203 protein-coding genes and 1 tRNA gene (1 of these 204 only partly in view) are annotated in these 210,504 nt (G+C 57.7%); 88 read left to right on the plus strand and 116 right to left on the minus strand.

Annotation, left to right across the window (positions count from 1 at the left end; genetic code table 11):
- Both putA and RUESEDTHA_RS03005 read left to right on the plus strand, forming a co-directional pair.
- Nucleotides 1-482, plus strand: partial view of a bifunctional proline dehydrogenase/L-glutamate gamma-semialdehyde dehydrogenase PutA gene (putA, locus tag RUESEDTHA_RS03000; RefSeq protein WP_180884234.1) — the 3' end only. 2,920 nt of this gene lie to the left of the window's left edge; only the last 482 of its 3,402 coding nucleotides appear in the window; its start codon lies beyond the left edge, outside the window; it ends in the stop codon at nucleotides 480-482.
- A gap of 42 nt (nucleotides 483-524) precedes the next feature.
- Nucleotides 525-1,268: a rhomboid family intramembrane serine protease gene (locus RUESEDTHA_RS03005; protein ID WP_180884236.1), complete on the plus strand. Its 744-nt coding sequence runs from the start codon at nucleotides 525-527 to the stop codon at nucleotides 1,266-1,268.
- Here RUESEDTHA_RS03005 and RUESEDTHA_RS03010 read toward each other — a convergent pair.
- Nucleotides 1,239-2,036, minus strand: coding sequence for an IclR family transcriptional regulator (locus tag RUESEDTHA_RS03010; RefSeq protein ID WP_255431601.1), 798 nt, complete (start codon nucleotides 2,034-2,036; stop codon nucleotides 1,239-1,241). The two genes, RUESEDTHA_RS03005 and RUESEDTHA_RS03010, sit on opposite strands and share 30 nt — an antisense overlap.
- A gap of 229 nt (nucleotides 2,037-2,265) precedes the next feature.
- On the opposite strand from RUESEDTHA_RS03010, the gene bhcA reads away from it, so the two are divergent.
- The 4 genes from bhcA to bhcD are packed head-to-tail and all read left to right on the plus strand — an operon-like array spanning nucleotide 2,266 to nucleotide 6,613.
- Nucleotides 2,266-3,456 carry an L-aspartate--glyoxylate aminotransferase BhcA gene (gene bhcA, locus RUESEDTHA_RS03015; RefSeq protein WP_180884240.1) on the plus strand — a complete coding sequence of 397 codons (1,191 nt, stop codon included), beginning with the start codon at nucleotides 2,266-2,268 and terminating at the stop codon, nucleotides 3,454-3,456.
- 11 nt (nucleotides 3,457-3,467) lie between these two features.
- Nucleotides 3,468-4,439 (plus strand): beta-hydroxyaspartate dehydratase BhcB, encoded by a 972-nt coding sequence (bhcB, locus tag RUESEDTHA_RS03020; protein ID WP_180884242.1) that lies wholly within the window; start codon nucleotides 3,468-3,470, stop codon nucleotides 4,437-4,439.
- 11 nt (nucleotides 4,440-4,450) lie between these two features.
- Entirely contained in the window at nucleotides 4,451-5,614 is a 1,164-nt protein-coding gene (bhcC, locus tag RUESEDTHA_RS03025) for a 3-hydroxy-D-aspartate aldolase BhcC (RefSeq protein WP_180884244.1), read from the plus strand.
- Between the two features lie 15 nt (nucleotides 5,615-5,629).
- Nucleotides 5,630-6,613 (plus strand): iminosuccinate reductase BhcD, encoded by a 984-nt coding sequence (gene bhcD / locus RUESEDTHA_RS03030; RefSeq protein ID WP_219635808.1) that lies wholly within the window; start codon nucleotides 5,630-5,632, stop codon nucleotides 6,611-6,613.
- Nucleotides 6,614-6,668: 55 nt separating this feature from the next.
- Here the strand turns inward: bhcD and RUESEDTHA_RS03035 are convergent, their stop codons facing one another.
- Together RUESEDTHA_RS03035 and RUESEDTHA_RS03040 are read right to left on the minus strand one after the other, a co-directional pair.
- Nucleotides 6,669-7,454 (minus strand): inositol monophosphatase family protein, encoded by a 786-nt coding sequence (locus RUESEDTHA_RS03035; RefSeq protein WP_180884248.1) that lies wholly within the window; start codon nucleotides 7,452-7,454, stop codon nucleotides 6,669-6,671.
- 96 nt (nucleotides 7,455-7,550) lie between these two features.
- Complete coding sequence (locus RUESEDTHA_RS03040; RefSeq protein WP_180884600.1) at nucleotides 7,551-8,456, minus strand: LysR family transcriptional regulator; 906 nt, start codon at nucleotides 8,454-8,456, stop codon at nucleotides 7,551-7,553.
- A 94-nt stretch (nucleotides 8,457-8,550) separates the two neighbouring features.
- Here RUESEDTHA_RS03040 and metF point away from each other — a divergent pair, with 94 nt between their 5' ends.
- Nucleotides 8,551-9,417, plus strand: a complete 867-nt coding sequence (gene metF, locus RUESEDTHA_RS03045; RefSeq protein ID WP_171120358.1) for a methylenetetrahydrofolate reductase [NAD(P)H] — start codon at nucleotides 8,551-8,553, stop codon at nucleotides 9,415-9,417.
- A 162-nt stretch (nucleotides 9,418-9,579) separates the two neighbouring features.
- Nucleotides 9,580-10,242: a J domain-containing protein gene (locus RUESEDTHA_RS03050; protein WP_180884250.1), complete on the plus strand. Its 663-nt coding sequence runs from the start codon at nucleotides 9,580-9,582 to the stop codon at nucleotides 10,240-10,242.
- A 57-nt stretch (nucleotides 10,243-10,299) separates the two neighbouring features.
- Here the strand turns inward: RUESEDTHA_RS03050 and RUESEDTHA_RS03055 are convergent, their stop codons facing one another.
- A complete protein-coding gene (locus tag RUESEDTHA_RS03055; RefSeq protein WP_180884252.1) occupies nucleotides 10,300-10,818 on the minus strand; it encodes a YHS domain-containing (seleno)protein in 519 nt (172 codons plus the stop codon).
- A 247-nt stretch (nucleotides 10,819-11,065) separates the two neighbouring features.
- Here RUESEDTHA_RS03055 and yghU point away from each other — a divergent pair, with 247 nt between their 5' ends.
- On the plus strand, nucleotides 11,066-11,944 hold the full coding sequence (gene yghU, locus RUESEDTHA_RS03060; protein ID WP_180884254.1) for a glutathione-dependent disulfide-bond oxidoreductase: 879 nt from the start codon (nucleotides 11,066-11,068) through the stop codon (nucleotides 11,942-11,944).
- Between the two features lie 41 nt (nucleotides 11,945-11,985).
- Here yghU and RUESEDTHA_RS03065 read toward each other — a convergent pair whose 3' ends face one another.
- The gene (locus RUESEDTHA_RS03065) at nucleotides 11,986-12,774 is read right to left on the minus strand and encodes an SseB family protein (protein WP_180884255.1); all 789 of its coding nucleotides are present in this window, start codon (nucleotides 12,772-12,774) and stop codon (nucleotides 11,986-11,988) included.
- Nucleotides 12,767-13,354: a uracil-DNA glycosylase family protein gene (locus tag RUESEDTHA_RS03070; RefSeq protein WP_180884257.1), complete on the minus strand. Its 588-nt coding sequence runs from the start codon at nucleotides 13,352-13,354 to the stop codon at nucleotides 12,767-12,769. Before RUESEDTHA_RS03070 ends, RUESEDTHA_RS03065 begins: the two co-directional genes overlap by 8 nt.
- A gap of 230 nt (nucleotides 13,355-13,584) precedes the next feature.
- Between RUESEDTHA_RS03070 and RUESEDTHA_RS03075 the strand changes: the two genes are divergently transcribed.
- From RUESEDTHA_RS03075 to RUESEDTHA_RS03090, 4 genes are read left to right on the plus strand one after another with little or no spacing between them, the layout of a single operon-like run.
- Nucleotides 13,585-14,244, plus strand: a complete 660-nt coding sequence (locus RUESEDTHA_RS03075; RefSeq protein ID WP_180884259.1) for an ABC transporter ATP-binding protein — start codon at nucleotides 13,585-13,587, stop codon at nucleotides 14,242-14,244.
- Nucleotides 14,222-15,796, plus strand: a complete 1,575-nt coding sequence (locus RUESEDTHA_RS03080) for a capsule biosynthesis protein (RefSeq protein ID WP_180884261.1) — start codon at nucleotides 14,222-14,224, stop codon at nucleotides 15,794-15,796. Before RUESEDTHA_RS03075 ends, RUESEDTHA_RS03080 begins: the two co-directional genes overlap by 23 nt.
- A 5-nt stretch (nucleotides 15,797-15,801) precedes the next feature.
- Nucleotides 15,802-16,635: a 3-deoxy-8-phosphooctulonate synthase gene (kdsA, locus tag RUESEDTHA_RS03085; RefSeq protein WP_180884263.1), complete on the plus strand. Its 834-nt coding sequence runs from the start codon at nucleotides 15,802-15,804 to the stop codon at nucleotides 16,633-16,635.
- Between the two features lie 14 nt (nucleotides 16,636-16,649).
- Nucleotides 16,650-18,146 (plus strand): phosphomannomutase/phosphoglucomutase, encoded by a 1,497-nt coding sequence (locus RUESEDTHA_RS03090; protein WP_180884265.1) that lies wholly within the window; start codon nucleotides 16,650-16,652, stop codon nucleotides 18,144-18,146.
- A 40-nt stretch (nucleotides 18,147-18,186) separates the two neighbouring features.
- On the opposite strand, the gene RUESEDTHA_RS03095 is transcribed toward RUESEDTHA_RS03090, so the two are convergent.
- Nucleotides 18,187-20,142: an AsmA family protein gene (locus RUESEDTHA_RS03095; RefSeq protein ID WP_180884267.1), complete on the minus strand. Its 1,956-nt coding sequence runs from the start codon at nucleotides 20,140-20,142 to the stop codon at nucleotides 18,187-18,189.
- Between the two features lie 96 nt (nucleotides 20,143-20,238).
- Between RUESEDTHA_RS03095 and rimO the strand changes: the two genes are divergently transcribed.
- Together rimO and RUESEDTHA_RS03105 are read left to right on the plus strand one after the other, a co-directional pair.
- Entirely contained in the window at nucleotides 20,239-21,627 is a 1,389-nt protein-coding gene (gene rimO / locus RUESEDTHA_RS03100) for a 30S ribosomal protein S12 methylthiotransferase RimO (protein WP_180884269.1), read from the plus strand.
- A 104-nt stretch (nucleotides 21,628-21,731) separates the two neighbouring features.
- Nucleotides 21,732-22,148 (plus strand): hypothetical protein, encoded by a 417-nt coding sequence (locus RUESEDTHA_RS03105; RefSeq protein WP_180884271.1) that lies wholly within the window; start codon nucleotides 21,732-21,734, stop codon nucleotides 22,146-22,148.
- Between the two features lie 19 nt (nucleotides 22,149-22,167).
- Here RUESEDTHA_RS03105 and RUESEDTHA_RS03110 read toward each other — a convergent pair whose 3' ends face one another.
- Nucleotides 22,168-22,524 (minus strand): diacylglycerol kinase, encoded by a 357-nt coding sequence (locus RUESEDTHA_RS03110; RefSeq protein ID WP_180884273.1) that lies wholly within the window; start codon nucleotides 22,522-22,524, stop codon nucleotides 22,168-22,170.
- Nucleotides 22,525-22,654: 130 nt separating this feature from the next.
- Nucleotides 22,655-22,843 (minus strand): hypothetical protein, encoded by a 189-nt coding sequence (locus RUESEDTHA_RS03115; protein WP_180884275.1) that lies wholly within the window; start codon nucleotides 22,841-22,843, stop codon nucleotides 22,655-22,657.
- A gap of 215 nt (nucleotides 22,844-23,058) precedes the next feature.
- Between RUESEDTHA_RS03115 and RUESEDTHA_RS03120 the strand changes: the two genes are divergently transcribed.
- Complete coding sequence (locus RUESEDTHA_RS03120) at nucleotides 23,059-23,301, plus strand: CDGSH iron-sulfur domain-containing protein (protein WP_180884277.1); 243 nt, start codon at nucleotides 23,059-23,061, stop codon at nucleotides 23,299-23,301.
- Here the strand turns inward: RUESEDTHA_RS03120 and RUESEDTHA_RS03125 are convergent, their stop codons facing one another.
- From RUESEDTHA_RS03125 to RUESEDTHA_RS03140, 5 genes are all read right to left on the minus strand, one after another.
- Nucleotides 23,302-23,559, minus strand: coding sequence for a DUF6455 family protein (locus tag RUESEDTHA_RS03125; protein ID WP_180884279.1), 258 nt, complete (start codon nucleotides 23,557-23,559; stop codon nucleotides 23,302-23,304).
- A gap of 2 nt (nucleotides 23,560-23,561) precedes the next feature.
- Entirely contained in the window at nucleotides 23,562-23,831 is a 270-nt protein-coding gene (locus tag RUESEDTHA_RS20765) for a DUF6455 family protein (RefSeq protein WP_219635812.1), read from the minus strand.
- Nucleotides 23,831-24,094, minus strand: a complete 264-nt coding sequence (locus RUESEDTHA_RS03130; protein ID WP_180884281.1) for a DUF6455 family protein — start codon at nucleotides 24,092-24,094, stop codon at nucleotides 23,831-23,833. Before RUESEDTHA_RS03130 ends, RUESEDTHA_RS20765 begins: the two co-directional genes overlap by 1 nt.
- Before the next feature lie 68 nt (nucleotides 24,095-24,162).
- Nucleotides 24,163-24,531, minus strand: coding sequence for a YigZ family protein (locus tag RUESEDTHA_RS03135; RefSeq protein ID WP_180884283.1), 369 nt, complete (start codon nucleotides 24,529-24,531; stop codon nucleotides 24,163-24,165).
- The gene (locus tag RUESEDTHA_RS03140) at nucleotides 24,528-25,235 is read right to left on the minus strand and encodes a M48 family metallopeptidase (protein ID WP_180884285.1); all 708 of its coding nucleotides are present in this window, start codon (nucleotides 25,233-25,235) and stop codon (nucleotides 24,528-24,530) included. The genes RUESEDTHA_RS03135 and RUESEDTHA_RS03140 overlap by 4 nt, the downstream gene beginning before the upstream one ends.
- Nucleotides 25,236-25,357: 122 nt before the next feature.
- Between RUESEDTHA_RS03140 and RUESEDTHA_RS03145 the strand changes: the two genes are divergently transcribed.
- Nucleotides 25,358-25,606, plus strand: coding sequence for a hypothetical protein (locus RUESEDTHA_RS03145; protein WP_171121670.1), 249 nt, complete (start codon nucleotides 25,358-25,360; stop codon nucleotides 25,604-25,606).
- Here the strand turns inward: RUESEDTHA_RS03145 and RUESEDTHA_RS03150 are convergent.
- Nucleotides 25,594-25,869, minus strand: coding sequence for a DUF167 domain-containing protein (locus RUESEDTHA_RS03150; protein ID WP_180884287.1), 276 nt, complete (start codon nucleotides 25,867-25,869; stop codon nucleotides 25,594-25,596). The genes RUESEDTHA_RS03145 and RUESEDTHA_RS03150 overlap by 13 nt on opposite strands.
- 136 nt (nucleotides 25,870-26,005) lie before the next feature.
- Between RUESEDTHA_RS03150 and RUESEDTHA_RS03155 the strand changes: the two genes are divergently transcribed.
- Both RUESEDTHA_RS03155 and RUESEDTHA_RS03160 read left to right on the plus strand, forming a co-directional pair.
- Nucleotides 26,006-26,584, plus strand: a complete 579-nt coding sequence (locus tag RUESEDTHA_RS03155) for a nitroreductase (protein ID WP_180884289.1) — start codon at nucleotides 26,006-26,008, stop codon at nucleotides 26,582-26,584.
- Nucleotides 26,569-27,270 carry an EI24 domain-containing protein gene (locus RUESEDTHA_RS03160; RefSeq protein ID WP_255431602.1) on the plus strand — a complete coding sequence of 234 codons (702 nt, stop codon included), beginning with the start codon at nucleotides 26,569-26,571 and terminating at the stop codon, nucleotides 27,268-27,270. The genes RUESEDTHA_RS03155 and RUESEDTHA_RS03160 overlap by 16 nt, the downstream gene beginning before the upstream one ends.
- Before the next feature lie 3 nt (nucleotides 27,271-27,273).
- On the opposite strand, the gene RUESEDTHA_RS03165 is transcribed toward RUESEDTHA_RS03160, so the two are convergent.
- Together RUESEDTHA_RS03165 and mce are read right to left on the minus strand one after the other, a co-directional pair.
- A complete protein-coding gene (locus RUESEDTHA_RS03165; RefSeq protein WP_180884291.1) occupies nucleotides 27,274-27,549 on the minus strand; it encodes a DUF1467 family protein in 276 nt (91 codons plus the stop codon).
- A gap of 16 nt (nucleotides 27,550-27,565) precedes the next feature.
- Nucleotides 27,566-27,970 carry a methylmalonyl-CoA epimerase gene (gene mce / locus RUESEDTHA_RS03170; RefSeq protein WP_180884293.1) on the minus strand — a complete coding sequence of 135 codons (405 nt, stop codon included), beginning with the start codon at nucleotides 27,968-27,970 and terminating at the stop codon, nucleotides 27,566-27,568.
- A 135-nt stretch (nucleotides 27,971-28,105) separates the two neighbouring features.
- Here mce and RUESEDTHA_RS03175 point away from each other — a divergent pair, with 135 nt between their 5' ends.
- Nucleotides 28,106-28,822: a response regulator gene (locus RUESEDTHA_RS03175; protein WP_180884295.1), complete on the plus strand. Its 717-nt coding sequence runs from the start codon at nucleotides 28,106-28,108 to the stop codon at nucleotides 28,820-28,822.
- Entirely contained in the window at nucleotides 28,823-28,957 is a 135-nt protein-coding gene (locus tag RUESEDTHA_RS20810; RefSeq protein WP_255431603.1) for a hypothetical protein, read from the plus strand.
- 60 nt (nucleotides 28,958-29,017) lie between these two features.
- Here RUESEDTHA_RS20810 and aspS read toward each other — a convergent pair whose 3' ends face one another.
- From aspS to RUESEDTHA_RS03195, 4 genes are all read right to left on the minus strand, one after another.
- Nucleotides 29,018-30,793, minus strand: coding sequence for an aspartate--tRNA ligase (gene aspS, locus RUESEDTHA_RS03180; RefSeq protein ID WP_180884297.1), 1,776 nt, complete (start codon nucleotides 30,791-30,793; stop codon nucleotides 29,018-29,020).
- A 79-nt stretch (nucleotides 30,794-30,872) separates the two neighbouring features.
- Nucleotides 30,873-31,544: a CPBP family intramembrane glutamic endopeptidase gene (locus RUESEDTHA_RS03185; protein ID WP_180884299.1), complete on the minus strand. Its 672-nt coding sequence runs from the start codon at nucleotides 31,542-31,544 to the stop codon at nucleotides 30,873-30,875.
- Nucleotides 31,545-31,546: 2 nt separating this feature from the next.
- Nucleotides 31,547-32,188 carry an aminotransferase class IV family protein gene (locus tag RUESEDTHA_RS03190; RefSeq protein ID WP_180884301.1) on the minus strand — a complete coding sequence of 214 codons (642 nt, stop codon included), beginning with the start codon at nucleotides 32,186-32,188 and terminating at the stop codon, nucleotides 31,547-31,549.
- Complete coding sequence (locus RUESEDTHA_RS03195) at nucleotides 32,143-33,270, minus strand: aminodeoxychorismate synthase component I (RefSeq protein WP_180884604.1); 1,128 nt, start codon at nucleotides 33,268-33,270, stop codon at nucleotides 32,143-32,145. The genes RUESEDTHA_RS03190 and RUESEDTHA_RS03195 overlap by 46 nt, the downstream gene beginning before the upstream one ends.
- Before the next feature lie 176 nt (nucleotides 33,271-33,446).
- Here RUESEDTHA_RS03195 and carB point away from each other — a divergent pair, with 176 nt between their 5' ends.
- Entirely contained in the window at nucleotides 33,447-36,791 is a 3,345-nt protein-coding gene (gene carB / locus RUESEDTHA_RS03200; RefSeq protein WP_180884303.1) for a carbamoyl-phosphate synthase large subunit, read from the plus strand.
- 60 nt (nucleotides 36,792-36,851) lie between these two features.
- Here the strand turns inward: carB and RUESEDTHA_RS03205 are convergent, their stop codons facing one another.
- From RUESEDTHA_RS03205 to RUESEDTHA_RS03215, 3 genes are read right to left on the minus strand one after another with little or no spacing between them, the layout of a single operon-like run.
- Nucleotides 36,852-39,902 (minus strand): efflux RND transporter permease subunit, encoded by a 3,051-nt coding sequence (locus RUESEDTHA_RS03205; protein WP_180884305.1) that lies wholly within the window; start codon nucleotides 39,900-39,902, stop codon nucleotides 36,852-36,854.
- Between the two features lie 10 nt (nucleotides 39,903-39,912).
- The gene (locus RUESEDTHA_RS03210) at nucleotides 39,913-40,950 is read right to left on the minus strand and encodes an efflux RND transporter periplasmic adaptor subunit (protein ID WP_180884307.1); all 1,038 of its coding nucleotides are present in this window, start codon (nucleotides 40,948-40,950) and stop codon (nucleotides 39,913-39,915) included.
- Complete coding sequence (locus tag RUESEDTHA_RS03215; RefSeq protein ID WP_171122254.1) at nucleotides 40,947-41,414, minus strand: MarR family winged helix-turn-helix transcriptional regulator; 468 nt, start codon at nucleotides 41,412-41,414, stop codon at nucleotides 40,947-40,949. The genes RUESEDTHA_RS03210 and RUESEDTHA_RS03215 overlap by 4 nt, the downstream gene beginning before the upstream one ends.
- Before the next feature lie 170 nt (nucleotides 41,415-41,584).
- Between RUESEDTHA_RS03215 and RUESEDTHA_RS03220 the strand changes: the two genes are divergently transcribed.
- Nucleotides 41,585-42,709 carry a beta-ketoacyl-ACP synthase III gene (locus RUESEDTHA_RS03220; RefSeq protein WP_180884309.1) on the plus strand — a complete coding sequence of 375 codons (1,125 nt, stop codon included), beginning with the start codon at nucleotides 41,585-41,587 and terminating at the stop codon, nucleotides 42,707-42,709.
- A gap of 78 nt (nucleotides 42,710-42,787) precedes the next feature.
- Here RUESEDTHA_RS03220 and RUESEDTHA_RS03225 read toward each other — a convergent pair whose 3' ends face one another.
- Entirely contained in the window at nucleotides 42,788-43,249 is a 462-nt protein-coding gene (locus RUESEDTHA_RS03225; RefSeq protein WP_171120274.1) for a hypothetical protein, read from the minus strand.
- A 358-nt stretch (nucleotides 43,250-43,607) separates the two neighbouring features.
- Between RUESEDTHA_RS03225 and RUESEDTHA_RS03230 the strand changes: the two genes are divergently transcribed.
- Complete coding sequence (locus tag RUESEDTHA_RS03230) at nucleotides 43,608-44,186, plus strand: thymidine kinase (protein WP_171121669.1); 579 nt, start codon at nucleotides 43,608-43,610, stop codon at nucleotides 44,184-44,186.
- Here the strand turns inward: RUESEDTHA_RS03230 and RUESEDTHA_RS03235 are convergent.
- The 5 genes from RUESEDTHA_RS03235 to RUESEDTHA_RS03255 form a co-directional block, all read right to left on the minus strand.
- Nucleotides 44,183-45,133, minus strand: a complete 951-nt coding sequence (locus RUESEDTHA_RS03235; RefSeq protein WP_180884311.1) for a D-glycerate dehydrogenase — start codon at nucleotides 45,131-45,133, stop codon at nucleotides 44,183-44,185. The genes RUESEDTHA_RS03230 and RUESEDTHA_RS03235 overlap by 4 nt on opposite strands.
- Entirely contained in the window at nucleotides 45,133-45,471 is a 339-nt protein-coding gene (locus RUESEDTHA_RS03240; protein ID WP_180884313.1) for a tRNA-binding protein, read from the minus strand. The genes RUESEDTHA_RS03235 and RUESEDTHA_RS03240 overlap by 1 nt, the downstream gene beginning before the upstream one ends.
- A complete protein-coding gene (gene proC / locus RUESEDTHA_RS03245; protein WP_180884317.1) occupies nucleotides 45,464-46,279 on the minus strand; it encodes a pyrroline-5-carboxylate reductase in 816 nt (271 codons plus the stop codon). Before proC ends, RUESEDTHA_RS03240 begins: the two co-directional genes overlap by 8 nt.
- Nucleotides 46,280-46,318: 39 nt before the next feature.
- The gene (locus RUESEDTHA_RS03250) at nucleotides 46,319-46,819 is read right to left on the minus strand and encodes a YbjN domain-containing protein (protein WP_170753355.1); all 501 of its coding nucleotides are present in this window, start codon (nucleotides 46,817-46,819) and stop codon (nucleotides 46,319-46,321) included.
- A 310-nt stretch (nucleotides 46,820-47,129) separates the two neighbouring features.
- A complete protein-coding gene (locus RUESEDTHA_RS03255; RefSeq protein ID WP_170384762.1) occupies nucleotides 47,130-47,378 on the minus strand; it encodes an accessory factor UbiK family protein in 249 nt (82 codons plus the stop codon).
- Between the two features lie 97 nt (nucleotides 47,379-47,475).
- Between RUESEDTHA_RS03255 and lgt the strand changes: the two genes are divergently transcribed.
- From lgt to RUESEDTHA_RS03275, 5 genes are all read left to right on the plus strand, one after another.
- Nucleotides 47,476-48,363 (plus strand): prolipoprotein diacylglyceryl transferase, encoded by an 888-nt coding sequence (gene lgt / locus RUESEDTHA_RS03260; RefSeq protein ID WP_180884321.1) that lies wholly within the window; start codon nucleotides 47,476-47,478, stop codon nucleotides 48,361-48,363.
- On the plus strand, nucleotides 48,360-49,427 hold the full coding sequence (locus tag RUESEDTHA_RS03265) for a class I SAM-dependent methyltransferase (protein ID WP_180884323.1): 1,068 nt from the start codon (nucleotides 48,360-48,362) through the stop codon (nucleotides 49,425-49,427). Before lgt ends, RUESEDTHA_RS03265 begins: the two co-directional genes overlap by 4 nt.
- Complete coding sequence (gene pgeF, locus RUESEDTHA_RS03270) at nucleotides 49,424-50,182, plus strand: peptidoglycan editing factor PgeF (RefSeq protein ID WP_180884326.1); 759 nt, start codon at nucleotides 49,424-49,426, stop codon at nucleotides 50,180-50,182. The genes RUESEDTHA_RS03265 and pgeF overlap by 4 nt, the downstream gene beginning before the upstream one ends.
- Before the next feature lie 269 nt (nucleotides 50,183-50,451).
- Nucleotides 50,452-50,580: a hypothetical protein gene (locus RUESEDTHA_RS20815; RefSeq protein ID WP_255431604.1), complete on the plus strand. Its 129-nt coding sequence runs from the start codon at nucleotides 50,452-50,454 to the stop codon at nucleotides 50,578-50,580.
- 333 nt (nucleotides 50,581-50,913) lie between these two features.
- Nucleotides 50,914-51,696, plus strand: a complete 783-nt coding sequence (locus tag RUESEDTHA_RS03275; protein WP_180884329.1) for a Hint domain-containing protein — start codon at nucleotides 50,914-50,916, stop codon at nucleotides 51,694-51,696.
- Nucleotides 51,697-51,813: 117 nt separating this feature from the next.
- Here RUESEDTHA_RS03275 and RUESEDTHA_RS03280 read toward each other — a convergent pair whose 3' ends face one another.
- Nucleotides 51,814-52,314 (minus strand): Lrp/AsnC family transcriptional regulator, encoded by a 501-nt coding sequence (locus tag RUESEDTHA_RS03280; protein WP_171120257.1) that lies wholly within the window; start codon nucleotides 52,312-52,314, stop codon nucleotides 51,814-51,816.
- Nucleotides 52,315-52,541: 227 nt separating this feature from the next.
- Here RUESEDTHA_RS03280 and trxB point away from each other — a divergent pair, with 227 nt between their 5' ends.
- The 4 genes from trxB to RUESEDTHA_RS03300 all read left to right on the plus strand — a co-directional run bounded on the left by trxB (nucleotide 52,542) and on the right by RUESEDTHA_RS03300 (nucleotide 57,622).
- Nucleotides 52,542-53,483 (plus strand): thioredoxin-disulfide reductase, encoded by a 942-nt coding sequence (gene trxB, locus RUESEDTHA_RS03285; RefSeq protein ID WP_180884333.1) that lies wholly within the window; start codon nucleotides 52,542-52,544, stop codon nucleotides 53,481-53,483.
- 4 nt (nucleotides 53,484-53,487) lie between these two features.
- Nucleotides 53,488-53,952, plus strand: coding sequence for an RES family NAD+ phosphorylase (locus RUESEDTHA_RS03290; RefSeq protein ID WP_180884335.1), 465 nt, complete (start codon nucleotides 53,488-53,490; stop codon nucleotides 53,950-53,952).
- Between the two features lie 63 nt (nucleotides 53,953-54,015).
- The gene (locus tag RUESEDTHA_RS03295) at nucleotides 54,016-55,686 is read left to right on the plus strand and encodes an adenylate/guanylate cyclase domain-containing protein (RefSeq protein ID WP_180884338.1); all 1,671 of its coding nucleotides are present in this window, start codon (nucleotides 54,016-54,018) and stop codon (nucleotides 55,684-55,686) included.
- 217 nt (nucleotides 55,687-55,903) lie between these two features.
- A complete protein-coding gene (locus RUESEDTHA_RS03300) occupies nucleotides 55,904-57,622 on the plus strand; it encodes a bifunctional sulfate adenylyltransferase/adenylylsulfate kinase (protein ID WP_180884340.1) in 1,719 nt (572 codons plus the stop codon).
- 58 nt (nucleotides 57,623-57,680) lie between these two features.
- Here the strand turns inward: RUESEDTHA_RS03300 and RUESEDTHA_RS03305 are convergent, their stop codons facing one another.
- The 4 genes from RUESEDTHA_RS03305 to RUESEDTHA_RS03320 form a co-directional block, all read right to left on the minus strand.
- Nucleotides 57,681-58,541, minus strand: coding sequence for a glycosyltransferase family 10 domain-containing protein (locus tag RUESEDTHA_RS03305; RefSeq protein ID WP_180884343.1), 861 nt, complete (start codon nucleotides 58,539-58,541; stop codon nucleotides 57,681-57,683).
- A complete protein-coding gene (locus RUESEDTHA_RS03310) occupies nucleotides 58,538-59,425 on the minus strand; it encodes a PhzF family phenazine biosynthesis protein (RefSeq protein ID WP_180884345.1) in 888 nt (295 codons plus the stop codon). Before RUESEDTHA_RS03310 ends, RUESEDTHA_RS03305 begins: the two co-directional genes overlap by 4 nt.
- Nucleotides 59,426-59,520: 95 nt before the next feature.
- The gene (locus RUESEDTHA_RS03315; RefSeq protein ID WP_171120244.1) at nucleotides 59,521-59,745 is read right to left on the minus strand and encodes a DUF1150 family protein; all 225 of its coding nucleotides are present in this window, start codon (nucleotides 59,743-59,745) and stop codon (nucleotides 59,521-59,523) included.
- A gap of 5 nt (nucleotides 59,746-59,750) precedes the next feature.
- Nucleotides 59,751-60,164 (minus strand): Hsp20 family protein, encoded by a 414-nt coding sequence (locus RUESEDTHA_RS03320; RefSeq protein WP_058275530.1) that lies wholly within the window; start codon nucleotides 60,162-60,164, stop codon nucleotides 59,751-59,753.
- Nucleotides 60,165-60,328: 164 nt separating this feature from the next.
- On the opposite strand from RUESEDTHA_RS03320, the gene RUESEDTHA_RS03325 reads away from it, so the two are divergent.
- The 3 genes from RUESEDTHA_RS03325 (at nucleotide 60,329) to RUESEDTHA_RS03335 (ending at nucleotide 62,178) form a co-directional block, all read left to right on the plus strand.
- Nucleotides 60,329-60,553, plus strand: a complete 225-nt coding sequence (locus RUESEDTHA_RS03325; protein WP_010441787.1) for a YdcH family protein — start codon at nucleotides 60,329-60,331, stop codon at nucleotides 60,551-60,553.
- A 76-nt stretch (nucleotides 60,554-60,629) separates the two neighbouring features.
- On the plus strand, nucleotides 60,630-61,118 hold the full coding sequence (gene purE / locus RUESEDTHA_RS03330) for a 5-(carboxyamino)imidazole ribonucleotide mutase (protein ID WP_171120242.1): 489 nt from the start codon (nucleotides 60,630-60,632) through the stop codon (nucleotides 61,116-61,118).
- Entirely contained in the window at nucleotides 61,111-62,178 is a 1,068-nt protein-coding gene (locus RUESEDTHA_RS03335; RefSeq protein WP_180884348.1) for a 5-(carboxyamino)imidazole ribonucleotide synthase, read from the plus strand. The genes purE and RUESEDTHA_RS03335 overlap by 8 nt, the downstream gene beginning before the upstream one ends.
- Before the next feature lie 62 nt (nucleotides 62,179-62,240).
- Here the strand turns inward: RUESEDTHA_RS03335 and RUESEDTHA_RS03340 are convergent, their stop codons facing one another.
- The 6 genes from RUESEDTHA_RS03340 to RUESEDTHA_RS03365 form a co-directional block, all read right to left on the minus strand.
- Nucleotides 62,241-63,392, minus strand: a complete 1,152-nt coding sequence (locus RUESEDTHA_RS03340; RefSeq protein ID WP_180884350.1) for an alpha-D-ribose 1-methylphosphonate 5-triphosphate diphosphatase — start codon at nucleotides 63,390-63,392, stop codon at nucleotides 62,241-62,243.
- Nucleotides 63,389-64,162, minus strand: a complete 774-nt coding sequence (locus tag RUESEDTHA_RS03345; RefSeq protein WP_180884606.1) for a triacylglycerol lipase — start codon at nucleotides 64,160-64,162, stop codon at nucleotides 63,389-63,391. The genes RUESEDTHA_RS03340 and RUESEDTHA_RS03345 overlap by 4 nt, the downstream gene beginning before the upstream one ends.
- Nucleotides 64,163-64,200: 38 nt before the next feature.
- Nucleotides 64,201-65,043 (minus strand): DMT family transporter, encoded by an 843-nt coding sequence (locus RUESEDTHA_RS03350; protein WP_180884352.1) that lies wholly within the window; start codon nucleotides 65,041-65,043, stop codon nucleotides 64,201-64,203.
- 176 nt (nucleotides 65,044-65,219) lie between these two features.
- Nucleotides 65,220-66,863, minus strand: coding sequence for a chaperonin GroEL (gene groL, locus RUESEDTHA_RS03355; RefSeq protein WP_180884354.1), 1,644 nt, complete (start codon nucleotides 66,861-66,863; stop codon nucleotides 65,220-65,222).
- Nucleotides 66,864-66,917: 54 nt separating this feature from the next.
- Nucleotides 66,918-67,205, minus strand: coding sequence for a co-chaperone GroES (locus RUESEDTHA_RS03360; RefSeq protein ID WP_008757222.1), 288 nt, complete (start codon nucleotides 67,203-67,205; stop codon nucleotides 66,918-66,920).
- A 151-nt stretch (nucleotides 67,206-67,356) separates the two neighbouring features.
- Nucleotides 67,357-68,031, minus strand: coding sequence for a DUF2161 domain-containing phosphodiesterase (locus RUESEDTHA_RS03365; RefSeq protein WP_180884356.1), 675 nt, complete (start codon nucleotides 68,029-68,031; stop codon nucleotides 67,357-67,359).
- Nucleotides 68,032-68,167: 136 nt separating this feature from the next.
- Between RUESEDTHA_RS03365 and RUESEDTHA_RS03370 the strand changes: the two genes are divergently transcribed.
- From RUESEDTHA_RS03370 to RUESEDTHA_RS03405, 8 genes are all read left to right on the plus strand, one after another.
- Entirely contained in the window at nucleotides 68,168-69,148 is a 981-nt protein-coding gene (locus RUESEDTHA_RS03370) for a TraB/GumN family protein (protein ID WP_180884358.1), read from the plus strand.
- Nucleotides 69,149-69,248: 100 nt separating this feature from the next.
- The gene (locus RUESEDTHA_RS03375) at nucleotides 69,249-70,169 is read left to right on the plus strand and encodes a manganese-dependent inorganic pyrophosphatase (protein ID WP_180884360.1); all 921 of its coding nucleotides are present in this window, start codon (nucleotides 69,249-69,251) and stop codon (nucleotides 70,167-70,169) included.
- A 137-nt stretch (nucleotides 70,170-70,306) separates the two neighbouring features.
- Complete coding sequence (locus tag RUESEDTHA_RS03380; protein ID WP_180884362.1) at nucleotides 70,307-71,377, plus strand: DUF389 domain-containing protein; 1,071 nt, start codon at nucleotides 70,307-70,309, stop codon at nucleotides 71,375-71,377.
- A gap of 105 nt (nucleotides 71,378-71,482) precedes the next feature.
- Entirely contained in the window at nucleotides 71,483-72,358 is an 876-nt protein-coding gene (locus RUESEDTHA_RS03385; protein WP_180884363.1) for an HAD family hydrolase, read from the plus strand.
- Nucleotides 72,359-72,458: 100 nt separating this feature from the next.
- A complete protein-coding gene (locus RUESEDTHA_RS03390) occupies nucleotides 72,459-72,902 on the plus strand; it encodes a MaoC family dehydratase (protein ID WP_171120225.1) in 444 nt (147 codons plus the stop codon).
- Between the two features lie 47 nt (nucleotides 72,903-72,949).
- Nucleotides 72,950-73,882, plus strand: a complete 933-nt coding sequence (locus tag RUESEDTHA_RS03395; protein WP_180884365.1) for a bifunctional riboflavin kinase/FAD synthetase — start codon at nucleotides 72,950-72,952, stop codon at nucleotides 73,880-73,882.
- Entirely contained in the window at nucleotides 73,879-74,352 is a 474-nt protein-coding gene (locus RUESEDTHA_RS03400; RefSeq protein ID WP_180884367.1) for a YcgN family cysteine cluster protein, read from the plus strand. The genes RUESEDTHA_RS03395 and RUESEDTHA_RS03400 overlap by 4 nt, the downstream gene beginning before the upstream one ends.
- A complete protein-coding gene (locus RUESEDTHA_RS03405) occupies nucleotides 74,352-75,386 on the plus strand; it encodes a low specificity L-threonine aldolase (RefSeq protein WP_180884368.1) in 1,035 nt (344 codons plus the stop codon). Before RUESEDTHA_RS03400 ends, RUESEDTHA_RS03405 begins: the two co-directional genes overlap by 1 nt.
- Before the next feature lie 23 nt (nucleotides 75,387-75,409).
- Here RUESEDTHA_RS03405 and RUESEDTHA_RS03410 read toward each other — a convergent pair whose 3' ends face one another.
- A complete protein-coding gene (locus RUESEDTHA_RS03410) occupies nucleotides 75,410-76,231 on the minus strand; it encodes an alpha/beta fold hydrolase (protein ID WP_180884370.1) in 822 nt (273 codons plus the stop codon).
- Nucleotides 76,228-76,830 (minus strand): 2-hydroxychromene-2-carboxylate isomerase, encoded by a 603-nt coding sequence (locus RUESEDTHA_RS03415; RefSeq protein ID WP_180884372.1) that lies wholly within the window; start codon nucleotides 76,828-76,830, stop codon nucleotides 76,228-76,230. Before RUESEDTHA_RS03415 ends, RUESEDTHA_RS03410 begins: the two co-directional genes overlap by 4 nt.
- A gap of 108 nt (nucleotides 76,831-76,938) precedes the next feature.
- Here RUESEDTHA_RS03415 and RUESEDTHA_RS03420 point away from each other — a divergent pair, with 108 nt between their 5' ends.
- Nucleotides 76,939-77,958: a ribose-phosphate pyrophosphokinase gene (locus RUESEDTHA_RS03420; protein ID WP_171120214.1), complete on the plus strand. Its 1,020-nt coding sequence runs from the start codon at nucleotides 76,939-76,941 to the stop codon at nucleotides 77,956-77,958.
- Nucleotides 77,959-78,016: 58 nt separating this feature from the next.
- Nucleotides 78,017-78,466: a ribose 5-phosphate isomerase B gene (gene rpiB, locus RUESEDTHA_RS03425; protein WP_180884374.1), complete on the plus strand. Its 450-nt coding sequence runs from the start codon at nucleotides 78,017-78,019 to the stop codon at nucleotides 78,464-78,466.
- A gap of 27 nt (nucleotides 78,467-78,493) precedes the next feature.
- Here rpiB and RUESEDTHA_RS03430 read toward each other — a convergent pair whose 3' ends face one another.
- The 7 genes from RUESEDTHA_RS03430 to RUESEDTHA_RS03460 form a co-directional block, all read right to left on the minus strand.
- A complete protein-coding gene (locus RUESEDTHA_RS03430; protein WP_180884376.1) occupies nucleotides 78,494-78,844 on the minus strand; it encodes an H-type lectin domain-containing protein in 351 nt (116 codons plus the stop codon).
- 127 nt (nucleotides 78,845-78,971) lie between these two features.
- Nucleotides 78,972-79,382 (minus strand): F0F1 ATP synthase subunit epsilon, encoded by a 411-nt coding sequence (locus tag RUESEDTHA_RS03435; protein ID WP_171120208.1) that lies wholly within the window; start codon nucleotides 79,380-79,382, stop codon nucleotides 78,972-78,974.
- A 12-nt stretch (nucleotides 79,383-79,394) separates the two neighbouring features.
- On the minus strand, nucleotides 79,395-80,819 hold the full coding sequence (gene atpD / locus RUESEDTHA_RS03440; protein WP_171120206.1) for a F0F1 ATP synthase subunit beta: 1,425 nt from the start codon (nucleotides 80,817-80,819) through the stop codon (nucleotides 79,395-79,397).
- A gap of 20 nt (nucleotides 80,820-80,839) precedes the next feature.
- A complete protein-coding gene (locus RUESEDTHA_RS03445; RefSeq protein ID WP_180884378.1) occupies nucleotides 80,840-81,718 on the minus strand; it encodes a F0F1 ATP synthase subunit gamma in 879 nt (292 codons plus the stop codon).
- A 12-nt stretch (nucleotides 81,719-81,730) separates the two neighbouring features.
- On the minus strand, nucleotides 81,731-83,269 hold the full coding sequence (gene atpA / locus RUESEDTHA_RS03450; protein WP_171120202.1) for a F0F1 ATP synthase subunit alpha: 1,539 nt from the start codon (nucleotides 83,267-83,269) through the stop codon (nucleotides 81,731-81,733).
- Complete coding sequence (locus tag RUESEDTHA_RS03455) at nucleotides 83,270-83,830, minus strand: F0F1 ATP synthase subunit delta (protein WP_180884380.1); 561 nt, start codon at nucleotides 83,828-83,830, stop codon at nucleotides 83,270-83,272.
- A gap of 312 nt (nucleotides 83,831-84,142) precedes the next feature.
- Nucleotides 84,143-84,877 (minus strand): class I SAM-dependent methyltransferase, encoded by a 735-nt coding sequence (locus RUESEDTHA_RS03460; RefSeq protein ID WP_180884382.1) that lies wholly within the window; start codon nucleotides 84,875-84,877, stop codon nucleotides 84,143-84,145.
- A 62-nt stretch (nucleotides 84,878-84,939) separates the two neighbouring features.
- Between RUESEDTHA_RS03460 and gloB the strand changes: the two genes are divergently transcribed.
- Both gloB and clpA read left to right on the plus strand, forming a co-directional pair.
- A complete protein-coding gene (gene gloB, locus RUESEDTHA_RS03465; protein ID WP_180884384.1) occupies nucleotides 84,940-85,707 on the plus strand; it encodes a hydroxyacylglutathione hydrolase in 768 nt (255 codons plus the stop codon).
- Between the two features lie 175 nt (nucleotides 85,708-85,882).
- Entirely contained in the window at nucleotides 85,883-88,207 is a 2,325-nt protein-coding gene (gene clpA, locus RUESEDTHA_RS03470; RefSeq protein WP_171120196.1) for an ATP-dependent Clp protease ATP-binding subunit ClpA, read from the plus strand.
- 221 nt (nucleotides 88,208-88,428) lie between these two features.
- Here clpA and RUESEDTHA_RS03475 read toward each other — a convergent pair whose 3' ends face one another.
- The 3 genes from RUESEDTHA_RS03475 to RUESEDTHA_RS03485 all read right to left on the minus strand — a co-directional run bounded on the left by RUESEDTHA_RS03475 (nucleotide 88,429) and on the right by RUESEDTHA_RS03485 (nucleotide 91,894).
- Entirely contained in the window at nucleotides 88,429-90,108 is a 1,680-nt protein-coding gene (locus tag RUESEDTHA_RS03475) for a peptidoglycan -binding protein (RefSeq protein ID WP_180884386.1), read from the minus strand.
- Nucleotides 90,109-90,111: 3 nt separating this feature from the next.
- Complete coding sequence (locus RUESEDTHA_RS03480; RefSeq protein WP_171127019.1) at nucleotides 90,112-91,293, minus strand: biopolymer transporter ExbB; 1,182 nt, start codon at nucleotides 91,291-91,293, stop codon at nucleotides 90,112-90,114.
- A 70-nt stretch (nucleotides 91,294-91,363) separates the two neighbouring features.
- The gene (locus RUESEDTHA_RS03485; protein ID WP_180884388.1) at nucleotides 91,364-91,894 is read right to left on the minus strand and encodes a gamma-glutamylcyclotransferase; all 531 of its coding nucleotides are present in this window, start codon (nucleotides 91,892-91,894) and stop codon (nucleotides 91,364-91,366) included.
- A 67-nt stretch (nucleotides 91,895-91,961) separates the two neighbouring features.
- Between RUESEDTHA_RS03485 and RUESEDTHA_RS03490 the strand changes: the two genes are divergently transcribed.
- Nucleotides 91,962-92,963 carry a DUF2125 domain-containing protein gene (locus RUESEDTHA_RS03490; RefSeq protein WP_180884390.1) on the plus strand — a complete coding sequence of 334 codons (1,002 nt, stop codon included), beginning with the start codon at nucleotides 91,962-91,964 and terminating at the stop codon, nucleotides 92,961-92,963.
- On the opposite strand, the gene RUESEDTHA_RS03495 is transcribed toward RUESEDTHA_RS03490, so the two are convergent.
- The 4 genes from RUESEDTHA_RS03495 to RUESEDTHA_RS03510 all read right to left on the minus strand — a co-directional run bounded on the left by RUESEDTHA_RS03495 (nucleotide 92,960) and on the right by RUESEDTHA_RS03510 (nucleotide 97,267).
- A complete protein-coding gene (locus RUESEDTHA_RS03495) occupies nucleotides 92,960-93,787 on the minus strand; it encodes an extensin family protein (RefSeq protein WP_180884392.1) in 828 nt (275 codons plus the stop codon). The genes RUESEDTHA_RS03490 and RUESEDTHA_RS03495 overlap by 4 nt on opposite strands.
- A complete protein-coding gene (locus RUESEDTHA_RS03500; protein ID WP_180884394.1) occupies nucleotides 93,784-94,704 on the minus strand; it encodes a prephenate/arogenate dehydrogenase family protein in 921 nt (306 codons plus the stop codon). The genes RUESEDTHA_RS03495 and RUESEDTHA_RS03500 overlap by 4 nt, the downstream gene beginning before the upstream one ends.
- Nucleotides 94,701-95,786: a histidinol-phosphate transaminase gene (gene hisC / locus RUESEDTHA_RS03505; protein WP_180884396.1), complete on the minus strand. Its 1,086-nt coding sequence runs from the start codon at nucleotides 95,784-95,786 to the stop codon at nucleotides 94,701-94,703. The genes RUESEDTHA_RS03500 and hisC overlap by 4 nt, the downstream gene beginning before the upstream one ends.
- A 65-nt stretch (nucleotides 95,787-95,851) precedes the next feature.
- Nucleotides 95,852-97,267, minus strand: coding sequence for an aminotransferase class V-fold PLP-dependent enzyme (locus tag RUESEDTHA_RS03510; RefSeq protein ID WP_180884398.1), 1,416 nt, complete (start codon nucleotides 97,265-97,267; stop codon nucleotides 95,852-95,854).
- A gap of 102 nt (nucleotides 97,268-97,369) precedes the next feature.
- On the opposite strand from RUESEDTHA_RS03510, the gene RUESEDTHA_RS03515 reads away from it, so the two are divergent.
- Nucleotides 97,370-97,831 carry an Lrp/AsnC family transcriptional regulator gene (locus RUESEDTHA_RS03515; protein WP_171120176.1) on the plus strand — a complete coding sequence of 154 codons (462 nt, stop codon included), beginning with the start codon at nucleotides 97,370-97,372 and terminating at the stop codon, nucleotides 97,829-97,831.
- A 126-nt stretch (nucleotides 97,832-97,957) separates the two neighbouring features.
- On the opposite strand, the gene rpsD is transcribed toward RUESEDTHA_RS03515, so the two are convergent.
- The 3 genes from rpsD to RUESEDTHA_RS03530 all read right to left on the minus strand — a co-directional run bounded on the left by rpsD (nucleotide 97,958) and on the right by RUESEDTHA_RS03530 (nucleotide 101,732).
- Nucleotides 97,958-98,578 carry a 30S ribosomal protein S4 gene (gene rpsD / locus RUESEDTHA_RS03520; RefSeq protein ID WP_170325974.1) on the minus strand — a complete coding sequence of 207 codons (621 nt, stop codon included), beginning with the start codon at nucleotides 98,576-98,578 and terminating at the stop codon, nucleotides 97,958-97,960.
- A 199-nt stretch (nucleotides 98,579-98,777) separates the two neighbouring features.
- The gene (locus tag RUESEDTHA_RS03525; protein ID WP_180884400.1) at nucleotides 98,778-99,137 is read right to left on the minus strand and encodes a hypothetical protein; all 360 of its coding nucleotides are present in this window, start codon (nucleotides 99,135-99,137) and stop codon (nucleotides 98,778-98,780) included.
- 312 nt (nucleotides 99,138-99,449) lie between these two features.
- Entirely contained in the window at nucleotides 99,450-101,732 is a 2,283-nt protein-coding gene (locus RUESEDTHA_RS03530) for an adenosylcobalamin-dependent ribonucleoside-diphosphate reductase (RefSeq protein ID WP_180884401.1), read from the minus strand.
- Between the two features lie 129 nt (nucleotides 101,733-101,861).
- On the opposite strand from RUESEDTHA_RS03530, the gene RUESEDTHA_RS03535 reads away from it, so the two are divergent.
- A complete protein-coding gene (locus RUESEDTHA_RS03535; RefSeq protein ID WP_180884403.1) occupies nucleotides 101,862-102,293 on the plus strand; it encodes a DUF1489 family protein in 432 nt (143 codons plus the stop codon).
- Here RUESEDTHA_RS03535 and hisG read toward each other — a convergent pair.
- From hisG to hisS, 3 genes are read right to left on the minus strand one after another with little or no spacing between them, the layout of a single operon-like run.
- Nucleotides 102,290-102,979 (minus strand): ATP phosphoribosyltransferase, encoded by a 690-nt coding sequence (gene hisG / locus RUESEDTHA_RS03540; protein ID WP_180884405.1) that lies wholly within the window; start codon nucleotides 102,977-102,979, stop codon nucleotides 102,290-102,292. The genes RUESEDTHA_RS03535 and hisG overlap by 4 nt on opposite strands.
- Complete coding sequence (locus RUESEDTHA_RS03545; RefSeq protein ID WP_180884408.1) at nucleotides 102,976-104,064, minus strand: ATP phosphoribosyltransferase regulatory subunit; 1,089 nt, start codon at nucleotides 104,062-104,064, stop codon at nucleotides 102,976-102,978. The genes hisG and RUESEDTHA_RS03545 overlap by 4 nt, the downstream gene beginning before the upstream one ends.
- A gap of 3 nt (nucleotides 104,065-104,067) precedes the next feature.
- Nucleotides 104,068-105,555 carry a histidine--tRNA ligase gene (hisS, locus tag RUESEDTHA_RS03550; protein WP_180884410.1) on the minus strand — a complete coding sequence of 496 codons (1,488 nt, stop codon included), beginning with the start codon at nucleotides 105,553-105,555 and terminating at the stop codon, nucleotides 104,068-104,070.
- Nucleotides 105,556-105,681: 126 nt separating this feature from the next.
- Here hisS and RUESEDTHA_RS03555 point away from each other — a divergent pair, with 126 nt between their 5' ends.
- Entirely contained in the window at nucleotides 105,682-105,876 is a 195-nt protein-coding gene (locus RUESEDTHA_RS03555) for a SlyX family protein (protein WP_171120162.1), read from the plus strand.
- 4 nt (nucleotides 105,877-105,880) lie between these two features.
- Here the strand turns inward: RUESEDTHA_RS03555 and RUESEDTHA_RS03560 are convergent, their stop codons facing one another.
- The 3 genes from RUESEDTHA_RS03560 to dnaE all read right to left on the minus strand — a co-directional run bounded on the left by RUESEDTHA_RS03560 (nucleotide 105,881) and on the right by dnaE (nucleotide 110,069).
- Entirely contained in the window at nucleotides 105,881-106,243 is a 363-nt protein-coding gene (locus tag RUESEDTHA_RS03560; protein WP_255431606.1) for a hypothetical protein, read from the minus strand.
- Nucleotides 106,244-106,251: 8 nt separating this feature from the next.
- On the minus strand, nucleotides 106,252-106,464 hold the full coding sequence (locus RUESEDTHA_RS03565; protein ID WP_180884414.1) for a YMGG-like glycine zipper-containing protein: 213 nt from the start codon (nucleotides 106,462-106,464) through the stop codon (nucleotides 106,252-106,254).
- Nucleotides 106,465-106,541: 77 nt separating this feature from the next.
- Nucleotides 106,542-110,069, minus strand: coding sequence for a DNA polymerase III subunit alpha (dnaE, locus tag RUESEDTHA_RS03570; protein WP_180884416.1), 3,528 nt, complete (start codon nucleotides 110,067-110,069; stop codon nucleotides 106,542-106,544).
- A gap of 344 nt (nucleotides 110,070-110,413) precedes the next feature.
- On the opposite strand from dnaE, the gene xdhA reads away from it, so the two are divergent.
- The 8 genes from xdhA to RUESEDTHA_RS03610 all read left to right on the plus strand — a co-directional run bounded on the left by xdhA (nucleotide 110,414) and on the right by RUESEDTHA_RS03610 (nucleotide 121,681).
- Nucleotides 110,414-111,811: a xanthine dehydrogenase small subunit gene (gene xdhA, locus RUESEDTHA_RS03575; protein WP_180884418.1), complete on the plus strand. Its 1,398-nt coding sequence runs from the start codon at nucleotides 110,414-110,416 to the stop codon at nucleotides 111,809-111,811.
- Complete coding sequence (xdhB, locus tag RUESEDTHA_RS03580) at nucleotides 111,808-114,210, plus strand: xanthine dehydrogenase molybdopterin binding subunit (RefSeq protein WP_180884420.1); 2,403 nt, start codon at nucleotides 111,808-111,810, stop codon at nucleotides 114,208-114,210. The genes xdhA and xdhB overlap by 4 nt, the downstream gene beginning before the upstream one ends.
- Complete coding sequence (xdhC, locus tag RUESEDTHA_RS03585) at nucleotides 114,210-115,145, plus strand: xanthine dehydrogenase accessory protein XdhC (protein WP_180884422.1); 936 nt, start codon at nucleotides 114,210-114,212, stop codon at nucleotides 115,143-115,145. The genes xdhB and xdhC overlap by 1 nt, the downstream gene beginning before the upstream one ends.
- Nucleotides 115,142-116,659, plus strand: coding sequence for an ABC transporter ATP-binding protein (locus tag RUESEDTHA_RS03590; RefSeq protein WP_171120149.1), 1,518 nt, complete (start codon nucleotides 115,142-115,144; stop codon nucleotides 116,657-116,659). Before xdhC ends, RUESEDTHA_RS03590 begins: the two co-directional genes overlap by 4 nt.
- Before the next feature lie 38 nt (nucleotides 116,660-116,697).
- Entirely contained in the window at nucleotides 116,698-117,780 is a 1,083-nt protein-coding gene (locus RUESEDTHA_RS03595) for an ABC transporter permease (protein WP_171120147.1), read from the plus strand.
- Nucleotides 117,780-118,700: an ABC transporter permease gene (locus RUESEDTHA_RS03600; protein ID WP_170384942.1), complete on the plus strand. Its 921-nt coding sequence runs from the start codon at nucleotides 117,780-117,782 to the stop codon at nucleotides 118,698-118,700. Before RUESEDTHA_RS03595 ends, RUESEDTHA_RS03600 begins: the two co-directional genes overlap by 1 nt.
- A gap of 32 nt (nucleotides 118,701-118,732) precedes the next feature.
- Entirely contained in the window at nucleotides 118,733-119,806 is a 1,074-nt protein-coding gene (locus RUESEDTHA_RS03605; RefSeq protein WP_171120145.1) for a BMP family ABC transporter substrate-binding protein, read from the plus strand.
- A gap of 120 nt (nucleotides 119,807-119,926) precedes the next feature.
- A complete protein-coding gene (locus RUESEDTHA_RS03610) occupies nucleotides 119,927-121,681 on the plus strand; it encodes an adenylate/guanylate cyclase domain-containing protein (protein WP_180884424.1) in 1,755 nt (584 codons plus the stop codon).
- 27 nt (nucleotides 121,682-121,708) lie between these two features.
- Here the strand turns inward: RUESEDTHA_RS03610 and RUESEDTHA_RS03615 are convergent, their stop codons facing one another.
- A complete protein-coding gene (locus RUESEDTHA_RS03615) occupies nucleotides 121,709-122,941 on the minus strand; it encodes an HlyD family secretion protein (RefSeq protein WP_180884426.1) in 1,233 nt (410 codons plus the stop codon).
- Nucleotides 122,942-122,944: 3 nt separating this feature from the next.
- A complete protein-coding gene (locus tag RUESEDTHA_RS03620) occupies nucleotides 122,945-123,307 on the minus strand; it encodes a hypothetical protein (RefSeq protein WP_171127034.1) in 363 nt (120 codons plus the stop codon).
- Between the two features lie 143 nt (nucleotides 123,308-123,450).
- Here RUESEDTHA_RS03620 and RUESEDTHA_RS03625 point away from each other — a divergent pair, with 143 nt between their 5' ends.
- From RUESEDTHA_RS03625 to RUESEDTHA_RS03635, 3 genes are all read left to right on the plus strand, one after another.
- Nucleotides 123,451-124,524, plus strand: a complete 1,074-nt coding sequence (locus tag RUESEDTHA_RS03625; protein ID WP_180884428.1) for an FAD-binding oxidoreductase — start codon at nucleotides 123,451-123,453, stop codon at nucleotides 124,522-124,524.
- Nucleotides 124,521-125,174 (plus strand): DUF938 domain-containing protein, encoded by a 654-nt coding sequence (locus tag RUESEDTHA_RS03630; RefSeq protein ID WP_180884430.1) that lies wholly within the window; start codon nucleotides 124,521-124,523, stop codon nucleotides 125,172-125,174. Before RUESEDTHA_RS03625 ends, RUESEDTHA_RS03630 begins: the two co-directional genes overlap by 4 nt.
- A 67-nt stretch (nucleotides 125,175-125,241) precedes the next feature.
- On the plus strand, nucleotides 125,242-125,577 hold the full coding sequence (locus tag RUESEDTHA_RS03635) for a carboxymuconolactone decarboxylase family protein (RefSeq protein WP_180884433.1): 336 nt from the start codon (nucleotides 125,242-125,244) through the stop codon (nucleotides 125,575-125,577).
- Between the two features lie 282 nt (nucleotides 125,578-125,859).
- On the opposite strand, the gene RUESEDTHA_RS03640 is transcribed toward RUESEDTHA_RS03635, so the two are convergent.
- The 5 genes from RUESEDTHA_RS03640 to RUESEDTHA_RS03660 form a co-directional block, all read right to left on the minus strand.
- Entirely contained in the window at nucleotides 125,860-128,367 is a 2,508-nt protein-coding gene (locus tag RUESEDTHA_RS03640) for an FAD-dependent oxidoreductase (RefSeq protein WP_180884435.1), read from the minus strand.
- A 141-nt stretch (nucleotides 128,368-128,508) separates the two neighbouring features.
- A complete protein-coding gene (locus RUESEDTHA_RS03645; RefSeq protein WP_180884437.1) occupies nucleotides 128,509-129,831 on the minus strand; it encodes a hypothetical protein in 1,323 nt (440 codons plus the stop codon).
- A 95-nt stretch (nucleotides 129,832-129,926) separates the two neighbouring features.
- Nucleotides 129,927-131,339, minus strand: a complete 1,413-nt coding sequence (locus tag RUESEDTHA_RS03650; RefSeq protein ID WP_180884439.1) for an FAD-binding oxidoreductase — start codon at nucleotides 131,337-131,339, stop codon at nucleotides 129,927-129,929.
- Between the two features lie 24 nt (nucleotides 131,340-131,363).
- A complete protein-coding gene (ggt, locus tag RUESEDTHA_RS03655; protein WP_180884440.1) occupies nucleotides 131,364-133,157 on the minus strand; it encodes a gamma-glutamyltransferase in 1,794 nt (597 codons plus the stop codon).
- A 45-nt stretch (nucleotides 133,158-133,202) separates the two neighbouring features.
- Nucleotides 133,203-134,189: a D-glycerate dehydrogenase gene (locus RUESEDTHA_RS03660; RefSeq protein ID WP_180884608.1), complete on the minus strand. Its 987-nt coding sequence runs from the start codon at nucleotides 134,187-134,189 to the stop codon at nucleotides 133,203-133,205.
- Between the two features lie 138 nt (nucleotides 134,190-134,327).
- On the opposite strand from RUESEDTHA_RS03660, the gene RUESEDTHA_RS03665 reads away from it, so the two are divergent.
- Nucleotides 134,328-134,849: an SH3 domain-containing protein gene (locus RUESEDTHA_RS03665; protein WP_370456760.1), complete on the plus strand. Its 522-nt coding sequence runs from the start codon at nucleotides 134,328-134,330 to the stop codon at nucleotides 134,847-134,849.
- Between the two features lie 12 nt (nucleotides 134,850-134,861).
- On the opposite strand, the gene RUESEDTHA_RS03670 is transcribed toward RUESEDTHA_RS03665, so the two are convergent.
- On the minus strand, nucleotides 134,862-135,770 hold the full coding sequence (locus RUESEDTHA_RS03670; protein WP_180884442.1) for a haloalkane dehalogenase: 909 nt from the start codon (nucleotides 135,768-135,770) through the stop codon (nucleotides 134,862-134,864).
- 311 nt (nucleotides 135,771-136,081) lie between these two features.
- Between RUESEDTHA_RS03670 and RUESEDTHA_RS03675 the strand changes: the two genes are divergently transcribed.
- A tRNA-Gln gene (locus tag RUESEDTHA_RS03675) sits at nucleotides 136,082-136,156 on the plus strand.
- A 249-nt stretch (nucleotides 136,157-136,405) separates the two neighbouring features.
- Nucleotides 136,406-136,543, plus strand: a complete 138-nt coding sequence (locus RUESEDTHA_RS03680; RefSeq protein ID WP_180884444.1) for a hypothetical protein — start codon at nucleotides 136,406-136,408, stop codon at nucleotides 136,541-136,543.
- 24 nt (nucleotides 136,544-136,567) lie between these two features.
- Here RUESEDTHA_RS03680 and RUESEDTHA_RS03685 read toward each other — a convergent pair whose 3' ends face one another.
- The 8 genes from RUESEDTHA_RS03685 to RUESEDTHA_RS03720 form a co-directional block, all read right to left on the minus strand.
- Nucleotides 136,568-138,940: an autotransporter outer membrane beta-barrel domain-containing protein gene (locus tag RUESEDTHA_RS03685; protein ID WP_255431608.1), complete on the minus strand. Its 2,373-nt coding sequence runs from the start codon at nucleotides 138,938-138,940 to the stop codon at nucleotides 136,568-136,570.
- A gap of 1,095 nt (nucleotides 138,941-140,035) precedes the next feature.
- Nucleotides 140,036-141,166: a Gfo/Idh/MocA family protein gene (locus RUESEDTHA_RS03690; protein WP_255431609.1), complete on the minus strand. Its 1,131-nt coding sequence runs from the start codon at nucleotides 141,164-141,166 to the stop codon at nucleotides 140,036-140,038.
- Nucleotides 141,163-142,224, minus strand: coding sequence for a sugar phosphate isomerase/epimerase (locus RUESEDTHA_RS03695; protein ID WP_180884446.1), 1,062 nt, complete (start codon nucleotides 142,222-142,224; stop codon nucleotides 141,163-141,165). Before RUESEDTHA_RS03695 ends, RUESEDTHA_RS03690 begins: the two co-directional genes overlap by 4 nt.
- Nucleotides 142,225-142,286: 62 nt before the next feature.
- Nucleotides 142,287-143,411, minus strand: a complete 1,125-nt coding sequence (locus RUESEDTHA_RS03700; RefSeq protein ID WP_180884448.1) for a substrate-binding domain-containing protein — start codon at nucleotides 143,409-143,411, stop codon at nucleotides 142,287-142,289.
- A 32-nt stretch (nucleotides 143,412-143,443) separates the two neighbouring features.
- Complete coding sequence (locus tag RUESEDTHA_RS03705) at nucleotides 143,444-144,397, minus strand: ABC transporter permease (protein WP_171123325.1); 954 nt, start codon at nucleotides 144,395-144,397, stop codon at nucleotides 143,444-143,446.
- Nucleotides 144,394-145,359 (minus strand): ABC transporter permease, encoded by a 966-nt coding sequence (locus RUESEDTHA_RS03710; RefSeq protein WP_180884450.1) that lies wholly within the window; start codon nucleotides 145,357-145,359, stop codon nucleotides 144,394-144,396. Before RUESEDTHA_RS03710 ends, RUESEDTHA_RS03705 begins: the two co-directional genes overlap by 4 nt.
- A complete protein-coding gene (locus tag RUESEDTHA_RS03715) occupies nucleotides 145,356-146,876 on the minus strand; it encodes a sugar ABC transporter ATP-binding protein (protein ID WP_180884452.1) in 1,521 nt (506 codons plus the stop codon). Before RUESEDTHA_RS03715 ends, RUESEDTHA_RS03710 begins: the two co-directional genes overlap by 4 nt.
- Nucleotides 146,873-147,721, minus strand: coding sequence for a sugar phosphate isomerase/epimerase (locus RUESEDTHA_RS03720; RefSeq protein WP_180884454.1), 849 nt, complete (start codon nucleotides 147,719-147,721; stop codon nucleotides 146,873-146,875). The genes RUESEDTHA_RS03715 and RUESEDTHA_RS03720 overlap by 4 nt, the downstream gene beginning before the upstream one ends.
- A 109-nt stretch (nucleotides 147,722-147,830) precedes the next feature.
- Between RUESEDTHA_RS03720 and RUESEDTHA_RS03725 the strand changes: the two genes are divergently transcribed.
- The gene (locus RUESEDTHA_RS03725) at nucleotides 147,831-148,844 is read left to right on the plus strand and encodes a LacI family DNA-binding transcriptional regulator (RefSeq protein ID WP_180884456.1); all 1,014 of its coding nucleotides are present in this window, start codon (nucleotides 147,831-147,833) and stop codon (nucleotides 148,842-148,844) included.
- Nucleotides 148,845-148,847: 3 nt separating this feature from the next.
- On the opposite strand, the gene RUESEDTHA_RS20985 is transcribed toward RUESEDTHA_RS03725, so the two are convergent.
- Both RUESEDTHA_RS20985 and RUESEDTHA_RS03735 read right to left on the minus strand, forming a co-directional pair.
- On the minus strand, nucleotides 148,848-149,186 hold the full coding sequence (locus RUESEDTHA_RS20985; RefSeq protein WP_180884458.1) for a hypothetical protein: 339 nt from the start codon (nucleotides 149,184-149,186) through the stop codon (nucleotides 148,848-148,850).
- A gap of 203 nt (nucleotides 149,187-149,389) precedes the next feature.
- A complete protein-coding gene (locus tag RUESEDTHA_RS03735; protein WP_180884460.1) occupies nucleotides 149,390-150,718 on the minus strand; it encodes an adenylate/guanylate cyclase domain-containing protein in 1,329 nt (442 codons plus the stop codon).
- Between the two features lie 280 nt (nucleotides 150,719-150,998).
- On the opposite strand from RUESEDTHA_RS03735, the gene RUESEDTHA_RS03740 reads away from it, so the two are divergent.
- Both RUESEDTHA_RS03740 and RUESEDTHA_RS03745 read left to right on the plus strand, forming a co-directional pair.
- Nucleotides 150,999-151,781, plus strand: a complete 783-nt coding sequence (locus RUESEDTHA_RS03740; protein WP_180884462.1) for a lysophospholipid acyltransferase family protein — start codon at nucleotides 150,999-151,001, stop codon at nucleotides 151,779-151,781.
- 314 nt (nucleotides 151,782-152,095) lie between these two features.
- The gene (locus RUESEDTHA_RS03745) at nucleotides 152,096-152,311 is read left to right on the plus strand and encodes a hypothetical protein (protein WP_171211897.1); all 216 of its coding nucleotides are present in this window, start codon (nucleotides 152,096-152,098) and stop codon (nucleotides 152,309-152,311) included.
- A gap of 315 nt (nucleotides 152,312-152,626) precedes the next feature.
- On the opposite strand, the gene xylA is transcribed toward RUESEDTHA_RS03745, so the two are convergent.
- Genes xylA through xylF form a run of 4 tightly spaced genes read right to left on the minus strand, consistent with a single transcriptional unit; the run spans nucleotide 152,627 to nucleotide 157,125 of the window.
- A complete protein-coding gene (gene xylA / locus RUESEDTHA_RS03750; protein ID WP_180884464.1) occupies nucleotides 152,627-153,934 on the minus strand; it encodes a xylose isomerase in 1,308 nt (435 codons plus the stop codon).
- A 9-nt stretch (nucleotides 153,935-153,943) separates the two neighbouring features.
- Nucleotides 153,944-154,747, minus strand: a complete 804-nt coding sequence (locus RUESEDTHA_RS03755; protein WP_180884466.1) for an ATP-binding cassette domain-containing protein — start codon at nucleotides 154,745-154,747, stop codon at nucleotides 153,944-153,946.
- Nucleotides 154,747-156,045 (minus strand): sugar ABC transporter permease, encoded by a 1,299-nt coding sequence (locus RUESEDTHA_RS03760; RefSeq protein ID WP_180884467.1) that lies wholly within the window; start codon nucleotides 156,043-156,045, stop codon nucleotides 154,747-154,749. The genes RUESEDTHA_RS03755 and RUESEDTHA_RS03760 overlap by 1 nt, the downstream gene beginning before the upstream one ends.
- 60 nt (nucleotides 156,046-156,105) lie before the next feature.
- A complete protein-coding gene (gene xylF, locus RUESEDTHA_RS03765) occupies nucleotides 156,106-157,125 on the minus strand; it encodes a D-xylose ABC transporter substrate-binding protein (protein WP_171123347.1) in 1,020 nt (339 codons plus the stop codon).
- A gap of 151 nt (nucleotides 157,126-157,276) precedes the next feature.
- On the opposite strand from xylF, the gene RUESEDTHA_RS03770 reads away from it, so the two are divergent.
- Both RUESEDTHA_RS03770 and RUESEDTHA_RS03775 read left to right on the plus strand, forming a co-directional pair.
- A complete protein-coding gene (locus RUESEDTHA_RS03770) occupies nucleotides 157,277-158,494 on the plus strand; it encodes an ROK family transcriptional regulator (protein ID WP_180884469.1) in 1,218 nt (405 codons plus the stop codon).
- Nucleotides 158,484-159,995: a CRTAC1 family protein gene (locus RUESEDTHA_RS03775; RefSeq protein WP_180884471.1), complete on the plus strand. Its 1,512-nt coding sequence runs from the start codon at nucleotides 158,484-158,486 to the stop codon at nucleotides 159,993-159,995. The genes RUESEDTHA_RS03770 and RUESEDTHA_RS03775 overlap by 11 nt, the downstream gene beginning before the upstream one ends.
- On the opposite strand, the gene RUESEDTHA_RS03780 is transcribed toward RUESEDTHA_RS03775, so the two are convergent.
- From RUESEDTHA_RS03780 to xylB, 3 genes are read right to left on the minus strand one after another with little or no spacing between them, the layout of a single operon-like run.
- Complete coding sequence (locus tag RUESEDTHA_RS03780) at nucleotides 159,996-161,297, minus strand: cytochrome-c peroxidase (protein WP_180884473.1); 1,302 nt, start codon at nucleotides 161,295-161,297, stop codon at nucleotides 159,996-159,998.
- Complete coding sequence (locus RUESEDTHA_RS03785; protein ID WP_180884475.1) at nucleotides 161,294-162,250, minus strand: aldose epimerase family protein; 957 nt, start codon at nucleotides 162,248-162,250, stop codon at nucleotides 161,294-161,296. The genes RUESEDTHA_RS03780 and RUESEDTHA_RS03785 overlap by 4 nt, the downstream gene beginning before the upstream one ends.
- Nucleotides 162,247-163,704 (minus strand): xylulokinase, encoded by a 1,458-nt coding sequence (gene xylB / locus RUESEDTHA_RS03790; RefSeq protein ID WP_180884477.1) that lies wholly within the window; start codon nucleotides 163,702-163,704, stop codon nucleotides 162,247-162,249. The genes RUESEDTHA_RS03785 and xylB overlap by 4 nt, the downstream gene beginning before the upstream one ends.
- A 927-nt stretch (nucleotides 163,705-164,631) precedes the next feature.
- On the opposite strand from xylB, the gene RUESEDTHA_RS03795 reads away from it, so the two are divergent.
- On the plus strand, nucleotides 164,632-165,603 hold the full coding sequence (locus RUESEDTHA_RS03795) for an adenylate/guanylate cyclase domain-containing protein (protein WP_180884479.1): 972 nt from the start codon (nucleotides 164,632-164,634) through the stop codon (nucleotides 165,601-165,603).
- 52 nt (nucleotides 165,604-165,655) lie between these two features.
- Here the strand turns inward: RUESEDTHA_RS03795 and RUESEDTHA_RS03800 are convergent, their stop codons facing one another.
- A complete protein-coding gene (locus tag RUESEDTHA_RS03800; RefSeq protein WP_180884481.1) occupies nucleotides 165,656-166,015 on the minus strand; it encodes a hypothetical protein in 360 nt (119 codons plus the stop codon).
- 420 nt (nucleotides 166,016-166,435) lie between these two features.
- Entirely contained in the window at nucleotides 166,436-167,869 is a 1,434-nt protein-coding gene (locus RUESEDTHA_RS03805; protein WP_180884483.1) for an aldehyde dehydrogenase family protein, read from the minus strand.
- A gap of 306 nt (nucleotides 167,870-168,175) precedes the next feature.
- Between RUESEDTHA_RS03805 and RUESEDTHA_RS03810 the strand changes: the two genes are divergently transcribed.
- The 3 genes from RUESEDTHA_RS03810 to RUESEDTHA_RS03820 all read left to right on the plus strand — a co-directional run bounded on the left by RUESEDTHA_RS03810 (nucleotide 168,176) and on the right by RUESEDTHA_RS03820 (nucleotide 172,723).
- Nucleotides 168,176-169,063, plus strand: a complete 888-nt coding sequence (locus tag RUESEDTHA_RS03810; protein WP_180884485.1) for a LysR family transcriptional regulator — start codon at nucleotides 168,176-168,178, stop codon at nucleotides 169,061-169,063.
- A gap of 423 nt (nucleotides 169,064-169,486) precedes the next feature.
- Nucleotides 169,487-170,653 carry a TAXI family TRAP transporter solute-binding subunit gene (locus RUESEDTHA_RS03815; RefSeq protein ID WP_255431610.1) on the plus strand — a complete coding sequence of 389 codons (1,167 nt, stop codon included), beginning with the start codon at nucleotides 169,487-169,489 and terminating at the stop codon, nucleotides 170,651-170,653.
- Between the two features lie 87 nt (nucleotides 170,654-170,740).
- Entirely contained in the window at nucleotides 170,741-172,723 is a 1,983-nt protein-coding gene (locus RUESEDTHA_RS03820; protein WP_180884487.1) for a TRAP transporter fused permease subunit, read from the plus strand.
- A 64-nt stretch (nucleotides 172,724-172,787) separates the two neighbouring features.
- Here the strand turns inward: RUESEDTHA_RS03820 and RUESEDTHA_RS03825 are convergent, their stop codons facing one another.
- The 4 genes from RUESEDTHA_RS03825 to RUESEDTHA_RS03840 all read right to left on the minus strand — a co-directional run bounded on the left by RUESEDTHA_RS03825 (nucleotide 172,788) and on the right by RUESEDTHA_RS03840 (nucleotide 176,149).
- Entirely contained in the window at nucleotides 172,788-173,978 is a 1,191-nt protein-coding gene (locus RUESEDTHA_RS03825; RefSeq protein ID WP_180884489.1) for a CaiB/BaiF CoA-transferase family protein, read from the minus strand.
- Entirely contained in the window at nucleotides 173,975-174,661 is a 687-nt protein-coding gene (locus RUESEDTHA_RS03830) for a glutathione S-transferase family protein (RefSeq protein ID WP_180884491.1), read from the minus strand. The genes RUESEDTHA_RS03825 and RUESEDTHA_RS03830 overlap by 4 nt, the downstream gene beginning before the upstream one ends.
- Nucleotides 174,624-175,373 carry an SDR family NAD(P)-dependent oxidoreductase gene (locus tag RUESEDTHA_RS03835; RefSeq protein ID WP_180884493.1) on the minus strand — a complete coding sequence of 250 codons (750 nt, stop codon included), beginning with the start codon at nucleotides 175,371-175,373 and terminating at the stop codon, nucleotides 174,624-174,626. The genes RUESEDTHA_RS03830 and RUESEDTHA_RS03835 overlap by 38 nt, the downstream gene beginning before the upstream one ends.
- Nucleotides 175,374-175,576: 203 nt before the next feature.
- The gene (locus RUESEDTHA_RS03840) at nucleotides 175,577-176,149 is read right to left on the minus strand and encodes a TetR/AcrR family transcriptional regulator (protein WP_180884495.1); all 573 of its coding nucleotides are present in this window, start codon (nucleotides 176,147-176,149) and stop codon (nucleotides 175,577-175,579) included.
- Between the two features lie 248 nt (nucleotides 176,150-176,397).
- On the opposite strand from RUESEDTHA_RS03840, the gene RUESEDTHA_RS03845 reads away from it, so the two are divergent.
- The 7 genes from RUESEDTHA_RS03845 to RUESEDTHA_RS03875 all read left to right on the plus strand — a co-directional run bounded on the left by RUESEDTHA_RS03845 (nucleotide 176,398) and on the right by RUESEDTHA_RS03875 (nucleotide 183,092).
- Entirely contained in the window at nucleotides 176,398-178,281 is a 1,884-nt protein-coding gene (locus RUESEDTHA_RS03845; protein ID WP_180884497.1) for an AMP-binding protein, read from the plus strand.
- Nucleotides 178,278-178,745, plus strand: a complete 468-nt coding sequence (locus RUESEDTHA_RS03850) for a MaoC family dehydratase (RefSeq protein WP_180884499.1) — start codon at nucleotides 178,278-178,280, stop codon at nucleotides 178,743-178,745. The genes RUESEDTHA_RS03845 and RUESEDTHA_RS03850 overlap by 4 nt, the downstream gene beginning before the upstream one ends.
- A 36-nt stretch (nucleotides 178,746-178,781) precedes the next feature.
- A complete protein-coding gene (locus RUESEDTHA_RS03855; protein WP_180884501.1) occupies nucleotides 178,782-179,648 on the plus strand; it encodes an acyl-CoA thioesterase II in 867 nt (288 codons plus the stop codon).
- Nucleotides 179,649-179,889: 241 nt separating this feature from the next.
- Nucleotides 179,890-180,672: a crotonase/enoyl-CoA hydratase family protein gene (locus RUESEDTHA_RS03860; protein WP_180884502.1), complete on the plus strand. Its 783-nt coding sequence runs from the start codon at nucleotides 179,890-179,892 to the stop codon at nucleotides 180,670-180,672.
- Nucleotides 180,673-180,886: 214 nt separating this feature from the next.
- A complete protein-coding gene (locus RUESEDTHA_RS03865) occupies nucleotides 180,887-181,657 on the plus strand; it encodes an SDR family oxidoreductase (RefSeq protein WP_180884505.1) in 771 nt (256 codons plus the stop codon).
- Between the two features lie 44 nt (nucleotides 181,658-181,701).
- Nucleotides 181,702-182,316 (plus strand): 2-hydroxychromene-2-carboxylate isomerase, encoded by a 615-nt coding sequence (locus RUESEDTHA_RS03870; RefSeq protein ID WP_180884507.1) that lies wholly within the window; start codon nucleotides 181,702-181,704, stop codon nucleotides 182,314-182,316.
- 47 nt (nucleotides 182,317-182,363) lie between these two features.
- A complete protein-coding gene (locus tag RUESEDTHA_RS03875; RefSeq protein ID WP_171211915.1) occupies nucleotides 182,364-183,092 on the plus strand; it encodes an SDR family NAD(P)-dependent oxidoreductase in 729 nt (242 codons plus the stop codon).
- A 257-nt stretch (nucleotides 183,093-183,349) separates the two neighbouring features.
- On the opposite strand, the gene RUESEDTHA_RS03880 is transcribed toward RUESEDTHA_RS03875, so the two are convergent.
- From RUESEDTHA_RS03880 to RUESEDTHA_RS03890, 3 genes are all read right to left on the minus strand, one after another.
- On the minus strand, nucleotides 183,350-183,703 hold the full coding sequence (locus RUESEDTHA_RS03880; protein WP_180884509.1) for an acyl-CoA thioesterase: 354 nt from the start codon (nucleotides 183,701-183,703) through the stop codon (nucleotides 183,350-183,352).
- Nucleotides 183,704-183,722: 19 nt separating this feature from the next.
- Nucleotides 183,723-185,330 (minus strand): GMC family oxidoreductase, encoded by a 1,608-nt coding sequence (locus RUESEDTHA_RS03885; protein ID WP_180884512.1) that lies wholly within the window; start codon nucleotides 185,328-185,330, stop codon nucleotides 183,723-183,725.
- Between the two features lie 87 nt (nucleotides 185,331-185,417).
- Nucleotides 185,418-186,458: an alcohol dehydrogenase gene (locus tag RUESEDTHA_RS03890; RefSeq protein ID WP_219635809.1), complete on the minus strand. Its 1,041-nt coding sequence runs from the start codon at nucleotides 186,456-186,458 to the stop codon at nucleotides 185,418-185,420.
- Between the two features lie 349 nt (nucleotides 186,459-186,807).
- Here RUESEDTHA_RS03890 and RUESEDTHA_RS03895 point away from each other — a divergent pair, with 349 nt between their 5' ends.
- Genes RUESEDTHA_RS03895 through RUESEDTHA_RS03920 form a run of 6 tightly spaced genes read left to right on the plus strand, consistent with a single transcriptional unit; the run spans nucleotide 186,808 to nucleotide 193,621 of the window.
- Nucleotides 186,808-188,622 (plus strand): class I adenylate-forming enzyme family protein, encoded by a 1,815-nt coding sequence (locus tag RUESEDTHA_RS03895; protein WP_255431611.1) that lies wholly within the window; start codon nucleotides 186,808-186,810, stop codon nucleotides 188,620-188,622.
- On the plus strand, nucleotides 188,619-189,914 hold the full coding sequence (locus RUESEDTHA_RS03900) for a 3-hydroxyacyl-CoA dehydrogenase (protein WP_180884516.1): 1,296 nt from the start codon (nucleotides 188,619-188,621) through the stop codon (nucleotides 189,912-189,914). Before RUESEDTHA_RS03895 ends, RUESEDTHA_RS03900 begins: the two co-directional genes overlap by 4 nt.
- Before the next feature lie 10 nt (nucleotides 189,915-189,924).
- Nucleotides 189,925-190,701: an enoyl-CoA hydratase-related protein gene (locus RUESEDTHA_RS03905; protein ID WP_180884518.1), complete on the plus strand. Its 777-nt coding sequence runs from the start codon at nucleotides 189,925-189,927 to the stop codon at nucleotides 190,699-190,701.
- Nucleotides 190,702-190,755: 54 nt separating this feature from the next.
- Nucleotides 190,756-192,042 carry an acyl-CoA dehydrogenase family protein gene (locus RUESEDTHA_RS03910; RefSeq protein WP_180884621.1) on the plus strand — a complete coding sequence of 429 codons (1,287 nt, stop codon included), beginning with the start codon at nucleotides 190,756-190,758 and terminating at the stop codon, nucleotides 192,040-192,042.
- A 9-nt stretch (nucleotides 192,043-192,051) separates the two neighbouring features.
- A complete protein-coding gene (locus RUESEDTHA_RS03915; RefSeq protein ID WP_180884520.1) occupies nucleotides 192,052-192,825 on the plus strand; it encodes an SDR family NAD(P)-dependent oxidoreductase in 774 nt (257 codons plus the stop codon).
- A 10-nt stretch (nucleotides 192,826-192,835) separates the two neighbouring features.
- Entirely contained in the window at nucleotides 192,836-193,621 is a 786-nt protein-coding gene (locus tag RUESEDTHA_RS03920) for an SDR family oxidoreductase (RefSeq protein WP_180884521.1), read from the plus strand.
- A 42-nt stretch (nucleotides 193,622-193,663) separates the two neighbouring features.
- Here RUESEDTHA_RS03920 and RUESEDTHA_RS03925 read toward each other — a convergent pair whose 3' ends face one another.
- The 16 genes from RUESEDTHA_RS03925 to RUESEDTHA_RS04000 all read right to left on the minus strand — a co-directional run.
- The gene (locus tag RUESEDTHA_RS03925) at nucleotides 193,664-194,677 is read right to left on the minus strand and encodes an amidohydrolase (protein WP_219635810.1); all 1,014 of its coding nucleotides are present in this window, start codon (nucleotides 194,675-194,677) and stop codon (nucleotides 193,664-193,666) included.
- Between the two features lie 110 nt (nucleotides 194,678-194,787).
- Nucleotides 194,788-196,767, minus strand: coding sequence for an acetoacetate--CoA ligase (locus RUESEDTHA_RS03930; protein WP_180884523.1), 1,980 nt, complete (start codon nucleotides 196,765-196,767; stop codon nucleotides 194,788-194,790).
- Nucleotides 196,764-197,984, minus strand: a complete 1,221-nt coding sequence (locus RUESEDTHA_RS03935) for a serine hydrolase (RefSeq protein WP_180884525.1) — start codon at nucleotides 197,982-197,984, stop codon at nucleotides 196,764-196,766. Before RUESEDTHA_RS03935 ends, RUESEDTHA_RS03930 begins: the two co-directional genes overlap by 4 nt.
- The gene (locus RUESEDTHA_RS03940) at nucleotides 197,981-198,730 is read right to left on the minus strand and encodes an enoyl-CoA hydratase/isomerase family protein (protein ID WP_180884527.1); all 750 of its coding nucleotides are present in this window, start codon (nucleotides 198,728-198,730) and stop codon (nucleotides 197,981-197,983) included. The genes RUESEDTHA_RS03935 and RUESEDTHA_RS03940 overlap by 4 nt, the downstream gene beginning before the upstream one ends.
- Nucleotides 198,731-198,853: 123 nt before the next feature.
- On the minus strand, nucleotides 198,854-199,558 hold the full coding sequence (locus RUESEDTHA_RS03945; protein ID WP_219635814.1) for an ABC transporter ATP-binding protein: 705 nt from the start codon (nucleotides 199,556-199,558) through the stop codon (nucleotides 198,854-198,856).
- On the minus strand, nucleotides 199,555-200,310 hold the full coding sequence (locus RUESEDTHA_RS03950) for an ABC transporter ATP-binding protein (protein WP_180884531.1): 756 nt from the start codon (nucleotides 200,308-200,310) through the stop codon (nucleotides 199,555-199,557). The genes RUESEDTHA_RS03945 and RUESEDTHA_RS03950 overlap by 4 nt, the downstream gene beginning before the upstream one ends.
- Nucleotides 200,307-201,593 carry a branched-chain amino acid ABC transporter permease gene (locus RUESEDTHA_RS03955; RefSeq protein ID WP_180884533.1) on the minus strand — a complete coding sequence of 429 codons (1,287 nt, stop codon included), beginning with the start codon at nucleotides 201,591-201,593 and terminating at the stop codon, nucleotides 200,307-200,309. Before RUESEDTHA_RS03955 ends, RUESEDTHA_RS03950 begins: the two co-directional genes overlap by 4 nt.
- Complete coding sequence (locus RUESEDTHA_RS03960; RefSeq protein ID WP_171123406.1) at nucleotides 201,590-202,546, minus strand: branched-chain amino acid ABC transporter permease; 957 nt, start codon at nucleotides 202,544-202,546, stop codon at nucleotides 201,590-201,592. The genes RUESEDTHA_RS03955 and RUESEDTHA_RS03960 overlap by 4 nt, the downstream gene beginning before the upstream one ends.
- Nucleotides 202,547-202,634: 88 nt before the next feature.
- Nucleotides 202,635-203,876, minus strand: a complete 1,242-nt coding sequence (locus RUESEDTHA_RS03965) for a branched-chain amino acid ABC transporter substrate-binding protein (protein WP_254428784.1) — start codon at nucleotides 203,874-203,876, stop codon at nucleotides 202,635-202,637.
- Between the two features lie 294 nt (nucleotides 203,877-204,170).
- Nucleotides 204,171-204,953 carry an IclR family transcriptional regulator gene (locus tag RUESEDTHA_RS03970; protein WP_171123409.1) on the minus strand — a complete coding sequence of 261 codons (783 nt, stop codon included), beginning with the start codon at nucleotides 204,951-204,953 and terminating at the stop codon, nucleotides 204,171-204,173.
- Nucleotides 204,954-204,963: 10 nt separating this feature from the next.
- Nucleotides 204,964-206,001 (minus strand): phosphotransferase family protein, encoded by a 1,038-nt coding sequence (locus tag RUESEDTHA_RS03975; RefSeq protein ID WP_180884535.1) that lies wholly within the window; start codon nucleotides 205,999-206,001, stop codon nucleotides 204,964-204,966.
- 9 nt (nucleotides 206,002-206,010) lie between these two features.
- Nucleotides 206,011-206,661: a histidine phosphatase family protein gene (locus RUESEDTHA_RS03980; protein WP_180884537.1), complete on the minus strand. Its 651-nt coding sequence runs from the start codon at nucleotides 206,659-206,661 to the stop codon at nucleotides 206,011-206,013.
- Nucleotides 206,662-206,663: 2 nt separating this feature from the next.
- Nucleotides 206,664-207,668 carry a nitronate monooxygenase family protein gene (locus RUESEDTHA_RS03985; RefSeq protein WP_180884539.1) on the minus strand — a complete coding sequence of 335 codons (1,005 nt, stop codon included), beginning with the start codon at nucleotides 207,666-207,668 and terminating at the stop codon, nucleotides 206,664-206,666.
- Nucleotides 207,669-208,865 (minus strand): acetyl-CoA C-acyltransferase, encoded by a 1,197-nt coding sequence (locus tag RUESEDTHA_RS03990; protein WP_180884541.1) that lies wholly within the window; start codon nucleotides 208,863-208,865, stop codon nucleotides 207,669-207,671.
- 82 nt (nucleotides 208,866-208,947) lie between these two features.
- Nucleotides 208,948-210,063 carry an acyl-CoA dehydrogenase family protein gene (locus RUESEDTHA_RS03995; RefSeq protein WP_180884543.1) on the minus strand — a complete coding sequence of 372 codons (1,116 nt, stop codon included), beginning with the start codon at nucleotides 210,061-210,063 and terminating at the stop codon, nucleotides 208,948-208,950.
- Between the two features lie 45 nt (nucleotides 210,064-210,108).
- The coding region (locus tag RUESEDTHA_RS04000) for an acyl-CoA dehydrogenase family protein (RefSeq protein ID WP_255431612.1) at nucleotides 210,109-210,504 on the minus strand (396 nt) is incomplete at its 5' end.

A 210,504-nucleotide genomic window follows, 5' to 3' on the forward strand; every position in this document is an offset into this window, starting at 1 on the left:
CCCGTTTCTGCGCACCCGACCGCCAGAACAGCGCCGGGACGTGGAACGCAACAATGGGCGACATGCCTGCCCCCGATGGCGAACCGGCATCAGTTCAAACCCGCTCCCTGCCCGGCCCGACCGGAGAATCCAACCGCCTCAGCGAGTTCCCCCGCCCGCCTCTATTGTGTCTGGGGCCGGGTGAGGCCGCTGTTCAGACACAAGCGGCTGCAGTACAGGAACTGGGCGGTTCAGCAATCCGCGCCACAGGTACAATCGACCTGCACCGGCTTGAAAATGCGACAGGTATCTCTGGCGTTTTGTGGTGGGGGGACGAAGCAACCGCCCGAGACATTGAACGGCATCTGGCCCGCCGCACTGGTCCGATCCTGCCCCTAATCCCCGGCTTGCCGGACAAGGCCCGAGTACTGGCCGAGCGCCACGTCTGCGTCGACACAACCGCCGCAGGGGGTAACGCGGCGCTGCTGGGTGGTGCGGCCTAAACAGACCTTGACGCTGGGCTAAGGAAAGCCCAGCGTCGCGCCATGTTTCCCATCCGCGATCATAACCCTTCGGGGCGTACTCCGTTCGTCGTTTACCTGCTAATGGCAGCGAATATCCTGATCTTCATCAGCTATGCAGGCGCCATGGACGACGCGCGACTGATCAACCAGATCTACTATGATTACGCCGTGATACCGGCGCGGATCACCGATGGTTTCGCGTTTGATACATTGGTGACATCAATGTTCCTGCACGGGAGCTGGATGCACCTTATCGGTAACATGCTGTTTCTGTGGATCTTTGGCGACAACCTCGAAGATGAGATGGGCCACCTGCCCTTTTTGCTGTTCTATCTGGCTGCCGGAGTCAGCGCTGGCCTGATCCACGTCCTGACAGCCCCCGGTTCATTGGTCCCCACTATCGGCGCATCGGGCGCGATTGCCGGAGTGATGGGCGGCTATTTGCTGCTGTTCCCCAAGGCGCAGGTCGATATCCTGTTGATCTTGATCATTTATATTCGCGTCTTCACCATTCCGGCTTTTGTTATGCTTGGGGTCTGGCTTGGCATGCAGTTTCTGGGCAGCCTCTCCAGCAACCCGGACGAAGGGGGGATTGCATATTGGGCACATACAGGCGGTTTCTTCGTCGGGCTGGTGTTGAGTATTCCGTTATGGTTGCGACGCGGTGGCGTCAAATTCTGGAACCGGACACACGGCCACCCGCCGCACCCAGAGCAAACCTATAAGTTCTCGCAATCACGCATCCCCCGCATTCCGCGCAGGTAGACGCCCGCCACTTAGTTCAGTGATTTCCCGGGCAGCAGCCATAACCAAGCCGCCCAAGTCCGGCGCCCGGTCCGCTTTGAACCGCACAGTCGGGCCAGACACAGATATCCCGGCACAGGGTTCGGCGCGATCATTGAATATCGCCGCGCCAATGCAGGACATGCCTTCATAGCGCTCTTCCCGATCATGCGACCAGCCCCGCTTTCGCGTCAGCACCAAGTCCGACTGCAACTTTGATCCCGGCAGCAAAGTATTTTCGGTAAAGGCAATAGGTTCCCCCAAGCCCAGCGCTTTGGTCAACCCGGCCTCGCCCAGTTCGGCCAGGATCGCCTTGCCAGTTCCCGATGCATACATCGGGGTCCGGGCCCCCGGCGGAAAAAACGCCCGGATGGGGTTCCCGGTTTCGACCTGCCCAACAAACACAACCTCGAACCCATCGGGAACCGCCAGATTGGCCGTCTCACCGCTGTCTTGCATCAAGCGCCGCAGGATGGGTCGTCCGATCTCGATCACGCTGTTTCTACGCAGGAAAGACGCGCCGGTTCTGTATGCCTCGATGCCAATCACCCACTCCTGACGCTCTTCGTCAAAGCTGACGAAGCCGTGTTTTTGCAACGTGACCAGAATACGGTGCGTAGTGGCTGTGGGAACCCCGATCTCTCTAGCCAGATCACTCAGCGCGGCCCGCTCCATGCGCGCAACCGTGGTCATAACGCCCAACGCCCGATCCAAAGACTGCATGGTCCCGGCCGAGCTTTCCTTGAACATGGATTTCGGTCGACCCCGTGGTCTTTTTTGCGGCTCTTGTCCCAATTTCCCTTCCTCCTTTGCCCGATATTTTTTGTCGCAGTTGAAATTCGCCATCAAAATGAAAAACGGAAATCTACACGAATTTCGCGAGTTACAGATTTTTTGACAAAAATGAAAATATTTTTCAAGAAAATTGCATGAGGCCACACAATCCCGGAAAATGTCCTCCAAAGCGGAGGAATAGAAGATGTCCAACCAAAACCCGGTCTTCATACCAGGGCCGACAAATATCCCCGACCGGCTGCGGCTGGCCATGCAGGTTCAAACGCAAGACCACCGCGCGCCGGATTTTGTCGACACGTTCGCCCCTATTCTGGAAGAGACAAAGCGTGTCTTCAGCACTCAAACCGGTCAGATCGTGACATTCCCTGCCTCGGGCACCGGCGGGTGGGAAGCGGCGATCACCAATACCCTCAACCCCGGAGACAAGGTTCTGGTGGCCCGGTATGGCGTTTTCAGCCATCGCTGGATCGACTTGTGTCAGCGGCACGGATTGGACGTTCAGGTCATTGATTGCCCTTGGGGGACAGGTGCACCTGCGGACCTGTTTCAGGCCGCTCTTGCCAAGGACACGTCACACGATATACGCGCCGTTCTGGTGACCCATAACGAAACTGCAACCGGCGTGCTTTCGGATATCGGTGCTGTGCGTCAAGCCATGGACGCCGCAAACCATCCCGCGATGCTGTTTGTGGATTGCGTAAGCTCGCTGGCCTCTGTGCCGTTTCAGTTTGACACATGGGGCGTCGATATCGCCGTGTCGGGGTCGCAAAAAGGGTTCATGCTGGCGACTGGGATGGCGATCCTGTGTGTCAGCGAAAAGGCGCAAGAGGCGATGGCGTCCGCCAAGCTGCCCCGCACCTTCTTTGATTTCCGTGACATGATGGCCGCGAATGCGTCGGGCGGGTTTCCCTATACCCCGCCGCTGCAACTGATCTACGGGATGCGCGAAAGCCTTAAGATGCTGTTTGAGGAAGGCTTGGACAACGTCTATGCCCGCCACCACCGGCTGGCCGAAGGGGTTCGCCGAGCCACCGACGCCTGGGGCTTGAAGCTGGTTGCGCAGTCGCCGGACCTTTATTCCGATACGGTCAGCGCAATCTATGTCCCCGATGGGTTCGACAGCAACGCCCTGACAGATCATGCCTTCAACGCATATGGCGTGTCCTTCGGGATCGGCCTTGGGCAACTGAACGGCAAGGCGTTTCGCATCGGTCATCTGGGCAGCCTGACGGACGTGATGGTCCTGTCTGGCCTCAGTGCGATCGAGATGGCGATGGCGGACCTGAATTACCCGATCTCACTAGGCAGCGGGGTCGCGGCCGCGCAGGAATTTTATCGTTCCGGCTCGTCCGGCAACGCACAGGCGGCAGCCTGAGGAGATTGACCATGCTGGATCACACCCCCGCCGCAAAGCTGACAATCGGCGACATGCGAACGGCGCATGAACGGATCAAACCATATATCCGCCGAACCCCGGTCATGGTGTCCGACTACCTGAATGACCTGACCGGCGCCGAGCTGTTTTTCAAGTGCGAGAACTTTCAAGAGGCCGGCGCCTTCAAGGTTCGCGGAGCAAGCAACGCCGTGTTTGGCCTAAGCGATGAGAAGTCGGCAAAGGGTGTCTGCACGCATTCCAGCGGCAACCACGCACTTTCACTGTCCTATGCGGCCGGGCGGCGGGGCATCCCCTGCCATGTGGTCATGCCGCGCACGGCACCACAGGCCAAGAAGGACGCGGTCCGGCGCTTTGGCGGAACGATCACCGAGTGTGAACCGTCGACCACCTCGCGCGAGGCGACTTTTGCCGAAGTGCAGGCCAAAACGGGCGGCGAATTCGTCCACCCCTATAACGACCCCCGCGTGATCGCTGGGCAGGCGACATGTTCGGCGGAACTGCTGGAACAAACTAACGGCGTGGATGCGGTCATCGCGCCGATTGGCGGCGGCGGTATGGTGTCCGGAACCTGTTTGACGGTGTCAAACCTAGCGCCCAGTACAGCGATTTATGCTGCGGAACCGGAACAGGCGGATGACGCTTACCGTTCGTTCAAGGCGGGTCGCATAGTCGCGGATGACGCCCCCAAAACAGTTGCCGATGGTCTGCTGGTGCCGCTCAAAGAAAACACGTGGCACTTTGTGTCCAACCACGTGACCGACATCTTCACCGCCTCGGAGGATGAGATCATCGAGGCGATGAAATTAACGTGGAAATACTTGCGCGTGGTGATGGAGCCGTCCTCGGCGGTGCCTCTGGCAACCATTCTCAAAAATCCGGACGTGTTTCGCGGAAAACGAGTCGGTGTGATCATCACCGGCGGCAACGTGGATTTGGACAAGCTGCCCTGGCTCAAATGGTAAGGAGGAATAACATGAACAAACCTGTGAAATTTGACGACCTCGAAGTCGGCTTCGACATCCCCGCCTCAATCGGTATGGACGAAAGCGAGATTCAAACACCGTGCCTGATACTCGATCTGGACGCGCTGGAGCGGAATATCAGGAAGATGGGCGACTATGCCAAGGCACATGGCATGCGCCACCGCGTACACGGAAAGATGCACAAGTCCGTTGATGTCGCCAAACTTCAGGAGAAACTGGGCGGCGCGGTGGGTGTCTGCTGTCAGAAAGTCTCGGAAGCCGAAGTTTTTGCGCGCGGCGGCATCAAGGATATCCTTGTATCAAATCAGGTGCGTGACCCAGCCAAGATCGACCGCTTGGCACGACTGCCCAAGACCGGAGCGCGCACCATCGTCTGCGTAGACGATGTCGAAAACGTCGCGGACCTGTCTGCCGCTGCGGTTAGCAACGGCACCGAATTGGAGGTTCTGGTCGAAATCGACTGTGGCGCGGGGCGGTGCGGCGTGACCACAACTCCGGCTGTAATCGAAATCGCCGAGGCAGTCGTGGCTGCCCCAAACCTGAAATTCACAGGCATTCAGGCATATCAGGGCGCGATGCAGCATCTCGACACGTACGAGGCCCGAAAAGTGAAACTGGATGCTGCAATCGCGATGGTCGAAGACGCGGTTGACGGGTTGAAAGCCGCAGGCATCGACTGCGAACTGGTCTCGGGCGGTGGCACTGGATCGTATTATTTCGAAAGTAATTCAGGTGTTTACAACGAACTGCAATGCGGGTCCTACGCCTTCATGGACGCCGACTATGGCCGCATTCTGGACAAGGATGGCAAGCGGATCGACCAGGGTGAGTGGGAAAACGCGCTATTCATACTGACCAGCGTCATGAGCCACGCCAAAGCAGATAAGGCGATCTGTGATGCAGGTCTAAAGGCGCAGTCCGTCGATAGCGGCTTGCCGTTCATCTTTGGGCGCGACGATGTCGAATACCTCAAGTGCTCGGATGAGCACGGCGTGATCGGTGATCCGGGCAATATTCTCAAGGTCAACGACAAGCTGCTTCTGGTGCCCGGTCACTGTGACCCGACCTGCAACGTCCACGACTGGTATGTGGGTGTCCGGGGCGGCAAGGTTGAAACGCTCTGGCCTGTTTCGGCCCGTGGAAAGGCGTTCTGAGCAATGAGGGATATCATGACTTCTCAAGATGGTCTGCTGATCGTAGGCGAAGATCTTTGCAAGCAACTGGTCGGCCGCCAGCAAGCCGTTGACGCGGTTCAGTCGGTCTTTGGCGCGATGGCCAGCGGCGGGGCGTGGAATTTTCCTGTTGTGCGCGAAGCGCTGGGTTACGCAGACGCTTTGTACGGCTTCAAGTCAGGGTTCGACAGGGAAGGACAGGTGCTGGGCGTAAAGTCGGGCGGATATTGGCCCGGCAATGCCGAAAAAAATCTGACCAACCACCAATCCACCGTCTTTCTGTTCGATCCTGACACCGGCCAGCTCTCTGCGCTTGTCGGGGGCAATTATCTGACGGCGGTGCGCACGGCGGCCTCGTCAGCGGTCTCGATTGCACATCTGGCGCGGCAAGATTCGAAGGTTCTGGGGATGGTTGGCGCTGGTCACCAATCCGCTTTCCAACTGCGTGCGGCGGCCGAACAACGCGCGTTTGAGAAGGTCGTCGCCTGGAATCCCCACCCGGACATGCTGCCGCGTCTGGCTACCGTGGCCGAGGAAATCGGGTTGCAGTTCGAAGCCGTCAGCCAACAGGAACTGGGCGCGCAGGCGGATGTGATCATCACGATCACCTCAGCCTTTGAACCGCTATTGATGAATGACTGGATCAAACCCGGCACGCACCTTGCCTGCATGGGCACCGACACGAAAGGCAAGCAAGAGGTCGACCCCGCGCTTGTGGCCGCAGCAACCGTTTTCACAGACGAGGTCGCCCAATCCGTTACGATCGGCGAAGCCCAGCACGCTATAAACTCGGGCGCGGTATCACAGGATCAGATCACACCAATTGGTGCCGTGATCAACGGGGATCACCCCGGTCGGACCAGCGAAGACGAAATCACCCTGTTCGATGGAACCGGCGTTGGCTTGCAGGATTTGGCAGTTGCGTCGGTCGCCGCGCGATTGGCGGATGAGGCAGGCTTGGCGCAGCGCGCGGCCCTATGAAACGAAAAAGCGCGCCTCGTTCGGGGCGCGCAACTTCGATCGTGGCGATCAGGTCTTAGCCCCGGATCACCTTTGCAAACTGGTCAAAGATCGGTTCGTTCGAACAGATCACCTCGCCATCTTCCAAGACACTGCCTTCGGGATTGAGGGCCTGCACAAAACCACCGGCCTCTTTCACGATGATGATCCCGGCCGCCACGTCCCACGCGTGCAGGCGACGTTCCCAGAACCCTTCGTACCGACCTGCGGCCACGTAAGCCAGGTCAAGCGCCGCCGAACCCCAGCGGCGCACACCGGCGCAAGTCGGCATCAAACGCGCCAGATCCTGCAGCGTTGCTGGCAAGTCCGAACGGCCACCAAAGGGCAGGCCCGTCGAAAAGATCGACTCGATCATACGATGACGGCTTGAAACGCGAATGCGGGTATCATTCATCCACGCGCCTTCACCTTTTTCAGCAAAAAACATCTCATCCTTGGCCGGGTCGTAGATCACGCCAGCGACGATCTTGCCCTTATGTTCCAACGCGATCGAAATCGCCCAGTGCGGCAGGCCGTGCAGGAAATTCGTTGTCCCATCCAGCGGGTCCACGATCCAGCGGCGCGTGGGATCTTCACCAGCGATTTCGCCGCCCTCTTCCGCCAGCCATCCATAGGTCGGGCGCGCGCCTAGCAGTTCCTCTTTCAGGATGGCTTCTGCGGCGATATCCGCCTTAGAGACAAAATCGCCTGCGCCTTTCATCGACACCTGAAGGTTCTCGACTTCGCGAAAATCTTTGACCAAAGACCGCCCCGCCTTGCGCGCGGCTTTAATCATGATGTTGAGGTTTGCACTGCCAACCATTGTCCAAAGGCTCCTGTCCGGTCAAACCGCGCGTATACTGATGCAAAGCGCCCTTGCCAAGAGGAATGATACGCATAGCAGACCCGCGTTTTGCGCCTATTGCTGTTGCAACTTGCGGGCCTCGGTGCCGGCCAGTTGAATCAACTCTTGCACATAGGGCTTTTCAAGGTCTTCCGAGCGAACGGCCGCGTACAGCCTGCGGGTAATTCCGTCCTTGGTCAGCGGGCGGGTCACATAGTCCGAATTGTACTTAACCTCGCGCACGACCCAGTCGGGCAACACCGAAATCCCGCGGTTCGAGGCAACCAAAAGCAAAATCACCGCCGTCAGTTCCACCTGTCGGATCGCGGCCGGCTCCACCCGCGCAGGGATCAGCAACTGGCTGAACACATCCAGTCGCGTGCGTTCGACAGGATAAGTGATCAAGGTTTGCCCCCGGAAATCCTCGGCCTCGATATAGTCCTTTTGCGCCAAGGGATGCACCGACGCGGCGACAAATACGGCGTCATAGTCGAAAAGCTCTATGAACTCGACACCCGGCAGGTCTTCGGGGTCGGACGACACGACAAGATCGACCTCTTCTTTTTGCAGCGCCGGCAAAGCGTCGAACGCAAGACCCGGCTTGATATCCACATCAACGTCCCCCCACGACTTGCGGAAGGTTTCCAGCACGGGAAACAACCATTCGAAACAGGCATGACACTCGATAGCGATATGCATCCGGCCGGTACGACCATCACGCAGGGACGAAAATTCGTGCTGCGTCGCCTCGACCTGCGGCAGGATTTGCTCGGCCAACCGCAACAAGCGCAGACCAGCCGCCGATAATTTCATCGGCTTGGACCGGCGTAGGAAAAGTTCAACACCCGCCTGATCTTCCAGCCCCTTGATCTGATGGCTCAGCGCAGATTGCGTGATGTTCAACTGGTCCGCAGCGCGGGCAAGCCCACCACATTCATGGATCGCCTTGATTGTGCGCAGGTGCCGGAATTCGATGTGCATTTCAGATTCGCTCATGTTGTTCTTGAACAATATGAGTTTGTCTCACATAGCAGAAACTGGCACAAGACCCGGGACCGCAGCAAATGAGGCCAAGATGACCAAGCCAGAAATTTCATTCGAGTTCTTCCCGCCGCAATCGCTGGAAGCCTCTTTTCGGTTGTGGGACACTGTTCAGACTCTGGCCCCACTTGATCCTCGGTTTGTGTCCGTCACTTACGGCGCAGGCGGAACCACGCGGGAACTGACCCGCGACGCGGTGGCAACTTTGCACAAATCTTCTGGCCTGCCTGTCGCGGCCCATCTGACCTGTGTGGATGCGACGCGCGAGGAAACATTGGCCATTGCCGACAGTTTTGCCAAGTCAGGCGTTCAGGATATCGTCGCGTTGCGCGGTGACCCACCAAAAGGTCAGGACAGTTTTGTTCCGCATCCTGACGGCTTTCAGAACTCGGTCGAACTCATTGCGGCGCTCGCTGAAACAGGCAAGTTCAACATTCGCGTCGGCGCCTACCCCGATATCCACCCCGAGGCGCAAAATGCGCGCACAGACGTGGACTGGCTCAAGGCCAAATTGGACGCCGGTGCCGACGAAGCCCTGACGCAGTTCTTCTTTGAGGCCGAGACATTCTTCCGCTTTCGCGACGACTGCGCCAAAGCAGGGATCGATAAGCCCATCGTGCCGGGAATTCTGCCGATCGAAAACTGGAAAGGAGCGCGCAACTTTGCCCGCCGCTGTGGAACGCGCATCCCGGCATGGGTTGAACAGGCGTTTGACAAGGCCGTTCGCGACGACCGCGAAGACCTGCTGGCCACGGCCCTATGCACCGAGCTGTGCTCCGACCTGATCGAAGGCGGTGTCGACAAGCTGCATTTTTATACGCTGAACCGCCCGGAACTTACCCGTGATGTCTGTTTTGCATTGGGCATCACACCCAAAACCGAGCTTCAGAACGTTGCCTGATCCAAAGGCATGAACACGCGAAATTGACGAGCCAATCCGGGGGAACAATCCAGACACAAATTCCCCTATTGTTCCTCTTTCATATTCAATTTTTTGCCTTATTTGACAAAAATTCACCCGTCCTGACACTGGTTCTCGTAGTTGTTTAACGAGTGATTTGTTATGGAACCTGTTGATAGAATCAGGGCGCGTGCTGAGGCACTTCATGTCCTTGGATTGAACCAGCAAGCTGGTTCTGCGGACATCAGGAACGCGTGGCGGCAGATCGCGTTTCACGCACATCCCGATTGTTCCTCGTCTGATGCGGCAGACTTCACCCGCGCCAAGGAAGCTTACGATCTTTTGCGCGAAGAAGGGCTGGCTGGAAAAGCTGCTGATGCCGGAAAACCAAAGCGCCCCAAGCTGCGCAAACGCGTAATCACGCTAGAGGATGCGGATATCGACGCCTGTCGTTCATTGCTCGACAAAGCGCTTGCGCACGTTTCGGAAGAACAGGAAGCCAATCAGGCCGAGGCGACGGTCGATCTGCGGGCCGACTCGGATCATATCCCCGAGGCTATTGGCTGCTATGGCCGTAACCTAACGTATTTCGTGCCATCTTCGGTCTGCGAAGGTGCAAACCGTATCGCGCTTCCTACGTCGATTTTGGCCGGGACACGCCGCACCGAGACTGAGGTCCTCAGTTTTCAGTGCAAAGAGGCCGGTGCTGGCGAGGTGGTTGTCCCCGAGACAATCTTGAATCGCAAGTTTCCCGGCGCAAAAAGCGTTCGCATCCGGTTTGAGGCGGATCAGAAAACTCAGGATGAGTTCTGGCTGGCCAGTTGATTTCGTCACAGAAAAACCCGGCTGAATCAGCCGGGTTTCCATTAGAAATTTCAGTTATCAGTTTGTAACCGGAGCGTCCGAGGTGAATTTCGGAATGACGGCGGTTGATGCAGCGTCGGCCTCGATCCCCGGCCAGTTCCCTTCGGCAAGATTGATGTTGCCGGGAATGTCTTCCTCAAAGAAACCTACGACCACATCCGTGATATTGAGATACAGCTTATCATCCACGATCCGCCACAGGTTGGGGTTTGCCGGAACCTTGCCGCCGCGCGAAACGCCATAGGCGCAATGGCCATCGTATTGGGGCGCGTAAAAAGCGGGGTTCTCAAGGAACTTGTCACGGTTTTCTTCGGTCGAAAACGCCCAGGTTGCACCATTGTATTCTGCGGTGATATCAGACCGACCGCGCACTCCTTCGGGCTGCGCCTGACCGACCGGAGCCTGATCGAGGCCGCGATAGGCGACGACGTCATAACCTGAAACCGCAAAACCAGTGCCATCAACATACTGATCTCCGGCAAATGCGGGCAGCGACAGCGCCAGAGTAGCGGCTAGGGTCAGGGCAAAGCGTTTCATGTGTTCAATCCTCATGTCCGAGGAGCGGTTCATCGCTCCGGTTTCCGGGTTCGGTCTGAGGATAGGTGATTTGTGTGCTCTGCGCAGTCCCGCTCGCGCCGCTGTGACATCGCACGTGAAAACGTGAAGGTTTCGCCCCGTTTGTTACAAAAACGACCCAACTTCCGGGGTTGGACTCTGAAGTCTGCAATATTAGCTGTTGTGACGGACGGACAATTTACATGAAACCTTCTGGGAAAGACGGACAATGACCGAACAAACGACCTATACGCCCCCCAAGGTCTGGACATGGGACAGCCAGAATGGCGGCCAGTTCGCCAATATCAACCGGCCGATTGCCGGGGCCACACATGACAAAGACCTGCCGATCGGGCGCCACCCGTTGCAGTTGTACTCCTTGGCGACCCCGAACGGGGTAAAGGTAACCGTCATGCTCGAAGAGCTGTTGGCGCTGGGGCACGAAGGTGCCGAGTATAACGCATGGCTCGTCAATATTGGTGACGGTGACCAGTTCGGATCGGGTTTTGTCGAGGCCAATCCGAATTCGAAGATTCCTGCCCTTTGGGATCGCTCGGGCGAAAAACCCGTACGTGTGTTCGAAAGCGCCTCGATCCTGTTTCATCTGGCGGAAAAGTTCGATGCCTTCCTTCCCAAATCCGGCCCGGAACGCGCAGAGGTCATGAGCTGGGTTTTCTGGCAAATGGGCAGCGCGCCTTATCTGGGCGGCGGGTTCGGACATTTTTACGCCTACGCGCCCGAAAAGTTCGAATACCCGATCAACCGGTTCGCCATGGAAACCAAGCGGCAACTGGACGTGCTGGATCGTGAACTGGCCGACAAGACCTATATCGCGGGCGACGACTATTCGATCGCGGATATTGCGATCTGGCCCTGGTACGGCCAACTGGTTCTGGGGCGCCTTTACAGCGCGGCCGAATTCCTGGACGTCGACTCCTACAAGAACGTCATGCGTTGGGCCAAAGCGATTGACGAGCGCCCAGCCGTCAAACGCGGCCGGATGGTGAATCGCGCATTTGGTGAGAAGCACACGCAGCTTCACGAACGTCACGAAGCCAGCGATTTCGAAACCCGCACGCAGGACAAGCTTGAAGCCGCCGCGGAATAAGACAAGCAGACCTCGCGGGGTACGCTCCGCGGGGTCTGGTTCTACTTCAGGACAGGCGGCTTATCCGGGTCGCTGCCCGGCGCAACCTGCGTCATGACACGCGCTTCGGGCTGCGGCAGATCAAAACGCAATCCCACACGGGCCAGAGATGCCGCCGCTGCATCCTGTGCACTGAAAAACCCGACATCCATCGCCCCGGCCTCAATCCCCGAAAACGTCAACGCCTCGGACGCGGCTTTGGCCAATGCGGCCTCGGCACCGTCTACCGCGTCGACGAATCCCAGCATGTGCCCTGCCCCACCTTCTTTCGATCTAGTGCCCACAAGATACGCGGCCTGAGCCAGCCCAACAGCTGTGGCCAACTTGGTGTCCAGCGCGGTCAGCAGTTCATCCGGCAATCCCGCAGGCGGTACAAACTCAGCAAAGCGCTGCTCAACTTCTTCGGGACCATGTTGAAGGGTTGTCGCCAGCCAGCCCAACGCCTCGGACGGAATCAACATCGAAGACGGGGCTGTCTCCAAATTCAGACCCAACCCGATACCCTGCCCCGCCAGCATCGACGACAGAACGCGCCCTGACACCGCGACATAAGGAACCGGGCGGCCAGCGAACTGCGCCAGACGGTCCTCACGATCAAAGGCCAACACGAAACTGCCATCCGCAACGTCAAAGAGTTCGGGCGAGATATTCTCGTCCCGCGCCTCTTCGGTCAGCATCAGGAACAGCTCGCTGTCCGCCAGCCGTTCAAAGAACCTCAGACGCGCGGCGTCGTCCTGAGGCGCAGCGTCCATCGCAGCATGAGCCGAATCAAGCGCGGTTATCTCAGTCATTCAATACCTCTTGCACCCGCGCGCGCAGAACCGGCAACAGGTCGGACACGAACCACGGATTTTTCTTGATCCATGCCGTATTCCGCCACGACGGATGTGGCAAGGCAAAGACCCGCGGCGCATGGTCCCGCCAGTTGCGCACAGTGTCTGTCACCGACCCGCGCGCCTTGAGGTGATACTTGAATGCATGGCCGCCCACGAGGACAGTCAAGGGAACCTCACCCAGCGCCTGCATTACCTTATCATGCCAGGTTTGGCCGCAAACCCGCGGCGGTGGCAGATCGGCCTTGCGCACATCATACCCCGGAAAGCAAAACGCCATCGGCACAATGGATACGCAGGATCGGTCGTAAAACGTGGTTTCATCCACCCCCAGCCAATCGCGCAGCCGATCACCTGAGGGGTCTGTAAAAGGCCGCCCCGAGGCATGCACCCGAGCACCGGGTGCCTGACCGGCAATCAAAATCGGTGCGCCCTTGCGAAACCAGACCACCGGCCTTGGTTCATGGGCCGTCTCAGTGGCTGCGAACCGATCAGCGCAAAGACGGCAGGCCGCAATTTCTTCTTCGAGTGAATTCATAAGATCGCAAGGTTTCCTGAAGCAAACTGCCCGAGAATTACTCAATAACCTAGTCACGGCGCGGTTCTTCTGAAACAGGTGGAAAAGTCACAATCAAAACAGGCCGCAACAGGATGCATTGAACATTTGTTTCATAATTCGACATAATGTAGCCAACGTGAATGAACAAAAACTCTGCTTTTCCGCTTCCCTGACCGGTAGGAATTGACAGAAAATGCAGCAGGCCCGGAATGCTTGAATTCGAAAATGTCAGTAAATCCTTTTGGACCGGGACACGCCGCAAGGTGATCCTGGACAGGGTTTCGTTCAAGGTCGAACTGGGCAGATCTGTTGGTATTCTCGCACCAAACGGGACCGGAAAAACCACACTGATCAATATGATGGCCGGGTTAGAGAAACCCGACGACGGGGTCATTCGCAAATCTTGCCGGGTGTCGTTTCCCATGGGCTTCACCGGCGGCGTGTCCAACAAGTTGTCCGCTTTGGAAAACGCACGTTACATCGCCAAGATCTATGGCATGGACCCGGACTACGTCGAAGCTTATTGCAGTTGGCTATGTGGTTTGGGCGAGTATTTTGATCAACCGCTCGCCACCTATTCGTCAGGCATGAAAGCGCGTTTTACCTTTGCGCTCATGTTGGCGCTGGACTTTGACATGTACCTCATAGATGAGGGAATGCCAGCCACGACAGATGTGGAATTCAACAAAAAAGCGGGCGACATCCTGCGGGAAAGACTGCGCACCACCACTTTGGTGATCGTGTCACACAGTCCGCAAGTTCTGGAGAAATTCGCGCGTCAGGCGGCTGTTCTGGTGGACGGTCAGCTATACATGTTCGACACCTTGGAAGAGGCAAAACAGCTATATGACTACCAAACCCAAGGCTAGAATCTATAACTGGCGGCGCAAGCGCAACGGATCGGGCACTGCCGAGGCCCGCGCCGACGCAATGTCGCGTATCCGAGAGGCAACCAGCGCACCCGAGGCGGCCAACGAACCGCAGCCGGGCACGGATATTGACGATATCAAACGTGAAGGTCTGACAGGACGCCAACTCAGGATCGCCCGCCGTCTGGCCCAAAAACACGGTTTGGCGGCAACGTCGGATTACGATGCGGTTCGGTTGTTGCGAAAGAAAGGCATAGATCCGTTTGAACGCGCCAGCCTGCTGGACCTTGCAGCGGAAAAGAAGCAGGCCGAGGACGAGACAACGGACAAGGTCAAAATCCAACTGCCTCAGACTTTTTCCGAAGGCCCTCAGACCCTACCTGGCCCTGAACTGAACCCTGCACAGCGCCGGGAATTCGAGATCGGCGAAATACAAAAGGACATCGCCCGCCGCCGCCGTCGCAAACTGTTTGCCCTGTTTGCGCGACTGGCTGTGTTTGTGCTGCTGCCGACAGTGGCAGTCGGCATGTACTTCTACCGCTACGCGACACCGATGTACGCCAGCGACTCGGCATATTCGATATTGCAGGCCGATGGTGGCGGAGCGGCATTTGGCGGTTTTCTGGCCGGAACCCAGTACGCCACCGCACAGGATTCGGTCGCAACACAGGAATTTTTGGAATCCAAGGACGCTCTGATCAGGTTGGAGCGGGACATGGGGTTTTCGGATATTTTCAAGCAGGAGTGGATTGATCCGATCCAGCGCCTTGCCCCGGACGCCAGCCTTGAAGAAACCTACAAGCTCTACAAGCGAATGGTCACGATTGGATATGACCCAAGCGATGGCATCATCCGTATGGAAGTTGCGGCCCCGGAGCCTGATATCGCGGTGGGTTTGAGCGAAAAACTGCTGTCCTACGCCGAAGAAACGATCAACGGCCTGTCCGAATTGAAGCGCGAAGACCAGATGCGGGATGCACTGGAAAGCTTTGAACTCGCACAGGAGGATCGCAGGCAGGCGCAGGAAGCCCTTATTGAGCTGCAATTGCAGGGCGCGATTTTGGACCCCGAAAACGTCATTGTCGGTTTACGCACGCGCATAAACACGCTTGAAACCCAGCTTCAGGAGAAAGAACTGCAATTGGCGGCGCTATTGGACAACTTGCGTCCGAACAAGGCCAAGGTGGACGGCGCGCGCGCTGATATCGCCCGGTTGGAAGCCGTTCTTGAGGAACTGAATGCCGAAATGCTGGACGTTTCTGGCGGCGAAAACTCTCTGGCCCGGCTAAGCGTGCGGATTCAGATGGCGCAGGCAGATCTTGCCGCACGCGACATGATGCTGCAAACGGCCATGCAACAGATGGAAACCACCCGAACCGAAGCAAACCGCAAGGTCCGTTACTTGTCGGTATCGGTGAATCCGGTTCCCAGCCAGGATCCGACTTATCCGCGCAAATTCGAAAATACGATTTTGGCTTTCCTGTTGTTTGCTGGTATCTACCTGATGATCTCGCTAACAGCGTCGGTCCTTCGTGAACAGGTATCCTCGTAAGACATATGAAACATGTAAAAATCTCCGATCTCACGGTCGGCAATGATCTGCCTCTGACGATCATCGCCGGCCCCTGCCAACTTGAAACCGCCGATCACGCCCAGATGATCGCCGGTAAAATGAAAGAAGCCTGCGATGCTGCGGGCGCGCAATATATTTTCAAGGCCTCGTATGACAAAGCAAACCGGACCTCATTGTCCGGCAAACGGGGTATGGGGATCGACGCCGGGCTGAAGGTTCTTGGCGACATCCGCAAGACCATGGGTATTCCGGTTCTGACCGATGTCCACACCGAAGCTCAATGCGCCATTGCGGCCGAAGCTGTGGATGTCCTACAAATCCCGGCGTTTCTGTGCCGCCAGACGGACATGTTGCTGGCTGCGGGTAACACCGGCAAGGTCGTGAACGTCAAAAAGGGTCAGTTCCTTGCCCCGTGGGAAATGACCAATATTGTCGACAAGGTCGAAAGCACAGGAAACCAGAACATCCTTTTGACCGAGCGTGGAACCTCGTTTGGCTACAACACGCTGGTCGCTGATATGCGGGCGCTGCCTCAGATGGCTCAGACCGGATACCCTGTTGTTATGGATGCGACCCACTCGGTTCAACAACCCGGTGGCAAAGGCGGATCATCCGGCGGACAGCGTGAATTTGCGCCAGTCATGGCCCGGGCTGCTGTCTCTTTAGGCGTTGGGGCGGTTTTCATTGAAACCCATCAAGACCCGGACTCGGCACCTTCTGATGGTCCGAATATGATCCCCCTGGATCAAATGCCTCAATTAATTGACACATTGATGCGCTTTGATGCGCTGGCGAAAGCCAACCCAATTCAAATTTGAGCACGAGCTATAGAATGAACAAACCCATCCCCGAGGTGACCCCAAACACCTGGAGCTTTCTGCGCGACCCGATGATCAAACCCACCGGGTTTCGCGAATATGACGCTCGTTGGAAATATCCCGAAGAGATCAACCTGCCCGGCATGACCGCGCTGGGTCTGGGTCTGGGCACCCAAATGCGCAAACGTGGGATCGAACCTGTAATTGCCGTGGGCAACGACTATCGCGACTATTCGCTGGCCATCAAAAACGCGTTGATTCTGGGCCTGATGCAGGCGGGGATTAATGTCAAGGATATCGGCCCCGCACTTAGCCCGATGGCTTATTTCGCACAGTTCCATTTGGACGTACCTGCGGTCGCAATGGTCACTGCCAGCCACAATCCGAACGGCTGGACCGGAGTGAAGATGGGCTTTGACCGCCCCCTGACCCACGGCCCGGACGAGATGTCAGAACTGCGCGATATCGTCCTGAACGGCAAAGGTGTGGCGCATGAAGGTGGCTCATATGAGTTCGTCGATGGTGTGAAAGAAGCCTATATCGACGATCTGGTCGGTGATTTCAAAATGTCACGCCCGCTGAAAGTGGTCTGCGCGACCGGGAACGGCACCGCCTCGGCCTTTGCGCCCGAGATATTTGAGCGGATGGGCGTCGAAGTGGTCCCCAGCCACAACAGGCTGGATTACACCTTCCCTAACTACAACCCCAACCCCGAAGCCATGGAGATGTTGCATGACATGGCCGATGCCGTGAAATCCAGCGGCGCGGATATGGCGCTGGGTTTTGACGGTGATGGCGACCGGTGTGGCGTTGTCGATGATGAGGGTGAAGAGATCTTCGCCGATAAGGTCGGTGTCATCATGGCGCGCGATCTGGCGAAGCTTTACCCCAACTCAACCTTTGTGGCTGATGTGAAATCGACCGGCCTGTTCGCCAGTGATCCTGAATTGCAGGCCCTTGGGGTTAAGGCGGACTACTGGAAAACCGGCCACAGCCACATGAAGCGCCGGGTCAAAGAGATCAACGCGCTGGCCGGGTTCGAGAAGTCGGGCCATTACTTCTTGGCCGAGCCTATCGGGCGCGGATATGACTGCGGAATGCGCGTGGCGGTCGAGATCTGCAAGCTGATGGATCGCAACCCGGATCAAAGCATGTCGGATCTGCGAAAGGCCCTACCAAAGACGTGGTCAACGCCGACTATGTCCCCCTATGCGGCAGATAACGAGAAGTATGACATCCTCGAACGGTTGGTCGACAAGCTGGTCGCTAAGTCCGACGCTGGTGAGACTATTGCTGGCCGCGCAATCAAAGAGGTCGTGACCGTCAACGGTGCGCGGGTCATTCTGGATAATGGCAGCTGGGGCCTGGTGCGTGCATCGTCAAACACACCTAATCTGGTTGTCGTTTGCGAAAGCAGCGAAAGCGACGATGAAATGCGCGCAATCTTCGCAGATATTGACACCGTTATTCGCACTGAACCAGGCGTTGGCGACTACGATCAAACTATCTGATTTTATAGTAGGGCTGGGGCGTAGATAACGCCCCAGCCCATCAATCTGCACCCAGCAGTTTCAAAAGCCCTTTCTTGGCTTCCTCTTCCAGCTTCTTCTTTACCGCCTTTTCAAGGCTTTCGCTGTCCGTGACGGCGGTACCCAATTCATCCCCGACCTTATCAAGGACTTGCTGTTTAGCGTCGCCTTCCAGTTCCTTGATCTTTCCCTCTGCGGCGGCCTCGATCACTTTGCTCAGGTCCGGTTGAATCGAGGGGTTGCTCCACGGTCCCACGATTCTGACTGGTACCGACAACCCCTGCCCCGAGTTGGCCCTCAAGGCAGTGGGCGTGAAAAGATAGTCGATATTGCGGGCGCCTATACCAACCGTGCCCTTGCCGTCTGCCCTGAAGTTATCCAGCGACATCAGCAGGTCCTCATTCCTGAGAACCCCTTGATCAATGGTGAAACTGGCCGTCAGGCTGTTGAACACCGTCGCACCGCCATTGCCGTCTCCGCGCCCCATTATCCGGTCCAGATCAATGCCCGAGATCACCCCTCTCCCGACATCAAGCCGACCCTTGCCACTGAGGGAGCGCATGATCTGATCTTCGCTCTGCCCCACCCCCAGAAACTCGAACGATCCAGAGCCGGTGCCAGATAGCCGCGTGACATCCGCCAAAGTGGACAAAGCGGATTGGAGGTCGATGCCCTCGGCCTGAAGATTACCGCCAACTGACAAACCGTTTCTGTTATTTGCCACGACCTGACCGGTCAGTTTTCCGGAAAACAGCGTGGCGGGATTCATTTGAAGCACCGCTCTTGAACGATCGAGGTTCAGCGTCAGGTCACTTGGCCCCAGAGTTAGCTCAGGCACAGCGATCGAATTGGCCGTCAGCCGAATTTTTCCATTGGCCAAAGCAAGGGCCGAGGCGTCAATTGGTGTGGTCGACCACCCCTCTGCGGCCGTAACCGCTGCCGATCCGCCGCCGACACCTCCTTCGCCTGAAGGCGCGTTGAAACGCGAAAGATCAAGATCCCCGCCGTTCAGCCGGGCCGTAATCTGCGGAGGGTCCGAGATCACGATATCCGCTTCTCCGGTCAGCCGGTTGTCGTCCAGTTGCGCCACCATTTCTCGCAGCGAGATACGTCCCTCGCTGGTATAGGTCATATGGCCCGCGACTTCGGCTTTCCGCCCCAGACCAAGCGGTACGCCAACGCCAGCCTGCCCAAAAGCGGCCAGCATCTTTTCGGTGTCTTGCGCTTTGATATGCAGCTTGCCGTCCATTTCTCCGGCAAGGTTCACCAAGCCATCAAAGTCCACTTCTCCACCCGGTGCGCGCAAGAGCAGTTCCAGTGGTGCCGCGACGCCTGTGGCATAGGCAGGCAAGTCCGGAATTTTCAAATCAACCTCGACCTTGCCGCCGGGGACATCCATCTTGGCCTCGACAAATAGCGGGGCAGTCACATCCGGCCAGTTCGCGGAAAGATCCACATTGGCAAAGTCGAACTTCACCGCATCGTTTTCCACATAAACAAGACGTGCGTTGGTCAGTTCCAGAAAATCCAGTGTTACCGTACCCGTCGCATTTTTTGATTGGGCACTTACAGCGTTGCCAGAGGATACAGGCGTGGACCGGTCAAATTGCCAGTTACCGCGCCCTTCGGACAGTTCAAGCCGCAGCGTCGGATTTTCCGCGATGATCCGACGTATCCTCAGATCCCCCGAGATCAACGCCGCAGCATCCACGCCAACCGCCATGCTGTCGGCGCTCAGCATGGGCTCTGGTCCGGCCCAAGACGCGTTACTGAATGTCACGGGGCCAGTTTCCATGCCCAAGACCGGCCAGAACGACAGGTTTACATCGCCGGACAGTTTCAAGTCCCGCCCCGTCTGGCCGCGCACCTGCTCGGTCAGGATCGCCGCAAGCTTGTCACCGGGCATCATCAACAATGCTCCGATCACCAGCCCGACAACGGCCACAAGAAGGAAGACGATGCGCAACAGCCACTTCATTTTTCTGCTCTCCGCTTATCTGGCATGCGTTGAAAATATAATTCAAAGCCCAGCGGCCATTTGCAAGGGGAAGCGTTCCCCACTATATGGCGCGCCATGACAACGAACCCGCCGAACCTCCGCCCCGACCTGGCGCCTGCCGCCCGGATCACCGATACGCCCCGTTCAAACCAGCCGACGATCGGCATGGTCTCTTTGGGCTGCCCCAAGGCTTTGGTGGATAGTGAGCGTATTCTGACTCGCCTGCGGGCCGAAGGGTACGGGATTTCGCCTGATTATTCAGGTGCAGATGCCGTGATCGTGAACACCTGCGGGTTTCTGGACAGTGCCAAGGCGGAATCGTTGGACGCCATCGGTGAAGCGCTGGTTGAGAATGGCAAGGTCATCGTCACGGGATGCCTGGGGGCCGAGCCGGATTACATCCGCGAACATCACCCACGCATCATGGCCGTCACCGGGCCGCATCAGTATGAACAGGTGCTGGATGCCGTGCATCAGGCGGTGCCCCCCGACCCTGATCCGTTCGTGGACCTGCTGCCCGCCAGCAGCGTGCAACTGACCCCGCGCCATTACAGCTATCTGAAAATATCCGAGGGCTGTAACCACAAGTGCAAATTCTGCATCATCCCCGACATGCGCGGCAAGCTGGCCAGCCGCCCCGCCCATGCCGTACTGCGTGAGGCCGAAAAGCTAGTCGACAATGGCGTGCGCGAGTTGCTGGTAATCAGCCAGGACACCTCGGCCTATGGGCTGGACCGCAAATACGATGTGAACCCGTGGAAAGACCGCGAGGTACGCAGCCACATCACCGATTTGGCGCGTGAGTTGGGGCAGTTCGATGCGTGGGTGCGCCTGCATTACGTCTATCCCTACCCGCATGTGCGCGAGTTAATCCCGCTGATGGCCGATGCGGGCTGCAACGTTCTGCCTTATCTGGACATCCCGTTCCAACACGCCCATCCGGATGTTCTGAAACGCATGGCGCGTCCGGCTGCGGCTGCAAAAACGCTGGACGAGATCGCCGCATGGCGAGCAACCTGCCCGGATATAACGTTGCGGTCGACCTTCATCGTCGGCTATCCCGGCGAAACCGAGGCCGAGTTCCAAACCCTTCTGGATTGGATGGACGAGGCTCAATTGGATCGCGTCGGTTGTTTTCAGTACGAAAACGTGGATGGTGCACGGTCGAACGAATTGCCAGATCACGTTCCAGCCGACGTCAAACAGGACCGCTGGGAACGGTTCATGGAAAAGGCGCAAGCGATTTCCGAGGCGAAGCTTGCCGCCAAAGTGGGTCAGACACTCGACGTGATCGTGGACGAGGTCGATGACGAGGCCGCCACCTGCCGCACAAAAGCCGATGCACCGGAAATCGACGGCAACCTATTCATCGACGAAGCCTACGAAAGCCTGAAACCCGGCGATATCGTTTCCGTCGAAGTGGACGAGGCTGGCGAATACGACCTATGGGGCAAGTTGGCCTGATCTGCTCACCCCAAGTCGTTGGTGTGTGAAACAAGTTTATTGGCGTTTTGCGCGCATTTGGTGGATCATGACAGGGCAACCTGCTTTGTAGCCAGGAGGGTCTCTTGTCCAGTATTATCGGCTTTCCCCTGAATGTGTTCGCGCTGACCGTCATCGCCCAGCTTTGCGCCATGCCCGTTGTCGCAGATAGCAAAGGAACAGGCGGATTCATTTTCATCGGGTCTGACTCGGTCAGTCTGCACCTTCGCAGCAAGCATCAGGTCCATAGGCACTATGCCGCCCCGAAGGTGTATCACCGCAAGACCAAGCCCACAGTGCATGGTCACAAATCAAGTGCGAATGGGATTGAATACACGGGAAAACCCAAGGGGTATTACCACAAAGGTCATCGCTATAAAGCCAAGTCAAAACGGTATTACCACAAACCAGCAAAGCGGTATCACTACTCGGTCCACAGCCCCTTCAACCGTTTGTCTTCACCCTATTACATTCCGCAAAACTATGGCATTCGACGCCGGTAACCGTGGCTGAAATCTAACTTCAGAACAGACTGACAAGCCCGATAATCCACGCCACGCCTGCGGCAACAGCCGTCAGTGCAACAGCGGCACTTGCCGCGTCTTTCGCCTGTCCCGCCAATACATTGTGATCCGTTGAAGTATGGTCCACTGCGCGTTCAACCGCCGTATTGAACAGCTCTGCCACCATCACCAAGACGCCCAACACAATAATAAGCGCACGCAGGCCGTCGGACAGTGGCAAGAAAAGGGCCAGCACAATGGAAACGAGGTTGGACCATGCCCAAGCGCGAAACGAATACTCTTCCTTCCACGTCGCGGCCAAACCCTGCCAGCTCCAACGCGTGCGGTCCTTTAGACGAACAAAGAAATTTTTCATGGGCCCTCTGCTTTCAGACAGAGCCGACAGAAACCTGATGGAAGACGGCTAGGCAAGAAAAAACCGCCCGGAAGGGCGGTTGAACGTCGGGTGCAGGTGGCCCGCGCATGGGCGGCCACCTGCAAAATACTTATTGTGCGACAGGGTTACAAACGGTCTGTCCGGCTTCGGTTGTTGCCAGTTCAGTACCTGCCGGGCAGCTCGGCGTGCCGAACTTGTCATACTCAGGCGTGATGTAGACCGGTGCCGGCTCTTCTTGTTGCGAGCATGCAGCCAGAATCAGGGCAATTGCGCTAACGGCAGCGAATTTAATTTTCATGTCCGTCGTTCCTCTATCAATTTTCTAGTATTGCCCTGAAATTCGGGGCTGTCCTAAAACTACGCCCTTCAAGGGTTTTTTGCAACAAAATCAATCACGAAAATGTGAAAGCGGCAAAACCATGCTGTCTGGTCGGCATTGGTAGTCACCCCTACAGTTTTGCCAAAAGCGCCCTACAGTTGGGAAACGCCATTCGCAAACCACGGAGTAGCCAGATGTCAGAAGCGCCGATTATCGCACAAAGAGCCCCATATCCTGTCGAGGTAGCTGAGGGCAAAACCTATTTCTGGTGTGCGTGCGGCCAATCCAAGCGGCAGCCGTTTTGCGATGGCTCACACAAGGATACGGGCATCGAGCCAGTGAAATTCACCGCGGACGCGACCAAGAAAGTGTTTTTCTGCGGCTGCAAACACAGCGCAAATCCGCCGCTGTGCGACGGTTCACACTCCAAGCTCTGACTACTTTTTCAGGGTGTTGAGAATATCAGCGTTGGCGCAGAACTTCGGCGCCGACTCTGCTGTGGTCTGCCGTTCTGCCAGCCACGCCATGCACCGCTCACTGCACTGAGATGCGCGGCAGCGGGTAATCATTTCGGCGTACAAAGTGGGGGAGATCTGCTTGTCTGCGATCGCCTCGGTCAGTGAGACGTCAAGACTTCTGGCAACGGACCGGGTCAGCCAGAAGTGTGTTTCAATGTCGCCCAGAACATCCTGCATCGTCAGCTACCCTTCGACTGCTGCGCCTTTAGCACCTCAAATCGCTTGTGATTGGGGCATGTTTTAGGGGGCTGTACGACACCGTTAGCATTATCTAGCCAATCGGGGCACTTGTCAGCCCATGCGCACCCCTGACAAGAGCGTACCATCTTGGCCCAGTCCTGCTGTGACAGCTGCCCCTGCCGGTGTGCGGCAACGACATCCGTACCGGTTGCCTGTCCCATGCGCAGAACAAGACGCAGATGAGTCATAATGTGACCCAACCGTTGCATCACTTGTTCGCTTCCGGGATCAACTTGGCGAATAGGAGTGAGTTACGACAATACTCTGGAGTCTTTTCCAACGCCTCGGACCGCTCCATCAGGCTTTCGCAATGATCCGGGTTTGGGCACCCGCTGCATCGAAGAACAGAGTCCGAAATCTGGTCGATCGAGATTTCGCCGCCAAGCGCGGCTGCTTCCAAATCAACACCAATCCTCGTCGCCATGTTGTCTACCAGACGGGCGTGCCGCCTAAGCGTTTCTCGGCTGTGCATTCGACATCCTTTCCCTGACGCGTTTAGGTCAGGATAACTGATGCCGAGCAGCAGACCTTTGACTCAGGTCAAGAGGGCGACGCGATATGGTCGAGATAGGCGCGCGTGGCGTCCTGCACGCGGCGAAAGCGGTCTCCGCCTAGTTTCTTGCCGCCATACCAGCGTGTGACGATGATCACATGACCTTCCAGTTCGGCGCGCTCCATCATCCGCAGAATCACCATACCCGCACCGCTTTCACCATCGTCGGCCTTGAGCGCGCCGGTGGGTAGAACAGCGGCCCAGGTGTTGTGGGTGGCCTTGGCATAGCTCTTGTCAGATTTCAGCTCTTGCAGGACGGCGTCCACATCATCGCGCGTAGCCACGGGCGCGCCGGACACGGCGTATTTCGATCCGCGATCCGTCAGGATCACACCCAGACGTTCAACGGCGATCATTGTGAAAGCCCAAGCTGCCGTGCGGTTTCCACAACGATCTGAACACGCTGCTCGTTGGGGGGATGCGTTCCCAGAAAACTATCGTCCGGGTCAGGCAAGCGGTCAAAGTACTTTGCACCGATCAACGGGTTATATCCGGCCTTATACGTTATGACCGTCCCTAACTGATCTGCTTCCAGTTCGAAATCCTTGATGTAAACCTGCGCGCCCACCTGAGCGCCCAACTTCTGAGCCTTTTCCACACCAGCCCCATCTGCCCCGCCCAATCTGGCCAGTTCGCCAAAAATCTCGGCACTTTCCCGGGCGTTTACGGTTTGCCGGGGGATATGTCTTAGGATGTGATGCGCAGCCTCATGACCCATGACAAAAGCCAATTCATCCGCATTTTGCGCCGATTCAATCATGGATCGGGTGAAGATGATAACCGGTTGATTGTCTTCGTCCAGCGTCTGAAAAGCATTGGCCGGAGCCCGCGGGTTCAGATCAACCACGATCGTGAAATCACAATTGGAGACATTCCCACGCCTGAGACATTCTGATCTGGCCTGTTGCCCAATCTGTCGGCTGATCTCCTGAAAGGTCGCAGCCTCAACCTGAAAATCGTCCCGATCCTGTTGCCATTCTTCCGCTGGCTGAACGCGCAAAGTGTTGGCAACGCAGGCCGTCAGCATCAGGGGAAGCAACAGTAAAGTCAGACGGCGCATGGATCATCCTTTGAAACGGTCATGCCGTTTTTCGGACCATAGCGCGGGACGTGAGGGACCGCCACAGCCTGAATGCGATTGAACGGGTTGCAATGCGGTTCGCCGCCCTTCACTGTTGGCTCATGTTTTCGATTGAGCATGAATTCGACTCGACGGTGATCACTCTGGTGGACGAAGGCGCAAAGCCTCTGCAAGAGGATGTGGTCATCAATAATTTCGCTGAATGCGTGACGCTAGAGCAATTGGACCCGCGCACGGACAAGGTACAGAAGATTACCTTGTCCCCTGAACAGGTCCGGGATCTGGCGGCGGCGTTGGATTTACCCGAAGGGGTCTATCAAATCCACGAAACACCTGGTCAGGGTTCGTAGACAAATACCTTGTCCCGCGCCGCATGCCCGCGCGCCAGCACCAAATGGGATGGCGCAACCCCCAACGAAGACGCAAGAATGCGGCTCACCGTCTGATTTGCTTTGCCATTCTCAGGGGGAGCTGCGACGTGAATGCGGATGGACCCATTGTCAAACGTCATTCGGTCCGACGCGGATTTAGGGATGACTTTAACCTTGAACCTAGCACCCGGCTTGGCCAATCCGTTTAAGTCCGGAAAATCGCGCGGTTTTGCTCTGGCCATTCCATCCTCCAATTCGCGAACATTCTTGCACGACTGGCAATTGAATGAAATTGATCTGGGAAACCAAGCCGGTTCCACTTGAAACCCGCCAGGTGTTCGACCAGATAGACACTGCTCATGTAAAGGAAGTTAACATATGTCCTTGAAAAATCCGGCCGCCTTGGAGTTTCTACAATCGCGCCGGTCCCGGCCTGCCAAAACTCTGATCGCCCCTGCCCCGACCCGCGAACAGTTGCAGCCGCTTTTGACCGCCGCCGCGCGTTGCCCGGATCATGGCAAGCTGGAGCCATGGCGGTTCATCGTGATCGAGAAGGGCGCAATGCTGCGATTGTCCAAGCTGACGCACGACCGGGGCGTGGCCCTGGGCAAGTCACCCGAGGACATCATTAAGGCGCGCAGCCAGTTCGAATTGGGTCATCTGGCGGTTGCCGTGATCGAGGTACAGAAGCCTTCGGAAAAAATACCGGCAATTGAACAGACCTATTCGGCGGGCGCTGTGTGTCTGGGTCTTTTGAACGCCGCACTTGCGTCGGGCTGGGGGGCGAACTGGTTGTCGGGCTGGCAGACCCAGGATCCGGACTTCTGTCGCGCCGCATTCGGACTTGCAGACAATGAACGCGTGGCGGGCCTGATTCATATAGCAACCGAAGGTGTTGCCCCGCCTGAACGCCCCCGCCCTGATGTTGAGGCGTTGACAGAATGGGTTTCGGAATGATGATCCTGAACTCTTTTTTTGCGGCATTGGGTCAGATCGGAGACCCCAAGTTTCGCTCGGTCCTGTTTCGTGGTGTTGGTCTGACGATCGTCCTGCTGATTGCGGCCTGCGCAGCGGCGATCTGGCTGATCAACTGGTTGGCCAGTGGTGAGATTTCGTTGCCATGGATTGGTGCCGTCCCGTGGTTAAACGACGTGCTGAACTATTCGGGTATTTTTTTGGTTTTGGTGCTTCCGGTTTTTCTAATGATGCCAGTCGCCTCGGCCATTATCTCAATGTTTCTGGAAGAGGTCGCGCAGGCGGTCGAAGATAAACACTATCCGGCCCTGCCCTCTGTTCCCGGCATTCCGTTCAGCGAAGGGCTGCGCGATGCGATCAGCTTTATGGGCGTGCTGATTGTTGCCAACCTTCTGGCGCTGATCCTCTATGCCATCTTCACACCGTTGGCCCCGTTTATCTTTTGGGCGATGAATGGGTTCTTGCTGGGGCGTGAGTACTTTACTCTGGCCGCCATGCGCCGGATTGGGCGCGATGGCGCGCGCAAATTGCGCGCAAAACACTCGGCAACAATCTGGATGGCGGGGACGCTGATGGCGATCCCCTTGTCAGTGCCGCTGGTGAACCTGGTGATCCCAATTATCGGAGCGGCCACATTCACCCATATCTATCACAAGCTGTCTCACTGAAGATCAGTTGCGCGGCTCCAACTGGTTCAACCAGTCAAAGTCGCGCACCGAGATTACGCCCGAGATGATGATCCCGGCGATGATCGCCCACAACACCACCGAAATACCGGTGGTGATCCACAGTTTTTTCTTCATGTGATGCACTTCCGGGGCACCCGCGTGCGTGCCCGGAACGATCTCTCCCAGATCGCCCTGCGTCTTGATTCGGACCGGCAGCACGACCAACAGCGTCATGAACCAGATAACGGCGAACAGAACCAGTGCAGCAGTGATCGTCATGACAGCCTCGCTTGGGTTAGACCTGTTCTAGCTCGACCAGGCAGCCGTTAAAGTCCTTGGGGTGCAGAAACAGCACAGGCTTGCCATGCGCACCAATCTTGGGCTCACCCGAGCCCAGTACCCGCGCGCCGGTTTCCTTCAGGTGGTCGCGCGCGGCGATGATATCTTCGACCTCATAGCAGACATGGTGGATGCCGCCTGCGGGGTTTTTCTCTAGAAACCCGTTGATCGGGCTGTCTTCGCCCAATGGGTAAAGAAGTTCGATCTTGGTGTTTGGCAGCTCGATGAACACGACCGTTACACCGTGATCGGGTTCGTCCTGCGGTGTGCCAACTTTGGCCCCCAGTGCGGCACGATACTGTTCGGACGCGGCCTCAAGGTCCGGTACGGCAATGGCAACGTGGTTCAGGCGACCAATCATGGAACTCTCCTATGTTCTGCGTTGCAGCGGTTTATGAGGGCAGTTCGGCCAAAGAACAAGTGCGCCAAATTGCCGTTAACGTGGTGTTAGCCAGAAGTTCCTAGCGTGAGGCATCTGCTGATTAGGAGTTCTGCCATGGACGACTCGAGCCACCTTGCCTCTCCCGCGCAGCCAACGGCAACGCGGCCTCTGCTGGGTCAAACAATCCTGGTTGTCGAGGACAGCCGTTACGCCTGCGACGCTATCCGGCTGATGTGCCTGCATTCCGGCGCGCGTATTCGTCGGGCAGATTGTCTGAAGTCGGCCAGACGGCACCTGCAAATCTATCGACCGTCCGTCATCCTTGTGGACATAGGGCTACCCGATGGGTCAGGGGCCGATTTGATAGCCGAACTGGTCGAAGCGACCCCGCGCATCGGTGCCATTTTGGGAATGTCAGGGGATGATCACACCCAAAGCACAGCTTTGAAGGCGGGTGCTGACGGCTTTTTGGCAAAGCCGCTAAAGTCGCTGGCCTACTTCCAAACCTCGATTTTGCGACGTTTGCCGCAGGACCGTCGCCCAAATAGCCTCCACGCTGTTCGGGATGAGATGATCATTCCGGATCCGATGGCATATCAGGACGACATGGCTCATATCGCCGATGTCCTTGCTGGCCCAAACGATCACCGCACGCTGGATTATGCGGCCCAGTTCCTGCGCGGTGTCGCTCAGGACGCGGATGACGCGGTGCTTGCCGACGCAGCCCGGAAACTTGCCACATCCCGGGCCGAAGGAACCCCAGTCACCGCGTTGGCTGCTCAGGTGGCCGGAATCGTACAGTCCCGGCTTGAACAGCGCGAGGCGATCTGAATGGCCGTTGCCTATTTCGTGACAGCCACCATCTTGTGTCTTTGGATGTACCTGCAAACGCGCGCAGCGGCGCGAAAGATAAGGCTGGCGCGGGACGAGCTGACCGACCCGGTCAAAAGGACCGGGCGGCTGTAGCAACAGTTCTATAGTAAGTTCGGACGTCAACCCGCCACACGGTCGGCGACGGGTTGCATCTTACTCCTGAGGGATGATCCGCAGACCCAGTTCCATCAACTGATCCGACGTCGGGTCAGAGGGCGCGTCCATCATCAGGTCTTCGGCGCGCTGGTTCATCGGGAACATCATAACCTCGCGGATGTTGGCCTCATCCGCCAGCAGCATCACGATCCGGTCGATGCCCGCTGCACAACCACCGTGCGGCGGCGCGCCATAGTGGAACGCATTGAACAGCGCACCAAAGCGGGATTTCACTTCATCCTCACCATAGCCAGCCAGTTCAAAGGCTTTCAGCATGATCTCGGGCTTGTGATTCCGGATCGCGCCCGAGACCAGCTCGTACCCGTTACAGGCCAGATCGTACTGATACCCGCGCACGTCCAGAGGGTTGCCGTTTAGCGCTTCCATCCCGCCCTGCGGCATCGAGAATGGGTTGTGTTCAAAGTCGATCGCACCGGTTTCCTCGTCCTGCTCATAGATCGGGAAATCCACGATCCATGCAAAGGCAAAGCGGTCTTTATCGGTAAGGCCAAGTTCCTCACCGATCACATCGCGTGCTTTACCGGCGACCTTCTCAAAGGCTTTCGGCTTGCCGCCCAGGAAGAACGCAGCGTCACCAACGCCCAAACCCAGTTGCTGACGGATCGCTTCGGTGCGCTCGGGGCCAATGTTCTTGGCCAGCGGGCCAGCGGCCTCCATCCCTTCGCCCTGATCGCGCCAGAAGATATAGCCCATCCCCGGCAAACCCTCTTTCTGGGCAAAGGCGTTCATACGGTCACAGAACTTACGGCTCCCGCCAGTCGGCGCTGGAATGGCGCGGATTTCGGTGCCCTCCTGCTCCAACAGCTTCGCGAAAATCGCAAAGCCAGACCCGCGGAAGTGGTCGGAGACCACTTGCATTTTAATAGGGTTCCGAAGGTCGGGCTTGTCGCTACCGTACCACAGGGCCGCGTCCTTGTAAGAAATCTGCGGCCAGTCCTGATCGACCTTACGTCCACCGCCGAATTCTTCGAACACGCCGGCGAGAACAGGCTGGATCGTATCAAACACGTCCTGCTGCTCGACAAACGACATCTCAAGGTCAAGCTGGTAAAAATCAGTGGGTGACCGGTCGGCGCGCGGGTCTTCGTCACGGAAGCACGGAGCGATCTGGAAATACTTATCGAAGCCCGACACCATAATCAGTTGCTTGAACTGTTGCGGGGCCTGCGGCAGCGCATAGAACTTGCCCGGATGCAGGCGCGAAGGCACCAGGAAGTCACGGGCACCTTCAGGTGAAGACGCGGTGATGATCGGCGTCTGGTACTCACGGAAACCCTGATCCCACATGCGACGGCGCATCGAGGACACGACGTCCGAACGCAGGGTCATGTTCTGCTGCATCGCCTCGCGGCGCAGGTCCAGATAACGATAGCGCAGGCGGGTTTCCTCGGGGTACTCCTGATCGCCAAACACCATCAACGGCAGTTCGTCGGCAGCGCCCAGTACTTCCAACTCGCGCACATAAACCTCGATCTCGCCCGTGGGCAGCTTCGGGTTCACCAATTCCGGGTCGCGCGCTTTGACGGTGCCGTCGATGCGGATACACCATTCCGAGCGTACTTTCTCAAGCTCGGCAAAAGCCGCGCTGTCACCGTCGCACAGCACCTGGGTCACACCGAAATGGTCGCGCAGGTCGATGAACAGAACGCCGCCGTGATCTCGGACACGATGCACCCAACCGGACAGGCGGACAGTTTCACCGACATTGGCGGCGGTCAGAGCGGCGCAGGTGTGGCTGCGATAGGCGTGCATGGATCATATCCCTTCGGGCGCAGAATTCGTCGCGCCGATACACCCTGTCAGGCTTGGAAAGTCAAGGCGGGTCAGCCTGTCAAAACGGCCTTTGCACATTGCCCGAGTAGAAATAGATGCCCAGACCCGCCGCAAAGATGATGTTCCCCGCAATCGCGTGCAGCAGCACCGCGTAGAAAAACGAGCCGCGCTTGCGGTAGGCCCATGTGAACAGCAAACCGCCGCCAAAGGTCATAATGGCGACAATCCAACTCCAATACATCAGATGAGCCAGTGAAAACAGGGACGCATTCAGCAGGTAGAAGGCACGGCCATCCGGCAGGATCGCGTGGTAACGGCGGCAGAACAGAACGCGGAACAGCAATTCCTGCGGCAATGCCGAGACCACCGGGTAGAACGCCCAGATGACAATCAGAAACTCGGGCCGGTTGCGTAGCAGAAAGAATGCGGCGTCGGGCCTTGTGGCCATTACCAGCACGCTGCAAAACAGCGTCATCGCGACGGCAAAAACTGCCACTTCGCTCCAGGACCAGTTGCGCCAGTTATACCGCAGCTCAGCCCAGGCGAAACCCGGCGTGAAATGCAGCAATACGATGCCTAGCCCCGTAAAGCCAAACAGGGACGGGAACATCCAGTTGGGCGGGAAAAACACCGCGATCAACACCGGTACAGCAATGAAGAATAGCCCAAATTCCAATCGCAACCGCATGTGCGGTGCCGCGCTGTTGGCCCAATCAGTTTGTTTGCTCACCGTTATGCCAACTCCGCCCGGATCAGACCACGCAACGAATTGCCCATATAGAATTTTGTTGCGTTTTTCAGGTCGGTCAAGGTCAGGGTGGCTTCGGTAACCTGTTTATTACCCAGCAATTCTTCGCGCAGGATGCCCGGCAGCACGCCACTGGACAGTGCGGGCGTCAGGCGACGGCCGTCGGGCATATCGACAAACAGGTTGGTGATGGTGCCTTCACACAGCTCGTCACGTTCGTTCAGGAAGAGCAGTTCATCGACCCCGTTGGGCAAGGCTGCGCGGGCGGCGTCGTAAACCAAGCGCTGTGTGGTTTTGTGCTGCAACCAGATATCGGACGCGCACAAGCGAGGCTCGGCAACAGCTACCTCCCAAACAGGTGGATTGTCGGCCAGTGCACCGGTGGTCACCTCCAACTTACCGTCTGCAGCCAGAGTTAACCGGCAGCGCAGTGGTGACGCACCTACAACCGTATCAAGCATTTCAACTGCATACCCACCGTCGAATGGAATACCAAAAGCGTCGGCCGATCGCGCCATACGGGCCAAATGGCGATCCCGCCGCACAAACCCTTGCCCCGGCCGGAAGGCCAGCGTTTCGATTAAACGGAAGTCAGGGTCATCTGGCGGGCGAAGCGGGCTTTCCATAGCGCCTCCTCATATTCTGACGGAGCGGTGCTGTCCCAAACGACGCCTCCCCCTACGTTTAAGGTCGCTTTGCCACCCTCAACCATCAACGTGCGGATTGCCACGTTGAATTCCGACCGCCCATCCGGCGCGGCCCAGCCAATCGCGCCGCAATAGATGTCGCGCGGCCAAGGCTCGAGGTCAGACAGAATCTCCATCGCGCGGATTTTGGGCGCGCCGGTGATCGAGCCGCAGGGGAACAGGGCCATCAAGATATCCGACAACTCGGCCCCGAGATGCAGTTGCGCCTGCACGAGTGAGATCATCTGATGCACGGTCGCGTAAGTCTCGACCTTGAACAATTCGGGCACCTTGACCGAGCCGGGCATCGCCACGCGGCTGATATCGTTGCGCAGCAAGTCGACGATCATCAGGTTTTCGGCACGGTTCTTGTCGTCACGCGACAGAAAATCACGGCGTCGGGCGTCTTCTGCCAAATCCTCACTGCGCGGCTGGGTGCCTTTCATCGGCCGGGTCTCGATCATCCGGTCGGCATCCGTGCGAAAGAACATCTCGGGTGAGCGGCTAAGCAAGTCGGGCAAGCCGTCCTGCTGCACAAGCGCGCCGTGACCCACAGACTGCCCCTCGGTAAGCGCGGCATATACACCGGCGCTGTCGCCCTCGACCGTCAAATCAATCGGAAAGGTCAGGTTGGCCTGATAGACGTCGCCTGCGCCAATGGCATCGTGCACCTGTTGGAACGCGCGCGTGTATCGTGCCTCATCCCAGCGTGGTTCAAACCCTGTCATACCGCCCCGATTGGCGGGCAGATCGGTAGAGCGGGGCGTGTCATAAACACCGAAACATAGCAGCGGCAAACGTCGACCTTCGGGTATCCGGTCCGCAAGGCGCGGCTCAAGCGCATAGCCCAGTTCGTAACTGGCATAGCCTGCCAGCCACGCCCCACCCATGCGCGCGCGATCCAGCGCCGCCAATGCCTGGGGCACTTCGTCCGCAGTATCAGCGCGGATCACGTCTGTTGGCTGGTCGAACGTTGTCCCCTGCCCGGCCGGGCCCTGATCAAAACGAATACGCAAGTGCATCCTCATTTGCCGTTCTGCGCGGTATAGAGAATACGGCGCTAAGGGAAAGAGGGGAAAGCGGCAATTTTGCCCCCGTTTCCGATACCCCTTGAACCTTTTCGCGCGGTCCCTATAACGCAGGACAATTTGGGCGCTCGGGGGTGCCCTGACTCGCGAACAATCGAAGGAGCATGGCCATGCCCAAAAGAACCGACATCCAGTCGATCATGATCATCGGGGCCGGCCCCATTGTTATTGGTCAGGCCTGCGAGTTCGACTATTCCGGCGCGCAAGCGTGTAAGGCGCTGCGGGAAGAAGGGTACCGGGTTATTCTGGTGAACTCAAACCCGGCCACGATCATGACCGATCCCGGGCTGGCGGATGCGACTTACATTGAGCCGATCACCCCCGAAGTTGTCGCCAAGATCATCGAGAAAGAACGCCCCGACGCGCTGCTGCCTACCATGGGCGGGCAGACCGGGCTGAACACCTCGCTGGCGCTGGAAGAGATGGGCGTGCTGGACAAATTCGGCGTCGAGATGATCGGCGCCAAACGCGACGCCATCGAGATGGCCGAAGACCGCGCCCTGTTCCGCGAAGCGATGGATCGGCTAGGCATCGAAAACCCCAAGGCCGAGATTGTCACCGCCCCCAAAGATGCGGGTGGCAAGAAAGACCTTGAGGCTGGTGTTGCGCTGGCACTGGATACGCTGGAAACGGTTGGTCTGCCCGCCATCATTCGCCCCGCCTTTACACTGGGCGGCACTGGCGGCGGCGTGGCTTATAACCGCGAGGATTACATTCATATCTGCCGTACAGGCATGGATGCGTCCCCGGTGGGTCAGATCCTGATCGACGAAAGCCTGCTGGGCTGGAAAGAATATGAGATGGAGGTTGTACGCGACACCGCCGACAATGCCATCATCGTCTGCTCTATCGAGAACGTGGACCCGATGGGTGTGCATACCGGTGATTCGATCACCGTAGCCCCGGCGCTGACGCTTACCGACAAAGAATACCAGATCATGCGCAATCACTCGATTGCCGTACTGCGCGAGATCGGGGTCGAGACCGGCGGATCGAACGTGCAATGGGCGATCAACCCAGTCGATGGCCGCATGGTCGTGATCGAGATGAATCCCCGCGTGTCACGGTCGTCCGCGCTGGCGTCCAAGGCGACCGGTTTCCCGATTGCCAAGATCGCGGCCAAGCTGGCCGTGGGCTATACGCTGGATGAGTTGGACAACGACATCACCAAGGTCACGCCCGCCTCGTTCGAGCCAACCATTGACTACGTCGTCACCAAGATCCCGAAATTCGCCTTCGAGAAGTTCCCCGGCTCGGAACCCTACCTGACCACCGCAATGAAATCGGTGGGTGAGGCGATGTCCATCGGCCGAACGATCCACGAATCGATGCAAAAGGCGCTGGCCTCGATGGAATCGGGTCTGACAGGGTTTGATGAGATCGAAATCCCTGGCCTGAATGTGGGTATCTGGGAGGAATCCGACGACAAGGCCGCTGTGATCAAAGCCATTAGCCAGCAGACGCCGGATCGTCTGCGCACCATCGCGCAAGCCATGCGGCACGGTCTGACCGACGACGAAATCATTGGCGTCACCAAGTTTGACCCGTGGTTCCTAGCCCGTATCCGCGAGATCATCGACGCCGAGCGTCAGGTCCGCACGGATGGCCTGCCGGTGACCGAAGACGGCATCCGCAAGCTGAAAATGCTGGGCTTCACGGATGCGCGTCTGGGCAATCTGACGGGCCGGGATGAGGATAACGTCCGCCGCGCCCGCCGTAATCTGGGCGTCACTGCCGTGTTCAAGCGCATCGACACCTGCGCCGCCGAGTTCGAGGCGCAAACGCCTTATATGTATTCGACCTACGAGGCCCCGATGATGGGTGAGGTCGAATGCGAAGCCCGCCCAAGCGACCGCAAAAAGGTTGTCATTCTGGGCGGCGGCCCCAACCGGATCGGTCAAGGGATCGAGTTCGATTATTGCTGCTGCCACGCCTGTTTCGCACTAACCGAGCAGGGGTATGAGACCATCATGGTCAACTGCAACCCCGAGACCGTCAGCACCGACTATGACACCTCGGACCGCCTGTACTTCGAGCCGCTGACCTTTGAACACGTCATGGAAATCCTGACGAAAGAGCAGGAAAACGGCACGCTGCACGGTGTGATCGTTCAGTTCGGCGGACAGACCCCGCTGAAACTTGCCAACGCGCTTGAGGCCGAAGGCATTCCGATCCTCGGCACCACGCCTGACGCCATAGACCTTGCCGAAGACCGTGAGCGTTTTCAGGCGCTGGTCAACGATCTGGGCCTGAAACAACCCAAGAACGGCATCGCCTCGACCGACGAGCAGGCGCTTGAGATCGCGGACGAAATCGGCTTCCCGCTGGTGATCCGACCCTCTTACGTTCTGGGTGGTCGCGCGATGGAAATCGTGCGCGATATGGAGCAGCTTAAGCGCTATATCAACGAGGCCGTCGTGGTCTCGGGCGACAGCCCCGTTCTGCTGGACAGCTATCTGGCCGGCGCGGTGGAACTGGACGTGGACGCGCTGTGCGACGGCACCGACGTGCATGTGGCGGGCATCATGCAGCATATCGAAGAAGCCGGCGTGCATTCGGGCGACTCGGCCTGTTCGCTGCCGCCCTACTCGCTGTCCAAGGACATCCTCGACCAGATCAAGGATCAGGCGTTCAAACTGGCAAAGGCACTGAATGTCGTCGGTCTGATGAATGTGCAGTTCGCAATCAAGGACGATGAGATTTACCTGATCGAAGTGAACCCGCGCGCCTCGCGCACCGTGCCATTCGTCGCCAAGGCTACCGACAGCGCGATTGCGTCGATCGCTGCGCGCGTCATGGCGGGTGAAAAACTGGCAAACTTCCCGATGCGCCCCGCGTATAAGGAAGGTCAGGACACTAAGATTGCCGACCAGATGACGCTGGCCGACCCGGACATGCCGTGGTTCTCGGTGAAAGAGGCAGTGCTGCCCTTCGCCCGCTTCCCCGGCGTTGATACCATTCTGGGCCCCGAAATGCGTTCGACCGGTGAGGTCATGGGCTGGGATCGCGACTTCCCGCGTGCCTTCCTCAAGGCGCAGATGGGGGCCGGTATGGTGCTGCCATCCGAGGGCCGGGCGTTTATCTCGATCAAGGATGCCGACAAGACGCCCGCAATGCTTGAGGCAGCGCAGGTACTGACCGAACAGGGCTTCTCGCTGGTCGCAACCCGCGGCACGCAGTCATGGCTGGCAGAACAGGGCGTGGCCTGCGACGTGGTCAATAAGGTCTATGAAGGTCGCCCCGACGTGGCGGACATGCTGAAGGACGGTCAGGTGCAGTTGCTGATGAACACCACCGAAGGCGCGCAGGCGGTCGAAGACAGCAAGTCCATCCGCTCGATCGCGCTCTATGACAAGATCCCCTATTTCACCACCGCGGCCGCCAGCCATGCAGCCGCTCTGGCAATCAAGGCGCAGGCCGAGGGCGATGTCGAGGTCAAATCGCTGCAAGGCTGACCCCGCCACCCCGCACCAGAATAAAGAAAAACCCCCGGTCAATGACCGGGGGTTTTTCGTTTAAACAACAGGCTGCGGCGCTGATTTCCGCCGGTATTCAGGCAAGAAGAACACCATATAGAACACCGGAGCCGCCACCATGGTCAGGATGGTGGCAAAGGCCAGCCCCCCCATGATCGTCACCGCCATCGACTTGAAGAACGCATCCGTCAACAGCGGCGCCATCCCCAGAATGGTAGTAATCGCCGCCAGCATCACCGGCCGCAGACGCGAGACCGAAGCTTCGATGATAGACTCGCGCAGCCCCTTGCCGGTTTCGCGCACAAGGTCGATCTCCTCGACCAGAACGATCCCGTTCTTGATCAACATACCCGACAGGCTGAGCAGCCCCAGAAGGGCGGTAAAGGTGAAGGGCAGACCGGTCCCCAACAGGCCGATGACAACACCGTTGACCGACATTGGCACAAGCAACCAGATTATGATCGGCTGACGAATGGCGTTGAATATCAGAACCGAGATCAAGATCATTATCAGCAGGCTCAAAGGCAACTGCCGGCCAAGGCTTTCATTCGCATCACCCGCATTTTCAAACTCACCGCCCCATTCCATGCGATAACCGGGCGGAAGTTCCATGGATTCTATGGCGCTGCGCACTTCCGAATGCACCTGAGCCGCCGTCAGGTCAGACGGAATATCCGCCCCTACCGTGATGGTCAGCACCCTGTCGCGCCGATGCACCAATGTGTTCAGGGCTTTGTATTCAAACCCATCAACCATTTGCTCGATGGGAACGAACTTTTCGGACTGATCTGAGAACACGACCTGATCAACGATTGAATAATCCCCGTCAGCTGGTCGCCGCAGAATAATTGGGATCAGGCGATCGCGTTCGCGCAACATGCCGCCAGATATCCCATCCGTCGAGAATTGCAGCGTGGCGGCAATATCCTCTCGCGTGACCCCTGCTGTCTGCGCCCGTTCGGTTGCATAGATAGGCTGCACCGCCAGTTCTTTCTCGCGCCAGTCGTGGTGCACATTCAGGACGTTGTCTGACGCTTCTCGCATCCTCAAAACGGCCTCATCCGCAAGCTGCCGCAATACGGCCGGGTCACTGCCCGAAAAGCGCGCCTGAATGGGATCTCCACCACCGGGACCAAACACCAGACGCCGGGTCCGGAACTCACCCTCGGGGAACTGGGCCGTACCAAAGGTTTCGAGTTCCGCCTGCAGAGGCGGGATGTCATCCAGCGTTTTGGTGCGAATGATCAGGTGACCGTAGCTGGGGTTAGGCTTTTCCGCTGAATAGGTCAGCAGGAATCGGGTCGCGCCCTGCCCGACAAAAGTCGTGACCGAGACCACGTCTTCCCGTTCGGCCAGCCAGTCTTCGAAGACAGCCATATCCTGCGCGGTACGCGAGATCGGTGTGCCCTGCGGCAATTTATAGTGAACGAAGAAAAGTGGCGTGTTCGAGTCGGGAAAGAACTGCTGTTTGACCAGACCGAAGCCCGCATAACAGGCAACGGTCACCCCGATCAATCCAGCGATCACCAGCCAGCGGAACCGCAGCGCCCAGCGCAGGATAGCGCCGTAGAAACGGAACATGATCCCGCCATAAGCATCCACCGCGCCCTCTTTGCCCTGCTTGAAAAAGTAGTGGCCCAGTAGCGGCGTTACGGTCAGCGCCAACACCCAGCTCAGCAGCAACGAGATGCCGATCACGGCAAACAGCGAGAACAGGAATTCGCCCGTCGCATCAGGGCTGAGGCCGATACCGGCAAAGGCCATGATACCAATGATCGTCGCGCCCAACAGCGGGATCTGTGTCTTAGAGGCAGCCTCGTCCGCAGCATCGCGTGAGTTTTTACCCCGCAACATTGCGATCTGCATACCCTCGGCAACCACGATGGCATTGTCCACCAACATCCCCATGGCAATGATCAGCGCGCCAAGCGAAATCCTCTCCATCTCGATCGAAAAAATCGACATGAACAAAAGAGTCCCGACAACCGTCAGCAACAAGGTCGAACCGACGACAATCGCCGCACGCCACCCCATGAACAGGGCCAGCACTGCAACCACGATGGTCACAGACAGCGCAAGGTTCACGAGAAAGTCGTTCGAGGCTTGTTCAACAACGACATGCTGCTGATAGATCGGCTGGATTTCGACGCCGAAGGGAACCTGCGAATCCAGCTCGGCAAACTTGGCGTCGGCTCGCTTGCCGACCTCGACAATATTCTCCGACGACAGACCGGCAATGCCCAGCGTAAAGGCCTCGGCCCCGTCAAAGCGGATGATGACATCAGGGTCGGTTTGGCGCCCGCGATATACGTCGGACATGTCGAACAGATTGATTACCTGCCCCTGTGACCCCACCGACAGCCCGGCGATGGCCGAAACGCTGTCAGACCCTTCTGCTGTCAGAATGGTCGTGCGTTCGTCCTCTGACCGCACGGACCCCGATGCGTTGACCGAATCCGCGTTGGCGATTGCTTCGTTGACCGCCTGGATAGGAACATTCTGGTTCACCGTGATCGCCAGATCGGGTTCGACGAAAATAGCCTCTTCCGGCAGCCCCATCACCTCAACATCGGCCACGCCTTCCACAGTTAGCAGTTCGCGCCGTAAAAAGGTTGAAAGTTCGTGCTTTTCGGCGTCCGAGAATCCATCCGCAGTCACGGCGTAGAACAGACCGAACACATCCCCAAAACCGTCGTTGACCAACGGTTGCCCAACACCCGGGGGAAGATGGCGGGCGGCATCGCGCATTTTGGCGCGCAGTTTGGTCCAGACCTCGGGCAATTCGGTGCCGTCATAGGTGGATTTGATCTCAACCTCGATCAGTGAAAATCCGGGCTGGTTGATTGAGGTGATTGTGTCGACCTCGCCCATCTGCTGAATGGCGGATTCCAAGGGTTCGGATACCTCAAGCGCCACTTGTTCAGCCGTGGCACCGGGATATTGAGTCGAGATGACCGCGTTCTTGATTGTAAATGCAGGATCTTCAAGCCGACCAAGCGACAAGAATCCCCAAATACCGCCAAACAAGGCGATCAAGATGATCAGCCAAGTGTAGATCGGGCGGTCGATGGATGCGCGTGCGATGTTCATCCCTTGCACCTCAGTTCGCAAATCCGACAAAGCGGCGTACCGCCTGCCCGTCGGTTAGGGCGCCGCCTCCGGCAACCACGATCTCATCACCATTGTTCAGGCCCGTCAGAACACGAACATCACCTGATTCAGTGGGTTCGATCGTGACCGCAACCCGACGAACAGTGCCTTCATCTGCCCCGACGGGTGAAAACACCATGATGCCCAGCTCTCCTTCCGCATCGGCGACGATGGCCGTCGACGGGACAATGATGCCGGTGCGCTGATCTTGCACCTGCACGTTAACCGTCACCGAAGAGCCGGGCAGAATCTGCAATCCTTCCGGCGGTGTAAGACCGAACTGGATGCGAAATGTCTGCCCCACACTTGAAGATTCCGCGTCAAACTCGCGAATCTGCAACGGGAAGACTTTGTCGCTGACGGGGAACTTGGCGGTGATTTCGATGTCATCCTGCTGCCCAGAGCGCTGGAACAGAATTTCAGGCACATCGACTTCGATCCGTAATTCGGACATGTCGTGAATGCGCACAATCGGAGTGCCCGCCGATACGGTGGTAAAAGACTCGACCGCCCGGCTTGATACCAAGGCATCAAACGGCGCGGTCAAAGTGGCCTGTTCCAGATCGTATTGCGCATCGCGTACTGCAATTTCGGCAAGCTGCGCGGCGGTTTCTGCATCATCCACGGCCACTTGACTGGCTGCTGTCCCCCGCAAGCGCGACAAACGGGCCAAGGTGCGATCTGCCTGATCCTTTTGCAGTACCGCGCGGTCATAACGACGCTGGAATGGTTCCTGATCCAATTGGGCGATCAACCCGTCCTTCGGGATCACGAAGCCCTGCGTCACGGGAAGCTCGACGATCTGTCCGGCCACCTGAAACGCCAGATCAACCGTCTGGCGCGCTGCAACCCGCCCGAAAAACTGACGCGAAAACCCCGGGCTCGTTTCCTTTGCAACCATGAGCTTAACCGGCTTTACAGTATCCTGCGCCGCCAAGGGGGCTGCCAGAACGCTCAGAGCAAGGCTTAGAACAGAGAAAAGCTTCATTTCGTCATTCCCTCGGGTATTCCCGTTTTTAAGATGTTTTCCCGGATTTTCCGGGCCAACCGCGCAAACTCGGCGGTTTCGGCATCGTTCAATCCAGAGGCCCGGTTAAACAACGCACCGGCCTCGGCCAAAATTTCCTGGCGCATTTCCAGACCCTTGTCCGACAAAACCAACAGCCACGCGCGGCGATCCTCGGGATCGCGCTGACGCGTCAGGTATCCCGCCGCCTCAAGCGCGTCAGCCGTTGAGGTGATGGTTGAAGGAACCGTCAGCATATCCGCCGCCAAGATACCCATGCGTTTGGGTTGATCCAGCTTGATCAGCATGTGGCATTCCTGCTGGCTTACCTCTACGTCGATGAGATCCAGGCTTTCCTGCAACTTCCAGTAGAGAGCATAGACCCCCATCATTGCCTGCATTTCAGGGCTAAGGCGCTTTACCAGCTCACTGTCGTCTAGGGTCATTGGTCGAATCCATTTCAGATTTCGTCTTCGCCGTATACTTCAAAAAATGAAATATTCAACAAGTGAAGCTGATTAAATTCCCAACTTTGATATTCCCTTAGGTCAATCTACCTTGAACTAACCCCAAGTTGACTGCATTTTGGGCAAATTCGAGATATCCAGGGATGATCATGTACACGCCAGCTATCACCGGCACCGGTGTTTTCACGCCAGAGAATGTCATCACGAACGCTGAACTTGTCACTGCGTTCAATGCCTATGCAGACAAGATGAACGCTGTGAACGCAGAAGCGATTGCCGCAGGCGAGATGGAGCCTATGCAACATTCGTCGGAAGAGTTCATCCTGAAAGCCTCTGGTATCGAAAACCGCTACGTGATGGACAAAAGCGGCGTTCTGGACCCTGACGTCATGCACCCCCTTCTGCGTCAGCGCAGCGATGACGAGCCGGGCATCATGACTGAGATGGCCGTAGACGCCTGCAAGAAGGCATTGGCACAGGCCGGGCGCACCGCAGAGGATGTCGATCTGGTCATCTGCGCAGCCTCGAACCACGAGCGCGCCTATCCCGCGATCGCGATCGAGATTCAGCAAGCACTGGGCATAAACGGTTTTGGCTTTGACATGAACGTCGCCTGTTCTTCGGCGACGTTCGGCATTCAGGCCGCCGCCGATATGGTTCGGTCAGGTTCGGTCAAAAGCGCGCTGGTGGTGAACCCCGAGATTTGCACGGGGCATTTGGAATGGCGAGACCGTGATTGTCACTTTATCTTTGGCGACGTCGCCACAGCGACCCTGATCGAACGGATCGAAGACGCGGATGGCCCGCATTTCGAAATCCTCTCGACACGTTGCGCGACCGAGTTTTCCAATAACATCCGAAACAACAACGGATTTCTGCGCCGCACCCGCCCCGCTGGACTTGAGGATCGCCGTGACATGCAGTTCATGCAGAACGGCCGGAAGGTGTTCAAAGAGGTCTTGCCGATGGTCAGCAAGCACATCGCAGACCACATGGAATCCGAGGGCGTCAGCAGCGAAGACCTAAAGCGCCTGTGGTTGCATCAGGCGAACAAGACCATGAACGATTTCATCGGTAAGAAAGTGATGGGCCGGCAACCAGAACCCGAGGAACAGCCCAACATTTTGCAGGACTACGCCAACACGTCATCGGCTGGGTCGATCATCGCGTTTTCAAAATACTCCGGTGACTTTACAGAAGGCGAAGTCGGCCTGATCTGCTCATTCGGGGCGGGGTATTCCGTTGGGTCGGTGATTGTGAAGCGCCACGAATAAGGCACTCATCCCGGCAAACCGGACTCCCTGACTGAAAGCTTTGGATTAGCCCCGGCCCGACAGGGGCCGGTGGTGGCGTCAGCTCACGCTTTCTTCTTCTAGGTGCAGCTTCATTTCGATCAGAACCTGTTGCAGCAGGCTGGTTTCTTTCAGCAGCCGTTTTGCTTCGTTGACCGTAATGATGCCATCTTCAATCGCGGCCTGATACTCGGTCATCAGCATCGCAAAGCGCTGGCTCAACGCAATCACGTCAGAATTCACCCCGCCCGTGCGCGGTGTTTCACTGTTTCGTCCATCATAGGACAGAGTGATATTTTTCAGATCCGCCAAGGCCGAGGTGACGTGCGGAAAATTGGCAACTCCCTCCAGACGGGCAACGGCATCGACGGGCATAAAGCGGTCGGCATGTTCAGCGTTGTCAGAATAATAACGCCCAAGCGTCGCCTTGGATTTTCCGGTAATCTCGCACGCTGCTTCGATTCCGACATCCTTAACCAACGCTTCGGTATGCTTTTTCAGATAAGCCCCAATATCCGCCATGCTCCACCCTCTGCTGCCTGCCTCCCCAGTGTATTCTTCGTTGCGGGGGAAAGGGAAAAGAAATTTCCCATAACAGAGTCATAATTCAAATGGCATATATTGGCTATCCCTCAGATATGCGGGGGTTTTGTGAGTGAGTGGCGGCAGTTCTTGCCGAGTACGAGTGATTGTGGGGTAATTTTTGAATGCCCTGCTTTGTTTAGGCCGCATGTTGGCCGACGACGTCGCTGTTGTTGTCGTTCGGGTATCCATCCCCATTGAGCCTATGCTCGGCCCTGACAGCAACAACGGCGGCGTCGCTTCTACTGCGACATATGATGGCTTGTCCGCACCGTTCAGGCGTTTTAGACCCGGGACCATGGCAAAGCTGTACTTCAATTATTCCACAATGAACGCAGGCAAATCGACCGTCCTGTTGCAAGCCTCGCACAACTATCGCGAGCGGGGCATGGACACCTATTTGATGACCGCCGCGTTGGACGGACGTGCAGGTGTGGGCAAAATTGCATCCCGCATCGGGATTTCGTCGGATGCTGACACGTTCACAGCCCAAGACGATGTTTTTGCAATGATCGAAGGGCGATTGGCGAAGGGTAAAGTCGCCTGCGTGTTTGTCGACGAAGCCCAATTTCTGACCGAAGATCAAGTTTGGCAACTGGCGCGCGCCGTAGACGACCTGAAAGTACCAGTGCTTGCTTACGGGCTGCGCGTGGATTTTCAGGGCCGTCTTTTTCCGGGCTCGGCTGCGTTGCTTGCATTGGCTGACGAAATGCGTGAGGTCCGCACCATATGCGAATGCGGGCGCAAGGCGACGATGGTGATTCGTCAGGACGAAAACGGAAACACCATCACGGAAGGTGCGCAGGTGCAGATTGGCGGGAACGAAACTTACGTCTCGCTATGCCGCAAACACTGGCGTGAGGCTGTGGGCACTTAGACCGGGTTTGGCAGAGGGCGCCCGTCGACAAAGGCGGCCACATTGTCCAGGGCCATATGCCCCATATCGCTGCGCACTTCTTCGGTCGCCGTGCCCAGATGGGGCAACAGTGTCACGTTCTCCATGTCGCGCAGGACTTGCGGGACCGCGGGCTCAAACTCATAGACATCCAATCCCGCCCCGGCGATCTGGCCGGTGTGGAGCGCGGCAATCAATGCAGATTCGTCCACGACTTCTCCGCGCGCGATATTGATCAGAAGAGCCGAAGCGTTCATTGCCTGAAAAATCTGCGCGTCGATCAGGTGGCGGGTTTCCGCACCACCTGGGACCGCCAGGATCAGGAAATCGACCTGAGCGCACAGCTCTTTCAAGTCAGGAACATATTCCGCGGGAAAGCCGGTCTCTTTCTTGCTGCGGGATTGATAAAGGATCTGCATTCCAAACCCAAAGTGGCACCGACGCGCGATGGCCTGACCGATGCGCCCCATGCCAACGATCCCAACACGCTTGCCCGTCACGTGGTGGCCCAGCATCTGCGTCGGATGCCATCCCTGCCAAGTGCCAGCCCGGACCTGCCGTTCCCCTTCCCCCGCACGCCGGGCTGTCGAAAGCAGTAAGGTCATCGCTATGTCGGCGGTTGCATCGGTGACGGCGCCCGGTGTGTTCGTCACGGCAACGCCTGCGGCGCGCGCCGCATCCACGTCGATGTGATTATACCCGACCCCGAAATTTGCCAGCAATTTGCAGCGGGGGTTAGGCACCTGCGCGAATACCTGTTCCGAAAAAAGGTCACCCAAAGTCGGGACCACCACATCGAAATCAGACAAAGCGCGCAGCATCTCATCCTGCGTCATCGGTAATGTGTCTTCGCGAAACTCGACATCAAACTCTGCCCGCGCGCGGGCTGTGACTGCTGCTGTCATAGGGCGGGCAACTAGCAGTTTCATCAGTGCATCCGCCCGCCAACAGGAACGTCACCATCAGGGCCGATCAGAACAATCTCGCCACTTTCATCGGGAAGGCCCAACACAAGCACTTCGGACATAAAGCGGCCGATCTGGCGCGGGGGAAAGTTCACCACAGCCATCACCTGTTTGCCCACCAGCGTGGCCGGGTCGTAATGCGCGGTGATCTGGGCTGACGTCTTACGCTCACCAATTTCATCGCCAAAGTCGATCCACATCTTGATCGCGGGCTTGCGCGCCTCGGGGTACGGTTCGGCACGAACGACTTTGCCGACGCGGATGTCGACCTTGAGGAAATCATCAAAGGAAATCTCACTCACAAGACAGCTCCTTGGATCGGTCGGTGGCGGCTTTCACGGCACGATGCAGCAGATCGGGGAAGCCTTCTTCTTCGTGCATCAACACCTCAAGCGCGGCCTGAGTCGTACCGTTGGGAGAGGTCACGTTGATCCGCAATTGCGCAGGGTCTTCATCGGCGGCCATCGCCAACGCACCTGCCCCGGCCACAGTCGACTTGGCCAGTTTCATCGCCAGATCGTGTGGCAAGCCCTGCGTCTGACCCGCAGCGGCCAAGGTTTCGATCAGGTGAAAGACGTAGGCCGGGCCTGAACCGCTCAGGCCCGTAACCGCATCCATCTGAGATTCGTCGTCCAGTCGGACGGTCTCGCCAATGGCTGACAACAGGTCTTCGGCCAGTGCGACATCGTCATTCGATGCGACAGAATTCCCGATCAGTGCCGTGATCCCCTGCCGGATCGCTGCGGGCGTGTTTGGCATCGCGCGCACGATCGGAGTGCCCTCGCCCAAAACGTCTTCGAAGGTGTTAATCGACGTCCCCACCGCGACCGAAATAAACAGGCTGCTACCGCCGCCCAGCGCTTTGATCGCAGGCAGAGCCTCGCCCATAATCTGCGGTTTGACAGCCACCAGCACCACAGCGGGGGCTTCAGGCAGAGGTGTGTTGATGTTAACGCACTGCGCCTTTAACCAGTCCGATGGATACGGGTCCACAACCCAGACCGATGACGCAGGAAGGCCATGCTCAAACCATCCAGCGAGCATGGCCGATCCCATCTTGCCGCATCCCAGAAGCACCAGTCCCTGTTCGGTGACGCGTGACATATCCATGATTGCCCCTCCCCTTACTTGTCGGTTCGGGGCAAAGCTTTACGCGCGCCCGTAGGCCTCTGCAATGGCGACCTGCATCGCGTCTTCGGGATCGCGGTTGCCCCATGTGACCAACTGGATCGCGGGGTAATACCGCTCAGCGCTCAGGACGGCTGCGGTGATCATCGTGTCGATTTGCTCGGGGCTGGCCATCTGTCCGCCAGCAAGAACCAGACCGTAACGATAGACCATCAGTTTCTGGTTGGCCCAATAGGTAAAGGCACCCGCCCAGCACTGATCATTCATCTTGTTTAGCAGTTCGTACAACTCGGACTCTCGCTCGGACGGTGGGTCCATTTCAAACGAACACACCATGCGCAGGGTTTCGTCATAGTTAGACCAGGCCAGCGTGATTGAGTAGGTACGCCACTGCCCTTCGACAGCCATGGCGATCTGGTCATCCCCGATCCGGTCAAAGTCCCAGTCGTGGTGTTCAGCCAGGTGTTCAACAATATCTATTGGATGAAGATCTTCTTCGAGAAACTGCTCGGAAAGGGCCATAATGCCACCTCACTAATCTCTAGCATTTTGGGGCTGGCAGCGCCCCAGCGCTAGTTGCCTGCTCTACAAGCCGGGCTTCCCCCGTGGGCCTGTACTAAATATGGTGCGCTGCCAGTACCCGTCTGGCAACCCTATTTATTGGGGATAACAGCAATAAGTTGTGGACGAACGGTCACGGCGATCAAAATATTGGCGTCGCGTGCAGCTTTGTCTTGATTAAATTCCGCAAGGCGGCAAGATGCACAACACCGCACAATCCCTACCCGGATCGCGCGGCGTTTCTCTTGCATCGAAAATTTGGATTCGGACGTTACTTGTCCAGTTTCGCCTCAAGCGCCGCGATGCGTTCTTCCAGCGCGGCATTCTCTTCGCGCGCTTTTTGGGCCATCGCACGAACCGCGTCGAATTCCTCGCGCGTCACGAAATCCCGATCCGCCAGCCAGCGGTCGATCATCGACTTCATCGCATTTTCGGCTTCTTCCCGCGCGCCCTGTGCCACGCCCATGGCGTTGGTCATCAATTGGGATACGTCGTCCAGAATCTTGTTGCGGGTCTGCATGGCATTTCTCCGAAATCGCGGTTGATCCCTATATGGGTAAAGTTTGCGTCAGGCTCAAGGTTGACTTGCCCCATAAAGCACGGGCAATGAGACGCACATGCAGGCTGTTCTGAATTTCCCCGATCTGTCGCCCGAGCTGTTCTCAATCTCACTCTTCGGGATGGAGTTCGCGCTGCGCTGGTACGCACTGGCATATATTGCAGGTATTCTGATCGCGTGGCGCTTGGGTGCAATGGCGCTGCGGCGACCTGCACTTTGGCCAGAATCAACCCCACCCATGAAGCCCGAGCAACTGGAAGACCTGCTCACGTGGATCATTCTCGGCGTCATTCTGGGCGGTCGGCTGGGTTTCGTGCTGTTTTACCAACCCGCTTATTACTTGGCGAACCCGCAGGACATTCTGAAAGTCTGGCAGGGCGGAATGGCCTTTCACGGCGGACTGCTCGGAGTGGTCGTTGCCTCTTATCTGTATGCACGCCGCCACAAGGTTCCGGTATTGTCCTTGGCCGACCTTATCGCACACGCAGTTCCGCCGGGGTTGTTGCTGGGGCGGTTGGCAAACTTTGTTAACGCAGAATTATGGGGACGCCCCAGCGAGTTGCCCTGGGCCTTTATTTTCCCCGGAGCGGCCGCACAGGGTTGCCCCGGCGTACTGGCTGGCATGTGCGCGCGGCATCCATCGCAACTCTATGAAGCGGCGCTGGAAGGGGTGCTGCTGGGGGCGGTGCTGTTATGGCTGGCCTATCGGCGCGGTGCGTTCAAGACACCCGGTTTGATTATGGGGGTTTTCATGGCCGGTTACGGTGCCTCGCGATTTATTGTCGAGTTTTTTCGGCAGCCGGACGCACAATTCATCTCGCCCGGTAATCCGCTGGGGCTGGCGTGGCATATCGGCGGCTATGGACTGACAATGGGTCAGTTGCTGTCGATCCCCATGATCGCACTTGGCTTGTGGTTCGCGCTGCGTGCGCGATCTGTTCGATGACTCTGACCGATCACCTACTTGCGCGCATCGCGCAAGACGGCCCGATGAGCGTGGCCGACTACATGACCGAATGCCTACTGCATCCAACTCAGGGATATTACTCCACCCGCGACCCTCTGGGTGCTCTGGGCGATTTCATCACAGCGCCGGAAATCAGTCAGATGTTTGGCGAACTGATCGGTTTGTCGTTGGCGCAAGCCTGGATAGATCAGGGTCACCCCAACCGCTTTGTTCTTGCCGAGCTGGGTCCGGGGCGCGGCACGTTGATGGCCGACATTCTGCGCGCAACCCGAAGCATTGAGGGCTTCCACGACGCCGCAGACGTCACCTTGCTGGAGGCTTCCCCTATCCTTCGACAAATTCAGTCGGATATCCTGAACGGATACACGCCGCGCTGGATCGAAACCGTTGCCGACCTGCCCGATGCACCGCTGTTTGTGGTCGCGAACGAATTCTTCGACGCCCTCCCCATACGTCAATTCCTGCGCGACGGCGATGGATGGCGCGAGCGTCTGGTCGGGCGTGAAGGCGAATCACTGACGTATGGTCTGGGGGCACAGGCATCTCAGGTGGCACTGATGGATCGGCTGGACGATACACAAGATGGTGATCTCGTCGAACTCTGCCCATCCGCAATTCCAATTATCACCGTTTTGGCTGGCCGGATCGCGACGCAAGGCGGAGCCGGGCTGATTGTAGATTATGGCGACTGGCATTCGCTGGGCGATACCTTGCAGGCCGTTCGCAAACATGAGCGGGCAGACCCTTTGCAGGCACCGGGACAGGCTGATCTGACCGCCCATGTCGATTTCGAGCCGCTGGCCACCGCCACACGCGCCGCCGGATGTGCCCACACGCGCCTGACGCCTCAGGGGGTATTTCTGGAGCGGCTGGGAATAACTGCGCGCGCGCAGAAGCTTTCTGCGACTCTCGGCGGGGTCGAGCTTGATAAACTGGTTTCCGCACATCGCAGGTTGACGCATCCGAATGAAATGGGAAACCTGTTCAAAGTACTGGGCCTCTACCCTTCCTATGCCGCCCCCCCTCCGGGACTGGAATCATGACACTGGAAATTCTGACTTCGGACATGCTGTCCTCTGTTCGCCACGGGTTCTTCAGCCGTCGCGGAGGCGCGTCTTCCGGCATATTCGCCGGGCTCAACTGTGGATATGGATCTTCGGATCAGACCGAGGCCGTAGCGATCAACCGCAATCGGGTTGCGGACGCAATGGAAGTTACGCCCGACGCAATGATTGGGGTTCATCAGGTCCACTCTCCAACCGTGCTGTCGGTCGACGGACCGATAAATGGGGAAAAGCCCAAGGCAGATGCGGTGGTGACATCGACGCCCGGTCTGGCGCTCACGATTCTGACGGCGGATTGTCAGCCAGTTCTGTTTGCCGACCCCGACGCACAGGTCATCGGCGCAGCCCATGCAGGCTGGAAAGGCGCGCTGGATGGCGTGTTGGAGGCTACGCTGGACGCCATGGAGGCGTTGGGCGCACGTCGCAAAAACACGATTGCAGTGATCGGACCGACGATTTCGCAGACAGCCTATGAGGTGGGCCCAGAGTTTCTGGACGATTTCGTCGCAGATTCACCCGACAACCTGCGGTTCTTTGCGAATGGCACGGGCGACAGGCTTCAGTTCGACCTGCCCGCATTTGGTCTTCACAGGCTGCGACAGGCGGGAATCGGTCAGGCCGAGTGGACTCGGCACTGCACCTATTCCGATCCGGATAGATTTTATTCCTATCGCAGGGCGACCCACGCCAAAGAAGCCGACTATGGCCGACTGATTTCAGCAATCAAACTGTAAACCAAGACCGAATTGTGGCGATATCGCCGCTTTTTCGCCACATTCTTTGTGTCTACCTGAGTCGGAACAAATTGAGTTTTATTGTCCGCTCTCAGGTGCTTATCTGCCGATGCTCCAGCAGTGCGAGACAGCATGAAGAAAGAGGAGCTGCCAACCTTCATTTTGTCCTGAATTGATCCCGGATCAGCCTTATCGGCGCCTCATTATGGCATCACATTGGCTAACCATAGGGAACGGGGTGTCAAACCCCCGAGGAGCAGGAACACAAAATGAAGATCAAATCTCGCTTTCTCAGCGCCGTTGTTGCGGCGAGCAAAGAGAAGGGGCTGGAGATGCCGTGGAAACACGTTTCCAGCCGCTCGGTCAGAGTTGCGCGCCGTTTGGCAAAGCAAGGCTGATCGACATGCCCAGGGTGCCAAGCTGCCGGTCCCCAGGGCCAAGAAACACGCCGGAGAGGTGCTCCGGTCCGGTGTGTGGCCTGCCGCAGGTATTCAAAGCGGTCAGGTTCAGGAGCATGTGTGCGCCGGCAATTTCAGCCTGCGTTGGTGTGAGTTTGTTTGGGGGGTCAAAATGTTGGCCAAAGGTCTGCGGATTATTTTTTCATCGCGTCGTCGAATCGACCGCCGCCTTAGGGTCGCCCTTTCAATCAAAACAAAAAATAAGACTAATCAGACGGGTCTCTTTCGAGAGGTCACCCCGTCTGAGCGGGTACTAGAAGGGACGGAATAACTATGCCTATTCCACATTCGCTCTCACGGGCTGCCAGGAATGCCGTTGATACTTCGGCAATGCTGCAAGACGCCCCAAGGACACCGGACAAACCCAAGGCGCAGCTGCGGCGCTATGAGGTCAGTTCGTTGCTGCCAAACGGTGACGTTTCGCAGACACGACACATCGCACCGGCTTTGCCGATGTTTGAAGATGCATTCTGCGCATTTACGCGCGGTTCGCTGGTTGAAACAAAGACGGGTCCCATGGCGATCGAAGACCTGCTGCCCGGTGACACCGTTCTGACGCAGGACGGTTCCTCGCAAACTGTTTTGTGGAAAGGTTCGGTCACTCTTGTCCCAGGGCGCGAGGACTCGCGCGGGCGCACCCGCCCCTTGACCCGCATCACGGCGGACACGTTTGGGATGCAAAAACCTTTGTCTGGCGTAATCGCGGGCCCGGCCGCGCGTATCGTCGGGACACCGGCCCATCTGCGCCACCTGCATGGCAACGAAACGATTTTGACACCGGTCCACGAATTTCAGGACGGGATGAGTGTTATCGAAACCCTTCCGCCCACTCCGATCGAGCTGTTTCACATCTGCTTAAAACGCCACTCGGTCATCAAGGTTGATGGGCTTCAGTTCGAAACTTACCACCCGGGGGTCAACGCAGTTCGGATGATCAGTCATTCGCTCCGATCAATCTATCTGAACCTGTTTGCGCATGTCGATTCGCTGAACGATTTCGGCCCGCTGTTGATGCCGCGTGCCGGTGACGGAGAAGTAGACGCAATCACAGCGTAAACACAAAAATATTGCTGCAAAGTGGGGGCTTTATGCAGATTTTACTAGGTTGGGCACTGTTCTTGCTCGTCACGGCGATTCTACCGCCATGTTGTGCTGCGCATAAACGCGCGCGGTTCAAGCCATCCGGCTCATTCGTTCTTCCAGCACGTCAAAAGGTACACCGGGCTCGTCCTTAGCGCCCCGGATCACAAGCGACGTTTTCACGCTTGCCACGTTTGGAGTGGTCAGAAGTTCACCTGTGAGAAATTGCTGAAAACTGCTCAGGTCCGGGGCCACGCACTTCAGGATGAAATCGACTTCGCCATTCAGCATGTGACACTCGCGCACCAGAGGCCAGTCGCGGCAGCGTTCTTCAAAGGCGCTGAGTTCGGATTCGGCCTGGCTTTCCAGCCCGACCATGGCAAAGACCTGAACTTCGAATCCCAACTCGCGCGCGTTCACCTCAGCATGATACCCGCGGATCAGCCCTGAATCTTCCAGCGTACGCACACGCCTTAGGCAGGGTGGGGCTGAAATTCCCACACGCTTTGCCAGTTCGACATTGGTCATGCGACCGTCTGCCTGCAATTCCGCCAGAATCTTGCGGTCAATCTCATCCAGCCGTGTCGCGACCATTCAATGCTCCTGAATTTTCGGTTGTTATATCAGCACCCCAAAGATGCGCAATAATCTTTCGCGTATGCGCAATTTTCTTTATTTTCAGTGTTCTTTTTTTAGGCGCTTTTCGCTGAACGCATAGCGGATGTGTGACAGGTAGGGGCTTTAAGCGCCGCACTGTGGTCGTTATATCCATTCGCCAAGGGGCCAAGCGCCCAAAACAGGCAGATCGAGTTGGGGGTACCATGGCCGAAACACGTCACACGAAGGTTCTGATCATCGGATCGGGACCGGCCGGTTATACAGCGGGCGTCTACGCCAGCCGCGCGATGCTTGAGCCGATTCTGGTTCAGGGCATTGAACCCGGCGGTCAATTGACCACCACAACCGAGGTTGAGAACTGGCCCGGCGATACAGAAGTTCAGGGTCCCGATCTGATGGTTCGCATGCAGGACCACGCCAAGGCGATGGGTTGCGAAATCATCGGCGACATCATCAACGATTTGGACGTCTCAAAGCGCCCGTTCACCGCCAAGGGTGACAGCGGAACGATTTATACGGCCGATGCCGTTATTCTTGCCACGGGCGCACGGGCCAAATGGCTCGGCCTGCCGTCGGAAGACAAGTTCAAGGGTTTCGGTGTATCCGCCTGTGCAACCTGTGACGGGTTCTTCTATCGCGGACAGGAAATCGTGGTGATCGGCGGTGGCAACACTGCGGTCGAAGAGGCACTGTTCCTGACCAACTTCGCCAGCAAAGTGACGCTAATCCACCGCCGCGACGAATTGCGGGCCGAGAAAATCTTGCAGGACCGGCTGCTGAAGCACGAAAAGATCGAACCGCTGTGGTTCCACGAGCTTGAAGAAGTCATCGGCACGGATGCCCCTCTGGGCGTTGAAGGCGTGCGCGTCAAGAATGTCAAGACCGGCGAAGTCACCAAGATCCCATGCAAGGGCGTCTTTGTCGCGATCGGCCACGCGCCTGCGAACGAGCTGGTCAAAGACTCGCTGGAAACCCATATGGGCGGATATGTCGTCACCAAGCCGGGCTCGACCGAAACGTCGATTCCGGGCGTCTTCGCGGCGGGTGACCTGACCGACCACATCTATCGCCAGGCCGTGACCAGCGCCGGTATGGGCTGTATGGCTGCATTGGATGCGGAACGGTTTTTGGCCGAGCAGGAATAACGTGATGATGGAATTCTCCGGCCCGGTCTGGAGAATTCTGTTTCTATCCCAAATTAGCGCCCCTTTGGTTCCCGCTCAGGCACCCGAGGGGCGTTTTCATTATTCCGGGCAAATCGCTCTCTACGCTTCTCTTAGCGCCGAAGGGGCGGGGGTTGCCATTCGTCGATATGTCTCGCCCAACGACCCACCAAGAATATTGCAGAGGGCAGAAGTATCAGGCGCAAGTTTGATCGACCTGCGCGGTCAGCACAAAGCGTCGATGGTTTGGCAAGATATCCATAAAGAACATGGCTTTTCACCAACATGGCGGTTCTCAGATCAAGCTCGTGCCAAACACGCTGACGGTTTGATCTACAGCTCTCGGACCCGCCCAGAGCTGAGCCACATCGTGCTGTTCAATCTTTCCCCGGCCATTATTTGCGCCCACGCTCAGGCAACCCCGTGGGAACCATCCTATTTTCAACCATAACTTGACCCATAGCCCCAGCCGCTCCAGACTCAGGCGCAAGAAATGCGAATACAGGTGGCTTGATTGAAAAGCGTTCTTTGGCAAGGCGGGTGGGCAACCCGGCTGCGGATTGGCAGCGGCTTAATCCTGTTTGCCTTCGCTTTCTTTCATTTCATCAATATTGGCCTGGGCCTATTCCACACCGATTATCTGCACGATATGCAAGACGGCCGCCACGCCGTCACACGCCATGACATCGGCAGCGCGGTTCTGTACGTCGCTCTGTTTACTCATTTCGGGCTTGCCCTGTATTCCATCAGCCAACGCCGCACGTTGCGAATGCCCTTCAATACCGCCCTGCAAGTGGTACTGGGGTTGCTCATTCCGCTGCAATTGATCGCGCATATCGTGCACACGCGCTATGCGCATGAGATATACAACGTCAACGACGAGATGGGGTACATCATCGCCCTAATGTGGCCCAGTTCCGCGATCTACATGCAAAGCCTTCTGTTGCTTGTCGTCTGGGTTCACAGTTGCGTCGGGCTGCATATGTGGCTTCGCCTTACCCGTTGGTGGTCAAACGTAGCCCCCTATCTGATCGGGTTGGCGGTTTTTGTTCCGTCCTTTGCCCTTGCAGGCCTGCTGACCGAGGGTCGCAGGATTTGGACCGATTTTGCTGATCCTTCCCTGCGCGAACAATATATCGAACATTACAACTGGCCCTCCCCCGAAGAGTTTCAGGCCCTTTTCAGCGTAAAAGACAACGCAATGATGGCGTTCTGGATTGCACTGGCTGCGTCCATTGCCGTGTTTCTGGGTCGCAAACTCTGGCGGCGCAGGCATTCTGTTCGGGTCAAATACGTCGAAGGCCCCGAAGTCGTCGCAGAGAAGGGCATGACGCTGCTGGAAATCTCGCAGGCCAACGGTATCCCTCACACCGCCCTTTGTGGCGGCAAGGGGCGCTGCACGACTTGCCGCGTGATCGTTGAAGACGGTGCCGAGAAACTTCCGGCCCCCAGTGATGTCGAGGCCCGCAGTCTGGCAGCCGTCAGCGCGCCCGATGGTGCTCGGCTGGCGTGCCAGATACGCCCGACCGAACCGATCACAGCCTTTCGCATGTTCCGCCCCGACGGAGGGCGGCAGCGCGCACATGCCAGTCAGGGTCAGGAACGCAAACTGGCCGTGCTATTTCTGGATATGCGGGGGTTCACCTCGCGGACCACGGGGCAGTTGCCTTATGACATCGTCTTTCTTCTGAACCGGTTTTTTGACGCCATCGTTCCGGCCATCACTGCTGACGGGGGTGTGGTTGATAAATACATGGGCGACGGGCTGCTGGCTGTGTTTGAAACGCCTGATGCCGAAAGTTCGGCAAAAGCGGGTTTGAAGGCAGCGGCAGATGTCAGTCACGCCCTCATGCGGTTCAATCAGCAGCTGGAAGCCGAAGGAAGCCCTCGCATTCGCATCGGAATGGGCCTGCATCTTGGGGATTTAGTTCTTGGTGAAATCGGTGCTGCGGGCAATGCCGCACGCACCATCATCGGCGATGCAGTCAATGTGGCCAGCCGGTTGGAGGCCGAGACAAAGGGATTGAAAGTGGAACTTCTTGTCTCGGACGACGTGCTGAAGACTGCCGGGTACCAAGGCGATCTGAACGGAATGAAATCCTTTCAACTGCGCGGTGTGACCCGACCGATTCCCGCCCTGCCCATCCAAAGCGCGGCCGACCTATTGGAAACTGCCGCCGCATAGGAACACATTCTCGTTTTGGCACCATTTTGCCGACCATTGCTGGAACCACGGTCGTAATTTCCGCCGGATGTCAGAAAATCCTTCCATTCCGCGAAAAAACCGCGCATTTCGTCCTTTGTTTCATGAATGTATATGGACTTCGCCCAACGGTCGGGGCAAATGCCCCGCAAACGCCCTTGAATCACTGGCAAAACCGCACTTCGACAAGAGTATTCCAATGACGATGTTAAGCAATCTCGCTCCGATCCCTGAACTATATGTTTCCTATGAATCCGCGCAGAAACTGAAAGTAGAAGCCGCTGATCTGACAAGCTGGGACCTGAGCCCCCGCCAGATTTGCGATCTGGAGCTTCTGATGAATGGCGGGTTCAACCCGCTCAAGGGGTTTCTGACCGAGGCTGATTACAACAACGTCGTCGACAACATGCGTCTGGCCGACGGTACCTTGTGGCCCATGCCCATCACATTGGACGTCAGCGAAGAGTTTGCCGATACCATCGAATTGGGTCAGGACATCGCCCTGCGCGACCAAGAAGGCGTGATCCTTGGCACCATGACCGTGACCGACCGCTGGACCCCGGACAAGGCGCGCGAGGCTGAAAAAGTGTTCGGCGCAGATGATGACGCACACCCAGCCGTGAACTATCTGCACAACACCGCAGGCAAGGTTTATCTGGGCGGTCCCGTTGTCGGCATTCAACAACCCGTCCACTATGATTTCCGCGCCCGTCGCGACACCCCGAACGAGCTGCGCGCTTATTTCCGCAAGCTGGGTTGGCGCCGTATCGTTGCGTTCCAAACCCGCAACCCGCTGCACCGCGCGCATCAGGAACTGACTTTCCGCGCCGCGAAAGAAGCACAGGCCAACCTGCTGATCCACCCGGTTGTCGGCATGACCAAACCCGGCGACGTCGATCATTTTACCCGCGTGCGCTGCTATGAAGCGGTTTTGGACAAATACCCGGCCTCGACCACCTCGATGTCGCTGCTTAACCTGGCCATGCGCATGGCTGGCCCGCGCGAGGCGGTCTGGCACGGTCTGATCCGCGCCAACCACGGCTGCACCCACTTCATTGTCGGCCGCGACCACGCTGGCCCGGGCAAGAACAGCCAAGGCGAAGATTTCTACGGCCCCTATGACGCGCAGGATCTGTTCCGAAAGTTCCAGGACGAGATCGGCCTCGAAATGGTTGACTTCAAACACATGGTCTATGTGCAAGAGCGCGCCCAGTACGAGCCGAATGACGAGATCGAAGACAAGGACAACGTCACGATCCTGAACATCTCGGGCACCGAACTGCGCCGCCGTCTGGCCGAAGGTCTGGAAATCCCCGAATGGTTCAGCTTCCCCGAGGTTGTGGCCGAGCTGCGCAAGACCAAACCGCCGCGCAGCCAACAGGGTTTCACCGTGTTTTTCACTGGTTTCTCGGGCTCGGGCAAATCCACCATCGCCAACGCCTTGATGGTCAAGCTGATGGAAATGGGTGGCCGCCCCGTGACGCTACTGGATGGTGACATCGTGCGTAAGAACCTGTCGTCGGAACTGGGTTTCTCGAAAGAACACCGCGACCTGAACATCCGTCGCATCGGTTACGTGGCCAGTGAGATCACCAAAAACGGCGGCATCGCCATCTGTGCACCGATTGCGCCCTACGCAACCACACGCCGCGCGGTTCGTGAAGATATCGAACAGTTTGGTGCCTTCTGTGAAGTTCACGTCGCGACCAGCATCGAGGAATGTGAACGTCGCGACCGCAAGGGTCTGTACAAGCTAGCGCGTGAAGGCAAGATCAAGGAATTCACAGGGATTTCTGACCCCTATGACGTCCCCCAGAACCCGGAACTGAGTGTCGAGACCGAGAATGTCGATGTCGACAACTGTGCCCATCAGGTGCTGCTCAAGCTGGAAAGCATGGGCCTGATTGCAGCGTCCTAAGACAGCGCATATATTCTACGAAAAGCCCTCGCAGCGCGGGGGCTTTTTGCATTTTTTGCTAAATTTCTGCGCGCAGGGCTGCGACCGCGCGGCCTTCGAAATCCCCAAACTCCGCAGCCTTGGCCTGAATCGCTTGTAACCGAGGCAAGCGCGCCGCGTAATCCTCGGGCGTCAGGGATTGGATCGCTTGCTGAATATCAGCCTCGGATTCACATATGATCATGCCCGAACTATCCATGAAATCGTCGATATTCGGGCAACCCCAATAGATCGGCACCGTTGAACACAGGATCGCGTCGGTCAGTTTTTCGGAGAAATAGTTTTTCTCGCGCACGTTTTCGATCACTACGGAATAGCGATAGGGTGCCAGACCGTCAGACTTTTGGTCAAACGGGTTATAGCCCCGCCCCATGATATCCACGTCCGCACCAGTTTCCCGCACCCAGTCGATGACAGAATGGCGCAACTGGTGCCCTTCGAGATCACGTTTGGCTGACGCGATCAGCGAACAGGATTTGGACTTGCTCACATCCAATTCGCGCCAATCTGGAATCATTGTGACGCCATAGGGCAGGAACACCGCGTTCGGGATTCCTTGAAGCAAAACATCATGAAACGTCAGGACGCGAAAAAACCGCCGCCACGTCCAGCGCAGCATCTGGTCGTGTTTGGCATGAATGGCAGAGGGCTCTCCCATCATCAGGGAAATCTGCGCGCGTGTGCCCCGGCGCAGGCGCAGATGCACAGTTGAATTGGGATACATGATCAGGTGATCGGTGGGCTCAAGGTCTCCGACGGTATTGCCGATCAGGCGCTCGGGGCACCCGTCGGGCCAGATCAGGTCAGCCAGGGGAAGCGATGACAGCTTTGGCCCCAAACGGTTTCCATAAGGCAGAATTGCAATGGCGGGTTCGGTCATACGGACACCTCTGACAGGTTGACCTGACCCCGCATCAGAACGTGACCACGCCCGGCAACCTTAATACCAATCATCGCATCAGAAGGCCCGACGCGGGTCACGGTCGCTTGCCCCGGACGCCCCATGTCGTGCCCTTGTTCGGCGGCGAACGTATCCTTCGCCATCAGTCCATGCTTCCACAGATAGGCGGCCATCGCCCCGGTTGCCGAGCCGGTAAAGGGGTCTTCGGGCGGGCTGGGTGGCGCTAGTAGCAGGCGCGAGAACGTGTCACCCGCATCGGTTGCGCCCTTCAACGTGACAAGAAAAGGTTCGGCCATATCAGACCCAGAAAACCCTGCCATTTCCGACACAGCCTGAAGGGCCTCGACATTCAAATCGGCTGCTCGCAAAGCGTCGTGATCACGCAGGACCGTAACGCAAAAAGGCAATCCCGTAGAGACAAACTGTGGAGGAGACATAATGTCGTCCTGGGACAAGCCAATCGCCGCGGCCACCAAATCGGCGGGAACATATGCCCCAAACTGTGGCGCGACCTGAGTCATCTCGATTTCATCACCGATCAGGCGGATCGGAACAACACCAGCACCCGTTTCCAGCGTCAGCGTATTTCCCTGAAACAGCCCTCGGGACTGCATGGCTGCGACAGTTGCAATGGTTGGATGCCCGGCGAACGGAATTTCTCGGCTGGCCAGAAAGTAGCGGACCCGAATATCGGCAATAGCGGACGGTCCTGTAAACGTGCATTCAACGAGTGAGGTCTCGTTCACAAAGGCCATCGAGGTGTCGTCAGACAAGGCCGCCCCACCGTGAACAACCGCGCAACCGTTCCCACCAAATGCCCTGTCGGTAAAGGCATCTACCCAGTCAAAATCAAACCAGCTCATTTCCGCGCGCTCTTTCTTATGCAAACCGTCTCCGGTTCGCATAACTCGCCCGACGGACAGCAGATGTCACGTGGAAAACGTCAGAGGGGCCGTGCTCAGTGCACGGCCACCGGCGAGAAGTCATGCTCGCGCGCGAGGTTGAACGCCAGCTTGCGGTCGGCGACCAGCGCCAGTTGCTGACCGTCCGAGTCGTGAACGGCATAGAGCAGATCCAGGTCCCCGGCCTGTTCGCGCAGTTCCCGAGGCAGATCAGCGACTTCGACCGTTTTGACATAGACGATCCGGTCGCCTTCGGCGTTCAGTTCAATCGGTGTATTCATTGCTCTTACCCCTTTCTTATGTTGATCGTTTGCACCACGGTTTCCGGCACGGCGCGGGTCAGATCCACATGCAGCAGACCGTTTTCCATGATCGCCTCGCCCACCTCGACCCCGTCGGCCAGCACGAACATGCGCTGGAACTGACGCGCCGCGATGCCGCGATGCAGGAAGATGCGCCCCTCGCTGTCGTCGCGTTGACGACCCCGGATCACCAGTTGGCGATCCTCAATGGTGATCGACAGATCCTCTTCCGCGAACCCGGCTACCGCCAGAGTGATACGATACGAAAAATCCGAGGTCTGCTCGATGTTATAGGGCGGGTATCCTTCATTTCCGGCCTTTGCAGACCGTTCCAAAAGGCGTTCCAATTGCTCGAACCCCAGAAGATGCGGGTATGAGCCAAGAGTAAGTTTTGACACGTATTTTCGTCCTTTATTGTCAAAGCGACGTGTTTTGCGGCCCCTTTTTGGCAACCGCATGCTATAGAATATGGGAAGAAACCAGGATGTCCACAAGGTCTGGCGGGATAACGCCTGACACACTATCTTGTGTGACAAGCACCACAATAACAACCGAGTCGCCCATGAACGCGCCCACCGATCTTTCAATGAAAACTGATGAGGTTTTACGGGTGGAGCTGGAGGTTTTCCGCCGCCAGCACCGCGATCTGGACGAGGCGATCGAAGCGTTGCAGGCCAAAGGCACGTCAGATCAACTGACGATCAAACGTTTGAAAAAACAAAAACTGCGCCTGAAAGACATCATCCGCCTGATCGAAGACCGCCTGACCCCAGATATCATCGCCTGAACACTCTGTACCGCATTGCCACATAAGCGGATTTGGCTATAGTGCGCGCTCTTTCGAAAGGCAGGGACACAAGCGGATGAGCGACGTGAAAGTGGGGATCATCATGGGCAGTCAATCGGACTGGCCTACGATGAAAGAAGCCGCAGACATTCTGGATGAATTGGGCGTGGCATATGAAAAGCGCATTGTCTCAGCACACCGGACGCCTGACCGCCTTTGGGACTATGGGAAAACCGCCGTGTCGCGCGGCCTGCAGGTAATTATTGCCGGTGCGGGTGGAGCAGCACATTTGCCGGGCATGATGGCCTCGAAAACGCGGGTGCCGGTGATTGGGGTGCCCGTTCAGACGCGGGCTTTGTCCGGGGTCGATTCGCTTTATTCCATCGTGCAGATGCCCAAAGGGTTTCCCGTGGCAACCATGGCCATCGGGTCGGCAGGTGGCGCCAATGCCGGGCTTATGGCCGCTGGCATACTGGCCCTGCAAGACGATGCACTGGCCGCGCGGTTGGACACGTGGCGCGATGCGCTCTCGGCTTCGATCCCGCAGGAGCCTGTCGATGACTGAGATGCTACAGCCCGGCGCAACGATCGGTATTCTTGGCGGTGGTCAATTGGGACGGATGCTGTCGGTCGCAGCGGCCCGTCTGGGGTTTCTGACCCACATATATGAGCCTGGCGCAAACCCGCCTGCCGGTCATGTGGCCGACCGGGTGACAACGGCACCCTATGAGGACGCCGACGCGTTGAAAGCCTTCGCCGAGTCGGTCGATGTCATCACCTACGAGTTCGAAAACATCCCGACCGAGGCGCTGGACATTTTGGAAACCCACCGCCCCATTCGCCCCGGCCGCGAGGCGCTGCGCGTCAGCCAGGATCGCCTGACCGAAAAGAGATTTCTGCAAGGGCTCGGCCTGCAAACCGCACCGTTTGCCGACATTACTGATCTGGACAGCCTGACAGCCGCGATTGAACAAATCGGAACGCCTGCGATCCTGAAAACCCGTCGTTTTGGTTATGACGGCAAGGGACAGGCCCGACTACGCACCCCCAAAGATGCCGAGACCGCTTTGGCAGACATGGCCGGCGCGCCTGCAATTCTTGAAGGATTCGTCGATTTCACTCACGAAATCTCGATCATTGCGGCCCGCGGGCTGGATGGTCAGGTGGCCTGTTTCGACCCCGGTGAAAACGTGCATCGCGACGGCATCCTGCACACCACAACGGTCCCGGCACGTCTACGCCCCGCGCAGCGTACGGATGCGGTTTTGCTGGCGGCCAATATCATGAACGCTCTGGACTATGTGGGCGTGATGGGGGTCGAGCTGTTTGTAACGCCCGGCGGCCTGATCGTGAACGAGATCGCGCCGCGCGTACATAACTCGGGCCATTGGACGCAAAACGGCTGCGCCGTTGACCAGTTCGAGCAGCATATTCGCGCCGTGGCCGGATGGCCCTTGGGCGACGAGCAGCGCCACTCGGATGTGGTAATGGAAAACCTGATCGGTGACGACATGAACCGCGTGCCGGAACTGGCCCAGGAGCGTAACGTGGCCCTACATCTCTATGGAAAGGCCGTGGTTAAGGCAGGTCGGAAGATGGGGCATTTCAACCGTATCATGCGCTGAGAAATCGCGCTGGCGCGCGATGCCTCCGGCGGGGATATTTGCAGCCAGATGAAGCGCGCGGATCAGGCTAGGAACCGAGCCGCGATATCACCAGCCATGTAGCTGATCCGACCCGCTGCCATTGTGGCGGCAACCCGGTGTGTCTTTGCGTCTAGAATGACCAGATCGGCACGTTGGCCTGGCACCAGCGTGCCACGGTCCTGCAATCCCAGAACCTGCGCCGGGCCGGAGGATACAAGGCTCCAGGCACCGGCAAAATCCAGCAAACCGCTTTTGGCCAGCATCAAAGCAGCACGGCGTGGACTGGGGTAATGGTAATCCGAGGCCAGAGCATCGCACAGCCCCATGGCAATCAGGTCAAGCGCACTGGCATTGCCTTTATGCGATCCGCCACGCACCACATTCGGGGATCCCAGAATAACGTGATCTCCGGCAGCGCGAGCGGCCTCGGCGGCCTCAAGCGTTTCGGGAAACTCAGAAATGCGCGCGCCCCGATTTCGCCAGTCGGCCCGGGTTGTTGATGTCGCGTCATCGTGGCTGCCCATGCGCACCCCCTGCCCCGCCAGTGCCGCGCAGAGATCATCCAGCGCCTGAGGCACCTCGGAGCTGCGGGCGTGCATGGATAGCAACATCTCAAAGTGTTTGTCTGGGTTGCGCCCAGCCTTCAACGCCTGTCCTGTCAGGCGCGGCGGTTTGCGCCCTTCTGCCAGACGGTCATGCGGCAGGTGGTCGTTAAATACAACGTAGGGCACTTGCCACGCTGCGATACGTTCGGGCAAGCCCTCATAGTCGTCCAGCATATGCGTCTCAAACCGCAGTTGAGGCAGCAAGTCCGTTACGACTTGGCCTTTCACCGACGCTATTGCATCAAGCACCTGCCCCGCAAATTCAGGGCCGCGCACGCCGCCCTCCCAACTATGAAATTGCGCCAAGACAGCAGTCGTGATCCCGTTGGCGGCAAGCTCGGCTTCGACCGACAGGATACCCTCATCCATCTGTTTCATCGCCCCCCGGCGCGGCGCGATATGACGTTCAAATCCGTCACCGTGCAGGTCTATGATACCAGGCAACAACAGATACCCCGACAGGTCGATGGAACGTCCTGTACAGTCAGGTTGAATGACACCCTCGGCCAATGACAGGTTGGCAATGGTCAGTCCGGCGTCCGGCAACAAAACCTTTGCGCCAGTCAGCGTCAGGTTCAGAGCGGTCACTGCGAGGGCTCCGAGACAGGTTCAGAGCAATCCTGCCCAATGCAGATTTCATCAATAATATCCTGCACCCCGTCCAGCCAGGTGATTTCCGGATCGAACTGGCCAAACTCGATAAAATGCAGCGCCTGAGCCATGACGCGGGGACTATTCATCATGAAGGTGTGGGTCACGGGCAAGACGATATGATCTTTCATCCCGTCGACCTTGGTGGTTTCGACAGAAACCTTGCCGTCATCCTTGCCGTCGATCATTGAGGAAAACAAAGGGTTCAGAGAATTTTCGCCAGCAATCACCCCCAACTCAAAATCTACCGGCGGTAACCGGGCCGGGATCCCTTCTGGACCCGTTCCCAGCGCCAGACCCGCAGGCCCGTGCAGCATCCCGAACACCTCATACGCACCCAACTCATCCACCAGTTGGCTTCCCTGATTGGGCGGTCCAAGCATGACCACGCGGCCCAGATTCTCAGGCTTGTTACCCTGCAGCCAATACCGCAAAAGGATCCCCCCCATCGAATGGGCCACAACGTTGACTGTGTCGCCGCCGCAGGCGGCAAACGCCTCGGGCAGAGTTTGGTCGGCCAGTTCGGGGATCGGCAAGTCCGTTGAAGGGTAACCGGGCCGCACGACCGTATAGCCATGCGCCTTGAACAACTGCTCCATCACGGTAAAGGACGCCTCGGTACGCGCAAGCCCATGCAACAGCACAACGCATTTTGCCTGCGCCACGGCAGGAAAAAGAAGTAGAGCAAGGGCAAAAAGGTATCTCATAGCGGCCAGATAAGCCCAAACAGGGCGCATTAAAACCCCTAGCGCGGCTTCAACTTAAGGACCGCCAGCGCAATGCCGCCCAATACCAGTGTCGCACCAAGTACTAAGCGCACCGAAGCTGTCTCGCCCAACAGAATGACACCGCCTACAATCGCGATGATCGGAACGCTCAACTGCACCACCGCTGCAGTGGTCGGTGCCAGCTGCGGCAGGACGCGATACCAAAGCGCATAGCCCATTCCAGACGTAACACCCCCAGAGAGGGCGGCCAGCAGGTAACCGTTAGCAGTCATGTGCCAATCGGTGCTGCCGGACCACAAGGCCAATGCGGTGACCGGCAACGCGACAACAAAGTTGGCCGCTGTGCCGGCCAATGCGTCCGGCTCGGATCGGCCAACCAATGAGTAGATGGCCCAGCCCACCCCAGCAGCAGTCATCAGGGCGGCTCCGACTGGGTCCACGCGCAGTTCACCAGACGGCCATAGCACCCAAGCTAGCCCGCCAAGCGCAATCGCGGCCCCGGCAATCTGGCGGGTGCCCGAAGCTGTTCCGGTCACCGATGTCACTGCAAACATGGTGATTTGGACCACCCCAAACAGGATCAACGCGCCCAGTCCCGCGTCCAGTGTCAGGTAGGCAATCGAAAAGCCGATCATATACAAAGACAGGGAACCCGCCCCGGCGATCCGACGCGTGTTTCGCAGCGGCAAATGCCCACCTCTGAGAAAAACCAGCACCGCCAGCACCACAGCCCCTGCCAGAACGCGCATAACGGCAAAACCGGCGGGATCAGCGGCACCGCTTTCAATGGCCAACCGATTCAATATCGAATTCGCCGCAAAAGCGCACATGGTCAGGGCAGAGAGCAAAAACAGTCGCATACCCATCGCATAGCGGGTTCCAGACCGTTTGCACACTCACTTTCCCGCAACCAAAACACCGATCTTCTTCTGTTCAAAAATACTTCCGCCGGAGGCATGACCGCGCAGCGGGAATTTCAAACGAAACGGGGCCGCCCGAAGGCGACCCCATCTATAAGCACTAAGGCTTAGACAGCTTACATCATGCCGCCCATGCCGCCCATGTCGGGCATGCCGCCGGCAGGTGCCGCGCCTTCTTTGGCAGGACGGTCTGCAACCATCGCTTCGGTGGTGACCAGCAGGCCAGCAACCGATGCCGCGTCTTCCAGAGCGGTACGAACCACTTTGGCCGGATCGATTACGCCGAACGAGAACATGTCGCCATATTCCTCGGTCTGCGCGTTGAAACCGAATGCTGCGTCCGAAGATTCACGGACTTTGCCCGCAACAACCGCACCGTCAACACCTGCGTTTTCAGCGATCTGGCGCAGCGGCGCTTCGATTGCCTTGCGAACGATGTTGATGCCCGCGCTCTGGTCAGCGTTTGCGCCTTCCAGGGCTTCCAGTGCTTTACCGGCCTGAACCAGCGCAACACCACCGCCAACAACAACGCCTTCCTGAACAGCAGCACGAGTTGCGTTCAGAGCATCGTCCACACGGTCTTTACGCTCTTTCACTTCAACTTCGGTCATGCCGCCGACGCGGATAACGGCAACACCGCCTGCCAGTTTGGCAACGCGCTCTTGCAGCTTCTCACGGTCGTAGTCCGACGAGGTTTCTTCGATCTGAGTGCGGATCTGAGCAACGCGTGCTTCGATCTCGGCTTTCTCGCCAGCACCGTCGACGATGGTGGTTTCGTCTTTGGTGATTTCGATTTTCTTGGCGGTGCCCAGCATGTCCATGGTGACGGACTCGAGCTTCATGCCCAGATCTTCGGAGATTACCTGACCGCCGGTCAGGATCGCGATGTCCTGCAGCATGGCTTTGCGGCGATCGCCGAAGCCCGGTGCTTTGACAGCAGCAATTTTCAGGCCGCCGCGCAGTTTGTTGACAACCAGAGTTGCCAGCGCTTCGCCTTCAACGTCTTCCGCGATGATCAGCAGCGGCTTTTGCGACTGGATCACCTGCTCGAGCAGCGGAACCATCGGCTGCAGCGAGGACAGTTTCTTTTCGTGCAGCAGGATCATGCAGTCGTCGAGCTCTGCAATCATCTTGTCTGCGTTGGTGACGAAGTAAGGCGAAAGGTAGCCACGGTCGAACTGCATACCTTCGACAACATCGGTCTCGGTTTCCAGACCTTTGTTTTCTTCGACGGTGATAACGCCTTCGTTGCCAACCTTCTGCATCGCGTCTGCGATCTGCTGGCCGATTTCGGCTTCGCCGTTGGCCGAGATGGTGCCAACCTGAGCAACTTCGGCCGAGTCTTTAACTTCGCGCGAGGCGTCTTTGATGCCTTCAACAACCTTGGCAGTTGCCAGGTCGATACCGCGCTTCAGGTCCATCGGGTTCAGACCAGCTGCAACCTGCTTAAGACCTTCGCGAACGATGGCTTGAGCCAGAACGGTTGCGGTGGTGGTGCCGTCGCCGGCTTCGTCATTGGTGCGGCTGGCGACTTCTTTCACCATTTGCGCGCCCATGTTTTCGAACTTGTCTTCCAGTTCGATTTCCTTGGCAACCGAAACACCATCTTTGGTGATGCGCGGCGCGCCGAAGGATTTGTCCAGAACCACGTTGCGGCCTTTGGGGCCCAGGGTCACTTTGACAGCATCAGCCAGGATGTTCACACCTGACAGCATGCGGTTGCGGGCATCGGTGTCGAACTTGACGTCCTTAGCAGCCATGTTGTTTCTCCTTGAGAAAATGTATTGGAATGAAGATCAGAGGAAGCGGGTCGCTTACTCGATGATCCCCATGATGTCGCTTTCTTTCATCATCAGCAGCTCTTCGCCGCCGACGTTGACCTCGGTGCCCGACCACTTGCCGAACAGGATCTTGTCGCCAGCTTTCACAGCCATTGCGATCAGTTCGCCGCTGTCCTTGCGTGCGCCTTCGCCGGTTGCAACGACTTCGCCTTCGCTGGGCTTTTCTTTTGCGCTATCGGGAATGATCAGACCACCAGCGGTTTTTTCGTCGCTTTCGGTACGGCGAACCAGCACGCGGTCATGAAGCGGTTTCAATGCCATCTTTGCAGCTCCTTGGGCTCAAAGTTGTTAATCCTCCCCTCGCCGGGTGGCGGGGCGTTAGCACTCATGATGTACGAGTGATAACGACGCATAGCTAGGGAGTTCAAATCCCCGAGTCAACAAGCTATGAGGGTTTTTTTGACGCGGGGTCCTATTCCGGCTGCTCCCAACTATAGGCCCAGTGCTTCAGCCCCTCCTGCCCGGCTACGGTCAGGCAATAGACGCCCTTCTCGACTTTATCGAACCAACCATAGTGATTGTCACGCATCAGGCGGGTGGCTTCAGAAACGCCGGTGGCCTTGGCGACCTCGGCCCCCTTGGTGGCTCCCTGTTCGGCAAGATGGGCGGCACATCTCAAAGCATCCTGACGGTAGGCAGTAACGATCCCATGGCGCGTGGCGCCTCCGGCGTTGGGGTCACCCTCCAACCGATCAAATTCGCGCAACAACCGGGCAGCCTTGGCCTTGTTTTTGCGCGGCGCATAGGGGCCGGGATCGCATTGCACCTCAACAGCACCGTCTGCGCGGACAGTGATCAGACCCAATCCCAAACGTCGGCACAGCGCAATATTGTCCTTCAAAGCACGTCGTGCTGTGCGCCCTGTCGGTTTGCTTACCCCGATATAGACCTGATCCGTTACTTTCAGCCGGGTGATGGCCTGATGGAACAACGCCAATGAAAAGCGCAGCTTCAACTCGACAATTACCGGCTCCTCGCCATCACGAACGGCTACGATATCAGCCGCGCCAACCTCACCTTTGACGGTGTAGCCCTGACGCTCTAACAGCGTTTTGATGGGGGGATAGAGGTCCTGCTCGCGGTTCATCCTGCCATGCTAGGCGTTTTGCTGTGGAATGCCAGACACAGATCAGCCTTACCCTCATCCAAGTCGCTTGAACCGACACCTTGAGCAAGGCAAGGTCGCGACACATATAAGTACTTGGTTTAACGGGATGGTGCCGATGCGATTTCTTTTTGTCTTCCTCTTTTCGCTTTTGCCGTTGGCGGTTCATGCCGCCTGCGAAGGGCGGGATCTAAGGCCCGACATATCGGCTGAGATGCAAGAGGAACTGCAGCTGGCCTTGAAAGATTTCTCATTTCCCGAAGGCAACCACTGGACGGCCACGAAAGACGACACGATTCTGCACCTGATTGGTACTGTACACACCAACGATCCGCGTATGGATGCTGTGGTCGAAAGACTGGCCCCGACGCTCAGCCAAGCCGACGCGTTCTATTTCGAGGTAACACAATCCGAAATGGACGCTTTCGAAAAGCAACTGGCGCAAGACCTCAGCCCTGTTCTGATCACGTCCGGGCCCACATTGATCGACATGGTGTCAGAAGAAGACTGGGCTGCGCTGTCCAAGGGGCTGGCCGATCGCGGCATTCCCGGCTGGATGGGAGCGAAAATGCGCCCATGGTTCCTAAGCATGACCCTTGGCATCCCACCTTGCATGATTCAGGACCCGGAAGCCAATCACGGGATGGATGCACGCCTGACCGATCTGGCAGCCGAGCATGACATTCCGCAACTCTCGCTTGAACGCATCGAAGACCTGATGGCGATGTTCGATGAATTCCCCATGGAACAGCAGGTGCAATCTCTGGTGCGCATGGCGGACGCATTCGAAAGCAGCGAAGACCAGTTGGCCACCATGCTGAACGCCTATCTGGAAGAAAAACACGGCGAGATCATCCAGTTCGCCCGCCTTCAGGGGCTGGAAGCTTCGGGTCTTTCAGAAGAAATCTTTGACGAGGAATGGGGCGGTTTCGAACAGCAGCTTCTGGTCGAACGCAACAACAACTGGATGCAGCATATTCTGGGGATTCAGGATCAGATGGCCGTAATCGCAGTCGGCGCTGGTCATCTGGGTGGAGAGCACGGGTTGCTCAATCAGCTTGAGCAGGCCGGATACACACTGGAACGGGCCGCATTCTGAGGCAAAGATCACCCTTCGTCGCAGTTTACGCGAGGGCGGGTGACAAGCCCGCAGGACCGCCCTATAAGGCGCGCAAAATGACCATCCTCAGGACCCTGACATGACAACCCTCGTATTTGGACACAAATCCCCCGACACCGATTCCACCGGCTCTCCGATCCTGTGGTCTTGGTACCTGAACGAAGTGAAAGGCGAACAGGCTGAACCCGTTCTGCTGGGCGAGCCAAACACCGAGGCAGCCTTTATGCTGCAACGCTGGGACCTGCCCAAGCCGCGCATCATCGCGGACGTGGACGCGGACGCGCCGGTTGTCATCGTAGACACCAACAACCCCGCCGAACTGCCCGCCAGTGTCAACAGCGCCGACATCCGGGCCATCATCGACCACCACAAGCTGGTCGGTGGTTTGGAAACCAAAGGCCCGATCGACATCACCGTGCGCCCGCTGGCCTGCACCGCGACTATCATGGTTGACCTGATGGGCGACGACGCAGCCAAAATGCCCGACGCCGTCAAAGGCGCCGCGCTCACCTGCATCCTGTCGGATACGCTGGAATTCCGCTCGCCCACCACCACCGCGCATGACCGCGCCGTGGCCGAGAAATTGGCCGCTGAACTGGGGCTGGACGTTTCGGCCTATGCTGCCGATATGTTCGCAGCAAAATCGGACGTGTCTTCGTTCTCGGACGCTGAACTGATCCGCATGGACAGCAAGGAATACGAGGTCGATGGCACCAAATTCCGCGTCTCGGTTCTGGAAACCACCGCTCCGGGCGTTGTGCTTGATCGTAAAGACAGCCTGGCCGCATCAATGGTCGGCGTCGCCAAGGAAGACGGCGTAGATCAGGTTCTGCTGTTCGTGGTCGACATCCTGAACGAGGAAGCCACTCTGCTGGTCCCCAACGAGCTGGTCAAATCCGTCGCCGAGAAAAGCTTTGGCGCAAGCGTCGATGGCGATGCGGTTGTTTTGCCCGGCATCATGAGCCGCAAAAAACAGATCATCCCGAACCTCAAGGTCTGATCTGCCAACCCTGCGATTGGAAAGGCGCCCCCTCAGGGCGCCTTTTTTGTTTGCGCCTAAAGATTTGCGAGATCCGTTTCCGTTGGTAATCTGTGCCAAGATACCTTGGGAACACGGGCCAAACCAATCACATGAGCATGCTCAGCTATAGCACGACGCGGGATATCCTGCGGTTTGAAGGCAAGGACCAAGCTGCTTATTGGCGACGCTTTGCCATGCTACTGACCCTGTCGGTGGTCATTGCCACAATGGGCATGCTGCGCAATTCCGGCGCAGTTGTAATCGCTGCAATGCTGGTTGCCCCCCTGATGACGCCAATCCTTGGAATCGCGGCAGCCATGGTTATGGGGTGGCTCAAGCGGGCGCTGTTTCTGGCCTTGACCGTCTGTACCGCAGCGTTCCTAAGCGTTCTGCTGGCCTGGTTTCTGGTTTACATCGCGGACGTACCTAGGGGCATATTGATCCCCGATCAGGTGCTGGCACGGACTGACCCGGGCACCGAAGACCTGATCGTCGCGCTGGCCGCTGGCGTGGCGGCAGCATATGTGCAGATCAACAGGTCAGAGGCCAGCTTGCTGCCCGGTGCCGCGATTGGTGTGTCGCTTGTGCCACCGTTGTCGGCTTCGGGCGTTTTGTTGTATTTCGGAGAACCCGCTGACGCCTATGAAGCCGGGTTGCTGTTTGCGACGAACCTTGGGGCGATTATCCTATCCGCCTGCACTGTCTATATCGTCTATGCCGCGCGGTCGGTGATGTTTAGCAAGGGCAAACGCAAACTCAGCTTTACGGCCAGCGTTTTCGTTACCCTTGCGTTTCTGGCTGTCGTGGTCCTGCAATTGGGGAAATCCACGTATAACCGGTACCTTGAAACCAGAACCGAGGCCAGCGTCGCTCAGGCGATCCGCGATTGGGCCGACCCGGTTTCGGTCGAGATCATCCGCATCGACGTCAGCGCTAAGCGCAAACACGCAGACCTTTGGCTGATCGTCGACCTGCCCATCGAAGCCGCCTTTAAGGTGTCCTCGATCGCGGGATTACTGCCTGAGAGCCTGCGAGAAACGCCATTGGTGGACGTATTGGAGGATGAGCTGGGGCCTGGCTACCTGATTGTCGTAAGGTTCCAGAACAGAATTGGTGCGCAACTCATACTGGGGACCGAGAATGTCCAGCAGGCTCCGGACGTAGACAAGCTGTCAGAAGAAAACTGATAGGCACCCACACAAACGTCAGGAAATTGCATTGCGGGATGGTCAAAGCGCATCAGCTTTGCCATAGCTGACGCAAATGCGATATCTGTGCCCGGGGGCGATCAAATGACCCAGATCATTCATACACTTTCTGACATTTCTGACCGATACAAAGCCCTGTTCGTGGACCTATGGGGCTGCGTCCATAACGGCATCACCGCCTACCCCGAGGCAGTCGCGGCTTTGCAGGACTACCGCGCCAAGGGCGGAGTTGTTGTATTGGTCACCAACTCCCCTAAACCCCGCGCGGGCGTGGCAGAGCAACTCGTGCAGTTCAAAGTCCCAGAAGACGCCTATGACACAATTGCCAGCAGCGGCGATTCTGCCCGTTCAGCGATGTTCCAGGGCGCAGTCGGTGAGAAAGTTTACTTTATGGGGGAGTGGGAGCGGGATGCAGGTTTTTTCGAGCCGCTGAAGCTTTTGCATCATCCCATCCAGATTGAGCGCGTTCCCCTCAGCGAAGCCCAGGGGATCGTCTGTTGCGGCCCGTTTGACCCAATGGCGGACCCGTCCGTGAACCGCGCAGATTTCCTTTTTGCCAAGCAAAAGGGCATGAAGTTGCTTTGCGCCAACCCAGACATTGTTGTTGATCGCGGTGAGGTGCGGGAATGGTGCGCCGGCGCTTTGGCCAAGCTTTACACGGACATGGGGGGCGAAAGCCTGTATTTCGGCAAACCACATCCGCCAATCTATGATCTGGCACGTCGCAGGTTGCAGGAACTGGGTCACGACTTGCCTGATGGCGACCTTTTGGTGATCGGTGACGGGCCTCATACTGACATTCTGGGCGGAATGGGCGAAGGGATTGATTCTCTGTTCATCTCGGGCGGGCTGGCCGCCGCTGAAACCAAAACGTCGCACCATCCCCACCATGAATCCCTAACCGATTATATTGCAAGGGAAAACATCAATCCAACCTACACAATCGGCCGATTGCGCTGATCAGAAAGGGCTTGATTTTCTGCGCTTGCGAAGTAATAAAGTTGCCAAATACGGGCAGCTTTGGTTTTTTTGTTGCCCAATCGAATCGAGTGAGGGCGACATGTTGGACAATCTTCCACGCGGCACGATCTGTATTGAAGACATCGAAATGGGCATGACCCGTCACCTGCGCAAAGTGGTGACGGACGAAGATATCGAGATGTTCGCGCAGGTTTCGACCGACCGTAACCCGGTGCATCTGGATGACGACTACGCCCGCGATACAATTTTCGAAGGCCGCATCGCCCATGGCATGCTGACAGCGGGGTTGATCTCGGCCGTGATTGGCGAGCAATTGCCCGGCCATGGCACCGTTTACATGGGGCAGTCGCTAAAGTTCCTTGCGCCCGTCCGTCCGGGCGACATGGTCTATGCCGAAGTCAAAGTGATCGACATCGACTTTGCAAAGCGTCGGGTCAAGCTGGATTGCCACTGCGCGGTTGACGGCAAAAAGGTGGTTGTTGGCGAAGCCATGGTGCTGGCGCCGTCGCGCAAGTTCGACTGACCTCTCAACCTCTTGAACACCGGCTGTAGTCCCGTTAGGCAGTCGCTATGCGCATCATCCGGGATTTTCAGTTTGTCGAGCCTCAAGACCGTGGCGCCAGCGTGGCCATCGGCAATTTTGACGGCGTCCATATCGGTCACCAGTCGGTTATTGAACTGGCGCGGAACGCCGCGCCGGATGCACCGCTTGGTGTGATGACGTTTGAACCGCATCCCCGCGAATACTTCGCCCCGGATTCTCCGCCCTTTCGCCTGATGCGAGGCAATGCACGTGCGCACCGGTTGCAGAAACTGGGCGTGAAGAAGTTGTACGAACTCCCCTTCAACGCTGCGCTGGCCGGGCTGACGCCCGAGCAGTTCGCGCACTCGGTGATTTGTGAGGGGCTTGGGCTATCGCATGTGGTTGTCGGGTCGGATTTCTGTTTCGGCAAGGGTCGAAGCGGAACGGCAGAAGATCTGGTGCGTTTTGGAAATGAGATGGGTTTTGGGGTGACAATCGCGCCGTTAATGGAGCGATCCGAAAACATCGTGTCTTCGACCGCGATCCGCACCGCGTTGACCGAAGGCAGACCGCGTGATGCTGCCACGATGCTGGGCCACTGGCACCGGATTGAGGGCAAGGTGATCGGTGGCGAACAGCGCGGGCGTGAACTAGGCTATCCCACCGCGAATATGTCGATCGAGGGGCTGCATCCTCCGAAATTCGGCGTCTATGCGGTGCTGGTCGATGTGCTGGATGGCCCGCATCAGGGCAGCTATCATGGCGCGGCCTCGGTGGGCACGCGCCCGATGTTCAACGGCGAAGTCCCCAATATCGAAACGTTCCTGTTTGATTTCTCGGGCGATCTTTATGGCGCGACCCTCTCGGTTGGTTTGGTTGAATACCTGCGCCCCGAGATGACGTTTGACGGGTTGGACGAGCTGATCACCCAGATGGATACCGATTGCGACACGGCGCGCGCGCTGCTGGCAGCGCTATGACCACCGATCCGATCGACCGCAATGGTCTGACCACCCGGTTCTGGGAACGCAAGCCGCTAACCAAGATGAACCAGCGTGAGTGGGAAGCCCTGTGCGACGGCTGCGGCAAGTGCTGTCTGAACAAGCTGGAAGACGAAGACACCGGCGAGGTCGCCCTGACCTGCGTCGCCTGCCGCCTGCTGGATGATGAGACCTGCCGCTGCACGCAATATGACATCCGCCACCAGTTCGTGCCGGAATGCATCGTTATGAAGCCCGACAATATCGACAGCCATGCCTATTGGCTGCCCCAGACCTGTGCCTATCGGCTGCTGTGGGAGGGTAAGCCCCTTTACGACTGGCACCCTTTGATATCTGGTACGCCCGACAGCGTACATGCCGCCGGAATCTCGGTTCAGGGGCGCACGGTGTCCGAGTTCGAAACCCCCATGGAAGAGTGGGAAGACTATATCATCGAGGAGCCCAGCTGATGTATTTCGCCTCTGACAATTCCGGGCCGGTTCACCCGCAGGTCATGGCCGCCTTGAACGCGGCCAACGAAGGCTATCAGATGGCCTATGGCGCTGACACGCTTATGAACGAAGTGCGCGACCGCATCCGTGGGACATTTGAGGCTCCGGGAGCGGCGGTCTATCTGGTGGCGACCGGGACAGCGGCGAATTCGCTGGCGCTGGCAACCCTGACCAACCCTTGGGATACCGTGTTCTGCTCTCCGGTTGCGCATATCCACGAAGATGAATGCAACGCGCCTGAATTCTTCTCTGGCGCGAAGCTGACGCTTGTCCCGGGCAGCGACAAGATGGACCCCGACGCGCTGCGTGGCGCAATTCTGGCAGAGGAAACCCGCGGCGTACACGGCCCCCAACGTGGACCGGTGTCCATCACACAGGTGACCGAGCGCGGGTCGGTATATTCGTTGGGTGAATTGCAGGCGCTGTGCGGCGTGGCAAAAGAATACAGTCTGCCCGTGCACCTTGACGGCGCGCGTTTTACCAACGCTCTGGTTGCGCTGAACTGTTCTCCGGCCGAGATGACATGGAAATCAGGGGTGGATGTCGTCAGTTTTGGCGGCACTAAAAACGGCCTGATGGGCGTTGAAGCCGTTGTGTTCTTTGACGAAACAAAGGCTTGGGAATTTGAACTGCGTCGCAAACGCGGGGCGCACTTGTTTTCCAAGCACCGTTACCTATCGGCGCAAATGGCGGCTTATCTTCAGGATGATCTGTGGCTGACAATGGCGCGTCAGGCCAATGCCAACTGCGCACGGCTTGCGGACGGGCTGCGCGCAAAAGGGGCCTCATTCCTGCACGAACCACAAGCCAACATGATCTTCGCCGAGTTTTCGCGCGCGCGACACAAGCAGTTGCACGACGCTGGCGCGGTCTATCACCTGTGGGGCGCGGACCTTGATGGCGCAGACGAGGAAGAACCCCTCGCCTGCAGGCTGGTTTGCGACTGGTCAATAAGTTCGGATGATATCGACCGCTTTCTCGCTTTGCTCTGAAAACTCTCAGAGCAAAAGCCAGCTTATTCAGATAACCCGGTGGTTTCCCAGAAATTCTGCACAAGTTTTGCGGTAGCCGCGGGATGGGAAATCGGCAGCATATGCCCGGCACCTTCGACGACGTCGTAAGACGCGTTGGGCAGACGGTTCTGTAAACCCTGACCGATCACAGGCATGACGGGGTTCGATTTTGTACCGCTCAGGATCAAAATGGGCATGGTTGTACGATCCAGAACGCCGGGCTTCAAAAAGCCCTTTTGGTCGTCAAACACCGCCTCTTTCACGGCTGGAACGACCGGCACGCCCCGTATCATCGCAGCGCGGGTCTTTTCCTGCATTTCTGTCCATCGTGGGCTGACATCCGCGCTCCACATCCTGTTGAACAGACGAGCGGCCAGTTGCATGTCCCCAGCGACCAAGGCATCGGCATAAGGCTGCGCCTCTTGATCATGGCGCGCAAGAACGTCGGGCGCATCCAGCGCGGCCACGGCAAAGAAAACCGGTTCTATCAACACGGCACTGCGGACGCGGTCCGGGTATTCCAGGGCAAGCCGCAGCGCTACCATCGCACCGAAGGAATGGCCAATAACATCCATAGGCTCGGTCAACAGATCGGCAGAGAAACCGGTCGTAAGATCAAAGAAATCCCCCTGCCCGTCCCAATCCGGGCTGTACCCATGCGAAAGCATGTCCGGAGCGGTCAAAGTGGCCTGGCCATCCAGCGCTGAGGTCAGGCCGGCCCACACGCCAGAATGTGCGATTGTGCAATGAAGGGCGAGCACTTTGCGCGCGCCCTGTCCAAGTGTTCTGACGAATACAGGAGACGTCACTGTTCCGTCGTTCACCCCTTCATCTCCGACAGGTGCCGATCCAGATCGTCCAGTCGATCCTGACCCCAGAACCGCTGACCGTCTTCAGTTATATAAAACGGGGCACCAAATACACCGCGGTCGACGGCTTCTTCCAGATTCGCGGAATATGTCTCGGCCCCGACCAGCAGGCCGCTATCGGCAAGCCCCGGATCAAACCCGGCTTGCGTCAGGCAGTCGCGGATCACATCATCCTGCGCTATGTCTTTTTCCTCGGCCCAGCACGCGCGAACGAAGGAATGAACCAGCTTTCCAATATCCCCTGATCCATCCTTGATTGCAGCGATTACCGCATAGGACGATGGCGCTGCATTGGTCGGCCAATGCGCGGGTTGCAGGTTGAAAGCCATACCCAAATTTTTCGCCGTTCGTTGCAGATCCTGCGCACGGTACTCGATGCGCGATATATGCCGATCCTTTGGCGGTGTTCCCCCCGTGCGGCCGAAAAGGGCCATAATATCCAGCGGTTTGTAGTTGATTGTCGCGCCGTGCTTCGCCGCCACCTCTTCCAGCCTGGTTCCGGCAAGATAGGTAAAGGGCGAGAGTGTCGCAAAATAGTAGTCAATGGTGGCCATGTTCACTTTCTCCGCTGCGTTATCTTTGCGAGACGGTAAGGCCATGATAAGCGGTGTCAACATCACGAATCTGTCACATTGCTATTGCTGCCCGGGGAAAAACAGCCGATGCCGACACTCAACGAACCCAAGCTGATTGCTGGGAACGCCAACCTTCCTCTTGCCGAAACCATCTCGCGACGCATGAGCCTGTATCGCGGCGTTGATCAGGGATTGGTCGATGCGCGCGTCGAACGGTTCAACGACGGCGAGATTTTCGTCGAAGTTTTCGAAAACGTGCGGGGCGAGGACATGTTCATCGTCCAGCCAACCTCGAACCCGGCAAACGACAACCTGATGGAACTGCTGATCATCGCCGACGCGCTGCGCCGTTCATCCGCGCAGCGGATCACCGCCGTGATCCCTTATTTCGGCTACGCCCGTCAGGACCGCCGCACCAAAGCGCGCACGCCGATTTCCGCCAAGCTGGTCGCTAACATGCTGACCGGTGCCGGGATCGAACGCGTTTTGACCATGGATCTGCACGCCGCTCAGATTCAGGGGTTCTTTGATATTCCGGTGGACAACCTTTATGCCTCGCCGATCTTTGCGCTGGATGTGAAAAACCAGTTCAAAGATAATCTGGACGAGATCATGGTGGTTTCTCCCGACGTGGGTGGGGTTGCACGCGCGCGGGAACTGGCCAAGCGGATCAACGCACCCCTGTCGATCGTGGATAAACGCCGCGAGAAGGCTGGTGAAGTGGCTGAGATGACCGTGATCGGCGACGTGAAAGACAAGATCTGCCTGATCGTAGACGATATGTGCGACACGGCGGGAACGTTGTGTAAGGCGGCGCAGGTGCTGCTGGATAACGGCGCCAAAGAAGTACATTCTTACATCACTCACGGTGTCATGAGCGGCCCCGCAGTCGAGCGCGTGACCAATTCGGTGATGAAATCTCTGGTGCTGACAGACACAATCCAACCCACCAAAGAGGTCGCCAAGGCCAAGAACATCCGCATCGTTCCGACCGCGCCGATCTTTACACAGGCGATCCTGAACATCTGGAATGGCACAAGCGTGTCGTCCCTGTTCGAGGACAAGACCCTGACCCCGATCTACGAGTCTATGTACCATATGGACTGATCTGAACGGGCGGCCCACCAGCCGCCCTTTTTCGTGACCACCAAGTCAGGAGCTTCCCGTGACAGCCCCCAAACGTATTGTTCTTTCCAGTGACCACGCCGCAATCGAACTGCGCCAGGCGGTAGGCAACCACATCTCGGCCCAAGGCTGGGAAGTCATGGATATCGGCCCGACCTCGCCGGAAAGCACCCACTATCCTCTGCATGGCAAGGCCGCAGCTCAGGCCGTTGCCTCGGGCGATTGTGCGCTTGGGATCATTCTGTGCGGCACCGGTCAAGGGATCATGATGGCCGCCAACAAGGTGCCCGGCATCCGCTGTGGTGTTTGTTCCGATGCGTTCTCGGCGCGGATGATCCGTCAGCACAATAACGCCAATATGCTGTCCATCGGCGCGCGTGTCGTTGGCGAAGGTCAGGCGCTGGACATCGTGGACGCTTTTCTGAACGCCGAATTCGAAGGCGGCCGCCACGCTACCCGCGTGGACATGATCGAACCTCAGGACGAGTGAATACGGCCAAAACTCTTGATCAGTGGCTTATGAGATATCCCAATCATCGTCATGGGCCACCTCACCAATCGCAGTCCATTTCACGCGAATTCGGGCGATGCGCGTGTCTGACCACGTACGGAACACAGCATTGAATCCGTTGACCGTGACATCTTCGGCCACGACTTCTGCGCGCAACGGCGCGGATGTGTCTACATCCCAAAGCGAAATGTTGACCTGAACCACAGGTACAGAGCGGAACGGCTGGCTAAACGAAACAGCCGAGCGCCTTTCCCGCGCGCCCTCGCCTGTCCACATATCCCCGCCGTTCGAAAAGTCAGAAAATAAGACCGTTTCGCCTTGGTCGATACCAATCGGGTGTGTTTGAAAAACCTTCATTTATGTCTTCGATTTTTGTTCTTTACCAATTATTCCGACAGCTTAGTCGGAGGCATTGTCAAAAGCACGACAAAAAAACGGCCCCGCTTTTGCAGGGCCGTCTTACTATCCGGGTATGATATGAACCTTACAGGCTCATATGTGTCCCAAGTGCTTCCATGTCAGCCAGCAGCTTGGCTGCATCGTCAACGATCGACTGATCCTCACCGGCCTTGGCAGCCTCGTGCGAAGCACGGGCCTCGGCGATCAGGTCATCCAGGTGCGACCGGGTCACTTCCGCAACCGGAATGGCCTTTTCTGCCAGAACCGACATGCTATCGCCGTTGATCTGGGCAAACCCGCCAGTGACCAGGTATTCGCTGGCTCCGGCAGGTGCCTCAACCTTCAGCAGACCGGGGCGCAGCGTGGTGATGGTGGGGGCATGATCGGGCATCGCCGTCATGTCCCCGTCCGCGCCGGGTAGCTGGACCGCAGTGGCCTCAAGCGAAGCAAGGCTCCGCTCGGGGCTGACGAGGTCGAATTGCATCGTGTTTGCCATCAGGGATACTCCTTAGGCGGCTTCTGCGGCCATCTTTTCCGCTTTGGCGATCACTTCGTCGATGCCGCCAACCATCAGGAAGGCCGCTTCGGGCAGGTGATCGTATTCGCCAGCCACAACGGCTTTGAACGACGAGATAGTCACGTCCAGAGGAACCTGAACACCCGGCGAACCGGTGAAAACTTCGGCCACGTCGAACGGCTGCGACAGGAAGCGTTCAATCTTACGGGCACGGGCCACGGTCAGTTTGTCTTCTTCCGACAGTTCGTCCATGCCGAGGATGGCGATGATGTCCTGCAGCGACTTGTAGCGCTGGAGGATCTGCTGAACGTCGGTCGCAACCGCGTAGTGTTCTTCACCCACAATCGCGGGGTCCAGCAGACGCGAGGACGAGTCGAGCGGGTCAACAGCCGGGTAGATACCCTTTTCCGAAATCGCACGGTTAAGAACGGTGGTCGCATCCAAGTGCGCAAACGAAGTTGCCGGCGCGGGGTCGGTAAGGTCGTCCGCAGGCACGTAGATCGCCTGCACCGAGGTGATCGAGCCCGACTTGGTCGAGGTGATGCGTTCCTGCAGGGCACCCATGTCGGTTGCCAGTGTCGGCTGGTAGCCCACAGCCGAAGGAATACGACCCAGCAGAGCCGAAACCTCGGAACCCGCCTGCGTGAAGCGGAAGATGTTGTCGACGAAGAACAGAACGTCGGTACCGGATTGGTCGCGGAACTGCTCGGCCAGGGTCAGACCAGTCAGAGCAACACGCGCACGCGCTCCCGGAGGTTCGTTCATCTGACCGTAAACCAACGCCACCTGCGATTCCGACAGGTTGTCGGGCTTGATGACGTTCGATTCGATCATCTCGTGGTACAGGTCGTTCCCTTCACGGGTCCGTTCACCAACACCCGCAAACACCGAGAAGCCCGAGTGCACTTTTGCGATGTTGTTGATCAGTTCCATGATCAGAACGGTTTTACCAACGCCGGCGCCGCCGAACAGGCCGATTTTACCGCCTTTGGCGTAGGGGGCCAGCAGGTCAACAACCTTGATGCCGGTCACCAGGATTTCCGACTCGGTCGACTGCTCCGCGAACTCAGGCGCGGGCTGGTGGATTGCGCGGGTTTCCGACGCAACAACGTCGCCTTTTTCGTCGATCGGCTCGCCGACCACGTTCAGGATGCGGCCCAGGGTGGCGTTGCCAACCGGAACCGAGATCGGTGCGCCGGTGTCGGTTACAACTTCGCCACGGACCAGACCTTCGGTCGCGTCCATCGCGATGGTGCGGACGGTGTTTTCACCCAAGTGCTGAGCAACTTCCAACACCAGGCGCTTGCCGTTGTTGGTGGTTTCCAGCGCGTTCAGAATTTCAGGCAGCTGATCTTCGAAGTGCACGTCGACGACGGCCCCGATGATCTGTGTGACTTTGCCTTTTGCATTCGCCATGTTTCGTCTCCGGTATGTCTCTACAGCGCTTCGGCGCCGGAAATAATTTCAATCAGCTCGTTGGTGATCACGGCCTGACGCGAGCGGTTGAACTGGATCGTCAGCTTGTCGATCATCTCACCCGCGTTGCGTGTCGCGTTGTCCATTGCGGACATCCGTGCACCCTGTTCAGACGCTCCGTTTTCGAGCAGAGCGGAGAAGATCGCGGTCGCAACCCCCTTGGGCAGCAGGTCGGCCAGAATGGCCTCTTCGCTGGGCTCGTAATCGAAAATGGCACCGCTGTCGTCACCCGCTGCGTCGTCCTCGAACGAAGCAGGAATGATTTGCTGTGCCGTCGGGATCTGGGTCACGACGTTGACGAACTTCGAGTAGAAGATCGTGGCAACATCGAACTCAGCCCCGTCAAAGCGGGACAGGATGTCCTTTGCGATGTCCTGCGCGTTGGTGTACCCAATGCGCTTGACCTCGCTCAGGTCGACATGTCCAACGAACAGATCGCCCAAATCGCGCTTAAGCGCGTCGCGGCCTTTCTTGCCGACGGTCAAAACCTTGACCGTCTTGCCCTTGCCGCGCAGCTCTTCCGCCTTTTGGCGGGCCAGCTTGGCGATGTTCGAGTTGAAGCCGCCGCAAAGGCCGCGTTCAGCTGTCATCACAACCAGCAGATGCACATCATTACTGCCCGTACCACGGAGCAGCTTGGGGGCGCTGTCGCTGCCCCCGACCGAAGCCGCCAGCCCCGCCATCACGGCATTGAACCGCTCGGCATAGGGGCGCGAGGCTTCGGCAGATTCCTGGGCGCGGCGCAGTTTTGCTGCCGCGACCATCTGCATGGCCTTGGTGATCTTGCGGGTCGATTTGACCGACTCGATCCTGTTTTTAAGGTCCTTCAGACTAGGCATCGGAACCCCCCGTTACGCGAAGGTCGCGGCGTATTCGTCGATCGCTGCCTTGATCTTGTCGGACGCGTCACCTTTGATCTTCGGATCTTCGTCGGTGATCCACTTCAGCAGGTCGGCGTGCTTGCCGCGCAGGTGCGCCAGCAGACCGGCCTCATAGCGGCCAACGTCCGAGACGTCGATCTTGTCGAGGTAACCGTTGGTGCCTGCGAAGATAACGCAGACGATTTCCGCGTTGGTCAGCGGCGAGTACTGCGGCTGTTTCATCAGCTCGGTCAGACGCGCACCACGGTTCAGCAGCTGCTGGGTCGCGGCGTCAAGGTCGGAACCAAACTGCGCAAAGGCAGCCATTTCGCGGTACTGAGCCAGCTCCAGCTTAACCGGACCGGCAACCGACTTCATCGCGTCAGTCTGAGCCGACGAGCCCACACGCGAAACCGACAGACCGGTGTTCACAGCAGGACGGATCCCCTGATAGAACAGTTCGGTTTCCAGGAAGATCTGACCGTCGGTGATCGAGATCACGTTGGTCGGAATAAAGGCAGAAACGTCACCACCTTGGGTTTCGATAACCGGCAGCGCGGTCAGCGAGCCTGCACCGAAATCTTCGTTCAGCTTGGCCGAACGCTCCAGCAGGCGCGAGTGGAGGTAGAAAACGTCACCAGGATAAGCTTCACGTCCGGGGGGACGGCGCAGCAGCAGCGACATCTGACGATAAGACACAGCCTGTTTGGACAGGTCATCATAGATGATCAGCGCATGACGGCCATTGTCACGGAAGAATTCAGCCATCGCAGTCGCGGCGTAGGGTGCCAGGAACTGCATCGGCGCCGGGTCGGACGCGGTCGCAGCCACAACGATCGAGTATTCGATCGCGCCGGATTCTTCCAGCTTCTTCACCAACTGCGCAACGGTCGAACGCTTCTGACCGACGGCCACGTAGATGCAGTACAGTTTCTTCGACTCGTCGTCGCCTGCTGCGTCGTTATAGACTTTCTGGTTCAGGATGGTGTCCAAAGCCACGGCGGTCTTACCGGTCTGACGGTCACCAATGATCAGCTCACGTTGGCCACGGCCAATCGGGATCATCGCGTCAACCGATTTCAGGCCGGTTGCCATCGGCTCGTGCACCGATTTACGCGGGATGATGCCGGGGGCTTTGACGTCCGCAACACCACGCTTCGATGCGTTGATCGGGCCTTTACCGTCCAGCGGGTTGCCCAGACCGTCAACAACGCGGCCCAGCAGCTCGTCACCAATCGGAACGTCCACGATCGAGTTGGTGCGCTTAACAGTGTCACCTTCTTTGATGTCGCGGTCAGAACCGAAGATAACGACACCGACGTTGTCGCTTTCCAGGTTCAGGGCCATGCCCATAATGCCGCCGGGGAATTCGACCATCTCACCGGCTTGCACATTGTCCAGGCCATATACGCGGGCGATACCGTCGCCGACGCTCAGCACGCGGCCGATTTCGGCTACTTCGGCTTCCTGACCAAAATTCTTGATCTGGTCCTTCAGAATTGCAGAAATCTCTGCAGCTTGGATTCCCATTTATCCGACCTCTTTCATTGCATTCTGTAGGGAGTTCAGCTTCGAACGGATCGAACTGTCGATCATCTTCGAGCCGACTTTAACGACAAGACCGCCGATGAGGCTTTCATCAACGGTCGCATTGATTGTCACGGTTTTGCCCACACGCTCGGACAGCGTTTTGGACAGTTTATCCATTTGCGTCTTAGTCAACGCCTTGGCCGAGGCGACATCGGCGGTCACTTCGCCGCGCTCTTCGGCCAGCATGTCGCGCAGAACCTGAATCAGTTGCGGTGCAACAAATAGGCGGCGTTTCTGCGCCATCAGACCCAGCGTATTGCGCAGGATGGCATTCAGACCCATTTTTTCGGCAATTGCAGTAATGGCGCCTTCCTGTTCGGCGCGTGAAACCAGAGGCGAGGCAATCAGGTCGCGCAGTTCGGCGCTGTCGCCCAAAGCTGCTGCCAAATCGTTGATTCCGGTTTCCAGACCTGCAAGGTCCTTGTTCTCTTTCGCGATCTCGAAAATCGCCGTGGCATAGCGTTCAGCTATGCCTGTGGAAATCGAAGCTGGTTCGGACACGTCCACCCTTCCGAATATTAGGCCCCGAAAAACCGCGCGCGCAGCCATCCCGGGGGCGTGAAGAAACCCCGCCCTTACGGCCGGGGATCAAAATCACCGGGGATGTAGCAGAGCCGAACCCAGCTAGCAATACGTTATAATCCCCTCCGCGTTATCCACAAAATACGCCATTTCAAACGCTTACGGTGGGTGCGACCCTTTTTTCCTGCTGGAGGGCGCGAAAAATGTTACCAAACTGTAAGTTTTTGCGATTCCCGCGGCCTTTTTGCCGCAATTTCTACGCCCGACGCGGCGTAAAACGCCTAGCTTGGCCTAGGCCGGTTTTAGCAGACCATCAAGCGCCTTAATTGGACGCCGTTCAGCGTCTTTCGTGACGCTGCCGCTGGGCGGTCGGATATGCTTGGTCACTTCGACCATCAACACCCCACCCGCCATGATCGTCGGCAGACGTTGTCCGGTTTTTTCAATCAAGCTTCCAGATTTCAGCCAGAACCGACGGAACGATGGCGGCAGATACAAAGCTGAGCAATGGTTTTCAGGGATAAAATGATGGGACTTGAGCTGGCTCTCAAGCTGCGACGCCGAATAAGGGCGGCCAAATCCAAAAGGCGTGCGATCTGTCCGCGACCATAGCCCGGCCCGGTTGGGCACAATAAAAAATGCCCGGCCTCCGGGCCCCAAGACACGCCAGCATTCGTCCAGCAATTCGCTGGGGCGCTGTGATGTCTCAAGACCGTGCATGACGACCAGCTTGTCGACATGACCCGTTTCAATCGGCCACAGTGTCTCTTCCGTCAGGACGGACACGTTGGGCAAACCCGCAGGCCAAGGCATCACCCCCTGAGGGCCCGGCATCAAACCGATCACCCGCCGCGCCTCGGTCAGATAGGGCCGCAATAGCGGGACGGCAAAGCCGAAACCGACCACTGTTTGCCCTTTGGCTTCGGGCCATAATTCCGTCAAACGCCCGCGTATCGCAGCCTGCGCCGCACGACCCAGGGTGCTGCGGTAGTAAAAGTTCCTCAGATCCTGCACATCAAGATGCATTGCGGACACCCGGTCAATCGGCTTAGCTTCGGCGCAGTCTAGCAACGAAAGGGCAAAAGGCCATGCCTCTTGAGATCGTCACCATCCCATGCCTAAGCGATAACTACGCTTTTTTGGCCCATGACGCAGAAAGCGGCAACACCGCATTGATCGACGCGCCAGAGGCCGGCCCCATTCTAGCCGAACTGGAAAACCGGGGATGGACGCTTAGTCACGTATTGTTAACCCACCATCATTTCGACCACGTGGACGGCCTGCCCGCCATTCTCGAGAAACACCCGGCCAAGGTGATCGGGGCTGCCGCCGACGCACATCGCCTGCCGCCGCTGGATCAACAGGTTGCCGAGGGCGACCAGTTCGAGATTGGTAGAGAGCCCGTGCAAGTCATGGATGTCTCGGGCCATACAGTCGGGCATATCGCATTCTACATGCCACAGAGCTCTGTCGTTTTCACTGCCGATAGCCTGATGGCCCTTGGCTGCGGTCGCCTGTTTGAAGGCACCGCGCCACAAATGTGGGCCTCGCTGTCGAAACTGGCCGCCCTGCCCCATGACACGTTGGTATGCTCGGGTCACGAATACACGCAGTCTAACGGGAAATTCGCGTTAACTGTCGATCCTGATAACACGGCACTGCAGGTGCGTGTCGCAGATATCGCACGCGCCCGCGCTGCCAATGAGCCTACAGTGCCGTCCTCATTGGCGCTGGAAATGGCCACAAATCCGTTCCTTCGCGCCACAGATCCGGCGATTCAGGCGCATCTTGGGATGGAAAATGCCGATCCTGCTGCAGTTTTCGCAGAAATCCGGGCTAGAAAAGATCGCTTTTAGTGCTTATTTCGCGCTCTTCACGGCCACGGTCACAATAAATGTGACTGTCAAGTGAAAGAAAACCCTTGAAGCCGGGCCGCGATCAACCAAACTCTAATAGTATGAGGACATGGTTGGGATGGGGATCCGGCCTAAAGCCCGCGCCCCTTCCGACCCAAGACAGAGGAGCACCCGCGTGCCTTCATTCTCGAGCACATTAGAACAAGCCATTCACGCGGCCTTGGCTGCTGCGAACGAACGGCGACATGAATTTGCAACGCTGGAGCATCTGTTGCTGGCGCTGCTGGAGGAACCTGATGCCATCCGCGTCATGAAAGCCTGCAGCGTTGATCTGGATGAACTGCGAAGCACTCTGGTCGAATTCATCGACGAAGACCTATCAAACCTTGTCACGGATATTGATGGATCCGAAGCGGTTCCAACGGCGGCCTTCCAGCGCGTGATCCAACGCGCCGCGATCCACGTGCAAAGCTCGGGCCGGACCGAAGTGACCGGTGCCAACGTGTTGGTTGCAATCTTTGCTGAACGCGAAAGCAACGCAGCCTACTTCCTGCAGGAACAGGACATGACCCGCTATGACGCGGTGAATTTCATAGCGCATGGTGTCGCCAAGGACCCCGCCTATGGCGAGAACCGGTCGGTTTCAGGCGCGGACCAGGTCGAGGAAGAAGTTCAATCCACTGCGGGCGAAGGCGAGCAGAAAGAAAGCGCGCTTGGAAAGTACTGCGTCGATCTGAACGTCAAGTCCCGTGCGGGCGACGTGGATCCGCTGATTGGGCGCTCGGACGAGGTTGAACGCTGCATTCAGGTGCTTTGCCGCCGCCGAAAGAACAATCCGCTGCTGGTGGGGGACCCCGGTGTAGGCAAAACCGCCATTGCCGAAGGTCTGGCCCATAAAATCGTCGCGGGTGAAGCCCCCGATGTGCTGTCCGAGACGACGATTTATTCGCTCGACATGGGCGCATTGCTGGCGGGCACCCGCTATCGCGGTGACTTCGAAGAGCGGTTGAAAGCGGTTGTGACCGAACTGGAAGAGCATCCCGATGCCGTGCTGTTCATTGACGAAATTCACACGGTGATCGGTGCTGGCGCCACGTCTGGTGGCGCGATGGATGCGTCAAACTTGCTGAAACCCGCACTGCAGGGTGGCAAGCTGCGTACCATGGGTTCGACCACATACAAAGAATTCCGCCAGCACTTTGAAAAAGACCGCGCCCTCAGCCGCAGGTTCCAGAAGATTGATGTGAACGAGCCTTCGGTCGAGGACAGCGTGAAGATTTTGCGCGGCCTCAAACCCTATTTCGAAGAGCATCACGCCATCAAATACACCGCAGACGCAATCAAAACGGCGGTGGAATTGTCGGCGCGGTACATCAACGACCGCAAACTGCCCGACAAGGCGATAGACGTGATTGATGAGGCCGGTGCCGCACAGCATCTGGTCGCGGAAAGCAAACGCCGTAAGACCATCGGCGTGAAAGAGATCGAGGCTGTCGTAGCCAAGATTGCGCGCATCCCGCCCAAGAACGTCACCAAGGACGATGCCGAAGTTCTGAAAGACCTTGAGACATCGCTGAAACGGGTGGTGTTCGGGCAGGATGACGCCATCGTCGCGCTCTCGAGCGCGATCAAACTGGCGCGGGCTGGCCTGCGTGAGCCCGAGAAACCCATCGGCAACTACCTGTTCGCCGGTCCGACCGGTGTGGGTAAAACCGAGGTGGCTAAACAACTGGCGGATACGCTGGGTGTGGAACTGCTGCGCTTTGACATGTCGGAATACATGGAGAAACACGCGGTCTCGCGCCTGATCGGTGCGCCTCCGGGCTATGTCGGGTTCGATCAAGGCGGCCTGCTGACCGATGGCGTTGATCAGCATCCGCATTGCGTCCTGCTGCTGGACGAAATCGAGAAAGCGCACCCGGACGTGTTCAACATCCTGTTGCAGGTAATGGACCACGGGGAGCTGACCGATCACAACGGCCGCACGGTGAATTTCCGCAACGTTGTACTGATCATGACTTCGAATGCCGGTGCGCAGGAACAGGCCAAGGCCGCCATCGGCTTTGGGCGGGACCGCCGAGAAGGTGAAGACACCGCCGCGATCGAACGGACCTTCACGCCGGAATTCCGCAACCGTCTGGACGCGGTGATCTCGTTCGCGCCGCTGCCGAAAGAGGTCATTCTGCAGGTTGTCGAGAAATTCGTCCTGCAGCTTGAGGCCCAGTTGCTGGATCGCAACGTGACCATCGACCTGACACCCAAAGCCGCCGAATGGCTGGCCGACAAGGGTTATGATGACAAGATGGGCGCGCGTCCGCTGGGCCGCGTCATTCAAGAGCACATCAAGAAACCGCTGGCCGAGGAGTTGCTATTCGGCAAGCTGGCCAAGGGCGGTGTGGTCCGTGTCTCAGTCAAAAAGGGTGATCTGAACCTGGAAATTCTCGGCCCAGATCAGCCGCGTATTCCGGGCGACAAGCCGCCATTGCTGACAGCGGACTGAGAATTCCTCAAACACTGACACAAAGCCCGCCATCTTCTGATTGGCGGGCTTTTTTCGCCTACAGCAACACATCTCAAACCCGCAATGTCGTCGTTGGCTACAGGCCCTGCAGCGGTTTCATTTGATCAAGGCGGAACTGAACATACTTGTTCCCGCCTGGACCTCGATCATAACGGCGATCTGTCGGCAAATGGGACAGCGCGCGCCCCTCGGTCAGGTCATTACCGCTCGGTCAGCTTCAACTCGATCCGGCGGTTTTGAGCGCGGGCATCTGGCGTGTCGGCAGGGTTGACGGGTTGGAATTCTCCGAAACCGTTGGCTGCCAGCCGTTCGGGCGGGATGCCTAGCGCGTCGACCATGTAACGCACCACCGACAGGGCCCGCCCCTGACTCAATTCCCAGTTGTCGCGGTAACGCCCTGTCCCGGCCAGCGGTACGTTGTCCGTGTGGCCATCGACTCTGATAACCCAGTTCAAACCGTCTGGAATCTCGGCGGCCACGGTTCGCAGAATACTCGCGACTTTGGCGACTTCTAACTGCCCCTCTCCGGACAGAACGGCCGAGCCTGTGTCGAAAAGAACCTCGGACGAAAATACGAACCGGTCACCTTCGATCCGAACACCTTCCTGATCACCCAATACATCACGCAACCGGCCAAAGAACTCTGAGCGGTAGCGTTGCAGGTCTTCTGCTTGGGCTACCAGTTCCTCATTCTGACCTGACAAGGCCTCAGCCTCGGCTTCCAGACGGAGGCGTTCGGCTTCCTCCAGCAAGCGGCGCCGGCGTTCCTCTGATGCAGCCCGTGCGAGGGCAGCGTTCAAATCCTGACCCAGCGACTGGATCTGGATATCCGCGGCCGCATTGCGCTCTTCATAGTCGTCAAGCAAAGCCTGCAGCCCACCCAGTTGCTGTCGCAAAGCGGCCATCTGCTGATTTAATAAGGCCGCCTCACGCTGCGCTTTTTCGGAAATCGTCTGCTCAGCCGAAAGGGTGTCGCGCGCGACCGCAAGCAGGGCTGCGCGCTCTTCGGCCAACGTCCGTTGCGCCTGAGCCTCATCCTGTGCTTCGATCTGCGCGGCAAGAGCAGCCTCAAGCCGGGCCTGAAGGTCTTGCGCGCTCAACTCTCCGAACTGCCGCTCCAATTCAGCCTTTGCAGCTTGCGCCGCCGCCAAAAGGGTAAGAGTGTCCTCAGCCTCTTTGCGCTGCGCTTCAAGCGCCAATGTCATAGCCGTTAGTTCCGCGTCAGCGTCTTGCAGCCTGTTGCGCAGGTTCTCGGCCGCTGCGGCTTCGGCCAGTCTTGCGGCCTCTTCGGTGCTCAGTTGGTCCTCAAGTTCCGTGATTAGCGCCGACTGCGCAGTCTCGGTTTGCTCAAGATCAGCGATCAGCGCTTCAAGCGCCTCGCGCCGGGCAGCGGCAAGGCGCGCGGCCTCGGTCTGTTCGTCAATTTCGGCGCGGCTTTGGGCAAGCGCCAGATTCAACGCGTCTTGCTCGGTCAACAGTTCATCGCGCTCGGCCTCAAGCCCCGCAATGGCGCCTTCCGCCCGTTCTTGTTCCGCCAATAACGCAGTAACCTGATCCTCGAAGTCCGTCAGGCGAATTTGGGCTTGCACAAGTTCGGTTTCGACCTGCGACAAGGTTGAATTCAACACCCCGAGTCTTGCCTGCAAACGGCTGTTTTCGCGCTCTTCCAAACCCAAAGCACCGGCGAGTGCAGCGATTTCATCAGACAGCGCCGTCAGTTCATCTTCTTGCCCCGAGATCGTTTCGCGCAAGACAAACTGTACGACCATAAAAATGGTCAGCACGAATGTGAGAACCATCAACAACCCTGTGATCGCGTCCACAAATCCGGGCCAGACCGACCCCTGGAACCGTTGACCAGTGCGACGGGACAGCGCCATAGCTTACTCTCCTTCCGGAGCGGTACGCACGGCGCCTCGAGGGAGTGTGAGCGCCTTGACTAGCAGCTCGATATCTTTGCGCAATTCGCTCATGCTTTCCTGACGGCCTGCCGAAATCTCTTCGAGTATCCGCAGCAGTTGCACGTCCATCGACCGCAGGCGCATCCGGCTTTCTGCATCTATACCGTCGCCTGTCCCCTGCTCGCGCATATGATCCAGCAAGGCATCCTGTCCCAACGCGACGCGTTCCAGCGCTGCCGTGACGCCTTCGCTTTCGGATTGCCTTTGATTCATGTCGCCAATCACGTCGACCAGTTGGCCCAGCTTGGCCGACAACTCCACACGGTCGCGCTCCTGCGCTGAAAATAGGTCCTGCAGCGCGTTCATCTGTTCCGACATCGTATCCAGAACCGGGGTCAGGACCGCCAGCTCGGCGCTGCTGCCTTCATCCCCTGCGGCAAATCCAACGCGTGTGATCGAGGACAGCCATTCTTCCAACTCGCGATAGAACCGGTTTTGACCGTGCCCAGCAAAAAGCTCTAGCAGACCCACGATCAGCGATCCGGCCAGCCCCAAAAGCGAGGATCCGAACGCAACGCCCATGCCCTGCAACTGCGATTCCAGCCCGACCATGAGGCGGTTGAAAACGGCAAGACCTTCTTCGCCTTCCTGCGGATTAAGGCTGCGGATCGTGTCGACAATGGCTGGAACCGTGGTGGCCAATCCAAAGAAAGTCCCCAGAAGGCCCAGATAAATCAGCACGTTGGTGATGTAGCGCGTGATCTCGCGCTCTTCTTCCACCCGTTCGGCCACCGAATCCAGAATGGACCGTGTCGAACTGGAACTGATCTGAGACCGCGCGCCGCGTTCGCGCAGCAGCGACGCCAAGGGGGCCAAAAGCTGCGGGGTGCGGGCATCTTCGCGGACAACACCGCCGACAAACGCCTCAATCCACCGGACCGAGCCAATCAATTGGGTTACCTGATAAAAACAGGCAAAGACGCCGACCACAAAGACCAGCAGGATAAACCCGTTCAGGTAAGGGTTTGCGTAAAAGACCGGCAGGACATATGGCGTCGCCATGAAGACGCCCAGCCCCGCCAAACCAATCGCGACCAGCATCGTTACGATCTGGCGAATGGGTTGCGAGAAATGCGGTCTCGCGCCCTGATGTGCCTGCGCCATGCGCGTGGTTCCCGGTTTTTTTCCTGCTCTGCGCTGAATCTAGCGAAATTCCGCCGGTTACGCCAAGGGTTTATGCGGTAATGGTCCGCACCCGTTGCGCCAACCACTCAAGATCAGAATCGTGCAGACCGATCTCGGTCAGGTGTTCAGCCGTATTATAAAGGTATTCCGTATTCGGACCGCGCCCCCCAACCGCATACGCGATTATCTGCGCCTGCTCCTCCAGCGGCATTCCCCCACAGTACTGCACATGGTCGGGGTCGATGACATAGGTCACCGCCGTCACGACCTGCCCGTCGTGCAAATGCACGTCCAGCATTTTCTCAACATAGGCCGATGAGATCAGTTCGCGGTCGCGCAGTTCCTGCAACGTGCGGTCCTCGTGCCCCGCCTCAACCGCCAGGGCCAGACCGGTGCAATTCGCGTCGGCCTGTTCATCCAAAGCCAAAACCAGCCCCGGGTCTTCTTCGGTGCCGCGATGGTGGATCGAACTCATGCAAAATGAACGTGCATATCCGTGCAAGGTGGCGTGTTCGCTTCGGGCTACGGGAAAGCCGGGATTCCACAAAAGCGACCCATATCCGAATACCCACATTGTCATTGCACTGGTCCTTGCTCGTTTGCGCCTATAAACATCAATTCCAAGGCGGGAAAAAGGGCCAACTGCCATGCGCGGTTTGATCAGAGCAGTCATATTCGTATTCGTGATCTGGAGCGCGTACTGGCTCATCGCCGGGTTTGGGCTGCGTAACGCAATAACGGCCTGGTTCGACAAGCAGGAAGAAATGGGCTGGCAAGCGGACTTCTCTGCCGTTGAAACCGCAGGCTACCCAACGCATCACGTCACACGGCTGAACAATCCAGCCCTCGCCGATCCCGTCAACGGCACCGCCTGGAGCGCGGATTGGATTGAATTCCAAAGCCCCGCGATCTGGCCGGGTCGTCAAATGCTGCGGTTCGCCGACACACCGCAGCGCCTGTCCTACTTCGATCAGACTGCAACAATTCAGGCCCGTGACCTTAAGGCAGAACTGCAATTGCAACCCGGCGTGGCCCTTGTGTTGGAAAAGATGGCACTGACGGCGGCACCATGGACCATCACAGACGATGCCAAGGCGCTGGCAGGCGGCCAGACACTTGGCTTGGTCATGGAACAAACCGATCTGCCGGAAGCCTATAACATTAGTGCGCGAATTGACGGTTTTACCCCCGGCGACGACCTGCGCGATCTCATGCGTTCAGCAACTACTCTGCCTCAGTCATTCGAGACGCTGGAGTTTGACATGACAACCACCTTCGACAAGGTGTGGGATCGCTCGGCGCTTGAACAAAGCAGGCCCCAGCCCGTTAAGATCGACCTTCACCTGGCGGAAATGAAATGGGGCGCGCTACGCCTGTTCGCGACTGGGCAACTGAACGTTGATAATCAGGGCATCCCAACCGGTGAAATAGCGATCAAAGCCGAGAACTGGCGGGACATGGTCGCCATGGCCAATGCCGCGGGCGCACTGCCCGATCAGGCCGTCAGCCCGGTGACACGCGCATTGAATTTCATGGCAGGGCTTGGCGGCAATCCCAATGCGCTGGATATGCAGTTGAATTTCCGCGACGGGTTCGTCGCCTTGGGGCCGTTGCCCCTTGGCCCAGCACCGCGCCTGATCCTGCGCTAACGGCAGTATGCCCCACGGCGATGGCGGGCCGTGTCCAAGTGGAAATGATCGCGGTGATACCGATCTGAGTTTGGCCCCAACACTGTGCCAAACGGTCCGCAAGCGCCACGCCAGACCTTGATCAACTGTTGCTGTGAGGGGTTCTTGCGCCACCCGTTCAGCACGGTCACGACTTCTCCGTCTGCCATCTTGAAGCCCGAGATATCAATTGCGCGCCCCTTACCGTGTTCAGAGATACGCGCGCCCTTTTGATTGTTTCGGGTCCGGCAGGCATAGTGCGCCGCGACTTGCAGTTCGACCACCGGACCACGTCGCTTGAAGGTCGGAATGACTGTCTTGTCCACCCATTCATTCAAAGCAATCGCTGTACCGCAGTCCATCGTCGAAGGTCGGCTTAACGCGACACCCGAGATGGACGTGATCTGAACCGCATCCTTGATCCCGCAGGCCTTGATCTTGCCGGGAACCTTACCAACGGCCTTGCCCTGTATTTGTATATCCCCGCAGACGGACCCTTTGCGAAGCTTGCGCTTTTTGAACAACGCCTCCTGTTCCAGCGCTTTTGGGCGCAGATAGGGCATCAGGGACGTATCCGGCCCCAGTGTCGGCACATCCAACGGGCGCGCGGCGACCGCGAGAACCTGTGCTGAAACAGGACGCAACTCAGGGCGCAGCTTGGACGGGTTTGGGCTTGCAAAAGCCAGGACCGGGGCGGCAGAGGGCCGCGTCATCGGGACCAATGAATGCTCCAAAGGGGCCGAGTTCAAAAGCGTGGCGCTGAACGCCACAATTCCAACCGCCAGAACCCTTTGGAAACGTATCATGGACCAGCTTTCCCCCGTCCGAAGTCGGGGGCATCAGTATCCTGCCCCGCATCAATGATCCCACGGCGGATCGCGCGAGTCCGTGTGAAATAGTCGAACAATTGATCGCCATCACCGGTACGAATAGCCCGCTGCAGGGCGAAAAGCTCTTCGGTGAAGCGGCCCAGAATTTCCAGCGTTGCATCCTTGTTGGTCAGGAACACGTCGCGCCACATGGTCGGGTCCGACGCTGCGATGCGCGTAAAGTCCCGGAACCCGGCAGCGGAATACTTGATGACTTCGCTATCGGTCACCCGGCGCAAGTCATCCGCCACACCGACCATCGTGTAGGCTATCAGGTGCGGCGCGTGCGATGTTACGGCCAGAACCAGATCGTGGTGATCCGCATCCATCTCATCGACGTTGGAGCCCATCCCCTCCCACAGCGCACGCAATTGCGCGACGGCTTCGGGGTCGGTGCCTTCGACCGGCACCAACAGACACCAACGGTTGTCGAACAACTCTGCAAAACCAGCTTCGGGGCCGGAATGTTCTGTTCCCGCAAGCGGATGAGCCGGAATGAAATGGACGCCCTCGGGGATATGCGGCGACACCGCCTCGATCACATGGCGTTTGACCGAGCCCACATCCGATACGGTTGCACCCGGCTTCAATACTGGCGCTATATCGGCGGCTACCGCTCCCATCGCGCCGACTGGCACACAGAGAACGACCAGATCGGCCCCTTCAACGGCCTCCTGAGCCGTATCGCAGACCCGATCGCACAGGCCGATCTTGCGCGCGGTTTCGCGCGTCGCCTGGGACCGGGCGTACCCCGTCACCTCACCCGCCAGACCCGCGCGTTTGATGGCCCAGAACATCGAAGATGCAATTAGGCCCAGCCCGATCAGCGCGACACGGTCGTAAACTTGGGTCATGCGGCGCCCTCTTTGAATTCAGTGATCGCCGCAACGACGCGGCGGCAGGCTTCTTCGTCGCCCACGGTGATCCGCAAAGCGTTCGGCAGGTTGTAACCTGCCACACGGCGCACGATCAAACCCTGCGTTTTCAAGTAATCGTCACATGCCTCGGCTTCGGCCTGATCGCGGAACCGCGCGAGAATAAAATTCGTGCTGGACGGGTCCGACGGCACGCCGATCTTGGCAAGTTCATCCGCCAGCCACACCCGCAGTCGCGCATTTTCTGTGTGACAGAAGGTTAGATACTCTTCATCCTTGATCGCGGCTTCCGCCGCAGCCAGCGCGGTCAGCGACAGGTTGAAGGGCTGACGCACCCGGTTCAGCACCTCGATGATCGACTGCGCGGCATAGCCCCAGCCGACGCGCATCCCACCAAGCCCATAAATCTTGGAGAACGTCCGGGTCATGATCACGTTCTCGAACCGGTCCACCAGTGCGGCCCCACCGTCGAAATCCGCGACAAATTCCGCATAGGCCCCGTCGATGACCATCAGGCACGATTGCGGAAGGGCCTCGGCCAACCGCACCAACTCGACCTCGGGGATCATGGTCGAGGTTGGGTTACCCGGATTGGTCACAAACACGATCCGTGTCTGCCCGGTTACGGCCGCCAGAATATTATCGACATCCACGCGACGGTCCGTCTCGGGCACCATGACCGGAGTTGCCCCCGCCATCTTTGCGATGATGGGGTACATAGAAAAGCCGTGCTCGGTATAGATGACCTCATCCCCCGGACCCGCATAGGCTTGGGCCACAAATTGCAGCACCTCATCACTGCCCACGCCGCAGATAATCCGCGCCGGGTCCAGACCGTGACGCGCACCAATCGCAGCGCGCAGGCTGGCGTGGTCGGTACTGGGATAGCGATTCAAGGTGGCCGCACTGTCGCGCACAGCCTCTATCGCCTTTGGGCTGGGACCAAATGGGTTTTCATTGGAACTCAGCTTGATCACATGCTCCACCCCGGCCACATGCGACTGTCCGCCCTGATAGAGCGCGATGTCCATAATGCCGGGTTGCGGGGTGATCTTCGTCATAAGAGGCTCCGTTTATTGAAGCCTCTCATACCTGTCTCAACGCCTTGAGAAAAGCGGCAATTCCGTCACGCCGCTTTGAAGCGGGCCGTTGCCGGATCAGCGTTGTAATAGGGCGCGAATTCCTCAGTCCGGTGGGACAGGTCATTGACGCTGTCGATTATGAATTGAACCGTCTCATCGCTCATCAGGTACGAAAAATTCAGACGCACCCAGCCCGGTTTCTTCATCTCTTCCCCCGCCGACAAAGCCGCATGTAGCCCCTCGGAAGCAGCCTGGTCGATTCCCAGCAAACGATGCGCATAAGGTCCGGCGCAGGCGCAGCCCCCGCGCGCCTGAATACCGTAGATGTCGCTAAGCATCCGGGTGAAGAGTTGCTGATGAACCGGATGACCCGCATTGTCCCGCACAAGGAAGGAATAAATCGGCAGCCGATGCGGATGATCCGCACCCAACAGGGTCAGGTTCGGGTTGTCGCCCCACCCGTTCAAAGCCATTTGGTTATAGCGCTCTTCCCGTCTGGCGATCTCATCCGTGCCAACCACATCCTTGACGATAAAGGCCAGCGCGGCCCGAATATCTCCGATTACGTTTGGTGTTCCTGCTTCCTCGCGCGTGGCAAGGTCTTCGCTGTAATCGTGCCGCCACGGTGAAACGAAACTGACGGTGCCACCGCCCGGCCAACTGGGGCAGTTGCGTTTGACCGCAGCCTTGTTGACGATCAAAACCCCCGATGCACCCGGCCCGCCAGGAAATTTGTGGGGCGAAACGACGATAGCGTCCTTGCGCGCATCTTCAGGCCCCATGTCCATTGGCAGGTACGGCCCGCCCCCCGCATAGTCCCAAACAGACAAGGCCCCATGATTCTTGAGCAACCGCGTTACCGGGTCCGGGTCGGTAACGATGCCGGTCACGTTTGATGCCGCCGAGAATGACCCGATGATCAAGTCCGACGCGGCATGATCTACCAGCATCTGCTCCAATACGTCGAGGTCGATGCCACCTTCTGGTGCCTCAGGAATCTCGATCACACGCGCTTTGCTTTCACGCCAGGGCAGAATGTTGGAATGGTGTTCATAAGGGCCGATAAATACAACCGGCCGGTCAGCCGCCTCCACACCAAGCAGACTGACCAGCCGATTGAGACCCGCAGTGGCGCCGGCCCCAGTGAAGATCACCGCGTCCTCTTCCTTGGCACCAACAATGCGAGCGATCTCTGCGCGTGCCTCAAGGCGCAGACGGGTCATGTAAGACCCGCAATAGGAAGCCTCGGTATGGCTGTTTGCATAGAAGGGCAGCACCTGCTCGGCGACAAAATCCTCGACCTGCCGCAGCGCCCGACCCGAGGCGACGTAATCCGCGTATACCAGCGGAACATCCCCATGCAGACCCGGAATCAGAGCATTCTCTCCGATCAATCCGTCACGCAGATTTGTGATAGGAGTGGTGGCTTCTAGTGCTGCGCGAAATTTGGATAAGGTCATTTTTGGGCTCCGTATTGCACCATCAAATATGATTGAGATCAACCGAATAAACTTCACCATTCTTTTGATGGTTTTTCGAATTTTTGTGTCATATGATTAGAAATGTCGAAAAAAATAGATCAAATAGACAATCGAATACTGCGTGAACTTCAGAAGGACGCGACCCTGTCACAGCGGGAATTGGCAGATCGTGTCGGGTTGTCGCAAAACGCATGCTGGCGCCGATTGAAGGCGTTGAACGAGGATGGGGTTATCACCGGTTCATCAGCCCGAATCTCGCGCGAGAAATTGGGCCTGAACCTGATTGTCTTTGTCATGCTGCGCACCCGTCACCATTCTGCAGAATGGCTACAATCTTTCCGAAGCCACGTTCTGACCATTCCCGAAGTTGTGGATTTCCACCGGATCGGTGGAGACTATGACTATCAACTGAAAGTGGTGACCGAAGACATGGTGGCCTATGACAAGGTCTATCAGCGTTTGATCGAAAAGGTCGAACTGGACAGTGTGACTTCGTATTTCGCAATGGAAGCTATTGCCGAAGGGCGACCGCTGCCGATCTGATCCGCCTCTTCATCTGGCCAGAAATATCCCGGGCGAGTCGCGCAGCGACGGGGGCAGAGCCCCTCCACAAACAAAAAAAGACCGCGCTGAAAGCGCGGCCCTTTGGATCATGTGTATCGGCGAAGATTAGTTCTTCGCGTAGAATTCGACGACCAGGTTCGGTTCCATCATGACCGGGTAAGGCACATCGCTCAGGCCCGGTGCACGAACGAAAGTCGCGGTCATTTTCGAGTGATCAGCGTCGATGTAGTCAGGCACATCACGCTCGGCCAGTGCGACAGCTTCCAGAACAACAGCCAGTTGCTTGGACTTGTCACGCACTTCGATCACATCGCCTTCTTTGACGCGGTAGCTGGGGATGTTGACCCGCTTGCCGTTCACTTTGACGTGGCCGTGGTTCACGAACTGACGCGCAGCAAACACGGTCGGAACGAACTTGGCGCGGTAGACGACGGCGTCCAGACGACGCTCCAGCAGACCGATCAGGTTTTCACCGGTGTCGCCTTTGACACGCTCGGCTTCGGCGTAGATGCGGCGGAACTGCTTCTCGGTCAGGTCACCATAGTAGCCTTTCAGCTTCTGCTTGGCGCGCAGCTGCAGACCGAAGTCCGACAGTTTACCCTTGCGGCGCTGACCGTGCTGGCCGGGGCCATATTCACGACGGTTGATCGGGGACTTCGGACGACCCCAGATGTTTTCGCCCATCCGGCGGTCGATTTTGTACTTGGCAGACGTGCGTTTGGTCACGGCTGATCTCCTTCGATTAGATCGAGGCCCATGCAGGCCACTATGAAGGGCGTTGTCCTCTTGAGGTTTCCCCCATGACAGGCATCCCCTTGCGGGGGCCACCAACACCAATGAAGCCGCGCTTATATCCGCAGAAGCGGCAGAGTCAACACACCGATTGACACATAACCAGAGTTTTCAGAAACCTTTTGCCGGTCGCTTAGTCCAGCGCGGTACCCACATTCACCGCAGGCAGGGGCGCAAGCTCGCGGTGGTCTGCATTTGCCTGCAATCTAGCGGAAAACGCAACGACCCGATCATCGCCCTGAACCGCCTCGCCGCTGTATTGACGCAACTGAACAAGTTCGCTCACCCAATAGTCCTGATCGCGGTCCGGGCATCCGTTGTCGAAGACAAGAACCGGTGCTGGGTCGTCCGGGACGGCATACAGCAAACCGGTGAATTCCTGCGCGCCGTTGGTCAGAACAACTACACCTGCCTCAGAGCCGTCCAAATCATCTATGGACAAAAACCGCTTTGGCATAAACACCGCCTGCTCAACCGAATCCACCACAGTCATAACTTGGCCCCGCCAAGACCATGCAGCACCGATGTTCAGAAACGAAAGAGGTGCGGCCTCGAGCCCATCGAGTTCCGTCTGCCTCCATTGGATGACTACACGACCGCTTTGCCCGGCTCTCATTTTGTACCGCCTGCACCCTTCAACATGTCACTGCTCACGTGGTCGTTCATATCAGCGAAGAATCTGGCAGAAAAGAGACGTTAATATACTGTTAACAAAAATGTGGCTAAAGAGATTCAACTTTTGGACGCCAGCGGGAAACTATCCCGCCGGCGAAAGGGTAATTACAGCCACCTTATAACAGATCGTTTAGCCGCACTTGGAATGCCCGCAGCTTCGGCAGGTCATGCAGCCCTCGATCATTACCATATCGAACTGCCCGCAAGACGGGCACGCCTTGCCGCGTGGCCCATCCATGTTCACCACTTGCGCCTGCGGGTCGGACTTGAGGCCCATTCCCTCGCCTTCCAGAAATCCGATGTTGATAAGGTGTTGTTCAATAACGCCCCCAATCGCAGCAAGGATCGACGGGATGTACTTGCCCTGAACCCAGGCCCCGCCGCGCGGGTCGAACACGGCCTTCAGCTCTTCCACCACGAATGACACATCTCCACCACGCCGGAACACGGCCGAGATCATCCGGGTCAGCGCCAGCGTCCAGGCGTAATGCTCCATATTTTTCGAGTTGATGAACACCTCGAACGGACGACGGCGACCACCGATGACGATATCGTTGATGGTCAGGTAGATTGCGTGCTCGCTATCGGGCCATTTCAGCTTGTAGGTCGAACCCTCCAGCGATTGCGGCCGGTCCAGTGGTTCGGACATGTAGATCACGTCGCCCCCGTCGACTTCATGCGGGGCGTCGGCGCTTTCACCGGGCACCTTGTCATCGCTTTCAGAAACAGTCAGGACCGATCCGGTCACGTCATTGGGGCGATAGGTCGTGCAGCCCTTGCAGCCCTGATCCCAAGCCTGCATGTAGACGTCCTTGAACGCGTCAAAGCTGATATCCTCGGGGCAGTTGATCGTCTTGGAAATCGAGCTATCGATCCATTTCTGCGCCGCCGCCTGCATTTTGACGTGATCCGACGGGGACAGGGTTTGCGCGTTCACGAAATAATCGGGCAAGGCGGTATCGCCGAACTTGTCGCGCCACATCTGCACGGCATAATCCACGACCTCTTCCTCGGTGCGCGAGCCATCTTTCTGCAGCACCTTGCGCGTATAGGCATAGGCAAAGACCGGCTCGATCCCCGAAGACACATTGCCTGCGTATAGGGAAATCGTCCCTGTCGGCGCGATCGAGGTCAGCAAAGCGTTGCGAATGCCGTGTTCGCGAATGGCTTCTCGCACATCCTCATCCATCTGCTGCATGGTGCCGCTGGCTAGATATTTCTCGGCGTCGAACAAAGGGAACGCGCCTTTTTCCTTCGCCAAATCCACCGACGCCAGATACGCGGCGCGGGCGATCGCGTGCAACCAGCGTTCGGTCTGACGCGCCGCCTCGTCCGAGCCATAGCGCAGACCCAGCATCAACAGCGCATCGGCCAGCCCGGTCACACCCAGTCCGATACGGCGCTTGTCCTGCGCCTCGGCTTCTTGTTCGATCAGCGGGAATTTCGACGCATCCACCACGTTGTCCATCATCCGGACGGCTGTAGCGACCAGATCCTGCAACGCGGCCTCATCCAGATGAGCGGCGTCCTCGAAAGGTTCCGCCACCAGCCGCGCAAGGTTGATCGAGCCCAACAGACACGCGCCATATGGCGGCAGGGGCTGCTCGCCACAGGGGTTCGTCGCCGCAATGGTTTCCACATAGCTCAGGTTGTTGGCCTGATTGATGCGGTCGATGAAGATCACGCCCGGCTCGGCATAATCATAGGTAGCCTGCATGATCTTGTTCCACAGATCACGCGCTTGCACCGTTTGATAGACCTTGCCGTCAAAGACTAATTCCCACGGTCCGTCGGCCTTGACCGCTTCCATAAACGGGTCCGTAACCAGCACCGACATGTTGAACATGCGCAAACGGGCGGGGTCGGACTTGGCGGTAATGAATTGCTCGATATCGGGGTGATCGCAGCGCATCGTCGCCATCATCGCCCCACGGCGCGAACCAGCGGACATGATGGTGCGGCACATCGCGTCCCACACATCCATGAACGACAGCGGGCCAGAGGCATCCGCAGCTACCCCATGCACATCCGCGCCGCGCGGTCGGATGGTCGAGAAATCGTAACCGATCCCCCCGCCCTGCTGCATGGTCAATGCGGCCTCTTTCAGCATATCGAAAATGCCGCCCATGCTGTCGGGAATAGTGCCCATGACAAAGCAGTTGAACAGCGTCACCTGACGCGCGGTCCCCGCGCCCGCAGTGATGCGCCCGGCGGGGAGATATTTGAAATCCTCCAGCGCCTCAAAGAACTTGTCCTCCCAATGGGCCGCGTCTTTTTCCACACGCGCCAGATCGCGGGCGATGCGCCGCCAGCTATCCTCGACTGTTTGGTCAATAGGTGTGCCATCCGCCTGCTTGAAGCGGTATTTCATGTCCCAGATCTGCTCGGCGATGGGGGCGGCAAAGCGGCTCATTGGTGATTCCCTGTCCTGAAAGAGGTATCCAGACTACCTCAAATCACAACAAAACCACAACACCTTGATAGCATCGCCATGCAAGCTACAATATAGGGGTGGGCCTTGGGACGACTCTGTGGGAAAGCTGTGGATAAGTACGTAAACCTCATCAAACTTTCGGTTGGATCGGAAAGTGTCGATACGTTGATGGCGTGGCAGGACAGCCGCAAACCACTGTATGAGGACGGCTGCCCGCGGCATGTCACCCGCATGTGGCCCAAGCGCGAGGCCGAGATTTTGAACGGTGGATCAATCTATTGGGTGATCAAAGGCGTGATTCAATGCCGCCAACGTATCCAGCGTCTGGATGAAGTGCGCGGAGAGGACGGCATCCGCCGATGCGCCATCGTGCTGGACCCCGAAGTGCACCGCACCCAGAACGCCCTGAAGCGCCCCTTTCAAGGCTGGCGCTATTTGAAACCCGAGGATACTCCGGCCGATCTGCCCAAGGGCCGCGAGCAGGACGACGCCCTGCCCGACGATCTGAACCGCGCATTGGCGGATATCGGGGTGCTTTAGCCCAAGCGGTCCAGCAGTTCGGACAGAACGGCTTTGTCCTCAGCCTCATACTTGGCCACACGGCTACGCCACAGCGTCGCCTGCGACTGCAGGATTAGCCCGTCGGTCAGGATTTTCAGGTGGTTCGCCCGCAGCGTTTCTCCGGTCGAGGTGATGTCAGCAATCGCCTCGGCGGTTTCGTTCATCACGGTGCCTTCGGTCGCACCCTGACTGTCGACCAGAGTGTAGTCGGCCACGCCTGCATCGGTCAGGAATTCCCGCACCAGCCGGTGATACTTGGTCGCAATCCGCAGTCGGTGACCGTGGGTCTTGCGGAAGGCTGCCGCCGCCGCGTCCAGATCGTCCAGCGTATCCACGTCCACCCAACAGGCCGGGGTCGCGATGATCAGGTCCGCCTTGCCGAAACCAAGCTGTGATATCTGTTCGACCTGCTGTTCCCAGCGCGGCAGTTTCTCATGCACCAGATCAATGCCAGTCACACCCAGATGAATGCGTCCGGCCGCCAGTTCGCGTGGGATTTCTCCTGCCGACAACAGGATCAGTGAAACACCGTCGATCCCGTCGACTTTACCCGCATATTCCCGGTCCGATCCGCTGCGCGACAGGGTGATGCCGCGCTTTTCGAACCAGCCAAAGGTCTTGTCCATCAACCGGCCCTTCGAGGGCACGCCCAGTTTCAAACTCATTGCGCGGCCTCCTCGATCTCAAGCATCAGGTCAGGGCGAATGACGCCACCTACGGCCGGAATTTCAGCCCCGTTCCCCAACTGCCGGGTCAGCGCGTCATAGCGCCCGCCGGTTGCGATGGGCGGCAGGTCGGGGCGTCCTTCGGCGTAGAAACCGAAAACAAAGCCGTCGTAATATTCCATCGACGTGCGCCCATAGGCGGCTTCGAAATCCAGCCGCTCGACATCCACACCACACGCTTGCAGCGACGCGACCCGCGCCTCGAGCCTGTCCAACGCCGGGGTGATCTGCGGCAAATCCACCGCCACATCTCGCAGTTGCTCCAGCGCGAAGGGCATCGTTTCGCGCACGTTCAACAGGGTTTCCAGCCCGACAAGTTCGTTATCCGAAATCGGAGGCGTATCGCGATCTTCGCGCAGCGCGGCGATCCGCGCCTCAATCTCGGCGGCCCGGCGTTTGCCGATCATAGGCGCATCTGTCGCCAAAGGATCTTTGGCATCCAGAAGCGTGTCGCGCCCTTCGGGGCCAGGCTTACGCCCGGCAAAGCGATCCAAAAGAACGCGGAACCGGCGAGGCCGCCACAAGTGCCGCATCAGCGCGGCTTTGCGGCGGTCGGTGGTTTTCAGCCCCGCAACGGCGGCGGTCAGGATACCGATATCCCCGGTCGCCGCGCGCAGCGGCAAGCCACGTAGTTGCAGCGCAAACAACGAGAACACCTCGGCATCCGCGCCTGCGGGGTCGTTGCGGTCAAATACCTCGTACCCAACCTGAATGTATTCGTTCGAGCGGTCCGGATCATGCTCTTGCCGCCGGAACACCTCGCCCGAATAGGTATAGCGCGCAGGCTCGGCCCCCTCGCGCATGTGCATCTGCACCACGGGCAGGGTGAAGTCCGGGCGCAGCATCTGCTCGCCCCGCAGCGCGTCCGAGGTCACATAGGCGCGCGCGCGGATATCCTCGCCATAAAGGTCCAGCAGCGTGTCGGCCGGTTGCAGCAGCGGAGGATCCACGACCTGCGCGCCTGCGGCCTCGAACCTGACGCGCATCATCGCGGCACGGGCCTGTATCTGGGAACGGTTGGGCATAGGTCAGTCCTGACTGTCCAGAATTTCACGCACCTTGGCGACCAGATCACCGCGCGGTACTTCGAACTGGCTGGGGCGTTCTTTCCATTCCTCAAGCGTGGCGCTTTCGGCGATCTTGGCACCAAGGATCAAGTCCTTGATCTGCACGATGCCATTTGCCTTTTCATCGCCACCTTCGATCACTGCAATCGGAGAATTGCGCTTGTCCGCATATTTCAACTGATTGCCAAAGTTCTTAGGATTGCCCAGATAAACCTCGGCCCGGATGCCCGCGTTTCGCAGCTCGGCCACTATCGCCTGATAGTCGGCCATACGGTCGCGGTCCATCACGGTTACAACCACGGGACCAGTCGCCTGCGCGGCAATCCGGCCCTTTTCGCGCAGGGCGGCCAGCAGCCGGTCGACACCGATGGACACGCCCGTCGCAGGCACTTCCTGCCCAGTAAACCGTTTGACCAGATCGTCATAGCGGCCGCCGCCCGAGACCGACCCGAACTGCCGCTTGCGGCCTTTCTCGTCGAAAATCTCAAAGGTCAATTCAGCTTCATAGACAGGGCCGGTATAGTAGCCGAGGCCCCGCACGACCGAGGGGTCTATCTCGATCCGATCCGAGCCATAGCCGCCCGCATCCAACAAGGCGCCGATCTGTTCCAACTCGGCAATACCGTCTGCACCGATTTTGCTGTCGCCAACGGCGGCGCGCAGGTTCGCCAGTGTTTCGGCGGTATCCTCAGCCTTCGAGGTCAGGAAGGCAATCACCGGCTCGGCTTGATCATCGCTCAGACCCACACCGTCGATGAACGCGCCCGAAGAATCCAGTCGGCCCTTGGTCAGCAGTTCACGCACACCGGCCTCACCCACCTTGTCGAACTTGTCGATGGTGCGCAGAACGTTGTCTCGGGCGGTGGCGTCTTCGCCCAGACCCATCGCCTCAAGCACACCGTTCAGAACCTTGCGGTTGTTGACCCGCACCAGATAGTCGCCGCGCGGGATGCCCACGGTCTCCAGTGTGTCCGACAACATTGCGCAAATCTCGGCATCGGCAGCCATCGAGGCCGTGCCCACCGTATCCGCATCGCATTGATAAAACTGACGATACCGCCCCGGCCCGGGCTTTTCGTTTCGCCAGACTGGGCCCATCGCATAGCGGCGATAGGGCGTCGGCAGGTCGTTGCGGTGCTGCGCATAGACGCGGGCCAAAGGCGCGGTCAGGTCATAGCGCAGGGCCATCCAGTCGCCCTTGTCGTTTTCGTCGACTTCCTGCCACGCAAACACACCCTCATTCGGGCGATCAACATCCGGAAGGAACTTGCCCAACGCCTCGACCGTCTCAACCGCGCTGCTTTCCAGAGCGTCAAACCCATAGCGATGATAGACGTCCGCAATCGCCTGCAGCATCTCGGTGCGCTGCGAGACTTCCTGGCCGAAATAGTCGCGGAACCCTTTCGGCGTTACGGCCTTGGGGCGGGGCTGTTTCTTGGGCTTGGCCATGTGGGGCGTCCTTGGGCGTTTAGTGTTCCGCGCGCGGTCTATCCCATGCCCCGCATCGGGGCAAGGCGCGCTTTCGCTGGTCATGACCTGCCCGTGCCGCTATGACCATGTCAAAAGGAGACCCCCATGCAGCATCTGGAAGAACAGATCGCCCACCTGACGCGCACGGTCGAAGATCTGAACGCGGTCGTCACGGCCCAGCAATCCGAGATCGACCGCCTGACTCGCCGCGTTGAGATGCTGTTGCAACGCGAGGCTGAACGGGCACAAGAAGGGTCCGGCGGCGTCGTGTTCGGAGACGAACGCCCGCCGCATTACTGAAGGCTTACAATCCCAAGGTCTTTTTTACGGCTGCATCGACCACTCCGCCCAAAAGCGCGTCTTTGTCAGCAGCACAGCCTTCGGATAGCGCAGCTATGAACGCTTCGCGCAATTGGGCCTTTTCCTCGTCCGTCGTGGCGTGATCTGCGATATCAATCTGGCGGTTGTATAGCGACAGAGCCGTCATTTTTCCGACGACAGCCACCACAAAATCTTCGTCTCCATCCGCCTCCTCAGCAATTGAGGCGCAGGTGTAATGCATCACGGGCAAGGCATCCTGTACCATTTGTTCGGCCGCCTCATCCGCCGCAGTAAGTGCCGGAGTCACCAGAAGCGCTGTCAGAACGGCCAGTTTCGGGGCATCCATCATCGCTCTCATTTCCAGTTATGCCCGATAATCGCGCCAGCCACACCACCGATGGCTGCGCCTTTGCCGTCTCCGACCAGCGCCCCGACACCGGCCCCGATCAGCGCACCTTCGATTGTCTGCTTTTTCTTCTTGTCATCGGCAGCGCCCGCCGAAACCAACGCCAGTGATGCCACCGCAGCCAGTGTAACAGTTTTGAACCCAAAACTTGAAAACGTCATGAATAACCCTCCTTTGGCACGAAACCAATACATGTCAGACTAGCCGGAGGGCCGAAGCCTGGCAACAAAAGGCGGGGTTAGAATTCTTCGACCGACATCACGCCTTCCAGCGATTTAATCGCGCCCTTTATCTGCGGATTGATGGGAAAGGTCTGACCCAAATCCATCTCGACCTCACCCGGCAAGCCGGGGGCCATCAACAGCAATTGAATCGGCCCGCGCGCAGCATTTTTGGCAGCACCCGCTGCATCCTCCAGCACTTTGGCCACGGTGGGCAGGACTTGTTCTTCGTCCACAAAAATGCGCAGACCGGTCGCACCTGCATCGGCCACGACCGTATCTACTGGGCCTACCGACCGACCCAGCAGCTTCAACTGATCAGCTTCCATTGTGGCCTCGGCGGTCAAAACTACTTGTGCGCCAGTTTCCAGATATTCCCGCGACTTCTCAAGCGTTTCTGAGAATAGCGTCACCTCATACGCGCCCGTTGGGTCAGACAATTGCGCAAAGGCGAACCGGTTGCCTTTGGCGGATTTCCTTTCTTGCCGCCCGGCGACCACGCCTGCCATTTTCGCAATAAACGGGCCAGAGCGCGCCTTTTCCGTTACCTCATCCAGCGTCATCACTTGTTTGCGCTTCAATGCGGGCATGTAGTCGTCCAACGGATGCCCCGATAGATAAAACCCGATAGCTTTGAATTCTTCGCTCAGACGTTCGGCTGGCAACCAGTCTGGCGTCGTGGACAGGCGCGGTTCGGGCAGATCATCCCCGGCCTCGCCGAACAGGGACACTTGGTTTGAATTCTTCTGATCATGAATCGCGGCTGAATACTGCACCAATTGCTCAAGGCTTTCGAATACGCGGCGGCGGTTCTTGTCCAACTGATCGAACGCGCCCGCCCGCGCCATCATTTCCAGCGGGCGTTTGCCAACCTTTTTCAGATCAACCCGGCGGGCAAAATCGAACAGGTTCACAAAGGGCTTGTCGCTTGATTCACTCTGCGCGCCTCCGGCGCGACGCCCCTCAACCACGAGGTTCATCGCCTCGACGCCCACGTTTTTCAGCGCGCCCAGCGCATAAACCAGTTCTCCGTTCACCACATCGAACGTCGCCAGCGACCGGTTCACGCAGGGCGGCACATAGGGCAGTTCCAGCCCTTTGCGGACTTCTTCGAAATAGACAGCCAGCTTGTCGGTCAGGTGGATATCGCAGTTCATGACGCCTGCCATGAACTCGACCGGGTGGTTCGCCTTCAGCCAGCCTGTCTGATAGCTGACCACCGCATAGGCCGCCGCGTGGGACTTGTTGAAGCCGTAGTTGGCGAATTTCTCCAGCAGGTCGAAAACCTCGGAGGCTTTCTTGGCGTCCACGCCGTTTTCGCCCGCGCCCTTTTCAAACTTGGGGCGTTCGGCGTCCATCGCCTCTTTGATCTTTTTACCCATCGCGCGGCGCAACAGGTCCGCGCCGCCAAGGCTGTACCCCGCCATAACCTGCGCGATCTGCATCACCTGTTCCTGATAAACGATGATGCCCTGCGTTTCCTCAAGGATGTAGTCAATCAGCGGGTGCACGGATTCAATCTTGCGCTGCCCGTTCTTGACCTCGCAATAGGTCGGGATGTTCTCCATCGGGCCGGGACGGTACAGCGCCACAAGGGCCACGATGTCCTCGATACAGGTCGGCTTCATGCGCTTGAGCGCATCCATCATGCCCGAGCTTTCCACCTGGAACACCGCCACTGTCTTGGCCGCCGAATAGAGCTTGTACGTCGCCTCATCATCCAGCGGGATGGCGTTGATCTGGTTCTCGGCCCCCTCAGCCGGTTCATAAAGTTCGGTGCCATCGGCGGCGATGTGCAAGGGCCGCCCGGACTTGAAGATGATGTCCATCGCGTTCTGGATCACCGTCAGCGTTTTCAGACCCAGAAAATCGAATTTCACCAGCCCGGCCTGTTCGACCCATTTCATGTTGAACTGGGTTGCGGGCATATCCGAGCGCGGATCCTGATAGAGCGGCACCAGCGCGTCTAAGGGCCGGTCCCCGATGACCACCCCCGCCGCGTGGGTGGACGCATTCCGCAGCAAGCCCTCAACCTGCTGGCCATAGGTGAGCAGACGGTCCACCACTTCTTCATTCCGTGCCTCTTCCCGCAGGCGCGGTTCGTCTTTCAGCGCCTTTTCGATGGAGACGGGTTTGACCCCTTCGACCGGGATCATCTTCGACAAGCGATCCACCTGCCCATAAGGCATCTGCAACACGCGCCCGATATCGCGCACGGCAGCCTTGGACAGCAACGCACCAAAGGTGATGATCTGCCCCACCTTGTCGCGCCCGTATTTCTGCTGAACATAGCGGATCACCTCTTCGCGGCGATCCATGCAGAAATCGATATCAAAGTCGGGCATCGAGACCCGCTCGGGGTTCAGAAACCGCTCAAACAGCAAGCTGTAGCGCAGCGGATCAAGGTCGGTAATCGTCAGCGCATACGCCACCAAAGAGCCCGCGCCAGACCCCCGCCCCGGCCCAACCGGAATGTCGTGATCCTTGGCCCACTGGATAAAGTCCGCAACGATCAGGAAATAGCCGGGGAACCCCATCCCTTCGATGATCCCAAGCTCAAAATCCAGACGCTCCTGATATTCCTCGGGCGTGACCGCATGCGGGATCACGGCCAGACGTTTCTGCAACCCTTCATTGGCGATACGGCGCAGCTCGGCCACCTCGTCATCTGCGAATTTGGGCAAGATCGGATCGCGGCGATAGGCCATGAAGGCGCAACGCCGCGCAATTTCGACCGTGTTTTCAATCGCCTCTGGCAGATCAGCGAACAACGTCGTCATCTCTTGCTGGGACTTGAAATAGTGCTGCGCCGTCAGGCGGCGGCGCCCGTCCTGCTGATCGACATACGCACCCTCCGAGATACAGATCAGCGCATCATGCGCCTCATACATATCTGGTGTCGGGAAATAGACATCATTGGTGGCGACCAAAGGCAGGTTCTTGGCATAGGCCATCTCGACATGACCACGCTCGGTCAGGCGTTCTGCCTCGGGCTGTCCACCCTCACCAGGATGGCGTTGCAGTTCAATGTAAAGGCGATCCGGGAACATACTGGCAAGCCGATCCACCAGAGCCTCAGCCGCCGGGCGCTGCCCCTGTTGCAGCAACATACCGACTGGCCCATCTGGGCCGCCGGACAGGCAGATCAAACCATCTGACCGTTCCGCCAATTCCTCCAACGTGACCTGCGGCAACTGCCCGCCCTTATCCACATAAAGGCACGAGCTGAGCTTCATCAGGTTTTCATAACCAACCTCAGACTGCGCCAGCAGCACCAGCGGTGCGGGCGCTTTGGGCTTTTCACCTGGCTGCGCCTGAACATATGTCAGATCAACCTGACACCCCATGATCGGCTGCACACCCGCGCCGCTTGCTGTCACGGAAAACTCCAAAGCCGAGAACATGCTGTTGGTGTCCGTAACAGCGACGGCGGGCATCTCCATCTTTTCACACAGACCTGGCAGCTTTTTCAGCCGCACAGCGCCTTCCAGCAGGGAATATTCGGTGTGAACGCGGAGGTGAATGAATCGAGGGGTACTGCTCATGACCGCTACGCTATCCCAGCCTGCGGCCCGGCAAAAGCGCGAACCGCACCCTTTCAATGCCTAAAAAATCGGCGTCTATTATTCGGCTTTTCCAGAAGGTGCTTCGGGAATGGTAACAGCGTCACCTCAAAAAATGATTTAATAACAAGTGACTAATTGATATTAGAACCACGAGAATTCGCGTCGGACGCGGGTAATGGTACATATCACAGGCAGTTTTTCTTGCCAGATAAGGCACGCTGTTTCTAACATCTGACGGCAAGCTATCCGCCCGCCACTCTTTCTACGTCGCATCGAAGGAGGGCACCCAAGGGCGCAACCGGGTAAGGCGACGGGTTTCACGAATGGATATCACGTTTCTTCTGAACGGAGAGACAGTGGAGCTGTCGGATGTTGATCCGACGGCCACCCTGCTGGACTGGCTGCGCGACGATCGCAGCCTGACCGGCACCAAAGAAGGCTGCAACGAAGGCGATTGCGGGGCCTGCACAGTCATGGTCACGGATGAGGACGGCGCGAAGGCGCTGAACTCCTGTATCTTGTTCCTCCCGCAACTACATGGCAAAGCGGTACGCACTGTCGAAGGCGCCAGCAGCCCAAATGGTGACGCCCACCCGGTGCAACAGGCCATGGTCGACCTGCACGGATCGCAATGCGGCTTTTGTACCCCCGGTTTTGTGATGTCGATGGTCGCAAGCCACGCGAATGGCACAACCGATCACGATACGCAGCTTGCTGGCAACCTTTGCCGCTGCACCGGCTATGCCCCGATCATCCGCGCAGCCGAGGCCGCCGAGCAACACCCCGTCCCGGAATGGATCACCGGCGACCAAACTTTCTCTTGTTCAAAAATACTTCGGGGGGAGGCCGCAGGCCGGGGGGCAGAGCCCCCCTACCTCCCCAACTCCGCCGACGAACTGGCAGAGCTTTATGCGCAATACCCCGATGCGACGTTGGTCGCCGGGGCCACGGATGTGGGCCTTTGGGTTACCAAACAACTGCGCAATCTTGACCCGGTGATTTTCCTTAGCCGCTGCGAAGACCTGAAACAGATCACAATCACCGACGAAGAAATTCGTTTCGGTGCCATGGTCGATATGAACCGGATGGGCGCGGCTCTGAGCGACCTCCACCCCTCTTACGCCGAGATGATCCGTCGTTATGCCAGCGTACAGGTCCGCCACGCCGCGACCGTGGGCGGTAATATCGCCAACGGATCGCCCATCGGGGACAACCCGCCCGCGCTGATTGCCCTTGGCGCAACTTTGCATCTGCGCAAAGGCGACGAGCGACGCTCGATGCCGCTGGAAGACTTCTTCATCGACTACGGCAAACAAGACCGCGCACCCGGAGAATTCGTTGAGTCCGTCAGCTTCCCGCGACAGGCGGACCGCCTGAAGGCATACAAGCTCAGCAAGCGGTTCGATCAGGATATCTCGGCCGTCTGCGGATGTTTCAATATCACCGTTTCAGAGGGCACCGTAACCCAAGCGCGGATCGCGTTTGGCGGAATGGCGGGCACGCCGAAACGGGCAACCCATGTCGAGGCCGCATTGATCGGTAAACAATGGACCGCTGCGACCATTCAGGCCGCGCTGCCTGCCTTTGCCGACGACTACCAACCACTCACGGACATGCGCGCCTCGGCCACTTATCGTCTGGAAACCGCCAAAGCCATGTTAGAGCGCTATTTCCTCGAAGATCAGGGCGAAGTGACCAACGTGTTGGAGGTGTCGGCATGAGCGTGACCAAACCCCTCCCCCACGACGCGGCCCCACTGCATGTTTCTGGCTCTGCGCGGTACGTGGACGACATCCCCACACCCAAGGGCAGCCTACATCTGGCCTTTGGCCTCAGCCCGATCGCCAAGGGCAAGATATCAGGCATGGACCTGTCGGCTGTAGAAGCGGCTGATGGGGTTGTCATGGTCATGACGGCTGATGACCTGCCTTTTGCCAACGATGTCTCACCTTCAATCCATGATGAACCGCTGCTGTCGGACGGAACCGTTCACTATGTCGGTCAGCCGGTATTTCTGGTCGTCGCCACCAGCCATCTGGCCGCGCGAAAGGCCGCGCGTCTGGGCAAGATCGACTTTGCCGAGGAAACTCCGATCCTGACAATCGAAGATGCACTGGCCGCCGACAGCCGGTTCGAGGACGGTCCGCGCATTTACGCCAAGGGCGACGCGGATGCGGCCATTGCGGGCGCGGCTCATGTGATCGAAGGGTCGTTTGAACTCGGCGGGCAGGAGCATTTCTATCTGGAAGGCCAGGCTGCGCTTGCCGTGCCGAACGAGGGCGCGGACATGCTGGTGCACAGCTCGACCCAGCACCCGACCGAGATTCAGCACAAGGTAGCCGACGCTCTGGGCGTTCCGATGCACGCTGTTCGCGTGGAAACCCGCCGGATGGGCGGCGGTTTTGGCGGCAAGGAAAGTCAGGGCAACGCTCTGGCCGTCGCCTGCGCCGTGGCCGCGCGCGCGACGGGTAAGGCCTGCAAGATGCGCTATGACCGCGATGATGACATGATCATCACCGGCAAGCGCCATGCGTTCCGCATCTCCTACAAAGCCGGGTTCGATGAGAACGGTCATATTCAGGGTGTTTCGTTCCTGCACCACGCAATCTGCGGCTGGGCGCAGGACTTGTCCCTGCCCGTGGCGGACCGCGCGATGCTGCATTCCGACAACGCCTATCTGCTGCCCAACGCGCGGATTGAAAGCCACCGGCTGAAAACCAACACCCAATCCGCCACCGCCTATCGCGGGTTCGGAGGGCCGCAGGGTATGGTCGGGATCGAGCGGGTGATGGATCACGCCGCGCACGCGCTTGGATTGGACCCGGTCGAACTGCGACGCCGGAACTACTACGAACCCGCGCACAAGGTGGCCGAAGATGAACCAGCCGACAAACCACTCGGCCATCCCGACCCGCATGAAGACCTGACCAGCCGCGGCGCTGTTGAGATGGGCGACGCGCCTGTGCGCCCTCTTCCCGCTGGCGGCAATACCACGCCTTACGGCATGGAAGTCAGCGATTTTGAGCTGCACGGCATGACCGAAGCGTTGCTGAAATCCAGTGACTATGCCGCGCGCAAGGCAGCGATAGAAAAATGGAATGCCGAGAACAGCGTGATCAAGAAGGGTATCGCCTTTTCTCCGGTGAAGTTCGGGATTTCCTTCACGCTGACTCACCTCAATCAGGCGGGCGCGCTGGTGCATGTGTACCAGGACGGCTCGGTCCATCTGAACCATGGCGGTACCGAGATGGGACAGGGCCTGTTCCAGAAGGTCGCGCAAGTGGCTGCGTCACGGTTCGGAATTCCGCTGGACATGGTCAAGATCACTGCAACCGACACAGCCAAGGTGCCGAATACATCGGCAACTGCGGCATCCTCGGGCAGTGATCTGAACGGTATGGCCGTCAAAGCCGCCTGCGACACGATCCGTGACCGGATTGCTGACTATCTGGCCGAGAGGCATCAGGCCGATCCGTCGACAATCACCTTCACGGATGGCCACGTTTCGGTTGGCGAAGAACGCTATACCTTTGCCGAGGCTGCGGCGCTGGCCTATCAGGGCCGGATCAGCCTATCCGCCACGGGGTTCTACAAAACTCCCAAGATCGAATGGGACAGGATCGCAGGCCGTGGGCGCCCGTTTTTCTACTTCGCATATGGGGCCTCGATCACCGAGGTCGCGGTGGACACGCTGACCGGTGAGAACCGCATCCTGCGAACCGATATCCTGCATGATGCAGGCGCTTCGCTGAACCCAGCGTTGGACATCGGGCAGGTCGAAGGCGGCTATGTGCAAGGCGCAGGGTGGCTGACAACAGAGGAGCTGGTCTGGGACGGCAAGGGCAATCTACGTACGCACGCCCCCTCGACCTACAAGATCCCGGCCTGTTCGGACCGGCCCGACATTTTCAACGTAGCGCTTTGGGATAGCGAGAACCGCGAGGATACGATTTACCGCTCGAAAGCGGTGGGTGAGCCACCCTTCATGCTGGGTATCTCGGCATGGCTAGCGCTGTCGAACGCAGTGGCCGCGTGCGGAGACAGCTATCCCGCGCTGGATGCCCCCGCCACGGCTGAACAAGTCTGGCATGGCATTCAACGGATGAAGGGAGACATCTGATGGGATTTGACCTTGAGGCTTTGAGGGAGGCGGTCAACACCCACGGGAAAGTCACCCGGGTCGTCATCGCTGCGATCAAGGGGTCATCCCCGCGCGAAGTCGGTGCCGCCATGCTGGTCTGGCAGGGCGGGCAATCCGGCACGATCGGCGGCGGCACGCTGGAATATCAGGCGGCAGAAGCAGCGCGGTCTCAAACTGTGCCATCGCGTCTGACGCAACACGCGCTTGGTCCCGACCTCGGGCAATGCTGCGGTGGCGCTGTGTCTTTGCTGACCGAGGTCTATGACCTTGATGCCTTAGACGCGCTGGACGACACGATCATCGCACGTTCAGTGTCCAGCACCGAAATGCCCTTGTCAGTCAAACGTCTGATGGCTCAGGCGCGCGGACAAGGAACAGTCCCGCAGCCCCAGCTACTGGACGGATGGATGATAGAGCCTGTCCACAAACCGACCCGAAATCTTTGGATCTGGGGCGCGGGCCATGTCGGGCGCGCATTGGTCGATGTTCTGTCACCGCTGCCCGAACTGGCAATCACATGGGTCGATACCGGCCCGGAACGGTTTCCCGGCGATATCCCGGCATCTGTTACGGCTGTACCCGCCGCAAAGCCCGCCGAACTTGTCCGTCATGCCCCGTGTGATGCCGAGCATTTGGTACTGACCTATTCCCACAATCTAGACCTGGAGCTTTGCAACCGTTTGCTGACGCACGGTTTCGGCTTTGCCGGGCTGATCGGCTCGGCTACGAAGTGGGCGCGATTCCGGTCGCGGCTGGCCGCCCTTGGGCACTCGCCCGAACGGATCAACCGGATCACCTGCCCCATCGGTGACCCCGGTCTGGGCAAACACCCACAGATGATCGCCGTTGGTGTTGCAGCACAATTGCTGCGCCCCGCCCGGCAGAACGAGTTGAAGAAGGACCTGAGCGCGTGACCACTCCACTCCTAAGCTTACAAGGGCTGACAAAAGCCTATCCCGGCGTCGTGGCCAATGATCAGGTGTCCTTTGACATCGGCGAAGGCGAAGTTCACGCCCTGCTGGGCGAGAATGGTGCGGGCAAATCCACGCTGGTGAAAATGATCTATGGGCTGGTGAAGCCCGACAGCGGCACCATGTTGTTGCGCGGCCAGCCCTTTGCCCCACCCGAACCGCGTGCGGCGCGGGCCGACGGGATCGCGATGGTGTTCCAGCATTTCTCGTTGTTTGACGCGTTGAACGTGGCCGAAAACATCGCGCTGGGGATGGAGAACCCGCCGCCAATGGGCGATCTGGCCTCGCGTATCCGCGAAGTGTCCGAAACGTACGGCCTCCCTCTGGACCCGTTTCGCACCGTCGGCGATTTGTCGGCAGGCGAACGTCAGCGGGTCGAGATCATCCGCTGTCTGTTACAAGACCCCAAGCTGCTGATCATGGACGAACCCACGTCGGTTCTGACCCCGCAAGAGGTCGAGATCTTGTTTGAGACCCTGAACAAACTGCGGTCCGAGGGCACCTCGATCCTGTATATTTCGCACAAGCTGGAAGAGATCCGCACGCTCTGCGATCACGCCACGATTCTGCGGCTGGGCAAGAACGTCGGCGAATGTGTTCCCGCTGAAACCTCGGCCCGCGACATGGCTGAAATGATGGTGGGCTCGACCCTTCAGACCCCTGAACGCGGTGGCCGAGAATTTGGCGACGTCGCATTGGATGTCAGCGGATTGTCGGTGCCCTCACCTTCCGAGTTTGGCACGGCGCTGCGCAATGTACACATGACCGTCCGCAAGGGTGAGGTTCTGGGCATTGGTGGTGTCGCCGGGAACGGTCAGGACGAACTGCTGGGCGTTTTGTCCGGTGAAATCCAGACAACGGCTGATGCGATCAAGTTCAACGGTCAACCGATTGGCAAGCTTGGCCCCACCGCGCGACGCAAGCTGGGCGTGCTGACCGCGCCCGAAGAACGTCTGGGCCACGCGGCCGCACCGGACATGAGTCTGACGGAAAACGCCCTGCTGACGGGTTCTGTCCGCGAAGGACTGGAAAGCAATGGGTTCCTGAAATGGGCCGATACCAAGAACTTTGCGGAAAAAATCATCGAGGCGTTCGACGTACGCACGCCGGGGCCAGAGAACGCTGCGCGCTCATTATCGGGCGGGAACCTGCAGAAATTCGTGATCGGTCGCGAAGTTCTGCAAAACCCCGACGTTCTGGTCGTGAACCAACCCACTTGGGGTGTGGACGCTGCGGCGGCGGCCTCGATCCGGCAGGCCATTCTGGACCTGGCGGCCAAGGGCACAGCGGTCATCTGTATCAGTCAGGATCTGGATGAACTGATGGAAATCTCAGACAGTTTCGCGGCCTTGAACGAAGGACGACTAAGCGCGCCCCGCCCGACCACCGGGCTGACGGTAGACGAAATCGGCCTGATGATGGGTGGCGCACACGGCATGGAGGTAGCCCATGTCTAAAGCATTACAGAAAAAGATGAAAACGGGGGTGTGAGTAGATGATTGTGTTGGAGAAACGGCCTCAGCCGTCCAAGGCGTGGTCTTATGCCACCCCTCTGGTCGCGGTAGTGGCGACCATGCTTTTCGGCGGCATCTTGTTCGCCATTTTGGGCAAGAACCCGGTCGAAGCCATCGGTACCATTTTCTGGGAACCCCTGTTTGGTGAGTTCGCATTTTATTACCGCCCGCAACTTCTGGTAAAGGGTGCGCCTTTGGTGTTGATCGCCATTGGCCTGTCGCTGGGCTTTCGGGCCGGTATCTGGAATATCGGCGCCGAGGGGCAGTATATCATGGGCGCCATCTTTGGCGCAGGTGCAGGTCTGGCCTTCTATCCGCTAGACGCGTTCTACATCTTTCCGATCATGGTGATTGCGGGTGCTTTCGGCGGCTGGCTCTGGGCGATGATCCCTGCCTTTCTGAAGGTCCGCTTTGGCACCAACGAAATCCTTGTTTCGCTCATGCTGGTCTATGTGGCCGAACAGATGCTGGCCTCGGTTTCGCTGGGTCTGCTGAAAAACCCCGAGGGGTTTGGCTTTCCCGGATCGCGTAACCTGCAAGCCTATGACAGTGCGCATAACGCGGAACTGATTGCCGGGTCCGGGATGCACTGGGGCGTGGTGACAGCGCTGATCGCCGTGATCTTTGCCTATGTCCTGCTCAACCGTCACATGCTGGGCTTTCACATCCGCCTGACGGGTGAGGCACCGCGCGCTGCGAAATTCGCAGGCGTGAACCCGGCCCGCCTGATCCTGTTCTGCTTGGGCGTTTCCGGAGCACTGGCAGGACTGGCCGGAATGTTCGAGGTCTCGGGACCTTCGGGTGTGGTCAGCATCGACTTCAACGTCGGCTATGGCTTCACCGCGATCATCGTGGCCTTTCTTGGCCGTCTACACCCGGTGGGTATCCTGCTGGCCGGTGGCCTGATGGCGCTGACCTATATCGGCGGTGAAATCGCGCAATCCCAGCTTGGCCTGCCAGCCGCCGCCATTCAGGTGTTCCAGGGGATGCTCTTGTTCTTTCTGCTGGCCTTCGATCTTCTTACAAACTACCGCATCCGTGCGGCCCGTAGCGAGGTAGCGTAATGGACCTTGGTGAAATCAACCCCGTCCTCTTGGTCGCCTCTTTGATGGTGGCCGCAACCCCCCTGCTTTTGGCCGCGATCGGAGAGTTGGTCGTCGAAAAGGCAGGTGTTCTGAACCTCGGTGTTGAGGGCATGATGATCGTCGGCGCAATCAGCGGCTTTGCAATCTCGGTCGAGACCGGATCACCCTGGTTGGGCTTCATCGCTGCGGCGATCGGCGGCGCGGTACTGTCCCTGCTGTTTGTGCTGCTGACGCAGGTTGCGTTGGCCAACCAGGTTGCCAGCGGCCTTGCGCTCACCTTGTTTGGATTGGGTTTCAGTGCCCTTCTGGGACAAAGCTATGTGGGGATCAAACCGCCCAGCATGGGGGATATTCACATCCCGCTGATCAGCGATATCCCGGTTATCGGCCCGATCCTGTTCCAGCACGACCCGATCCTTTACGTCGGAATTGCTCTGACTGCGGCGGTTTGGGCCACGCTGAAATACACCCGCGTCGGCCTGATCCTGCGCGCGGTCGGTGAAAACCACGACGCGGCCCACGCGCTTGGCTACAAGGTCATCAAAATCCGCATCATGGCGATCCTGTTCGGCGGCGCCTGCGCGGGTCTGGGCGGCGCATACATCAGCCTTATTCGCGTGCCGCAATGGACCGAGGGCATGACGGCCGGAGTCGGCTGGATCGCCCTTGCGCTGGTGGTGTTCGCCAGTTGGAAACCGTGGCGCGCATTGCTGGGTGCCTATTTGTTCGGCGGCATCACCGTGTTGCAGCTTAATTTGCAGGCAGCAGGCGTTGCCATTCCTGTCGAGTATCTGGCAATGTCGCCCTATATCATCACGATCCTTGTGCTTGTGATCCTTTCGGCCGACAAGAGCAGCGCACCTGCCTCACTGGGCCGGACCTTCCATGCCTCGCACTAGAGGCCAACTGAACCAATTTGGGGAGTAACTACATGAAATTCACTTCACTTCTGACAAGCGCGGCAATGGCGCTGGGTCTGGCGACAGGCGCCATGGCCGAAGACAAAACCAAGGTCGGCTTTGTCTATGTCGGCCCCGTAGGCGACGGCGGCTGGACGTATGAGCACAACAAGGGCCGTCTGGCCGTTGAAGAGGAATTCGGCGACAAGGTTGAAACCGTCTTCGTTGAATCCGTCCCCGAAGGTCCGGATGCAGAACGCGTGATGACACAGATGGCGCTCGAAGGCGCCGACCTGATTTTTACCACTTCGTTCGGCTACATGGACCCGACGATCAACGTCGCCAAGAAATTCCCCGACGTGAAGTTCGAGCACGCGACCGGCTATAAAACCGCGCCGAACGTCTCTGTCTACTCGGCCCGCTTCTACGAAGGCCGCGCCGTTCAAGGTCACATCGCGGGCAAAATGACCAAGTCGAACATCATCGGCTATATCGGCTCGTATCCGATCCCCGAAGTGATCCGCGGCATCAACTCGGCCTATCTGCACGCCAAGGCCGTGAACCCGGATGTCGAGTTCAAGATTGTCTGGGCCTACACCTGGTTCGACCCGGCAAAAGAAGCTGACGCCGCTACCGTTCTGATCGAACAGGGCGCGGACGTGATCCTGCAGCACACCGACTCGACCGCGCCGCAAGCCGCCGCGCAAGAGGCGGGCAATGTTGTGACCTTTGGTCAGGCTTCTGACATGAGCGAATACGCCCCCTTCCCGCGCGTATCGTCGATCATTGATGACTGGGCCCCCTATTATATCGCCCGGACCAAGGCCGTGATGGACGGAACCTGGGAAAGTGCGAACACCTGGGATGGTATCCGCGAAGGCATGGTCGCAATCGGTGAGATCTCCGACGCGGTGCCTGCTGACGTAAAAGAAGAAGCGCTGGCGTTGAAAGCGGCAATGGCCGCAGGTGAATACCACCCCTTCACTGGCCCGATCAAAAAGCAGGACGGCAGCGACTGGCTGGCGGACGGCGAAACCGCCGATGATGGCACGCTGGCTGGCATGAACTTCTACGTCGAAGGGCTGGAAGGCGAGATTCCGCAGTAAGCCACGCGTAAAAATAGCGTGAGACAAAGCCCGCCTCATTTGGCGGGCTTTTTTCTTGTCATGCATTCATGGCGCAAACCACGTAAGATAGCCCAAGGCACGGCTTGCGAGGGACCGCCGATGGAAGATTTTCTAGACGGCAAACGACGTGCCGCCATTCTGGCCATGGATGTGTTGGGCTACGCCCATCTGACAGAAACCGATGAGGTCGGAACCCTCCGCGCTGTACGCGAACTGCGGAACGCTATCATTTCGCCCGCGTTGGATCAAAATCAGGGGCGATTGGTCAAAACGATGGGCGACGGCTTTCTGGCCGAATTCCCGGAGCCCGAAGCGGCGCTAACCGCTGCGATGCGCATTCAGGCCGAGACCGCAGCCCAGGCCCGGCAGCAGCCACCGGACGCGCGCATCCTGCTGCGCATTGGGGCACATCTTGGGGATGTTTTCGTTGACGATCAGGACATTCTAGGCGACGGCGTCAATATTGCCGCCCGGTTGGAAGGACTTTGCCACGCCGGTGGGCTGGCCGCCTCGCAGGCATTTGTTGATGCTCTGCCGCAGGGTAAGACAAAAGACCTGACACATGATGGTCAACATCAACTCAAGAACATCTCGCGCCCTCTGACAGTGTTTCGCTGGCAGGCCGAAGGGATATCGCCCGTGCCGTCCCAACCTGCTATCCGAACCGGGCCTCCGACCCTTGGGGTAATGCCTTTCCAAAATCACTCCCCCGATCCCGAACATGCCTTTTTTGCCGAAGGGCTGGCCGAAGACATCATCTCGGGGCTGCAACAGATGGGTCGGGTGCCGGTTGTCTCGGGCGCGTCTAGCCTGTCCCTGAACCCTGAACTGAGCGTCGAAGACGCCGCGCGGGTCCTGGGGGCGCAGTACCTTGTGACCGGAACATTGCGCCGGTCGGGTCCACGGGTGCGGGTGACGGTGGAATATATCGAGGGATCGACCGGACTTGCCCTCTGGTCCGAGAAATACGATCGGCCATTCGAAGATGTGTTTGAGATTCAGGACGACATCACCCTGCGTGTCGTCACCGCATTGGACACCGAACTGGTCGAGGGCGAGATCGACCGCATTCGCCGCAAACGCCCTGACCATCTAGGGGCATGGGAAAGGTACCTGCGGGGGATGTCGGGACTTAGAAAGCCTGGGCTGGAAGATTTGCAGGCTGCACAGGTTGAGTTTCAGGCCGCCGTGGCGCTGGATGAAGACTATGGTGATGCCTGGGCTGGGTTGGGATGGGCCTATCTCAAGGAATATGGGTTTGGTGCGTCCGAGCGTTCAAAGGATGTATTGGCCAAGGGTGTGGCCGCTGCAAAAAAGGGGTTAGAGCTGGCCAATAAATCTCCGTTTGCGCATTATGTGATGTCGACAGCCTATGTCTGGCGGGGAGAGAAAGCGTTAAGCCTGAAGGAATTGGAATACGCGATCCGACTGAACCCCTTTTTCACACGCGCCAAACTGGCCTATTTCAACCGGTCCGAACTTGCCGATCCCAGTATCGGCCCACAGGCAGTCGAGGAAATACGTAAGGCTCTGGCCTTGTCTCCGCGTGAACCGGACCGCGGGTTCTATTTCTGGGCAATCGCCCGGATGTATCTGGTTACGGGCGAAAATATCGAAGCGTTGGACTGGGCAGATCGCGCCGTCAATGTGCGCCCCAACGATCCCAACATGCTGTATCGCCGCGCCATCTGCCTTGCCGCTTTGGACCGCGTGGATGAAGCGCAAGAGGCTCTGACCGCCTGCGAAGACCTGTCCGAGGGCTATGTCGACCGGATGCGGGACTGGCGGCCCTACGACGACGACCGCAACGACAAGGTTTTTGCCGGTCTGCACCGCAATGGTCTGGCCGGATAACGTATACCCGGCCAGACTAACTTGTAATCAGTGCCCGGTCAGCACCAGCGTATTCACCGGCATCAGGATCAAGCGCAGGCGCAGGCCCGCTGCGTGGACTACTCCGATCGTGTCGATCACATGCAGGGCGGCTGATTGCCAAAAGCCCAACTCTTCGTGCTCTAGCCGTTCGTGATTGTCGGTATAGACATTCGCCAGACAATTGCTGCCAGGCGGGATGTCATCGGCCGTGCCTTCATAGAGCGGCTCCATGTAGACCAAAACAGATCCTGGGACGGTATTGGTCTGAACATCTCGCAATTCGTCGGTAGGTCGAATTTGACCCGAAGGGATCACGTCTTGCACTTGAACCACCACCATGGGGATCACGGTGAAAGGTTCGGTCATGCAACCCAGTTCTCCTATCATGCCGGGCTTGATGACCTGCGCCGACATCTGGTTGAACGCCGCCTGAAACCGGTTATGGCCCGAGTGCGAGGGAACAAGGATACCCGCTGGCCGCAATAGCGGACTGACATAGTCGCCGACCTGCAAGCCAAACTGTTCCACCCGGCCAGTGACGCCCGCGTTGATCACGGTCTTTTCCAGCTCCGTCATTGCGGCGTCCAGTTGCGCGGTGGCACTGGCCATTTGCGCCGGGATCAGCTCTTCGATCTGCTGCCCCACAGCCGCACGCCGCGCTTGGGCAGCAACCAGTTGTGCCTCACGCTCGGCCACAAGGTTTTCCAGCCGGTCAATCTCGGCCAGCCGCACCGCACTGGACCCTTCGTCCCGCAAGGTAGTGTTGCGCTCGAGGTCCTCCAGCGACTGATCCAACGCAGCCTTGGCACCAGCGATTCCCGCCTCAGCTTCGGCCAGATCAGTTTCGGCCACTTTCAAGGACGCCTGCACCTGCGCAATTTCTGCCCGGGCGGCCTCGACCATGGCGGTTTGGGTAAAGTCCTCGATCCGAAAGATCGGCTGTCCAGCGACAACCTGCTGGTTATTTGTCACGTAAACCTCGGATACGCGCCCGCCCAACTGCGGCAGGATCGTCACCGTCCGGAAATACGACGCCGCTGTATTGCTGGCCGGGTGAAAGTAGAACAGCGTGGTGATCACGGTCAGCGCCAGAATGGCACAGGTGGTCAGGCCCCAACGCAGCTCATACCACATGGTGAACAGCGTGATTTCATGACCGATCCGCTTGCCCTGCACATAGCGGCGGAACAAATAGTCGGGCAGCACCGTAATCAGCGCGCACATCAACGTCTCAAGCATGACTTACGGCTCCTGCTGCACGGGCGGCTCGGAAGGTTGGGCCTCGGGCTTGCCCAAAGATCGGATCGCATCGGCAATCGCCCTAAGCGGTGCTGCAACGTCAGGGAACTGGAACCCGGCCACCAGAATGGCGGCAACCCAGAACAGTCCGTTATGAGTGAACAGCGCCAGCAGCGCCAGAATACCCACTAGCTGAAACTGAGGGTGGTTGGATTCATGCGCAATTTTTTCCGGGATCGAGTGGAGTGTGAAATAGCCCACACCAATCAGGATGATGACCCCAACCGTGAAAAAAAACATAAACGTCAAAAGAAAATCACTGCCATCCGCCTGTGTCACATAGGACGGAATATGCCCCGTGGCCATTGGGTGTAGGTCTGCGGTACTCACCCTGCCCTCCTCTAATTGGTTGATCCTTGTTTGGATGGGTTGATGCGCAAATTCAACCCTGCTTAAAGTTCGCTGACGCTTTCGCAAATAAAGCGCCATGCGCATCGCAAAGGGGTTAAATGATTGATTTCCTGATCATCGGCGGCGGAATAGCGGGTCTCAGCGCAGGTGCGCGACTGTCACATCACGGTAAGGTCATCGTGCTCGAGGCGGAAGACGTGCTTGGATATCACGCGTCAGGGCGGTCGGCGGCGTTGTTTGAAGAAAACTACGGTCCGGACTCGGTCGTTGCGCTGAACAAGGCAAGTGCAGACTTTCTGGCCTCAGAAAATGGTGGATACCTCACGCCGAGGGGCCTGATGCTGATTGGAGGAAAAAACCAGCATGACGTATTCGCCCGCGATGTGGTCGATTTGAACATGCAGGAATTGCCCGTTGCAGAAGCCCGTGACCGCGTTCCAATCCTGAACCCTGATTCAGTGGGGTTTACCGCGATCAGCGACGGTGCGTTTGACATCGATACCGACAGGCTCTTGCAGGACTTTGCCCGCGTCATCCGAAGCAATGGCGGAAAGGTCCTGACCAGAAACAAGGTCACAGCCATACGAAAAGACAGGCACTGGATTGTCAGCTCCGGGCAGACTTACGAATCCCGGAATATTGTGAATGCAGCAGGCCCGTGGATCGATGAAATTGCAATCATGGCCGGTATTGCCCCAATCGGCATTTCACCCCGCCGCCGGTCGATGGCGCGATTGCCGGCCCCGGCTGGTCACGACCTGCGCGATTGGCCGATGCTTCTGGGCGCACAGGAGGCCTGGTATGCGAAACCCGACGCCGGGAAACTGATTGTCTCACCGTCCGAGGCTGATCCGGTCCCTCCACACGATGCGTATGCTGACGACATGGTTCTGGCCGAAGGTCTGGCCAGATATGAAGCGATGGTCACCGAACCCGTCACTCGGGTCGAGGCCAACTGGGCCGGTTTGCGCAGCTTTGCCCCTGACGGCACGCTGGTTCTTGGCCCTGATCCCGTAGATCCAACATTTATCTGGTCCGCTGGTCAGGGAGGGTATGGGTTCCAGACTGCCCCAGCCGCATCGAAACTGGTGGCCGATCTTGCAACCGGCCACACGCCCGAACTGGATGACGCCAGCGTTCGGGCTTTGAAACCGGAAAGGTTATGCCAATGAGCAAACGAAACCTGCCTTCAAATGCCAGTGTCGCAACCGAAGGCGAAGATGGGCGGCTAGTTGCCCCCGCCGCGTCTCGTAATTCAGACGTGTTGTGCAATCTCTTGGCGGAGTGGGCACCCACCCAAGGTTGCGCCTTAGAAATCGCCAGCGGTACCGGACAGCATGTCAGTGCATTCGCACAGCGCCTGCCTCAACTTCACTGGCGACCAACAGAAGTCGATCCAGAGCGGCGCGCCAGCATTGACATGTATTGCCGAGATCTGCCCAATACCACGGACGCCGCTGCACTGGACGCGACTTCTGAAGGGTGGCACCAGCACTTTGCCGGGCAGGACCTGATCGTGTTGATCAACCTCACCCATTTGATCAGTTGGCAAGAGACCCAAACACTGATCTCAGAGGCCGCACTTGCCCTGTCACCAGATGGGCGCTTTGTCCTTTATGGGCCGTTCATGCGATCAGGAACCCTCACCAGTGAAGGGGATCAACGGTTCCATGACGCATTGGTGCAGCAAGACAGCGAAATCGGCTACAAGAATGACGAGGACATAGCGGCGGAAATGCGCGCGCAGGGCCTGAATGTAATCGGGTTGGTCGACATGCCGGCAAACAACCTCGCCTTCGTCGCCGAAAAACCCCAGACCTGATCAAGATCAAAGTTCGAACACGTATTACCGTTCACATTCCACTTACCATATGTGAATGAGGACAGACATGACTTGGCAGGAAAAGCTAACAGACACCCGCAAGGGACTACGCACTCTCAACACCGCAATCCCCGAAACAGCACGCGCGTTTGGGTCCTTGGGAAAAACGATAAAAGACAGCGGAACGCTGGACTACAAGACTAAAGAGTTCATCGCGCTAGGTATGTCAATCGCTATCCGCTGCGAACCTTGCATCGCATTGCATACTGAAGCCTTGGTCAAATCAGGCACGTCCCGCGACGAGTTTTCGGACGTACTTGCTATGGCCATCCAAATGGGCGGAGGACCGTCGATGATGTATGCAGCCAAAGCTCTGGAGTGTTTTGACGAATTGTCGGTCTGAACGCCTTTACCCGCAAAAAGCCTGCATACGCAGGCTTGCCTCCGGTGGAAGTATTTTTGAACAGAAGAAGAAACGGTTTCTTAACCTATTGAGGCCACAAAATCTCTTGCGGTACAGGCGGAAGCGCCGATGGCCGTAACAGGAGAAGGCCCCCTTGCCAAAAGCAGGGGGGCTGGATCATTTTCCAGCCCCCGCTTCTTCTGTTTAGAAATACTTCCGCCGGAGGCATGGGCCGCTGCAGGCGGCGCATTTCTTGGGCGCCGCCAACAACATCGTCCGGGATCAACCGTCCTTGCGGATGGTCTCGTTTTTCGGATCGTAGGGGCTGTCGCAAGTCACGACCGCATCCCACAGCTTGTCCTGAATTTTGACTTGCAGCTTGGTGCCTTCGACCGCCAATTCGGGCGTCACATAGCCCATGCCGATGGATTTCTCGAAGGCCACGGAATAGCCGCCCGAGGTCAGACGACCCACACGCTCCCCTTCCGGCGTATATAGCGCCTCGCGGCCCCACGGGTCAGCATCTTCCGGTCCGTCGATCAGCAGGGTGCAGCATTTCACACGTACGCCGGTCTCTTCCAGCTTGGCCTTACCGTAGAAGTCCTTGGATAGGTCGACAAAGCGCGGCAGGTCAGCCTCAAGCGGGGTCGCATCGCGACCAAGTTCAGTGCCGAAGGCGCGATAGGATTTTTCCTGACGCAGCCAGTTCTGGGCGCGGGCGCCGACCAGCTTCATACCGTGCTTCTCACCCGCCTTTTCCAGCAGGTCGAACAGGTAGTTCTGCATCTCGATCGGGTGGTGCAATTCCCAGCCCAGCTCACCGGTATACGCCACACGGATCGCATTGACCGGGCACATGCCCAGTTCGATCTGACGGGCCGACAGCCACGGGAAGCGCTTGTTGGACAGCGCGGTTTCCGGGTCGGCGTCCTTGATGACCTCTTTCAGAACATCGCGCGACTTGGGTCCGGCGATGGCGAAGACGCCCCACTGGGTGGTCACGTCCTGAATCTCGATGTAGCCGAACTCCTCCATCTTGTCCTCGGCCGCCTTACGCAGATAATCCGCGTCGTATTCGGTCCAGGCACCGGCAGAGACGATGTAATAGTTGTTCTCGCCGTTGCGGACGATGGTGTATTCGGTGCGGGTCGTGCCGTGCGACGTCAGCGCATAGGTCAGGTTGATACGACCGACCTTGGGCAGCTTGTTGCAGGTGAACCAATCCAGGAATTGGGTCGCACCGGGGCCTTTGACGACGTGCTTGGTGAAGGCTGACGCGTCGATCAGACCAACGCCTTCGCGGATCGCTTTGGCTTCTTCTACGGCGTGTTTCCACCAACCACCGCGACGGAAGCTGCGGCTTTCCTTATCGAAGTTGCCTGGCGCATCAACGGGGCCGAAATAGTTCGGGCGTTCCCAACCGTTCACCCAGCCAAACTGAGCGCCACGCGCTTTCTGACGGTCATAGGCTGGTACGGTGCGCAAAGGGCGGCAAGCTTCGCGTTCTTCATCGGGGTGGTGCAGAATATAGACGTGCTCATAGCACTCTTCGTTCTTGCGCGCCGCGAACTCGGTAGTCATCCAGTTGGAAGAATAGCGTTTGGGGTCCAGCGAGGCCATGTCGATCTCGGCTTCGCCGTCGACCATCATCTGCGCCAGATAGTAGCCGGTGCCACCTGCGGCGGTGATACCGAAGCTGAACCCTTCGGCCAGCCACATATTGCGCAGACCCGGCGCTGGACCAACCAGCGGGTTGCCATCGGGCGTATAGCAGATCGGGCCGTTGAAGTCGTCTTTTAGGCCGGATTCGGCGCAGGAGGGCACGCGCTCGGCCATCGCCATATACTGCTCTGCGATCCGGTCTAGATCCAGCGGGAAGAGGTCGGCGCGGAAGCTGTCGGGCACACCGTATTCGAACTGCGCGGGCGCGCCATGTTCGTAGATGCCCAGAATCCAGCCGCCACGTTCCTCGCGCGCATAGGACTCGTTGTCGGCGTCGCGGACAACGGGATGCTCGGGGTTGCCGGCTTCGCGCCATTTGACCAGCTCGGGGTCTTTGTCCATGACGATGAAGGTGTGTTCGACTGGGATCGCTGGCATCTTGATGCCCAGCATCTTGGCGGTGCGCTGTGCGTGGTTGCCAGATGCAGTTACGACATGCTCGGCAGTGATGACGATCTGCTCGTCCGACGGCACCAGATTACCGCCCTTTTCGACCATCTTAGTGCAGGTGACTTCCCAGTGCGTACCATTCCAGTGGAAGGCATCGGCCTGCATCTTGCGCACGATATCAACGCCACGCTGACGGGCACCCTTGGCCATCGCCTGCGTCACATCGGCCGGGTTAATATAGCCATCTTCGGTGTGATAGATTGCGCCCTTCAGGTCGCTGGTTTCGATCAGCGGCCAGCGTTCCTTGATCTGTTCGGGCGTCAGCCATTCATAAGCGACACCGCAGGTCTCTGCGGTCGAGGCATAGAGCATGTATTCGTCCATACGCTCTTGCGTTTGTGCCATGCGCAGGTTGCCGACCACGGCGAAGCCCGCGTTCAGGCCGGTTTCTTCTTCAAGCTGCTTGTAGAAATCGACCGAGTACTTGTGGATGTGAGTCGTCGCATAAGACATGTTGAACAGCGGCAGCAGCCCTGCCGCGTGCCAGGTCGAGCCCGATGTCAGCTCGTCCCGTTCAATCAGCATCACGTCATCCCAGCCCGCTTTGGCCAGATGATAAGCGATCGAGGTCCCAACGGCGCCACCGCCTACGACCAGTGCTTTGACTTGGGTTTTCATAACCGGGCGTCTCCCCTTGAATTAAGTTGACACCATATGGCGCATTTGAGGGGCTCAGCGCGACATTCATCCGACCAGTGATATAAAAAAAACGACCCCCGGATTGCTGGGGGTCGTTTTTCCGCGTCTGGTTTCGATCTCTTAGCCGTCAGTCAGCGTGCAGGTCTTGAAGGCGTCCTTGGTGGCGCACTTGCTGACCAGACCCGCGCCACCCTTGTTGACACGGACCTCAGGCGCCTGCGCGGTTTCGCTATTTTGGAACATGGATTTCAACCCATCCAGAAAGCCACCGCCCTTGTTGCTTGCCTCTTGCTGGCTATCGCCACCTTTGAATGACGCAAACAGACGGCCGAACATGTTTCCGCCTTCCGCATCGGCTTTTTGAACCTCACCATCCAGAAGAGAGGTAAGGCCGGTGCGATAACCAACTTGGATCAGATCATCCGCAGATTTGATCTTGTTTGCGGTCAAGTCGAACGTATCGCCGGGCAACCCGTATTGCGCAGCCAGGGTGTTGGCCACAAGCGAAAGCCCATTGATGTTGTCAAGCCGTAGTCGCGCCAGTTCGGCCCGCAGCTTCATGAACTCACCACGAAGGCCTGCCATTTCGATGGCCAGCTCTTCCTCGGTCTCGGGGTTCGTGGTCCTGTCGTTGCTGACACCGGGTACTGGCTTGCGAAGCAACGCATTCATCCCGTCATAATCCAGCTTCGCCAGAAACTTCCTGACCTCATGCGGGGGCGCGTTGGAATAGAGTTGCATCCGGACCTCCTGACCAAGGCCAAGTGTGCCCTTGTAGATGTCGAACTCGACCGGAGCATCCAAATCCGTGATACCCGCCGTGACCATCGACCAGAAGGATCGGTCATTCACGGTGATCACGCTGTATTTGTTCTGCTTGAATTGAAAGTAGGCTACTCCGCCGACAATTGCGAATGGGGCATAATCGGCACCGCTTTGGCCCAGCGTGTCAACGGATCGCACAATATTGCCTGTCAGGGTATTGGACCGCGCGTCCTCTTTCAGTGAGACCTGAAGCCAGATTGTATGCGTGCCGTTTTCATAGACCCAACTGGTGCGATCCAGCTTTTCGGCCAGTTGCTGCACCTTCTGCACCGCGACCTGCTTGGCCAGTGGGCGGGCGGCCTCGCTAATACCGTTTTGAAGAACACCTTCTCGGGCATCACGGGTATAGTCGCGATCCACAATTGCGCGGCGCACCCAGTCTTCGCCCGATTTCGGGGCATAGGGTTCGCTTCCGGCACGCCAACGCTGCTTACGTTCGCGTTCAAGTTGCTCGGCATCAAGCTCTTCGTTAAACAGTGCGAAACGCTCTTTGATCGTGTCGATATAGCCGCTGGCCGACAACGTGTCCGCGCGTTTCTTGTCCTGCTGATAGTAGTCGAGCCCGGCAATGACCAAAACAACGACCAACGCAAATCCGAGAATCCGTAATACGCCCATTTGAAAACCTGAAATAAATTACTGCTCGTTGCGGTAACTGATACAGGCGAATTTGGGCATCCTTGTGGCCTAGGCGCGACGTTTCCGCAACGTTATCAATAATTCGACGATGGCAGAATTTTACCTGGATTCATAATGTTATCGGGGTCCAACGCCCTTTTGATGGCGCCCATATAGGCAACGGCTGGTCCCAGTTCTTTCAAAAGATACGGGCGCTTGCCCTGTCCGATTCCGTGTTCACCGGTACATGTCCCCTCCATCGAGATGGCAAGATCGTTGAGCCAGCCCACAAATCCTTCGGCGTTGGTCACCTCGTCAGGGTTGTCCATGTCAATCAGGAGCAGCGTATGGAAGTTTCCATCACCCACATGCCCAACCATAGGGGCCATCAGGCCCAGTTCACTCGCACGGTTCTGCGTCGCCGTCACACACTCTGCCAGATGTGAGATCGGAACGCATACGTCGGTCGAGATTCCGCGCGCACCGGGGCGCAGTTGCAGACACGCCCAATACATGTCGTGCCGGGCTTGCCACAGCTTGTTCCGCTCTTCCGTCGTTGACGTCGCTGCAAAATCTGTAACCCCGAATTCCTCGGCGATCTGACCAAAGGTTTCGGCCTGCTCAACCGCGCCGCTTTCCGATCCGTGAAATTCGAGCAGCAGCAATGGCGTTTCCGGCAGGGTCAGGTTGGAATAGGCATTCGCAGCCTTCACTGACATTTCGTCCAGTAACTCGATCCGGGCGACCGGCACGCCGTACTGGATCGTCATCATCACAGCTTGGCAGGCCGCATCAACCGTAGGAAAGGAACATCGCGCCGAGGTGATCGCCTCGGGGATTCCCTGAAGACGCAACGTGATCTCGGTAATGATACCCAGCGTTCCTTCGGCACCGATCAGCAACCGCGTCAGGTCATACCCGGCAGAGGACTTCTTTGCCCTGTGACCGGTACGAATAATCTGACCGTCAGGCATCACGGCTTCGAGGCTAAGAATGTTGTCCTTCATGGTCCCATAGCGTACCGCGTTGGTCCCGGATGCCCGGGTTGCAGCCATCCCCCCCAACGAGGCATTCGCACCGGGGTCGATGGGAAAGAACAGCCCCTGATCACGAAGGAATGTGTTCAGGTCTTCGCGCGTCACGCCGGGCTGCACGACACAATCCAAATCACTGGCGTTGACTTTCAGCACCTTGTTCATCTGGGTCAGGTCGACCGAAATCCCACCGGCTGGGGCGTTCACATGCCCCTCAAGCGAGGTCCCCGTGCCAAAGGCGATCACCGGAACTTTATTCTCAGCGCAAATTTTGACGATCTCAGACACTTCTTCGGTCGAGTGCGGGAACACCACCGCGTCCGGGGACTGATTTTCAATCCAAGTCGTCGTATGCCCATGCTGTTCGCGGATCGCCTGCCCCGTCTGTAGACGATCCCCGAAAGTAGACTTCAGAAGGCCAACGACCGCTTGAATGCCAGCCTCGTTCCGCGGCAATGCAACTGCTTGCGCCATGGTGTTCCCCCCTTAAACGCCGGGCTATTCGCCCAGCGCAATCCCTTCGCGGCGTGGATCGGCCCCGCCGGTCAAAACATCACCGATCTCGATGGCGTGCAGGCCCGAGGTCAGGTCACGCGGATTGACCTCGTATCCCAGCGTCGTCAGCGCATCGACGAACCCCTCGGCCGATGTCCCCTGTTCGACATCGTAGGTGCCAAAACGATTGACCAGATGGGGCATTGACAAGGCCTGCTGCACGTCCATGCCCCAATCCGCCCACGCAATGATTGACTTGGCAACATAACCGATAATTCGGCTTCCACCGGGTGAACCGATGGCCAGAACCGGTTTGCCGTCCTGCATTACAATGGTCGGGCTCATCGACGAACGGGGGCGTTTGCCCGGTTCAAGGCGGTTCGCGATCGGAACACCATTGCTGTGGGTTTTGAACGAGAAATCCGTCAGTTCATTGTTCAGTAAGAACCCGTTGGTCATCAATCGGGACCCGAACCCGTTTTCAATCGTCGTAGTCATCGACAAGACGTTTCCGTACTGATCAACGATCGAAATATGAGAAGTCGACGGCAATTCCAGCGACACGTCGTCCGCCCAATTCGACGAATGCTCGAATTCGGGGTTGCCGGGTGTTGCATCAATCAGAGCCGCATCGCCGCTCATCAAGGCGCCACGTTCCGACAGGTAGGCCGGATCAACCAGCCCTTTTGTCGGCATCGGGACAAAGTCGTGATCCGCCATGTACCGCCCGCGATCCGCAAAAGCCAGGCGCGAGGCGTCGCCGATCAGTCGCCAAGAATTGATATCCTCGGGCCCCATCGCCGCGAGGTCATAGCCATCCAGCATGCCCAAAATCTGACCCACAGTCAGCGCACCAGAGGAAGGCGGTCCCATTCCGCACACCTCATAGGCGCGATACGCCGCACAGACGGGTTCGCGTTCAATCACCTGATACAGCGCCAAATCAATTCCCGACAGAACCCCCGGATTCCCCGGTGCGCTCCGCACCGTGTTGACGATACCCGCGGCGACCTCGCCCCCGTAAAAACCCGCTGATCCTTCGCTGGCAAGAACGCGCAGAGTGTCCGCATAGTCGGGGTTCATCAGGCGCTGGCCCTGTGCCAATGGCGCCCCATCAGGCAGGAAATACGCGGCGGTCGCCGGGAAACGCGACAGGCGTTCGGCGTCTTTTTCCACAAGGCCGGCCAAACGCGGAGATACAAGAAACCCTTCATCAGCCAGCGCGATCCCATCGGCGAACAGTCTGGGCCACGGGCTGCGGCCCCAGCGCCGGTGCGCCTCTTCCAGCAAAGCAGGCGTGCCCGGAGTGCCCACCGACAGACCACCCACGACGGCGTCAAAGAATTTCAGCGGTTCGCCATTTTCATCTTGGAACAGCCGGTGATTTGCCTCCAACGGCGCGGTTTCGCGCCCGTCCAGCGTCGTCAGTTCGCCAGTGGCGGCGTCGTACCAAACAAGAAACGCCCCACCGCCCAGACCGGACGACTGCGGCTCGACCAGGCCAAGCACAACTTGTACAGCTACCATCGCATCCGCAGCCGATCCACCGGCCCGCAAGACCTTGGCCCCAGCTTCCACGGCCAACGGGTTCGCGGCTGCCACCATCCAATTCTGCGAAGAAACCGGCGCGCCAGCCAGTTTCGCCTCAAGCGAGGCGATCACTTCTTCGGTCAGGCCCTGAACCTGCCCTTCCGAGGCACCTTCGGGGGCAACAGCGTCGGCTGTCTCTTGTGCGAACAAAGGGCCGGAAATTGCCATTGCGGTCGCGAACAACCCTGAAATCAGACTTCTTTTCATATTATCCTCCTGAAAAAACGTAAATTTACGGGCTGCCGCACATTCCTACAGCATGGCAGGAACCACTTGGTCTGGCGGGCGGTGGCCGTCTTCGAACGTCTTGATATTGATAATGACTTTCTCACCCATCTCGATCCGCCCTTCCAGTGTGGCAGACCCCATATGCGGCAGCAGAACGACATTCGGCAACTGCCGCAGGCGCGGGTTCACATCCGTCCCGTGTTCGTAAACGTCCAGCCCTGCCCCCGCGATATCGCCGGACCGGATCAGGCGGGTCAGCGCGTTTTCGTCAAGCACTTCCCCCCGCGAGGTGTTCACGATTACTGCCGAAGGTTTCATCAGCTTCAATCGCCGCGCATTCATCAGGTGGAACGTGGACGGTGTGGATGGGCAGTTGATCGAGATGACATCCATCCGCGCAACCATCTGGTCCAAGCTTTCCCAATAGGTCGCTTCCAACTCTTGTTCCGTTTCGGGGCGAAGCCTGCGGCGGTTGTGGTAATGAACCTGCATCCCAAAGGCGCTGGCCCGGCGCGCCACGGCCTGACCAATGCGCCCCATGCCCAAAATACCAAGACGCCGGCCACCGATGCGGCCACCCAGCAGGGCGTTCGGGGCCCAGCCCTCCCACTCACCTTTTTGCATCACCGACAGCCCCTCGGGGATACGCCGCGTAACGGCAAGTATCAGCGCCATGGTCATGTCGGCGGTATCATCGGTCAGAACACCCGGAGTGTTCGAGACAAGAATGCCCCGCTGCCGCGCGGTTGCGACGTCGATATTGTCGACCCCTGCCCCATAATTCGCGATCAAGCGCAGGTTTTCACCCGCCTGCCCCAGCAATCCGCCGTCAATTGTGTCTGTGACCGTCGGCACAAGGACATCCGCGCTTTGGACTGCGGCGACCAGTTCATCGCGGGACATTGGGGTGTCCTCGGTCCGCAACTGAACGTCGAACAATTCGCTCAACCGGGTTTCTACCGCCTCGGGCAACCGTCGCGTTACGACAACACTCAGACGTTCTCTTGGCACCTGTGCACTCCCACTGCTTTGCAAACCTTCGCGCGCCATGGCATCGTGGCGCAGGATAAGGCGGGGCACAAGAACCCCCGAGGCATTGAGTCGACCTTTTTTCGAAACAAGATCAACAGGCACAAGAGCAGACAGTCCGTGAGTGGTATTCTACCCCTAAAGCGCCGTTTGACGGCGGTTTTGTCCGCATTTCTGGTTCTGGCTGGCGCAGTCGCCGCCAGCGCGCAGGATAAGCGCGGTCAGGTGACCAATCTGCCACTGCCCCGATATGTTTCGATGAAAGCCGCCGAAGGCAATGTACGTCGCGGCCCGTCCCTGACCCATAGAATCGACTGGGTCTTCAAACGCCGTGGAATGCCCCTGCAGATCACAGCCGAATATGGAAACTGGCGCAAGGTTCAGGACCGCGACGGGGCCGGTGGCTGGGTACACTATGCGTTGTTGTCTGGCGTTCGCACAGTCCTGATCGAATCTGACATGCTGCCCGTTTATGCCAACCCGGATCCGAACTCGCAGGTCAGCGCACAGTTCGAATCCGGCGTGGTCGCCCGACTTGGAAGCTGTACCATTGACTGGTGCCGAATTTCGGCTGGCGGATACAAGGGCTGGACCCTCAAGTCGAACCTTTGGGGGGTCGATCCCTCGGAAATCAGGGAGTGACCTTGCCCCCCCTCAGGACGTGCGCTTGATGAAATCGCAGGTTAGCTTTACCAGTTCAGGTCCTACGTCCTCTTGCAGAAAATGACCCGCATTGGGCAAGATCACATGAGGTTGCCCGGCCGCGCCGGGGCAAAGACGCTGAAACACCCCGTCTATCCCGGCCATTACTTTGTCATCCGCACCAAAAGCCGTCAGGACAGGCGTTTGCAGGCCACGCAGCACACCCCACGCCCGCCGGTTCGGATCCGACTCGGGATCATCGGGCGAAGCCGGCACCAGCATCGGGAATTGCCGCGCCCCCGCCTTGTAACTTTCGTCGGGATATGGCGCGTCATACGCCGCGATGGCCGCGTCTGATAACGGTTTCGCAGTTCCACCCTTCAAGATTCCACCGGCTGGAAAAACAGACACTTCCTGACTGAATTTGCGCCAACTATCAAAAGCCTCTCCCATCGGCTGATCGCCGGTCGGCAGCGCTGTATTGGCGACGACCACGCGCGCAAACCTGTCGGGCATTTCGGCCCAAAGCCTCAATCCAATCAACCCGCCCCAGTCCTGACAGAACAGCGTGATGTTGCGCAGGTCCACCTGACGCAACCAGTCCCTCATCCAGGCGACATGGCGCGCGTAGGTGTAATCGCTGCGTTCCGTCGGCTTGTCCGATCTGCCAAACCCAATCAAATCCGGCGCAACAGCGCGATACCCCTGCTGCACAAACCCGGCAATCATATGGCGATACAAATACGACCAGCTCGGCTCTCCGTGCATCATCAACACCGGATCGGCATCAGTAGGCCCTTCATCCACATGATGGATTCGCAATTCTCCCCCCTCGGTATCGTCGACCAAAGTGTAGTTCGGCTGAAAGTCATAATCAGCCAAACATTCAAATCGAGAGTCCGGCGTGCGTAGAAATTTCATGTGTCACCTATGATTGGGTATCCTGGCTCTTGCCAATGCTGGCCCCTTTGCGAAGTTAAGCGTAACACTCAAATGCCCGTAGGCCATATGAATTTAACGGCGTTTTCCTATGCGGGCGTATCAAGAAAGAGTTTTCATTCGCTCCGCAGACCCACTGCATGTCTGTCGGCACAGCGCCAAAGAAAGACCCTGAGAAAAGCTACCCCTGAGCACCAGCCTTGGGGTCAAAAGTTTTTTCCAGACCTTCCACATTTTTTTGCGGGAAAGGTCTTGAACCCTCCAAACAACAATCGTAGATAGCGCCTCACCGTTGGGGTGTAGCCAAGTGGTAAGGCAGCGGTTTTTGGTACCGTGTATCGTAGGTTCGAATCCTACCACCCCAGCCAGTCCTTCAGAACATGGAACGAGACTAGGCACTTGGGTCACCGACACCCGAAAATGCCCCCGTTTATGCCCCAGTGGTTTTGGGTGATCTGACGCCCTCTGACCTCTCCTCTAGCGGGGGTTCTATGGGGGTGGGGAATAGGTATAAGTAATGAATAGAAACAGGAGGATAGAGAGACCCGAGTAGGCATAGCGAATGTGAGCAGACATGGGCCTCCTCCTTTTCTGTTTTGAGTTTGGGATTGGGTCAGTTGGTTGAGACGAGTCGAACGATCATCTCGAAGGCCGGTGACAGCAAAGCCGGTCACGCAGTCTTCGAACACCTCTTCCACGCGAAACAGAAGCTCAGGGACGTCATCGAAGGCGCGGACAGCCAGTTTCCTGCCTAAAGGAAAAACAACCGTACTGCCTTATCAGAACCGAACGCTTAAGTTTGCACCGAGGCCATGCTCTTGGCCGTTGGAGCGAGCTGAATAGCCATATCCTGCCGTTAGTCTGGCCAGATCAGAAATCTGATACCCTAGCCCCAGACCAAGCACGAAACCATTTGCCCCTCGGTTTTGTCCGACTTGTGTGAACGTGCCAAATATCGGGCTCGTTACAGTGATTTCGTGCTCACTGTCTTTGTTTGCAAAGAAGTCATATTCATACCGGGCAAAGGCGATTGGGGTTAGCAAACCACTCTCTGTCAAGAAGTCGCGTTGATAATCAACTCCAATGGAAGCGACCAGGGACTCCGCGTTCGCTTTTTCAATTGAGTAGTTGAAATCACCACCGCCAGTCTCTGTGCCTGAACCTTGTTGGATACGCCCGTAGTTCAATCCAAAAACCGTCGAAACCCTTGCACCGTTGTCCATGTTAAACAGCTTCCGTGCCTGGACGCCGGCGTGAATTCCCTCTTGGTCCAAATCAGACTTTGCCTCGCCGCCCGTAAAACCATCAACAGAAGGGTTATTCCGGCTGGCGTCCGTTTCGCCGAACATGTAACCGATCAGCCCAGAGAACTCCCACGTTCCGGTTGTTGTACGCCCATAGACACCCACGTGATAGCTGTCGGTCGAAAAGTCCTGATCGACTTGATCGTGCTCATCCATGGAGGACGTCCCGAAACCTGCATACACGCCGACCACACCTCTATTGGTACTTGCAACATCCGCTCCGACCAAAATGGTGCCCAGCGAATAGTCGAATGTGCCAAGGCCGTTACTTCCATCAACGTCCCCGCTTACATAGGCCGTGTCGATCCACCAGCGCCGATCAGAGCAGTCGATTGCGCCACTAGGGTTCTGGGCCGTGTCGATGCCGCCTGATGCAACCGGTTGATCCTCATCGCCGAAACCGACCGCTTGATACTTGCGGCAGTCAGCGTGGCTCAGAACTGTGTTGGTTATCAGGTCCAATTGCTCAAGCCCAATGGTCAAGTTGGAGGAATAAGGCTCCGCGTGCACACGGTTAAACCCTGCCAGACCTGAATTGGTAAGCGTGTTTACGGCATTACCCAAGGTTGACCCATTGGTCAGATTGGTTCCGGGTGACATGTTTGTGGTGTTGGCCACCGCGCCAGCCAGATTGCTGGCATTTGGCGAATTGGTAACTGCTGGGTTCTGAGGTAAGCTTGAGACCGGTTGCGCCGTGAATGCTATATCAATCTGACCATCTGTGGTCGGCGTGTTTGCTATCGTCAAATTAGACAACGCAGGAAGAGATCCTCCTGCAACAAGCGTCGGCGAGTCTCCATCAAACCTGGAAGCCCGAAAAACAGTGTAATTGTTGCCAGCAGCATAATCTTGTGCAGCCAGACCAGGTTGGGCAGCCTCTACTTGAATTGTGGCGCGGTTAATCCCTGTAACTGGCCCGCTGGATGACACCAAGTCAGCTTTCTGCCCGGCCGTCGGATCGACTTCAGTTAAGAGCCGTGACCCAGTTTCAAAGGCGATTCCGCCACTGTTGTTGAGTGTACCAATTGAAAAGCCTGGCGAAAGCACCCCGCCGTTCTTAACTGTGAAGTTGAATGCGTTCACGGTTCCCGCTCCGGCCAGCGTGCCAAAGTTCTCAAAATTTACGGTGTTCAAACTGCTTGCCGCATCAAGCCGAACGGTTGTACCTGCGGCTATCGCCATATCGCTGGTCGAAGAAATCGAACTATTCGTCAGCGTGAAGTCAGAAGCCTCTGCAATCCGGGTTTGGATAAAATACGCCCCGAAAACCACCTCGGTCGCCCCCATAACAGTCAGGTTGTCATAGGTTAACGGTCGGTCAGACTGGAAGTAGACTTCAGTGGGGTCGATATTCGCCCCGTTGAATGGAGCGAATGTCATTGACCTTCCGGAACCGATCGACGTTCCAATAAGGTTCACTCGGAGCTTCCCGTTGATGTTTGTCGCCAAGGCTTCTCGGGAAACAAAGTCTCCGCTGCCCGCCGCGACATCAACATTCAGAAGAGTTAAAACTGAAGCATTGCTTGGAACGGTATTTTGGCCGGGAACGTACAACTCAATTTCACCTGAGGGCGTGATTGAGGAGTTTCCAATTGTTAGTCCTGTAATGGGCCCGTTTGGGATCGGAAGACACGTGCGTTCCGTCGTTGAGATTATTTGATTAACGCGAGTGCTTTCAGATCCAGAAGAGTACTCTATCCGAGGAGAACCCAATTCTACGCAGGCTTGCGAGCTTTGAGCTTGCGCGTCGTCCGTCACCAGCACAAAAGCCAAGGCTCCCAGTGTTGAATTAATGAAAACTGAACGCTGAGAGTACGGTGCTGCAGGTACCGAGCTAATTTCTTCCATCCGATTGCTCCCCTAACTTCACAAACGAGAGTACACCCTAATGTGAAACACAGTGAGTTTTTTTGAGTGCTTTATAATATTGAACAACTGACTGCTTTGGGCTCCCACCAGCCGTTCGCTGCACTTAGCTCGAACGCCCGCTCAGTCCCGCCATCACCAGCGACCAGTCTTCAGCCTCTGGAATGACTCGTCAACCGTCCCGCCAGCGCCGAAGGACGGTGCTCAGCGGTCAAAATGCCCCGTGCTTGCCCTCCAAATGCCCCCGAAACCGCCCCTGTTTCTTGGGCTAGTCGGAAAAGCTCTTAGATTTCATCGGACGGCAAGGTTTTGACTTCAAGCTGAAGAAGCCCTGACTGCCCCAAAGAACACAGCTGACGTTCCTGATTGGGTTGAACAGCCAGCGTCGTCTTCTCGTCTCAGGAGCCGTTATCATAACAGCCAGAACTCGGCGCATCTAATCACAGGTCAATCCCCTCCGGACCGTTCTCTTCGATCGCAAGGTGCGGCCTCAACCTCATGCGGCGCCACCAACAGGCGGGCGCGGTTCAACCGTCATGTTCATGTCCCCAATCCAAGGGCACCCTGCGGATCACGGCGCCGGTCATTCGAGCGGTTGGTCGGAATTGATGTTTCCACCGCAAGCCGAGGCGTAACCTCAGCCATTTCAAGATCGAACAGAAACAGCCCTAATTCACCACCCAGCACCACCTTGCCGGTCTGAGTAGTCTCAACACGGCTCCCGATGACTTCGCCAGGAGGCCAGTGGCGCCATCTTATTACCTCAGGCAGCGGGGTCGGTTTCGAGCCCGACCTGTCCGGGCAACGTGAACTAGCGGTCGAGGTCCGACACGCACCGCTGAGTTTTACGCGAATGCTTGGCGCGAGGTCAGGCGCTTAACTTAAGCTCTGATGACTTCAACACTCAGCATCGAATTTCACATCAGAACCATCGTTGGCTCCTCAGCGTCCAAGGCCGCTCAATACTGAACCAATTCGCAATTCTTCCCTAGATCGAATGCTACTTATTATGCCTTGAGCTAGCTTCAAGACGATTGCGGGTATTCCTAACTCTTGCCGAAAAACTGGCCCAGCTTTTCAGGGATCCAGAACATTCGAGGGAAAACTGTACCAGCAAGAATCTTTCTTTGAAGACTCCAGCACGCCGGAAATAAACGCCATGCCCAGCAACCCGCTTTGCAGGTCGGGCAACAAGTTAGCGCTTTGGTCTCCTCTGATCAAAGCGGCGGCCTCGCTATAAAGCGTTGCAAAACCTTCCAGATAGCCTTCAGGGTGGCCGCCCGGCACGCGAGTGACTGCGTTGGCGGCGTCAGATGCTCCGGCCCCGCCGCGTGTCAGGGTTTGAGTGGGTTGTCCAAAGCGGGTGAACTGCATGTGATTTGGGTGTTCCTGCGACCATTCCAGCCCGCCGCGATCGCCGTAGACCCTCAGGCGCAAGCCGTTTTCGTTGCCGACGGCAACTTGACTGGCCCACAGCATTCCCCGCGCGCCGCTGGCATAGCGCAGCAGGATGTGGGCGTTGTCATCCACCTGACGGCCTGGAACCATGCTGGACAGGTCTGCCGCCAGATGCGAGGGAACCTCACCCGTTACGAAATGGGCCAGATTGAAGGCATGTGTGCCGATATCCCCGATGGCCCCTGCCCCTGATCGGGCGGGATCGGTGCGCCAGTCAGCCTGTTTGTTGTCAGACGCGGCCGGTTCTGTCAGCCAGTCCTGCGCGTACTCTACCTGCACCAACCGCAGCTTGCCCAGATCACCTGTCCGCACCATATCGCGCGCCTGACGGATCATCGGGTAACCGGTGTAATTGTGGGTCAGGATGAAATGCGCAGACGACGCTTCGGCTGCAGTTTTGATCCGCGCGGCATCTTCAGCCGTGGCCGCCAGAGGTTTGTCGCAGATGACGTGAATCCCAGCCTCAAGAAACGCGATCGTCGGGTCAGCGTGCATGTGGTTGGGCGTTACGATGGCCACCGCGTCTATGCCGTCGTCGCGGGCGGCTTCGGCCTGCGCCATCTGGCGGAAATCGGAATAAGACCGTTCGAAGCCCAACTCCTGCGCCGAGGCTTCCGCACGCTGCGGGTCGGATGACAGCGCACCCGCCACTAGGTCCCATTGTCCATCCAGCCGGGCGGCGATGCGGTGGACGCCACCGATAAAGGCACCCTGCCCGCCCCCGACCATACCCAGTTTCAACGTTTTCATTGGCCCAACCCCAACATGGACCGGATCATGGCCTGATCGACCTCGCCCCCTGCGAAATCGTCAAAGGCCTTATCCGTGGTTTCGATGATGTGGCGCGCGATGAAGGGCGCACCCTCGGCGGCCCCCTGTCCGGGGGATTTCAAGCAGCATTCCCATTCCAGCACCGCCCAACTGTCATAACCGTACTGCGTCAGTTTCGAAAAGATCGCCCCGAAGTCCACCTGACCGTCGCCAAGTGAGCGGAAACGCCCGGCCCGGTTGGTCCAGCCCTGATAACCGGAATAGACGCCTTGCCGCCCAGTCGGGTTGAACTCGGCGTCCTTGACGTGAAAGGCGCAGATGCGCTCGTGATAAAGGTCGATGAACTCCAGATAGTCCATCTGCTGCAGCAGAAAATGCGAGGGATCATAGTTGATCTGGCAGGCCTCGTGCCCGTCTACGGCGTCGAGGAACATCTCGAAGGTGGCACCATCAAACACGTCCTCTCCGGGGTGGATTTCAAAGCCAACGGCAACGCCCTGATCGGTATAGGCATCGAAGATCGGACGCCAGCGGCGGGCAAGCTCGGCAAAAGCTTCCTCAATCAAACCCTGCGGGCGTTGCGGCCACGGGTAGAGATAGGGAAAGGCCAGCGATCCGGTAAAGCTGACCGTCGTGTCCAGTCCCATGCGCCGCGCTGCGATGGCGGCTTTCTTGACTTGATCGACGGCCCATTCCTGCCGCGCCGTCGGATTGCCGTGCAAGGTGTCTGGGGCAAACGCGTCAAAGGCCAGATCGTAAGCCGGGTGCACAGCGACCAACTGCCCCTGCAAATGGGTCGAAAGCTCACTGACTTCAACGCCTGCTTCGCGGCAAATGCCCACGATCTCATCGCAGTAGGTCTGGCTCTCTGCGGCCTTGTCCAGGTCAAACAACCGCCCGTCAAATGTAGGGATCTGAACGGCCTTGTACCCAAGACCAGCCGCCCACTCCGCCATCGACCCAAGCGAATTGAATGGAGCAACATCATCCGCAAACTGTGCAAGAAATAGTCCCGGTCCTTTGATCGTACCCGGCATATCAGCCTCCCATGAGAATCCTGTGTGTCAGGCCCCGACCGAGGCCTGACGAGTTAAGGCGATTACTTGCCGCCCCAGCGTTCCGGATAGCCCGGCATGCCTTCGCAGCCACAGGCCGCATAATGCAGCGGAGGCATGGATGCGTTTACGAAATCACCCAGGTTGTCATTGGTGATCGCCGGCTGCGGCAGGTTCCATTCCGGTCCGGGGATCGCCTCACCATCCAGAATTTTCAAAGCTGCCAGAATGGGCGTGCGCCACTGATAGGTCGGGTATGTCGGCGCGATGGTGTTCATGCCGATCTCCTGCCATTTCTGCAGGAAATCCTGCTGGTCTTCGCCAGTGACGATCGGCACGTCCAGACCCATATCCTCGAACGCTTCGATCGCCGCGACCGAGGTTGCGCCCGCATCCATCCAGACCGCGCCCAACTGGTTGCCGCGCTGGATATAATCCTCGACAATCGCTTTGGTCTTGGCGCGGTCGCCATCGGTGAACTCGGCACCGACGATGTTCAGACCGGCTTCTTCCAAAATGCGCTTGGCGGCAGAGTAGCGGGTTTCCAGAACGTCCACGCCGGGCAGAATGCGCAGCATCAATACGTCCGAGCCTTCGGGTGCATTGGCGGCAATGAATTCACCGGACTGGATGCCAAAGCCATAGCCGCCGACCGGCTTGATGAACGTGACCGGGCAATCGGTATTCACGCCACGGTCAAACACGATCACCGGCAGTTGCTCGCAAGCTTTTTCAACAGCGGGGGTCAGGGCAGCCGTTGTGTTGGGGGACACGATCAGGGCGTCGCAAGTGCCACCAGCCAGCAGGTCCTCGATATCGGCGATCTGCTTGTCGTCCGAGCCTTCGGCGTCGGTCACTACGAACTCGGCGATGTTGTCATGCTGTTCGACTTCGGCCTGCATGGTGTTCCAACCAACCACGCGCCACGGGTTGTTCACGCCCGCGTTCGAAAAACAAATAGTGTGCGGGCCGTCTTTCTTGAACGCAGAGGTATCCGCCATCACATCACCATAGTGTTGCAACCATGGCGTTGAAGCATCGCCATTGGCTGCCGCGCCCAGCATGTCTTTTTGTTTTGCGAATTCGACCGGGTCGTCGAAGTTCTGCGCTTGGGCGGGCAAGGCCAACGCCAGCGTTGTCAGGGCTGTTGCCGTGAATTTGTTGATCATTCTTGTTTCCTCCTCTGAATTGTTTGGGGCGCCTATCCCCCGGATCGGCGTCGTCGGTATCCGGCGATCACAACCGCCGAGATCAAAATCAGCCCTTGCACCACGTCACGGATGGGTTTGGGAAAGCCTAATATGTTGAGCAGCGTGAACATCGCCTGCAACACCAGCGCGCCTGCGATGGTTGCCCCCACAGTGCCGCGCCCGCCAAGCAACTGCGCCCCGCCAATGACGGCAGCGGTGATCGCCTGCAATTCCAGCCCGACCCCCACATCGGTGGACACGCCTGCGAACCCGCCCAGCAATATTCCTGCGAGTACAGCCGAGACCGAAGACATGACAAAGGCGACAATCCGGGTTTCCGTGAGTGGGACTCCGGCCAGCAATGCGGCCTTTGGGTTGTCGCCCATGGCGATCAGTCGCTTGCCATAGTTGGTGCGGTGCATCAGCCACCACATCGCGACGCAGACCACGACCATCACGATCACAGCAACGGGCAGGATTTTGATCAGCGGCAAGTCCTTGATCAGATAACGACCGAAGAACCGGAAATTCTCGGGCAGGTATCCGCGCGGCGCTCCGCCTGACCATGTGAGGGCAATCCCGCTGAGGGTGATCATCATCCCCAGCGTAGCAATGATCGACGGCACCTTGAGCCACGACACCACCAGCGCGTTCACCGTGCCGACGATCACACCAACGCCCAGCATGGCCAGGATAACCCACCACGTCGCGCTGGCATCCCCGTCCAGCAGGATCGAGCTTCCGATCACCGTCAGCGTCACCAATGCCCCCGCCGACAGGTCGAACCCGCCCGAGTTGATGACATAAAGCTGCCCCACCGCCAAAATCGCAATTGGCGCGGCCCGTTTCAGGAAATTCATGTACCCGGCCGGTTGTAGGAAGTACGGCGAAAGGATCGCGATCGCCACAAATAGCAGCGCCAGAACCAGAAAGACCGGGTTGATCTGTTTCAGTCGGGCCATCATGCCTCGATCCTCCGGCTGCGCACGGCGTAGACGGCGACCGCAGCCACGATGATGACCCCGCGCAGAATTTGTTTGGCGTAGGCATCAACGCCCGCAATGTTGAAGATCGAGTCGATTAGAGAAAAGATCATCACGCCCATCAGCGTGCCCCAAACCCCTCCACGACCGCCGGACAGAGCCGTTCCGCCGATCACCACCACAGCGATGGATTCCAGATCATAGACCCCATCCCGACCGATCCACGGTGCGCCCGAACGTAAGCGGCTGGCCAGATACAGCCCTGCGATAGTGGCGCAGACCGAACAGATCACATGCGCCATGATAACGACGCGCGTCGTCCGCATCCCCGCAAGCTTGGATGCGTCAGGGTTGCCGCCGACCGAATAGATATTGGAGCCTGCGCGGGTAAAGCGCAGGAACACCCATGCGGCCACCGTCAGCGCGATCAGGAAAATCAGACTGATCGAGATGCCTCCGACCTGCCCATAGGCAAAGACTTGAAACTCTTCCGGAACCTCTCCGGCAAAGTTGTTGAAGGTCGCGCTCAGCAGACCTTGCAAGATCAGCGCCATACCTAGGGTCGCTATCAGGGGATTGACCTCAAACTGGGTGATCACCAAACCGTTGATCAGGCCGACCACAACGCCCACGGCCAACACCGCCGCAATTGCAGGCAGCATCATGGATGGATCACCAGACATGATAGAGGACGCAAGCACCGCCGAAACCGAGATCAGGTTAGCCACGCTAAGGTCGATCGAGGCGATCAGGATGGCAAAGGTCTGCCCAATCGCAGTGATCCCCAACGCGATGGAGCGCCCCAGTAGGCCCAGAAGATTCTCGGCGGTCAGATATTGGGTCTGCCCGGTTGCAATCGCGACAGTGACATAGACCGCAATAGCCACCAGAAGCAGCAGGAATGGGGCCAGCGCGGCGAGATTTTTGGGCCTTGGGATATTCATGAGGCTTCCAATTCCAGATGCGCCTCGGTCGCGGCATGCATGACTTCGGTTTCGCTGGCGCCATATCCGAACTCGGCCACGATCTTTCCGTCGCTCATGACCAGAACCCGGTCCGAGATGCCCAAGACCTCGGGCAGGTCGGATGAGATCGCCATGACCGCCGCCCCCTGTTGCGCGAGTTTGCGCATCTGGGCGTAAATCCCCGCCTTGGTGTTGACGTCGATGCCTCGGGTTGGTTCGACAAAGATCAAAACCTTTGGGGCCAGAGACAGCCAGCGCGCCACGATGGCCTTTTGCTGATTGCCGCCGGACAGCGACTGGATCTCAACCTCGTAATTCGCAGCGCGCAGATCGAACGCATCAAAAAGCGCGTCCATCTGATCGAGCGTCGTGATCGGCGTTTTATCCGGTGCGCCCAAGGTTCCTGAAAAGGCCCGGGCCGAGATCATGCCGTTGTCCCGGACCGATTGCATCAGCATCAACCCCTCGGCCTTGCGGTCGCCGGGCAGCATCGCAATCCCGGCCCCGGCGGCGTTGCGCGGGCTGGTAAGGGCGACAGATTTCCCATCGACCGTCACGGTGCCGGTTTCAAACGGCTCTGCCCCGAACAAAGCCAGCGCCAGCGCTGTGCGGCCTGCCCCCTGAACGCCTGCAAACCCGGTGATCTGGCCTGCGCGCAGCTCAAGATCAATGTCGAATAAGCGATCGTTACCACCACCACGCACTGTCAGAACAGCATCGCCGATTTCTTCCGGTGTCGCAGGTTCGGGATAGAAGTGCCCGATATCGCGCCCGACCATGGCTTCGACGATCTGACCGGTTTCGGGCACATGGTCAAAGGCAGCGGCGACTTTGCCATCCTTGACCACTGTGACACGGTCTGCCAGACGACGGATTTCGCGCATACGGTGGGTGATGTAGACAATCGAGCGGCCCTGACCGCGCAGATCGTCAACCAGTTGGAACAGAAGATCACACTCAGTATCATTGAGGGCCGCAGTCGGCTCGTCCATGACGATCACTTGCGCATTCAGCGACAAGGCCTTGGCAATCTCGACCATTTGCTGTTGCGCGACATCCAGATCGCTGACCAAAGTTTCCGGGCCGAAACGATGACGGTCGCCGAACAGCGCCAGCACGTCCTGCGTTTCGCGCCGCATCTTCTCGGTATCCAGCAGGCCCCAACTGCGTGTGGGTTCACGTCCCAGAAAGATATTCTGGGCAACCGTTCGATCGGGCAGCAGCGAAAATTCCTGATAAATCACGCTGACGCCTTGCGCGAGCGATTCAAGCGGGTGCTGGAACCGGACCATCTGACCGCGCAGGAAAATATCACCCTCTTCAGCCTGATAGACGCCCGACAGCACTTTCATCAATGTGGACTTGCCTGCGCCGTTTTCGCCAACAAGGGCGTGAACCTCGCCCGCACGGGCGGAAAAACTGACCGCATCCAGTGCCTTGATGCCGGGAAAGACCTTGGTGATACCTTTCATCTCAAAGATGATATCGCCGCTCATGCCTGCACCCACCCATTGCGAATGAACGCCGCACTGTCGCGAAACAACTGCGGATGATCTTCGAACATCGGTCGCCAGATCCGGGTGGCTGCAGCAAGTTCAGGGACGCCTGCGCCAAAGGCCTCCATCACCACCCATCCGTCAAATCCGGTCTTCTTGACGGCAGAGAACACCGCACCAAAGTCGATCTGTCCCGTGCCGGGCGTCCCCCGGTCGTTCTCCGAGACATGCAGAACGTTGATATGACCAGACAGGGCCGATATCGCCTGCGCCTGATCCTTTTCCTCAATATGCGCGTGGAAGGTGTCGTACATGATCCCAAAAGCCGGGTGGCCGACCAACTCACAATACTGCGCGGCCTGCTCGGAAGTATTCAGGAAATGGGTTTCGAACCGGTTCAAAGGCTCCAAAGCCAGCGACATGCGGCGCTTGGCCGCTGTATCTGCCATGTCGCGATGGGCCTCTGCGCCGCGCTGCCATTCGTTCGCGGTCGGGCCGCTGCCGGTAAAGTGTCCGATTGGCGCATGAAAAGGCCCGCCGATCGTTTGCGCGCCAAGTGCTGTCGCACAATCCAGAATCCAATTCAGATGCGCGACACCTCTGGCCCGAACCTGAGGATCTGGGCTGGTTGGATCTGCTTTGGGGTCAGGAACAATCGCGGTGCAGGTCCTCTCAAGCCCGAGTGCATCGAGTTGAGCGCCCAGCCAGGCGTAGTGGTCTGGCTGCCCTTCCAAGACGGGAATTTCGACACCGTCATACCCGGCCTCAGCAGCAAGCTGACAGAAATCCAGTTGCGCTTCGCCGATCAGCCCGCCAACGCATAGAAGATTCACCCCCAGCTTCATTTCCCCTCCCAAGGCCAAAAAAGCATCTTTGCCGCGAATCTATGTAATCGTTTTCATGATGAATGTAAACCATTACATTTTTTGTTTCACGCTGCTATAAGCTTTCAACATGACAAGAAGTTCGACCAAAAGACCCACGGTTCGGGATGTTGCCAGAGTTGCCGGTGTCTCAACTGCAACGGTCAGCCGGGCATTGCAATCCCCTGATATCGTGTCCAAAAAAACTCGGGATGCGGTATTTGCTGCAGTCTCTGAAACAGGGTACAGCGTCAATACAGCAGCCCAGATGCTGCGGCGCAACCGGTCGGGTACGGTTTTGGTTATCCTTCCGGATATTTCCAACCCCTTCTTTTCCAAGATCCTGTCGGGCATTGAAGAGGTCGCGACCCGCGCCAGTCTGACGATCCTGATCGGCAACACCAATGGGGACGACGCGCGCTATGCGAATATCCTCGAAAACCTGCGCAACGGGCGCGCGGACGGGGCCTTGATCCTGAACGGAACAGCCCCCCCTGACGGAATGCTACCCGAGGGCACTCCGATCGTGTCAATCTCGGAGCGTCCAGAGGGCGCAGGCTACGCGCATGTCGGGACCGACAACCAGAAGGCCGCGTTTGATGCCACGCAATATCTGCTTGCCCAGGGGCATCAGAGGATCGCGCATGTCACCGGACCTGAAGGCAATGCACTGACCAAAGACCGGCGCGCCGGATATATTGAGGCAATGACGGAAGCCGGCCTGACCGATCAAATCTGCACCATTCCCGGCGGCTTCACCTACGGCGACGGAGAGCGAGCAGCCGATCACCTGTTCGCGCAGCATCCAGATACCACCGCCGCGTTCTGCGCAAATGACGAATCCGCGATGGGCGTTATCCGGGGCCTTCAGAGACAGGGGTACTCGGTCCCCGGCGAAATTTCCGTCATGGGCTTCGACGACGTGCCATTTTCACGGATTTTTCAGCCTGAACTGACGACGGTGCATCAGGCGCGGAATCTCATCGGGCAACGTGCGATGGAGATTCTTCTGGACCTGCTCGAAGACAATACAGCACCTGCAGAATTGATGTATTTGGGCCACACCATCGTGACACGAAACAGCGTTGCCAGACCGCGCTCATAAGGGTCAAGAGAGGCCGAGGACCAAATCCTCTTTGAGCGTTTTCCGCCCCATCCTTCGCCTCCTGAATTCGCCAGCGAAGAAGACACGCGCCCATCCGAACATGGCAATGCTGATGAACTCGGTGCCATTGTCCGAAACGATGGTTTTTGGCACACCCTGCTGACCAATCAGTCGGTCCAATTCCCTCGTGACCCGCAAGCCAGATAGCGATTTGCCGCCAACCAGCACCAAGTTCTCTCTCCCGCGGCCATCCACCAGAGTCACGATAAGGAAGCGACGGCCGTCCATCTGCGCATCAGATCCGATTTCGAGGTTCCAAAGCTCATTAACTCCATCCGGCACGACCACCGGCCTTATGGTAACCAGAGCCCGATTAAGTATAAAAAATGTATAAAAACTAGAGAACTGAGAGTCCCGAGTATCCTCGTTCCTGATCCATTATACTAGACGACGAAGAGGGTTTGGGGGGGGGGACAGAGGACCCAATGCACTCGCTACAAATCAAACGCGACCTTATCAGCAACTGATTTACAGCCACTGAGAGATCACGCAACGGCGTACAACACCCAGTCACCCTGAATTCCCTTGAAACGGTGGGTCCCAACTTGCTCAAACTCCAGACCCGAACCAGCAGTTAATTCTCGAACAACGGATGACACGTGGCACGAACCTCCGGGCGTTACATCTAGGATTCGGGCGGCCATGTTGACCGCGATGCCTGAAACATCCTGACCGCGAAGCTCGCATTCTCCGGTGTGAACACCAGCGCGCAGAATAAGGCCAAGTTTCGACATTTCGGACTGAATCTCGCGCGCGCAACAGACGGCTCGGCTCGGCCCAGTGAATGTGGCCAAAACACCGTCGCCCATTGTCTTCACGAGGTTGCCTCCATGACGGGCGATAATTCGAGCCGCTGTGGTGTCATGGGCATCAATCAACTCTCTCCAGCGGGCATCCCCCATTTCTTCCGCAGCTTTGGTCGATCCTACAATGTCGGTCATCACGATCGTTGCTAGGATACGGTCGCCAAACTCAGCGCTTTCCGGGGCACCAACGAACGTTGCAATCTCGTCTGCAACTTCATCTACGTCGCCGATCCAAGGCAGGTGATCTTCACGCTCAAGTATCTTCAGGCTTCCATAAGGAAGGGTGTCGGCAATGTACTCTGCCTCGTCGAGCGAGACTGTACGGTCGCCACGCGAATGGAGCACCAGCGCAGGGACATGCACGGCGGATAGGATTGGCCGAATATCGAGCTCATAGTTCAATCGGGTGATGTTTACCGCAGTTCCAGGACTGCCAGACTGGACTAATAGCCGACTCATGAACGCTTGTTCGGCGGGATCTTCCCAGACACTTGGGGCACGCTCGGACAGAAACTCGGCAGTATCGCCCCAGTTCTGTTGCATATTCTCGAGAAACTTTTCGAAATCGCCCCGCCGCACCCCGAAGGGCCAGTCAGGTTTCCAAGCGCGGCATGCATAGGAACCGACCAGAACGACATTGCTTACCCTTTCTGGATAGCTGGCAGCGAACATCGTCGTCATGTTGCCGCCTTCGCTAACACCAAATATTGATGCTTTTTCCGAGCCCGTCGCGTCCAGGACAGCACGTATGTCATAGGTGCGCTCTTCCAGCGTTGGGGCACCCACCTCACGATCGGACATCCCAGTTCCGCGCTTGTCGAACAAGATAAGTCTGCTACGCCCAGCCAACTTTGAAAGGAAACGGTTGTACCCAGGGTGTTCCCAAACAACATCTATGTTGTGAAGCCACCCGGATGCATAAACTAAATCCACGGGACCATCACCTACGACCTGGTAGGCTACCGCGACGTTACCGGCCGATGTGAACTTAGTCTGTGGTTTTTCCATCTCCTGCGCCCCAAGACATTCATTCGTTGAAAATGGACCAATGCCGTTTCTGCGACAAGTGCCAGGCGCCTAACGAACGATTGCAATGGCTGGTTTCAGGCTTTAGCCAGCCATTTCAATCGTCAAAGTCAGACTTTCTGTTGATGTACCCTGACCATTGCCGCATAGAGGCGGGGTGCATGGTGCTTGTCGGGCCGTGCGCCCAGAGGGCAGGCAGCAAATGCCAGACGGAGAAACCTCTTGAACCTCTCCCGGCAGTCATCACACCGGACGGGAACCTATGTCGCTCCAACCTCAAAAGGAAAGGTCTGCACTAGCGGCGATTGACCCGGCTCGCGTGCGGGTCATTAAACGCGCCGCGTTGTTTCTGCTGGGTCCATTCTATTTCCTGTACATCGCCTTTGTGCCCCTGCTTTGCGGCAAACGAAAAGGTTTTCGCGGCTGGTACTGGCCTCTGGTCAAACGTGCCTGTTCGCGGCTTCTGTGGCTACTGAGTATCCGAACAGAGATGACACAAGCCGATAGGGCGACACTGGCCACCGACACCAACAGCATCATCGTGATCAACCACCGCAGCCATCTGGATGGGTTCGCATTGATGGACGTGATGCCCGACGCCAAGTGGATCACCTTCGCCGCCAAAAAGGAGCTTTGCGATGCGGTTCTGCTAAGCCGTGGGTTCAAGGGCGCAGGGCTGGTAGAGATTGACCGGAAAAGTGGCGCGGTGGCGCTTGAAACGCTTACCGATGCCGTCCGCGCCATGCCTGAACGCCGTTCTGTCGTGTTGTTCCCGGAGGGCACGCGTACCAGTTCCGAAAGCCTCGGCACGTTCAAAGCCGGAGCTGTAATAGTCGCGCGCGCCACTGGTCGCACGATACGGCCCATTGTAATTCACGCATCCGACGCGCTTATGCCGCGCGACAAACACTTGCCCAAAAGCGGGACGATCCGGGTCGAGGTATTGCCGTCAATCACCTGCGATCAGTCCGTTTCAGTGGACGAAGACGTGGATCGCCTGAGAAACGCAATGATGGCCGCATTCGACGCCGGGTTGGGTAAATAGGTGTATGGTTCTTCGCTGCCCCGGCATTTCCAACAGCCTGACCAAGGTCCGCCTTGGGCGCGCATCGATTTCGCGCTGCATTGGGTTTGACCGACAGCTCCGCCCCAACCCACCGGCACCTGTGGCGACACGTGTTGCCAACTGTGCCCCCGCTAGCAAGTTGGTGGCACAGGTTTAACATTTTCAGTCAGCTAATCGCCAGAACTCCAATAAAATGACGTAAATTCACAACTCAATTCAGGTGTCTACCCCTACCTGAGGGGCAAGTCATACACCCCATCTATGATTTGCCCCCTCCAAAAGGAGTTGACGCCATGACCGAGGCTGATCGGCAGCAGATTTTGAACGAAGTGCGCAATGACCTCATGCAATGCCAGCTCAAGATGCGTCGCATAGCAGAAGCAGATATGCGCCATCATTCAGCCAAACGTGGGTCGATCAAAACCCGTGACCGGGTCGGTGTGGTTCGTCTAGCCTACGCTCAGGAATTGAAGCTTTTGGCTCGGCAGATCGGCAGCATGAAGATCTGATGAACCTGAATGCACAGTGGTGAAATTTGAAGCCCGCATCAGTCGACCTCGTGCTCAATCTCGAAATGCCCCTGAAAAGGCCACAGTTTCTCTGGCTAGCGGGAAAGTCCCTTGGGACTTATCGGGCGGTAAGGGTTGAGCAGCAAGTTACGCAAGCCACTCGCATCATCAAACTGAGCGTACGAGGCCGGAAATTGGTTCTTCCCGGCCGGAATGTTCTGATGGGAACCGCTTATTCATGAGCGGAAGCAACGAACGGCTTAGGCCGTTCTGATCCACGTTCTTTTGACAGTACCCGGTTGCAGTTGTCCTTGGCTACATAAACCTGTTGACATAATTTTCCAGAATTTCCTGACGCCCGGACTGCGGTTCAGGGTTGGTATTCTCCCGCAGAACACGAGCGGAAATTTCTTCCAGACTGCTGTCCAACATGGACGCCGCGTCCGGTGTGCTCCAACCGGAATACCGTTCTGACAACGCGTCCTCCAAACCGCCGTCATCAATCATGGCGGCTGCAGCTTTCAATCCTCGTGCACAGATGTCCATTCCACCAACATGGGCTGCGACAAGATCTTCCGCGTCAATGGATTGGCGGCGTACCTTTGCGTCAAAGTTTGTGCCCCCGGTCGTAAATCCACCGGCCTTGAGGATGTAGTAATACGCCAAGGCAACCTCTGGCGTGTTATTTGGAAACTGGTCCGTGTCCCACCCGGACTGGTAATCGTTTCGATTCATGTCGATCGAACCAAGCATCCCTTCGGCGGCTGCGACAGCAATTTCATGCTCGAAACTGTGCCCGGCCAGAATCGCATGTCCCTGCTCAAGGTTCAATTTGACCTCGCCCTCCAAACCGTACTTCCTGAGAAATCCGATACACGTCGCCGCGTCATAGTCGTACTGGTGTTTGGACGGCTCCTGCGGTTTGGGTTCTACGAGAATAGTGCCCTTGAACCCAATCTTGTGTTTGTACTCAACGACCATATTCAAAAACCGGCCCATATGGTCCAACTCGGCTTTCAGATCCGTGTTCAAAAGGGTTTCATAGCCTTCCCGGCCGCCCCAAAGAACATAGTTTTCGCCTCCCAGCTTGTGGGTCGCATCCATGCACGATTTCACCGTTGCTGCGGCAAATGCAAACACTTCAGGATCAGGGTTTGTGCTGGCACCTGCCATCCAGCGGCGGTGGCTGAACATATTGGCCGTACCCCAAAGCAGCTTGGTGCCAGACGCCTGCATTTTTTCGCCAATGTAATCTGTGATTTCCTCAAGGGTTCTCAGATTATCGGCAAAATTGCCCTGCTCTGGCCGGATATCAGCATCGTGCCAGCAAAAGAATGGCTGGCCCAGAAGATCAAACAGTTCAAAAGCAATGTCTGCCTTTAGGCGCGCGCGTCCCATGTCATCTTGCGGATACCACGGGCGTTCGAATGTAGGCCCGCCAAAGGGGTCGCCGCCCTCCCACGCGAATGAGTGCCACCACGCCACAGCAAACCGCAGGTGGTCTTCCATCCGCTTGCCCATGATAATTTCGTCCGGGTTGTAGTGCCGGAACGCCAACGGGTTCTTGCTGTCTGCGCCTTCAAACTGGATCTGCTCAATCCCATCAAAAAATCCACTTGGCATGTCTGCCCCCTATTCTGCTTTTTGTGCTGGCTGCTTGCCCAGAATGATCATCGACAAAAGGTCATCATCCGTGACGTCCGCAATATCGACCGTCCCAACCAGTTTGCCGTTCTTCATGACCGAGGCGCGGTCACACAGCTCCATAACGGCATGCACGTCGTGGTCGATCAGGAATATGCCGATGCCCTGCGCCTTTAACTGGTGGATCAGATCAGCCACCATCTGCGTTTCATGCGGCCCGAGCGCTGCTGTCGGCTCGTCCATAATCAGAATGCGTGCGTTGAAATAGACGGCTCGCGCGATCGCCACCGATTGTCTTTGACCACCCGACAAAGCAGAGACAGGATCGTTGAACTTCTGAAAGTTTGGATTGAGCTGCGCCATTATCTTGCGGCATTCGGCCTCCATGGCTGCGTCGTTGACCAAACCAAAAGGCGTTGTCATCTCGCGCCCCAGGAACAGGTTCGATGTCGCGTCCAGATTGTCGGCCAAGGCAAGTGTCTGATAGATGGTCTCGATGTTATTTGCGCGCGCATCGCGAGGGTTCGCGATCTCTACAGGCTGGCCATCAATCAAAATCTCGCCATGATCCATTTGATAAGCGCCCGACAGGACCTTGATCAGCGTGGATTTACCGGCGCCGTTATGCCCCAGCAGCCCCACGACTTCACCCGGATAAAGATCGACCGACACGTGATCGACGGCCTTGATCCCACCGAAGGAGATCGAAATATCGCGCATCTCGACCAATGGCGCTTCGCCAGAGCCGCGTCCAGACTTCACAGAGTTTTCATGCGTATCCTGAGCTTGCATCACTTGGCCCCCAATCGCTTGCGGTAGACGATGTCGATATAGACCGCCAGCACCAGAACGCTGCCGACCACAATGTTTTGAAACGGCGCGTCAACGCCAACCATTGCCATACCCGATTGCAGCGCCTGCATGATCAATGCCCCAAGGATCGCGCCGTAAATGGTGCCGATACCACCGGACAACGCGGTCCCGCCGATAACAGCGGCCGCGATGACCCGTAGTTCGTCCAGCGTACCGATATCGTTGGAATGGTTAGCAAGGCGCGCCGAGGCGACCACAGCAGAAACGGCACACAAAAAGCCCATCAGCGCAAAAATCTTAACGGTCAGCAGCCGTGTATTGATGCCGGAAAGCTCTGCGGCGTCCGGGTTTCCACCGGTGGCAAAAATATAGCGTCCAAAACGGGTTTTCCGCGCAACGATTGTCAGGGTTACCGCGACGATGATCAGAATGAGGACAGAAATTGGTATGCCGTACCCGACGACCAACCCCTCGGGCATTGTTTCGCCGCGTGCTTCGAACATTCGTTGCAGCCGGCGCGTCGGAATGGCGTAGCTATTTACGATGTAAACGTACCCAAGGATGGCGAGTGCAATGATCCCGGCCAGAGTGGCCTCGGCCCAAACAGGTTTCACAGGGAAGCCATGTGCCGCTTTTGCACGTCGCCCGCTCCACAAAGCCCAGATCGCAATCGCTGTTGCGAACAAACCAAACAGCCAGCTTGTTGTGGTTCCCAGCGTTCCGTTGGTCCCGCCGAACATCAGGAATGTACTGTCCAGCGGACCAATCGTCTGGCCACTAGTCAGATACCACGCCACGTTTCTCCAAACCAGAAATCCACCAAGCGTGACAATGAATGCTGGTATCGTCAAATAACCAACCATCCAGCCGTGAAACGCACCAATCAGCGTGCCCACTAACAGCCCAACGACAATGGTGATCGCCCAGGTTGCAGGATTGTTCAAACCCATCCCAAGTACCTGTGGCAATAGCTCGGTTTGCGTCATTGCCATCACCGCCGACGTTGTTGCCAGCAAGGCTCCGACCGACAAATCGATGTGCCGCGTGACGATTATGAACACCATCCCGCACGCCATAATGGCGACCGAAACCGTCTGGATGGACAGGTTGAACAGATTCCGAGGCGTCAGGAACCGGCCATCCGTAAAGATGTTGAACCCGATGCACAGGATGACAAAAGCGCCGATCATTCCCAAAAGCCGCATATCCAGTTCCAACTGCTGGAACAGGCTGGGTTTCGCTTTTTCAGGTACCGGCTGAGACGAAGTTTCGGTCATTTCCGATCTTTCATATTCAGCAATGGTCCCCGGCCCCGACAGGGCCAGGGACTTTGAAGCTTAGTTACAAGGGGCTGGTCCGTTTTCAACGCCCTGGCACAGGTCTTCCAACGGGATCCATCCGGCATCCACAACGACAGAAAGATTGTCCTTGGTGATCGGAACAGGCGCAAGGAAGACCGAGCTCATTTCGGTGCCACCCGGTGATGTCCAACTGATTGCGCCTTCGACGTCAGCCGGGCTTGTCCCGCCCGTCAAAGCCACCGCGATCTCGCCAGCGGCCTTGCCAAGCTCACGGGCGTCTTTCCATACGGAAACGGTCTGAGTGCCCAGCGCGACACGGTTCAGCGCCGCGTGATCACCATCCTGACCAGACACCGGAATGCCTTCCATGCCCTGCGCCGTCAAAGCAGCAACAACGCCGCCTGCGGTGCCGTCATTCGACGCAACCACTGCATCCACGTTGTTCTCGTTTGCAGTCAGGATTTGTTCCATGTTCCGCTGCGCATTCGCGGGCAGCCAGCCGTCCGTGTAGGCTTCTCCAACGATTACGATGTCACCGCTGTCGACAGCCGCGCCGATAATCTCTTGCTGCCCACCCCGCAGGAAGTCAGCGTTCGGATCCGTAGGAGAGCCTTTGATCATCACGTAGTTGCCCTTGGGCATGGCCTCAAAAACAGCGCGGGCCTGCATTCTGCCGACTTCCACATTGTCAAAGGTCAGATAAAACGCACGGTCGTCTTCGATCAGGCGATCATAAGCTATGACCGGAATGCCTTCGTCTGCCGCAGCCTGAACAGCCGGTCCGATTGCCTGCGCGTCCTGCGCCAAAATGATAAGCGCGTCTACACCTTGGGCGATCAGGCTTTCGATGTCTGAAAGCTGTTTTGCGGAAGACGACTGCGCGTCTGCCGAAATATACTCGGCACCTCCTGCTTCAAGCGCAGACTTGATGGCTGCTTCATCCGTTTTCCAACGCTCTTCCTGAAAGTTCGACCAGCTTACGCCGACCACTGGCTCTGCGAATGCGGTCGAAGCCAACAAAGTGGCCACAGCCGAAAAGCTGAGAATTCGTTTCATGATTTCCTCCCATTTGCGGAGCCATCGCATTTCGATTCGCGGCTCTCACGAATTTGAATACCATATTTATTTCAGTCGGTAAAATATTTAGTCTATTAGAAGCGGTGAAATCCAAATAGATTGGGGACAAGACCAGATTCGCGAGGCCCAGATGCTGAAAAGCAAAGCTTCTCAAAATGCCGCGGACCAGCGGAACATTACCCGCCTGCGGGTGCTGGAACATATCCGTACAAGGGGCTCGATTTCACGGATAGATATCGCCAGCGCATTGCAGACCAGCCCGGCGACGGTCACCGCCGCCACGGCCGACCTCATTTCTGCGGGGCTGATCAAAGAGATCCAAACCGAACAACAATCCAAATCTGCCAAAAGGGGGCGACCCAGAGTCCTGCTTCAGTTGAATGGCGGCTCATACCTTGTTGCGGGCCTTAAGGTGGCGCGCCACGTGATCTCGGTCATCCTTGTGGATTTCGAAGGCAACGAGGTCACATCATACAAACATCCGCTGGACGACGCCCGAATGACCCCAACCGCTTTTGTGGGGACCATTCGCGAAGCCATGGATCAGGCGTGTGCGCAGATCGACGAAACCATCGACACCCTGTCCGGCGTGTCGATTGGGATTGCCGGTCTGGTGGATGCAGAACGGAACTTTGTACACTGGTCCTCTTCCCTGACCGAAAGAAACGTCGATTTCAGTCAATTTCTGGAATCAGAGCTGCCCTGCCCCGCCTTTATTGAAAACGACGCCAATCTGGTGGCAAAGGCGGAACAACTTTTTGGATTGGGTAAGGGGTTAAAGAACTTTCTTGTCGTCACGATCGAACACGGCGTTGGGCTTGGGATTGTGCTGGACGGCAAGCTGTATCGCGGGGAACGAGGCTGCGGAGCAGAGTTTGGTCATACAAAAGTTCAACTAGACGGCGCGCTGTGCCAATGCGGCCAGCGGGGCTGCCTTGAGGCCTATGTCGGTGACTATGCGCTGATCCGGGAAGCAACCGTTGCCGATCAAAGCACTGGAACTGAAACCGTAACGGAAATCCACAAAAACGCGCGTTCCGGAGACGAACGGGCCAAGTCCGTTCTGGCCCGCGCGGGACAGATGTTTGGTTTGGGGATATCCAACCTGATCAACCTGTTTGACCCGGAACGCATTATTTTGTCAGGCGCTCAGATGGACTTGGAACACTTGTATTCCGAAGAGGTGATGACCCGAATTCGCAGTGGCGTGGTGAATGTCGATACCCCCTTGCCGGAAATCAAAGTCCATCACTGGGGCGACCTGATGTGGGCCAAGGGCGCTGCGGCTTACGGGATTGAGCAGGTCTCGATCCTGAAGGTGAAGGAACTGGCGACACATGCGTCCTGAGCTTTGCATCCTGTTCGTTTTCGCATCTGCGTCCACGGTAGAAGCCCAAGCTCTGCAATTCCAGAAAATTGACATTGGCACCCATACCTATGACGGAGGATGGGAGCACTTTGTGGGCGGCGGGGTCGCCGTTTTCGATTGCGACGGGGACGGGCTGCCCGAGCTTTTTGCCGCGGGCGGGACCAGTCCTGCCCAACTGTTTAGGAACACATCGCACGACAGCGTTTCGTTTCGTGCCGATACGCCCAAGCAATTGTCACTAACCGGTGTAACCGGGGCTTACCCGTTGGATGTCGACAATGACGGCATTCTGGATCTGGCCGTTTTACGCGTTGGCCCTGATCTGCTTTTGAAGGGCGAAACCGATTGCAATTTCCGCCCTTTCGACACCCTTGGTTTCCGGTCAGAGGACCATTGGACAACCGGGTTCTCTGCCACTTGGGAAGTTGATCAGACCCTACCAACACTGGCCTTTGGAACCTATGTTGATCGCCGGAATCCCGATGGCCCGTTTGAGGCTTGCGGACCGACAGTCCTATACCGGCCCAACGGCGGCAGCTATCAGCCACCAGAATATCTCGAGCCGGGTTATTGCGCGCTGTCGGTCCTGTTTTCGGACTGGTCCCGCTCCGGACAAGCGGATTTGCGGGTCAGTAACGATCGCCATTACTATGTGCGCGGCGGGCAAGAGCAGTTATGGGCTATGGAGGCCACCCCACGCACTTATTCGCAAAAAGACGGATGGTTGCCATATTCGATCTGGGGTATGGGTATCGCTTCGCGGGATCTGACAGGCGATGGCTTTCCCGAGGTTTACCTGACTTCGATGGGCGATCAGAAATTGCAGATCTTCGACCCCAAAGCTGGCGGCCCTACATGGCGTGACGCCACTTACGCCAAGGGCACAACCGCCCACAGGCCACACACTGGAGGCGACGGTCGCCCATCGACCGGATGGCATGCACAATTTGGCGACGTCAATAACGACGGTCTGGACGACATCTTCGTCGCCAAGGGAAATGTCGAACAGATGCCGGACGCGGCGCTGAATGACCCCAACAACCTGCTGTTACAACAGCAGAATGGTCAATTCCAGGAAGCTTCGGCCGAGGCCGGCATTGCTTCTATGGCCAAGTCGCGCGGTGCGGCATTGGCTGACTTCAACAATGATGGCTGGCTTGATCTGGTGGTGGTTAACCGGGGCTCGGAACTTGAGGTCTATCAAAACCACCCTCACACCGGGAATTGGGTGCTGACGGACATAGCGCAGGATCGGCCAAACCGCTTCGCCGTCGGTGGCTTCATCGAGATAAAGACTGCGGCGGGTATGCAGACCCGGGAAATCACCATCGGCGGAGGGCACGCCAGCGGCATCGCGGGTCTACATCATTTTGGGCTGGCGGATGCGAAGACGACCGAAGTTCGGGTCATTTGGCCCGATGGCGAAGCGGGGGATTGGCAGGAGTACCACCCCAATCAGATCATTCGAATTGAACGATGATCATTGATCGACATGCAACCCACTTGGAACCTTTTCCGGAACACCAAGACGCTCCGCAGGATCTTCCAGACTACCCAAAAAGCTCAGAAGGGCGCTGATCTCTTGATCCGTCAGGCTTATCTTCGGCAGGTCGCTGCTTTTGGCAATCGCATCCATAATCTCTGGGTCGGATAACGCCTGATGATCCTTTGCACCTGCAAAGTCAGGCAGCACCGCCAGCTCCAAGGAATACGTGCGCAATGAGCCTTCTGGGTCGAGATGATGACGCACCACATCTTCAAGCTGCGCGTAGCCGCCGTTATGCCCGTATGGGGCCGTCAGCGTTACATTGCGCAACGAAGGCGTGCGAAACGCAAATGCATCCTCTGCGTCACCGGTCACACGCAGGCGCCCATCATCCCGGACATGGCTTTCAAACCTTGCTGCTTTTCCGGGCCCTATCTGCGGCATCGCGATAGAGTGAAACTTGTGGTCCGTTTGAAACCAGCCCGAATGACAGGTGCTGCACCCTGCTTTCCCATAGAACAGTTGCATCCCGCGCGCTGCGTCTTCCGGCAGTTCGGCCTCCCCACGCATCGCAAGGTCAAACGGGCTATTGTCGGCGCGCCATTCGAAGGCAATGAAATCGGCAATTACATTCGCAATAGCAGAAAAGGTGATCGCATCCCCTGGTGCGACCAAGGAAAATCGCTGTTCGTATTCCGGGATGGCCGCGACACGAGCGGCAATCAGATCCCACGCCCCGCCTTCCTGCGTAAGCAGCCCAAGGCGCACAGCTTTGCTGACGTCATTCTCGGAATAATGGCCTGCCATCTCATCAGGGGACAGCACTGGAAACATTGCCTGAGCAGCCAGAGCGGAATTGAAACCTGATCGCATATGCGTGCCCAGCGGCGTCCTGATACCGTTCTCGCGTGTCGGATCAGTTTCAAGACGGCCATCGTGAAAGAATGTTGTGAACTCGGTCGCGCCAAGATTCCAAAGACCCGGCGAATTGCGCGGGATTCGTTGTTCTGGCGGGTTTTCCACATCGAATTTCCGCTTTTCCCCCAAACCCGCGCCACCCTCACCGATCCCCAGCGAAAGCCCATCGGACGTGCCGAGTTTGGGATGATGACAGGTTGCGCAGCTAATGTTCTTGTTCCCCGACAAGATCGGATCGTAGAAAAGCAGTCGCCCAAGCTCGACCTTACTCAGATCAGGCTCAACAAACACTGGTTTTGGCCCGAGGACCTGAGCCGCTGCCGACGTGGTGGACACGATCACCAAGCCGAAAGCAACAATCGGTGCAACGAACCTCATGCTTCATCACCCTCGCAAATCTCAAGTATCAATGTCTGCGCGTATGGCGCTTCGGGAGAGCATATGATCGACGGAAATTCAGGGATGTTAAGCGCGTTGGGATAACCCGACGGCTCGATGCACACGCCAGCGTTTTTGCGGAAAGGTTCCGAAAGATGAGCCCCCGAGTAAACCTGCGCCCCCGCCTGATCGGACCAAACAGATAGTTTCAAACCGTTAGGCGCTGTAAGGTCAGCGACCGGAAGCCCATTCTCTCGTGCTGGGTCGAAAACGAAGTAGTTGTCCAAATCCGTCAAAGTAGCGCTGATCGCCTTGGGTTCGGAGAAATCCATCCCGCCTTTCCTCGCGTCGTCCAATTTGCCCGAGGGAATCCCCTGATTGTCTAGTTCGAGAACGCGGTGAGAGGCCAGCCGCAGACTATGCCCGGAAATGCCCGTCGCGCTACCCAGGCAATAGTAGTTGTGCTGCGCTATACTTATGGGGGTCGGTCGATCAGGCTGCGCTGAAATCGAATAGATCAGACGCGGGTTCTCCAGCTTTACGCGCACCTCAAATCTGACTTCTCCCGGGAAACCGCTGGCACCCTCTGGGGATGTGTGGCGCAACACGGCCTCGTTTGCCGCTGTTTTCTCAAGGGCCCAATTCTGATGCGAGAGGCCAGCCCATCCACCGTGCAAGGAATTCCGACCCTCGTTTGCGTCCAGTTCATAACGGACGTTTTCCATGTCAAAGCGCGCGTTTCCGATCCGATTGGCGACACGACCGACGATTGCACCCATATAGCTTTTGTCGGTGACGTAGTCCTGCGGACTTTCGTATCCAAGGATCATTGGCAAACCCTTGTACCACCACCCCTGCGTTGTCGCCCCGTAGCTGAGCAGCGACACCCGCATGTCGCCATCATTCAGAACGGTCGCTTCGATCCGAGGGGGTATGTCCCGCCTTACGCTCATCTTTTCGCAAAAGGTGCCAAGGCTGAATAGTATTGCCGGTACCGCTGGTATTCACTTTCGAACGCATCGACCAAATCTTCACAAGGTTCGATGACCCTGTCGATTTTGGGTGCCATCATCACCGTGTCCGGGTCTGCGTCGTTGACGGCGCACATAGCCAGACGAGCGGCACCGATAGCAGCCCCAAATTCGCTGCCCCGTGGCAAGGTAAGAGGCGTCTTGAGAACGGTGGCCAGATTTTTCAACCAATAGAGGGAGCGCGCACCGCCGCCAACAGCCATAAGGGTCGTTGGTTTGGTTCCGGTTTTCTTGAGGGCCTCCAGACAATCCCGCATTGCAAAGGCGACGCCTTCCATGACGGCCCGCGTCAAGTCCGCAGTGCCGGAGGAAATATCGACACCCAGGAATGCCCCTCGGATCGCACTGTCATTATGCGGCGTCCGCTCACCTGAAAGATAGGGCAGAAACGTGATCTCTGATGGGCCATCCAGATCGTCCGGCAGCGAGGCGACTAGGTCCTCAACGGGCTGGCTAAGGTTACGAGAAAGCCAGTTCAAGCTGTTCGTCGCAGACAGGATGACACCCATCTGAATCCACCTGTCCGGAACGGAATGACAAAAACAATGTACCGCCGTTTCTGGCGCTGGCGCGTACTTGTCCCTGGACACCAGCAGCACACCTGAGGTTCCAAGCGACAAGAAGCCAGCCCCGTCGCTGATACTGCCTATCCCGCAGGCAGCAGCGGCGTTGTCCCCTGCTCCGCCTGCAACTACGACCGGCCCGGACACTCCCCATTCTTGCAGCAGTTCGGGCCGCAATTCCCCGCCCGGTTCACTGCCTTGAACAAGCCGGGGCATTTGTTTGATGCTCATATGGCCTTGTTCCAAGGCGGTTTCTGACCATCGCCTCTCCCCGACGTCCAACCATGACGTTCCCGCGCTGTCAGACATGTCGCTGACGTAATCCCCAGTCAGCCAGAGCCGCAAATAGTCTTTCGGCAGCAAGACCTTGGCAATCGTGGCAAACAGGTCAGGCTCATTTGCGCGGACCCATTCCAACTTGGGGGCTGTAAACCCCGGGAAAACGATGTTGCCAGAACTTGAACGCATTCCCGGCAGTTGATCAAGCCTCTGCGCCTCTTTCGAGGCCCGCGTGTCGTTCCACAGAATGCAAGGCCGCAGTACGTTGTCTTCGGCATCCAAAAGGGTCGCACCATGCATGTGCCCGCTCAGGCCAATGCCGCGCAGCGCGGTGAACGCGGTTCCGTGCGCAGACCGAAGCTGACCGACAACGTCCTTACATGCCTCCACCCAATCCAGAGGCGACTGCTCAGACCATCCCGGCTTTGGCGAAGACGTTGTGATATTGGACTCGGCACTGCCTGCGACGGACCCTGTGTCGTCAACAAGAATCCCTCTAAGACCGGATGTTCCCAAGTCCAATCCGAGATACATTTTTAACCTCACACATTTTATTTTAGCTGATAAAATTAATATCAAAGCAGATTTTGTCAACAGACGTTTAAGCCCAATTGACCTCCCATAGCGACAAACCCACGCCAGATCAGCAAGTGGATAGTTAGCGGCAGGAAACGGTTTTGCCGGGTTGAACGGCCCTCATGTCCACCATCACAGACTGAAGCTTCCGTTGACTTGTCTACACGCAATAGTTGCGTTAGCCTGAATCTCCCAAAGCAGTTACTGGATGAGGCCAGAGCAGGCCCATTGCATAGGGTTAAGTTGTAAACGATCACGCGGAGCAAGAGAGTGGCCGATACTGAATGCAACTATCAACAAATCGCCTCAGTCGAAGACGTCAAATCTGCCCTAGAAGGGGCGCAGTGCCAGCACTGTGGCATCACCACAAATGAGCTCATGTCACGCGGAGAGGTGCTTGAGATTTGCGGTGAGGAATATTGCTCTGACATCTCAACGGGACTGAAGCTGTTCACCACGATTGCTGTGTGCCCAAGCTGTCATGGGCGATTTCATCAGGACGCCGATAACATGCACAACCCCTGCCAAATAAAGGCTCGTTGGAGTCGAGAGGGCCTCGCGTAGTAAGGTGCCGGGTGGCGGCAGCCTCTCTCTATAACATCTACTTCCCAGATCAGACGTTGGCATGGGGCTGATTGAATGATCGCTTCACCAATTGGAACGGGCCTTGAAAATTTACCCTGTTAGCGCGGATGAGACTAAGCTTTTACTCCCTCACGCTGATTAGCTTTCATTTTCAACGACGGATCGTGAGTATCGACTGAATTCTTCCTTGATACCCTGCGCGCACCTCGGCAGCATATTTGAGCCAAATCTCTGATAGGGTGGAATGCAGATAAGGGAACCACTTCTCTGCACGCTTCGCCAAAGTAGGGAGTTTCAATCGTGATCAAGACTTCCCCCGAATTGCTTGCCGTAACAGAGCGCTGGTTTGATGCAATCAGATACCGCAGAACGCACGTTTTGAAAGATTATCTGTCAGACTCGGCAGAGTTGCGATTCATCGGAACCGGCGAGGATGAATTCTGGAGGGGGCAAGTCGTCCGCGATGGTGTCGGCGACTTCATCGGCGAAATGCCCGAGCCAGATGTTTGGGAAGTGCTGGAAGCCGAAGCCTTCGAGAATGGAGAAACGGGCTGGTCAGCCTTCCTACACAAAGTCGGCTTTCCCGGTCTTGGGGATTCATTCATCGTCCGCACTGTACTTGTGTTCGTGTTGGAAGGGGCGTCCTGGAAGATCATAAATCGGCACGCGTCGCTTCCATTTCCAAATGTGGAATTCGTAGGCAGCGAGCAGTTGGCGATCCAAAGCCTTGTAAATGCCGCGCTAAATGACGGCCCGGAATTGCTTCAGACTGAAGGTTTGGCCTCGGTGCTCTTTACCGATGTAGAAGGCAGTACGACCCTTGCCGAAGCCATGGGCAACCAAAGCTGGTCCGCCTTGATAGACCAACATTTTCAGACCGTTGAGGGGATCGTTGCGGCACATCGCGGGCAGTTCGTAAAGTCGCTGGGGGATGGAACGCTATCCAGCTTTCAATCCGCAAACGAGGCGCTTCTCGCAGCTATCGACATGCAGGAGGCCGTTAACCTGACCGATATGGAACCGCGTCTGGGTTTGCGGGTTGGCATTCACACCGGCGAAGTCGTGTTGGCGCGCGGCGACTTTTTTGGCACTGTGGTTAACAAGGCAGCTCGTATTACGTCGTCGGCCAATGCGGGCGAAATCCTTGTTTCAGACGAAACACGAGCCATGGTCAGCGGACACCACGAGTTCAAATTTGTAGACGCCAAATCAGTAACACTCAAAGGATTGCCAAAGGATCATACTGTTTACCGTTTGCAATGGGCACGATAGCTGAGTCCCGGAATGACCCTTTGAAAGCCGGCCAGGCAAACGGGGTGCCTGTTCAGCCACTTGTACTATTGTTCGGTATCGCCTTGCAGAACGGGCATATCATTCTCGTGACCTTTGTCGTCTCTCCCTTCGGCAACTCTATTATCGTATCAATAACATAACTGGGACGCTGCTTGGTCTCTACGTTTATTCGGCCGATATATTCCCCGATCAGACCCAACGCGATCAAATTACAAGCCCCTAACAGCAAAACGACCACCATCAACGATGCATAACCTGGAGCGTCAACGCCCCAGAAGACTGTTTTAGCAACGATGAAAACAGCGTAGAAAACGGCAGTAATTGCCGTCATTGTCCCCAAATAGGTCCACGCTCTGATCGGCAAGGTTGTCGAACCGGTGATACCATCCAAGGCAAAGTTCCAGAGCTTCCAGAAACTCCAATCCGTGTCCCCCGCCGATCGGGTCGGGCGTTCATACTCGATTGTAACAGGGTCGAAACCGGCTCACGCGAATAGCCCTTTCATAAAGCGTACCCGTTCAATCAGTTCGTTCAGCCGCGCCACAACCTCGCGGTCGAGCAATCGGAAATCTCCGACGTTGTCTTCTTTGCGAGAAACGCGGTTTACGTTTACCGTTTTTCCCCGGATTGCCACGCATCAAGCATCTTGGCGAACCGCGGCTAGGCGTCAGCCGTCAATCAATTGCCACCCCAGTCGACTAACCGCCTGTAGAAAACCCTCAGAAACTACTGTCGCGTCGTTGGTGGGTCTCAGTAATTATTCTACAGCCGAGGGGTGGACTGAAATCCACACCTCGACTGCGTAATTGGGTCAGGACCAGCCCGATACGACCTTCACCTCGAGAAAGTCCTCCATGCCGAATGTTCCGCCTTCGCGGCCATTGCCCGATTGCTTCATCCCGCCAAATGGGGCCTCTGCCCCACGGCGTACGCCATTGGCCTCGACCATCCCGGAGCGCAGACGTCGCGAGACGCGCTTCAGCTTTTCAGCATCCGAGGTCTGGATGTAATTTGCCAACCCGAACTCGGTATCATTGGCCATCTGCACCGCCTCTGCTTCGTCCGAGAACTTCATCATCGCAAGCACCGGTCCAAAGATCTCTTCCCGCGCGATCCGCATATCAGGAGTGACATCGGCAAACACGGTCGGGCGCACAAAGAACCCCCGGTTCATGCCTTCGGGACGCCCCGGACCGCCGGCAACAAGCCGCGCGCCCTCATCAATGCCAGACTGGATCAGGTCCTGAATCTTGTCGAATTGCGCCTTGTTGACCACGGGACCGATATGAGACCCGGGCTCATTCGCCGGACCGACCTTTATGGTCTCACAAACCTTCCCGGCTGTTTCGACCGCCGCATCATAAGCGCTTTCTTCGACGATCATCCGACTGGGTGCGATGCAGGACTGCCCCGAGTTGATCATCATGTAACGCACACCGCGTTCCACGGCCGCATCATCAGCATCGGCAAAAACCAAGTTGGCCCCCTTGCCACCCAATTCCAGATGCACGCGCTTCAGGGTCTCAGCCGCATTGACGGACACCGCTTTGCCCGCCCGTCCTGATCCTGTCAGGCTGATCGCATCAACGTCGGGATGCGTCGCCAGCGCAGTCCCCACACCGGGGCCGTCACCATTAACAAGGTTGAACACGCCGGGCGGGAAGCCTGCCTCGTGGATCATCTCGGCCAACAGCATTGCGCTGACTGGGCTTTCTTCGGACGGCTTCAAGATCATCGTGTTGCCGGTCACAATCGCCGCCCCAACCTTGAGCGAAACCTGATTCATCGGCCAGTTCCAAGGCGTAATCAACGCGCAAACCCCAACAGGCTCGCGAATGATCCAACTGTCCGGCGCGTGATCGCCCAACGGTTCTTCGAACACATACTCACGGGCAACCTTGGCAAAGGTGCTCATGTGCAAAGTGCCCATGGCCACATGCAAGTTCGTGGAAAAATCAATCGGAGCCCCCATTTCAAGGGTGATCACCTCGGCCATCTCTGCAGAGCGTCGATTGTAGATTTCGATCAATTTCTCCAGAAGCGCCACCCTGTCTTCAAGCGGTGTTTCCATCCACGTGGGGAAAGCTGCCCGCGCGGCAGCAACAGCGCGATCCACGTCCCCCTCACTGCCAAGCGAGATCAGGCTACAAGGCTCTTCGTTTGTTGGATTGATGACGTGGTGATCTCTGGCGGTCAGTGGGGCCACCCATGTTCCGTCAATATAAAAATCACGCTTTTCGATCATGGGTCGCTCCTCCCGAGCCGGTTTGATTGCATATGATAGCGGGCTCAGATTTCGCATATTCTGTTCAACGCAGGTACGGCAGCGAAAGCATAGTTATCATTCACAAATGAATACGTCCGTACCTAAGTCAGAGCTGATGCAGCGGCTTCGGCAATCATTCTTTTTTGACAGGTTCCTCCCCCACCGATACGCTAATGTCATCAAAAATGAATAACTGGGCAGGTTTATGAGGATTGCTTCCGTTGCATGATCAAACGCGATTGCGGCGGACGAATTTAGCCGGTCCATGCGCAGGGAGAACACCTCATGAATGAGCCGTTGGACTGGAACGGTGTCCGCGATTTTCTGGCAACGGTAAAAGTCGGCAGCCTGACACGCGCGGCGATCCATCTGCGCATCAGCCAGCCGACCCTCAGCAGGCGCATCGCAGCTCTGGAAGAGCAACTGGGCGTGCAATTGCTTGTCCGCGGGCCGCGTCACTTCAAAGTGACAGAAGCGGGCATACGACTTCAGACCATTGCGCAGCAAATGCAGTTGGCCTCGCGAAAGATCGAAAGCGACGCCTGGGAGAGCCGCGATCTATTGGGCGGGACAGTGCGGGTCTCGGCGACCGAAGCGATCACCAATGCCTGGCTCATCGAACAATTGCCGGGCTTCATGGAAACTTACCCAGAAATCTCGATCGAGATGGTCACGGACAACCGCCTGACCGATCTTCTCAACCGGAACTCGGATGTCGCTATCCGTCTTTTGCGGCCGACGCAGAAAGAGTTGATTGCCAAGAAAGTCGGAGTCCTGAAGGTCGGTTATTATGCCTCTGTCTCATATGTTGAACAAAACGGCGTACCCAAAAGCGCGGACGACCTGAAAGGTCACAGAACCATTGCGATTGAAGGGTCGCGCAAGTTTGCCTCGGATGTGGATGAGGTGACGCGCAATGGAACAACCGCACTGCGATTGCGCAATGTGCTTGGGGTGATGCGGGCGATCAAAGCCGGCTTGGGAATTGGGCCTGTCTACTGCTTTCACGCCGAGCGCCAACATGATCTGGTGCGCGTGCTCGAGAAGGAACCCCCAATCGAGATGGAGATTTGGTTAACGGCCCATCCGGAACTGCGGGAGAACCCCAGTATTCGGGCAGTTTACGACTTTTTGGATCAGTGTTTTGCCAAACAGAAAGGGCAATTCACCTGATCAGCCTCTGTCCAGTGATACATCTACGAATAATAAGAATTGGTTTTTGTAGGTTTGTGCATGGCGGTCTTCCAGATAGCCTTTTTGCTAAGGCTCAACAGAATTGTGGCAGCGGATCGTCGGACTCGTTTGCCGAATGAATAAAGCAAGACTGTGAGCGTAAGTTTTGTCGATACCTGCAAAGGGAGGTGCAGCTATCGATCAATGCGACAGGACCAAACCATCTAGCATTGCGCGGCTTGCTCTTTGCCGTGGAAGGCAAAGCATGATGTGAACGGTTTCGTTGTCTTGATCAAGATCCGTATCGGTTACACTGAAAGCGGGGCTTGTCGCTCACGACTTCATCAAAGCACCCGCTTCCGAAAATTTCGGCACCAAAAGCCTTGGAAACAGGCTGTGCAAGCAAATCAACGGAGGAGAGAAATGCTTACACGACACATGTTTGCCGCAACGGTTTGCGCGGTTACGGCATCATTTGCGACGGCCGAGGAGATCACGCTGCCCAATCAGATTGCGTGGACTGCTTACGGCACCGGTTCTGCCGGGTACAACCAGTCCATCGCAATCGGCGCGGCAATGCAAGAAAAGCTAGGTGTGAACCTCCGCGTGCTGCCAGGCAAGAATGACATCGCCCGCACAGAACCCCTGCGTCAGGGGAAGGTTCAGTTCTCTGCCAATGGGGTCGGCGGATCCTTTATGGCCCAAGAGGGTGTGTTCCAGTTCGGCGCAGAAAACTGGGGGCCGCAGCCGGTTCGCATTCTGGCGGCCAATAACGGTGGAACCTTTGGTCTGTCGTTGGCTGTCGCAGAAGAAGCCTGCGAAAAAGCTGGCAAGCCGGGCTGCGAAGGATTCACCTATTCCGACCTTAAAGGCCTGCGTGTAGCCTGGATCAAAGGGGCACCGGCCCTGAACGTCAACAACGAGGCGTATCTGGCATATGGCGGATTGACTTGGGATGACGTCGAAATCGTGGAATTCGGCGGCTATGGCGATTCTTGGACAGGCATGATCGACGGCACCGTTGACGCGGCTTTCGCCGCAACCACGTCGGGCCGGGTTTACGAAGCGGCCTCGGCACCGCGCGGCGTGTTCTGGCCTCCAATTGACCCCGCGAATGCCGAAGGGCTTGCGCGGATGCAGTCGATTGCACCGTTCTTTTCACCCATCACGGCGACCGTAGGCGGCAATATCGACGGTACCGATGGTATTCAGACCGCCGGCTATGCCTATCCAGTTCTGATGACATATTCCGAGCAGAACACCGACCTGACCTATAACATGACCAAGGCGCTGCACGAGCTGTATGACGAATACACCGGCAAAGCCCCCAGTGTGGATGGTTGGTCCCTCGACAAGCAGAACTTCACGTGGGTTGCACCTTACCACGAAGGCGCCATTCGCTATTACCAGGAAACCGGGTTGTGGTCCGACGAAGCACAAGCCCACAACGACAAGCTTATTGAGCGTCAAAATGCACTGCAGAAAGCCTGGGAAGAACTGAAGGCCGAAGCGCCCGAAAACTGGCAGGAGGCCTGGGAGGCCAAGCGCCGCAAAGCTCTGGCCGCTGGCGGCTTTGAGGTCGTCTTCTAAAGCTGACCGCATGAAAAATTGCGCGACGTGCAGGTCAATGGGCCTGCACGTTCTCCAACAAATAGTTCAACTGAATGTCAGAGACCCATGACGCAGCCCTCCGAAAGCTCGCGCGGCAGCGCCGCAATTGATGCAGAACGCGCCGTCGAGCGGCAGACCTTTTCCGGGCTGGCGCGATGGCTCATTATTGTTTTCACACTGACCGCAATCGGATTGGCGGTGAACAAGCTTTTCAATCTTAGGCTGGGCGGCACATCCCTTCTGGAAGGGACGTATCTGTATACTTTGGCCGGGCTGTTTCTGAGCCTGACCTTCATCATCTTCCGTGCTGGGAAAACCCCTTCGGCCCGTGTGCCATGGTATGATTGGATTTTGGCCGCTCTTGCATTTGGCGTGTCAGGATATTTCGCGATGACCGCAAGCATCAGCCTGGACTCCGGCTGGGAATATGCCGCGCCACAACAGGCAGTCTGGGCCTCGATCCTGATGTATGCACTGGTGCTGGAAGGCACGCGTCGCACCGGTGGGTTGGTGATCTTTGGTATTGTGTTGTTCTTCTCGCTCTATCCGACCTTCGCGGATCACGTGCCGGACCCGTTGAACGGGTTCTCTCAGCCCTTTAGGGACGTCATCCCCTATTTCATGATCTCGTCCGAAGCGTCTTTTGGCATTCCGATGCGCGCCTTCGGCAACCTTGTCATTGGCTTCATCCTGTTCGGTGCTGTTTTGCAATTCACCGGTGGCGGGAAATTCTTCAACAATCTCGCCCTGGCACTTGTCGGCGGCTATCGCGGCGGCGCGGCCAAAGTGTCGATCTTTGCCTCGGGTTTCATGGGGTCGATGTCCGGCTCGGTTATCTCGAACGTGCTGACCACCGGGGCAGTATCTATCCCGGCCATGAAGAAAACCGGGTTCGAACCCCGTTTTGCGGCCGCCACGGAAGCCTGCGCCTCGACCGGCGGTGTGGTTATGCCACCGATCATGGGGGCAACCGCATTTGTAATCGCCTCGTGGCTGGGTGTGCCTTACGTCGAGATCATGCTGGCCGCGGCCATCCCGTCGCTTTTGTATTTCTTCAGCCTGTTTGTTCAGATCGACGCCTATTCCGCCCGCCGCGGCCTGCGCGGGATGGATCAAAGCGAACGCCCTCGCATTGGACAAACCATGCGAGAAGGTTGGCTGTATATTTCGGTCTTCGCCCTGCTGATCTTTCTGATGGTGGCGTTTCGCTGGGAAACCACCGCGCCGTTCTTTGCTGTGGTTCTGCTGCTGGTGGTCAATCAACTGCGCAAGAACGACCGTGTGTCGATGAAGGGGTTTCTGGACATCATCATCTCGGTTGGCCGGACCCTGTCCGAACTAGTGGCGGTGCTGCTGGGGATCGGCATGATCGTCGGAGCGTTTCAGGCCACCGGTCTGACCGGTCCTTTGGCCAATGAACTGGTACACATGGCGGGCAGCTCGGTCGCGATGCTGCTGATCATGGGGGCGCTGACCAGCTTTGTGTTCGGCATGGGAATGACCGTGACCGCCTGCTATATCTTTCTGGCCGTTGTGCTGGCCCCGGCGCTGGTGCAGGCCGGGCTTAACGAGCTCGCCGTGCATCTGTTCATTCTGTACTGGGGCATGGTCAGCTATATCACCCCGCCTGTGGCACTGGGTGCTTTTGCGGCAGCGACGATGGCACATGCAAACGCGTTTCGCACCGGGGTCGAGGCGATGAGACTGGGTGGAGTGATCTACTTTGTCCCCTTCTTCTTCGTGCTCAATCCCGCGCTTATCGGGCAGGGATCGGCAGGCGAAGTTGTGACCGTCCTGTTCTGCGCCCTGATCGGGATCTGGTTTATCTCAGCCGCACTCCAGGGGTATCTGGCTTTTGTCGGGTCCCTCGGCAGTGGGGCCGCCGGGATGTTGGCCCGTGTCACACTACTGGTAGCGGGTTTCCTGATCGCGTCACCGACCGGGGGCATAGCCGGTGTCGGGCACCTGACATTGACGTTGATCGGCTTCGCGCTGTCCGCCCTTCCCGTTCTGTTGATCGTGTCCCGTCAAAAGCAATTCGTGACCTAAAAAAAAGGCGCGCCCAGAATAGGGCGCGCCGTTTGTTTATGGTTTTTCTGTGGTTTTACCGAACTTAAGAAATCGTCTGGTTGTCCCGCAGGGCGGCGATGTCCTGCTCGCTCAACCCCAATTCGGCAAGCACGTCCGAAGTATGTTCCCCAAGCGCCGGGGCCTGTGACAACGGACCGGTGGCCGTGGCGCTGAACTTGGCAGCCGACTGCGCCTGTCGCGTTGGGCCAAGGCCCTGCTGATCAAGAACTGTAATGACGTCGTTGTGCAAGACCTGAGGATCATCAAGGACCTGTTGGCGCCGCAGAACCGGGGCACAGGGCACATCGTGACTTTCAAGCATGGTCAGCAGAGCCTCGGTCTTTCGGTCGGACACAGCGTTTTCAAGTAACTCAAGCCGCTCCTGACGGTTGACCTCTCGTTGGCTTGGGGTGGCGAACCGCGGGTCATCTATCAGGTCGGGCCGCTCGATGGCTTGGCACAGGCCGACCCACTCCTTGTTCGAAATTGCCCCGATCGTGACAAACCCGTCCGCTGTGGGAAAGATCATGTCATGGGGGGTATTGCTGGGTTCTTCTTCCTGACCCACGACCGAGATCGTCGTCATTCCGTCAATCCAGTTATAGTTCAGCATCGCGTCCAGCATCGAGACCTGAACATGCTGACCTTCCCCGGTCTGAGAGCGACTGAACAAAGCGGCGGTCACCGCTTGCGCAGCATAAAGCGCCGTTGTCTTGTCGGCGATAACACTGCGGATCATTTTGGGGCGTTTGGTCAACGGGTCCTGTTGAATATCAGCCAGTCCCGACAGCGATTGCACCACCGGATCGTAGACCCGCTTACCCACATAAGGCCCGCTGTCCCCGACGCCGCTGATGGACAGATAGACCAAGCGCGGGTTACGCCCTAACGCCTCGTCCGCGCCGAAACCCAACCTGTCGGCCACACCGGGGCGGAAATTTTGCACGAAAACATCCGCGTCTTCGATCAGCTTCCAGAGGATCTCTTTCGCTTCGGGTTTCTTGAGGTCCAGAGTGACCGACCGCTTGCCGCGATTGCACGACACAAATGAGGGCGTAAAGCCTGAAACCTTACCACGGGCGCGCATGATATCGCCGCTTGGGGGTTCAACCTTGATCACCTGCGCCCCCTGATCGGCCAGCATCCCCGTTGCGCATGGGCCAGAGATCACGCTGGACACATCGACCACTTTCACGCCTGAGAGCGGTCCCTTGCCATTTGCTTGTTCTGTCATGGGTAATTGGCCCTTTCTGCGGCCTGAAACGCGGGCCGTTCCGCCAGCATATTGTAATAGGTGTCAAACTCTGCCGGGCGCTGCACGCCCATACGATCGGCAAATCGCAGGCAGGTAAACAGCAGGATGTCCGGCAATGTGAACTGGTCACCCAGAAGGTAGCGTTGGCCGGAAACCAAGACGCGGGCCGGTTTCCGAACCATTCGCAGGAAATAGTCTCCGGCAGAGTCCACAGCGATGGGCGCGCTGCCATAGATATGCTCAAGATCCTGATGCTTACGGATGGTATAAAGAGAGGCCGCATCAAGTTCGGTTGAGATGAACGACATCCATTCGAAGACCCGCGCCCTTTGTATTCTGTCTTGAGGGATCAGGCCCGGCGCCCTGTCTGCATAAGTTTCCGCCAGGTAGATCATGATCGCGCTGCTTTCCACCAGCGTCAGGTCACCATGCTGCAGAACCGGAACTTTCTTATCCGGATTAACGGCCAGAAAATCAGCCCTTTCCATCGTATCGGTGCGGGGTTTGACGGGCTGGGTTTCATAGTCAATGCCAAGCTCATTCAACACCCAATGCGCGCGCAGTGTGCGCACCGTGCCGACACCCCACAAAAGCGGTTTGCTCAACATATCCCGCGCCATCAGATCACCAGTCTTCCCCGTATGGACGCAGGTCCAGTTCATGTGTCCATGCATCCTTGGGCTGCTTTACAAGCGTATGGAAAGCCTCGGCCACGCTGTCGGGTTTGACCAGAATATTCTCTTCGTCCACGTGGTCATCGCCAAATTTCTTGCGACGGCGTTCGTGAATCGCAGGCATATCGACCCCCGCATCAATCACCAGATGCACCACATGAACACCTTTGGGGCCAATCTCACGCGCCAGGCTTTGCGCAAGCGCGCGCAACCCATGCTTGGCACTGGCAAACGCACCAAACCCGGCTTTGCCACGCAGGCTGGCCGAGGCGCCAGTCACCAAAATCGTCCCCTTGCCACGCGGTACCATGCGGGCTGCAGCTTCGCGCATGGTCAGGAAACCGCCGAAACAAGCCAATTCCCAGATTTTGCGAAAGATAACAGGGTCGGTTTCAATGAAGGGAAACGGAGAATTCGACCCAGCATTGAACAGGACCACCTCAATTTTTCCAACCTCTTGTTCAACCTTGTCAAAAAGCGAGGAGATTTGTTCTGGATCACGGGCATCAAGCGAAACCGCCTGCAGACTATGGCCCTCGGCCGCAAGTGTATTGATAAGGTCTTCGGATTTACCCGCATCCCGGCGCGCAACCACGACGCTATAACCGCTGCGGGCAAATCTTCTGGCAAAGGCCGCGCCAATCCCGTCTCCGGCACCGATGGCCAAGGCCACCGGTTTGCGTTGCGTGTGTGAACTCATGATGGCCCGCCCTCCTTACGGAATGTGTCGGCCCTTAAGGTATGGCAGGCGGGCCGATCATGAGAACCGCAAAGAACCAATACTTACGATGCAAAAATGCATGAATGGGCAACATTTTGCGACAGTTTACTGAGGCAGGACCACCAATCCGCATTCAACAATCTACAAAGTTGTTAACGGCGCGGAGTGCATGGAAGCTGGGATCAGCCCTGTTCTTCGTCGTCCTCAAGCGTCAGCAAATAGGCCTTGGTTGCTTCGAGCATTTCAGAAGCTTTGGCATCGTCTGTCATGACCCGGGACAGAGCAATCGAACCGACCATAGCCGCCACCGCCAAATTTGCTTTGCTGCGATCCCCGTCAAGATAATCGGCGACGGTGTTTATGAAGCCATCAATGTGGGTTTGCATGATGTCCCGCGACGCCTTGGGCCTGCGTGAAACATCCGATACAAGCGCGGGGATCGCGCAGCCACTGCTTTTTAGGTCACGATGTTTAGGGCTGACATAGCTGCCAACATAGCGCGAAAAGGATGGCTTTTTCGGGCTTGCATTTAGCTTTTGGGTCAAACGCCCTTCACGCAGCGCGCGTTCAAGTGCCTGATCCAGCAAGTCTTCCTTGTTTTCAAAATGACCGTAGAACCCGCCATGCGTCAGCCCTACGGATTTCATCAATGACACGACATTAATCGCTGAAAACCCACCGCTGCGGAGTTGTTCACCTGCGTTCGAGAGGATCTCTTCGCGGTGGCGTTCTTTTTGCGCTTGAGAGTACCCCATTGATGCTGGCCTTCGGAATCCGTTACCCTGGTTAGTGCGTTGACGACCCCGGACAAGGTCAATCTGCATTGGAGTCATAATACAGAAATCCCCAGTGTGGTCCAGTTTTCACGCGATCTTCCGGCACCCATTGACTTGCATGATGTCTATCATACACAATCCGTTCCAGACTAAGCGGCCCGGCGGCGATTTCAGATTGCCAAACGCCACGCGGCCTGACCCCGAGGATTCTAAAATCAGGACATGCCGTGATCACCGACACAACGACCAACGCCGTTCTTGACCCGTCCGACGGGATCGAAACCCATGACGACCCGGTCTTTGGCCCCTTGACCTATTTTCCGGCAAAACCGGTTCTGCGGCGTGGTGACGACGCCATTTACCTTCGCCAGGATTACAAGCTGCCGGACTATCCAACCAGTGTCATCGACTATCTCTATGCAGCCGCCAGCGCACACCCAGACCGCCTTTCGCTTGCTGAACGCGGACCACAGGGGTGGGATGGGCCGACATTTCGACAGCTAAAGGCGAATTGCGAGGCTATTGCACAAGCTTTGCTCAACCGTGGTTTAAAGCAAGGAGATTGCATCGCCGTTCTGTCCCGCAACAGCATTATCCACGCTCAGATTCTGTTCGGGGCAATGATGGCCGGCATTACTGCCGCGTCGATCTCGCCTAGCTATGCAAAATTCTCAGAGGCTTTTCCCCGTCTGCAGAGCACATTCGCGCAGTCCAAAGCGAAACTCTTTTTTGTTGATGACGCCCAAACGTTGTCCGATGCATTGGACAAGCTTGATCTGAGCGGATGCGAACTGGTGTCCGAACATCCCAGACCCGGTGATACTGACGTCGCCGAGTTGCTGGGCACCAAGGTCACCGAAGCCGTTGCCGCCGCCCACGCAGCCGTGACCGAAGAAACCGTTGGCAAGATCCTTTTCACCTCTGGCTCGACAGGCAACCCCAAGGGTGTGATCAACACACAGCGCATGATGTGTGCAAATATCGCCATGTCGCAAAGGATTGGAATCCGCATTCCTCACGCCCAACGTCGACGGCTATGCTGGCTGCCGTGGCACCATACGTTCGGGGGCAATCACATCCTGCACGAAATGCTGTTTCACGCATCAGCGCTTTATATCGACTCGGGCCGTCCAGTATCCGGGCCGGATTTTGAACGCAGCTTGACCGCAATCCGCGAGGTGAAGCCAACCAATTTCTCGAACGTGCCCTTGGCATACGGCATGTTGTTGGACGCAATGGAGCAGGATACTGAACTTGCCGAAGCGTTCTTTTCGAACCTGACTTTCGTACACTACGGCGGAGCGGGGTTCCCAGGCGAAACCTATGAACGTCTGCAAAAACTGGCCATGACATATCGGGGTTGTCGTATTCCGCTATCGGGCGGATTTGCCATGACCGAAGCGGCGCCCTCTGTCACGACAGTCCATTGGCCCTATGACGGGGTTGGGCGTATCGGAATGCCTGTGCCAGAAGTGGAAATCAAGCTAATCCCACTCAGTGACGACCGTTACGAACTGCGGATCAAGGGGCCGAATGTCTTTCCCGGCTACGTAGATCAGCCCGAACTGAACAAACGACTTTTCGATGATGAGGGGTTCTTCATTACCGGTGACGCGATCCGCTTTGAAAACATCGACAACATCGCAAATGACCTGCGTTATGCAGGGCGGGTCAGCGAAGACTTCAAGCTCGACAGCGGTACATTTGTACAAGTTGGGGCGATCCGAACGGGATTGAATCTGGAATGTGGCGGGCTGGTGCGCGACACCGTTGTTGTCGGTGAAGGCCGGGCGCATATCGTCGCGATGGTCTGGCTGAACGATGCGGCCCGCGCACGTGCAACACGGGTGGATGGTGCACTGATTGAACCTGCCCCCGAAGACCTTGCGCAGGTGCAACAGGCCTTGGATCGGTGGAACCAGAACAATGGCGGCTCCAGCCGGCAAGTGCGCGCAATTGGCATCCTGGCCGAGCCACCGTCGCTGTCGGAAAACGAAATCAACGACAAAGGCTACGTCAACCAGCGCCAAGTTCTCAAACGTCGCGCAGAAATTGTTGACGCCCTTTACAACGGAACCCGCAACGACTGGCTAGTGGTGGCACAACAATGACAGAGACATCTTTGGAAGTCAGCCTAGACGCCTATCGCGACCGGGTCGGCAAAGAGCTTGGCGTATCAGACTGGCTTACGGTGGATCAGGCGCGGATCGACAAGTTTGCAGACGCCACCGACGATCACCAGTTCATTCACATAGACCCGGACCGGGCCGCAGAAACACCTTTTGGCGGTACGATTGCGCATGGGTTTCTGTCTCTGTCTTTGTTGGTGCCACTGGTGCAGAACGGCGTCCCAAGGATCGCTGGTCGCACGATGGGTGTGAATTACGGTTTCGATAAGATCCGATTTGTTTCGCCGGTGCCCGCAGGCGCACGTATTCGTGGGCGTTTTCACCTTGCTGGACTGACGGACAGGGACGATGGATCCATCCAAACCCGAATGAATGTCACGGTCGAAATCGAAGGAATCGACTCGCCCGCGTTGGTCGCGGAATGGCTTGGGCTGACCTATTTCTGATCCGCGTTTTCACCGCTTATCCCACCGGGGGCAAAGATGACCCAAGTGCCTTCTCTGGCGGATATATTACAGCCGGAACAAGTTGGGCCTGACCTGTTTCGCGCGGCTGCCTTTTCCGGCGACGCGGTGCCGACGCGCCTATTTGGGGGACAGGTTATTGCCCAATGCCTAGCCGCTGCACGCCATTCTGTGTCGGCAAACCGTCGCTGCCATTCTATCCACTCGTATTTCCTGCGCGCGGGTGATCCGAACCAACCATTGATCTTCCGGGTCGAAAATGCGCGGGATGGTGGGTCGTTCAGCACGCGGCGGGTGATCGCCACGCAGGGCGACCAGCAAATCCTGAATTTCACAGGGTCTTTCCATGTGCCCGACGAGGGCTGGGACTATCAGCACGAAAAACCAGACGCTCCGGGGCCACAGGATTGCGCCCCGGACCAAAGCACCGCGACCGCCCGTTCCGCAAATGGCTCGGCCGAAGCAGACAACAGGCGCATCCACCAGACACAGTTCGAGATTCGCGACGTCGATCCCAGGAATGAGGCAAATCCCGTACCTGTCAGCGATCAGCACGGGTTTTGGTTTCGGATACCCGCAGCCAAAAATGGCGATGCCGGCCTGCAGCAGCTTTATCTGACCTATGCGTCTGATATGGGTTTGATGAGCGTAGGTTTGCGCGCCCACGGGTTGAGCTGGTCGCAGAACACAGCGCAGGGCGCCAGTCTGGATCACGCGCTCTGGCTTCACGCACCTGCCCGCTTACAGGATTGGCACTTTTACGCGATGGATGGCCCCTGGACGGGCAGCGGCCGTGGACTGGCCCGCGGCATGATCTTTTCCGAAGACGGCAAACTGGTCGCAAGTACAGCCCAGGAATCGCTATTGCGACGCAAACGCAACTGAGCCGCGTCATTCTTGATCGAAGCCCCCTTTCTGCACCTTGTGCAGTTCACCACCTGTGGCACAAGCCCGTTGGCCACCGGGCTCCACATGATTTCTGTATGACAATGATAATCTTAAATCGCAAGTTCACATAAGACTTAAGGGACAGTGGACTTGACATCTACATGATGGCCGTCATTCTGAAGAAGCTGAAACAAGGCCGATTGGCAGCCTTGTCTGAGCAGCAGGGGAGGATGACGAAATGCAGGATATTCAGGGCAAAGTCAGGCATGAGGTCCAAGGCCGCGTGCTAAAGATCACGATCGACAACCCGGCAAAGAAAAATGCTTTTCATCCGCAGATGATGGAAGAATTGTCAGACGCCCTGACCCTGCTAGAGCAGTCACCCGACCTATGGGCAGGGGTGATCTGCGCAGAAGGCGAAGATTTTACAGCGGGGCTGGATATGCCAAAGTTCTTCGGCCCCAACAGCACACCCCCAGAAATTCCCGAGGGAAACGTCGATGCGTTTGGCCTGCAAAGACAGTGTAGCAAGCCGATTGTCACGGCCGTAAAGGGGATATGCTTCACAATCGGAATCGAAATGATGCTAGCCGGAGACATCGCCGTTGCCGCCGATGACACCCGGTTTTGCCAATTGGAATCAAAGCGCGGCATTGCTCCTTTCGGTGGCGCGCACTTCCGATACATCAGCCGCGCCGGTTGGGGAAACGCCATGTACCACCTGATGCTATGCGACGAGTTCAGCGCGGAAGAAGCCCATCGCATCGGGCTGGTACAAGAGGTTGTGGCCAAAGGACATGAAACCGCACGCGCAATGGAGATTGCGGAAACGATCTGCCGTAACGCTCCGCTTGGCATTCAGGCCATGAAAGTGGCTGGACGTAAATTTATTGAACACGGGGAACAGGCTGCGATTGCCTGCATTCCAGAGCTTCGCGACCGTATGCTTGCGACCGAGGACATGCGTGAAGGCATAGCGTCGTTCGTGGAACGGCGCGAGGCCGTCTTTAAAGGCCGCTGAAACGAGCGCCCCCGGCGGCCGGGGCAGCACCGGAACGGTAGTCGCGCCCTTGATGTAAAGGATACTGGGCTGACAGGGGTTTTCGTTAGGCAAAACGAATTCCGGCGCATTTGGGGTTCGACTGCGAGCTGACGAAGACCGGAATTCTGCCCACCTGTGCGCAGGGAACGATGAAACTGCCCGCTGATACAATCTGACGAAGAAGGAAAGAAAGATGACCAAGGCGAATGAGCTTTTCGACCTGAGTGGCAAGACCGCCCTGATAACCGGGGGGTCACGCGGGCTGGGTCTGCAGATCGCCGAAGTGCTGGGCGACAACGGCGCGCGATTGGTGATCTCGTCCCGCAAGGAAACGGATTTGCGGGATGCCAAGGCGCATCTCGAAGGGCGCGGGATCACCGTGGACTACATCGTGGCGGATAACCGTAAAGATGACGACCTTGTGGCGTTGTCAGCTCAGTCCATCGCAAAGCTGGGACGGGTCGATATCCTTGTCAACAATGCCGGGGCCACTTGGGGAAGCCCCGCCGTCGATCACGCGATGGAGGCCTGGGATAAAGTGATGGACCTTAACGTCCGCTCTGTGTTTCGCCTCAGCCAGCTGATCGCAAGAGACTCGATGATCCCGAATGGCAACGGCCGGATACTGAACCTGGCGTCGATTGCTGGGCTAAAGGGCAACAAGGGGATTGTGGCTTACAACACTTCGAAGGCGGCTGTGGTGAACCTGACCCGCGCATTGGCCCACGAATGGGGTGAGCATGGAATAACGGTGAATGCGCTGGCGCCGGGCATGTTCGAAAGCAAGATGACCGCGGGCACGCTGGATGCGCTGGGGCGCGAAAACGTTGCCGCGCAGAACCCGCTAGGGCGGATTGGCGGCAGCGAAGACCTTAAGGGGGCGGCGCTGCTTTATTGCTCGGACGCAGGCAGCATGATCACCGGGACCACTTTGGCCATAGATGGCGGGCTGACCGCGATCTGAAGGCGCCCGGCCTATCCGTAGACCACTTTGAAAAGGAAAGATTGATGCAGAAACACGTCGCCTTTCACTTCGATTTCGGCAGCCCGAACTCTTACCTTGCGCATCTCTTGATACCCGGTCTCGCGCAGACCTATGGCGCGACGTTCACCTACGTGCCGGTGCTGCTGGGCGGCATCTTCCGCGCCACTGGCAACCGGGCACCGGGTGAAACCAATGCCGGGATCGAGAACAAGCTGCGGTACGAACGGCGCGACCTGCTGCGATTCACTGAACGCAACGGAATCGCCGATGAGTTCTCATTCAACCCCTATTTCCCGATTAACACCCTGCAACTGATGCGCGGCTGCATTGCGGCGCAACGGTTAGGTGTGTTCGAGCGTTACATGGAACGCGTCTTTCGCGGCATGTGGCAGTTCGAACAGAATCTTGGCGACCCTGAGGTGCTGTCGCGCTGGCTGACAGATGGCGGGCTAGAAGCCGAACCCCTGTTCGCACTGATACAAGACCCCGAAGTCAAAGCCCAACTGATCTCGAATACGGAAATGGCTGTTTCCGCTGGTGATTTTGGTGCACCGACCTTTCACTACGACGGGGAAATCTATTTCGGAAAGGATCGTATCCGCGATCTGGAACAGCATCTGGCCGGTCTGGATAACTGACACACGCATTTGGGTCAGCCGACCCACCCTACAGAAGGACACTCCTTATGGAACAAAGAGCAGAAACTGTTGTCGTGGTTGGAGCCGGTGATTTCATCGGCGCGGCCATCTGCAAGGCCTTCGCCGCCGAAGGCTTTACTGTGATCGCCGGTCGGCGCAACGGGGATAAACTGCAACCGTTGGTGGATGAGGTCACAGCCGCCGGAGGCCGAATGATCGGCAAAAGTCTGGATGCCCGGGACGAAGATCAGGTCATCGACTTCATCAAGTCCGCCGAAGAAGTTGGCCCAATCGAAGTTTGCATCTTCAACGTCGGCGCGAATGTGAATTTCCCATTCACAGAAACCACGGAACGGGTTTTCCGCAAAGTTTGGGAAATGGCCTGCTACGCCGGTTTTCTGACCGGGCGCGAAGCCGCCAAAGCGATGCTGCCACGCGGAACCGGCAATATCTTTTTCACTGGTGCAACCGCCGGGCTGCGCGGCAATCCGGGCTTTGCCGCCTTTGCCAGCGCCAAGTTTGGCATCCGCGCCGTCGCTGAATGCGCCGCCCGTGAATTGATGCCCAAGGGCATCCATGTGGCGCATCTGGTCATTGACTCCGGCGTTGATACCCAATGGGTGCGCGAGATGATCACCGCCCGCGGCGGCAACCCGGAAGACCGGGTTCTGATGGATCCCGCGTCCGTGGCAAAGACCTATATCCAGCTTTGGAAACAGCCCAAAGACGCGTGGATGTTTGAGACGCAGATACGACCAAGCGTAGAAACGTGGTAAACTGAGAGTTGTCGTTTCGGTCGACTCCTGCATCGGCTGACAGTCGGATATGACAAAAGCTACCCGCCCTCAGCGCCGCAATGCGGTCACAGGGACATTCCCGTGCCCCCACTGACCACTGCCCTAGCGGGGTTGTGCCCCGTCCCATTCGATCATGAGCGGGCGCAACGCTCCTGGAAGGTCCGACTTTGTCCCGTGCTGATCTAGAAAAACCAACACCGCCGAAGCGGTTGCAATCTGGCCATTCCCCCAGATCGCTACTCCATTGTACAGCTAGAGCGGCCGACCTGCGCAGTGCGCCCCGTCACGATCACATCGTCATCCAGATGAACTGGCTTTAGATAGTCGATCTGAAACCGTCGGATCACCATCAGATTGGCCCCCGGCGTCGCATATTCCGGCCAACCATAGGCGCGCAGATAGGCCATGCGGAACGCCTCGATCCAACGCAGGTATTTCACGTTCGAGACATGGTTCTGCGCATCCAAGTCCCCGAATGTCGCCCGAAAGCCTACCCCGAAATTCCAAGGTTCCGGCACCCCGTAGCCGCGCAGGTCGGCGGCTTTCATCGGCTCATAATGCCCTGAGATTCTGAATTTTTGCTCGTTCATACTTTGACGTCTTTGTCTACTATCCGGCCAATATCATTCTGCTGGCCTTCTCTGCGATCATGATCGTCGGGGCATTGGTATTGCCCGAGGTCAACTCGGGCATGATCGAACAATCGACAACCCGCAATCCTGCAATCCCGTGCAGCTTCAACTTGGCATCCACAACTGCATCCGGCCCCGGCCCCATTTTACAGGTCCCTGACGGATGGAAGATCGTCACGGCGTGACCGCGCGCCCAGTCCAGCATCGCATCGTAATCGTCGCTTTGTATTGTGCTGCCCGGCAAATACTCAGACGCGATATGGCTCGCCAAGGGTGACTGCGCCGCAATCGTGCGGGCGATGCGAATTCCTTCGACCAACGTGCGGCAATCGGTTTCCGTAGATAGATAGTTGGGGTGAATTTTGGGATAAGTGGCAGGGTCTGGACCATTCAACAGAATCTGCCCACGACTTTCGGGGCGCAACTGGCAAACGGTTGAAGTGAAGCCGAAAAAGTCATGCAGGTTCCCTTCCGCATCATAAGAAAACGGCTGCACGTGAAACTGAATGTCCGGCGTTTCCAGATCAGGGTGCGTTTTCAGAAACGCGGTAGCATCCGCCGCTGGCATCGACAAAGGTCCGTTCCGGCCCACGAAATAATATTGGGCGGCGATGGCCGCCTGACGCATCAGCGACTTCCCTTCGCGGTTGTATGTGGGAACCGACATCCGATGCACCATCTTGGCCTGTAGATGATCCTGCATCGCCTGCCCGACACCCGAAAGCTCGTGACGGGGCTGCACGCCGTTTTCAGACAAATGATCGGGATTTCCAATCCCTGACAGCATAAGTATCTGAGGCGACCCGATCGACCCGGCCGATAAGATCACCTCGCGCCCGGCCTTAAGCGACACCAATCTACCCGAGCGATCCTTGTAGGTGATGCCTGTACAGCGTTTGCCATCCAGATCCACGTTCTGCACATGGGCATGAGTGTTCACACGCAAATTGGGGCGCGACCTAATCGGTTTCAGAAACGCATTCGCCGTCGAATGACGTTTGCCATAGGCGATGGTTGTCTGAAAAAAGCCGACCCCTTCCTGCTGCTCTGCATTGTGATCAGGGTTATACGGGTAGCCCGCTGCAATTGCGGATTCGACCCATTTTTCACTCAGCGGATGGCGCGACCGAGGGGTGCTGACCGTCATTTCGCCGTCACTACCCCGCAGGTCAGAGTCGTATTGATCCTCAGCACCCTCCTCGCGCCCTTCGGTAGCTTTGAACAGCGGCAGGACATCCTCCCAGCCCCAGCCTTCGTTGCCCAATTGCCGCCAACGGTCATAATCGGACGGCTGCCCGCGCACGTATAGCAACCCGTTTATCGACGATGACCCTCCAAGCGTCTTGCCGCGCGGCCAGAAAAGCCGCCGCCCATTTAAGCCGGGATCAGGTTCGGTTGAATAGCACCAGTTATACTTCTCATTTCGAAGCATTTTCACAAAGCCCGCAGGCGCATGAATGAAGGAGCTGTTATCCTTGCCTCCGGCCTCCAGCAATATGACCTTGTTTTTTGGGTCGGCAGTCAGCCGGTTGGCCAACACACAGCCAGCAGAACCCGCCCCAACAATGATGTAATCCGCGTCCACCTGCCCGGCACCTCCCAAAACCTATCAATGAAATCCGGCTCCTTGGCCTGCTTTGTTTTCAAACTGCGGGTCGCGTTCAAACCGTGTTCATGGGGTCAGGACGACCCGACCGATAACCTTCCCGTCTTTCAGGTCCATCAGCGCGTCGTTGGCGTCCTGTAATGGGCGGCGCGTCACGGGTGCCAAGCTCAACTTGCCGGATTTGGCCAACTCAAGCAGTTCGGACAGTTCGTTCAGATTGCCCACATATGACCCGATCACCGCCATGGCGCGTATGGGGAAATAGACGGTGGGGATTTTCAACTGACCGCCAAACAAACCGACCACAACGATCCGAACGCCCTTACGCGCGGCGGCCAGCCCCAAATTGATCGTGGCCTCGGCACCCACCAAATCCAAGACCAACAGGGCCCCTCCCCCGGTGGCGGCTTTGATTTGCTCGTCCGCATCAGGCGCATTGCCATCTATGGCCGCCAGCGCCCCGGCCTCAAGCACGGCGTGGCGCTTTGCCTCGTCAAGATCGACGAAAACGGCCCCCTTGCCACCAAGTGCACGGATCACCCGAAGCGCCATATGCCCAAGTCCACCCGCACCCAGGATCACCACCGGCGTGTCGCGGATATCGTCCCCGAATTTTTTCAGCGCGCTATAGGTGGTTACCCCGGAACAGGCCAAAGGCGCGGCCTCTGCCGGGTCCAGGTCGCCAAGCGTCAGACAATATTTGGCGCGCGGCACCACCACGTATTGCGCATAGCCGCCGGGGGTGAATATCCCAAGGGCCCGCGGTGCATTGGGGCACAAATTCTCTTGATCCTTTGCGCAGGTTTCGCAGGTGCCACACCCCAGCCAGGGATAGACAAGATAGCTTTCGCCCAACTCCAAACCCTGCGCGTCGGGGCCCAACGCGACCAGTTCGCCAACAATCTCATGACCCATCGTCAGGGGAAGCTTTACGCCCCGATCGGACAAGTTCATCTCTTGGTTGTCGCCCAGATCATAGCCACCTTCCCAGAAGTGCAGATCAGAGTGACACACACCCGAGGCACGCACCTTCAACAGCACCTCGTCCCCTTCCAACTCGGGCAGGTCCTGCACGATTTTCTGCAGTGGCGCCTGGTGTTCTGTCACGCAATAGCACTCATTTTTCATGGTCTGGCCTCTTGTTCTTCGTATCGCAATTGCTTGGAAATGTTGCCATTCAGCCGCATCTGTATGATGCTCATCATCCCATCAAGCCTACCTTGATGTCAACAAAACTTGCCCCCTTTTCCATCGACCCATTGCGACCTGCATGATGCATGTCATGCCCTTCGGCAGGCAGATCGCCGCTGTGTGAAAAGGGGCCGACTAACTGCCCAGCGCAAAATGTCAGCGTCACAATCGCAAAACCGGGAAATATCACTTTTGCGGAACATTGTTCCGTACAGCGGTCTTGGCACAGCTCAGAAACCGCTCTAACATCCTTGAGGGAGGAGTCGTGGTTCTGCCCGATGGGATGCCACGCGCATGGGAGGATATCGCTTTGATTTTGACAGGCGCGGTTGATGCGTGGCTGAAAGACTATGCGCACGGCAGTAACGGAACCTCGGCTATGACGCCTGAACAGGCCGTGCACTACCTGATCGCAAATGAACCGATTTACGAGCTGTCCCAAGCCCGGATTCGCGGGGTCGAGACCCGCGTATTCAAGAACATCCCCGGTCACATCCGCGCCCTGATGCAACTCAGCCGGGCCGATCAAGGCGACGGTGCGGCGGATTACCTGGTGTTTGGCGACGAACGCTGGACTTATGACGAGTTCTGCTCGGAAACAAACAGAATAGCGCACGCCCTTACAACCAAACTTGGGGTGCGCAAGGGGCAGCCGGTCGCCATCGCAATGCGCAATTGCCCCGAGTTTCTGTTTCTGTTCACAGCGATCGCGTCAATCGGTGCGGTGACTGTCTTCCTGAATGGCTGGTGGACCACGGAAGAGCTGGACTATGCCCTGCAAGACAGTAGTGCAAAGATCGTTTTCGGCGATCGGATAAGAGTTGAACGTCTGCTGCCATTGCAAGCAGAAAGAGATATTCAGGTGATCGGGGTGCGCGATGGCAGTGACCTGACGCCGATCAACTATGCCTCGCTGCTCGACGCCAGTTCAGATGACCGCTGGCCTCAGGTCGACATCGACACCGATGACGACATGGGGATCATGTATTCCTCGGGGACAACCGGCCACCCCAAGGGGGTTGTTCTGACCCATCGCGGCGCGATGAGCGCGGTGTTTTCCTGGTCGATGGTCATGACCGCGGCCCCGCTGGTTACGCCCCCTGCCGCAGATGACCCCGCACCGTTGCGCCCGGCCACATTAGTGGTGACGCCGCTTTTTCACGTCACCGCAACTCATCCTGTCTTTCTGTTTTCGATCCCGTCTGGCGCCAAGCTTGTGGTGATGGAGAAATGGGACACTGACCGCGCCGTTCAGTTGATACAGGAAGAACAGATCACCCGGTTTCTGGGTGTTCCGACCCAAACCCACGACCTGATGGAAGCTGCTGTGCGAATGGGTCAGCCCCTTGAAACGCTGGACTTCATTAACTCGGGTGGCGCAAAGCGGCCTCCGCCGCAGGTGGGAGAGCTGGCTCAGGTTTTTCCGGCTGCTCAAATCGCAACCGGATGGGGCATGACCGAGACTAATGCACTTGGCATGGGCACCGCTGGGGAAGACTATGTCGCCCGCCCCGGATCGGCGGGTCGGTTGTATCCGCCGGTGCAGGAACTGCGCTTCCTCGACGATGAAGGGCGGGACGTGCCGACGGGCGAGGTCGGAGAGATCACGATCAAAAGCCCCACGATCATGCGCTGCTACCTGAACAAGCCCGAGGCCACCGCCGAGGTTCTGAACGAAGGCTGGCTGCGCTCTGGCGATCTGGGGTTTATCGACGCAGACGGCTTTGTCACTATCGTGGATCGCAAAAAGAACATCATCATCCGCGGGGGCGAAAACATCGCCTGCCTGGATGTCGAAGGCGCGCTGCACAAACATCCTGCGGTGGCCGAAGCCTGCGCGTTTTCCATACCGCATAATAGGTTGGGCGAAGTCGTCGGGGCCGGTGTTCAGTTGCGCGCCGGTCATCACGCAACCGCGCAGGAAATTCAGGACTATCTGGCGGAACACATCGCCACATTCAAAATTCCGGAACACTTGTGGTTGCACTCAGACCCCCTTCCGCGGGGTGCCACAGACAAGCTCGACCGGCGCGCGTTGCGCGCTCAGTGCATAAAATCATTAAATGGGACAGATGCATGAACACCCAAGACACGCTCGTTGCATATCACGCCGCCGCTGGTAAGGCTGCCTGGAACGTACCGGATATCGACACCGCACCCCCCAGACGTCCGATAAAGACCATCGGCATCATCGGTGCAGGCACAATGGGCGGGGGTATCTCCATGAATTTTGCCACCGCAGGCTATGATGTAAAGATCGTCGACACCCAACAAGAGGCGCTGGATCGCGGCCTATCCGTGGTGCGCAGCAACTATCAGCGCAGCGCCGACCGGGGCCGGTTCCCTCAGTCTGAGGTCGACATTCGCATGGCGCGATACGACGGCTGCCTGTCGCTGGAGGATCTGGCCGACTGCGATTTGGTGATCGAAGCCGTGTTCGAGGACATGGGGCTGAAGCGAAAAATCTTCACTGAACTGGACCGGATCATGAAACCGGGCGCAATTTTGGCCACCAACACCTCGGCGCTGGACATTGACGAGATTGCCTCGGTGACCAGCCGCCCCCAAGATGTTATCGGGTTGCACTTTTTCTCTCCTGCCAATGTGATGAAGCTGCTGGAAATCGTCCGAGCGGAACACACAGCGCAAGATGTTCTGGCCACCTGTCTGGATGTTGCGCTTGAGATCAACAAGATTGCCGTTGTCGTCGGGGTCTGCCCGGGGTTTGTCGGCAACCGGATGCTGTTCAAACGACAGGATCAGGCGATGAAGCTGGTCTATCGCGGCGTGATGCCATGGGACGTCGATGCGGCGCTGAACGCCTTTGGCTTCAAAATGGGACCGTTTCAAATGGCGGACCTGGCCGGGCTGGACATCGGCTGGTCAAAGGGGGCCACAACCGACAATCCGATCCGTGACGCGCTGTGCGAACTGGACCGCCGGGGCCAAAAAACCAAGGCCGGGTACTATGACTACGACGAAAACCGCTCGCCTGTTCCGTCAGAAGAAACCGCTAAAATCATCTCTGACATTACCGGGGCGGAGCCTTCCCAGATGTCGCAGGACGAAATCGTCGACGTCTGCATCTGCCCGATGATCAATGAGGCGGTAAAAATCCTTGAGGAAAACAAGGCACAGCGCCCATCGGATGTCGATGTGGTCTGGATCAACGGCTATGGCTGGCCTGCGGACAAGGGCGGCCCGATGTATTACGGCGACATGATCGGCGCGGCCAAAGTGTTGGAGGTTATGGAAAAACTGGGGGCTGAAGACCCTGACTTTGCGCCTGCCGAGATGCTGCGACAGCTTGCTGCCGAAGGTGGGAAATTTACTGAAATTGACACCGGTGGTCTGAAAACCGCACGCGTCTGAAGGAGACATCATGACATACGAATTCATCACCACCGAACAACGGGGCAATGTCCTGCTGGTCACCATGAATCGCCCCGAGGTTTACAATGCTGTCCATGCCCCGATGCATCACGAAATGGCCGATTGCTGGGACAAGTTTGCCGCCGCCGAGGATCAATGGGTCGCCGTCCTGACCGGCGCAGGGGACAAGGCGTTCACGGCCGGCAACGACCTGAAATTCACCGCTAAACACGGCCCGCAACCGATCCCTGAGACCGGGTTTGCCGGTCTGGCCATGCGCTATGATCTGGAAAAGCCGGTCATCGCAGCCGTTAACGGCTTTGCCATGGGCGGCGGTTTTGAAACAGCGCTGAGCTGCGACATCATTCTGGCTTCGGACCGCGCAAAATTCGCCTTGCCCGAAGTGAAAGTCGGCTTTTTCGCCGCCGCGTCCGGCGTGCAACGTCTAAGCCGCTATATCGGCCGCCTCGCCGCGCAAGAGATGATGATCACCGGCCGCACCGTTGATGCGGACGAAGCCCTGAAACTGGGTTGCGTGAACGAAGTTGTCCCGCATGACGATCTGATGACCCGCGCGATGGCTCTGGCCGACGACATCTGCAGCGTGTCACCGTCGTCTGTAAAGGCCACCAAACGTGTGTTGAACCGAATGGCCCAGATCGAGGGCTTTGGCGAAAGCATGGAGCATTCGCGCGAGGTACTGAAAGATCTGGCCCAGACCGAGGATTTCAAAGAAGGCGTGCAAGCCTTTGCCGAGAAACGCAAGCCCAATTGGGTCAACCGCTAAACGAGCCGCGCTCGTCAAAACAGGAGACCTGACATGGTCCAAACCGTTGCAGATATGAACAATCTGGAAATGTCCGAAGGGGCCAAGCCGCTTTTGGAAAAGGTGATCAAGCACATCGCTGAGAACGTCGATCCTATTACCGAAGAATATCATCGGCTTGGTCATGGCCGTGCTGACCGCTGGTCGTATGCGCCCGGTCAGCTAGAACTGCTGGAAACGGCCAAGCAAAAGGCGCGCGATGCGGGGCTATGGAACTTTTTTCTGCCCAATGCCGAAACCGGCGAGGGTTTGTCGAACCTTGATTATGCCTATATCGCCGCCGAGCTGGGCAAAAACCCACTGGCGTCGGAGACTTTGAACTGCTCGGCCCCCGATACCGGCAACATGGAAGTGCTGGAGCGGATCGGAACCGAGGAACAAAAGGAAAAATGGCTGAAACCTCTGCTGGCCGGTGAAATTCGGTCGGCCTTTGCAATGACGGAACCGGACAAGGCATCGTCTGACGCGCGCAATATCAGCACCCGCGCCGTGCTGGAAAACGGCGAGTGGGTCATCAATGGCGAGAAATATTACATCTCGGGCGCGGGCGATCCGCGCTGCAAGATCATGATCGTGATGGTAAAAACCTCGCCCGAGGCTGAGACCTTCCGTCAGCAAAGCCAGATCCTAGTGCCGATGGACACGCCGGGTGTAGAGATCGTCGGCCCTATGCATGTTTTCGGTCAGGATGACGCTCCGCATGGGCATATGCAGATCCGGTTCACAAATGTGCGCGTCCCTGAAAGCAACATCTTGTGGGGCGAAGGGCGAGGGTTCGAAATCTCGCAATTGCGGCTTGGGCCGGGGCGGATTCACCATTGTATGCGCTCGATCGGTCAAGCGGAAAGGGCACTGGACTTGATGATCGCGCGCGGCATCAGCCGGGAGGCGTTTGGTAGAAAACTTCTGGATCTGGGCAAGAACATGGAAACCCTGTCGCGCATGCGGATCGAGATCGAGGCGATGCGCCTGATGGTCCTCAAGGCCGCCAAGGCCATGGACACGATGGGCAATAAAGAGGCGCGCATCTGGGTGTCGATGATCAAGGCGATGGTGCCGGAAAAGGTCTGTCAGATCATTGATCAGGCCATGCAAATCCACGGCGCTACCGGTATTTCGCAATGGTCGCCCCTGTCCGAGATGTATACCGGCCAGCGCACCCTGCGTTTTGCTGATGGCCCGGATGAAGTCCACCACGCCGTCGTCGCACGTGCCGAGGTCAAGGATTATTTGGCTTCTAACGAACGTCAAGCAGGTACATCAGCCGCAACAAAAGGCGGAAGGCAGTTCGACGGACCGTAAGGAAAAACGATGAGCAACATGTTTGATCTGACCGGGCGTAATGCCCTGCTGACCGGCGCGTCCCGCGGGATGGGGCTGGAAATGGCAAAAGGGTTGGCACAGCAAGGGGCCAATGTGGTGATCTCGGCGCGAAAGATCGAAGCGCTTGAGGCCGCCACCGCCGAAATCAACGACGCCGTGGGGCGCGAGGCCGCAAGACCGATGACCTGCAACATCGGCAACAGGCAAGAGGTTGAGGCACTGGTCAAAGCAGCCCGCGAAACGGTGGGACCGATCTCGGTCCTGATCGGAAACGCTGGCGTGAACCCGTTCTACGGCTCAATGCGCGACATCACGGACGAAGCCTATGAGAAAACCATGCAGGCCAACGTCCAGTCGAACCTGTGGCTGGCAAATGCGGTCTTCCCAGATATGGAAGGGCTAGGCGGCGGCTCGATGCTGTTCACCTCGTCCGTAGGCGCGTTCAAGCCATCTGACAAGCTGGGCACATACAACATCTCGAAACTGGCCCTGATCGCGCTGGTGCGGAACCTGGCGATGGAGATGGGTCCGGCGGGGGTGCGGGTCAATGCGCTATGCCCCGGTGTCGTCAAGACCGAGTTCGCCCGCGCCCTGTGGGACAATCCCAAAACGGCCGAGTTCTACCTGCGTCAGGTGCCCCTGCGCCGACTGGGAGAGCCAGAGGATTTCACCGGTATCGCAGCGTTTATGGCCTCTGACGCCAGCCGCTATATCACGGGTCAGGCGCTGACCGTGGATGGCGGTGCCGTTATGTGGACCTAAGGGGACGGCCATGGAAATCGAAGGACAAATCGTTGTCGTAACCGGCGCCGCCAGCGGCATCGGCAAAGCTTTGGCTGCGGCCTTTGCTGCGGCGGGTGCCAAATCGGTTATTTGCGCCGACCTGAACCTGACCGGCGCGGAAGAAACCGCAAGCCAAATCGGCGGCATCGCAATCAAAGCAGATGTCTCGAAAGAGGATGACATTGCCGCGCTGATCGACCGAACCGAAACCGAGGTTGGGCCGATCGGTATCTTCTGCTCTAACGCGGGTATCCTCAGTATCGGTGGGCCTGAAACCGACAACGACATCTGGCAAGGAATGTGGGAGGTCAACGTGATGTCCCACATCTGGGCGGCGCGCCATGTGGTGCCGCGGATGATAGAACGCGGGGGTGGCTATCTGCTGAACACCGCTTCGGCTGCAGGACTGCTCAATCAGGTTGGCTCAATGGCTTATGGGGTTACCAAACACGCCGCAGTCGGGGCTGCCGAATGGCTGGCCTTCACCTATCGCGATCAGGGCATCGGGGTGTCGCTGCTCTGCCCGCAGGCGGTTCGGTCTGAAATGACGCGCGGACACGAGGATGGAGTGGCCTCGCAGGACGGTCTGTTAGAAGCCGAACCCGTGGCCGAAGCCTGCCTGCAGGCCATCCGGGACGAAACCTTCCTGATCCTGCCACACGCCGAGGTGCTGGGCTATATGCGCAACAAGACCGATAACTACGACAGGTGGTTGGGGGGTATGCGCAAACTCAACCGGTTTTATGGCGCGGCCATGACCGGAACGCCGAAGTAAAACACCCAGTTTAGCCTGCGCGATCGACAAAGAGGACGCTGGTCACAGGTCATAAACCCTGCGGGCTGTGCCGCTGAACAGCGCGGCCTTTTCCTCTTCCCCGTAGTTCTCCGCAATCTTCTTGAGGCCGTTCCACAACACCGGATAGCTGATCGAGATACGGTCAACGGGGAAGTTGCTTTCGAACATGCAGCGCCGGGCCCCGAAACAAGCGATCATGTGGTGATACCAGGGGGCCATGACGTCGGCAAATTCATCCGAACCCGGTGGCTGGCTGCGATCATGCCAGCCCCACCCATTATCTGGCATGGCCATGCCGCCCAGCTTGGCAACCACATTGGGACATTCCGCAAGAGCTGCGATGTCATCTTTCCATTGGCCAAAAATGCTGTTGCGTTGTCCAGAAAACCGCCCCACATCCAAAGGCGTAGAAAGGTGATCCAGAACCAGTGTGGTACCCGGCACCGCACGGGCCAGATCCGTAAAGGCGGGCAGTTGGTGATGATACTGCCACGTGTCATAAGTCAGCCCCCGCGCACCCAGGCGCGCCACGCCCCTGCGAAAATCCGGGTCCGAATATAGGTCTTTCGGCCCCCGACCCGGCAGGAACAATTGTTCAGGCTCGGCATCTCGGGCTCCGGCGTGGCGGATCCCCTTGAACAACGCCTGCCCCGCAGCGACATGAGCATCCAGAACGGCGTCCAGATCCGGGTTCCGCAGATCGGCAAAACCGACAATACCAGCCAGACGCGCCGGGCCGGTATGGGCGCGGGCCAATGCCGCGACCTGCCGGGTTTCGCCTACCGGGGCAAGCGGGTCTGACGATGTTGGATCATAGTACGAACGGCATTCCATATAGACCGTTTCAACCACGTTATGCCCGCTTGAAGTATCGGCCTGCAGCTCGGCCATATCATAGACATACCCATACCGCACCCACAGATGATGATGCGGATCGACGATTTCGCGCTCCGGGTCGATGATGTCTTCGGTGGTTTGCGCCAGCCAATCGTCACGCGCGGCCATGCGGGGAATCCAAGCTTGGTCGACTTTCATCACGCCTCCTTAGTTGCGTAATATTCTCGTTCTTCATTACAGGGCGGAAAAAGGTCGTGTTGGCGCCAAATCGCAGGGGCTGGACGCTAGGCAAAACCTATTTGGCAAAATCACCCCTGCACCAGATCCCCCTCGCGCAATTTGGTGTAATCTACAAAAAAGTTGAAACTGTCAGGGTTCGACATGGAATCCCGATTGACCACATGAGCCGGATCACCGCCCAAGAGCAATTTTTTTACCGGAACTTCCAGCTTCTTGCCCGACAAGGTACGCGGCACCTCGGTGATTTGAATGATTTCGTTGGGGACAAAGCGCGCGGAGACTGCGCTGCGGATTGCACCATTGATCTTGTCCTTCATAGAGTCGTCCAACGTCAGACCTTCGGCCAGAACCACGAACAGTGGCATGAAACTGTCGCGGCCCAGAAACTCAAGATCGACCACCAGTGAGTCCATCACCTCGGCCAACCCCTCAACGGCCTGATAAATCTCGGACGAGCCCAGCCGCAGCCCCTTGCGGTTAATGGTGGCGTCCGAACGGCCATAGATTACCGAGGCGCCCTCGGGCGTGATCTCGATCCAGTCGCCGTGCCGCCAGATGCCGGGATAAGTGTCGAAATAACTGTCATGCAGGCGCGATCCGTCCTCATCCCCCCAGAAATACAGGGGCATTGAAGGTAGCGGTTCAGTGCATACCAGTTCACCAACAGTGTCGAACACCTCATTTCCGGCCTCGTCGAAGGCGCGCACTGCATTGCCCAGCATTCGGCACTGCATTTCACCTGCGCGCACGGGTAGCATCGGGTTGCCGCCAACAAAAGCGCTGGCGATATCGGTCCCACCCGAGATCGGTGCCAGCCACAGATCAGATTTCACGTTGCCGTAAATCCAGTCATAGCCATCCGCACTCAGCGGTGATCCGGTCGATCCCAGACCCTTGAGCGCGGACAGGTCCAGATCGGCAGGGCGTATGCCTGCCTTTAGGCAAGCCTCGTAAAACGCAGCCCCCGCTCCCAGAAACGTCAGCCGGTTCCGGGCGGCAAAACGCCAAAAGGCCATCATGTCCGGATGATTGGGCGCAGCATCGAACAACGCGGCTGTCGCCCCTTGGCCCAGTGCCGATAGCTGTGTGTTCCACATGATCCAGCCAGATGACGTCATCCACGCATAACTGTCGGTTTGCGTCAGGTTCTGGTGCAGGCTGCGCTTTGCGCTTTCAAGCAACACGCCGCCATGACCATGCACGATGGGTTTGGGATTCCCCGTCGTGCCCGAGGAATAGACGATCCACAGCGGATGATCGAAGGGGACGGGCGTGCTTTGGTACGTCGCATCGCCCCGTGTCAGCGGGCCGAAAGCGTGCGCATCATCGGGAACCTCGCCTGCGACGGGCACCCAAAGTGTGTGCTGCACCGAAGGCAACCCAGAGCGGATTTCTTGCAGCAGGGAGCGGCGGTCAATTTCTTTCCCCGCATGGGTATAGCCGTCCTGCACGATCAACACCTTGGGTTCGATCTGTCGGAACCTGTCCAGAATGGCAACACGCCCCATGTCGGGCGCGCAAAGCGACCAGATCGCGCCCAGACTGGCCGCTGCAAGGCAGGCAATAAGCGCCGTTTCAGTGTTGGGTAGGACGGCGACCACGCGATCACCCTGCCCCACCCCCATCTGTCGCAGCTTCGCGGCCAGATTCGCCACGCGATCACGCAGCTCGGCCCATGTCAGTGACGCCACCCCAAAGGTCTCGGATTCAATGATCAGCGCAGTCGCGTCGGGCTGAGCCTCTGCCCACCGCAATACCTGATCGCTGTAGTTCAGCATCGTGCCCGGGCACCAGACCGCGCCGGGCATCTTCCGTTCGGCCAGGAAAATCGTGGGTTCCACACTGGCACGAAGATCGAAGAATTCCCAAACGGCAGACCAGAACCCTTCAAGATCCGTGACACTCCAATCCCAGAGCGCGGGGTAATCGGCAAATACCAAACCCCGTTCGGCCCCAAGCCAGCGAATGAACCCGGCCATGGGGGTAGCCTGCGCCTGTTCCGGTGTTGGTTGCCACAGGATCGGACGGCCAGTGTTTTGCCCAGTCATTCGATCAAAGCTCCGTGGATCAGGGCGCGCAATTGCGCACGCGATGGATAGGATGAACTAGGCGAAAGTTGGGTAAAGAACACAACGCTCATCTGATGCACCGGGTCGACCCAGAACGCGGTCGAGGCCATGCCGCCCCAGGCAAAATCCCCGACACTGCCGGGCACGCCCACCCGACCGGGGTTCAGCGTCACAGACCCGCCGATGCCAAAACCGGTGCCGACCATAGGCTGTTCAGCAAAACTGGGGATGCCCATCTCGGCAATATCGCCCTTCAGATGGTTCGACATCATGAAGGCCAGCGTCTTGGTCGATAGAATACGATGATCGCCTGCGTCGCCGCCACGCCGCAGCATCTCGGTAAATTTCATATAGTCGTCGATGGTGCCAACCAATCCGCCGCCGCCCGAACGTTGCTTGGTGGTGTGATAGGACGAGGTTTTGCGATCATCGGCTAAACGCAGAGTATCCCCTCCGTCTTTAGCCGCATTCAGCGCCATCGGATCATCGAGCGGCGTATAGAGATTGGCAAACCGGTCACCCGCATCCGCAGGCACATTGAACGCGGTTTCCGTCATGTCAAGTGGCTGGAAAATCTCTTCATCAAAGAACTGGTCCAGTGTCTTGCCCGAAACGACTTCGACCACCCGACCTGCAATGTCGATGCCAACCGAATACATCCAGCGAGCGCCGGGCTGAAACGCCAGTGGTAGTGCCGCGACCTTATCAGCCACCTCGGCCAAAGTGCCGCGTTTGGGGGTGAAGTCCAGCCTTTGATCCGCCATCGCCTCGGCCACCAGACCGGGGTTGAAAGAATAGCTGAGACCGCTGGTATGGGTCAGCAATTGCTGCAAGGTCGGCGTAGAAGCCGGTTCCGTCTGATCCAAACGAATGGCACCCGGGATCAGCGCCTGCATCTGCGCGAAACCGGGGATAAACTCGGACACCGGCGCGCCCAAGTGGATCAGGCCCCGTTCCACCAGCGTCATCAGCGCCACAGACGTGACCGGTTTGGTCATGGAATAGATGCGCGCAATGGTTTCACGGGTAAAGGGCAGGTCCTCTTCGATGTTGCGCAGGCCACAATCGGCATAGAACACCTCGGTCCCGTTGCGCCTGACCAGGACCGAGGCCCCGGGGTATTTGCGCGCCTCAATATAGCTTTGCATCCAGGGCCGGATACGCTCCAGCCGTGCCAAGTCGAACCCTTCGCTCATGCCAGCATCCTATGCATAGCGTCGCGGGTTTCTTCGTTGAACCAAGACCGGTCCGTATCGCCCGCCAACCGTTTCATTTCAGCCTCGATTACTTCGATTGCCGGGGCGCGAAGCTGCCGCTTGACCCGGCCATAAGTCAGGGCGGGCAAGCTGGCCAACTCTTGCGCCTTGCTTTGCGCGGCATCCAACAGGGTTTCAGCCTCGACCAGTTCATCCACGATCCCCTGCGCTGCGGCCTCTTCCGCGCGGATCGGCTGGCCGGTCAGAAGGAACCGCCGCAGCGTGTTGGGTTCCAGCGTTGCGCGCGCGATCTCAAGCGGGCCAATGGGCAGGTCAGCACCCACGCGGATTTCGGCCAGACCAAAACTGGCCTTCGGACCAGCCACACGCCAATCAGCTGCTAGTACAAAGAAAAACCCACCGGCGATGGCTGCCCCGTTCACGGCCGCAACAAGCGGTTTCGGAAAACAGAACTGGGTGAGGAATGCATGATTCAACGCATCCACCAGACCGTTTTGCGCCTCGCGATCCAAATCCATGGCGCCCTTTAGATCCAAACCGGCGGAAAAAACCTTGCATGCGCTTTCCAGAACCACCGCGCGCACATCCTCGCGCGCTGCAAATTCGTTTAGCGCATCGACAAAGCCGTACAGAAAATCAGGGTCCAGAGCGTTCACCGGCCCGCGCGCCAACGTCAACGCCATCACGCCGCCACCCAAATCGCGACTTTGCAAAAATTCGGTCATCTTCCCCCCTTCAACGGGATCATCATCCCGATCAGCCAACCGGCAAAGGACCTCTGCCCCGTAACCAACGCACAAAAAGAGGGCTACAAACGCCCCCTTTTGCTGCCTTGCGGCGTGACGCGCTCAGACCTCCAGCCATTCCTTGCGGATATCGTCGCGCTGCTTCAACTCTTGCGGCGTCCCTTCGAATACCACGTGGCCGTGGCCCATCACGTAAACCCGGTTGGCAATATCCAAAGCGATGTCCAGCTTCTGTTCCACCAACAAGGTCGAGATACCGCGCCCAGCGATTTCCTGCAGCAGTTCGGCCACGCGTTGCACCATCTGCGGCGATAGCCCCTCGGTCGGTTCGTCGATCATCACCAGATCGGGGTCGCCCATCAAGGTCCGGCACATGGTCAGCATCTGCTGTTCTCCGCCGGACAAAACGCTGGCCTCAACGTCGGCGCGGTTGTCGAGATTTTCAAACATGTCGAACATGTTCTGCATCGACCAGCGACCTTCACCGTCCTTCTGGCCGGGTTTCAGCCCAAGGATCAGGTTTTGCCGCGTGGTAAGACCGGGAAAGATATCCCGGTTTTCAGGCACATACCCGATGCCCAGATTGGCGATCTCGTAGGCTTTTTTGCCGGCGATCTCCTGCCCTTTGAACCGGACAGAACCATTTGGTTCGACATCGCCCATCACCGCCTTGCAGGTTGTGGACCGCCCGACCCCGTTGCGCCCCAGCAGGGCCACGATCTCACCCTCGGCGATGTTCAGATTCACACCCTGAAGGATGTGGCTTTTGCCATAGTAGGCGTGCATATCCCTGACTTCGAGCATCAGTGATCCTCCATCGCGGTGCCCAGATAAGCTTCTTGAACTCGGGGATTGCCGCGCACCTCTTCGGGGGTGCCGGTAGCGATGATCTCACCGTAAACCAGAACCGAGATACGGTCGGCCAGACCAAAGACCACACCCATGTCATGTTCCACCATCATCAGCGTCTTGTTTTCGGTCACCTGACGGATCAGTTCGACGATATAGTCGGTCTCCGAATGGCTCATGCCTGCGGTGGGTTCGTCCAGCATGATGACATCCGCCCCGCCCGCGATTGTGATCCCGATCTCCAGCGCGCGCTGCTCGGCATAAGACAGAACCCCTGCTGGCAAATCCCGGCGGCTGGTCAGGTTGATCTGCGCAAGGATTTCATCGGCTGCGTCGGTTAGATCCTGTTTGCGCGACACAAGCGTCCAGAAGGAATACTTGTACCCCCGCGTCCACAGCAACGCGCAGCGGATATTCTCGAACACCGACATGTTGGGAAAGATGTTGGTGATCTGGAACGACCGGCTGAGCCCAAGCCGGTTGATCTGGAACGGAGCTTTGCCCCGCAGATCCTGCCCATGCAATTGCACAGTGCCTGCAGTCTGGGCAAAGCGCCCGGTGATCAGGTTGTACAAGGTGGATTTTCCAGCCCCGTTCGGCCCGATCACGGCATGGCGTTCGCCCTTACGTACGCTTAGATCAACGCCCCGGATGATCTCGGTCTGACCAAAGCTTTTCCTCAGATTGGTGATTTCAAGAGCAGACGTCATGCGCCACCTCCATCCAGGCTGGTTGCCGCGTGATAGCTATTGGCCATCTCAGGCGCGAACCGTTTGGCCAGCCAACCGCCGCCGATCAGCAACACGGCTGAAACCGTCCAAGGCAGGATCGTGTGGCTGTCAAAGCTGATCCAGAACAAGGTCATCTGATGATCCCCCGGCGGGGCATGGCGCAGGTGGAACACCATCTCGATCAGACAGGCCGCGCCGATGATTGCAAACGCGCCGGGGACCAGCACCTTGGCATAGGGCACGACGAGCGACCTCAGCCGTTTCATTTTGACCGCCGGCGAATGCATCATCAACAGCCCGGCCAAACCGCCGGGGAAATACATCACGGTGACCAGAAACAGCAGACCGACATAAAGGGCCCAAAGCTCGGTTTCCAGCCCCAGCACCGTGCGCAGCAGCGTAAACACGATGGCCCCGATGATCGGACCGAAAAAGAAACCAACCCCGCCCAGAAACGTCACCAAAAGGATCTCGCCCGAGGTGGCAAGGTTCAGGTTCTCTTCCGTCAGAATCTCATAGTTGATCGCAAACAGCGCCCCCGCAACCCCGGCAAAGAACCCCGAGGCGACAAAGCTGTGAAACCGCACCCAACGCTGGGAATAGCCCAGAAACTCGGCCCGTTCGGGGTTGTCACGCACCGCATTGGCAATCCGGCCAATGGGCGTGCGCGAGAACAAGAACATCAGCAGCGCCGACAGCATCAGCCAAAAGGCCGTCAGATAGTAAACCTCGATCTGGCGCAGGAACTCGATGCCAAAGAACGGCAGGCCATAGGTCCGGTCGCCGCTGATCCCTTCTTCCCCGCCAAAAAACACGACGATGATGATGGAGCAGGCGGCAATCAACTCACCCACGCCAAGCGAGATCATGGCAAAGACCGTGCCCGAACTGCGGGTTGAGAAACTGCCTACGACAATTGCCAGTCCCATCCCGACAAGCCCGCCAAAGATCGGCAAAACCGGCAGCGGCAGCGCGGCAAAAAAGTCGGACATGTTCATGATGTGCATACAGGCAAACCCGCCTACACCCATATAAACCGCATGGCCGAAACTCAGCATACCGCCCTGCCCCAGCAACATGTTGTAAGCCAGCGCAAAGATGATGGTGATAGCCATCTGGTTCATGACGGTAATGGCCGAATTGGCTGTGAACACCATCGGCAACAGCACCAGCGCGGCAGCCGACAGAAGCCACGGCATAACGACGCCCAACGAAAGGCCCGGCGCCTGTCTGCTGGCAGAGATTTGAGATGTCTGTGTCATGCCTGCCGCTTTCCGAATAGACCGTAGGGCCGGAACACAAGGATCAGGACCATCAGGATATAGGGCAGAATGTCCGCGATCTGCGGCGAGGTCAGCGTCCAGAGATCGCGCCACGCGCTGTCCCAGATCGGATCGGGCGTGGTAAATCCGATGCCGTTCAGGATGTCCTCCATACGCACGTTATATGCCTTGGAGAACGTGGTCAGCCAGCCGATAATCAGCGACGCCACCAAAGCACCGCCAAGGCTGCCCAATCCGCCGATAACGATGGTGACAAACACGATCGAGCCCAGCACGAAAGCCATGCCCGGAAAGGTCGACAGGACCGGCCCGGCAATCACTCCGGCCACCCCAGCCAGCGCCGTTCCGACGCCAAACACACCCATGAAGACAAGCGGCACGTTGTGTCCCAGCGCCTCAACCGTCTTGGGGTAACTCAAGGCCGCCTGAATGATCAGTCCCACCCGCGTTCTGGTCAGTATGTAGAGCAGCACGAGGAAGATCGCGACCGAGGTGAAGATCATGAAAATCTTGTAAGCCGGGATAGCATTGCCCGCGATCGAAAAGGCGGTGAATTGCAAAATCTCGGGAATTTCATAAGGCATCGCGCTTTTGCCCCAGATGAACTGCACCAGCTCTTCAATCAGCAAAGCCAGACCGAAGGTGAAGATCAGCTCGGGCACATGACCGTATTGGTGGACTCGGCGCAAACCATAACGCTCGACCAGCGCGCCCAGAACACCGACAATGACCGGCGCGATCAGTAGCCCCATCCAGAACCCCAGAAAAACACTGATTTGAAAAGCAAAATACGCCCCCAGCATATAGAAACTGGCATGGGCAAAGTTCAGAACACCCATCATGGAAAAGATGAGTGTAAGACCCGCGGACAGCATGAACAGAAGCAACCCTGTCACCAGCCCGTCGATCAGGTTGACGGCAATCAATTCCATGCCTGTCCCCTTTCACGAAGAATTTGACAACATCAGACAAGACCAGCCTGCCGCATCGCACACGGCAGGCTGCAAGCGCTCCTAAGAGTTAGGGGCGCTTCATCTTGCAGGTGGTTGCCGCATCGGCAGCCGCCATTGTGACCGTGTCCTCAGCCTTCAATCCGAAGCCCGAGTTGTCATAGTCGAACTGCACGTCGTCAGTGTGGGCCTGAATATGCACGTCCTGAATGATCTGATGGTCGATCTCGCGCATTTTCAGCTTGGTGCCCCAGATGCTGTCATGCTCCATACCTTCCAGAGCATAGGCAACCTGAGCCATATCCGTCGCTGTGCCCGCCTCGTTGATGGCTTTGGCCAGCATCTCGACCACGTTGGCAATCCGCGGCTGCGCCGGGTCGGTGTCGGGATAGGCTTCCTTGAAGCCCGTCACAAACGCGGCAGCACGGTCCGAGACCGGCGGGTTGATCTGGCCTTCGCCCACCACCCGCAGCGATCCGACACCGGATTCCCCGAACGCAGCGGTAATGCCGTCAGCCGCGCCGTAATAGGTGTAGATCGGCCCCTCAAAACCGTTTTCAAGCACCGACTTTCCGAGGTTCAGCATGTCTGCGCCCCAGTTGCCGGTGATCACAAGATCTGCCTCTGACGCCATGATCTTACGGGCATAGGGGGTGAAATCCTTGACCTTGCCAATCGGATGCAACTCGTTCCCGACGATCTCGACATCGGGGCGCTTTTCGCCAAGGAATTTCACCGCAGCGGCGGCCACAGCCTTACCAAAAGAGTAATCCTGCCCGATGATATACACTTTTTCGACGCCATCATCTGCTGCAATCACATCGGTCAGTGCATCCATCTTGATGTCTGCATTTGCATCAAAGCGGAAATGCCAAAAATTGCATTTGTCGTTGGTCAGGGCCGGATCAACGGCCGCGTAATTCAGAAAGATAACCTGATTGTCGGGATTGCGACGGTTGTGCTTGTCGATAGCGTCGGTCAGAGCGTTGGCCACGCCCGAACTGTTGCCCTGCGCAATGAAACGAATGCCCTGATCGATTGCCACCTGTAACTGAATGAGCGATTCCTTGGGGCTGATCTTGTTGTCGAATGCGACGATTTCAAAGTTTTGACCGTCCAGAACACCGCCCTCTTTGTTGACCAGTTCATCAGCGGCAAACTTAAACGTCGCAAGACCCTGATTGCCCGTCGCCGCAAAAGGGCCGGACAGTGGGTCGATAAAGGCAATCTTGATATTCTCGGCATATACGGCAGTTGCACTAATCGCCACTGCCAGCGCTGCACTCAGGCCGCGCATTGTTGTATTTTTCATATCATTGTTCCTCCCTGTTATTGTCCGACACAAGCCTCCTCCGCAGTGCCGGAAAACACAGGTTCACAGTGACACACCCCCGATAAGAGTCAACAATTCCTTTGATTTTTATGAATTACAATCAATTAGTTAAGAGACCCAAAGGCGCCACCCAAAACTTGAGCAGCGTTCTGATCACCGGTGCAAATTTTTTGTTCAATAGCTATGATAACGAACAAACTGGCCTAAAATAAAATCCAAGACTTGCCACAGAACCTGTCCAATCGAAACTCAGGCTCCGGGCGATTTCGGTCCCTAGGCCAGACTAAGATTTTTCCCGGCCTCAACCAGCATCGGGCCATAGACCGTTTCCAGCTCTTTGGGGGTTAGGTGAAAAGACGGGCCTCCTACGTTCAGACCAAACACCCGGTTGTCGATGACTGACTTGAAGGCAACCGAGATTCCGTTTACGTCCGGTCGCCAATCTCCATAGCCGGTACAAAAACCCAGCCGGTCCATCTCTTCCTGTGCTGTGTTGAAGCTGCTTTGCCGAAACTCTTCGGTATCGCTGTCCTGCGTCCGAGCGGTCTCAAATGCCTGGGCGCGTTCATCTTCGTCCATCGCGGTCAATATCGCCCGCCCCATGGCCGAGCGGAACAAAGGCAGCCCCGTCCCAACACGGGCCACCAAGGAAACCTGTTCACGCGATGTTTCGGTCGCCAGATAAACTGCATTCATCCCATGCCGTTCGCCCAGAGCCACAACAACATAAGAGTTGGGACCATTGCGCAACTTCAGCATTTCGCGCCGTGCACGTTCGGCAATGTCCAGACTTGCCAATACGCCAAACCCCAAAAGCATGACGCCTGCGCTTAATCGATAGGTGCCAGTGCGATTGTCGACCTCAAGATAATCCAGCTTGCACAGCGTGTGGGTCAAGCGCGAAACGGTTGCTTTCGGCAGTCCGGTGCGTTTGGACAGATCGGTGTTGCTAAGTGCGGTATCCCCTTCGCGAAAGCACCGTAGAACATCCAGCCCCCGCGCCAGAGCGGTGATGAAGTTACGGTCTTTCAGTTCCTCACTGGTGCCCTCGACCATCGTTTACCCCTTAATTCCAACCACTATCCAGCGCACGCAGCCCATGTTCGGCAAAGATCGGAACGAACTGCCCCGACTGTCGCGCACGCTCGGGGTTGGATGCATTACCGTCCAAAGCTCGTTTGTAAACGCCCTGAATAATTGCGGCCATACGAAAGAAACAAAAAGCTAGGCAGTAGCCGAAATGGTCAATTCCATCCAACCCACGGTACGTACAATAGGCGGCGACAAACTCTTCGTCGGTCATCAAACCTTCGGCGGCGCGGTCAACGCCTGCCAGCCCGCGGCCCATTCCGCCCGGCGGCATCTGCCATTGCATGATCACGGCGGCCAAATCCGCATAGGGATGGCCAATGGTGGATAATTCCCAATCCAAAACAGCCAGTACTTCCGGGCTGTCCTTGCAGAAAAGCATATTGTCGATGCGGTAATCGCCATGCACCAGCGTCCGTTGGCCGTCATCCTCGGGGGCCTCATCCACCAAACGCGCCATCAACCGGTCCATCGCCGCGATGGTCTCGGTTTCCGAAGCGCGGTACTGCTTTGACCAGCGGCCAATCTGACGTTCAAAATAATTTCCCGGCGGCCCGTAATCCGACAGGCCCACCTTGCCGATATCGACGCTGTGCAAATCGGCCAGTGTTTTGTTCATTGTCTTCTGAATACCGTCCCGCTCGTGCCGGGGCATGTCGGGCAATTCGGGAAAGTTGAAGTGCCGCCCGTCCATGAAGTCCATTACATAGAACATCGAGCCGATGACGCTTTCATCTTCGCAAAGAAGATGCATCTTTGACACTGGCACGTCCGTCTCGGCCAACGCCTTTTGCACCCGGTATTCTCGGTCAACCGCATGAGCCGATTTCAACAACTGGCCCGGCGGCTTTCGACGCAGGACATATTTGTGCGAAGGCGTGCTTAGCAGGAAAGTCGGGTTGGATTGACCGACCTCGAACTTCGTGAACTCAATCGGTCCCTCAAAGCCTTCAATCCTGTCAGACAGATAATCAGCAACGGCCTGTGCATCTAGGGTTTGGGTCGATTGGGACATCGTAATTCCTCAGCTATGAGTGATCATCTCGGCCTGCGCTACAGGGTGCAGGTGAGGGATTGCGTTAAATTCGGTCAACCCGATACCCCGCGATGAGAACAGGAACCGGGACTGAGAGGTGTTGCGAAGTTGCAGGTTCAATTCCATCATTTGCGGATTGGGGGCATTCAAGACAGACGACGTGATCTGGCCAATGGGTCCACCGGACGAAACCACCAGAACCCGCCGGGCCTCGGTTTGTGTGACGAAACGCAAGGCAGCAGCGACGCGCGCCGAAAACTCAGCCCAGCTTTCCGACGCGTCGGGCAAGCCACCTTCCTGCCAGTGCAGGATGGTTTCCCTTAGCGCACGGAAATGGGTTTTGCGATCCCCCAGTACCATCTGGGGGACGTCGCCGCCGAAACGTGCGTTTAGCAGGTCCTTGAAATCATACTCGTTCAAACCTGCGTGCTGTTCAGGCGTCGCACTAAACCCCATCGAGGCCAACGTTTCGGCTTGGCGCGCCAATGTACCAGTGATCAGTCGGTCCGGAACCCAACCCGTGCCCCGCAACCAGTCGCCCAATTGAGCAGACTGGCGGTGCCCCAGATCCGAGAGTTTGTCGTAATTGTCCGCCCCGAACGAGGCCTGTGCGTGGCGGACAAGAAGAAGCTCTGCCATATTCAGTCCGGAAACTGGCGCGCAAGACTGGTGCCAGCAGCCAGATACTCATCTGCAATTCGGTCAACCAGCGCCCGAGCAGGCCCGATGCTTTTGACCGCACCAATGCCTTGGCCAGAACCCCAGATCGTTTTCCACGCTTTGGGCTTTTCGCGGTCAGTCGAAAAATTCATCGAGGTCGGGTCCGCCGTGGGCAGGTTTTCAGGGTCCATTCCTGCATTCACAATCGACCCACGCAGGTAATTGCCCCAGACACCGGTGAACAGCGAGGAATAGACGATGTCATCCCCGGCGCTGTCCACGATCATCTGTTTGTAGCCGGGATCGGCATTGGCCTCATCCGTTGCAATAAAGGGTGACCCAACATAGCCGAAATCAGCCCCCATCGCCAAAGCCCCCAGCAGCGAGTTGCCCGAGGCAATCGCCCCAGACAGCGCCAGCGGCCCATCGAACCATTCGCGAATTTCACGGATCAGGGCGAAAGGCGACAGCGATCCGGCGTGCCCCCCCGCTCCGGCAGCTACAGCGACCAAACCATCGGCCCCTTTCTCGATCGCTTTTCTGGCGAACTTGTTGTTGATGATGTCGTGAAACACGACGCCCCCATAGGAATGCGCGGCCTCGTTCACTTCGACCCGTGCGCCCAAAGAGGTGATCCAGACCGGGACCTCGTGCTTCACGCAGATGTCGATGTCCCGCTGCAACCGTCCGTTTGACCGGTGCACAATCTGGTTCACCGCATAAGGCGCGGCCGGGTTGTCGGGGTTTTCCTGATTATGCCTGTCCAACTCTTCTTTGATACGGGTCAACCAAGCATCCAGCAGGGGTGGTTCGCCTTCGGCCTCACGCGCGTTGAGCGCAGGGAAAGAGCCGATGATGCCGGCCTTGCATTGCGCAATCACCAGATCAGGGTTCGAGATGATGAACAGCGGTGAGCCGATCATCGGAATGCGCAGACCCCGCAGAACCTTGGGCAGATGTGAATCGTCGCGGTTCCAGGTGGTCATCTACAGAACCTCGAACAGGCCAGCACCGCCCATACCGCCGCCGATGCACATGGTGCAGACCACATATTTGGCGCCGCGCCGCTTGCCTTCGATCAGGGCATGACCCACCATCCGCGCGCCGGACATGCCATACGGGTGGCCGATCGAAATCGCGCCACCATCGACATTCATAATCTCGTTGGGAATGCCCAGACGGTCGCGGGAATACAGAACCTGCACTGCGAAGGCCTCGTTGAATTCCCACAGGTCGATGTCGTCCATGGTCAAGCCATGCGCCTTTAGCAGCTTGGGTACGGCAAAGACGGGGCCGATGCCCATCTCATCCGGCTCGCACCCTGCCGCCATCACACCGACGTAGCGGCCCAGCGGCTCCAGCCCTTTTTGTTCCGCAACCTTGGCCTCCATGATCACCGAGGCCGATGCCCCATCCGACAACTGCGAGGCATTGCCCGCCGTGATGCATTTGCCTTCCTTGATGTGGATGCCATCCTTGAACACCGGCTGCAGACCGGCCAGAGACTCGACCGTTGTCGAGGGGCGGTTACCCTCATCCTTGTCCAGCGTCACCTCATGTTCTGAAATCTCGCCGGTTTCGCGGTTCTGCATTTTCATCACCGTGGTCATCGGAACGATCTCGGCGTCGAACCGGCCTGCCTGCTGTGCGGCATGGGTGCGCGCCTGAGACTGCGCGGCGTATTCATCCTGATATTCACGGCTCAGACCATAGCGTTCGCCAACAGTTTCGGCGGTTTCAAGCATGGTCATGTAAAGTTCTGGTTTGTGTTCAACGATCCACGGGTCACGCCCGACGCGCATCTCAGGCGTCTGCACCGTCGAGATACTCTCAACGCCGCCGCCAATCACCACGTCCATGCCGTCATGAACCACTTGCTTGGCGGCCGTCGCAATCGCCATCATCCCCGAGGCGCACTGACGGTCCAGCGTCATACCGCCCACTGTTACCGGCAAACCGGCCCTGATGGAGGCTTGGCGGCCAATGTTGCCCGCCTGAAAGCCCTGTTGCAGGGCAGCACCCACGACGCAGTCCTCGATCTCGGCCGGATCAACGCCAGAACGTTGCACTGCGTGTTCAATGGCATGGCTCATCAGAGCTTGCGGGGTGGTGGCATTGAAAGCGCCGCGATAGGCTTTGCCAATCGGGGTACGAGCTGTTGAGACGATCACTGCGTCGCGCATTTCGTTTGTCCTTTCGACGGATTATGCTGTCTTTTCGAAAACTTCACATTGAACCAAAGGGGAGAACGGGGCCCCGATGCGATTAGAACCCCCGCAGCCCGGCCACGATTTCGGCGTGATAACTATAATCCCCCAGCCATTCCGCCGAGACCCGCGCCCGTTTCATGTAGAACCCCATATCAAACGCATCGGTCATGCCGATGCCGCCATGCATCTGGACCCCCTCCATCACCGCCAGCTTTGCGGTCTTGGTCGCTCGGGCCTTGGCCAGCGACACGGCAAGGGTGGCGTCCTTGGGATTTTCATCCAGCATCCGCCCGGCGTGCAGAATGGCTGAACTGGTCACTTCGGTCTCGCACCAAAGATGCGCCGCGCGGTGTTGCAGGGCCTGAAACGCGCCAATTGGAACGCCGAATTGCTTACGCTCTTTCAGATATTCAACCGTCATGCCAAAGGCCCCGGCGGCCAAACCTGCGGCCTCGGCCGCCAAGGCGGCCTGACCGGCCTCCAGCGTCGGCCGCAAGATTTCCATAGCATCGCCAACCGTGCCCAGAACATCCTCGCCCGTAGCCTCGACATCCACAAACCTGATCCGCGCCGATGAGCGCGCGTCGATCATATCCGAAACTGACCGTTCCACGCCCTCACGGTCGGCGGGGATATCAAACAAGGTCAAACCTTCGTCCGCCTGGGCCAGCACGAGCAACCGGTCGGCAAAGCCACCGTCCACAACAAAGCTCTTGTCGCCGTTCAGACGAAAACCGTTGCCGTCCTTGGTGGCGGCCAATGTCGTCTTATCCGGTGCGAATTTACGGCCTTCGTCGATGGCCAGTGCATAGGTTCGTTCACCCGTCGCGATCGCCTGCAGCGCGGCAAAGGCCCTGTCATCCGCCACCTGCCGCAACGCAGTCGCCGCCATTACCGCTGTTGAGATGAATGGCGTCACAGCAAGGGTCTTGCCCATTTCACCAGCCAGAACCCCGGCGACGGCATGGCCCATATCCGACCCGCCTTGCGCCTCGGGCACCAAAACACCGGCCCAACCCATCTGCGCCATCTCAGCCCAAAGCGCGGGATCATGCGTCTCGCCCGCATCCCGCATGGCGCGCAGCTTGCTAACCGGCGCAGTCTGATCCAGAAAGCCGCGTGCGGCATCGGCCAGCATCAACTCTTCTTCGGTTTTCACCAATTTGGTCATGCGCGACCCTTTCTGCCCATGATCAGCAACCGCTTGCGCCCAAAGTCACGACGGCAATCCCAAGACCCGCTTGGCTACTATGCCCAGCATCACCTCGGACGTGCCGCCTTCGATGGAATTCGCCTTGGTGCGCAGCCAATCGGACGGGCGTGTGCCCATAGGCCCATCCCACTCCAGTGCGTCCGACCCGCCCGAGTCCATCAACACCTCAAACACGCGTTTGTTCAGCTCGGTGCCCATGTATTTCAACATGGCCGAGGCATCACCTGCGCCGTGACCCGCTTCGGCCTGATCCTTGTAGCGTTCCAGCGTCAGCCCAATAGCCAACGCATCAATCTCAGTCTGCATAGCATCGGCGCGCAGACTGGCGCTGAGGGCACCGTCACTTTCGTCGGTCAGCACCGCACCCAGAGACCGACCCGACCCCATCAGCCCCCCGGC

It is taken from the genome of Ruegeria sp. THAF57 (assembly GCF_903914075.1).
GTDB lineage: Bacteria > Pseudomonadota > Alphaproteobacteria > Rhodobacterales > Rhodobacteraceae > Ruegeria.

What these genes read in the sequence shown, in the direction of transcription:
- RUESEDTHA_RS03825 (WP_180884489.1), bottom strand. Translation starts at nt 173,978, where the DNA reads ATGACAGAACAAGCAAATGGCAAGGGACCGCTCTCAGGCGTGAAAGTG.
- RUESEDTHA_RS03430 (WP_180884376.1), bottom strand. Translation starts at nt 78,844, where the DNA reads ATGAAGGTTTTTCAAACACACCCGATTGGTATCGACCAAGGCGAAACG.
- RUESEDTHA_RS03095 (WP_180884267.1), bottom strand. Translation starts at nt 20,142, where the DNA reads ATGAAGTGGCTGTTGCGCATCGTCTTCCTTCTTGTGGCCGTTGTCGGG.
- RUESEDTHA_RS03510 (WP_180884398.1), bottom strand. Translation starts at nt 97,267, where the DNA reads ATGACCTTATCCAAATTTCGCGCAGCACTAGAAGCCACCACTCCTATC.
- RUESEDTHA_RS03255 (WP_170384762.1), bottom strand. Translation starts at nt 47,378, where the DNA reads ATGCAGACCCGCAACAAGATTCTGGACGACGTATCCCAATTGATGACC.
- RUESEDTHA_RS03380 (WP_180884362.1), top strand. Translation starts at nt 70,307, where the DNA reads ATGCTCAGCTATAGCACGACGCGGGATATCCTGCGGTTTGAAGGCAAG.
- RUESEDTHA_RS03050 (WP_180884250.1), top strand. Translation starts at nt 9,580, where the DNA reads ATGGAACCTGTTGATAGAATCAGGGCGCGTGCTGAGGCACTTCATGTC.
- xdhA (WP_180884418.1), top strand. Translation starts at nt 110,414, where the DNA reads ATGGATATCACGTTTCTTCTGAACGGAGAGACAGTGGAGCTGTCGGAT.
- carB (WP_180884303.1), top strand. Translation starts at nt 33,447, where the DNA reads ATGCCCAAAAGAACCGACATCCAGTCGATCATGATCATCGGGGCCGGC.
- RUESEDTHA_RS03375 (WP_180884360.1), top strand. Translation starts at nt 69,249, where the DNA reads ATGACAACCCTCGTATTTGGACACAAATCCCCCGACACCGATTCCACC.
- lgt (WP_180884321.1), top strand. Translation starts at nt 47,476, where the DNA reads ATGCAGGCTGTTCTGAATTTCCCCGATCTGTCGCCCGAGCTGTTCTCA.
- RUESEDTHA_RS03745 (WP_171211897.1), top strand. Translation starts at nt 152,096, where the DNA reads ATGACCGAGGCTGATCGGCAGCAGATTTTGAACGAAGTGCGCAATGAC.
- RUESEDTHA_RS03525 (WP_180884400.1), bottom strand. Translation starts at nt 99,137, where the DNA reads ATGACTGTGGTGGATTCGGTTGAGCAGGCGGTGTTTATGCCAAAGCGG.
- atpA (WP_171120202.1), bottom strand. Translation starts at nt 83,269, where the DNA reads ATGGGAATCCAAGCTGCAGAGATTTCTGCAATTCTGAAGGACCAGATC.
- RUESEDTHA_RS03645 (WP_180884437.1), bottom strand. Translation starts at nt 129,831, where the DNA reads ATGGGCGTATTACGGATTCTCGGATTTGCGTTGGTCGTTGTTTTGGTC.
- yghU (WP_180884254.1), top strand. Translation starts at nt 11,066, where the DNA reads ATGACCGAACAAACGACCTATACGCCCCCCAAGGTCTGGACATGGGAC.
- ggt (WP_180884440.1), bottom strand. Translation starts at nt 133,157, where the DNA reads ATGAAAAGAAGTCTGATTTCAGGGTTGTTCGCGACCGCAATGGCAATT.
- RUESEDTHA_RS03710 (WP_180884450.1), bottom strand. Translation starts at nt 145,359, where the DNA reads ATGAATATCCCAAGGCCCAAAAATCTCGCCGCGCTGGCCCCATTCCTG.
- RUESEDTHA_RS03685 (WP_255431608.1), bottom strand. Translation starts at nt 138,940, where the DNA reads ATGGAAGAAATTAGCTCGGTACCTGCAGCACCGTACTCTCAGCGTTCA.
- RUESEDTHA_RS03515 (WP_171120176.1), top strand. Translation starts at nt 97,370, where the DNA reads ATGTCGAAAAAAATAGATCAAATAGACAATCGAATACTGCGTGAACTT.
- RUESEDTHA_RS03090 (WP_180884265.1), top strand. Translation starts at nt 16,650, where the DNA reads ATGAACAAACCCATCCCCGAGGTGACCCCAAACACCTGGAGCTTTCTG.
- xylB (WP_180884477.1), bottom strand. Translation starts at nt 163,704, where the DNA reads ATGTATCTCGGATTGGACTTGGGAACATCCGGTCTTAGAGGGATTCTT.
- RUESEDTHA_RS03485 (WP_180884388.1), bottom strand. Translation starts at nt 91,894, where the DNA reads ATGACAATGTGGGTATTCGGATATGGGTCGCTTTTGTGGAATCCCGGC.
- aspS (WP_180884297.1), bottom strand. Translation starts at nt 30,793, where the DNA reads ATGCACGCCTATCGCAGCCACACCTGCGCCGCTCTGACCGCCGCCAAT.
- RUESEDTHA_RS03950 (WP_180884531.1), bottom strand. Translation starts at nt 200,310, where the DNA reads ATGACGTCTGCTCTTGAAATCACCAATCTGAGGAAAAGCTTTGGTCAG.
- RUESEDTHA_RS03755 (WP_180884466.1), bottom strand. Translation starts at nt 154,747, where the DNA reads ATGCAAGCTCAGGATACGCATGAAAACTCTGTGAAGTCTGGACGCGGC.
- RUESEDTHA_RS03300 (WP_180884340.1), top strand. Translation starts at nt 55,904, where the DNA reads ATGACGATGTTAAGCAATCTCGCTCCGATCCCTGAACTATATGTTTCC.
- RUESEDTHA_RS03595 (WP_171120147.1), top strand. Translation starts at nt 116,698, where the DNA reads ATGATTGTGTTGGAGAAACGGCCTCAGCCGTCCAAGGCGTGGTCTTAT.
- RUESEDTHA_RS03400 (WP_180884367.1), top strand. Translation starts at nt 73,879, where the DNA reads ATGACCACCGATCCGATCGACCGCAATGGTCTGACCACCCGGTTCTGG.
- RUESEDTHA_RS03985 (WP_180884539.1), bottom strand. Translation starts at nt 207,668, where the DNA reads ATGACCACCTGGAACCGCGACGATTCACATCTGCCCAAGGTTCTGCGG.
- RUESEDTHA_RS03695 (WP_180884446.1), bottom strand. Translation starts at nt 142,224, where the DNA reads ATGCCGGGTACGATCAAAGGACCGGGACTATTTCTTGCACAGTTTGCG.
- RUESEDTHA_RS03140 (WP_180884285.1), bottom strand. Translation starts at nt 25,235, where the DNA reads ATGCGCCGTCTGACTTTACTGTTGCTTCCCCTGATGCTGACGGCCTGC.
- RUESEDTHA_RS03965 (WP_254428784.1), bottom strand. Translation starts at nt 203,876, where the DNA reads ATGAAAAATACAACAATGCGCGGCCTGAGTGCAGCGCTGGCAGTGGCG.
- RUESEDTHA_RS03555 (WP_171120162.1), top strand. Translation starts at nt 105,682, where the DNA reads ATGCAGCATCTGGAAGAACAGATCGCCCACCTGACGCGCACGGTCGAA.
- RUESEDTHA_RS03075 (WP_180884259.1), top strand. Translation starts at nt 13,585, where the DNA reads ATGCTTGAATTCGAAAATGTCAGTAAATCCTTTTGGACCGGGACACGC.
- RUESEDTHA_RS03935 (WP_180884525.1), bottom strand. Translation starts at nt 197,984, where the DNA reads ATGAGCGAAGGGTTCGACTTGGCACGGCTGGAGCGTATCCGGCCCTGG.
- RUESEDTHA_RS03395 (WP_180884365.1), top strand. Translation starts at nt 72,950, where the DNA reads ATGCGCATCATCCGGGATTTTCAGTTTGTCGAGCCTCAAGACCGTGGC.
- RUESEDTHA_RS20810 (WP_255431603.1), top strand. Translation starts at nt 28,823, where the DNA reads ATGGCCGTTGCCTATTTCGTGACAGCCACCATCTTGTGTCTTTGGATG.
- RUESEDTHA_RS03720 (WP_180884454.1), bottom strand. Translation starts at nt 147,721, where the DNA reads ATGAAGCTGGGGGTGAATCTTCTATGCGTTGGCGGGCTGATCGGCGAA.
- RUESEDTHA_RS03230 (WP_171121669.1), top strand. Translation starts at nt 43,608, where the DNA reads ATGGCAAAGCTGTACTTCAATTATTCCACAATGAACGCAGGCAAATCG.
- RUESEDTHA_RS03130 (WP_180884281.1), bottom strand. Translation starts at nt 24,094, where the DNA reads ATGCACAGCCGAGAAACGCTTAGGCGGCACGCCCGTCTGGTAGACAAC.
- RUESEDTHA_RS03475 (WP_180884386.1), bottom strand. Translation starts at nt 90,108, where the DNA reads ATGGCGCTGTCCCGTCGCACTGGTCAACGGTTCCAGGGGTCGGTCTGG.
- RUESEDTHA_RS03545 (WP_180884408.1), bottom strand. Translation starts at nt 104,064, where the DNA reads ATGCCCAACCGTTCCCAGATACAGGCCCGTGCCGCGATGATGCGCGTC.
- xdhB (WP_180884420.1), top strand. Translation starts at nt 111,808, where the DNA reads ATGAGCGTGACCAAACCCCTCCCCCACGACGCGGCCCCACTGCATGTT.
- RUESEDTHA_RS03385 (WP_180884363.1), top strand. Translation starts at nt 71,483, where the DNA reads ATGACCCAGATCATTCATACACTTTCTGACATTTCTGACCGATACAAA.
- bhcB (WP_180884242.1), top strand. Translation starts at nt 3,468, where the DNA reads ATGCTGGATCACACCCCCGCCGCAAAGCTGACAATCGGCGACATGCGA.
- RUESEDTHA_RS03145 (WP_171121670.1), top strand. Translation starts at nt 25,358, where the DNA reads ATGTTTTCGATTGAGCATGAATTCGACTCGACGGTGATCACTCTGGTG.
- RUESEDTHA_RS03760 (WP_180884467.1), bottom strand. Translation starts at nt 156,045, where the DNA reads ATGACCGAAACTTCGTCTCAGCCGGTACCTGAAAAAGCGAAACCCAGC.
- RUESEDTHA_RS03815 (WP_255431610.1), top strand. Translation starts at nt 169,487, where the DNA reads ATGCTTACACGACACATGTTTGCCGCAACGGTTTGCGCGGTTACGGCA.
- RUESEDTHA_RS03910 (WP_180884621.1), top strand. Translation starts at nt 190,756, where the DNA reads ATGAACAATCTGGAAATGTCCGAAGGGGCCAAGCCGCTTTTGGAAAAG.
- kdsA (WP_180884263.1), top strand. Translation starts at nt 15,802, where the DNA reads ATGAAACATGTAAAAATCTCCGATCTCACGGTCGGCAATGATCTGCCT.
- RUESEDTHA_RS03280 (WP_171120257.1), bottom strand. Translation starts at nt 52,314, where the DNA reads ATGGTCGCGACACGGCTGGATGAGATTGACCGCAAGATTCTGGCGGAA.
- RUESEDTHA_RS03125 (WP_180884279.1), bottom strand. Translation starts at nt 23,559, where the DNA reads ATGCAGGATGTTCTGGGCGACATTGAAACACACTTCTGGCTGACCCGG.
- RUESEDTHA_RS03265 (WP_180884323.1), top strand. Translation starts at nt 48,360, where the DNA reads ATGACTCTGACCGATCACCTACTTGCGCGCATCGCGCAAGACGGCCCG.
- RUESEDTHA_RS03190 (WP_180884301.1), bottom strand. Translation starts at nt 32,188, where the DNA reads ATGGAAAGCCCGCTTCGCCCGCCAGATGACCCTGACTTCCGTTTAATC.
- RUESEDTHA_RS03565 (WP_180884414.1), bottom strand. Translation starts at nt 106,464, where the DNA reads ATGACGTTTTCAAGTTTTGGGTTCAAAACTGTTACACTGGCTGCGGTG.
- pgeF (WP_180884326.1), top strand. Translation starts at nt 49,424, where the DNA reads ATGACACTGGAAATTCTGACTTCGGACATGCTGTCCTCTGTTCGCCAC.
- RUESEDTHA_RS03955 (WP_180884533.1), bottom strand. Translation starts at nt 201,593, where the DNA reads ATGACACAGACATCTCAAATCTCTGCCAGCAGACAGGCGCCGGGCCTT.
- RUESEDTHA_RS03905 (WP_180884518.1), top strand. Translation starts at nt 189,925, where the DNA reads ATGACATACGAATTCATCACCACCGAACAACGGGGCAATGTCCTGCTG.
- RUESEDTHA_RS03120 (WP_180884277.1), top strand. Translation starts at nt 23,059, where the DNA reads ATGTCAGAAGCGCCGATTATCGCACAAAGAGCCCCATATCCTGTCGAG.
- RUESEDTHA_RS03670 (WP_180884442.1), bottom strand. Translation starts at nt 135,770, where the DNA reads ATGAAATTTCTACGCACGCCGGACTCTCGATTTGAATGTTTGGCTGAT.
- RUESEDTHA_RS03960 (WP_171123406.1), bottom strand. Translation starts at nt 202,546, where the DNA reads ATGGAATTGATTGCCGTCAACCTGATCGACGGGCTGGTGACAGGGTTG.
- atpD (WP_171120206.1), bottom strand. Translation starts at nt 80,819, where the DNA reads ATGGCGAATGCAAAAGGCAAAGTCACACAGATCATCGGGGCCGTCGTC.
- proC (WP_180884317.1), bottom strand. Translation starts at nt 46,279, where the DNA reads ATGGATATGTCACGCGTCACCGAACAGGGACTGGTGCTTCTGGGATGC.
- groL (WP_180884354.1), bottom strand. Translation starts at nt 66,863, where the DNA reads ATGGCTGCTAAGGACGTCAAGTTCGACACCGATGCCCGCAACCGCATG.
- RUESEDTHA_RS03615 (WP_180884426.1), bottom strand. Translation starts at nt 122,941, where the DNA reads ATGCTTGAGACGTTGATGTGCGCGCTGATTACGGTGCTGCCCGACTAT.
- RUESEDTHA_RS03860 (WP_180884502.1), top strand. Translation starts at nt 179,890, where the DNA reads ATGCAGGATATTCAGGGCAAAGTCAGGCATGAGGTCCAAGGCCGCGTG.
- RUESEDTHA_RS03770 (WP_180884469.1), top strand. Translation starts at nt 157,277, where the DNA reads ATGCTGAAAAGCAAAGCTTCTCAAAATGCCGCGGACCAGCGGAACATT.
- RUESEDTHA_RS03305 (WP_180884343.1), bottom strand. Translation starts at nt 58,541, where the DNA reads ATGACCGAACCCGCCATTGCAATTCTGCCTTATGGAAACCGTTTGGGG.
- RUESEDTHA_RS03250 (WP_170753355.1), bottom strand. Translation starts at nt 46,819, where the DNA reads ATGGCCCTTTCCGAGCAGTTTCTCGAAGAAGATCTTCATCCAATAGAT.
- RUESEDTHA_RS03225 (WP_171120274.1), bottom strand. Translation starts at nt 43,249, where the DNA reads ATGGCGGATATTGGGGCTTATCTGAAAAAGCATACCGAAGCGTTGGTT.
- RUESEDTHA_RS03530 (WP_180884401.1), bottom strand. Translation starts at nt 101,732, where the DNA reads ATGAGCCGCTTTGCCGCCCCCATCGCCGAGCAGATCTGGGACATGAAA.
- trxB (WP_180884333.1), top strand. Translation starts at nt 52,542, where the DNA reads ATGGCCGAAACACGTCACACGAAGGTTCTGATCATCGGATCGGGACCG.
- RUESEDTHA_RS20815 (WP_255431604.1), top strand. Translation starts at nt 50,452, where the DNA reads ATGAAGATCAAATCTCGCTTTCTCAGCGCCGTTGTTGCGGCGAGCAAA.
- RUESEDTHA_RS03460 (WP_180884382.1), bottom strand. Translation starts at nt 84,877, where the DNA reads ATGCATCTTGATGTGCAGGATCTGAGGAACTTTTACTACCGCAGCACC.
- RUESEDTHA_RS03970 (WP_171123409.1), bottom strand. Translation starts at nt 204,953, where the DNA reads ATGGTCGAGGGCACCAGTGAGGAACTGAAAGACCGTAACTTCATCACC.
- RUESEDTHA_RS03080 (WP_180884261.1), top strand. Translation starts at nt 14,222, where the DNA reads ATGACTACCAAACCCAAGGCTAGAATCTATAACTGGCGGCGCAAGCGC.
- RUESEDTHA_RS03155 (WP_180884289.1), top strand. Translation starts at nt 26,006, where the DNA reads ATGTCCTTGAAAAATCCGGCCGCCTTGGAGTTTCTACAATCGCGCCGG.
- RUESEDTHA_RS03135 (WP_180884283.1), bottom strand. Translation starts at nt 24,531, where the DNA reads ATGATCGCCGTTGAACGTCTGGGTGTGATCCTGACGGATCGCGGATCG.
- RUESEDTHA_RS03605 (WP_171120145.1), top strand. Translation starts at nt 118,733, where the DNA reads ATGAAATTCACTTCACTTCTGACAAGCGCGGCAATGGCGCTGGGTCTG.
- RUESEDTHA_RS03390 (WP_171120225.1), top strand. Translation starts at nt 72,459, where the DNA reads ATGTTGGACAATCTTCCACGCGGCACGATCTGTATTGAAGACATCGAA.
- RUESEDTHA_RS03735 (WP_180884460.1), bottom strand. Translation starts at nt 150,718, where the DNA reads ATGGAAAAACCACAGACTAAGTTCACATCGGCCGGTAACGTCGCGGTA.
- RUESEDTHA_RS03830 (WP_180884491.1), bottom strand. Translation starts at nt 174,661, where the DNA reads ATGAACTGGACCTGCGTCCATACGGGGAAGACTGGTGATCTGATGGCG.
- RUESEDTHA_RS03635 (WP_180884433.1), top strand. Translation starts at nt 125,242, where the DNA reads ATGACTTGGCAGGAAAAGCTAACAGACACCCGCAAGGGACTACGCACT.
- RUESEDTHA_RS03005 (WP_180884236.1), top strand. Translation starts at nt 525, where the DNA reads ATGTTTCCCATCCGCGATCATAACCCTTCGGGGCGTACTCCGTTCGTC.
- bhcC (WP_180884244.1), top strand. Translation starts at nt 4,451, where the DNA reads ATGAACAAACCTGTGAAATTTGACGACCTCGAAGTCGGCTTCGACATC.
- RUESEDTHA_RS03715 (WP_180884452.1), bottom strand. Translation starts at nt 146,876, where the DNA reads ATGAGCGGCGATATCATCTTTGAGATGAAAGGTATCACCAAGGTCTTT.
- RUESEDTHA_RS03740 (WP_180884462.1), top strand. Translation starts at nt 150,999, where the DNA reads ATGTCGCTCCAACCTCAAAAGGAAAGGTCTGCACTAGCGGCGATTGAC.
- RUESEDTHA_RS03920 (WP_180884521.1), top strand. Translation starts at nt 192,836, where the DNA reads ATGGAAATCGAAGGACAAATCGTTGTCGTAACCGGCGCCGCCAGCGGC.
- RUESEDTHA_RS03690 (WP_255431609.1), bottom strand. Translation starts at nt 141,166, where the DNA reads ATGAAAACGTTGAAACTGGGTATGGTCGGGGGCGGGCAGGGTGCCTTT.
- RUESEDTHA_RS03115 (WP_180884275.1), bottom strand. Translation starts at nt 22,843, where the DNA reads ATGAAAATTAAATTCGCTGCCGTTAGCGCAATTGCCCTGATTCTGGCT.
- xdhC (WP_180884422.1), top strand. Translation starts at nt 114,210, where the DNA reads ATGGGATTTGACCTTGAGGCTTTGAGGGAGGCGGTCAACACCCACGGG.
- RUESEDTHA_RS03370 (WP_180884358.1), top strand. Translation starts at nt 68,168, where the DNA reads ATGCGATTTCTTTTTGTCTTCCTCTTTTCGCTTTTGCCGTTGGCGGTT.
- RUESEDTHA_RS03835 (WP_180884493.1), bottom strand. Translation starts at nt 175,373, where the DNA reads ATGAGTTCACACACGCAACGCAAACCGGTGGCCTTGGCCATCGGTGCC.
- RUESEDTHA_RS03220 (WP_180884309.1), top strand. Translation starts at nt 41,585, where the DNA reads ATGTACACGCCAGCTATCACCGGCACCGGTGTTTTCACGCCAGAGAAT.
- RUESEDTHA_RS03810 (WP_180884485.1), top strand. Translation starts at nt 168,176, where the DNA reads ATGAATGAGCCGTTGGACTGGAACGGTGTCCGCGATTTTCTGGCAACG.
- RUESEDTHA_RS03065 (WP_180884255.1), bottom strand. Translation starts at nt 12,774, where the DNA reads ATGACTGAGATAACCGCGCTTGATTCGGCTCATGCTGCGATGGACGCT.
- RUESEDTHA_RS03805 (WP_180884483.1), bottom strand. Translation starts at nt 167,869, where the DNA reads ATGATCGAAAAGCGTGATTTTTATATTGACGGAACATGGGTGGCCCCA.
- RUESEDTHA_RS03110 (WP_180884273.1), bottom strand. Translation starts at nt 22,524, where the DNA reads ATGAAAAATTTCTTTGTTCGTCTAAAGGACCGCACGCGTTGGAGCTGG.
- RUESEDTHA_RS03900 (WP_180884516.1), top strand. Translation starts at nt 188,619, where the DNA reads ATGAACACCCAAGACACGCTCGTTGCATATCACGCCGCCGCTGGTAAG.
- hisS (WP_180884410.1), bottom strand. Translation starts at nt 105,555, where the DNA reads ATGGCCAAGCCCAAGAAACAGCCCCGCCCCAAGGCCGTAACGCCGAAA.
- RUESEDTHA_RS03070 (WP_180884257.1), bottom strand. Translation starts at nt 13,354, where the DNA reads ATGAATTCACTCGAAGAAGAAATTGCGGCCTGCCGTCTTTGCGCTGAT.
- RUESEDTHA_RS03975 (WP_180884535.1), bottom strand. Translation starts at nt 206,001, where the DNA reads ATGTCCCAATCGACCCAAACCCTAGATGCACAGGCCGTTGCTGATTAT.
- xylF (WP_171123347.1), bottom strand. Translation starts at nt 157,125, where the DNA reads ATGAAACGAATTCTCAGCTTTTCGGCTGTGGCCACTTTGTTGGCTTCG.
- RUESEDTHA_RS03775 (WP_180884471.1), top strand. Translation starts at nt 158,484, where the DNA reads ATGCGTCCTGAGCTTTGCATCCTGTTCGTTTTCGCATCTGCGTCCACG.
- RUESEDTHA_RS03345 (WP_180884606.1), bottom strand. Translation starts at nt 64,162, where the DNA reads ATGAGATACCTTTTTGCCCTTGCTCTACTTCTTTTTCCTGCCGTGGCG.
- RUESEDTHA_RS03560 (WP_255431606.1), bottom strand. Translation starts at nt 106,243, where the DNA reads ATGGATGCCCCGAAACTGGCCGTTCTGACAGCGCTTCTGGTGACTCCG.
- RUESEDTHA_RS03480 (WP_171127019.1), bottom strand. Translation starts at nt 91,293, where the DNA reads ATGGCGCAGGCACATCAGGGCGCGAGACCGCATTTCTCGCAACCCATT.
- RUESEDTHA_RS03160 (WP_255431602.1), top strand. Translation starts at nt 26,569, where the DNA reads ATGGGTTTCGGAATGATGATCCTGAACTCTTTTTTTGCGGCATTGGGT.
- RUESEDTHA_RS03865 (WP_180884505.1), top strand. Translation starts at nt 180,887, where the DNA reads ATGACCAAGGCGAATGAGCTTTTCGACCTGAGTGGCAAGACCGCCCTG.
- RUESEDTHA_RS03990 (WP_180884541.1), bottom strand. Translation starts at nt 208,865, where the DNA reads ATGCGCGACGCAGTGATCGTCTCAACAGCTCGTACCCCGATTGGCAAA.
- RUESEDTHA_RS03700 (WP_180884448.1), bottom strand. Translation starts at nt 143,411, where the DNA reads ATGATCAACAAATTCACGGCAACAGCCCTGACAACGCTGGCGTTGGCC.
- RUESEDTHA_RS03055 (WP_180884252.1), bottom strand. Translation starts at nt 10,818, where the DNA reads ATGAAACGCTTTGCCCTGACCCTAGCCGCTACTCTGGCGCTGTCGCTG.
- RUESEDTHA_RS03415 (WP_180884372.1), bottom strand. Translation starts at nt 76,830, where the DNA reads ATGGCCACCATTGACTACTATTTTGCGACACTCTCGCCCTTTACCTAT.
- RUESEDTHA_RS03600 (WP_170384942.1), top strand. Translation starts at nt 117,780, where the DNA reads ATGGACCTTGGTGAAATCAACCCCGTCCTCTTGGTCGCCTCTTTGATG.
- RUESEDTHA_RS03195 (WP_180884604.1), bottom strand. Translation starts at nt 33,270, where the DNA reads ATGCACTTGCGTATTCGTTTTGATCAGGGCCCGGCCGGGCAGGGGACA.
- RUESEDTHA_RS20765 (WP_219635812.1), bottom strand. Translation starts at nt 23,831, where the DNA reads ATGCAACGGTTGGGTCACATTATGACTCATCTGCGTCTTGTTCTGCGC.
- RUESEDTHA_RS03350 (WP_180884352.1), bottom strand. Translation starts at nt 65,043, where the DNA reads ATGCGACTGTTTTTGCTCTCTGCCCTGACCATGTGCGCTTTTGCGGCG.
- RUESEDTHA_RS03315 (WP_171120244.1), bottom strand. Translation starts at nt 59,745, where the DNA reads ATGAATACACCGATTGAACTGAACGCCGAAGGCGACCGGATCGTCTAT.
- RUESEDTHA_RS03630 (WP_180884430.1), top strand. Translation starts at nt 124,521, where the DNA reads ATGAGCAAACGAAACCTGCCTTCAAATGCCAGTGTCGCAACCGAAGGC.
- RUESEDTHA_RS03840 (WP_180884495.1), bottom strand. Translation starts at nt 176,149, where the DNA reads ATGGGGTACTCTCAAGCGCAAAAAGAACGCCACCGCGAAGAGATCCTC.
- RUESEDTHA_RS03150 (WP_180884287.1), bottom strand. Translation starts at nt 25,869, where the DNA reads ATGGCCAGAGCAAAACCGCGCGATTTTCCGGACTTAAACGGATTGGCC.
- RUESEDTHA_RS03850 (WP_180884499.1), top strand. Translation starts at nt 178,278, where the DNA reads ATGACAGAGACATCTTTGGAAGTCAGCCTAGACGCCTATCGCGACCGG.
- xylA (WP_180884464.1), bottom strand. Translation starts at nt 153,934, where the DNA reads ATGCCAAGTGGATTTTTTGATGGGATTGAGCAGATCCAGTTTGAAGGC.
- RUESEDTHA_RS03980 (WP_180884537.1), bottom strand. Translation starts at nt 206,661, where the DNA reads ATGGCAGAGCTTCTTCTTGTCCGCCACGCACAGGCCTCGTTCGGGGCG.
- RUESEDTHA_RS03880 (WP_180884509.1), bottom strand. Translation starts at nt 183,703, where the DNA reads ATGAACGAGCAAAAATTCAGAATCTCAGGGCATTATGAGCCGATGAAA.
- RUESEDTHA_RS03490 (WP_180884390.1), top strand. Translation starts at nt 91,962, where the DNA reads ATGCGCGGTTTGATCAGAGCAGTCATATTCGTATTCGTGATCTGGAGC.
- RUESEDTHA_RS03290 (WP_180884335.1), top strand. Translation starts at nt 53,488, where the DNA reads ATGATGGAATTCTCCGGCCCGGTCTGGAGAATTCTGTTTCTATCCCAA.
- RUESEDTHA_RS03360 (WP_008757222.1), bottom strand. Translation starts at nt 67,205, where the DNA reads ATGGCATTGAAACCGCTTCATGACCGCGTGCTGGTTCGCCGTACCGAA.
- purE (WP_171120242.1), top strand. Translation starts at nt 60,630, where the DNA reads ATGAGCGACGTGAAAGTGGGGATCATCATGGGCAGTCAATCGGACTGG.
- metF (WP_171120358.1), top strand. Translation starts at nt 8,551, where the DNA reads ATGACCAAGCCAGAAATTTCATTCGAGTTCTTCCCGCCGCAATCGCTG.
- RUESEDTHA_RS03875 (WP_171211915.1), top strand. Translation starts at nt 182,364, where the DNA reads ATGGAACAAAGAGCAGAAACTGTTGTCGTGGTTGGAGCCGGTGATTTC.
- RUESEDTHA_RS03625 (WP_180884428.1), top strand. Translation starts at nt 123,451, where the DNA reads ATGATTGATTTCCTGATCATCGGCGGCGGAATAGCGGGTCTCAGCGCA.
- RUESEDTHA_RS03925 (WP_219635810.1), bottom strand. Translation starts at nt 194,677, where the DNA reads ATGAAAGTCGACCAAGCTTGGATTCCCCGCATGGCCGCGCGTGACGAT.
- RUESEDTHA_RS03165 (WP_180884291.1), bottom strand. Translation starts at nt 27,549, where the DNA reads ATGACGATCACTGCTGCACTGGTTCTGTTCGCCGTTATCTGGTTCATG.
- RUESEDTHA_RS03040 (WP_180884600.1), bottom strand. Translation starts at nt 8,456, where the DNA reads ATGCACATCGAATTCCGGCACCTGCGCACAATCAAGGCGATCCATGAA.
- rimO (WP_180884269.1), top strand. Translation starts at nt 20,239, where the DNA reads ATGACAACGAACCCGCCGAACCTCCGCCCCGACCTGGCGCCTGCCGCC.
- dnaE (WP_180884416.1), bottom strand. Translation starts at nt 110,069, where the DNA reads ATGAGCAGTACCCCTCGATTCATTCACCTCCGCGTTCACACCGAATAT.
- RUESEDTHA_RS03235 (WP_180884311.1), bottom strand. Translation starts at nt 45,133, where the DNA reads ATGAAACTGCTAGTTGCCCGCCCTATGACAGCAGCAGTCACAGCCCGC.
- RUESEDTHA_RS03275 (WP_180884329.1), top strand. Translation starts at nt 50,914, where the DNA reads ATGCCTATTCCACATTCGCTCTCACGGGCTGCCAGGAATGCCGTTGAT.
- RUESEDTHA_RS03175 (WP_180884295.1), top strand. Translation starts at nt 28,106, where the DNA reads ATGGACGACTCGAGCCACCTTGCCTCTCCCGCGCAGCCAACGGCAACG.
- RUESEDTHA_RS03870 (WP_180884507.1), top strand. Translation starts at nt 181,702, where the DNA reads ATGCAGAAACACGTCGCCTTTCACTTCGATTTCGGCAGCCCGAACTCT.
- RUESEDTHA_RS03335 (WP_180884348.1), top strand. Translation starts at nt 61,111, where the DNA reads ATGACTGAGATGCTACAGCCCGGCGCAACGATCGGTATTCTTGGCGGT.
- RUESEDTHA_RS03725 (WP_180884456.1), top strand. Translation starts at nt 147,831, where the DNA reads ATGACAAGAAGTTCGACCAAAAGACCCACGGTTCGGGATGTTGCCAGA.
- bhcA (WP_180884240.1), top strand. Translation starts at nt 2,266, where the DNA reads ATGTCCAACCAAAACCCGGTCTTCATACCAGGGCCGACAAATATCCCC.
- RUESEDTHA_RS03995 (WP_180884543.1), bottom strand. Translation starts at nt 210,063, where the DNA reads ATGACCAAATTGGTGAAAACCGAAGAAGAGTTGATGCTGGCCGATGCC.
- RUESEDTHA_RS03640 (WP_180884435.1), bottom strand. Translation starts at nt 128,367, where the DNA reads ATGAAAACCCAAGTCAAAGCACTGGTCGTAGGCGGTGGCGCCGTTGGG.
- RUESEDTHA_RS03930 (WP_180884523.1), bottom strand. Translation starts at nt 196,767, where the DNA reads ATGACTGGGCAAAACACTGGCCGTCCGATCCTGTGGCAACCAACACCG.
- RUESEDTHA_RS03705 (WP_171123325.1), bottom strand. Translation starts at nt 144,397, where the DNA reads ATGATGGCCCGACTGAAACAGATCAACCCGGTCTTTCTGGTTCTGGCG.
- RUESEDTHA_RS03205 (WP_180884305.1), bottom strand. Translation starts at nt 39,902, where the DNA reads ATGAACATCGCACGCGCATCCATCGACCGCCCGATCTACACTTGGCTG.
- gloB (WP_180884384.1), top strand. Translation starts at nt 84,940, where the DNA reads ATGCCTCTTGAGATCGTCACCATCCCATGCCTAAGCGATAACTACGCT.
- RUESEDTHA_RS03420 (WP_171120214.1), top strand. Translation starts at nt 76,939, where the DNA reads ATGCCGACACTCAACGAACCCAAGCTGATTGCTGGGAACGCCAACCTT.
- RUESEDTHA_RS03325 (WP_010441787.1), top strand. Translation starts at nt 60,329, where the DNA reads ATGAACGCGCCCACCGATCTTTCAATGAAAACTGATGAGGTTTTACGG.
- RUESEDTHA_RS03610 (WP_180884424.1), top strand. Translation starts at nt 119,927, where the DNA reads ATGGAAGATTTTCTAGACGGCAAACGACGTGCCGCCATTCTGGCCATG.
- RUESEDTHA_RS03500 (WP_180884394.1), bottom strand. Translation starts at nt 94,704, where the DNA reads ATGACCCAAGTTTACGACCGTGTCGCGCTGATCGGGCTGGGCCTAATT.
- RUESEDTHA_RS03785 (WP_180884475.1), bottom strand. Translation starts at nt 162,250, where the DNA reads ATGAGCGTAAGGCGGGACATACCCCCTCGGATCGAAGCGACCGTTCTG.
- RUESEDTHA_RS03405 (WP_180884368.1), top strand. Translation starts at nt 74,352, where the DNA reads ATGTATTTCGCCTCTGACAATTCCGGGCCGGTTCACCCGCAGGTCATG.
- hisG (WP_180884405.1), bottom strand. Translation starts at nt 102,979, where the DNA reads ATGAGTTTGAAACTGGGCGTGCCCTCGAAGGGCCGGTTGATGGACAAG.
- RUESEDTHA_RS03915 (WP_180884520.1), top strand. Translation starts at nt 192,052, where the DNA reads ATGAGCAACATGTTTGATCTGACCGGGCGTAATGCCCTGCTGACCGGC.
- mce (WP_180884293.1), bottom strand. Translation starts at nt 27,970, where the DNA reads ATGATTGGTCGCCTGAACCACGTTGCCATTGCCGTACCGGACCTTGAG.
- RUESEDTHA_RS03215 (WP_171122254.1), bottom strand. Translation starts at nt 41,414, where the DNA reads ATGACCCTAGACGACAGTGAGCTGGTAAAGCGCCTTAGCCCTGAAATG.
- RUESEDTHA_RS03210 (WP_180884307.1), bottom strand. Translation starts at nt 40,950, where the DNA reads ATGAAGCTTTTCTCTGTTCTAAGCCTTGCTCTGAGCGTTCTGGCAGCC.
- RUESEDTHA_RS03620 (WP_171127034.1), bottom strand. Translation starts at nt 123,307, where the DNA reads ATGGCCACGGGGCATATTCCGTCCTATGTGACACAGGCGGATGGCAGT.
- RUESEDTHA_RS03035 (WP_180884248.1), bottom strand. Translation starts at nt 7,454, where the DNA reads ATGGTTGGCAGTGCAAACCTCAACATCATGATTAAAGCCGCGCGCAAG.
- RUESEDTHA_RS03010 (WP_255431601.1), bottom strand. Translation starts at nt 2,036, where the DNA reads ATGTTCAAGGAAAGCTCGGCCGGGACCATGCAGTCTTTGGATCGGGCG.
- hisC (WP_180884396.1), bottom strand. Translation starts at nt 95,786, where the DNA reads ATGACGAAGATCACCCCGCAACCCGGCATTATGGACATCGCGCTCTAT.
- RUESEDTHA_RS03820 (WP_180884487.1), top strand. Translation starts at nt 170,741, where the DNA reads ATGACGCAGCCCTCCGAAAGCTCGCGCGGCAGCGCCGCAATTGATGCA.
- RUESEDTHA_RS03650 (WP_180884439.1), bottom strand. Translation starts at nt 131,339, where the DNA reads ATGGCGCAAGCAGTTGCATTGCCGCGGAACGAGGCTGGCATTCAAGCG.
- RUESEDTHA_RS03780 (WP_180884473.1), bottom strand. Translation starts at nt 161,297, where the DNA reads ATGAGGTTCGTTGCACCGATTGTTGCTTTCGGCTTGGTGATCGTGTCC.
- RUESEDTHA_RS03310 (WP_180884345.1), bottom strand. Translation starts at nt 59,425, where the DNA reads ATGAGCTGGTTTGATTTTGACTGGGTAGATGCCTTTACCGACAGGGCA.
- RUESEDTHA_RS03435 (WP_171120208.1), bottom strand. Translation starts at nt 79,382, where the DNA reads ATGGCAAACACGATGCAATTCGACCTCGTCAGCCCCGAGCGGAGCCTT.
- bhcD (WP_219635808.1), top strand. Translation starts at nt 5,630, where the DNA reads ATGACTTCTCAAGATGGTCTGCTGATCGTAGGCGAAGATCTTTGCAAG.
- RUESEDTHA_RS03940 (WP_180884527.1), bottom strand. Translation starts at nt 198,730, where the DNA reads ATGACCGAATTTTTGCAAAGTCGCGATTTGGGTGGCGGCGTGATGGCG.
- RUESEDTHA_RS03855 (WP_180884501.1), top strand. Translation starts at nt 178,782, where the DNA reads ATGACCCAAGTGCCTTCTCTGGCGGATATATTACAGCCGGAACAAGTT.
- RUESEDTHA_RS03495 (WP_180884392.1), bottom strand. Translation starts at nt 93,787, where the DNA reads ATGATACGTTTCCAAAGGGTTCTGGCGGTTGGAATTGTGGCGTTCAGC.
- RUESEDTHA_RS03365 (WP_180884356.1), bottom strand. Translation starts at nt 68,031, where the DNA reads ATGAACCGCGAGCAGGACCTCTATCCCCCCATCAAAACGCTGTTAGAG.
- RUESEDTHA_RS03445 (WP_180884378.1), bottom strand. Translation starts at nt 81,718, where the DNA reads ATGCCTAGTCTGAAGGACCTTAAAAACAGGATCGAGTCGGTCAAATCG.